Origin of the sequence: Streptomyces sp. SudanB52_2052 (assembly GCF_964272415.1) — a bacterium.
In the GTDB taxonomy this organism is placed as follows: Bacteria; Actinomycetota; Actinomycetes; order Streptomycetales; family Streptomycetaceae; genus Streptomyces; species Streptomyces olindensis.
In genome coordinates, this window is sequence record NZ_OZ186796.1 from 6,026,270 (window position 1) to 6,256,955 (window position 230,686).

Annotated in this window: 194 protein-coding genes, 4 tRNA genes and 2 pseudogenes (2 of these 200 cut by a window edge); 134 read left to right on the forward strand and 66 right to left on the reverse strand. The window is 71.8% G+C overall.

The annotated features are described in order from the left end of the window. The 3 genes in view from ACSUPV_RS26960 to ACSUPV_RS26970 are tightly spaced (at most 50 nt apart) and all read left to right on the forward strand, a layout consistent with a single transcriptional unit that may run on beyond the window. A protein-coding gene (locus ACSUPV_RS26960) for a MinD/ParA family protein (RefSeq protein ID WP_359792170.1) crosses the window boundary here: on the forward strand, positions 1-465 show its 3' portion. 1,131 nt of this gene lie to the left of the window's left edge; 465 of the gene's 1,596 nt are visible here — the last part of the coding sequence; its start codon lies beyond the left edge, outside the window; its stop codon occupies positions 463-465. Between the two features lie 50 nt (positions 466-515). Next, positions 516-4,490 (forward strand): type VII secretion protein EccCa, encoded by a 3,975-nt coding sequence (gene eccCa / locus ACSUPV_RS26965; RefSeq protein WP_359792172.1) that lies wholly within the window; start codon positions 516-518, stop codon positions 4,488-4,490. A gap of 4 nt (positions 4,491-4,494) precedes the next feature. Beyond that, a complete protein-coding gene (locus ACSUPV_RS26970; protein ID WP_031114139.1) occupies positions 4,495-5,916 on the forward strand; it encodes a DUF6177 family protein in 1,422 nt (473 codons plus the stop codon). Between the two features lie 93 nt (positions 5,917-6,009). On the opposite strand, the gene ACSUPV_RS26975 is transcribed toward ACSUPV_RS26970, so the two are convergent. Beyond that, positions 6,010-7,191: an acyltransferase family protein gene (locus ACSUPV_RS26975; protein WP_037770330.1), complete on the reverse strand. Its 1,182-nt coding sequence runs from the start codon at positions 7,189-7,191 to the stop codon at positions 6,010-6,012. Positions 7,192-7,813: 622 nt separating this feature from the next. Here ACSUPV_RS26975 and ACSUPV_RS26980 point away from each other — a divergent pair. Beyond that, a complete protein-coding gene (locus ACSUPV_RS26980; RefSeq protein ID WP_031114136.1) occupies positions 7,814-8,008 on the forward strand; it encodes a hypothetical protein in 195 nt (64 codons plus the stop codon). A gap of 95 nt (positions 8,009-8,103) precedes the next feature. Continuing rightward, on the forward strand, positions 8,104-10,515 hold the full coding sequence (locus ACSUPV_RS26985) for a protein kinase domain-containing protein (RefSeq protein ID WP_436948734.1): 2,412 nt from the start codon (positions 8,104-8,106) through the stop codon (positions 10,513-10,515). A gap of 34 nt (positions 10,516-10,549) precedes the next feature. Here the strand turns inward: ACSUPV_RS26985 and ACSUPV_RS26990 are convergent, their stop codons facing one another. Then, positions 10,550-10,765, reverse strand: a complete 216-nt coding sequence (locus ACSUPV_RS26990) for a hypothetical protein (protein WP_436948735.1) — start codon at positions 10,763-10,765, stop codon at positions 10,550-10,552. 391 nt (positions 10,766-11,156) lie between these two features. Here ACSUPV_RS26990 and ACSUPV_RS26995 point away from each other — a divergent pair, with 391 nt between their 5' ends. Next, entirely contained in the window at positions 11,157-11,948 is a 792-nt protein-coding gene (locus ACSUPV_RS26995; protein WP_436948736.1) for a hypothetical protein, read from the forward strand. Between the two features lie 22 nt (positions 11,949-11,970). Further along, on the forward strand, positions 11,971-12,201 hold the full coding sequence (locus ACSUPV_RS27000) for a hypothetical protein (protein ID WP_436948737.1): 231 nt from the start codon (positions 11,971-11,973) through the stop codon (positions 12,199-12,201). Positions 12,202-12,672: 471 nt separating this feature from the next. On the opposite strand, the gene ACSUPV_RS27005 is transcribed toward ACSUPV_RS27000, so the two are convergent. Next, positions 12,673-13,431 (reverse strand): GntR family transcriptional regulator, encoded by a 759-nt coding sequence (locus ACSUPV_RS27005; RefSeq protein WP_356669298.1) that lies wholly within the window; start codon positions 13,429-13,431, stop codon positions 12,673-12,675. Between the two features lie 193 nt (positions 13,432-13,624). On the opposite strand from ACSUPV_RS27005, the gene ACSUPV_RS27010 reads away from it, so the two are divergent. The 8 genes from ACSUPV_RS27010 to ACSUPV_RS27045 all read left to right on the forward strand — a co-directional run bounded on the left by ACSUPV_RS27010 (position 13,625) and on the right by ACSUPV_RS27045 (position 19,520). Further along, on the forward strand, positions 13,625-13,957 hold the full coding sequence (locus ACSUPV_RS27010) for an SCO3933 family regulatory protein (RefSeq protein WP_356669302.1): 333 nt from the start codon (positions 13,625-13,627) through the stop codon (positions 13,955-13,957). Positions 13,958-13,959: 2 nt separating this feature from the next. Next, entirely contained in the window at positions 13,960-15,312 is a 1,353-nt protein-coding gene (locus tag ACSUPV_RS27015; RefSeq protein ID WP_436948738.1) for an FtsK/SpoIIIE domain-containing protein, read from the forward strand. Further along, the gene (locus tag ACSUPV_RS27020) at positions 15,309-15,962 is read left to right on the forward strand and encodes a DUF2637 domain-containing protein (RefSeq protein ID WP_436948739.1); all 654 of its coding nucleotides are present in this window, start codon (positions 15,309-15,311) and stop codon (positions 15,960-15,962) included. Before ACSUPV_RS27015 ends, ACSUPV_RS27020 begins: the two co-directional genes overlap by 4 nt. Before the next feature lie 19 nt (positions 15,963-15,981). Further along, positions 15,982-16,170, forward strand: a complete 189-nt coding sequence (locus tag ACSUPV_RS27025; protein WP_184593917.1) for a mobile element transfer protein — start codon at positions 15,982-15,984, stop codon at positions 16,168-16,170. An 11-nt stretch (positions 16,171-16,181) separates the two neighbouring features. Next, the gene (locus ACSUPV_RS27030; protein ID WP_436948740.1) at positions 16,182-16,487 is read left to right on the forward strand and encodes a hypothetical protein; all 306 of its coding nucleotides are present in this window, start codon (positions 16,182-16,184) and stop codon (positions 16,485-16,487) included. Between the two features lie 276 nt (positions 16,488-16,763). Next, positions 16,764-18,161 carry a replication initiator protein RepSA gene (gene repSA / locus ACSUPV_RS27035; RefSeq protein ID WP_436948741.1) on the forward strand — a complete coding sequence of 466 codons (1,398 nt, stop codon included), beginning with the start codon at positions 16,764-16,766 and terminating at the stop codon, positions 18,159-18,161. Further along, positions 18,154-18,363, forward strand: a complete 210-nt coding sequence (locus ACSUPV_RS27040; protein ID WP_436948742.1) for an excisionase family DNA-binding protein — start codon at positions 18,154-18,156, stop codon at positions 18,361-18,363. Before repSA ends, ACSUPV_RS27040 begins: the two co-directional genes overlap by 8 nt. Next, on the forward strand, positions 18,363-19,520 hold the full coding sequence (locus ACSUPV_RS27045) for a tyrosine-type recombinase/integrase (RefSeq protein ID WP_436948743.1): 1,158 nt from the start codon (positions 18,363-18,365) through the stop codon (positions 19,518-19,520). The genes ACSUPV_RS27040 and ACSUPV_RS27045 overlap by 1 nt, the downstream gene beginning before the upstream one ends. Before the next feature lie 66 nt (positions 19,521-19,586). Here ACSUPV_RS27045 and ACSUPV_RS27050 read toward each other — a convergent pair. Next, positions 19,587-19,660: transfer RNA gene (locus ACSUPV_RS27050), tRNA-Gly, on the reverse strand. Between the two features lie 166 nt (positions 19,661-19,826). Between ACSUPV_RS27050 and ACSUPV_RS27055 the strand changes: the two genes are divergently transcribed. The 5 genes from ACSUPV_RS27055 to clpX all read left to right on the forward strand — a co-directional run bounded on the left by ACSUPV_RS27055 (position 19,827) and on the right by clpX (position 24,713). After that, positions 19,827-19,903 (forward strand) — tRNA-Pro (locus ACSUPV_RS27055). 193 nt (positions 19,904-20,096) lie between these two features. After that, a complete protein-coding gene (tig, locus tag ACSUPV_RS27060; protein ID WP_031114131.1) occupies positions 20,097-21,482 on the forward strand; it encodes a trigger factor in 1,386 nt (461 codons plus the stop codon). A 339-nt stretch (positions 21,483-21,821) separates the two neighbouring features. Continuing rightward, the gene (locus tag ACSUPV_RS27065) at positions 21,822-22,427 is read left to right on the forward strand and encodes an ATP-dependent Clp protease proteolytic subunit (protein WP_031114129.1); all 606 of its coding nucleotides are present in this window, start codon (positions 21,822-21,824) and stop codon (positions 22,425-22,427) included. A gap of 110 nt (positions 22,428-22,537) precedes the next feature. After that, on the forward strand, positions 22,538-23,245 hold the full coding sequence (locus ACSUPV_RS27070) for an ATP-dependent Clp protease proteolytic subunit (protein WP_031114128.1): 708 nt from the start codon (positions 22,538-22,540) through the stop codon (positions 23,243-23,245). A gap of 181 nt (positions 23,246-23,426) precedes the next feature. Then, positions 23,427-24,713 (forward strand): ATP-dependent Clp protease ATP-binding subunit ClpX, encoded by a 1,287-nt coding sequence (gene clpX, locus ACSUPV_RS27075; RefSeq protein WP_031114127.1) that lies wholly within the window; start codon positions 23,427-23,429, stop codon positions 24,711-24,713. Positions 24,714-24,802: 89 nt separating this feature from the next. On the opposite strand, the gene ACSUPV_RS27080 is transcribed toward clpX, so the two are convergent. Next, positions 24,803-25,765 carry a hypothetical protein gene (locus tag ACSUPV_RS27080; protein WP_436948744.1) on the reverse strand — a complete coding sequence of 321 codons (963 nt, stop codon included), beginning with the start codon at positions 25,763-25,765 and terminating at the stop codon, positions 24,803-24,805. A 138-nt stretch (positions 25,766-25,903) separates the two neighbouring features. Between ACSUPV_RS27080 and ACSUPV_RS27085 the strand changes: the two genes are divergently transcribed. From ACSUPV_RS27085 to ACSUPV_RS27135, 11 genes are all read left to right on the forward strand, one after another. Next, on the forward strand, positions 25,904-28,528 hold the full coding sequence (locus tag ACSUPV_RS27085; RefSeq protein ID WP_436948745.1) for a valine--tRNA ligase: 2,625 nt from the start codon (positions 25,904-25,906) through the stop codon (positions 28,526-28,528). 192 nt (positions 28,529-28,720) lie between these two features. Continuing rightward, entirely contained in the window at positions 28,721-30,244 is a 1,524-nt protein-coding gene (folC, locus tag ACSUPV_RS27090) for a bifunctional tetrahydrofolate synthase/dihydrofolate synthase (RefSeq protein WP_359792219.1), read from the forward strand. Positions 30,245-30,250: 6 nt separating this feature from the next. Then, positions 30,251-30,607, forward strand: coding sequence for a DUF4233 domain-containing protein (locus ACSUPV_RS27095; protein ID WP_436948746.1), 357 nt, complete (start codon positions 30,251-30,253; stop codon positions 30,605-30,607). 66 nt (positions 30,608-30,673) lie between these two features. Beyond that, positions 30,674-31,087 (forward strand): nucleoside-diphosphate kinase, encoded by a 414-nt coding sequence (gene ndk / locus ACSUPV_RS27100; RefSeq protein WP_031114121.1) that lies wholly within the window; start codon positions 30,674-30,676, stop codon positions 31,085-31,087. A gap of 265 nt (positions 31,088-31,352) precedes the next feature. Further along, positions 31,353-32,372 (forward strand): rod shape-determining protein, encoded by a 1,020-nt coding sequence (locus tag ACSUPV_RS27105; protein ID WP_004001297.1) that lies wholly within the window; start codon positions 31,353-31,355, stop codon positions 32,370-32,372. Positions 32,373-32,515: 143 nt separating this feature from the next. Further along, positions 32,516-33,463, forward strand: coding sequence for a rod shape-determining protein MreC (gene mreC, locus ACSUPV_RS27110; RefSeq protein ID WP_037770354.1), 948 nt, complete (start codon positions 32,516-32,518; stop codon positions 33,461-33,463). A 13-nt stretch (positions 33,464-33,476) separates the two neighbouring features. Next, complete coding sequence (mreD, locus tag ACSUPV_RS27115) at positions 33,477-34,148, forward strand: rod shape-determining protein MreD (protein ID WP_031114117.1); 672 nt, start codon at positions 33,477-33,479, stop codon at positions 34,146-34,148. A gap of 140 nt (positions 34,149-34,288) precedes the next feature. Further along, entirely contained in the window at positions 34,289-36,535 is a 2,247-nt protein-coding gene (gene mrdA, locus ACSUPV_RS27120) for a penicillin-binding protein 2 (RefSeq protein ID WP_031114115.1), read from the forward strand. Further along, the gene (gene rodA / locus ACSUPV_RS27125; protein ID WP_031114114.1) at positions 36,532-37,734 is read left to right on the forward strand and encodes a rod shape-determining protein RodA; all 1,203 of its coding nucleotides are present in this window, start codon (positions 36,532-36,534) and stop codon (positions 37,732-37,734) included. The genes mrdA and rodA overlap by 4 nt, the downstream gene beginning before the upstream one ends. Before the next feature lie 56 nt (positions 37,735-37,790). After that, a complete protein-coding gene (locus tag ACSUPV_RS27130) occupies positions 37,791-39,296 on the forward strand; it encodes a CHAD domain-containing protein (RefSeq protein WP_436948747.1) in 1,506 nt (501 codons plus the stop codon). Between the two features lie 79 nt (positions 39,297-39,375). Beyond that, positions 39,376-41,340, forward strand: coding sequence for a TIGR03960 family B12-binding radical SAM protein (locus tag ACSUPV_RS27135; RefSeq protein WP_037770357.1), 1,965 nt, complete (start codon positions 39,376-39,378; stop codon positions 41,338-41,340). A gap of 203 nt (positions 41,341-41,543) precedes the next feature. Here the strand turns inward: ACSUPV_RS27135 and ACSUPV_RS27140 are convergent, their stop codons facing one another. Then, positions 41,544-42,206, reverse strand: coding sequence for a GAF and ANTAR domain-containing protein (locus ACSUPV_RS27140; RefSeq protein ID WP_037770361.1), 663 nt, complete (start codon positions 42,204-42,206; stop codon positions 41,544-41,546). A 208-nt stretch (positions 42,207-42,414) separates the two neighbouring features. Here ACSUPV_RS27140 and ACSUPV_RS27145 point away from each other — a divergent pair, with 208 nt between their 5' ends. From ACSUPV_RS27145 to ACSUPV_RS27195, 11 genes are all read left to right on the forward strand, one after another. Continuing rightward, positions 42,415-43,587: a hypothetical protein gene (locus ACSUPV_RS27145; RefSeq protein ID WP_436948748.1), complete on the forward strand. Its 1,173-nt coding sequence runs from the start codon at positions 42,415-42,417 to the stop codon at positions 43,585-43,587. A 48-nt stretch (positions 43,588-43,635) separates the two neighbouring features. Next, positions 43,636-44,418, forward strand: a complete 783-nt coding sequence (locus tag ACSUPV_RS27150) for a TIGR03936 family radical SAM-associated protein (RefSeq protein ID WP_389621245.1) — start codon at positions 43,636-43,638, stop codon at positions 44,416-44,418. A 260-nt stretch (positions 44,419-44,678) separates the two neighbouring features. Further along, positions 44,679-48,947 (forward strand): Rne/Rng family ribonuclease, encoded by a 4,269-nt coding sequence (locus ACSUPV_RS27155; RefSeq protein ID WP_436948749.1) that lies wholly within the window; start codon positions 44,679-44,681, stop codon positions 48,945-48,947. Between the two features lie 231 nt (positions 48,948-49,178). Then, positions 49,179-49,499, forward strand: coding sequence for a 50S ribosomal protein L21 (gene rplU / locus ACSUPV_RS27160; RefSeq protein ID WP_003990208.1), 321 nt, complete (start codon positions 49,179-49,181; stop codon positions 49,497-49,499). Positions 49,500-49,513: 14 nt separating this feature from the next. Continuing rightward, positions 49,514-49,768 (forward strand): 50S ribosomal protein L27, encoded by a 255-nt coding sequence (gene rpmA, locus ACSUPV_RS27165; protein ID WP_010041940.1) that lies wholly within the window; start codon positions 49,514-49,516, stop codon positions 49,766-49,768. A 124-nt stretch (positions 49,769-49,892) separates the two neighbouring features. Further along, entirely contained in the window at positions 49,893-51,329 is a 1,437-nt protein-coding gene (obgE, locus tag ACSUPV_RS27170; RefSeq protein WP_037767516.1) for a GTPase ObgE, read from the forward strand. Positions 51,330-51,481: 152 nt separating this feature from the next. Continuing rightward, entirely contained in the window at positions 51,482-52,963 is a 1,482-nt protein-coding gene (locus tag ACSUPV_RS27175) for an FG-GAP-like repeat-containing protein (protein WP_382615567.1), read from the forward strand. A gap of 168 nt (positions 52,964-53,131) precedes the next feature. Then, the gene (locus tag ACSUPV_RS27180) at positions 53,132-54,682 is read left to right on the forward strand and encodes an alkaline phosphatase D family protein (protein ID WP_037767511.1); all 1,551 of its coding nucleotides are present in this window, start codon (positions 53,132-53,134) and stop codon (positions 54,680-54,682) included. Positions 54,683-55,254: 572 nt separating this feature from the next. Continuing rightward, positions 55,255-56,751, forward strand: coding sequence for a bifunctional cytidylyltransferase/SDR family oxidoreductase (locus ACSUPV_RS27185; protein WP_031114094.1), 1,497 nt, complete (start codon positions 55,255-55,257; stop codon positions 56,749-56,751). Between the two features lie 202 nt (positions 56,752-56,953). After that, positions 56,954-59,032: a hypothetical protein gene (locus tag ACSUPV_RS27190; protein WP_037767508.1), complete on the forward strand. Its 2,079-nt coding sequence runs from the start codon at positions 56,954-56,956 to the stop codon at positions 59,030-59,032. Positions 59,033-59,236: 204 nt separating this feature from the next. Further along, on the forward strand, positions 59,237-60,445 hold the full coding sequence (locus ACSUPV_RS27195; RefSeq protein WP_031114092.1) for a glycosyltransferase family 2 protein: 1,209 nt from the start codon (positions 59,237-59,239) through the stop codon (positions 60,443-60,445). 140 nt (positions 60,446-60,585) lie between these two features. Here the strand turns inward: ACSUPV_RS27195 and ACSUPV_RS27200 are convergent, their stop codons facing one another. Continuing rightward, a complete protein-coding gene (locus ACSUPV_RS27200; protein ID WP_436948750.1) occupies positions 60,586-62,622 on the reverse strand; it encodes a hypothetical protein in 2,037 nt (678 codons plus the stop codon). 326 nt (positions 62,623-62,948) lie between these two features. Here ACSUPV_RS27200 and proB point away from each other — a divergent pair, with 326 nt between their 5' ends. From proB to ACSUPV_RS27225, 5 genes are all read left to right on the forward strand, one after another. Beyond that, on the forward strand, positions 62,949-64,055 hold the full coding sequence (gene proB, locus ACSUPV_RS27205) for a glutamate 5-kinase (protein WP_037767500.1): 1,107 nt from the start codon (positions 62,949-62,951) through the stop codon (positions 64,053-64,055). A 146-nt stretch (positions 64,056-64,201) separates the two neighbouring features. Then, positions 64,202-64,660 carry a hypothetical protein gene (locus ACSUPV_RS27210; protein ID WP_031114083.1) on the forward strand — a complete coding sequence of 153 codons (459 nt, stop codon included), beginning with the start codon at positions 64,202-64,204 and terminating at the stop codon, positions 64,658-64,660. 106 nt (positions 64,661-64,766) lie between these two features. Beyond that, complete coding sequence (locus tag ACSUPV_RS27215) at positions 64,767-66,053, forward strand: glutamate-5-semialdehyde dehydrogenase (RefSeq protein ID WP_382615571.1); 1,287 nt, start codon at positions 64,767-64,769, stop codon at positions 66,051-66,053. A gap of 142 nt (positions 66,054-66,195) precedes the next feature. Next, positions 66,196-66,798, forward strand: a complete 603-nt coding sequence (locus tag ACSUPV_RS27220) for a hypothetical protein (RefSeq protein ID WP_359793716.1) — start codon at positions 66,196-66,198, stop codon at positions 66,796-66,798. Positions 66,799-66,887: 89 nt separating this feature from the next. Beyond that, complete coding sequence (locus tag ACSUPV_RS27225; RefSeq protein WP_037767493.1) at positions 66,888-67,958, forward strand: hypothetical protein; 1,071 nt, start codon at positions 66,888-66,890, stop codon at positions 67,956-67,958. Positions 67,959-68,031: 73 nt separating this feature from the next. Here ACSUPV_RS27225 and ACSUPV_RS27230 read toward each other — a convergent pair whose 3' ends face one another. Next, the gene (locus ACSUPV_RS27230) at positions 68,032-69,147 is read right to left on the reverse strand and encodes a M48 family metallopeptidase (RefSeq protein WP_037767490.1); all 1,116 of its coding nucleotides are present in this window, start codon (positions 69,145-69,147) and stop codon (positions 68,032-68,034) included. A 124-nt stretch (positions 69,148-69,271) separates the two neighbouring features. Between ACSUPV_RS27230 and ACSUPV_RS27235 the strand changes: the two genes are divergently transcribed. The 10 genes from ACSUPV_RS27235 (at position 69,272) to ACSUPV_RS27280 (ending at position 74,518) form a co-directional block, all read left to right on the forward strand. Continuing rightward, entirely contained in the window at positions 69,272-69,430 is a 159-nt protein-coding gene (locus tag ACSUPV_RS27235; protein WP_382615577.1) for a hypothetical protein, read from the forward strand. 176 nt (positions 69,431-69,606) lie between these two features. Continuing rightward, positions 69,607-69,771: a hypothetical protein gene (locus ACSUPV_RS27240; RefSeq protein ID WP_031114075.1), complete on the forward strand. Its 165-nt coding sequence runs from the start codon at positions 69,607-69,609 to the stop codon at positions 69,769-69,771. Between the two features lie 85 nt (positions 69,772-69,856). After that, on the forward strand, positions 69,857-70,600 hold the full coding sequence (gene nadD, locus ACSUPV_RS27245) for a nicotinate-nucleotide adenylyltransferase (RefSeq protein WP_031114074.1): 744 nt from the start codon (positions 69,857-69,859) through the stop codon (positions 70,598-70,600). Positions 70,601-70,616: 16 nt separating this feature from the next. Then, complete coding sequence (locus ACSUPV_RS27250) at positions 70,617-72,332, forward strand: LCP family protein (protein WP_436948751.1); 1,716 nt, start codon at positions 70,617-70,619, stop codon at positions 72,330-72,332. A gap of 104 nt (positions 72,333-72,436) precedes the next feature. Next, the gene (gene rsfS, locus ACSUPV_RS27255; RefSeq protein ID WP_031114072.1) at positions 72,437-72,883 is read left to right on the forward strand and encodes a ribosome silencing factor; all 447 of its coding nucleotides are present in this window, start codon (positions 72,437-72,439) and stop codon (positions 72,881-72,883) included. Continuing rightward, the gene (locus ACSUPV_RS27260; protein WP_037767518.1) at positions 72,874-73,545 is read left to right on the forward strand and encodes a histidine phosphatase family protein; all 672 of its coding nucleotides are present in this window, start codon (positions 72,874-72,876) and stop codon (positions 73,543-73,545) included. Before rsfS ends, ACSUPV_RS27260 begins: the two co-directional genes overlap by 10 nt. A 99-nt stretch (positions 73,546-73,644) precedes the next feature. Beyond that, positions 73,645-73,717 (forward strand) — tRNA-Ala (locus ACSUPV_RS27265). 201 nt (positions 73,718-73,918) lie between these two features. After that, positions 73,919-74,092 carry a hypothetical protein gene (locus ACSUPV_RS27270; protein WP_114252414.1) on the forward strand — a complete coding sequence of 58 codons (174 nt, stop codon included), beginning with the start codon at positions 73,919-73,921 and terminating at the stop codon, positions 74,090-74,092. A gap of 3 nt (positions 74,093-74,095) precedes the next feature. Then, a complete protein-coding gene (locus tag ACSUPV_RS27275) occupies positions 74,096-74,329 on the forward strand; it encodes a hypothetical protein (RefSeq protein ID WP_006136074.1) in 234 nt (77 codons plus the stop codon). A gap of 116 nt (positions 74,330-74,445) precedes the next feature. Further along, positions 74,446-74,518: transfer RNA gene (locus ACSUPV_RS27280), tRNA-Ala, on the forward strand. A gap of 128 nt (positions 74,519-74,646) precedes the next feature. On the opposite strand, the gene ACSUPV_RS27285 is transcribed toward ACSUPV_RS27280, so the two are convergent. Both ACSUPV_RS27285 and ACSUPV_RS27290 read right to left on the reverse strand, forming a co-directional pair. Then, positions 74,647-76,260, reverse strand: a complete 1,614-nt coding sequence (locus tag ACSUPV_RS27285; protein WP_031114069.1) for an NADH-quinone oxidoreductase subunit NuoF family protein — start codon at positions 76,258-76,260, stop codon at positions 74,647-74,649. Further along, complete coding sequence (locus ACSUPV_RS27290; protein ID WP_436948752.1) at positions 76,257-77,522, reverse strand: cytochrome b/b6 domain-containing protein; 1,266 nt, start codon at positions 77,520-77,522, stop codon at positions 76,257-76,259. The genes ACSUPV_RS27285 and ACSUPV_RS27290 overlap by 4 nt, the downstream gene beginning before the upstream one ends. 466 nt (positions 77,523-77,988) lie before the next feature. Between ACSUPV_RS27290 and leuS the strand changes: the two genes are divergently transcribed. The 9 genes from leuS (at position 77,989) to holA (ending at position 89,696) form a co-directional block, all read left to right on the forward strand. Next, positions 77,989-80,862: a leucine--tRNA ligase gene (gene leuS, locus ACSUPV_RS27295; protein WP_436948753.1), complete on the forward strand. Its 2,874-nt coding sequence runs from the start codon at positions 77,989-77,991 to the stop codon at positions 80,860-80,862. 137 nt (positions 80,863-80,999) lie between these two features. Further along, a complete protein-coding gene (locus ACSUPV_RS27300; RefSeq protein WP_078651032.1) occupies positions 81,000-81,737 on the forward strand; it encodes a hypothetical protein in 738 nt (245 codons plus the stop codon). Between the two features lie 72 nt (positions 81,738-81,809). After that, complete coding sequence (locus tag ACSUPV_RS27305) at positions 81,810-82,655, forward strand: DegV family protein (RefSeq protein ID WP_031114063.1); 846 nt, start codon at positions 81,810-81,812, stop codon at positions 82,653-82,655. A gap of 119 nt (positions 82,656-82,774) precedes the next feature. After that, positions 82,775-83,854 carry a helix-hairpin-helix domain-containing protein gene (locus ACSUPV_RS27310; RefSeq protein WP_382615583.1) on the forward strand — a complete coding sequence of 360 codons (1,080 nt, stop codon included), beginning with the start codon at positions 82,775-82,777 and terminating at the stop codon, positions 83,852-83,854. Further along, on the forward strand, positions 83,851-86,484 hold the full coding sequence (locus ACSUPV_RS27315; RefSeq protein ID WP_436948754.1) for a ComEC/Rec2 family competence protein: 2,634 nt from the start codon (positions 83,851-83,853) through the stop codon (positions 86,482-86,484). The genes ACSUPV_RS27310 and ACSUPV_RS27315 overlap by 4 nt, the downstream gene beginning before the upstream one ends. Positions 86,485-86,488: 4 nt before the next feature. After that, positions 86,489-87,319, forward strand: coding sequence for an arylamine N-acetyltransferase family protein (locus ACSUPV_RS27320; RefSeq protein ID WP_382615587.1), 831 nt, complete (start codon positions 86,489-86,491; stop codon positions 87,317-87,319). A gap of 174 nt (positions 87,320-87,493) precedes the next feature. Further along, the gene (locus tag ACSUPV_RS27325; RefSeq protein WP_382615589.1) at positions 87,494-88,375 is read left to right on the forward strand and encodes a YceI family protein; all 882 of its coding nucleotides are present in this window, start codon (positions 87,494-87,496) and stop codon (positions 88,373-88,375) included. A gap of 38 nt (positions 88,376-88,413) precedes the next feature. Next, positions 88,414-88,659, forward strand: coding sequence for a hypothetical protein (locus tag ACSUPV_RS27330; protein ID WP_436948755.1), 246 nt, complete (start codon positions 88,414-88,416; stop codon positions 88,657-88,659). Positions 88,660-88,706: 47 nt separating this feature from the next. Next, positions 88,707-89,696 carry a DNA polymerase III subunit delta gene (gene holA / locus ACSUPV_RS27335; RefSeq protein WP_359784617.1) on the forward strand — a complete coding sequence of 330 codons (990 nt, stop codon included), beginning with the start codon at positions 88,707-88,709 and terminating at the stop codon, positions 89,694-89,696. Between the two features lie 64 nt (positions 89,697-89,760). On the opposite strand, the gene ACSUPV_RS27340 is transcribed toward holA, so the two are convergent. Beyond that, positions 89,761-90,186, reverse strand: a complete 426-nt coding sequence (locus ACSUPV_RS27340; RefSeq protein ID WP_382615591.1) for a VOC family protein — start codon at positions 90,184-90,186, stop codon at positions 89,761-89,763. 86 nt (positions 90,187-90,272) lie between these two features. On the opposite strand from ACSUPV_RS27340, the gene ACSUPV_RS27345 reads away from it, so the two are divergent. Further along, positions 90,273-90,668, forward strand: a complete 396-nt coding sequence (locus ACSUPV_RS27345; protein ID WP_031114053.1) for a nuclear transport factor 2 family protein — start codon at positions 90,273-90,275, stop codon at positions 90,666-90,668. A 213-nt stretch (positions 90,669-90,881) separates the two neighbouring features. Here ACSUPV_RS27345 and rpsT read toward each other — a convergent pair whose 3' ends face one another. Further along, complete coding sequence (gene rpsT, locus ACSUPV_RS27350; protein WP_010042013.1) at positions 90,882-91,148, reverse strand: 30S ribosomal protein S20; 267 nt, start codon at positions 91,146-91,148, stop codon at positions 90,882-90,884. Positions 91,149-91,388: 240 nt separating this feature from the next. Between rpsT and lepA the strand changes: the two genes are divergently transcribed. Further along, entirely contained in the window at positions 91,389-93,257 is a 1,869-nt protein-coding gene (gene lepA, locus ACSUPV_RS27355) for a translation elongation factor 4 (protein WP_031114052.1), read from the forward strand. Between the two features lie 263 nt (positions 93,258-93,520). Next, positions 93,521-95,395, forward strand: coding sequence for a long-chain fatty acid--CoA ligase (locus ACSUPV_RS27360; RefSeq protein WP_031114050.1), 1,875 nt, complete (start codon positions 93,521-93,523; stop codon positions 95,393-95,395). An 89-nt stretch (positions 95,396-95,484) separates the two neighbouring features. Here the strand turns inward: ACSUPV_RS27360 and ACSUPV_RS27365 are convergent, their stop codons facing one another. Beyond that, entirely contained in the window at positions 95,485-95,940 is a 456-nt protein-coding gene (locus ACSUPV_RS27365) for a response regulator (protein ID WP_031114046.1), read from the reverse strand. After that, positions 95,937-99,974 (reverse strand): HAMP domain-containing protein, encoded by a 4,038-nt coding sequence (locus ACSUPV_RS27370; protein ID WP_436948756.1) that lies wholly within the window; start codon positions 99,972-99,974, stop codon positions 95,937-95,939. The genes ACSUPV_RS27365 and ACSUPV_RS27370 overlap by 4 nt, the downstream gene beginning before the upstream one ends. Positions 99,975-100,166: 192 nt before the next feature. On the opposite strand from ACSUPV_RS27370, the gene ACSUPV_RS27375 reads away from it, so the two are divergent. Continuing rightward, a complete protein-coding gene (locus ACSUPV_RS27375; protein ID WP_037768199.1) occupies positions 100,167-102,437 on the forward strand; it encodes an ATP-binding SpoIIE family protein phosphatase in 2,271 nt (756 codons plus the stop codon). Between the two features lie 48 nt (positions 102,438-102,485). Next, positions 102,486-103,718, forward strand: a complete 1,233-nt coding sequence (gene hemW, locus ACSUPV_RS27380; protein WP_436948757.1) for a radical SAM family heme chaperone HemW — start codon at positions 102,486-102,488, stop codon at positions 103,716-103,718. Between the two features lie 182 nt (positions 103,719-103,900). On the opposite strand, the gene ACSUPV_RS27385 is transcribed toward hemW, so the two are convergent. Both ACSUPV_RS27385 and ACSUPV_RS27390 read right to left on the reverse strand, forming a co-directional pair. After that, entirely contained in the window at positions 103,901-104,704 is an 804-nt protein-coding gene (locus ACSUPV_RS27385; protein WP_037768197.1) for a DUF3097 domain-containing protein, read from the reverse strand. 31 nt (positions 104,705-104,735) lie between these two features. Then, on the reverse strand, positions 104,736-105,467 hold the full coding sequence (locus ACSUPV_RS27390; RefSeq protein WP_031111605.1) for an MBL fold metallo-hydrolase: 732 nt from the start codon (positions 105,465-105,467) through the stop codon (positions 104,736-104,738). A gap of 171 nt (positions 105,468-105,638) precedes the next feature. Here ACSUPV_RS27390 and hrcA point away from each other — a divergent pair, with 171 nt between their 5' ends. The 10 genes from hrcA (at position 105,639) to ACSUPV_RS27440 (ending at position 116,447) form a co-directional block, all read left to right on the forward strand. Continuing rightward, positions 105,639-106,655 (forward strand): heat-inducible transcriptional repressor HrcA, encoded by a 1,017-nt coding sequence (gene hrcA, locus ACSUPV_RS27395; protein ID WP_031111606.1) that lies wholly within the window; start codon positions 105,639-105,641, stop codon positions 106,653-106,655. Next, a complete protein-coding gene (dnaJ, locus tag ACSUPV_RS27400; RefSeq protein ID WP_031111608.1) occupies positions 106,655-107,791 on the forward strand; it encodes a molecular chaperone DnaJ in 1,137 nt (378 codons plus the stop codon). The genes hrcA and dnaJ overlap by 1 nt, the downstream gene beginning before the upstream one ends. 99 nt (positions 107,792-107,890) lie before the next feature. Next, on the forward strand, positions 107,891-108,964 hold the full coding sequence (locus ACSUPV_RS27405; RefSeq protein WP_031111610.1) for a nitronate monooxygenase: 1,074 nt from the start codon (positions 107,891-107,893) through the stop codon (positions 108,962-108,964). Further along, a complete protein-coding gene (locus tag ACSUPV_RS27410; RefSeq protein WP_037768196.1) occupies positions 108,961-109,701 on the forward strand; it encodes a 16S rRNA (uracil(1498)-N(3))-methyltransferase in 741 nt (246 codons plus the stop codon). The genes ACSUPV_RS27405 and ACSUPV_RS27410 overlap by 4 nt, the downstream gene beginning before the upstream one ends. A 16-nt stretch (positions 109,702-109,717) precedes the next feature. Beyond that, complete coding sequence (locus ACSUPV_RS27415) at positions 109,718-110,110, forward strand: VOC family protein (RefSeq protein WP_436948758.1); 393 nt, start codon at positions 109,718-109,720, stop codon at positions 110,108-110,110. Between the two features lie 49 nt (positions 110,111-110,159). Next, positions 110,160-110,735 carry a hypothetical protein gene (locus ACSUPV_RS27420; RefSeq protein ID WP_359784603.1) on the forward strand — a complete coding sequence of 192 codons (576 nt, stop codon included), beginning with the start codon at positions 110,160-110,162 and terminating at the stop codon, positions 110,733-110,735. 72 nt (positions 110,736-110,807) lie between these two features. Next, positions 110,808-114,011 carry a S41 family peptidase gene (locus tag ACSUPV_RS27425; RefSeq protein ID WP_436948759.1) on the forward strand — a complete coding sequence of 1,068 codons (3,204 nt, stop codon included), beginning with the start codon at positions 110,808-110,810 and terminating at the stop codon, positions 114,009-114,011. 122 nt (positions 114,012-114,133) lie between these two features. Next, positions 114,134-114,487, forward strand: a complete 354-nt coding sequence (locus tag ACSUPV_RS27430; protein ID WP_031111620.1) for a histidine triad nucleotide-binding protein — start codon at positions 114,134-114,136, stop codon at positions 114,485-114,487. 5 nt (positions 114,488-114,492) lie between these two features. Beyond that, the gene (locus ACSUPV_RS27435; protein WP_359784599.1) at positions 114,493-115,434 is read left to right on the forward strand and encodes a ribonuclease Z; all 942 of its coding nucleotides are present in this window, start codon (positions 114,493-114,495) and stop codon (positions 115,432-115,434) included. A gap of 20 nt (positions 115,435-115,454) precedes the next feature. Then, a complete protein-coding gene (locus ACSUPV_RS27440) occupies positions 115,455-116,447 on the forward strand; it encodes an adenosine deaminase (RefSeq protein WP_037768191.1) in 993 nt (330 codons plus the stop codon). A gap of 7 nt (positions 116,448-116,454) precedes the next feature. Here the strand turns inward: ACSUPV_RS27440 and ACSUPV_RS27445 are convergent, their stop codons facing one another. Beyond that, complete coding sequence (locus ACSUPV_RS27445; RefSeq protein ID WP_037768190.1) at positions 116,455-117,768, reverse strand: MFS transporter; 1,314 nt, start codon at positions 117,766-117,768, stop codon at positions 116,455-116,457. Between the two features lie 204 nt (positions 117,769-117,972). Continuing rightward, on the reverse strand, positions 117,973-118,755 hold the full coding sequence (locus ACSUPV_RS27450) for an IclR family transcriptional regulator (protein ID WP_031111629.1): 783 nt from the start codon (positions 118,753-118,755) through the stop codon (positions 117,973-117,975). A gap of 87 nt (positions 118,756-118,842) precedes the next feature. On the opposite strand from ACSUPV_RS27450, the gene ACSUPV_RS27455 reads away from it, so the two are divergent. From ACSUPV_RS27455 to ACSUPV_RS27495, 9 genes are all read left to right on the forward strand, one after another. Continuing rightward, positions 118,843-119,790 carry a 5-dehydro-4-deoxyglucarate dehydratase gene (locus ACSUPV_RS27455; RefSeq protein WP_436948760.1) on the forward strand — a complete coding sequence of 316 codons (948 nt, stop codon included), beginning with the start codon at positions 118,843-118,845 and terminating at the stop codon, positions 119,788-119,790. Then, on the forward strand, positions 119,787-121,076 hold the full coding sequence (locus tag ACSUPV_RS27460; protein WP_436948761.1) for a glucarate dehydratase family protein: 1,290 nt from the start codon (positions 119,787-119,789) through the stop codon (positions 121,074-121,076). Before ACSUPV_RS27455 ends, ACSUPV_RS27460 begins: the two co-directional genes overlap by 4 nt. A gap of 138 nt (positions 121,077-121,214) precedes the next feature. Next, entirely contained in the window at positions 121,215-122,351 is a 1,137-nt protein-coding gene (locus ACSUPV_RS27465; protein WP_031111636.1) for a carbohydrate kinase family protein, read from the forward strand. Positions 122,352-122,520: 169 nt separating this feature from the next. Further along, positions 122,521-123,588: a PhoH family protein gene (locus tag ACSUPV_RS27470; RefSeq protein WP_078651083.1), complete on the forward strand. Its 1,068-nt coding sequence runs from the start codon at positions 122,521-122,523 to the stop codon at positions 123,586-123,588. Positions 123,589-123,602: 14 nt separating this feature from the next. Continuing rightward, positions 123,603-124,100 carry an rRNA maturation RNase YbeY gene (ybeY, locus tag ACSUPV_RS27475; RefSeq protein ID WP_030239729.1) on the forward strand — a complete coding sequence of 166 codons (498 nt, stop codon included), beginning with the start codon at positions 123,603-123,605 and terminating at the stop codon, positions 124,098-124,100. Positions 124,101-124,107: 7 nt separating this feature from the next. Next, positions 124,108-125,418: a hemolysin family protein gene (locus ACSUPV_RS27480; RefSeq protein WP_037768184.1), complete on the forward strand. Its 1,311-nt coding sequence runs from the start codon at positions 124,108-124,110 to the stop codon at positions 125,416-125,418. Continuing rightward, positions 125,415-125,774: an MmcQ/YjbR family DNA-binding protein gene (locus ACSUPV_RS27485; protein WP_031111643.1), complete on the forward strand. Its 360-nt coding sequence runs from the start codon at positions 125,415-125,417 to the stop codon at positions 125,772-125,774. The genes ACSUPV_RS27480 and ACSUPV_RS27485 overlap by 4 nt, the downstream gene beginning before the upstream one ends. 108 nt (positions 125,775-125,882) lie before the next feature. Continuing rightward, positions 125,883-126,236 (forward strand): cytidine deaminase, encoded by a 354-nt coding sequence (locus ACSUPV_RS27490; protein WP_031111644.1) that lies wholly within the window; start codon positions 125,883-125,885, stop codon positions 126,234-126,236. Positions 126,237-126,406: 170 nt separating this feature from the next. Then, the gene (locus tag ACSUPV_RS27495) at positions 126,407-126,883 is read left to right on the forward strand and encodes a hypothetical protein (RefSeq protein WP_037768180.1); all 477 of its coding nucleotides are present in this window, start codon (positions 126,407-126,409) and stop codon (positions 126,881-126,883) included. A 38-nt stretch (positions 126,884-126,921) separates the two neighbouring features. On the opposite strand, the gene ACSUPV_RS27500 is transcribed toward ACSUPV_RS27495, so the two are convergent. Further along, positions 126,922-127,260 carry a P-II family nitrogen regulator gene (locus ACSUPV_RS27500; RefSeq protein WP_033306329.1) on the reverse strand — a complete coding sequence of 113 codons (339 nt, stop codon included), beginning with the start codon at positions 127,258-127,260 and terminating at the stop codon, positions 126,922-126,924. A gap of 85 nt (positions 127,261-127,345) precedes the next feature. Between ACSUPV_RS27500 and era the strand changes: the two genes are divergently transcribed. Continuing rightward, positions 127,346-128,308, forward strand: coding sequence for a GTPase Era (gene era / locus ACSUPV_RS27505; protein ID WP_359784587.1), 963 nt, complete (start codon positions 127,346-127,348; stop codon positions 128,306-128,308). A 13-nt stretch (positions 128,309-128,321) separates the two neighbouring features. Here the strand turns inward: era and ACSUPV_RS27510 are convergent, their stop codons facing one another. Continuing rightward, a complete protein-coding gene (locus ACSUPV_RS27510; protein WP_051649287.1) occupies positions 128,322-128,768 on the reverse strand; it encodes an ATP-binding protein in 447 nt (148 codons plus the stop codon). Between the two features lie 260 nt (positions 128,769-129,028). On the opposite strand from ACSUPV_RS27510, the gene ACSUPV_RS27515 reads away from it, so the two are divergent. The 3 genes from ACSUPV_RS27515 (at position 129,029) to ACSUPV_RS27525 (ending at position 131,102) form a co-directional block, all read left to right on the forward strand. Continuing rightward, positions 129,029-129,895, forward strand: coding sequence for a helix-turn-helix domain-containing protein (locus tag ACSUPV_RS27515; protein WP_031111652.1), 867 nt, complete (start codon positions 129,029-129,031; stop codon positions 129,893-129,895). Further along, positions 129,892-130,143 carry a DUF397 domain-containing protein gene (locus ACSUPV_RS27520; RefSeq protein WP_031111653.1) on the forward strand — a complete coding sequence of 84 codons (252 nt, stop codon included), beginning with the start codon at positions 129,892-129,894 and terminating at the stop codon, positions 130,141-130,143. The genes ACSUPV_RS27515 and ACSUPV_RS27520 overlap by 4 nt, the downstream gene beginning before the upstream one ends. A gap of 146 nt (positions 130,144-130,289) precedes the next feature. Further along, positions 130,290-131,102, forward strand: a complete 813-nt coding sequence (locus tag ACSUPV_RS27525) for an SAM-dependent methyltransferase (RefSeq protein ID WP_359784584.1) — start codon at positions 130,290-130,292, stop codon at positions 131,100-131,102. Here the strand turns inward: ACSUPV_RS27525 and ACSUPV_RS27530 are convergent. Genes ACSUPV_RS27530 through ACSUPV_RS27540 form a run of 3 tightly spaced genes read right to left on the reverse strand, consistent with a single transcriptional unit; the run spans position 131,092 to position 133,821 of the window. After that, positions 131,092-132,414 (reverse strand): GH1 family beta-glucosidase, encoded by a 1,323-nt coding sequence (locus ACSUPV_RS27530; RefSeq protein ID WP_037768178.1) that lies wholly within the window; start codon positions 132,412-132,414, stop codon positions 131,092-131,094. The genes ACSUPV_RS27525 and ACSUPV_RS27530 overlap by 11 nt on opposite strands. Before the next feature lie 58 nt (positions 132,415-132,472). Next, positions 132,473-132,739: a protealysin inhibitor emfourin gene (locus ACSUPV_RS27535; RefSeq protein ID WP_031111660.1), complete on the reverse strand. Its 267-nt coding sequence runs from the start codon at positions 132,737-132,739 to the stop codon at positions 132,473-132,475. A 20-nt stretch (positions 132,740-132,759) separates the two neighbouring features. Continuing rightward, positions 132,760-133,821 (reverse strand): M4 family metallopeptidase, encoded by a 1,062-nt coding sequence (locus ACSUPV_RS27540; protein ID WP_359784580.1) that lies wholly within the window; start codon positions 133,819-133,821, stop codon positions 132,760-132,762. A 334-nt stretch (positions 133,822-134,155) separates the two neighbouring features. On the opposite strand from ACSUPV_RS27540, the gene leuA reads away from it, so the two are divergent. The 6 genes from leuA (at position 134,156) to ACSUPV_RS27570 (ending at position 142,146) form a co-directional block, all read left to right on the forward strand. Next, entirely contained in the window at positions 134,156-135,877 is a 1,722-nt protein-coding gene (gene leuA, locus ACSUPV_RS27545; protein WP_031111663.1) for a 2-isopropylmalate synthase, read from the forward strand. 186 nt (positions 135,878-136,063) lie between these two features. Beyond that, positions 136,064-136,762: a TerB family tellurite resistance protein gene (locus ACSUPV_RS27550; protein ID WP_031111665.1), complete on the forward strand. Its 699-nt coding sequence runs from the start codon at positions 136,064-136,066 to the stop codon at positions 136,760-136,762. A gap of 148 nt (positions 136,763-136,910) precedes the next feature. Beyond that, on the forward strand, positions 136,911-139,004 hold the full coding sequence (locus ACSUPV_RS27555; RefSeq protein WP_436948762.1) for an MMPL family transporter: 2,094 nt from the start codon (positions 136,911-136,913) through the stop codon (positions 139,002-139,004). Between the two features lie 50 nt (positions 139,005-139,054). Continuing rightward, positions 139,055-140,296, forward strand: a complete 1,242-nt coding sequence (locus ACSUPV_RS27560; protein ID WP_051649285.1) for a sensor histidine kinase — start codon at positions 139,055-139,057, stop codon at positions 140,294-140,296. Beyond that, positions 140,293-140,955, forward strand: a complete 663-nt coding sequence (locus tag ACSUPV_RS27565) for a response regulator transcription factor (RefSeq protein ID WP_359784573.1) — start codon at positions 140,293-140,295, stop codon at positions 140,953-140,955. The genes ACSUPV_RS27560 and ACSUPV_RS27565 overlap by 4 nt, the downstream gene beginning before the upstream one ends. Before the next feature lie 3 nt (positions 140,956-140,958). Next, positions 140,959-142,146 (forward strand): sialidase family protein, encoded by a 1,188-nt coding sequence (locus tag ACSUPV_RS27570; protein ID WP_031111668.1) that lies wholly within the window; start codon positions 140,959-140,961, stop codon positions 142,144-142,146. On the opposite strand, the gene ACSUPV_RS27575 is transcribed toward ACSUPV_RS27570, so the two are convergent. The 5 genes from ACSUPV_RS27575 to ACSUPV_RS27595 are packed head-to-tail and all read right to left on the reverse strand — an operon-like array spanning position 142,143 to position 148,680. Then, positions 142,143-143,075, reverse strand: a complete 933-nt coding sequence (locus ACSUPV_RS27575; RefSeq protein WP_436948763.1) for a dihydrodipicolinate synthase family protein — start codon at positions 143,073-143,075, stop codon at positions 142,143-142,145. The genes ACSUPV_RS27570 and ACSUPV_RS27575 overlap by 4 nt on opposite strands. Continuing rightward, positions 143,072-144,115 (reverse strand): oligopeptide/dipeptide ABC transporter ATP-binding protein, encoded by a 1,044-nt coding sequence (locus tag ACSUPV_RS27580; protein WP_436948764.1) that lies wholly within the window; start codon positions 144,113-144,115, stop codon positions 143,072-143,074. The genes ACSUPV_RS27575 and ACSUPV_RS27580 overlap by 4 nt, the downstream gene beginning before the upstream one ends. Continuing rightward, positions 144,112-146,082 (reverse strand): dipeptide/oligopeptide/nickel ABC transporter permease/ATP-binding protein, encoded by a 1,971-nt coding sequence (locus ACSUPV_RS27585; protein ID WP_436948765.1) that lies wholly within the window; start codon positions 146,080-146,082, stop codon positions 144,112-144,114. The genes ACSUPV_RS27580 and ACSUPV_RS27585 overlap by 4 nt, the downstream gene beginning before the upstream one ends. Then, positions 146,082-147,044 carry an ABC transporter permease gene (locus ACSUPV_RS27590; RefSeq protein WP_031111673.1) on the reverse strand — a complete coding sequence of 321 codons (963 nt, stop codon included), beginning with the start codon at positions 147,042-147,044 and terminating at the stop codon, positions 146,082-146,084. The genes ACSUPV_RS27585 and ACSUPV_RS27590 overlap by 1 nt, the downstream gene beginning before the upstream one ends. Before the next feature lie 4 nt (positions 147,045-147,048). Further along, positions 147,049-148,680 (reverse strand): ABC transporter substrate-binding protein, encoded by a 1,632-nt coding sequence (locus ACSUPV_RS27595; protein ID WP_037768158.1) that lies wholly within the window; start codon positions 148,678-148,680, stop codon positions 147,049-147,051. A gap of 258 nt (positions 148,681-148,938) precedes the next feature. Here ACSUPV_RS27595 and ACSUPV_RS27600 point away from each other — a divergent pair, with 258 nt between their 5' ends. The 3 genes from ACSUPV_RS27600 (at position 148,939) to ACSUPV_RS27610 (ending at position 151,409) form a co-directional block, all read left to right on the forward strand. After that, the gene (locus ACSUPV_RS27600) at positions 148,939-149,682 is read left to right on the forward strand and encodes a FadR/GntR family transcriptional regulator (RefSeq protein ID WP_031111675.1); all 744 of its coding nucleotides are present in this window, start codon (positions 148,939-148,941) and stop codon (positions 149,680-149,682) included. 33 nt (positions 149,683-149,715) lie between these two features. Then, positions 149,716-150,162, forward strand: a complete 447-nt coding sequence (locus tag ACSUPV_RS27605; protein ID WP_037768312.1) for a protein-tyrosine phosphatase family protein — start codon at positions 149,716-149,718, stop codon at positions 150,160-150,162. Between the two features lie 95 nt (positions 150,163-150,257). Beyond that, positions 150,258-151,409 (forward strand): abortive phage infection protein, encoded by a 1,152-nt coding sequence (locus ACSUPV_RS27610; RefSeq protein WP_359784560.1) that lies wholly within the window; start codon positions 150,258-150,260, stop codon positions 151,407-151,409. 2 nt (positions 151,410-151,411) lie between these two features. Here the strand turns inward: ACSUPV_RS27610 and ACSUPV_RS27615 are convergent, their stop codons facing one another. The 3 genes from ACSUPV_RS27615 to ACSUPV_RS27625 all read right to left on the reverse strand — a co-directional run bounded on the left by ACSUPV_RS27615 (position 151,412) and on the right by ACSUPV_RS27625 (position 153,858). Next, positions 151,412-152,902: an alpha/beta hydrolase gene (locus tag ACSUPV_RS27615; RefSeq protein ID WP_436948766.1), complete on the reverse strand. Its 1,491-nt coding sequence runs from the start codon at positions 152,900-152,902 to the stop codon at positions 151,412-151,414. 72 nt (positions 152,903-152,974) lie between these two features. Next, complete coding sequence (locus ACSUPV_RS27620; RefSeq protein ID WP_436949948.1) at positions 152,975-153,403, reverse strand: cupin domain-containing protein; 429 nt, start codon at positions 153,401-153,403, stop codon at positions 152,975-152,977. A gap of 20 nt (positions 153,404-153,423) precedes the next feature. Then, positions 153,424-153,858 carry a GNAT family N-acetyltransferase gene (locus ACSUPV_RS27625; protein WP_031111680.1) on the reverse strand — a complete coding sequence of 145 codons (435 nt, stop codon included), beginning with the start codon at positions 153,856-153,858 and terminating at the stop codon, positions 153,424-153,426. 260 nt (positions 153,859-154,118) lie between these two features. Here ACSUPV_RS27625 and ACSUPV_RS27630 point away from each other — a divergent pair, with 260 nt between their 5' ends. Genes ACSUPV_RS27630 through ACSUPV_RS27645 form a run of 4 tightly spaced genes read left to right on the forward strand, consistent with a single transcriptional unit; the run spans position 154,119 to position 156,209 of the window. Continuing rightward, on the forward strand, positions 154,119-154,325 hold the full coding sequence (locus ACSUPV_RS27630; protein ID WP_436948767.1) for a hypothetical protein: 207 nt from the start codon (positions 154,119-154,121) through the stop codon (positions 154,323-154,325). Beyond that, a complete protein-coding gene (locus tag ACSUPV_RS27635; protein ID WP_031111682.1) occupies positions 154,322-154,537 on the forward strand; it encodes a hypothetical protein in 216 nt (71 codons plus the stop codon). Before ACSUPV_RS27630 ends, ACSUPV_RS27635 begins: the two co-directional genes overlap by 4 nt. A 46-nt stretch (positions 154,538-154,583) precedes the next feature. After that, positions 154,584-155,330, forward strand: a complete 747-nt coding sequence (gene recO / locus ACSUPV_RS27640; protein ID WP_020273157.1) for a DNA repair protein RecO — start codon at positions 154,584-154,586, stop codon at positions 155,328-155,330. Positions 155,331-155,375: 45 nt separating this feature from the next. Continuing rightward, entirely contained in the window at positions 155,376-156,209 is an 834-nt protein-coding gene (locus tag ACSUPV_RS27645; protein WP_037768138.1) for an isoprenyl transferase, read from the forward strand. Between the two features lie 34 nt (positions 156,210-156,243). Here ACSUPV_RS27645 and ACSUPV_RS27650 read toward each other — a convergent pair whose 3' ends face one another. Genes ACSUPV_RS27650 through ACSUPV_RS27665 form a run of 4 tightly spaced genes read right to left on the reverse strand, consistent with a single transcriptional unit; the run spans position 156,244 to position 159,401 of the window. After that, on the reverse strand, positions 156,244-156,660 hold the full coding sequence (locus ACSUPV_RS27650) for a Fur family transcriptional regulator (RefSeq protein ID WP_031111687.1): 417 nt from the start codon (positions 156,658-156,660) through the stop codon (positions 156,244-156,246). Positions 156,661-156,718: 58 nt separating this feature from the next. Next, positions 156,719-157,621 (reverse strand): metal ABC transporter permease, encoded by a 903-nt coding sequence (locus tag ACSUPV_RS27655; protein ID WP_436948768.1) that lies wholly within the window; start codon positions 157,619-157,621, stop codon positions 156,719-156,721. Next, a complete protein-coding gene (locus tag ACSUPV_RS27660) occupies positions 157,621-158,388 on the reverse strand; it encodes a metal ABC transporter ATP-binding protein (protein ID WP_037768310.1) in 768 nt (255 codons plus the stop codon). Before ACSUPV_RS27660 ends, ACSUPV_RS27655 begins: the two co-directional genes overlap by 1 nt. Positions 158,389-158,408: 20 nt before the next feature. Continuing rightward, positions 158,409-159,401, reverse strand: coding sequence for a metal ABC transporter substrate-binding protein (locus ACSUPV_RS27665; RefSeq protein ID WP_037768136.1), 993 nt, complete (start codon positions 159,399-159,401; stop codon positions 158,409-158,411). A gap of 170 nt (positions 159,402-159,571) precedes the next feature. On the opposite strand from ACSUPV_RS27665, the gene ACSUPV_RS27670 reads away from it, so the two are divergent. From ACSUPV_RS27670 to ACSUPV_RS27705, 8 genes are all read left to right on the forward strand, one after another. Next, entirely contained in the window at positions 159,572-160,954 is a 1,383-nt protein-coding gene (locus ACSUPV_RS27670; RefSeq protein WP_031111696.1) for a glycine--tRNA ligase, read from the forward strand. 152 nt (positions 160,955-161,106) lie between these two features. Beyond that, on the forward strand, positions 161,107-161,835 hold the full coding sequence (locus ACSUPV_RS27675) for a DUF2625 family protein (RefSeq protein WP_436948769.1): 729 nt from the start codon (positions 161,107-161,109) through the stop codon (positions 161,833-161,835). Positions 161,836-161,950: 115 nt separating this feature from the next. Continuing rightward, on the forward strand, positions 161,951-162,322 hold the full coding sequence (locus ACSUPV_RS27680; protein WP_436948770.1) for an SUKH-3 domain-containing protein: 372 nt from the start codon (positions 161,951-161,953) through the stop codon (positions 162,320-162,322). 91 nt (positions 162,323-162,413) lie between these two features. After that, complete coding sequence (locus ACSUPV_RS27685; RefSeq protein WP_436948771.1) at positions 162,414-163,031, forward strand: LysE family translocator; 618 nt, start codon at positions 162,414-162,416, stop codon at positions 163,029-163,031. A 96-nt stretch (positions 163,032-163,127) separates the two neighbouring features. Continuing rightward, positions 163,128-164,132 (forward strand): aldo/keto reductase, encoded by a 1,005-nt coding sequence (locus tag ACSUPV_RS27690; protein ID WP_436948772.1) that lies wholly within the window; start codon positions 163,128-163,130, stop codon positions 164,130-164,132. A gap of 25 nt (positions 164,133-164,157) precedes the next feature. Further along, the gene (locus ACSUPV_RS27695; RefSeq protein ID WP_031111705.1) at positions 164,158-164,745 is read left to right on the forward strand and encodes a TetR family transcriptional regulator; all 588 of its coding nucleotides are present in this window, start codon (positions 164,158-164,160) and stop codon (positions 164,743-164,745) included. Positions 164,746-164,966: 221 nt separating this feature from the next. After that, positions 164,967-165,692 (forward strand): hypothetical protein, encoded by a 726-nt coding sequence (locus ACSUPV_RS27700; RefSeq protein WP_037768129.1) that lies wholly within the window; start codon positions 164,967-164,969, stop codon positions 165,690-165,692. Positions 165,693-165,833: 141 nt separating this feature from the next. Further along, positions 165,834-166,700 (forward strand): GNAT family N-acetyltransferase, encoded by an 867-nt coding sequence (locus ACSUPV_RS27705; RefSeq protein WP_037768125.1) that lies wholly within the window; start codon positions 165,834-165,836, stop codon positions 166,698-166,700. 39 nt (positions 166,701-166,739) lie between these two features. Here ACSUPV_RS27705 and ACSUPV_RS27710 read toward each other — a convergent pair whose 3' ends face one another. From ACSUPV_RS27710 to ACSUPV_RS27720, 3 genes are all read right to left on the reverse strand, one after another. Next, entirely contained in the window at positions 166,740-166,949 is a 210-nt protein-coding gene (locus ACSUPV_RS27710) for a hypothetical protein (RefSeq protein WP_031111709.1), read from the reverse strand. Between the two features lie 118 nt (positions 166,950-167,067). After that, positions 167,068-167,892 (reverse strand): hypothetical protein, encoded by an 825-nt coding sequence (locus ACSUPV_RS27715; protein WP_436948773.1) that lies wholly within the window; start codon positions 167,890-167,892, stop codon positions 167,068-167,070. Between the two features lie 57 nt (positions 167,893-167,949). Beyond that, entirely contained in the window at positions 167,950-169,401 is a 1,452-nt protein-coding gene (locus ACSUPV_RS27720) for an MFS transporter (RefSeq protein ID WP_037768304.1), read from the reverse strand. Between the two features lie 78 nt (positions 169,402-169,479). Between ACSUPV_RS27720 and dusB the strand changes: the two genes are divergently transcribed. Then, positions 169,480-170,613 carry a tRNA dihydrouridine synthase DusB gene (gene dusB / locus ACSUPV_RS27725; protein WP_436948774.1) on the forward strand — a complete coding sequence of 378 codons (1,134 nt, stop codon included), beginning with the start codon at positions 169,480-169,482 and terminating at the stop codon, positions 170,611-170,613. Here dusB and ACSUPV_RS27730 read toward each other — a convergent pair whose 3' ends face one another. From ACSUPV_RS27730 to ACSUPV_RS27740, 3 genes are all read right to left on the reverse strand, one after another. Next, on the reverse strand, positions 170,614-172,212 hold the full coding sequence (locus ACSUPV_RS27730; RefSeq protein WP_436949949.1) for a sulfatase-like hydrolase/transferase: 1,599 nt from the start codon (positions 172,210-172,212) through the stop codon (positions 170,614-170,616). A gap of 1,017 nt (positions 172,213-173,229) precedes the next feature. After that, complete coding sequence (locus tag ACSUPV_RS27735; RefSeq protein ID WP_436948775.1) at positions 173,230-175,167, reverse strand: amylo-alpha-1,6-glucosidase; 1,938 nt, start codon at positions 175,165-175,167, stop codon at positions 173,230-173,232. Then, positions 175,164-176,606, reverse strand: coding sequence for an MGH1-like glycoside hydrolase domain-containing protein (locus ACSUPV_RS27740; protein ID WP_436948776.1), 1,443 nt, complete (start codon positions 176,604-176,606; stop codon positions 175,164-175,166). Before ACSUPV_RS27740 ends, ACSUPV_RS27735 begins: the two co-directional genes overlap by 4 nt. Before the next feature lie 120 nt (positions 176,607-176,726). Here ACSUPV_RS27740 and ACSUPV_RS27745 point away from each other — a divergent pair, with 120 nt between their 5' ends. The 3 genes from ACSUPV_RS27745 (at position 176,727) to ACSUPV_RS27755 (ending at position 181,688) form a co-directional block, all read left to right on the forward strand. Then, positions 176,727-177,929, forward strand: a complete 1,203-nt coding sequence (locus ACSUPV_RS27745) for an ROK family protein (RefSeq protein ID WP_031111720.1) — start codon at positions 176,727-176,729, stop codon at positions 177,927-177,929. 406 nt (positions 177,930-178,335) lie between these two features. After that, on the forward strand, positions 178,336-181,083 hold the full coding sequence (gene ppdK / locus ACSUPV_RS27750; protein WP_031111721.1) for a pyruvate, phosphate dikinase: 2,748 nt from the start codon (positions 178,336-178,338) through the stop codon (positions 181,081-181,083). A 236-nt stretch (positions 181,084-181,319) separates the two neighbouring features. Continuing rightward, on the forward strand, positions 181,320-181,688 hold the full coding sequence (locus tag ACSUPV_RS27755; protein ID WP_031111724.1) for a hypothetical protein: 369 nt from the start codon (positions 181,320-181,322) through the stop codon (positions 181,686-181,688). Between the two features lie 75 nt (positions 181,689-181,763). Here the strand turns inward: ACSUPV_RS27755 and ACSUPV_RS27760 are convergent, their stop codons facing one another. Continuing rightward, positions 181,764-182,267, reverse strand: coding sequence for a DUF6415 family natural product biosynthesis protein (locus ACSUPV_RS27760; RefSeq protein ID WP_051649281.1), 504 nt, complete (start codon positions 182,265-182,267; stop codon positions 181,764-181,766). 397 nt (positions 182,268-182,664) lie between these two features. After that, a complete protein-coding gene (locus tag ACSUPV_RS27765; RefSeq protein ID WP_436948777.1) occupies positions 182,665-183,915 on the reverse strand; it encodes a helix-turn-helix domain-containing protein in 1,251 nt (416 codons plus the stop codon). A 532-nt stretch (positions 183,916-184,447) separates the two neighbouring features. Here ACSUPV_RS27765 and ACSUPV_RS27770 point away from each other — a divergent pair. After that, entirely contained in the window at positions 184,448-185,683 is a 1,236-nt protein-coding gene (locus ACSUPV_RS27770; protein ID WP_436948778.1) for an erythromycin esterase family protein, read from the forward strand. 7 nt (positions 185,684-185,690) lie between these two features. On the opposite strand, the gene ACSUPV_RS27775 is transcribed toward ACSUPV_RS27770, so the two are convergent. The 7 genes and pseudogenes from ACSUPV_RS27775 to ACSUPV_RS27805 all read right to left on the reverse strand — a co-directional run bounded on the left by ACSUPV_RS27775 (position 185,691) and on the right by ACSUPV_RS27805 (position 191,920). Then, on the reverse strand, positions 185,691-185,876 hold the full coding sequence (locus tag ACSUPV_RS27775; RefSeq protein WP_436948779.1) for a hypothetical protein: 186 nt from the start codon (positions 185,874-185,876) through the stop codon (positions 185,691-185,693). 59 nt (positions 185,877-185,935) lie between these two features. Continuing rightward, positions 185,936-186,595: pseudogene (locus ACSUPV_RS27780) on the reverse strand (serine hydrolase domain-containing protein); the annotation flags it as partial. Positions 186,596-186,875: 280 nt separating this feature from the next. Continuing rightward, positions 186,876-187,394, reverse strand: a complete 519-nt coding sequence (locus ACSUPV_RS27785; RefSeq protein WP_037768096.1) for an NUDIX hydrolase — start codon at positions 187,392-187,394, stop codon at positions 186,876-186,878. Between the two features lie 92 nt (positions 187,395-187,486). Then, positions 187,487-187,966 (reverse strand): excalibur calcium-binding domain-containing protein, encoded by a 480-nt coding sequence (locus ACSUPV_RS27790; protein WP_436948780.1) that lies wholly within the window; start codon positions 187,964-187,966, stop codon positions 187,487-187,489. Positions 187,967-188,075: 109 nt separating this feature from the next. Continuing rightward, on the reverse strand, positions 188,076-189,230 hold the full coding sequence (locus ACSUPV_RS27795) for an alkaline phosphatase PhoX (RefSeq protein WP_436948781.1): 1,155 nt from the start codon (positions 189,228-189,230) through the stop codon (positions 188,076-188,078). A 291-nt stretch (positions 189,231-189,521) separates the two neighbouring features. Then, positions 189,522-191,006 (reverse strand): sensor histidine kinase, encoded by a 1,485-nt coding sequence (locus tag ACSUPV_RS27800; protein ID WP_037768082.1) that lies wholly within the window; start codon positions 191,004-191,006, stop codon positions 189,522-189,524. Continuing rightward, positions 191,003-191,920 carry a winged helix-turn-helix domain-containing protein gene (locus tag ACSUPV_RS27805; protein WP_436948782.1) on the reverse strand — a complete coding sequence of 306 codons (918 nt, stop codon included), beginning with the start codon at positions 191,918-191,920 and terminating at the stop codon, positions 191,003-191,005. The genes ACSUPV_RS27800 and ACSUPV_RS27805 overlap by 4 nt, the downstream gene beginning before the upstream one ends. 216 nt (positions 191,921-192,136) lie before the next feature. Here ACSUPV_RS27805 and ACSUPV_RS27810 point away from each other — a divergent pair, with 216 nt between their 5' ends. Both ACSUPV_RS27810 and ACSUPV_RS27815 read left to right on the forward strand, forming a co-directional pair. Next, entirely contained in the window at positions 192,137-192,742 is a 606-nt protein-coding gene (locus ACSUPV_RS27810) for a carbonic anhydrase (protein WP_031111745.1), read from the forward strand. Positions 192,743-193,296: 554 nt separating this feature from the next. Then, positions 193,297-195,018 carry a SulP family inorganic anion transporter gene (locus tag ACSUPV_RS27815; RefSeq protein ID WP_051649309.1) on the forward strand — a complete coding sequence of 574 codons (1,722 nt, stop codon included), beginning with the start codon at positions 193,297-193,299 and terminating at the stop codon, positions 195,016-195,018. A 65-nt stretch (positions 195,019-195,083) separates the two neighbouring features. On the opposite strand, the gene ACSUPV_RS27820 is transcribed toward ACSUPV_RS27815, so the two are convergent. The 6 genes from ACSUPV_RS27820 to ACSUPV_RS27845 form a co-directional block, all read right to left on the reverse strand. Next, complete coding sequence (locus ACSUPV_RS27820) at positions 195,084-196,022, reverse strand: SMP-30/gluconolactonase/LRE family protein (protein WP_436948783.1); 939 nt, start codon at positions 196,020-196,022, stop codon at positions 195,084-195,086. Between the two features lie 167 nt (positions 196,023-196,189). Further along, complete coding sequence (locus ACSUPV_RS27825; RefSeq protein ID WP_382615386.1) at positions 196,190-197,053, reverse strand: maleylpyruvate isomerase family mycothiol-dependent enzyme; 864 nt, start codon at positions 197,051-197,053, stop codon at positions 196,190-196,192. A gap of 65 nt (positions 197,054-197,118) precedes the next feature. Further along, complete coding sequence (locus tag ACSUPV_RS27830; protein WP_436948784.1) at positions 197,119-199,746, reverse strand: MFS transporter; 2,628 nt, start codon at positions 199,744-199,746, stop codon at positions 197,119-197,121. Between the two features lie 185 nt (positions 199,747-199,931). Next, a complete protein-coding gene (gene nirD, locus ACSUPV_RS27835; protein WP_031111755.1) occupies positions 199,932-200,282 on the reverse strand; it encodes a nitrite reductase small subunit NirD in 351 nt (116 codons plus the stop codon). Next, entirely contained in the window at positions 200,279-202,885 is a 2,607-nt protein-coding gene (gene nirB / locus ACSUPV_RS27840; RefSeq protein WP_031111761.1) for a nitrite reductase large subunit NirB, read from the reverse strand. Before nirB ends, nirD begins: the two co-directional genes overlap by 4 nt. After that, entirely contained in the window at positions 202,885-204,102 is a 1,218-nt protein-coding gene (locus ACSUPV_RS27845) for an NAD(P)/FAD-dependent oxidoreductase (protein WP_031111763.1), read from the reverse strand. Before ACSUPV_RS27845 ends, nirB begins: the two co-directional genes overlap by 1 nt. Before the next feature lie 155 nt (positions 204,103-204,257). Between ACSUPV_RS27845 and ACSUPV_RS27850 the strand changes: the two are divergent. Beyond that, a pseudogene (locus tag ACSUPV_RS27850) lies at positions 204,258-204,368 on the forward strand (sulfite exporter TauE/SafE family protein); the annotation flags it as partial. On the opposite strand, the gene ACSUPV_RS27855 reads toward ACSUPV_RS27850, so the two are convergent. Next, on the reverse strand, positions 204,365-205,261 hold the full coding sequence (locus ACSUPV_RS27855) for an NAD(P)-dependent oxidoreductase (protein ID WP_037768067.1): 897 nt from the start codon (positions 205,259-205,261) through the stop codon (positions 204,365-204,367). The pseudogene ACSUPV_RS27850 and the gene ACSUPV_RS27855 sit on opposite strands and share 4 nt — an antisense overlap. Positions 205,262-205,420: 159 nt before the next feature. On the opposite strand from ACSUPV_RS27855, the gene ACSUPV_RS27860 reads away from it, so the two are divergent. Then, a complete protein-coding gene (locus ACSUPV_RS27860; RefSeq protein ID WP_436949950.1) occupies positions 205,421-205,759 on the forward strand; it encodes a winged helix-turn-helix transcriptional regulator in 339 nt (112 codons plus the stop codon). Here ACSUPV_RS27860 and ACSUPV_RS27865 read toward each other — a convergent pair. Both ACSUPV_RS27865 and ACSUPV_RS27870 read right to left on the reverse strand, forming a co-directional pair. Next, a complete protein-coding gene (locus tag ACSUPV_RS27865; RefSeq protein ID WP_382615383.1) occupies positions 205,697-206,356 on the reverse strand; it encodes a class F sortase in 660 nt (219 codons plus the stop codon). The genes ACSUPV_RS27860 and ACSUPV_RS27865 overlap by 63 nt on opposite strands. A 112-nt stretch (positions 206,357-206,468) precedes the next feature. Beyond that, on the reverse strand, positions 206,469-206,990 hold the full coding sequence (locus ACSUPV_RS27870; protein ID WP_031111771.1) for a hypothetical protein: 522 nt from the start codon (positions 206,988-206,990) through the stop codon (positions 206,469-206,471). Between the two features lie 270 nt (positions 206,991-207,260). Between ACSUPV_RS27870 and ACSUPV_RS27875 the strand changes: the two genes are divergently transcribed. Next, positions 207,261-207,881, forward strand: a complete 621-nt coding sequence (locus ACSUPV_RS27875) for an NADPH-dependent FMN reductase (protein WP_037768058.1) — start codon at positions 207,261-207,263, stop codon at positions 207,879-207,881. A 99-nt stretch (positions 207,882-207,980) separates the two neighbouring features. On the opposite strand, the gene ACSUPV_RS27880 is transcribed toward ACSUPV_RS27875, so the two are convergent. Beyond that, the gene (locus tag ACSUPV_RS27880; RefSeq protein WP_051649274.1) at positions 207,981-208,448 is read right to left on the reverse strand and encodes a gamma-glutamylcyclotransferase family protein; all 468 of its coding nucleotides are present in this window, start codon (positions 208,446-208,448) and stop codon (positions 207,981-207,983) included. 139 nt (positions 208,449-208,587) lie between these two features. On the opposite strand from ACSUPV_RS27880, the gene ACSUPV_RS27885 reads away from it, so the two are divergent. Next, positions 208,588-210,234, forward strand: coding sequence for a M4 family metallopeptidase (locus tag ACSUPV_RS27885; protein WP_037768055.1), 1,647 nt, complete (start codon positions 208,588-208,590; stop codon positions 210,232-210,234). On the opposite strand, the gene ACSUPV_RS27890 is transcribed toward ACSUPV_RS27885, so the two are convergent. Next, entirely contained in the window at positions 210,221-212,422 is a 2,202-nt protein-coding gene (locus tag ACSUPV_RS27890; protein ID WP_051851127.1) for a molybdopterin oxidoreductase family protein, read from the reverse strand. The two genes, ACSUPV_RS27885 and ACSUPV_RS27890, sit on opposite strands and share 14 nt — an antisense overlap. A gap of 396 nt (positions 212,423-212,818) precedes the next feature. On the opposite strand from ACSUPV_RS27890, the gene ACSUPV_RS27895 reads away from it, so the two are divergent. The 3 genes from ACSUPV_RS27895 to ACSUPV_RS27905 are packed head-to-tail and all read left to right on the forward strand — an operon-like array spanning position 212,819 to position 216,381. Beyond that, on the forward strand, positions 212,819-214,339 hold the full coding sequence (locus ACSUPV_RS27895) for an amino acid adenylation domain-containing protein (protein ID WP_436948785.1): 1,521 nt from the start codon (positions 212,819-212,821) through the stop codon (positions 214,337-214,339). After that, complete coding sequence (locus ACSUPV_RS27900; RefSeq protein ID WP_436948786.1) at positions 214,336-215,592, forward strand: hypothetical protein; 1,257 nt, start codon at positions 214,336-214,338, stop codon at positions 215,590-215,592. The genes ACSUPV_RS27895 and ACSUPV_RS27900 overlap by 4 nt, the downstream gene beginning before the upstream one ends. Before the next feature lie 21 nt (positions 215,593-215,613). Beyond that, positions 215,614-216,381, forward strand: a complete 768-nt coding sequence (locus ACSUPV_RS27905) for an enoyl-CoA hydratase-related protein (protein WP_436948787.1) — start codon at positions 215,614-215,616, stop codon at positions 216,379-216,381. 89 nt (positions 216,382-216,470) lie between these two features. Here ACSUPV_RS27905 and ACSUPV_RS27910 read toward each other — a convergent pair whose 3' ends face one another. Beyond that, positions 216,471-216,719 carry a hypothetical protein gene (locus ACSUPV_RS27910; protein ID WP_037768050.1) on the reverse strand — a complete coding sequence of 83 codons (249 nt, stop codon included), beginning with the start codon at positions 216,717-216,719 and terminating at the stop codon, positions 216,471-216,473. Between the two features lie 34 nt (positions 216,720-216,753). Next, positions 216,754-217,452, reverse strand: coding sequence for a SanA/YdcF family protein (locus tag ACSUPV_RS27915; protein ID WP_436948788.1), 699 nt, complete (start codon positions 217,450-217,452; stop codon positions 216,754-216,756). A 213-nt stretch (positions 217,453-217,665) separates the two neighbouring features. Here ACSUPV_RS27915 and ACSUPV_RS27920 point away from each other — a divergent pair, with 213 nt between their 5' ends. Next, a complete protein-coding gene (locus tag ACSUPV_RS27920; RefSeq protein WP_031111787.1) occupies positions 217,666-218,439 on the forward strand; it encodes a sirohydrochlorin chelatase in 774 nt (257 codons plus the stop codon). Positions 218,440-218,508: 69 nt separating this feature from the next. On the opposite strand, the gene ACSUPV_RS27925 is transcribed toward ACSUPV_RS27920, so the two are convergent. Next, a complete protein-coding gene (locus tag ACSUPV_RS27925; protein WP_436948789.1) occupies positions 218,509-223,284 on the reverse strand; it encodes a caspase, EACC1-associated type in 4,776 nt (1,591 codons plus the stop codon). Then, entirely contained in the window at positions 223,281-223,802 is a 522-nt protein-coding gene (locus tag ACSUPV_RS27930) for an effector-associated constant component EACC1 (protein ID WP_436948790.1), read from the reverse strand. Before ACSUPV_RS27930 ends, ACSUPV_RS27925 begins: the two co-directional genes overlap by 4 nt. Positions 223,803-223,963: 161 nt before the next feature. Between ACSUPV_RS27930 and ACSUPV_RS27935 the strand changes: the two genes are divergently transcribed. From ACSUPV_RS27935 to ACSUPV_RS27950, 4 genes are all read left to right on the forward strand, one after another. Further along, positions 223,964-225,241 (forward strand): deoxyguanosinetriphosphate triphosphohydrolase, encoded by a 1,278-nt coding sequence (locus tag ACSUPV_RS27935; protein WP_031111792.1) that lies wholly within the window; start codon positions 223,964-223,966, stop codon positions 225,239-225,241. Between the two features lie 164 nt (positions 225,242-225,405). Beyond that, positions 225,406-226,671: an NAD(P)/FAD-dependent oxidoreductase gene (locus ACSUPV_RS27940; protein WP_031111793.1), complete on the forward strand. Its 1,266-nt coding sequence runs from the start codon at positions 225,406-225,408 to the stop codon at positions 226,669-226,671. 48 nt (positions 226,672-226,719) lie between these two features. Then, complete coding sequence (gene dnaG, locus ACSUPV_RS27945) at positions 226,720-228,642, forward strand: DNA primase (protein WP_031111795.1); 1,923 nt, start codon at positions 226,720-226,722, stop codon at positions 228,640-228,642. Between the two features lie 86 nt (positions 228,643-228,728). Continuing rightward, positions 228,729-230,039 carry an RNA polymerase sigma factor gene (locus ACSUPV_RS27950; protein ID WP_436948791.1) on the forward strand — a complete coding sequence of 437 codons (1,311 nt, stop codon included), beginning with the start codon at positions 228,729-228,731 and terminating at the stop codon, positions 230,037-230,039. Positions 230,040-230,195: 156 nt separating this feature from the next. Here the strand turns inward: ACSUPV_RS27950 and ACSUPV_RS27955 are convergent, their stop codons facing one another. Then, positions 230,196-230,686 carry the 3' portion of an ABC transporter ATP-binding protein gene (locus ACSUPV_RS27955; RefSeq protein ID WP_031111799.1) on the reverse strand. 1,438 nt of this gene lie beyond the right edge of the window, so the window shows 491 of its 1,929 coding nt (coding positions 1,439-1,929); its start codon lies beyond the right edge, outside the window — the gene reads right to left on this strand; it ends in the stop codon at positions 230,196-230,198.

A 230,686-nucleotide genomic window follows, 5' to 3' on the forward strand; every position in this document is an offset into this window, starting at 1 on the left:
AGCCAGGGGCAGGTCGGGGCCATGCTCGACACCAAGGGCTACGAGCGGATCATGGTGGCGATGCGCCGCTACTTCGGCGTGACCGTCGCCGACTGCGAGACGCTGCCCGCCGAGGTCGCCCGCACCGCCCTGTCCGCCGCCCAGGCCCGGATCCTCACGGTCCCCGCGACGCTGGAGGGCATCGCCAGCACGCACGCGGTCCTGGAGTGGATGCGCGGGCTGCCCCGGGACATCACCACCTCCACCGTCGTCGTGCTCACCGAGACCGTGCCGCACCTCGGCATCGACCTGGAGAAGGCGGCCGAGCAGCTGAAGGCGACGGGGGCGAGCGTGCGGGTCCTGCCCTACGACCGGCATCTGGCGGCCGGCGGCACCATCCGCACCGAGCTGCTCGCGCGGGACACCAGGGAGGCCGCCACCCGCCTGGCGGCGGAGGCCTTCCAGCTCTCCCACAAGCGCCGCTGACCCTCCCGCACACGAAGGGAACCCAGGACCGACAGGACAGGTCAACCACGATGAGCACCCGACTGATCCACCGGCCGGCCCGGACCACCAGGCCCCCGGCCGCCCCCGAACCGCGCACCATCGAGGCCCCGCCCAACCTGCCCGACGGCAAGACGGGCTCGGTCGCGACCTCGCTGCTGCCCGTCGCCGGCGTGATGTCCTCCGTCGTGATGATGACGGTCGTGCGCAACAGCCAGTTCGCGGGGCTGGGCGCGATCATCCTCCTCGTCACCGTCATCGGCTCGCTCGTCATGCTCTTCTCCCAGCGCGGCAAGGCCCAGCGCACCCGCCGCACCCAGCGCGAGGCCTACCTCACCTACCTGGAGGACCTGCGGGAGGAGCTGTCGAAGGAGGAGCGGGAGCGGCGCGAGAGCACCCAGGTGCTCAACCCGCCGCCGGACGCGCTGTACGACGTCGTGCGCGACCCCGCCCGGCTGTGGGAGCGGCGCCGGCTCGACGCCGACTTCCTGCGCGTCCGCGTCGGCACCGGCGAGATGCCGGTGCGCGACCTGAAGGTGGCCCCGCCCGGATCCTCCGTGCTCACCCCGCCCGACGAGTTCATGCTGAACGAGGCCTCCGCCCTGGTCGCCCGCTTCGCCAACGGCACCGAACTCCCGCTCACCGTCCCGCTCGACCGCGTCGGCAACATCACCGTCATCGGCCGGCGCGAGGACACCCTCCGCGTCGCCCGCGCACTGATCGCGCAGGCCGCCGCCACCCACGCCCCCGACGACGTGGCCATGGCGCTGGCCGTGCCCGGCGACCGGATCGCCGACTGGGAGTGGGCCAAGTGGCTGCCGCACCTGCTCGACCCCGAGCAGTTCGACGGCCCCGTCGCCGCCCGCCGCATCGCGCCCTCCCTGCCCCAGCTGGCCCGGCAGATCGGCCCCGAACTCCGTCGCCGCGCCTCCTACGCGGCCGAGGTCCGCCGCGGCCTGTCCGGCAAGGACGCCCTCGCCATGACCTCCCGGCTGCTCGTCCTCGCCGACGCGCACGGCGCCGACGCGGTGGACCTGCCGCGCCCCGACGACGCCGTGGGCCTGCGGGACATGAGCGTCACCGTGCTGCACCTGCTCGACCAGCGCGTGCAGGAGCCCGGCAGCGTCGGCGTGCGCATCACCGTCGACGGGGAGCGCGTCGTCATCGAGGACCTGCGCGAGAAGGAGCCGATCAGCGCCCACGGCACCGTCGACGAGATCGGCGTCCCCTTCGCCGAGGGCCTCGCCCGGATGCTCGCCCCGCTGCGGCTGTCCGCGGAGTCCATGGTCGACGCCCCGCTCACCGGCCCGGTCGACTTCGCCCAGCTGCTCGGCATCGACGACGTGGCCGAACTCGACCTCCACCGGCTGTGGGCGCCGCGCGGCGAACGTGCCTTCCTGCGCGTGCCGATCGGCGTCAGCGACGCCAAGGAGCCCGTCCTCCTCGACCTGAAGGAATCCTCCGAACTGGGCATGGGCCCGCACGGCCTGTGCGTCGGCGCCACCGGCTCCGGCAAGTCGGAGCTGCTGCGCACCCTCGTCCTCGCCCTGGTCGCCACGCACCCGCCGGAGGACCTGGCCATGGTCCTCGTCGACTACAAGGGCGGCGCCACCTTCGCCCCGTTCGCGCACCTGCCGCACGTAGCCGGTGTCATCACCAACCTGGAGAACCAGGCCGGCCTCGTCGAGCGCGTCCACGCCTCCCTCGCCGGCGAGGTCAAGCGCCGCCAGCAGGTCCTCAAGGACGCGGGCAACGTCGCCGACATCGGCCACTACGCCGCGCTGCGCGCCGAGAAGCGCCCCGACCTGGAGCCGCTGCCGCACCTGTTCGTCGTGATCGACGAGTTCGGCGAACTCCTCACCGCCAAGCCGGACTTCATCGACCTGTTCCTGTCCATCGGCCGGATCGGCCGGTCCATCGGCGTGCACCTGCTGCTGTCCAGCCAGCGCATCGAGGCCGGCAAGCTCAAGGGCCTGGAGACCTACCTGTCGTACCGGCTCGGGCTGCGCACCTTCTCCCCGGACGAGTCCCGCACGGTCCTGGACACCACGGACGCCTTCCACCTGCCCCCGCTGCCCGGCTTCGGCTACCTCAAGGTCGACACCAGCCACTACGAGCGGTTCAAAGCCAGTTACGTCTCCGGCGCCTACCGCGGCCCCGTCCAGCACGAGGAGGAGGACACCGGGCCGCTCGCCCTGGAGTACCAGGCCTACAACACCCTCGGCCAGGGGGACTCCGAGGCGCCCGAGGAGCCGCAGATGCGGCGCCGGGAGACCGGCCCCACCGAGATGGGCGTGATGATCGACCAGCTGGAGCGGTCCGGTGCCCGCGCGGTGCGCCAGATCTGGCTGCCCCCGCTGCCCGCCGCGGTTCCGCTCGACAAGGTCGCCGGACCGGTGCAGGTGGGTCCGCGCGGAATGCAGCTCGCGGGGCGCCGCGGCCCGCTCCAGGTGCCGCTGGGCACGATCGACGACCCGACGAAGCAGTGGCAGGGCCAGTGGTACCTGGACCTGACGCTCGCCGGCGGTCACGCCGCGATCATCGGTGGCCCCCAGTCCGGCAAGACCACGCTGCTGCGCACCCTCGCCCTGTCGCTGGCGCTCACCCACACCCCGCAGGAAGTGGGTGTCTACGGCCTGGACCTGGTCGGCGGCGGCCTGCAGGCCCTGTCGGGGCTGCCGCACGTCGGCGGCATCGCCGGCCGGGCCGACCGGGAGCGCGCGGCCCGCACCATCGACTCGGTGCGCGCCATGCTCGACCAGCGCGAGGAACTGTTCCGGGTGCACGGCATCGACTCGCTGGAGCAACTGCGCACCCTGCGCGCCGCGGGCCGGGTGCCCGAGCTGGCCAGTACCGAGATCGTGCTGCTCATCGACGGCTTCGGCGCGCTGCGCGACGACTTCGAGGAACTGGACGACCCGGTCGTCGACATCCTCAAGCGGGGCAGCGGCTACGGCATCCACGTCGTCGCCGGCATGCTGCGCTGGAACGACGTGCGCATCGCCACCCAGTCCCAGTTCGGCACCCGCGTCGAACTGCGGCTGAACGACCCGAGCGAGTCCAGCATCGACCGCAAGCTCGGCGAGACCCTCTCGCCCGAGGAGAAGGGCCGCGTCCTCACCGACCGCAAGCTCTTCGCCCAGGTCGCCCTGCCCCGCACCGACGGCCTCGCCGACACCGCCGACCTCGGCGCGGTCCTGGAGACCACCGCCCGGCAGATCCGCGCCACCTGGACCGGCGAGGTCGCCCAGCCGGTGCGCGTGCTGCCGCACGTGCTGGAGGCGCACCAGCTGCCCGGCCCGGCCGGCGAACCGCGCCGCGTCCCGGTCGGCCTGGACCAGACCCAGCTGGCCCCCGTGCTGCTCGACCTGTTCCACCACGACCAGCACCTGCTGATCATGGGCGACAGCGAGTGCGGCAAGACCAACCTGCTCAAGGTGATCGCCCGCAGCCTGATCGAGCGCTACGGGGACAAGGAGCTCGTCTTCGGCGTCTTCGACCCGCGCCGGGGCCTGCGCGGCGTCATCCCGGAGGAGTACCGGGGCGGCTACGCCTACAACACCAAGCTGTGCGCCGGCCTCGCCGCCGGCATCGCCTCCGAACTGGAGAAGCGGCTGCCCGACGACACCGCCGACGGCGCCGACCTGGAGCCGGGCAGCTTCTCCGGCCCGCGGATCGTGATCCTCGTCGACGACTACGACGTCCTCACCACGGCGGGTCAGCAGCCGCTCGCGCCGTTCGTGCCGTACATCCCCTCGGCCGTCGACATCGGACTGCACTTCGTCCTCACCCGCCGCGTCGCGGGCGCCTCCCGGGGCCTGTACGAGCCGCTGCTGCAGAGCCTGCGCGAGTCCGGCGCCTCGGCGCTGGTGATGTCGGGCGACCGCAGCGAGGGGCAGCTGTTCCCCGGCGTGTACGCCGGTCCGCAGCCGCCCGGCCGGGGCGTGCTGGTCCGCAGGGGCGAACCGAGCCGGCTCATCCAGACCGTCTACGAGGGGACGAGGTAAACGCGTGACGAAGGATGTCATCGCCCTCACGAAGAAGATGCCCGACCCGCTGAGCGTGCTCGCCGGCCTGCTCTCCGGCGGGCCGGACCTGCTGGCGGGCGCCGAGGGCGAGGGAGCCGTGGTGCAGCTCTGCGACCAGCAGGGCCGCCCGCTCGTCTCCGTCGAAGCGCCGCTGCTCGTGCAGGTCAGGGGAGAGGCCGAGCGGCTGCTCGGGGCGCAGGAGCCGGAGGTGCCGTACTGGTGGACCGAGGCCCGGGCCACCACCGGCGTCCAGGAGGCCGAGGAACTCGCCGGGACGTTCGCCGCCCGTATCGCCACGCTGGTCGGCGGGACGGCTTGGCCGCCGCAGGCCGCCTGGTCGATGGCCGTGGTCAAGACGGACGGGATGACGGTGGCGCCGGCGCCGGCCGCCGCCCAGCCGGCCGTGGACGTGCTCACCGACAAGGTCGCCGTCGTCATCCAGGACCGTCCCGTGGTCGCGATGACGGCCTGGCTGTCGGACGCCTTCCGCGCCGCCGGGAACGCCGGCCTGGGACTCCAGATCGTCACCCCCGCGGGGACCCGCCTCTCCCCGGCGGTCCGCAACAGCCTGCCGGGCTGGCCCTCCCGCTGGGTGGTGCAGGACGACCGGGACGGCTACTACGACGGTCTGACCGGCGCGGTCCTCCAGTGGAGCAACGGCCTGTTCGCGACGGTCGAGTCACCGGAGGCGACCCCGGAGGACCCGCGCACACCCGTCGCCGCCTCCTTCCGGGAGGGCACCCAGGACACGGGCGAGCGCCAGCTGGCGATCTCCTTCCGCACCGTCCACCCGGCCGACGACCGGCTCGTTCTCGGCGGCGCCGTGGAAGCCGTCTGGCGGGACGTCACCGGTGAGCCGCCGGCGGGCTGGGGCACCGAGGAGCCGGCCAACCTCCCCTGGTCGCTGCGGCAGTTGACCGACGTGGCCCACGAGCGGGCGCCCGAGCCGACCTGGCTGGTGGTCGTCGGCACGCCGGAGCGGCCGGGCCTCGCGACGGTGCGCATCACCCGGACGAAGGGCGGCGTCGAGGAGGACGTGACGCTGGCCTTCGGCTACGGGCCGGGCGAGCAGATCCCGGCGGACGCCGTGGTCGCCGCCGCGGAGAGCCTCGCCACCCGGCACGACCTGCAGTCGATGCTGGTCCAGATCCGCCGGGCCCGCCGCGACCTGTCCGTCCCGGCCCACTTTGAAGGCCCCGGCGTGCCCTACGCGTTCGTGCTGGGCGCCGAGGAGGTACGCGAGATGCCGGGTGACCGGGCCCGCCGCACCCCGCTGCCCGAGGCGCCCCGGGAACTGGGCCCGAAGACCCGCCCGGCGCTGTACTACCCCTTCCGGGGCGACCCGTCGGACCTGTCGGGTTGGCAGGACTTCGAGCGCTTGATGAGGCACCTGAAGGGCAGCTAGAACCGAAGCCGACAGCGAAGGGCCCGCACTCTCCGACGAGTGCGGGCCCTTTGGCGCGTGCGGTCACGGGGGTCAGCCCACGGCTGCGGCGGGTCAGCCCACGGCCGCCTTCTCGCGCTCGCGCCGCTCGGCGCTCTGGCGCTCGCGGGCGAGTTCGGCCGCGTCCCGCTTGAAGGCCCACTCCATCTTCGGCTCCATCGCGAAGCGGAACACGCGCTGCACCGGCTTGGTGCACAGCACTGTCACGACGGCGGCCGCGAGCAGGGTCACGAGGATCTCACCGGTCGGCTTGTGCAGCCAGGCCGCCTCGAACCAGCCCTGGTAGTCGCCGGCCTTCACCAGGAAGCCGTGCAGCAGGTAGCCGTAGAGCGTGCCGGCGCCGAGGGCGGTGAACCACATGTGGCGGCGCGGCACCCAGGCGAAGAAGCACGCGGTCAGCACCAGGGAGCAGCCGAACAGCGCGAGCACCATGACCGGGCCGGTCCACCACGGGGCGCCCAGCTCCTGCGCGGAGTCGCGGTGGTAGAACCACGCGGTGTTCATGCGCGGCACCGCCCACCAGCTGACGGCCAGCGCCGCCGCGAAGACGGGCACCGAGGCGATCCGCACCGAGCGGCGGCGCACCATGTGGAAGTGCTCCGGCTTCATCTGCAGGCCCAGCACGAAGAACGGCAGGAACTGCAGGACGCGCTGGAGGTCGAGGTCGTCGCCGATGGAGGGGCTGATGGTCGCCAGCATGGCGAGGCCGAGCGCGAGCGGCAGCGGCCAGCGCGCCAGCTTCCAGATGGGCGTGGTCAGCCGCCACACGAACAGCGCGACCAGGAACCAGGTCAGGTACCAGGGGTCGAGGAGGCTGATCTCCTGGTGCGGATCGTTGTCGATCCACCGCTTGAAGAGCGGGTAGGCCGTCTCGAAGACGATGTACGGCACGGCGACGCCGGTGATCAGGCGCTTCAGCCGGTCGGGCCGCATGTCGAAACTGCGCGAGAAGTAGCCGGAGATGATGATGAACGCCGGCATGTGGAACGCGTAGACGACCTGGTACGCGGCCTCGAGTATCCGGCTGTCGCCCTTGAGCGGCTCCCAGGCGTGGCCCATGGCCACCAGCACGATCGCGAGGTACTTCGCGTTGTCGAAGAACGCGTCGCGCTGCTTGCCGTTCTGCTTCTTCTGCGGGCTCTGCGGCGAGCGAGGGCTCGGCACTCCGTCGGCCGACGACCGGGCCGGGGGGAGTGGCGCCTTGCGGTCGCCGTTCGGTCGCAGCGAGTTCGTCACAGACCCTCCCACCAGGAGCTCGGGGAGACGATCCGGGACCTCGCTGCGCTTGCGGGGGACGAGGCAGCGTGGAACATCTGAGGCACCCTAGCGTTCCCTGCGGCTATTCGTAAAACGCCGGACGTGATTCCTGGCTATTCGCTCTGGGTACCCCGGATTTCGGGTAGTTGACGTCGCGGCCGACGTGATGACCGACACAGGTACGCCAGTGGATTGTGCCCCTCAGGTGCGCCCCTCTTGTCATGACACTTCCGGACTAAGCAACGCATAAGACCAGCAGGCGACTCCGGTGGAATGTCCGCTTCCGCGGTCTTCGGGCCCTGTTCGCAGGGTGGTTGGTGAGGCTGTGGCAACAATTCGAAATAGCTGCGAACGCGTTGTGTGGAGACGGAAACGATTCCACCGAATTCCCTGTGCGGGTGGTCCGTCGAATTGCCGTACGAGTCCCCGCCGTCGGGCCCCGCACACCCGCGGCGCACGCGGCCGCCGGACGACAGTGGTGCGGTCGATGCGTCACCGGCCGCATAGCCCGGCCGCGTTGGTGGCACGATGGTTCTGGCGGGGGTGCGCGGGGTCGCATCGCCGGGCCGGGAGAGCGGACCGACCGAGGGTGTGATCAGTTGTGGCCATTTCACTGTCTGTGGTGCTGCTGTTGGCGATCATCCTTGTGGTGTTGCTGAGAGGCGGCTCCATCAAGGCGGGCCCGGCGATCGTGGCCATCCTCTTCGGCTTCTTCCTCGCCTCGACCGGCATGGCACCGTCCATCCAGCGGTTCCTCAACTCGATAGCGGAGACCATCAACTCCATCAGCTTCTGACGGCAGGGGTGCGCCCCCGTGCCGGGGAGCCCCGGCAGGGGCGGATACGCTCGCCCCGACCACAGGACGGTGCGTGACGGGGGGAACGTACGGGGATGGCGCTGCGCGACTCTGATCCCGCGGAGGTGGGCGGCTACCGCGTCGAGGACCGCCTCGGCTCCGGCGGCATGGGCGTGGTCTACCTGGCCCGCTCCGCCTCCGGTCGGCGCCTCGCGATCAAGGTGGTGCACGGCCAGTACGCCGACGACGACGAGTTCCGCACCCGCTTCCGCCGCGAGGTGGCCGCCGCCCGCCGGGTCAGCGGCGCCTTCACGGCCCCGGTCGTGGACGCGGACGCCGACGCCCCGCGCCCCTGGATGGCCACGCTCTACATACCGGGCGCCGACCTCGGCACCCACGTCCGCGAACACGGCCCGCTCCCGCTGCCCCGCCTGCGCGAAGTCGCCGCCGGGCTCACCGAGGCGCTGCGCGACATCCACCGCGCCGGAGTCGTCCACCGCGACCTGAAGCCGGCCAACGTGATGCTCGCCGAGGACGGCCCCCGCGTCATCGACTTCGGCATCTCCCGCGCCGCCGAGTTCGCCGCCTCCGACGCCCTCACCCAGACGGGCCGGGTCATGGGCACCCCGCCGTTCATGTCGCCGGAGCAGTTCGCCTCCCCGCAGGACGTCGGCCCGGCCGCCGACATCTTCTCCCTCGGCTCGGTCCTCACCTACGCCGCCACCCGCCGCGGCCCCTTCGACAGCCCGAGCCCGTACGAGACGGCCCTGCGCGTCGTCGAGGGCGAGCCGGACCTCTCCGGCGTCCCGGCCGAGCTGCTCCCCGTAGTCCGCCTCTGCCTGGAGAAGCACCGGAAGTCCCGCCCCACGGCGGACGACCTGTTCACCCTCCTCCGCGAGGGCGCACCTCCCACCGCCGCCCTGCCCCATCACACCCCGGGCACCCGGCGGCCCGACTTCGCACCGGCCGACCCCGCCCCGGCCCCTTGGCCGGACCCGCCCGCCACCGACCTGGACGCGGCCCCGCTCCGGCCACCGGCCGAGCGGGACACCGAACGGGAGGACCCGCGTCACCGGCCCGGCGCGACAGCCACGCAACGGAACGAACAGCCGGCCGACCCGGCCGGGACGCCGCTGGGCGACGGGGCCGGGGTGCCGCCGTACGACCCGTCCGGGACATCGCCGCTCAGGGCCGGGCGCCCGCGTCGCCGCGTCCCGCGCCGTCTGCTGCTCCTCCCGGCAGCGGTCATCACCGTCCTCACCGCGGTCATCGCAAGCGCCCTCACCATGACGCGCGACGGGAACCCCGCCTCCTCCGCCCCCTCCGGCAGCAGCGACCTCCCCGGGGGCTGGAAGCCCTGGGCGAACACCGCACCGGCCCCGGCGGGCAGCGAACGCGTCCTGGGCGGCCCCGACAGCACCCTCACGGGCTGCGCCGCCCTCGACCGGTCCCTGGTGTGCGCGGGCGCCGAACTGATGGCGACCCGCTTCGCCCTCGCCGACGGCCGCACCACCTGGTCCAGACCCGTCGACCCCACGCCGGAGGGCGGTTCCGGCGACGAGGGCGCGCTCATCGGGACCGGCGACGGCCGTGTCTACGCCTACGAGGCCGACGACCGCAACGCCCCGAACGGCCCGCGGACCACCTACCGGGTCCACGCCCTGGCCCCCGACACCGGCAAAATGCTCTGGCGGACACCCACCGGCACCGGCGAGAGCGCGTCCGTCCCCGACAGCACCCAGGGCGCGGCGGTGGCGGTCCCCGAGGGCGTCGTCACCTTCTACGGGGACCGGGGCGACCAGTACGCCCTGCTCGACGCCGACACCGGCGACGTCCGCTGGAAGCGGCCGAAGCCGGACCTCATGGACTGCCTGCTGCACGCCGCCGCCGGCCGCGCCTACCTCGTCTGCGTGACTCCCACGGACGAGGGGGAGACCGGCCGTACCACCGTCGCGCGCATCGACCCCGCCACCGGAAAGTCCCGCTGGACCGTCGGGGTCGAGGGCACCGCGTACCTGCTCGGCCAGCACGACGGGCGCCTGGTCCTCGCGGACACCCTCGACACCGACCGCCCGCTGACCCTGATCGACGTCGCCTCGCACGTGCTCACCGTGCGCCGGCTCGCCCGGCCCCGGCCCGCGGACGCTGAGGCACACCTGGTGCGCGGCACGCTGTACTTCACGACGGCGAGCGGAGGCATCCGCGCGGTGTCGCCGGACACCGGCCGGACCCTGTGGGAAGCGAACTCCTCCGTCGAGCAGCCGGGCCCCCCGGCCGCCTCCGCCACCCACGTGTACCTGGCGTCCCCCAGCGGCCGCCTCGCCGCCCTGAACGCGCGCACCGGCAAGCCGGAGGGCACCCGCCCCGGCCGCGACGACGGCGGCCGCGTCGACAGCATGTTCGCCACCGGAGGCGCCCGGCCCGTCCTCGTCGGCGACGCCCTCTACGTCCCGTACGGAGTCCGCTCCGTCTACACGGTCGACGCACGCGCCCTCACGACCCGCTGAGAACCAATCCGGGGCTCGTGATCAGGTAACCGGACTATCGGCGGTAGGGATCGTGCGCGGTCGGCAAGTGGCCGCTCGCTGCCCCGATTCCATAGGTCACTCGATCGCTCTGCGCCTGTAACCGCCGCTCCTGCTCTATGAGGAGCCCGTCGGCGTTCTCCGTCCTGCCGTTCCGTCGCCGCAGGAGCACGAAGATCAAAGCCAGCGCTGTCACCAGGAACAGGCCGAACAGGATGCCCAACTCGATCATGAGAGTCCCCCCAGCTGCCGCTGCCGGTACGCAACTGCATCCTTCCCTCCGGGCCCGGTCCTCAATGCAGCCCCTGGAAACACTCAGGGCCAGGTCGAGGAATGATCCTCTGACCTGGCCCTGAGCCGTGTGGAGCGGGCGACGGGAATCGAACCCGCGTAGCTAGTTTGGAAGATCGCGTATACGGGTGCGGCAGGACCTGGCGAGACGCTGAGCTGCACGTTCCTGACTCAATCACTGCGACTCCCCGCTGTTCCCCGTCTCGTGCCCTTGGTTCGGGCACGTGGAGGGCATGGATGCCCCTGTGCCGCTCTAACGCGATTTGGAGGTCTTCGAGGTTCGACGCCGAACTCGGCAGCCCTTGAGCGGGCGTTTAGAGCATACTTCTGGCATGTCGTTGCCTTTCAGTAAGTCGCAGATCACTCGTCTTGGTGAGCGACTGGTCAAGGCCGATGAGCCGAGTGATGCGGATCTTGCGGCACTGAGTGAGCTGCTACTGGGGTATGACGACACACTGGCCTCAGCTCTAGAGGTAGCTCGAAGCCTCGGGTTTGATCCCACGAGCAGGGTGAAGAACACAGGCACGATCTTGGAGAAGCTGACGAGACACGGTGGCTCGTGGCTTAAGAGCATCCAAGATCTAGCTGGTATGCGGATCGTCCTGGATGGTGGCAGAACAGCTCAAGACGATGCGGTTGAGCGGATTGTTCAAGCGTTCGGCTCGGCTCCGAGAGAAGCGAAGATCGTAGATCGCCGTGCTCAGCCGAGTCACGGCTATCGCGCGGTGCACGTGATCGTGTACCCGGACGGTGTCCCCGTCGAGGTCCAGGTCAGAACGCGGTGGCAGCATGAGTGGGCCGACATGTTCGAGAAGCTGGCTGACTTGATCGGACGAGGGATCCGATACGGGGAACCTCCTGTTCATTGGTGGGACAGCCTGGACCCTGCGCCTGCGAACGAGTCGCATCATCAGAGGAAGATCTATGATGCTTCGTACCGTCTTCGGGAAGCGATGGTCGTGAGTGCTGTCGCACTGAGCGACCTCATCGACGCGCTGGAGGCTTACGAGTCCTCTGGAGAGCAAGGGGAAGCTAATGAGGTGCGGCGGTTGTGGGGCGAGGTTCGCAAGGGCCTGGCCGACCTCCGTGAGCTCATGAGCGACATCACACCTGTCTCAGGGTGAGTGATCTTGGTAGCGTTGCCTCATGACTAACGTTCTCGTCGTCTATGACCGCTCGGCTGGTCATCTGCTGCATGAGCAGGAGTATGAGCGTCGGCGAGACGCCTTCATCGCTCGTTTTGAGGCTGAGAAGCGGTACCGCGATCATGCAAACATCGAGGTAGTTGTACTGAGTGCGAGGAGTCGTGCTGATCTGCTACAGACGCACGCTCGTTACTTCCTCAGTCTGGATGAACTTGCAGCTCGTATGGCCTGAGTAGCCAAGCAACCACCCCACCTCAACCCACCACTCACCCCAGCTCCCATCCCGTCTGCCGTCGACCCACACACCGTGGAGCGGGCGTGGTTCCTGGCGTCCAGGTGGAGCGCGCCACTGTACGAACGACCTGGACGCCAGGGGCCGCGTCTGCTCGGCTCTGCCTGGGTCGACGGCAGACGGGATGGGAGCTCCCCGCGCACGCCACTACTCCGGCCGGCACTCGCGGGCGCCCCCGCCATCTCGGAGCCTGAGCGCCCCCGCCGGAGGCATGCTTTGAGCGTTGCCCGCGCTCCGCGGTTCTCGACTCCTGACCCGGCCTGTTCACATGTGGGCGCGCGTCGGCGCAGCCCGGGCGGAGCGGGCCGAAGGCAGGAGCGGCGCCCGGAGCGGAGCCGGGAAGCGCGCCCGGCGGAGCGGAGCGCAGCCGGGGCTTGATGAGGTAGAGAAATCTGTAACAGCCGCGCCGCGTCACGCGTCGAAGTCGTACTCCAGGATGTACGAGGCGGCGTCGAGCGTCATCTCGTTGATCTCGACGGGGCGGCCCTCGTCCGCGAACGCGGTGCGGCAGATGAGGATCACGGGCGTGCCTGCGGAGATGCTCAACTGGTCCGCTTCAGCCTTCGTGGGCATGCGCGAGCGGATCTCTTCGCGGAAGTGCACTGGCTTGTAGCCGAGTTCGGCAAGACGTGCATAGGTTCCGCCTGGCCCGGTGTCCTCCTGCGTGATAGCCGACCCCGCCACCACTGACGTGGGGAGATAACTCGTCGCGAGCAGAACGGCCTTCCCGTCCAGGACGAACCGCCGCCGCCGCACGCACACGGTCTCCCCCTCGGCCAGGTCCAGGACCTGACCGACGCCTTCCGGGGCGGCCTCCTCGGACACCGTCACCTGATCGACCACAAGGGTGCGGTCCTCGATGTCGGCGGACCAGATGGATCGACCGCTGCCCCACTGCTCCTGGGCAAGTCGCTGGATGCCTCGGCGCCTCAGGGGGCGGAAGGATCGCACGAACACGCCGGCGCCCTTGCGGGACTCGGCGACGCCTTCGTCCTTGAGCACACTCAAGGCCTGGCGGGCAGTCATGCGTGCCACGCCATGCGCGGCCATCAGCTCGTTCTCCCCCGGAAGCCGATCACCGGGACCGTACTCACCCGACTGGATCGCCTCGCGCAGAGAGTCCGCGATCCGCTGGTACTTCGGCCGACGGTCGTCGTCGGTGTTGGTCATTCCGGAGCCTCCTTCCTGTCTTCTCTAGACAGCCTAGGTCATGTACGGGACGCCTGCCCTGTTGCGTGTAGCCCCAATGGACCTTCTGCAACCTCTCTAGACATCCTTCTTGACGTCTCTAGAGATGTTCGGTTCCATAGAGATGTCTAGAGAGGTCGCACACGGCGACCTCCCGAGCGCAAGGGATGCACTCATGCCGTCGTTCAAGATCGACACTTCGACCGCTGTGGTGTTCGTGGCGACCGCGCCGGAACCGAAGCTCGTGAACAAGAAGACCGGTGAGCGGGCCATGGACCGGGACAACCCCAACGTGGCTCTCTCGACCGTGGGTCTGCTGGTCTCCGACGAAGGAGAGGGGAACCTCTACCAGGTCACCGTTCCGGAGACGGGCCTGCCCGAGGGCCTTACCCCGGGAATGCCGGTGAGGGTCGTCGGCCTGCGGGCCCGTGACTGGGAGAACGAGTTCAACGGCCAGAAGCGCCACGGCATCTCGTTCCGCGCGGTCGCGATCACCCCGGCGGCCTGACCATGGCTGACCTCTCCGTCTGGCTGGAGCTGGGCACGGCGGCGGCCGGTGCCGGTGGACTCGGCTACGCGAAGGTCCGCGCCCCGCGCGTGTACTGGTCGCTGGTCGGTCTGCCGGTCACCTGGGGCCGGTTCACCTGGACGTACCGGTCGACGATGGAGGTCTGCGGGCTGACGGTTCAGCCGTCTCGCCTGCGGGCCTTCGTGGCTCGGAACGTCGCCCGCAGCGAGGTGCGGCCCGTGCCGCCCAAGGTCCGCCGGGTCCGCCCCACATCGACCGGGCTGACGGTCTCGCTCCGGCTCCCGGCTGGCCTGGAACCGGCTGACATCGCCGCGTCCTCCGAGCGACTCCGTCACGCCTGGGGCGTGCGATCGGTGACTGTGGCGGAGACCAAGCCGGGGTACGTCGAGCTGCGGATGACCGGTTACGACGTCCTCAACCGCGTCCGGCTCCCTCGCACGGCGCAGCCTCGTGACCTCGTGGTGCCGGTGGCCCTGCGGGAGGACGGGTCGGTGTTCGAGCGGGACTACCGCAAGGTCCCCATGGCCCTGACCCTGGGCGCGAACCAGTCCGGCAAGTCCATGTATCAGCGCAACCTGATCAAGGGTCTTGCCCGGCTGCCGGTTGGTCTGGTCGGCATCGACTGCAAGCGCGGTGTCGAGCAGAACCGCTACGCGCCCCGCCTGTCCGCCCTGGTCACGACCCCGGACGACGCCGCCAGCCTGCTGGATGCGCTGGTAGGGGAAATGGAAGAGCGCTTCGACCTGCTGGCCGATCACGGGGCCTCTGACCTGTGGGAACTCCCGCAGAAAGTGCGGCCGGTGCCACTCGTCGTCCTGGTCGACGAGGTGGCCGAGCTGTTCCTGGTGACCTCGAAGAAGGATGAGGAACGTCGGGACCGGTCGGTCATGCAGATGGTCCGGCTGGGTCAGATGGCTCGTGCGGTTGGGATCTTCCTGGAGGTCTGCGGGCAGCGCTTCGGCTCCGACCTCGGCAAGGGGGCGACCGCGCTGCGTGCCCAGCTCACGGGCCGCGTGGTGCACCGGGTCAACGACAAGCAGACGGCCGAGATGGGGTTGGGCGACATCGCCCCCGACGCCGTGATGGCTGCCACAACGATCGCCCCGGACCGCCCGGGCGTGGCCGTGGCCGGTGACACCTCTGGCGGTTGGTCTCGCATCCGCACCCCCGAGACGTCCTCCGAGGAAGTCGTGGCCGTGTGCCGCCAGTACGCCGACCTGACTCCGGTGCTGCCGTTCCTGGCTCCGTTCCGGCCGACCGTCCGCCCTGCCCCGGCGCCGGAGCATGCACCCCCACTGGTCAGCCCGGCGCCAGCCAGGGAGATGGGCACATGACCCGCTCCCTCCGCCCTGACGCTGTCCTGGTCCAGGCCGTCATCGCCGGGGCGCTGTCCTTCGCCCACCTCCACGACCTGGCCGCCGCTGCCGGACAGGACGGCTGGAAGGCCTGGGCCTACCCGGTCAGCGTCGACCTGCTCCTGGTCGCGGCCTGGCGCCGGTTGCGCACGGACGGCCCCTCCCGGCTGGCCTGGTGTTGGTTCCTGATCGCCCTGGTGGCCTCGCTCGGCGCCAACGTCGCTACCGCCGGGCTCCTCGACCTGGCCCACGTCCCGGCCTGGCTCCGGATCCTGGTCGCGGCCTGGCCCGCCTTGGCCTTCATGGGCGGGACCCTGCTCGCCCACTCACCCGCGCCCGACCCGGCCGAGGACCGTGCGCCGGTTCCGCCGGCACCCGCAGCCCCGGCACCCGAACCTGACAGCACGCCCGCTCCGGGCGATGAGACCGAGCAACTCTCCACGCCTGCTCCCACTCCGGCTCTGCCCCAAGCGTCTCCGGCGGTCCCTCCCGCCCTGGTCGACCACGCCCGGAAGATCGCCACCGACCACCGTGCCCGCACGGGGGCCGACATCGACTCCGCCACCCTGCGCGCCCGACTGGGTGTCCCCGAGTCGCTCGCCGATCAGATCGTCACCCAACTCGCCTGACGAACAAGGAGGTCCACCCATGGCACGTCCGAACCGCTTCTTCGACGTGATCCGCATCGGTCCCGTTGAGGTCGGCTCCTTCAACAACGGCCGGGGGCAGACCCGGCACGCCGCCGCCTGCACCGCGCCGAAGTGCGGGTTCTCCACCGAACACGGCAACCGGTCGGCGGCCGAACTCGCCGCCCGCACCCACCGCTGCCCCGCCTGAGGAGAGCTGACATGCGTCTGCCTGACGAACAGCTCCGCGCCGGGCACATCCCGGCCGACCTGTACCGGCAGCTCCCGCCCGGGACCGACATGCGCCGTGTCGTGATCGTCCAGGAAGCCCCGCGTTCCTACACCGGCCCCATCGTTCTGACCCTCGTGATCACCGTCGGATCCGTCGCGGTCCTGCTGGTGATCGCCTACGTCAGCCAGATCATCGCCGCTTCGATCGTCTCGGTCCTGTCGGCTTCCTGCGGCATCAGCTACACGATCAGCCGCACGTCCAAGCGCCGGAGGTCCTCACGCGCGCTGGGCAAGTAACGCCCCCCGGGGCGGCCTCAACCGCCAAGTATCCGCCGCCCCGGACGGCTCCACCTCTTCCAGATCTCTCGACCAGAAAGGGCCCACTCATCATGCCGCTTCACGCACCGAACCGTCCGGTCTGCCGTCATTGCGATGGCTTCTGTGTCGTCGCGATCACCACCGGTGGGCGGCACCGCGACGGTTCCCGCGTCCTCCTCCGCGTCGTCTGCCACGCCTGCCAGGGCACCGGCCACGCCGTCCCGGCCTCGATCGCTCGGGTCGGGAAGTGATCGCGTGACCGACACCGCCACGCTGGCGGGTCTCGACCCGGCCATCCTCTCCGACGTGCTGAGGGTGGCCGGGTCGGCCGACTTCGACCGCTGGCAAGAACAGATCAAGCGCACCGGCGGCTGCGCCGACCCGATCCGCCTCGTCGGAGCGACCAAGACCCTCGACCGCGCGACCGGCCAGGTCCTCCACGCGTACAGCACCGACCAGGAGCCGGGCGGCACGCTCCGCCTCGCCTGCGGCAATCGGCGCGCTTCCCGTTGCCCGGCCTGCGCCTGGACCTACGCCGGGGACACCTACCACCTCATCCGCGCCGGGCTCGTCGGTGACCCGAACAAGGGGACCCCACACACCGTCCGCGATCACCCCAGGGTCTTCGCCACCCTCACCGCCCCGTCCTTCGGCCCCGTGCACAACCGTCCCGGCAACCGGTCCTGCGTCTGCGGCACCCGTCACGCCGAGGACGCCCCCGAGCTGGGTACACCGCTCGACCCGGCGGCGTACGACTACGCGGGCGCCGTGCTGTGGAACAACCACGCCTCGGAGCTGTGGCGGTACTTCACGATCTACCTGCGCAGGGAGATCGCCAAGCGGGCCGGACTGACTCAGCAGGTCGCTCGGGAGCAGTCCCGGCTGTCTTTCGGCAAGGTCGCCGAGTACCAGAAGCGCGGGGCTGTCCACTTCCACGCGGTGATTCGCTTCGACGGGCCGGAGGGACCCGGCACCCCGCCCCCGTCCTGGGCGACGCTCGACCTGCTGACCGATTCGATCCGCGCCGCAGCTGCGCGAGTCGAGGTCGACGTGCCGCCTGTTGGTGACCAACCGGCCCGGACCCTGCGATGGGGCACGCAGCTCGACGTGCGCCCCATCAAGGCCTTCGACGAGGGCGAGGAGATCACCGAACAAGCCGTCGCGTCGTACCTCGCCAAGTACGCGACCAAGGCGGCTGAGACCACCGGCACCTTGGACCGGCGCATCGGCAACAAGGAAGCCGCGGTTCTCCTCGGTGTCCCCGACCACCCGCGCCGGTTGATCGAGGCCTGCCTCGATCTGCACCCGCTCTATCCGGATCGGAAGCTGCGGGACTGGGCCCACATGCTCGGCTTCCGGGGCCACTTCTCCACCAAGTCCCGCCGTTACTCCACCACCCTCGGCGCCCTGCGTCAGACCCGCGCCGACTACCGGGCCGCCCAGCAGCGCGCGGCCCTCGGCCTGCCCGACCCGGACGACTCCCCGGAGGCAACCACGCTGACCCTCGCCCACTGGACCTATGCCGGGCACGGCTACACACCCGGCGAGTCTTGGATCGCCGCCACCATCCGGCGCGACATCCGGCTGAACCGCGAAACAGCACGGGAAGCCCTCGCTGACCTGCGCCAGGAAGGAGAGCACGACCATGGATGAGCGGTACCTCAACGTCGACCAGGTCGCCGAGCTGCTCGGCACGACCGTGCGCTTCCCCCGGCGCCTCATCGAGGAGCGCCGCATCACCTATGTGAAAGTGGGCCGTCACGTCCGGATCCCCGAGAGCGCGGTTCGCGAGTTCATCAAGGCCAACACGGTGCAGCCGCGTCGGCGCGGTGCATTTCGGGGGGTGGCTGCCTGATGGCAGGGAAGCGCCGGCACTTCGGCCGGGTCCGCAAGCTCCCGTCCGGCCGCTACCAGGCTCGTTACCTCGGCCCCGATGGGCAGCTTCGGCCTGCGCCCCACACCTTCCGCACCAAGAAGGATGCGGACGACTGGCTTGCCGACAAGCAGACCGAGCTGCGGCGCGGTGACTGGCACGACCCGGACGCCGGGAAGGTGCCGTTCGGCCAGTACGCCGCTGCATGGATCAAGGAACGCGAGCTGACTGCCACGACTCGGCAGCTCTACGGCTCGCTCCTGCGGCACCACCTCGACCCCGCCTTCGGGCGTGTCAACGTCGTGGAGATCTCGCCCCCGCTCGTGCGGCGCTGGCGCGCTGACAAGCTCGCTTCCGGCACCGGCCCGACCACGGTTGCCAAGGCCTACGCCCTGCTGCGCGCGATCATGGGCACGGCTGTCGCCGACCAGATGATCAGGCGCAACCCGTGCACGATCAAGGGCGCCAGCACAGTGCACACGCCCGAACGGCCGACCGCCACTGTGCAGGAGGTCTACGACCTGGCCGACGCCATGCAGCCCCGATACCGGGCGCTCGTGCTGATGGCAGGCTTCCTAGGGCTGCGCTGGGGTGAGCTGATCGGGCTGCACCGCCGTGACATCGACCTCGACCACGGGGCCGTACGTGTCCGCCGGGCCGTCGCCGAGCTGTTCAACGGGAAGCGCGAGATCAAGGCACCCAAGAGCGCTGCGGGCAAGCGCACCGTGTCGATCCCAGCCGCGATCATCCCGGACATCCGTGACCATCTGGAGCGGTACGCCGAGCCCGGCGCCGACGGCCGGGTGTTCCTCGGCGCCAAGGGGGCGACTCCTCGCCGGAACCACTTCAACCGGCTGTGGCGCAAGGCGTGCAGCGATGCCGGGATCAAGGGCCTGCACTTCCATGATCTTCGGCACACGGGCAACACCCTGGCCGCCTCCACGGGGGCGAGTACGCGTGAGCTGATGGCGCGCATGGGCCACAGCACCGCCCGGGCCGCGCTGATCTATCAGCACGCGAGCGCTGCCCGTGACCGGCTGATCGCCGACGCCCTGAGCGACTTGGTCGACAAGGGCCGCAAGTCCAGGCGGAATCAAGATCCAGAGCCGGAGGGGCACGCGGGGGACACGCCGGACTGAACGCAGCCCCCGGAAACACTCAGGGCCAGGTCGAGGAATGATCCTCTGACCTGGCCCTGAGCCGTGTGGAGCGGGCGACGGGAATCGAACCCGCGTAGCTAGTTTGGAAGACTAGGGCTCTACCATTGAGCTACGCCCGCACAGCACGCGCCGCAGGTCGGAGCGACCGCGGCACTGAAGGCATCGTAGCGGGTCGGGCCCGCCCGACGCACACCGCATTTCCGGCCGCGGCCGACGCGGCACCGGCCCTGTGGAAATGCGGCGGCCACACCGCCTGTCGGCATGTACCCTACGTGTCGCACCAGACGGGGTGTGGCGCAGCTTGGTAGCGCGTCCGCTTTGGGAGCGGAAGGCCGTGGGTTCAAATCCCGCCACCCCGACCAGCCAGCCGATCATCTCGCGTGATCGTCTCCCGGTCACTCGCGTGATCGCCTTTTGGGCGGTGTAGTCGCTGCCGTTACTATGCAAGCTGCACGCCCGTGTGTCTCATCGTCTGAAGTCCTCCGGGCGGCGAAATCCGCCGGGCCGCTCTGGCCCCGGCAGAAACCAAGAAGTCAGCCACAAGGAGACCGAACCGTGAAGAGCGCCGTGGAGACCCTGAACCCGACTCGGGTTCGGCTCACTGTCGAGGTGCCCTTCGAGGAGCTCAAGGACAGCCTCGACGCGGCGTACAAGAAGATCAACCAGCAGGTCACGGTGAAGGGCTTCCGCAAGGGCAAGGTCCCGGCCCGGGTCATCGACCAGCGGTTCGGCCGCGGTGCCGTGCTGGAGGAGGCCGTCAACGACGCGCTTCCCAAGTTCTACACCGACGCGGTCAACGAGGCCGAGCTCAGCCCGCTGGGCCAGCCCGAGGTCGACATCACGGAGCTGAAGGACGGCGAGACGCTGAACTTCACCGCCGAGGTCGACATCCGCCCGGCCATCGAGATCCCGGACTTCTCCGGCATCGAGGTCGAGGTCGACGCGGTCGAGGTCACCGACGAGGACGTCGACAAGGCCGTCGAGGAGCTGCGCGAGCGCTTCGCCTCCACCGCCCCGGTCGAGCGCGCCGCCGAGGACGGCGACGTCGTGACGATCGACCTGGAGGCCAAGGTCGACGGCGAGGTCCTGGAGGACGGCGTCGCGAACGGCGTCTCCTACACCATCGGCTCCGGCGAGCTGCTGGACGGCATCGACGACGCCGTGAAGGGCCTGGAGGCCGGTGGCGAGGCCACCTTCACCTCCGAGCTCAAGGGCGGCTCGGCGGCCGGCAAGGAGGCCGAGGTCACCGTCAAGGTCACCCAGGTCGCCAAGCGTGAACTCCCCGAGCTGGACGACGAGTTCGCGCAGCTCGCCTCCGAGTTCGACACCCTCGAGGAGCTGCGCGCCGACAGCCGCAAGCGCCTGGAGAACATGAAGCAGTACGACCAGGCCACGCAGGCCCAGGAGCGCGTCCTGGAGAAGCTGCTGGAACTCGTCGAGGTGCCCGTCCCCGAGAAGCTGCTCGAGGACGAGATCAACACCCGCAAGCACAACCTGGAGCACCACCAGCTCGGCCAGATGGGCCTCGACCTCGCGAAGTACCTGGAGATCCAGGGCAAGAGCGAGGAGGAGTTCGAGACCGAGACCCGTGAGGCCGCGGTCAAGGGCATCAAGACCCAGTTCGTCCTCGACGAGCTGGTCAAGCAGGAGAAGCTGAACGTCAACCAGGAGGAGCTCACCGAGCACCTCATGCGCCGCGCGGCCTCCTCCGGCATGTCCCCCGACCAGTTCGCCCAGGCCGTCGTCGAGGGCGGCCAGGTTCCGCTCCTGGTCGGCGAGGTCGCCCGCGGCAAGGCCCTGGCCGTCGTGGTCGAGAAGGCCACGGTCAAGGACACCAACGGCGAGATCATCGACCTCGACGACGAAGAGGACGAGGAGACCACCGAGGCCTCCGCCGAGGAGACCCCGGCCGAGTCCGCCGAGGAGAAGACCGAGGGCTGAGCCCCGGCAGCGACGAGTTCCTGAGAAGGCCCTGGGGCACGCCCCAGGGCCTTCTTGCCACCAGCGGGGGCAGCGCACCCCCAGGGGCGCGGGGAACTGCGCGAGCAACCACGACGCACCCCGCATCCGCCCACGGCCCGAAACCGCCTCCGGCCCAGCCGCGCAGCGCTACGCCCCCGGCGAACACTCCCATCTCCGGGATTCCCCGAAGGGACCCGCGCGTTAGGGTCCATGAATACCAGGGCAGTGGAGTCTCCGATACGGCTCCCGCCCCGCAGGGAACACGTGAGACGGCCCGGCGCCGTCGTAAGACGAGCAGGTGGATACGTGACGAATCTGATGCCTTCAGCCGCCGGCGAGCCTTCCATCGGTGGTGGCCTCGGCGACCAGGTCTACAACCGGCTGCTCAACGAGCGGATCATCTTCCTCGGCCAGCCGGTCGACGACGACATCGCGAACAAGATCACCGCACAGCTGCTGCTCCTTGCCTCCGACCCGGACAAGGACATCTACCTGTACATCAACAGCCCCGGCGGTTCGATCACGGCCGGCATGGCGATCTACGACACCATGCAGTACATCAAGAACGACGTGGTGACGATCGCCATGGGCCTCGCGGCCTCGATGGGCCAGTTCCTGCTCAGCGCGGGCACCCCCGGCAAGCGCTTCGCGCTGCCGAACGCCGAGATCCTGATCCACCAGCCCTCCGCCGGTCTCGCCGGTTCGGCCTCGGACATCAAGATCCACGCCGAGCGGCTGCTGCACACCAAGAAGCGCATGGCCGAGCTCACCGCCCAGCACACGGGCCAGACGGTCGAGCAGATCACCCGCGACTCGGACCGCGACCGCTGGTTCGACGCCTTCGAGGCCAAGGAGTACGGCCTCATCGACGACGTGATCGCCACGGCCGCCGGCATGCCGGGCGGCGGCGGCACCGGGGCCTGAGAGGTCCCAGGAGGCTCCACGAGCCCCGTAGGACCCCGCCCGGGCCCCAGGAGGCCCGGGGTCGCCCCAGCAGCCCCAGCCGACCGCCTCAGCCCCTTTCAGGAGACACCGTGAACGCATTCCCCGGCAGTGGGATCTACGACCGTATGCAGGCCGTGCAGGACATGAACGCCTCGCAGGGCCGCTACACCGGCCCGCAGGCCGAGTCCCGCTACGTCATCCCGCGCTTCGTCGAGCGCACCTCCCAGGGCATCCGCGAGTACGACCCGTACGCGAAGCTCTTCGAGGAGCGCGTGATCTTCCTCGGCGTCCAGATCGACGACGCCTCCGCCAATGACGTCATGGCGCAGCTGCTGTGCCTGGAGTCGATGGACCCCGACCGGGACATCTCGGTCTACATCAACAGCCCCGGCGGCTCCTTCACGGCGCTCACGGCGATCTACGACACGATGCAGTACGTGAAGCCGGACATCCAGACGGTGTGCATGGGCCAGGCGGCCTCCGCCGCCGCCGTCCTGCTGGCCGCCGGCACGCCGGGCAAGCGCATGGCCCTGCCGAACGCCCGCGTGCTGATCCACCAGCCGTACAGCGAGACCGGCCGCGGCCAGGTCTCGGACCTGGAGATCGCCGCGAACGAGATCCTCCGGATGCGTACGCAGCTGGAGGAGATGCTGGCCAAGCACTCCACGCAGACGATCGAGAAGATCCGCGAGGACATCGAGCGCGACAAGATCCTCACGGCCGAGGACGCGCTGAGCTACGGCCTGATCGACCAGATCATCACCACCCGGAAGATGGACAACTCGAGCCTTCGCTGAGGCGAGAGGCTGTATCGTCTGCCGCCCCTTGGCACGGTTTGGCTCGGTTCACGTCAAAGCGAACCGCGCCAAGGGGGGCCCGAACGGGGGGCCCGGCAAGGTACCGTCGGACATAAGGCAGCACCAGGAGTCCGCTGGACGTCGACGTCCAGGAGTCTCCCAGGCGAAGGGGAAGCACACCGTGGCACGCATCGGTGACGGCGGCGATCTGCTCAAGTGCTCGTTCTGCGGCAAGAGCCAGAAGCAGGTCAAGAAGCTCATCGCAGGGCCCGGTGTGTACATCTGCGACGAGTGCATCGACCTCTGCAACGAGATCATCGAGGAAGAGCTGGCGGAGACCAGCGAGGTCCGCTGGGAGGAGCTCCCGAAGCCCCGCGAGATCTACGAGTTCCTCGAGGGGTACGTGGTCGGCCAGGAGGCCGCCAAGAAGGCCCTCTCGGTCGCGGTGTACAACCACTACAAACGCGTCCAGGCCGGTGAGAACGGCGGGGCGAACGGCCGTGACGACGCCATCGAGTTGGCGAAGTCCAACATCCTCCTCCTCGGCCCCACGGGCTCCGGAAAGACCCTCCTCGCGCAGACCCTCGCGCGCATGCTGAACGTCCCCTTCGCGATCGCCGACGCCACGGCCCTCACGGAGGCCGGCTACGTCGGCGAGGACGTCGAGAACATCCTGCTCAAGCTGATCCAGGCCGCCGACTACGACGTCAAGAAGGCCGAGACCGGGATCATCTACATCGACGAGATCGACAAGGTCGCGAGGAAGAGTGAAAACCCCTCCATCACGCGCGACGTGTCGGGCGAGGGCGTCCAGCAGGCCCTGCTGAAGATCCTGGAGGGCACCACGGCCTCGGTGCCGCCGCAGGGCGGCCGCAAGCACCCCCACCAGGAGTTCATCCAGATCGACACGACGAACGTGCTGTTCATCGTGGGCGGTGCCTTCGCCGGTCTGGAGAAGATCATCGAGGCCCGGGCAGGCGCCAAGGGCATCGGCTTCGGCGCGCAGATCCGCTCCAAGCGGGAGATGGAGTCCAAGGACCAGTTCCAGGAGGTCATGCCGGAGGACCTGGTCAAGTTCGGCATGATCCCCGAGTTCATCGGCCGCCTCCCCGTCATCACCTCCGTCCACAACCTGGACCGCGAGGCCCTGCTGCAGATCCTCGTCGAGCCGCGCAACGCGCTCGTCAAGCAGTACCAGCGCCTCTTCGAACTCGACGGCGTGGAGCTGGACTTCGAGCGCGAGGCGCTGGAGGCCATCGCCGACCAGGCCATCCTCCGCCAGACGGGCGCGCGCGGCCTGCGCGCCATCATGGAGGAAGTCCTCCAGGGCGTGATGTACGAGGTCCCGTCCCGCAAGGACGTCGCCCGGGTCGTCATCACGGCGGACGTCGTCCAGTCGAACGTCAACCCGACGCTGATCCCGCGGGACGCGCGCGGGCGCGGGCCGGGCGAGCAGAAGACGGCGTGACACCGCAGACGTGACACCCCGTACATGAAGGAAGGGCCCCGGTCGCCGACCGGGGCCCTTCGTCTTGTCCGGTTGTCCGGTGAGCGTCGTCAGGCCTTGACTCGGATCTCCGGGCGGAGCTTGGTGGTGATGTCGACAGCCGCGTCCTTGGTGGTGTCCTTGGTGGCGTCACCCGAGGAGACGACGGCGATCGTGCTGTAGTCGGCCCAGGCGCAGAACCAGTTGGTCTGCTCCTTCTTGGTCATCAGGTTCTGCCCCTTGAGCGCCTGGCACTTCATGACCGCGCCGTCGAGGTCGGCCTCCTCGGGCTCGCCGATCAGCTCGGTCTTGCCGCCGCTGCTGGAGGAGTCCTCCTCGGCCGACTTCTTGAAGTTGGCGAAGAAGGTGTCCAGGGCCGCCTCCGGGTCGGCGACCTCACCGTAGACACCGAAGAACTGCACGCTCTTGGCCGTCGCCAGCGTCGCGGCCGAGGACGGGTCCGAGGGGTCGTACTTGGTGGGGTCCACCGAGGAGTAGGAGCCCAGCACCGACTTGCCATTCTTGACGCCGCTCTTCTCCAGCTCCTTGGTGGAGTCGTCGCCGGCGGACGCCCCGTCCTTGGTCACGCGGTTGTACTCGCTCAGCACCTTCGCCGGCGTGGCCAGCTTGTGCGGCCCGTCGTCCTCCAGGGCTCCCGCTCCGCCGCCTCCGCCGATCACGAAGTACGCGCCCACACCGATCGCCGCGACGACCGCCACCGCGCCGATGATGATGCCGGTCTTCTTCTTGCCGCCGCCCGGAGCCGGGGGCTGGGGCGGCATGCCGTACGGGGCCTGGCCGTAGGGCGGCTGCGGCTGCTGGCCGTAGGGGCCCGGCTGGGGCGGGACGCCCTGCGGGGCCTGCTGCGGGTAGCCGTAGCCGGGCTGGGCCGGAGGGGCCTGCTGGGGGTAGCCGTAGCCGGGCTGGGGCGCCTGCGGCGGCTGGCCGTACGGGCCCGGCTGCTGCGACGGCTGGCCGTACGGCCCGGGCTGCTGGGGCTGCCCGCCGTACGGGCCCGGCTGGTTGTAGCTCATGTTCTGGGTTCCCCTCCAGATGCTTATGTGTTCCCGACATCCTGGCGCAGACCCGCCGTGTGCATGGCATCGGGGCCCCCGCCGTTACAAGACAAACGCGTTTCGGGACGGGGTCGTGACACCTCTAAACTGACCCCCGTGACCGAGAACGCTCAGCAGCAGCCACCAGCGCCCAGCACCGACCTGCCGACCCAGTACGCGCCGGCCGACGTAGAGGGGCCGCTGTACGAGCGCTGGGTAGAGCGGGGTTACTTCGAGGCGGACGAGAAGAGCGAGAAACCGCCGTACACCATCGTCATCCCGCCGCCGAACGTCACGGGCAGCCTGCACCTCGGGCACGCCTTCGAGCACACCCTCATCGACGCCCTGACCCGCCGTAAGCGGATGCAGGGCCACGAAACGCTGTGGCAGCCGGGCATGGACCACGCCGGCATCGCCACGCAGAACGTCGTCGAGCGCGAACTCGCCAAGGAGGGCAAGTCCCGCCACGACCTGGGCCGTGAGGCCTTCGTCGAGCGGGTCTGGCAGTGGAAGGGCGAGTCCGGCGGCCAGATCAGCGGCCAGATGCGGCGGTTGGGCGACGGCGTCGCCTGGTCGCGCGAGCGCTTCACGATGGACGAGGGCCTCTCCCAAGCCGTCCAGACCATCTTCAAGCGGCTCTACGACGACGAGCTGATCTACCGCGCCGAGCGCATCATCAACTGGTGCCCCCGGTGCCTGACCGCCATCTCGGACATCGAGGTCGAGTACCAGGACGACGACGGCGAGCTCGTCTCCATGAAGTACGGGGACGGGGACGACACCATCGTCGTCGCCACCACCCGTGCCGAGACGATGCTCGGTGACACGGCCGTCGCCGTCCACCCCGAGGACGAGCGCTACAAGCACCTGGTCGGCAAGCTGGTCAAGCTGCCGCTGACCGACCGTTCCATCCCGGTCGTGGCCGACGAGCACGTCGACCCCGAGTTCGGCACGGGTGCCGTCAAGGTCACCCCGGCGCACGACCCGAACGACTTCGAGATCGGCCAGCGGCACGACCTCCCGGCCCTGACGATCATGGACGAGCACGCCGTGATCACCGCCCACGGCCCCTTCCAGGGCCTGGACCGGCTGGAGGCCCGCTCGGCGATCGTCGCCGCGCTGCGCGCCGAGGGCCGGATCGTCGCCGAGAAGCGGCCCTACGTCCACTCCGTCGGCCACTGCTCGCGCTGCAAGACCACCATCGAGCCGCGCTTGTCCATGCAGTGGTGGGTCAAGGTCGGCCCGCTGGCCAAGGCCGCCGGCGACGCCGTCCGCGACGGCCGGGTCAAGATCCACCCGCAGGAGATGGAGAAGCGCTACTTCGACTGGGTCGACAACCTCCACGACTGGTGCATCTCGCGCCAGCTGTGGTGGGGGCACCGCATCCCGGTCTGGTACGGCCCGAACGGCGAGGTCGTCTGCGTCGGCCCCGACGAGGAGCCGCCGAGCGGCGAGGGCTGGCGTCAGGACACCGACGTCCTCGACACCTGGTTCTCCTCGGGCCTGTGGCCGTTCTCCACGCTCGGCTGGCCCGAGCAGACGGAGTCGCTCGCGAAGTTCTACCCGAACTCCGTCCTGGTCACCGGCTACGACATCCTCTTCTTCTGGGTCGCCCGGATGATGATGTTCGGCCTGTACGCGATGGACGGCACCCCGCCGTTCCACACCATCGCCCTGCACGGCATGGTCCGTGACCAGTTCGGCAAGAAGATGTCGAAGTCCTTCGGCAACGCGGTCAACCCGCTGGACTGGATGGACAAGTACGGCAGCGACGCCCTGCGTTTCACGCTCGCCCGGGGTGCCAACCCCGGTGTCGACGTCCCGATCGGCGAGGACTGGGTCCAGGGCTCCCGCAACTTCGCCAACAAGATCTGGAACGCCACGCGCTTCGCGTTGATGAACGGCGCGACGGTCGAGGGCCCGCTGCCCGAGCCGTCGCGGATGTCCTCGACGGACCGCTGGATCCTGTCCCGCCTGAACTCGGTCGTCGCCGAGGTCGACGCGTACTACGACGACTACCAGTTCGCGAAGCTGTCCGACTCCCTGTTCCACTTCGCGTGGGACGAGGTCTTCGACTGGTACGTCGAGCTGTCCAAGACGACGTTCCAGGCGGGCGGCGAGGCGGCCGAGGTCTCCAAGCGCGTCCTCGGCGAGGTCCTCGACGTCACGCTGAAGCTGCTGCACCCGGTGGTCCCGTTCGTCACCGAGACGCTGTGGACGACGCTGACCGGCGGTGAGTCGGTGGTCATCGCCGAGTGGCCGCAGGACAGCGGCTTCCGGGACGCCGACGCCGAGCGCGAGATCGAGAGCCTCCAGTCGGTCATCACCGAGGTCCGCCGCTTCCGCGCCGACCAGGGCCTCCAGCCCGGCCAGCGGGTCCCGGCCCGGCTGACCCTGGACGGCACGCCGTTCGCGCCGCACGAGGCGGCCATCCGGCAGCTGCTGCGCCTCCAGCCGGAGGGCGACGGCTTCACGGCCACGGCGACCCTCCCGGTCGCCGGCGCGGAGGTCGCCCTCGACCTCTCCGGCACGATCGACGTGGCGGCGGAGCGCAAGCGCCTCGCGAAGGACCTCGCGGCGGCCGAGAAGGAGAAGGCCCAGGCGAACGCGAAGCTCGGCAACGAGGCCTTCCTGTCGAAGGCCCCCGACCACGTCGTGGACAAGATCCGCACCCGCCTCACCAAGGCGGAGGAGGACATCGCCCGCATCCAGGCGCAGCTGGAACGCCTGCCGCAGGCGTAGCCCGTTCGTAGGGTTGTGGAGGCCCCGGTGCTGCTCAGCGCCGGGGCCTCACGTACGCGCTTTCAGGGGCGCGGGGCTGTTTCGATGTGCGGCTCCGCCGCGTGGGCGCGACAAGCCACGATGAACCCGCACGAACACGACGACGGAAACCACCCCGGACCGATGTCACCCCCGCTCCGTAGACTGGGCCCCGTGAGCGAGCTCCCTCCAGACCCCAACGCCGACGACCAGCCCGACCCCCTCGACTCCTTCGACGAGATCATCGCCGAGGAAACCACCCGCGACCCCGACCTCGCGGTCATCGAAGCCGGCAGCCGCACCCTGCGCACCCAGGGCGGCCCCCCGGAGGCCGGCATCCCCACCCGGCCCGCCGACCCCGAGGTGGACAAGGCGCTGCGCGAGGTCGAGGCGGAGCTCGCCACCCGCTGGGGCGAGACCAAGCTGGAGCCCTCCGTCAGCCGCATCGCCGCGCTGATGGACGTGCTGGGCGAGCCGCAGCGGTCATACCCGTCGATCCACATCACGGGCACCAACGGCAAGACCTCCACGGCCCGCATGATCGAGGCCCTGCTCGGCGCCTTCGAGCTGCGCACCGGCCGCTACACCTCGCCGCACGTGCAGTCGATCACCGAGCGCATCAGCCTCGACGGCGCCCCGATCTCACCCGAGCGGTTCATCGAGACGTACCAGGACATCAAGCCGTACGTGGAGATGGTCGACGCGGCGCAGGAGTACCGGCTGTCCTTCTTCGAGGTGCTCACCGGCATGGCGTACGCGGCCTTCGCCGACGCCCCCGCGGACGTCGCCGTCGTCGAGGTCGGCATGGGCGGCTCCTGGGACGCCACGAACGTGATCGACGGGGACGTCGCCGTCGTCACGCCCATCGACCTCGACCACACCGACCGGCTCGGCTCCACGCACGCCGAGATCGCCACGGAGAAGGCCGGCATCGTCAAGCAGGGCGCGACCGTCATCCTGGCGCAGCAGCCGGTCGAGGCGGCGCAGGTGCTGCTGAAGAAGGCCGTCGAGGTGGACGCGACCGTGGCCCGGGAGGGGCTGGAGTTCGGTGTCGTGGACCGGCAGGTGGCCGTCGGCGGGCAGCTGCTGACGCTGCGCGGTCTCGGCGGCGAGTACCCGGAGGTGTACCTGCCGCTGCACGGCGCGCACCAGGCGCACAACGCGGCCGTCGCGCTCGCCGCAGTCGAGGCGTTCTTCGGCGTCGGCGCGCACCGGCCCGACCCGCTGGACCTGGACACGGTCCGCAAGGCGTTCGCCGCCGTCGCCTCCCCGGGCCGACTGGAGGTCGTGCGCCGGTCGCCGACGGTCGTGCTGGACGCCGCCCACAACCCGGCGGGGGCCCGCGCGGCGGCCGAGGCGATCGGGGAGGCGTTCCAGTTCAGCCGCCTCATCGGTGTCGTCGGCGCGAGCGGCGACAAGAACGTGCGGGGGCTGCTGGAGGCCTTCGAGCCGGTGTTCGCCGAGGTCGTCGTCACGCAGAACTCCAGCCACCGCGCGATGGACGCCGACGAGCTCGCCGGCATCGCGGTGGAGGTGTTCGGCGAGGAGCGCGTCCAGGTCGAGCCGCGGCTGCCCGACGCGCTGGAGGCCGCGATCACGCTGGCCGAGGAGGAGGGCGAGTTCGCGGGCGGCGGCGTACTCGTCACCGGTTCCGTCATCACCGTCGGCGAGGCCCGACTGTTGCTGGGGAAGGGCTGAGATCCCGTGCGTACGCTCTGTTCTTCGACGCTGATCGGCGAGTTCTTCATCATCGGCTTCGCCGGGCTGGTCGCCATGAAGGACCCGGACCTGTCCATGACGACCGTGTGGACGGTCAGCGGCGTCGCGATGTTCCTGTGCCTGGTGCTGTGCGGACTGGTGACGCGCCCGGGCGGGGTCGCGCTCGGCTGGGCGCTGCAGATCGCGCTCATCGCGTCGGGTTTCGCCGTGCCCATGATGTTCTTCCTGGGCGTGGTGTTCGCGGCCCTGTGGTGGGCGTCGGTGCACTACGGGCGGAAGGTGGACCAGGCGAAGGCGAGATTCGCGGCGCAGGCCGGCTCCTCCACACCTGACGCTGCGTAACAAGCGGCCCGACACGCCGGGTAATCTCGTCCCACCCGCACAACCTTGACTCATAAGGAGCCCGTCGTGAGCCAGCGCACCCTCGTCCTCCTCAAGCCCGACGCCGTCCGTCGCGGCCTGACCGGCGAGATCATCAGCCGCATCGAGCGCAAGGCGGGCTGGGCGATCACCGCGCTGGAGCTGCGCACCCTGGACCAGGACACGCTGGAGCAGCACTACGGCGAGCACAAGGGCAAGCCCTTCTACGAGCCGCTGGTGGAGTTCATGGCCTCCGGCCCGGTCGTGGCGTTGATCGTCGAGGGTGAGCGGGTCATCGAGGGGCTGCGCCAGCTGGCCGGGCCGACCGACCCGATCGCCGCCGCGCCCGGCTCCATCCGCGGCGACTACGGCGTGATCGTCCGGGAGAACCTGATCCACGCCTCCGACTCCGAGGAGTCCGCCGAGCGTGAGGTGAAGATCTTCTTCCCGGGTCGCGCCTAAGCGGCGAACGACGAGTGAAGTCTGGGAGCACCGCTCCCAGACTTTTCTGGCATATGCGTGGCGATCGAGGGAACGATGCTCCCCGAACGCCCGTCTCCACAAGCGAACCCGCACAGCATCTGCTGACAATGGCGGAGACCCTCCCGCAGTGTTCGCGAAGGCGCGTCTACCATGGAAGCCTTCACGTCACAGCACCCACCTTTGCCTACCTGAAAAGCCCTCAAAAGCTAGTGGGAAGGCCAGACGAATCCTGATGGGGAACTCAATGTCGTTCATCGGCCGTGACATGGCTGTCGACCTCGGGACCGCCAACACGCTGGTGTACGTCAGGGGTCGCGGGATCGTACTCAACGAGCCGTCCGTCGTCGCGATCAACACCAACACCGGTGGCATCCTCGCGGTCGGCGCCGAAGCGAAGAAGATGATCGGGCGCACACCCGGCAACATCGTTGCCGTTCGTCCGCTGAAGGACGGCGTGATCGCCGACTTCGAGATCACCGAGCGGATGCTCCGCTACTTCATCCTGAAGATCCACAAGCGGCGGTATCTGGCTCGTCCGCGGGTCGTCGTCTGTGTGCCCTCGGGCATCACGGGCGTCGAGCGCCGGGCCGTCATCGAGGCGTCGTCCCAGGCCGGCGCCCGCCAGGTGCACATCATCGAGGAGCCCATGGCCGCGGCCATCGGCTCCGGCCTGCCGGTCCACGAGGCCACGGGCAACATGGTGGTCGACATCGGCGGCGGCACGACGGAGGTCGCGGTCATCTCCCTCGGCGGCATCGTCACCGCCCAGTCCATCCGCGTCGCGGGCGACGAACTGGACAACGCGATCATCCAGCACATCAAGAAGGAGTACTCACTCCTGCTGGGTGAGCGGACGGCCGAGCAGATCAAGATCACGATCGGTTCGGCGTACGACCTCGACTCCGACGAGCACACCGAAATCCGCGGCCGGGACCTGGTCTCCGGGCTGCCGAAGACCGTCGTCATCTCCGCGGCCGAGGTCCGCAAGGCGATCGAGGAGCCGGTCAACGCCATCGTCGACGCCGTCAAGACGACCCTCGACAAGTGCCCGCCGGAGCTGTCCGGCGACATCATGGACCGAGGAATCGTTCTGACCGGCGGCGGAGCGCTGCTGCGGGGTCTGGACGAGCGGCTGCGCCGGGAGACCGGCATGCCGATCCACATCGCCGAGGACCCCCTGGACAGCGTGGCGCTCGGGTCCGGCAAGTGCGTCGAGGAGTTCGAGGCGCTCCAGCAGGTGCTGGACGCCCAGCCGCGCAGATGACGTAACTCTTCGATTCCGCCGTACGGGACGATCTCCTCTCGTACGGCGGATCGTTGATATAGCTGCATAAGCTCCCACAAAGCAGCCCCTCGGGTTTCCCTGGGGCTTCCCGAATTCCGATGAGGAAGGCACGGCCGCCGCACGTGAGGGACACACGAGAGAGCCGGCTGCTCCTGGTGCTGCTGATCGCCATCGCGTTCGCGTTGATCACGGTGGACATCCGCGGTGGGGAGGATTCGCCCGTCGACGGTGCCCGGCAGGCCGCGGCCACGGTCTTCGGCCCGATCGAGAGCGGTGTGTCGGCCGCGGTCGACCCGGTCGGCAACGCGGTCTCCGCCATCCGAGACTCCGGCGAGCGGCACGACCGGCTCGCCGTGCTGGAGGAGGAGAACGCGGCCCTGAAGGCGCGGCTCGGCAGCGACGACCGCAGCCGCAGCCGCCTCAAGCAGCTCGACAAGATGCTGAAGGTCTCCGGGCAGGGCCAGTACGGCATCAAGGGTGCCGAGGTCATCGCCATAGGAGCGGCGCAGGGCTTCTCCTGGACCATCACCATCGACGTCGGCGCCAACGACGGCATCAAGCGCGACATGACCGTCCTGAACGGGGACGGGCTGGTCGGCCGGGTCACCACGGTCGGGCCCGACACCGCGACGGTCCTCCTCGCCAGCGACCCCGACTTCACGGTCGGCACCCGGATGGAGGCCAGCGACGAACTGGGCTTCGCCTCCGGGCAGGGCGACCGCCCGCTGCGCGTCGAACTCCTCAACGGCAAGGCCGAGGTGAAGAAGGGCGACCGCCTCGTCACCTTCGGCTCGCAGGCCGACCGGCCCTTCGTGCCCGGCGTGCCCGTCGGCGTGGTCTCCCGCGTCGACCCCTCCGGCGGCGGCCTGACCCGCACGCTGTACGTCACGCCGTACGCGAGCTTCACCAAGCTCGACATCGTCGGCGTCGTCGTCGAGGCCCCGAAGAAGGACCCGCGTGACACGGTGCTCCCGCCCAAGCCCAAGCCCACCCCGAGGCCGACGGTGACGGTGACCGTGACGCCGTCCGCCGAGGCACCCGCAGACGGCCAGAACCAGCAAGAGCAGTAGGAGCTGTCACCCCATGCGCGTCAACCGGATCCTGCTCTCGTCCGCCCTGGTCGTCGTCGCCCTGGTGATCCAGGTGAGCGTCCTCGCCCGCCTCCATCTGCCGGGCGCGGTGCCCGACCTGATGCTGCTGACCGTCCTCGGCCTCGCGCTGGTCTACGGGCACGTCGGCGGCGCCCTCGTCGGCTTCGGCGCGGGCCTGCTCGCCGACCTGGCCCCGCCCGCCGACCACGCCGCGGGGCGGTACGCCCTGGTGCTGTGCGTCATCGGCTACCTCGCCGGCCTGGTCAAGCCGGAGACGGGCCAGCTGAAGTCCGCCACCGGCCCCATGGTCGTGGTGGTCGCCGCCGCCATCGGCTCCACCCTGCTGTACGCCGGCGTCGGCGCCCTCGTCGGCGACACCGCCGCCCGCCATGTCGGCCTGGGCAGCCTGCTGTTCACGGCCGCCCTGTACGACCTGCTGCTCGCCCCGTTCGTCGTGCCGGGGATCATGGCCCTGGCCCGGCGCGCCGAGAACGATCCGCTCGCCGAGACCGGCTCCGCCGCCAAGGCCACGGACATCTCCTCCGGCTGGCTCTCCGGCGGCACCGGCCTGAAGATCGGCAGCCAGCGCAACGGCCTGCGGGTGAAGGCGGCCCGGGCCCGGATGGCGCGGGCCGGGCGCATCAAGGGGGTCAAGCGGCTGTGAACACGGGGAAGTTCACCCGAACGGATCGGTCCGGTCGGAACGCCGGCTCATGGGCCGGCCGTTCACCACTCGTCACCGCCCGTCGATCACCCGTCGTCATCACTCATCCGAACGCGCACTGAGAGGGGGAGGCAGCCGCAGTGACCAACATTCCCGAGACCGGCAGGAACCCACGGGTCCAGATCCGGCTCGTCGTCATCCAGGTCCTCGTCCTCTCCCTGCTCCTCACCCTGGGCGGACGCCTGTGGTACCTCCAGATCCGTGAGGGCGCCGCCTACGCCAAGGAGGCCTCCGGGAACCACGTCCAGCAGGTCGTCCAGCCGGCCGTCCGCGGCTCGATCCTGGACGCACGGGGAGTGGCCCTCGCCGACAACGAGACGCGACTGGTCGTCTCCGCGTCCCGCACCGACCTGCTGAAAATGCCGGACGACGGCAAGGACGTCCTCACCAAGCTCGCCGGAGTCCTGGGCATGACCCCCAAGGAGGTCATGGAGAAGGTCCGGCTGTGCGACGCCGAAACCCCCCAGCCCTGCTGGAACGGCTCGCCCTACCAGCCCATCCCCATCACCGACGAGGCCACCCCCAAGCAGGCCCTGCAGATCCGCGAGCGCGCCGAGGACTTCCCCGGCATCACCGCCGAGCCGCAGGCCGTGCGCCGCTACCCGAGCCCGGGCAAGGCCAACACCGCCCAGGTCCTCGGCTACCTCTCGCCGGTCACCGACGAGGAGATCAAGCAGGCGCAGAACACCAACTCGCCCTACCTGCGCTCCGACCAGGTCGGCCGCTCGGGCCTGGAGCGCCAGTACGACAAGCAGCTGCGCGGCAAGGCCGGCGTCACCCGCTACGAGGTCGACAACCTCGGCCGCGTCATCGGCCAGGCCGAGGCCGACCCGGCCCACCCCGGCGACAACCTCGTCACCAGCATCGACGCCCGCGTCCAGCGCATCGCCGAGTACCAGCTGAACGAGGCGATGAAGGAGGCCCGCAAGCAGCACGACCGGAACACCGGCACCAACTACAAGGCGGACTCCGGCGCCGTCGTCGTCATGGAGGCCAAGACCGGCCGCGTCGTCGCCATGGCCTCGAACCCGACCTACGACCCGAACGCCTGGGTGGGCGGCATCTCCGCCAAGGACTACGCGCGGCTCACCGGCAAGAAGTCCAACTACCCGCTGCTCAACCGCGCGATCCAGGGCCAGTCGGCACCCGGCTCCATCTTCAAGGTGATCCCGACGGCCGCCGCGGTCAACGCCGGCTACTCCTTCAACGGCCCCTACCAGTGCTCCAGCTCGTACTCCATCGGCGGCCAGGTCTTCAAGAACTTCGAGTCCAAGGGATACGGCCCGATCAGCCTCGGCCGCGCCCTGGAGGTCTCCTGCGACACGGTCTTCTACCGGCTCTCCCACGAGGAGTGGAAGAAGGACGGCGGCACCAAGCCGAAGAAGAACGCCAACGACTGGTTCTACAAGACCGCCCACCAGTTCGGCCTCGGCAAGGAGACCGGCATCGACCTGCCCAACGAGGTCACCGGCCGCGTCCCCGACCGCAAGTGGAAGCTCGACTACTGGAAGGCCAACAAGGACGCCTGGTGCCGCACCGGCAAGCGCAACGGCAGCTACGCCGAGAAGATCGCCTACGAGAACTGCCTCGAAGGCAACCGCATGCGCGCCGGTGACTCCGTCAACTACTCCATCGGCCAGGGCGACACGCTCGTCACGCCCATCCAGATGGCCACCATCTACGCCGCCATCTCCAACGGCGGCACGATGTACACCCCCTCGGTCGGCAAGGCCGTCATCAGCGCCGACGGCAAGACGGTCACGCCGATCAAGCCCCAGGTGCACGGCAAGCTGCCGATGAGCCAGAAGACGCGCAACGAGATAAGCGATGCCCTCGCGGGAGTCGCCACCCGCGGTACGGCCGCCTGGAGGTTCGGCGGCTGGCCGCAGGACAAGATCCCGATGCACGCCAAGACGGGTACGGCCGAGGTCTACGGCAAGCAGACGACCTCCTGGTTCGCCACGTACACCAAGGACTACTCGATCGTCATGACGATCTCCCAGGGCGGTACGGGCTCCGGCGCCTCGGGCCCCGCCGTCCGCAACATCTACAACGCGCTGTACGGCGTGTCCCCGGACGGTGACATCGACTCCAAGAAGGCGCTGCTGCCCACACCGGAGAAGGCCCTGCCGAAGGTCAAGACGGACGGCACCATCGCCTCCCCGAAGATCTCCAAGGACCCGGCCAAGGACCAGCAGGCCAAGGAGAAGGACCCGAACGCCCCGGCCGACCCCCTCCAGCCGGCGACGGCGCCCCCGCCGACCCCGGAGAACCGTGACACCCGAAGGCGGCGGCGCCGCCGGGGAAGCCGGAGGTTGACGACATGACCGGCGGTGTGAACAGCTTCCAGGTCTCCGGCTACGGGCCCGAGCGCACCGGCTGGATGCGGCTCCTCGCCCGTGACTCGGTCACGCGGCGGCTCGACTGGCCGATCCTGCTGTCGGCGACGGCCCTGTCGCTGCTCGGCACGCTCCTCGTCTACTCGGCGACCCGCAACCGCACGGAGCTCAACCAGGGCGACCCGTACTACTTCCTCGTCCGGCACCTGCTGAACACCGGCATCGGCCTCGCCCTGATGGCCGGCACGATCTGGCTCGGCCACCGCGCCCTGCGCACGGCCGTGCCGATCCTCTACGGCGTCTCGGTCCTGCTGATCCTGCTGGTGCTCACGCCCCTCGGCTCCACCATCAACGGCGCCCACTCCTGGATCAAGCTCCCGGGCGGCTTCTCCCTCCAGCCCTCGGAGTTCGTGAAGGTCACGATCATCCTGGGCATGGCGATGCTGCTGGCGGCCCGGGTCGACGCGGGCGACAAGCAGTACCCCGACCACCGCACGGTCGTGCAGGCGCTGGGCCTGGCCGCCGTGCCCATGCTGATCGTGATGCTCATGCCCGACCTCGGGTCGGTCATGGTCATGGTCATCATCGTGCTCGGCGTCCTGCTGGCCTCCGGCGCCACCAACCGGTGGGTGTTCGGCCTGCTCGGCGCGGGCGCCATCGGCGCCGTCACCGTCTGGCAGCTCGGCGTGCTCGACGACTACCAGATCGCCCGCTTCGCCGCCTTCGCCAACCCCGAACTCGACCCGGCGGGCGTCGGCTACAACACCAACCAGGCCCGCATCGCCATCGGCTCCGGCGGACTCACCGGCGCCGGCCTCTTCCACGGCTCGCAGACCACCGGCCAGTTCGTCCCCGAGCAGCAGACGGACTTCGTCTTCACCGTGGCGGGGGAGGAACTCGGCTTCCTCGGCGGCGGCCTGATCATCCTGCTGCTCGGCATCGTCCTGTGGCGGGCCTGCCGGATCGCCCGGGAGACCAGCGACCTGTACGGCACGATCGTGGCCGCCGGCATCGTCGCCTGGTTCGCCTTCCAGACGTTCGAGAACATCGGCATGACCCTCGGCATCATGCCGGTCACCGGCCTGCCGCTGCCGTTCGTGTCGTACGGCGGTTCCTCGATGTTCGCCGTGTGGATAGCGGTCGGACTGTTGCAGTCGATCCGGGTGCAGAGACCGATGTCGGCGTGAACACCGGGCGGGGCGGCCCCCTGCCGCCCCGCCGTCCGGCCGACTAGATTCGGTTCATGGCGGACACCAAGCGTGAGATCGAGCGGAAGTACGAGTCGAAGGACAGCGGGCTCCCGGACCTGACCGGTGTCGCCGGGGTCGCGGACGTCGTCGACAAGGGCGTCGCCCACCTCGACGCCACCTACCACGACACCACCGACGAACGCCTCGCCGCCTCCTCCGTCACCCTGCGCCGCCGCACCGGCGGCTCCGACGCGGGCTGGCACCTGAAGTTCCCCGTCGCCCCGGGCGTCCGCGACGAGATCCACGCCCCGCTGTCCGACACCCTGCCCGACGACCTCGCCGGACTGATCCGCTCCCGGGTCCGCGACAGCGAGCTCCTGCCCCTGGTCCGGCTCCGCTCCGACCGGGACATACGCCACCTCGTGGACGCCGACGGCCGGCTGCTCGCAGAGGTCAGCGTCGACGCCGTGCACGCCGAGCGGCTGACGGCCGGCGGCGGCGAGGCGCAGTGGACCGAGATCGAGGTGGAACTCGCCGACGGGGGCGACCCGGCCTTCCTCGACCAGGTGGACAAGCGGCTGCGCAAGGCGGGCGTACGACCGTCGACATCGCCGTCGAAGCTCGCACGCGCCCTCGCGGAGACCGCACCCGGCAAGCGGCAAGCGTCCGCCTCAGCGGGGGACGCGGTGACCGCCGGAGACCACGTGCTCGCCTACCTGCGCGCACAGCGGGACGCCCTCGTCGAACTCGACCCGGCCGTCCGCCGCGACGTCGAGGACTCCGTGCACCGCATGCGTGTGGCCACCCGCCGGCTGCGCAGCACCCTCAAGTCGTTCGGCGAGGTCCTCGACCGGACCGTCACCGACCCCGTCGCCGACGAGCTGAAGTGGCTGGCCGGCGAGCTCGGCCTGGACCGCGACCGCGAGGTGCTGACCGAGCGCCTGACGACGGCCGTCGACGAGGTGCCCGCGACCCTCGTCCGCGGCCCGGTCCGGCAGCGGCTGAGTACCTGGTCCGGCACCGAGCACGGCGGGGCGCGCGGCCGGCTCCTGGGCGTCCTGGACTCCCGCCGCCACCTCGCCCTGCTCGACACCCTGGACGCGCTGATCGCCCACCCGCCGCTGCGGAAGGCGGCCGGAAAGAAGCCCGGCAAGACGATCGCCAAGGCCGTGCGGAAGGACTTCCGCAAGGTCACCGGGCTGGTCGAGCAGGCTCTGGAACTGGAACCCGGCACCGACCGGGACGTCGCCCTGCACGAGGCCCGCAAGAAGGCCAAGCGCACCCGCTACGCCGCCGAGGCCGCCGCCCCCGCCCTCGGCAAGCCGGCCACGACCATGGTCAAGTCCATGAAGGCGCTGCAGAACCTGCTGGGCGAGCACCAGGACAGCGTCATGGCCCGGCAGGCCCTGCGCGAGCTGTCCGCCGTCGCCCACGCGGCGGGGGAGAGCGCCTTCACCTACGGCCTGCTCCACGAGCGCGAGGAGCAGCGGGCCGTGCGCGTGGAGGCCGAGCTGCCCGGGTTCTGGGACGGGATCAGGAGCGGGGCGAAGGCCCTGTGATCCCCGGGGCGTACGGAGGGGTGCCGCGGGCGCGTTAGTCTGGATGGTCACCCCTGTCAGCACACGAAGGTTCCGTGAGATGCCTGCCGAAGCCGCCGAGTCTGTGTTCCCGCAGCTCGAAGCTCTGCTCCCGCATGTGCAGAAGCCGATCCAGTACGTCGGCGGAGAGCTCAACTCCACGGTCAAGGACTGGGACTCCTGCGATGTCCGCTGGGCGCTCATGTACCCGGACGCGTACGAGGTCGGCCTGCCCAACCAGGGCGTCATGATCCTCTACGAGGTACTGAACGAACAGCAGGGCGTGCTCGCCGAGCGCACCTACAGCGTGTGGCCGGACCTGGAGGAGCTGATGCGCAAGCACGGCGTCCCGCAGTTCACGGTCGACAGCCACCGGCCGGTGAAGGCGTTCGACGTGCTCGGACTCTCCTTCTCCACGGAGCTCGGCTACACGAACATGCTGGCCGCCCTGGACCTGTCCGGCATCCCGCTGGAGGCCAAGGACCGCGGCCTGGACGACCCGATCGTCATGGCCGGCGGTCACGCCGCGTTCAACCCCGAGCCGATCGCGGACTTCATCGACTGCGCGGTGATCGGCGACGGCGAGCAGGCCGTCCTGGAGGTCACCGCGATCATCCGCGCCTGGAAGGCGGAGGGCCGCCCCGGCGGCCGCGAGGAGCTGCTGTTCCGCCTGGCCAGGACGGGCGGGGTGTACGTTCCCGGCTTCTACGACGTCGAGTACCTGCCGGACGGCCGGATCGCCCGGGTCGTACCGAACCGCAGCGGCGTGCCGTGGCGCGTGTCCAAGCACACGGTCATGGACCTGGACGAGTGGCCGTACCCCAAGCAGCCCCTCGTCCCGCTGGCCGAGACGGTCCACGAGCGCATGTCGGTGGAGATCTTCCGCGGCTGCACGCGCGGCTGCCGCTTCTGCCAGGCCGGCATGATCACCCGCCCGGTCCGCGAGCGCTCCATCACGGGCATCGGCGACATGGTCGAGCAGGGCCTGAAGGCGACCGGCTTCGAGGAGGTCGGCCTGCTCTCGCTGTCGTCCGCGGACCACAGCGAGATCGGCGACATCGCCAAGGGCCTCGCGGACCGCTACGAGGACGACAAGATCGGCCTGTCGCTGCCGTCGACCCGGGTGGACGCCTTCAACATCGACCTGGCGAACGAACTGACCAGGAACGGCCGCCGCTCGGGCCTCACCTTCGCCCCCGAGGGCGGCTCGGAACGCATCCGCAAGGTCATCAACAAGATGGTCTCGGAAGAGGACCTGATCCGCACGGTCGCGACGGCGTACGGCAACGGCTGGCGGCAGGTGAAGCTGTACTTCATGTGCGGCCTGCCGACGGAGACCGACGACGACGTCCTCCAGATCGCCGACATGGCGACGAAGGTCATCGCCAAGGGCCGCGAGGTGTCCAAGTCCAACGACATCCGCTGCACGGTCTCGATCGGCGGCTTCGTCCCCAAGCCGCACACGCCCTTCCAGTGGGCGCCGCAGCTGTCCGCCGAGGAGACGGACGCCCGCCTGGCCAAGCTCCGCGACAAGATCCGCGGCGACAAGAAGTACGGCCGCTCCATCGGCTTCCGCTACCACGACGGCAAGCCCGGCATCGTCGAGGGCCTGCTCTCCCGCGGCGACCGCCGCATCGGCGCGGTCATCCGCGCGGTCTACGACGACGGCGGCCGCTTCGACGGCTGGCGCGAGCACTTCTCCTACGACCGCTGGATGGCGTGCGCCGACAAGGCCCTGGAGCCGTTCGGCGTGGACGTCGACTGGTACACCACCCGCGAGCGCACCTACGAGGAGGTCCTCCCCTGGGACCACCTCGACTCCGGCCTCGACAAGGACTGGCTCTGGGAGGACTGGCAGGACGCCCTCGACGAGACGGAGGTCGAGGACTGCCGGTGGACGCCGTGCTTCGATTGCGGGGTGTGTCCGCAGATGGACACCCACATCCAGATCGGCCCGACGGGCAAGAAGCTCCTGCCCCTGACCGTCAAGAACGCGGCGCCGGCGCCGAGCGGGCACGCGCACTGAAGTGACGTCACCTGAGCCCCCTCCGCCCTGGAGGGGGCTCAGTGCTGCCTCCGCAAGACCCTTCAGACCGAGAGGTGAGAGGCGGGCCCCTGGGGGGACCCGCTGTAGAGGCCGGTTCGGTGACGCTCCCCCGGGGGGCCGGCCCGGCCAGGTTCCCCCAGTTCGGAATGTGTGCTGGGGGAGCCGCTGTGGGAGGGGCGGGGTCAGTCGAGGCGTCCGTGCTCGCAGACCTTCCGGGCGACCTCCCGGAGCTTGATGTTGTGTTCCTGGGAGAAGCGGCGCAGCACGTCGAAGGCCTGGTCCTCGGTGAGGCGGTGGCTGCCCATGAGAATGCCCATGGCCTCTCCGATGACGTGGCGTGTGGCGATGGCCTGCTCCATCTGGGCGTGACTGCGGGCGCTGGAGAAGGCGACGGCCGCGTGCGAGGCCAGCAGCCAGCCGGCGGTCTCGCTGTCCTCGGTGAAGGAGCCGGGGCGGCGGGAGTAGAGGTCGAGCGCGCCGAAGTCCTCGTCCTCGGTGAACAGCAGGAAGCCCATCATGCTGCCTACTCCCAGGTCGCGGGCCCGGGAGGCGTACGCGGGCCAGCGCGGCTGGTCCTGGGTGAAGTCGGCGATGCGGAAGACGCGCTCCTTGGTGCCGCTGCGTGCCGCGTCGAAGCAGGGGCCCTCGCCCAGGTGTTCCTGGAGCCGGTCGCTCTCGACGACCAGGTCGTGGGTCGGGGCGACGGTCTCCACCCGTTTGCCGTGCAGCAGGAGGATGCCGGCCGCCTCGCATCCCGGCACGAGTGCGACGGCCGAGGCGGTGATGCGGTCGAGTGTGGCGCCGACCGTGTCCTGTGCGAGCAGGTCACGCGCCATGGATGCCATCTCCCGTGCGAACACGCGCCAGTCCACTGTGGTCCTCCCTGGGCCGCTTGTGGCGTGTCTTCTGCCCACGGTGCCACGTCCTGCACACCCGGGCCCGGGGACGCCCGGGCTGGGAGCGCCTGCTGGGGGATCGGCCGATTTCGCAGGTGGGCCGGGCGGGCCTGTGCGGTACGGGATCCGGACGGGCCGTTGAGGCGTCTACGACGGTATGGATCTGGAGAAAACGCCCCGCGAGGGTGCCGAGTCGCGGGGCGATCTGCGCAAGCCGCCGGGGGAACCGCCGGTGCGGCGGGAGCCGGAGGTGCCGGAGGGGTGTCTCGCCGTCGCGATCCGGGTCCCGGTGCGGATCGTCGTGCTCGTGCTGGTGGTCCCCGTGCGGATGGTGTGGGACGCGCTCGTGGTCGCCGCGCGGTGCCTGAACGACGTGCTGGTGCGGCCGCTCGGGCGGGCGCTGCTGTGGCTCGGGCGGGCCGTGTTCGTCTGGCCGTTCGTGGGGCTGTGGCGGTACGTCGTCGTTCCGGTGGGCCAGGTCCTCGGGTGGCTCGGGAACGTCCTCGTCGTCGTGCCTCTGGTGTGGCTGTACCGGTACGTCCTGACGCCGGTGGGACACGCCATCGCCTGGGTGGGGCGGGGGGTCGGTGCCGCTCTCGGCCGGGTGTACGCGCACGTGCTCACGCCCGCCGGGCACGCCGTGATGTGGGTCCTGAGGGGGCTCGGCGCCGTGCTCGCCGCGCTCGGGATCGGCGTGTACACGGCCGTGGCGTGGCTCGCGCGGTACCTCGTCGTCGTGCCCGCCCTGTGGCTGTACACCTGGGTGCTCACGCCCGTCGGGCGCGCGCTGGTCTGGTGCGGCAAGGGGCTGGTGTGGCTGGTGGGCATGGTCGTCACCGGCATCGGCACGGCCCTTTACTGGATCGCCCGGGTCCTGTTCGTCCTGCCCGCCCTCGCTCTCTGGCGCTGGGTCCTCACGCCGGTCGGACGTGTCCTGGCCGTCGTCGGACGGGAGATCCTGGACGCCCTCGGACACGCCTGGCGGATCGCCGGGCACATCTCGCTCGCCGTCGGGCGGTTCCTCGGCACCCTCTTCCGGTGGATCTTCGTGGAGCCGGTGCGGTGGGTGTACCGCAGCGTGCTCACGCCGGTCGGACACGTCGTACGGGACACCGTCCTGCGGCCCGCCGCCGAGGCCGCCCGCACTGTGGGACGGGCCACCCGGCAGGCCCTGGCCGCCGCCCGGGAGACCGTGCGGCAGGCGCGTGCCGACGTGCGGCGGATGCTCTTCGGCGGGCCCGGTCACCCGCGGCCGCTCGACCGGAGGGAACCTTCGGGCCGCGAGGCACGTACTCTTGGTAGCAGTACGACCGCTCTCACGAAGGACTGAACGACACTGGGCAAGCGACAGCCCGAAGGCCCGCCGCCCGCACCCGCGGTGCAGCGCATCCGACTGCGCTACACCAAGCGCGGCCGCCTCCGGTTCACCAGCCACCGTGACTTCCAGCGCGCCTTCGAGCGTGCGTTGCGCCGTGCCGAGGTGCCGATGGCCTACTCGGCGGGCTTCACACCGCACCCGAAGGTGTCGTACGCCAATGCCGCACCCACCGGCACGGGCAGTGAGGCGGAGTACCTGGAGATCGCGCTCACCGCGCCGCGCGACCCGGAGCAGCTCAGGAACCTTCTCGACGAGTCGCTGCCCGCCGGGCTCGACATCGTCGAGGCGGTCGAGGCCCGCACCTCGGGCCTCGCCGACCGGCTGACCGCTTCCGTCTGGGAGCTGCGGCTGGACGGCGTGTCGCAGGAGGAGGCCCGCCGAGCGGTGGACGCCTTCAACGCGGCCGAGACGGTCGAGGTCCAGCGCCTCGCCAAGAACGGCGTCCGCACTTTCGACGCCCGCTCCGCCGTCGTGAGCCTGGAGTGCCGTGACCTCTCGGAAACGCACAGTTCGCAGGCTGATAGGCCGACCGACCAGCCCTGTGCGATACTGCGGCTGGTTGTTCGGCACGTGACGCCTGCCGTACGACCCGACGACGTCCTGTCCGGTCTCCGCGCCGTGGCCGACCTGGCGCCGCCGGTCCCCGCAGCGGTGACCAGGCTGGCGCAGGGGCTGTTCGATGAAGAGACCGGCACGGTGACCGACCCGCTCGCGCCTGACCGCGAGGCAGCTCCGGCCCACTCAACGGCCGAACCGACTGCCGCCGCGACGGCGCCGGCGTAAGGAAGGTCCCGCGTAGGGACGGACGTCGTAGCGTCGCCCTCGGACTCGGGAGCCACCTGGGTCGGGCAGCGCACCGACCAGAAGACTTTCGCCAGGCCGTACGCATTCGGCGTACGGAACCGGCGAGACAGGACACAGAGAGCTCCCGTGCGGCGCCCGCGCCCCGGACGGCGGCGAACGCGCACAGCGCGAGCCGCGGACGTCACCGGCATCGCCGGACCAGGCGCGGCGCCCGGGAGCCTGACGGGAGAACAGCCCGCATGCTCGAACCGACCGAACCCACAGAGTCCTCGCAGGGCTCCGAACAGAACACCCCCAGCGACACCCTGCCGCCCCGCCGGCGGCGCCGTGCCGCGTCCCGCCCGGCCGGTCCGCCCGCCGGTGCCTCGTCCGACGCGCCGGTGGAGACGGTCGCGCCGGCCATACCGGCCGCCGAGCCCGGTGAACTCGCGGCCGGCCTCGTCGAGACCGACGAGGCCGAGGAAGCCGCCCCGGAGGAGGCCGTCGCAGAGGTGGCCGAGGCCTCCGAGGCCGCGGCGAGTGCCGAGGCCAATGAGCCTGCCGAGGCCGTAGCCGAACAGGCCGAGCAGGCCGAGCCCGCCGGCCGCAAGCGGCGCCGTGTGGTGCGCCGGGCCTCCGCGCCCGCCGGCGCCCCGGCCGCCGCCGCGGAAGCCGCCGAGACCGTGGTGCCCGCCGCGGCTCCGGCCGCCCCCGAGGCGTCGGAGCAGGCCGAGGCCCCCGCCCCTGCCGAGGCTCCCGCCGCGGTGTCCGAGGACGCCGCTCCCCGGCGTACGCGGCGACGCGCGACGCGCACGGTGACCTCGCCCGCCGTTGCTCCGGCCGAGGCGGAGACGGAGACGGCGCAGACCGCGCCGAGCGGCACCGAGCCCGCTGCCGCCGCCGAAAGCACCGAAGCCGCCGCCGAAGCGGCCGCCGCCGAGGACGCGGCTCCGCGCCGGACTCGCCGGCGTGCCTCGCGCAAGGTGTCCGCGCCCGCCGGAGCGCCCGTGGACGCGCCCGAAAGGAGCGCCGACGAGGCGAAGGCGGCCGCCGTGACGGAGACCCCCGCCGAGGCCGGTGCCACCGAGGCCGCGCCCGCGTCCCCGGCGCCCGCCGAGGCCGCTGCCGCCGAGGCCCCCGCCGAAGACGCCCCCGCCGCTGGGACCGCCGAGACGGCCGGTGCCGCCGAGCCCGCCGAGCCTGCCGAGGGAGCCGCACCCCGTCGGCGCCGGCGGGTCGTCCGCAGGGCCGCCGGCGGTTTCGCCGAGCCGGCCCAGCCCGCCCAGCCCGCGCAGCGACCCTCGCGCGCCGCCGGTGCGACCGCCGGTGAGAGTGAGCCGTCGGCGCGTCCGGCGCGGCCCGCCGTCGCGCTGTTCCAGGCGCCCGTCTTCACCGAGCCCCAGTTCCAGACCCCGGAGCGGGCCGCCGCCGCTGCCGCCGCCGAGGCGGCCGAGACGGAGGAGCCCGAGGAGATCGCCCAGGCCGAGGACGTCCGCGAGGAGCAGCCGTCCGGGTCGCGTCGCCGTCGCCGCCGCCGGGGTGCCGGCGAGGAGTCCGAGGCCCAGGCCGTCGAGGCTCCCGCCGCCGCGACCGCCCTCGACGAGACGGACGAGGAGGCCGAGGACTCCGCCGAGGACCAGGCCGAGGCCGACGACCAGGAGGAGTCCGAGGGGACCGGCTCGCGCCGCCGCCGTCGCCGGGGCGGCCGCCGCCGTCGGCGTGGCGAGTCCGCCGAGTCCGACGCCGAGGCCGGCGAGACCACGGACGCCGAGTCCGAGCAGGTCGCCGCCGCCCAGGCCGCGCAGGACGCCGAGGACACCGCCGAGCAGACCGAGGAGGACCGGGAGGAGGCCGACGAGGCCGACGACCGTGACGAGTCGGCCGGAGGCGGCTCCAGCAGCAGCCGCAGGCGCCGTCGCCGCCGTCGCCGTGCCGGTGACACCGCCGCCGACGCCGAGCCCTCCGACGACGACCCGGAGCGCACGGTCGTCAAGGTCCGCGAGCCCCGCCCGAAGGCCGAACCCTCCGACGAGGTGCAGTCCATCAAGGGCTCGACCCGTCTGGAGGCCAAGAAGCAGCGCCGCCGCGAGGGCCGCGAGCAGGGCCGCCGCCGGGTGCCGATCATCACCGAGGCCGAGTTCCTCGCCCGGCGCGAGGCCGTCGAGCGCGTGATGGTCGTCCGGCAGAACGGCGACCGTACGCAGATCGGCGTCCTGGAGGACGGCGTGCTCGTCGAGCACTACGTCAACAAGGAGCAGTCGACCTCGTACGTCGGCAACGTCTACCTCGGCAAGGTGCAGAACGTGCTGCCGTCGATGGAGGCCGCCTTCATCGACATCGGCAAGGGCCGCAACGCCGTGCTGTACGCCGGTGAGGTCAACTTCGAGGCGCTCGGCATGGCCAACGGGCCGCGGCGCATCGAGTCCGCCCTGAAGTCCGGGCAGTCCGTGCTCGTCCAGGTGACGAAGGACCCCATCGGGCACAAGGGCGCCCGTCTGACCAGCCAGGTCTCCCTGCCGGGCCGCTACCTCGTGTACGTGCCCGAGGGCTCCATGACCGGCATCAGCCGCAAGCTGCCCGACACCGAGCGGGCCCGGCTGAAGACCATCCTCAAGAAGATCGTCCCCGAGGACGCGGGCGTCATCGTGCGCACCGCCGCCGAGGGCGCGAGCGAGGACGAGCTGCGCCGGGACGTCGAGCGGCTGCAGCAGCAGTGGGAGGACATCCAGAAGAAGTCCAAGAACGGCAACGCGCCGACGCTGCTGTACGGCGAGCCGGACATGACCGTCCGGGTCGTGCGCGACATCTTCAACGAGGACTTCTCCAAGGTCGTCGTCAGCGGCGACGACGCCTGGTCGACGATCCACGGGTACGTCTCGCACGTGGCCCCGGACCTCGCCGAGCGGCTGCAGAAGTGGACCAGCGAGGTCGACGTCTTCGCCACGTACCGGATCGACGAGCAGCTCGCCAAGGCCCTGGACCGCAAGGTCTGGCTGCCCAGCGGCGGCTCGCTGGTGATCGACCGGACCGAGGCGATGGTCGTCGTCGACGTCAACACCGGCAAGTTCACCGGCCAGGGCGGCAACCTCGAGGAGACCGTCACCAGGAACAACCTGGAGGCGGCCGAGGAGATCGTGCGCCAGCTGCGGCTGCGCGACCTCGGCGGCATCATCGTCATCGACTTCATCGACATGGTGCTGGAGTCCAACCGGGACCTGGTGCTGCGGCGCCTGCTGGAGTGCCTGGGCCGGGACCGCACGAAGCACCAGGTCGCCGAGGTGACCTCGCTGGGCCTCGTGCAGATGACCCGCAAGCGGGTGGGCCAGGGCCTGCTGGAGTCCTTCTCCGAGACCTGCGTCCACTGCAACGGTCGCGGTGTCATCGTGCACATGGAGCAGCCGACCTCCGTCGGGGGCGGCGGCAAGCGCAAGAAGCGGGCGCGTGCCGGCGCCGCCGAGCAGCCGCACGTCCACGAGGCCGCCGTCGAGACCGCCGAGCAGGAGGCCGAGACCGAGGCCGAGGTCGGCGCCGAGATCGCCGAGCCGATCGCGCTGCCCGAGCCGGCCTTCGAGCCGGACGAGGAGCTGTACAGCAGCGCCGCCGAGGCGGAGGCCGCGGCCACCCGCGGTCGGTCGCGGCGCCGGGCGAGCCGTCGGGCGTCCGCTCCGGCGGGCTCGCCGCGCGGTGAGGCCGCCGAGCAGCGCAAGGACAAGGCCGAGCAGGTCCAGGGCAAGCCTGAGCAGGTCCAGAGCAAGGCCGGCCAGGCCGAGGCCGAGGTTCCGACGGCTCAGGACGTCACGGCCGCGCAGGAGGTCGCCCGCCCGGTGCAGCCGGAGCCGGCCGCCGAGGCGCAGGCCGAGCCGGTGGCCGTGGAGGACCCGGTGGTCGAGGCGGCGCAGGCCGAGCAGCCCGGGCAGTCCGAGCAGGTGGCCGTGGCCGAGGAGGCCGCGCCGAAGGGCCGCACGCGGCGGCGGGCCACCCGCAAGGTGTCCGCTCCGGCCGGCTCGCCGGCGGGGGCCGAGGCGGCCGTGGTGACGGTCGCCGAGACCGCGCCCGCGGTGGCGGAGAGCGCCCCCGCGGCGTCCGAGGCCCCGCAGGCGACCGAGCAGGCCGAGCAGGCCGAGGCGCCCGCCGAGAGCGCCGCCCCGGCCCGCCCGCGCCGCCGTGCCGTGCGCAAGTCCACCGCGCCCACCGCGTCCGATGAGGCGGCCGTCGTGGTCGTCCCGTCGGCTGCCGCGGAGGAGCCGGCGCAGGCCGCCGACGCGGGCGAGTCCGGTGAGGCGACCGAGGAGCCGGCCCCGGCCAAGAAGACGGCCCGCAAGACGGCCAAGAAGGCCACGGCGAAGAAGGCCGCCACCAAGAAGACCACGGCGAGCAAGACCGCGGCGAAGAAGACCGCGGCCAAGAAGACGACGGCCAAGAAGGCGGCGAAGACCACCAAGACGGCCGCCAAGAAGACCACGTCCAAGAAGACCGCGGCGGCCGAGCAGACGCTCTCCTCCGTCTCGGCCTCCACCGACGAGGACTGACCCGTACGGCGCCTGTGCGTCCGGAGTGACCGGACGCACAGGCGGGCGGCCCGGCTCGGTTTGACCCTCTTGGCCGCGGCCCCGTAACCTTGACCGTCGGCGTGTCGACTGACGCGTCACATCCCCGTAAACCTCATCCTCCGGGCGCCGGGCGCCCAGGAGAGGCCGCCCGCTGTGTCGGGCGGCTGGCCTGCGGGGGTGCCGTTTCCCGAGCGAGAGAGTGAGTTCCGCGTGTACGCCATCGTGCGCAGCGGTGGTCGCCAGCACAAGGTTGCTGTCGGCGACATCGTTGAGGTTGACAAGATTTCCACTGCCAAGGTTGGCGACACGGTCGAGCTCTCGACCCTGCTCGTTGTCGACGGCGACGCCGTGACCAGCGACCCGTGGGTGCTGGCCGGCATCAAGGTCCAGGCCGAGGTCGTGGACCACCACAAGGGGCAGAAGATCGACATTCTGCGCTACAAGAACAAGACCGGTTACCGCCGTCGCCAGGGCCACCGCCAGCAGTACACGGCGATCAAGGTCACCGAGATCCCCACGGCTGCGAAGTAAGGGACTGAGGAGAAATGGCACACAAGAAGGGCGCATCGTCCACTCGGAACGGTCGCGACTCCAATGCCCAGCGGCTCGGCGTGAAGCGCTTCGGCGGTCAGGTCGTCAACGCTGGTGAGATCCTGGTCCGTCAGCGCGGCACCCACTTCCACCCGGGTGCGGGCGTCGGCCGTGGCGGCGACGACACGCTGTTCGCGCTGCAGGCCGGTTCGGTGCAGTTCGGCACCCACCGTGGCCGCAAGGTCGTGAACATCGTTCCGGTCGCCTGATCGGACACTCTCGCGAGGCGGACCTCACTTCCCGTTGCGGGAAGGCGGGTCCGCCTTTCGCTTGTTGAACAAGTACATCTCGTTGAACAAGTAAATCTCGTACGTACTTCTGGAGGCACCCACCATGACCACCTTCGTGGACCGCGTCGAGCTGCACGTCGCCGCGGGTAACGGAGGCCACGGCTGTGCCTCCGTCCACCGTGAGAAGTTCAAGCCGCTGGGCGGCCCGGACGGCGGCAACGGCGGTCGCGGCGGGGACGTGATCCTCACCGTCGACCAGTCCGTCACCACGCTGCTCGACTACCACCACTCCCCGCACCGCAAGGCCACCAACGGCAAGCCCGGCGAGGGCGGCAACCGTTTCGGCAAGGACGGTCAGGACCTGGTCCTGGCGGTGCCGGACGGCACGGTCGTGCTGGACAAGGCGGGCAACGTCCTCGCGGACCTGGTCGGGCACGGCACGTCCTTCGTGGCCGCGCAGGGCGGCCGGGGCGGCCTCGGCAACGCGGCGCTGGCCTCCGCGCGGCGCAAGGCGCCCGGCTTCGCGCTGCTCGGCGAGCCGGGGGACGTCCGGGACGTCGTCCTGGAGCTGAAGACGGTCGCCGACGTCGCGCTCGTCGGCTACCCGAGCGCCGGCAAGTCGTCCCTGATCTCGGTGCTGAGCGCCGCCAAGCCGAAGATCGCCGACTACCCCTTCACCACGCTCGTGCCCAACCTCGGCGTCGTCACGGCCGGTTCGACGGTCTACACGATCGCCGACGTGCCCGGGCTGATCCCGGGAGCCAGCCAGGGCAAGGGCCTCGGGCTCGAGTTCCTGCGGCACGTGGAGCGGTGCAGCGTGCTCGTGCACGTCCTGGACACCGCCACGCTGGAGTCCGACCGCGACCCGGTCTCCGACCTCGACGTCATCGAGGAGGAGCTGCGGCAGTACGGCGGGCTCGACAACCGTCCGCGGATCGTCGTCCTGAACAAGATCGACGTACCGGACGGCAAGGACCTGGCCGACATGGTGCGCCCCGACCTGGAGGCCCGCGGGTACCGCGTGTTCGAGGTGTCGGCCGTGGCGCACATGGGGCTGAAGGAGCTGTCGTACGCGCTCGCGGAGCTCGTGGCGCAGGCGCGGGCCGCGAAGCCGAAGGAAGAGGCCACGCGGATCGTCATCCGGCCCAAGGCCGTGGACGACACCGGCTTCACCGTGACCCGCGAGGCCGACGGGCTGTTCCGGGTGCGCGGCGAGAAGCCCGAGCGGTGGGTGCGGCAGACCGACTTCAACAACGACGAGGCGGTCGGCTACCTGGCCGACCGGCTCAACCGGCTCGGGGTCGAGGAAGAGCTCGTGAAGGCGGGTGCCCGGGGCGGCGACGGCGTCGCCATCGGCCCCGAGGAGAACGCGGTCGTCTTCGACTGGGAGCCGTCCCTGACGGCCGGGGCGGAGATGCTCGGCCGGCGCGGTGAGGACCACCGGTTCGAAGGGGCGCGGCCGGCCGCGCAGCGCCGCAAGGACCGGCAGGCCGAGCGGGACGAGGCGCAGCGGGAGTTCGACGACTTCGAGCCGTTCTGAGCGTCCCGGGTTAACGGGAAGCAAACGCGCAACGGACTTCGGGGCAACCAAGTCGCCGTGCGGTGAGTCGTACTGGGCGGCGCTGAGCGGATCTTGTTCCGCTTGGCGCGGCAACTGCCCAGCGGATCATCGGAGTTCACGTGCCCCAGTCCATGAGCAAGCGCAGGCTCGGCCGAACGGTCGCGGCGGCCGTCGCCGTCGTCGCGGCCGTCACCACCCCGGTGGTCGCGCACGCCGAGCCCGCCGCCGCGTCCACCGCGGCGAAGCTCCACGACGACTTCAACGGCGACGGCCACCCCGACCTCGCGGTGGCCGCCCCGAGCGCGACCGTCGGCGGCAAGGCGGGAGCCGGTTACGTCGCCATCGTCTACGGCTCCGCGAACGGGCTGAACGTCACCACGCGGCAGGTCCTCAGCCAGAGCACGGCCGGTGTGCCCGGCAGCCCCGAGACCGACGACGCCTTCGGCAGCGCGCTCACCACCGCCGATCTCGACCGCGACGGGTACGCGGACCTGGTCGTCGGCGTGGGCCGGGAGGACACCGCCGACGGCGGCGCCGAGTCCGGGCTCGTCGAGGTCCTGTGGGGCGGCCCGAAGGGCTTGTCCGGCGGTGCCGTCCTGGCCACCGGGAAGGCCTACGACGGGCTCGGCGCCCAGGGGCGGCTGACCGTCGGCGACGTGAACGGCGACGGTGCCGAGGACCTGGTGACCGTGGAGAACCAGTTCAACCTGCGCGTGCTGAACGGCCCGTTCTCCCGCGACGGTTCCTCGGACGCCGGCGAGCAGATCGTGCGGGACGAGTTCGACAGCCGCGTCCTCGACCTGGCCGCCGGTGACATCAACGGCGACGGGATCACCGACGTCGCCGCCACCGAGAACGACGGCGACGAGTACGACGCCCGCCGGGTCGTGTACTGGCCGGGCGGCAGGCAGGGGCTCTCCCCGTACACCACCGTGCGGGGCGACGACGGCTACCGGCTCCAGGGCGGCGAGAACCTCGACATCGGGGACATCGACCGGGACGGCTACGACGACATCGTGGTCGGTCGGGCCGTCGACGGGTACGACAGCGACCTCGACACCCCCGCGGCCAAGGGCGGGCGGATCACCTGGATACCGGGCGGCGCGGACGGGGCCGACGGCACCAGGGCCAGGTACCTCAACCAGGACAGCCCCGGCGTGCCCGGCTCCGCCGAGCGCGGCGACGGCTTCGGGACGGACGTCCAGGTCGCCGACGTCACCGGCGACGGCCACCCGGACGTGGTGACCGGCCTGCCCGGCGAGGACCTGGGCACCGCGTCCGGCGCGGGCGCGGTCGTCGTCCTGCGCGGCACCGCGGACGGGCTCACCGGCAGTGGGGCCCAGGTGGTCACGCAGAACACGCCCAACGTGCCGGGCGCCGCCGAGACGGCCGACGCGTTCGGCAAGGCCGTGCACCTCGCGGACGCGAACGGCGACGGCCTGGCCGACCTGGCCGCCGGCGCGCCGGGGGAGAACGGCAACGCCGGGTCCGTCTGGTACTTCAGGTCCGGCCCCACGACCGTCGTGAGCCCCAACGGCACCACGGCCTTCGGCAACACGCTCCTCGGTACGACCGCCTCAGGTGCCCGGCTGGGCACCGGTTTCGCTTACTGATCACCCGTCAGACCCGCCCCGGTAAAGGCTTGTTCCAGCGCTGGCGGCGGGTCTCCTTTTGTCTGCTTAGTTGTCATGTACGTGAACCCCGGCGTTCAGCGGGCGGACCGCCCGCGAGCGTGAAGCTTCCCAGTGTCCAAGTGGCCAGCGAGGTAAGGGAGTCAGCCGATGACCGGAGCAGTATCCCCCGACCGACGCCGCTTTCTGACCGCCGGTGCCGCGGTGCTCGGCGCCGCGGCCTCCGCCCAGCTGTGGGTTCCGGCCGCCGCCCACGCGGCCGAGACGCCGCTGCCCGACGGGGTGTTCAGCCTCGGCGTCGCCTCCGGGGACCCGCTGCCGGACGGCGTCGTGCTGTGGACCCGGCTCGCCCCGGACCCGCTGAACGGCGGCGGTATGCCCGACCGCGTGGTGCCGGTGGAGTGGCAGGTCGCGGAGGACTCCCGGTTCAGAAAGCTCGTCCGCCGGGGCACCGCCCAGGCCCGGCCCGAGTACGGGCACAGCGTTCACGTGGACGTACGCGGACTGCGCGCGGACCGTACCTACTGGTACCGCTTCCGCACCAGCGGACAGCTCTCGCCCACCGGCCGCACCCGCACCGCGCCCCACCCCTACAGCTCCGGTGGCTCCCTGCGCATGGCGCTGGCCTCCTGCCAGAACTGGCAGCACGGCTATTTCACGCCGTACGCCGACATGCTGGACCAGGACCCGGACGTCGTGGTGTTCGTCGGCGACTACATCTACGAGTCCACGCCCTCGGCGACGGCCCTGCGGCGGCACGAGGGCACCGGTGAGCCGTTCAGCCTCGTCCAGTACCGCAACCGGTACGCCCAGTACCGCACCGACCCGGACCTCGCGGCGATGCACGCGAACGCGCCGTTCGTGGTGACCTTCGACGACCACGAGGTGGACAACGACTTCGCCGGCGAGATCCCGCAGGACCCCGACAAGCAGCCGCACGACGCGTTCGTGGCCCGCCTGACCGCGGCCTACCAGGCGTTCTACGAGCACATGCCGGTGCGCGCCACCGCCGTCCCGAACGGCCCCCACATCCGGATGTACCGCCGCCTGGAGTTCGGCCGCCTGGCCCGTCTCAACGTCCTGGACACCCGCCAGTACCGCAGCGACCAGGCGACCAGCCAGGAAGGCGCCCAGGACCCGTCGCTGACCATGCTCGGCGCCCGCCAGAAGCAGTGGCTGCTGAACGGGCTCCAGGACTCGCCCGCCCGCTGGAACCTCATCGCCTCCCAGATCATGATGGCCGAGACGGACCTCAAGGTCGGCGAGGGCAAGCTCTGGTTCTACGACGCCTGGGACGGCTACCAGGCGGAACGCAACCGGTTCATGGAGGAGTTCAAGCAGGTCCGCAACCCGGTGGTGCTCTCCGGCGACCGGCACCTGACGATGATCAGCGACCTCAAGGAGGACTACGCCGACCCGGACTCCGCGGTCGTCGGCGCCGAGTTCGTCGGCACCTCCATCTCCAGCAACGGCGACCAGGACCAGGCGGCCTTCCGCAGGGAGTGGGACCCGCGGCGGCCCGACAACCCGCACTGGAAGCTGCTCGACGCGCACCGCGGCTACCACCTCTTCGACATCCGCCGGGCCGGGATCGACGCGCAGGTGAGGGTGGTCGACACGGTGCGGCAGCCGACGGCGACGCCGAGCACCCTGGCCCGCCTGCGGGTCGAGGCGGGCCGTCCGGGCGTCGAGGTCGTCTGACCCGGCCCACGACCCACCGGTGAGCCCGGGACTCCTCGGAGTCCCGGGCTCTTCGCCGTGCGCGACGGGCGAGCCGTGTGAGAAGTCCGACCCGCTCCTGAGGCGTATTGCTCTCGCCGAGACCGAATTGCTGCGGAATCTTGACCGGGAATTCCGCGGCAATGAGCCGCGGGGCGCGCCCTATTCGCGATCGGGTTCATGAAGAACGCGTGCAGTCCCCCGTCCCGGGGCGTGAAGATCCGCACACCGGGGCCTGGTCCGTGCCGCCTCCGGCGCCGGGCGCGGTGCGCGGGAGGCCGTCAAAGCGCGTACCGTGCACCGGACGTCGTCCAAGGAACTCGCGAAGGTCCTGGGTCACCGCTGCCGCAGGCGACTCCGACGCCGCTGCGCTCCTGTGGAGTTACTCACAGCGCATTTCGCGCACGTCCACGGAACCGTCTCACCAATCACCAGGAGTGAGAGGTGAATGGCAGGTTGCGCGCACATATGCGGCGGAGGTCGCTCACCTTGCACTGCGGTAACCACAAGTGGGACCATTTCCAAGTTCCCTGTCGCCCCAAGGTAGGTCACCTGTGTCCCAGCACATAGCCAAGCCCCGTACCACCGCAGTGATCCTGGCCGGTGGCACCGGTCAGCGGGTGGGTCTGTCGATCCCCAAGCAGCTGCTGAAGATCGCCGGCAAGGCAGTCATCGAGCACACGCTGACCACCTTCGAGAACGCCGACTCGATCGACGACGTCATCGTGCTGATGGCGCCGGGCTACGTGCCCGATGTCGAGAAGATCGTCGCGAAGGCCGGATTCAAGAAGGTCTCGAAGATCATCGAGGGCGGCTCCACGCGGAACGAGACCACCGAGCGCGCCATCTCCGCCCTGGGCGAGGGCCTGGCCGAGGGCGAGGACGTCAACGTCCTCTTCCACGACGCCGTGCGCCCCCTGCTGTCGCAGCGCGTCATCGACGACTGCGTCGCGGCGCTGGAGCGCTACCAGGCGGTCGACGTCGCCATCCCGTCCGCGGACACCATCATCGTCACGCGCACGCACGGCGAGGACGGCGAGTTCATCACCGAGATCCCGGACCGCTCCCGGCTGCGCCGCGGCCAGACCCCGCAGGCCTTCAAGCTGTCCACGATCAAGCGGGCCTACGAGGTCGCGTCCGGCGACCCCAACTTCCAGGCCACCGACGACTGCTCCGTGGTGCTCAAGTACCTGCCCGACGTGCCGATCCACGTCGTCGCGGGTGACGAGTACAACATGAAGGTCACCCAGCCCGTCGACGTCTTCATCGCCGACAAGCTCTTCCAGCTGGCCTCCACGGCCGCGCCCGAGCAGGTCTCGGAGGAGGCCTACCGTGAGCTGCTGACCGGCAAGACGGTCGTCGTCTTCGGCGGCTCCTACGGCATCGGCAAGGACATCGCCGAGCTCGCCGAGTCCTACGGCGCCACGGTCTACGCCCTGGGCCGCTCCACCACCGGCACCCACGTGGAGAACCCGGAGGAGGTCGACGACGCGCTGTCCAAGGCGTACGCCGAGACCGGCCGGATCGACTACGTGGTGAACACCGCCGGCGTGCTGCGCATCGGCAAGCTCGCCGAGACCGACAACGCCACCATCGAGGAGGCGCTGAAGGTCAACTACCTGGCCCCGGTGCAGATCGCCCGTTCGTCGTACAAGTACCTGTCCGAGACCAAGGGCCAGCTGCTCCTCTACACCTCCAGCAGCTACACCCGCGGCCGCGCCGAGTACAGCCTGTACTCCTCGACCAAGGCCGCGATGGTGAACCTCACCCAGGCCCTGTCCGACGAGTGGGCCGGTGACGGCGTCCGCGTCAACTGCATCAACCCCGAGCGCACGGCCACCCCGATGCGCACCAAGGCTTTCGGCCAGGAGCCGGCGGGCTCCCTGCTGTCCTCCGAGGCCGTGGCCCGCACCTCGCTGGACGTGCTGCTGTCCGAGCTGACCGGCCACGTCATCGACGTCCGTCAGCAGGACCCGACGGCCGGCGCGGCCCGGGCGTCCGGCTTCGAGCAGGCGCTGGCCTCGGTGCTGGACCGGCAGGACGGCGTGTAATAATTGGCGCCAAATAGACTTCAGTAATTCAGGCCTCTGCGCCCTCCTGTTAACGGGGTTCGTCAACAGGAGTGTTCGCAGGGGCCTGAATCCATACAGTCTCGCGAATATTCACAGACCAGCCGCATTTCAGAACAAGACCGGCACACCCCTCCCAAGAGCAGGTTTCTCCGTGATATCCACCGCTATTCGCGTCGCCCGGGTGGGCAGCGCGGCCGAGCTGGCCGCGGCGGTCCTCATGGTGGCGGGCTTCCCCGCTCTCATGCTGGCCGCGCTCGTCCCGAGCGTCCCCGCCTTCGCGGCAGCGGCCGCCGTGACGTACCTGGCGGACCACTATCTGCACCGCAAGGGCAGCTACCTGATCAACCGCCTCGGCAAGGTCCGGGCGGGCCTGTCGATCCGCTTCCTGATCCGGCAGCTGCTGCTCGTGCTGCTGCTGGCCCGGCTGTCCCTCGCGGACAACCTGATCTACTACGGGGCGATCGCCTGCTTCATCGCCTTCTACGGTCTGCAGGCCCCGCACGGCGCGCTGGTCCAGCTGATCCGCAACCGCCGCCGCATGCCGGTCGCCACGCGCAACATCGACCTGAAGTCCCGGATCCGGATCCCGGACGCCCCGCCGCGCGGGCTGCTGCACCGCTCCGCCGAGAAGATGCTGCACCTCGACCTCGCGGCGGTCGTCGGCATCCTGGTCGCCGCACAGGTCGAGTCGGCCCTGATCGGCTTCGTCGGCATCGGTATCACGGTCGCCCTCGGCACCCTGTACGTCCTGGCGCTCGTGCCGTACGTGCGCGGCCGGAAGATCCCGCCGAAGGCCGAGCGCGTGCTGGCCGCCGTCGACGACTGGCTGGGCGAGTACAAGCCGGAGACCGTCCTGTACTTCTCCGGTTCGAAGGACTCCGCCTACCAGGTCAACATGTGGCTGGACACCATGGAGAACCTGGACTCCAAGCCGCTGATCATCCTGCGTGAGCGGGTCATCCTGAACAACCTGGCGCCCACCACGGTCCCCGTCATCTGCGTGCCCGGAGGGGTGCACCTGATGAACCTGGACCTGTCCACGGTGCGCGTCGCGCTCTACGCGGCCAACGTCGGCAAGAACATCCACCTGCTGCGCGTGCCCACCATGAAGCACGTCTTCATCGGCCACGGCGACAGCGACAAGCTGGCCAGCGTCAACCCGTTCAGCAAGGTCTACGACGAGGTGTGGACCGCCGGCCGCGCGGGCCGCGACCGCTACGCCATCGCCGACGTCGGTGTCCGGGACGACGACATCGTCGAGGTCGGCCGCCCGCAGCTCGCCCCGATCCAGACCTGGCAGGGTGTCCCGGACGGCCGTATCCCCACGGTCCTGTATGCCCCCACCTGGGAGGGCTGGGACGGCAACCCGGGCAACACCTCGATCGTGCTCGCCGGGGAGAACATCGTGAACCGGCTGGTCACGGCCGACCCGCCGGTCCGGGTGCTGTACAAGCCGCACCCGTTCACCGGCACCGTCAGCAAGGAGGCCAAGGCCGCCCACCAGCGCATCACCGCCCTGGTCCGGAAGGCCGCCGCCGAGCGTGCCGCCGACTCGCGCTTCGCCGCCGACAGCGCAGCTCAGGCGCAGGCCAAGGCCGAGCTGGCCCGGATCGAGGCGCGCATCGCCGAGCTGGTCGGCACCGGCGGCGACAAGGGCCGCGACGAGGCCGAGGCCACCCGTGACGGGCTGGTCGACGCCGCCCGGCACGAGGAGGTCGCCCGGCTGCGCGCCGAGTGGAACGACGCCTACTGGCGTTCCTTCCCCACCTGGGAGCACCGCGTCATCACCGGCGCCGAGCCGCGGCTGTACGACTGCTTCAATGTCTCCGACGCGATGGTCTCGGACATCTCCAGCGTGGTCTCCGACTTCATCGCGAGCGGCAAGCCGTACGCGGTCACGGACTCCGCGGAGGTGGGCGCCGAGGAGTTCAAGCGGAACAACACGGCGGTGCGTGCCGCGGTGATCCTCTCCAACAGCGCGTCCGAGCTGGGCGAGCTGCTCGACGCGGTCCGGGACCCGGCCGCCGATCCGCTGGCCGAGGACCGCAAGGAGCTCAAGCAGTACCTGCTGGGGCCGGACGAGCCGACCTCCATCGACCAGTTCAACACCGCGGTCGCGAACCTCGCCATCAAGGCCGAGACGCGCAACGTCGGCCAGGAGTCAAGGGTCTCGGCCGCCGCCGAGGGCGAGCTGGCGAACGCCGTACCCGGGCAGCGGGTGTCCGCGGCCGGTGAGACGGACGGTGTCGGCACGGCCTGAACTGCCGCCGCCCGCTGAGGGGTTCGGCCCCCGAGGAGTCTTCCTCGGGGGCCGAACCCTTTCGCTTTCCCGATTCCTGTGGGTTCACCGTGTGAGGTGTCTCACTAACACGTGTGTTTGAGGCAACCGCTTGCCTCGATCACTCGTCTACCAAGTAGCGAATGAGGCGATACGGGGGGAATATCCCATTGACTAGGGGGAAACGTGACCGTTGCGCAGCCTGATGTGAGTGTGATCATCGGGGCGTACGAAGCGATGCCGTACCTGATCGAGTGCCTCGCGTCCGTCGAGGCACAGACCCTCGATCCGGAGCGCATCGAGGTCATCGCGGTGGACGACGGATCGACGGACGGCACGGGGGAGTACCTGGAGGAGTTCGCCGAGCGCGCTCCCATGCACGTCCTGGTGGTCCGGCAGCAGAACTCCGGCGGCCCCAGCGGCCCGCGCAACGTCGGCCTCGGCAAGGCGAGCGGACGTTACGTCTTCTTCCTCGACGCCGACGACCGGCTGGGCCCCGAGGCCCTGGAGCGGATGGTCGCCATGGCCGACCGCGCCGGCACGGACGTCGTCCTCGGCAAGGTCGAGGGCGTCAACCGCTCCGCGCCGAAGTCCATGTGGGGGAAGACGGTGGAGCGGACGGACGTCTTCTCCTCCAACATCAAGTTCACGCTCAGCGCGCAGAAGCTGTTCCGCCGTGAGCTGCTGGAGCGGCACGGCATGCGGTTCGACGAGTCGCTGTTCACCGGCGAGGACGCGCTGTTCACCATGGAGGCGTACCTGCGGGCGGACGGCGTCTCCGTGGTCGCCGACCACACCTGCTACTACCTGGTGGGCCGTGACGACGGCAAGCACGTGACCAAGAGCGGCAGTTACACACTGCGCTTCGACTCCGCGCGCGCCCTGATGAACCTCATCGCCGAGCACCTCCCGGCGGGCGGCCGGCGCGACCAGCTGATGATCCGGCCCTTCCTCGTCACCCTGCTGCCGCAGTTCGGGCCCAAGTACCTCACGGACAGCGAGGAGATCCGCCGGCACAAGTTCGAGCTGGCCAAGCCGCTGATGGACGCCTACTGGACGGAGGGCGTCGCCCAGCGCCTGAAGGTCCACGAGCGGCTGCGCCTGCACCTGGTCGCCGAGCAGCGCCCCGAACTGCTGCTGGACGTCGTGAAGTTCGTGAAGGCCAAGAAGCAGGCGGCGGCCCTCCTGGAGAGGAAGGGCCGCCGGGTCTACCTGGTCTACCCGCACTTCCGCGACCGGGCCGCGGGCATCCCCGACTCGGTGTACCTCGCCGAACCGCGCGAGGCCCGCGCCTTCCCGGGCTACCGCGAGGGCGGCGTGGACACGTTCATGCGGCGTGCGGTGCGCAAGGCGCGCCGGGTACTGCACTCACGCGAGGTGCGGCCGGCGGCGTGACCGTGGGCGGCGCCGGCGCCGGGCCTGCGTGGGCGACGTGCGGCCGGTGACCGCAGGCAGGCGCCGACGCCACGCCGACAGCGGTGCGGGGCCACCGGATTCCTCCAGTGGCCCCGCGGTTCGTCCCGTCGTCCTGTCCGTCAGCGCGGTGCGGCCGGGACCGCCGCCTCCGTGCGCTGGCCGGGCAGTTCCGCGGCCAGGCGCTCCGCCACCCGGGCCCGGTGGTCCCGGGCCTTCGCGCACAGCGCCCGTACGGCCTCGCCGAACCGCTCCTGCGACGACGGCTCGGCCGGCCCCAGCAGGCGCAGCTTCAACTCGGCCCGCGCCTCGGCCAGTCCGTCCTTCTCCGGGTGCCGGACGGCCTCCAGCAGCTCGGGCACCCCGGCCGCGTCCGGCGTGAGCACCGTCGCCGCCGCCACCGTCGGGAACGCCGCACGGAAGGCGTCCTCGGGCAGCCCGCTGGTGTTGGCGACCGCGTACGGCTTCCCGCTCGCCAGGAAGTCGCTGATCACGCTCGACACATCGCTGATCAGCAGGTCGGACACGTTGAAGCAGGAGTACAGCGCGGGCCGCGCGTCCGTGACCACCTGGTGCTCACCCTCCGGCAGCGAGGCCCAGTACGCCTCCTCCCACGCCGCCGTCGCCCGCGCCACCGCCTCCGCGCGGCCCGGCTCCGGCGCCGACTGCACCAGCATCCGCTCCACGGTGTCGGCCCCCGCCCGGAAGACCGACGTGGTGAGCCGGTCCAGCTCGGCGGCGCGGGCGGCCAGGTCCGCACCGGCCGGGGGACGCGCTTCGCCCCGCTCCCGGTTGGCCGCCCGGATCAGCTCCCGGATGCGCAGATCGGCGGCGCCCGCGCGCGGGTCCACCGACCCCGTCAGCGGATGCGGCTTGTACAGCAGTCGCACGCCCGGGTCGGCGAGCAGCGCCCGCACGAGGTTCTCGCCGGCCTCCACGACCGAGGTGTTGCCGGGGTTGCCGTCCCAGCCCTCCCAGGTCGGCGCGTACAGGACCGTCGTCCACGTCCCCGTCGGCGGGCCCGCGTAGGGCGTCACGCCGTCCAGCTGCGGGCGGCCCGTCTCCACCACGTCCTTGTCCTCGACGCCGACCTCGGCCAGCGCGTACCGCTCGCGGGCCGCCGGGCCGGCCACCCACACCTCGTCGTACGCCTTCGCGTACGGGTTGCACGAGGACAGCTTGTCGCTCTCGCCGTGGTTGACGAAGGTGTGCTTGATCGTGGGGATGCGCAGCACCTGCGAGGTCTTGCCGGAGTTCGACGGGTGGATGAGGACCTGGAGCGTGGAGTGCTCCAGCCGCATCAGCGTGGACACCTTCGGCAGGCACACGATCGGGATGTCCGTCGCGGCGATCTTCTGCACCATGAACCGCTCGCGCAGCACGATGACCGGCCTGCCGTCCAGCTTCGCGAGCGGCTCCAGCCACATGTTCGCCTGGTAGGCCGAGGAGGCGCCGCCGGAGAAGTACAGGCCGACGGTCGGCCGGTACGCGGCCAGCCACCCGTCGAACCACTCGAGCACCTCCTGCTCGCCCGCCGGGCGGCGTCCCGGCAGCAGCCGGAGCAGCAGCGCGCCGAGGCCGGTGAGCGCGAGGGCGAGGGAGAGCGCGACGCCCGCCGCCGCGTACACCGGCCGGTCGCCCGGCACGGACGCCAGCAGCCCGGCCGTCGCCGGCAGGCCGAACACCAGCAGCCGGTGGCCGGGGCGGCGCAGCAGCACGGACGGCGCCGGGGACAGCCGCAGCACCGAGGCGTCGATGTTCCGGGTCACCACCGGCAGGGTGCGGGTGCGGCGCACCAGCACGGAGACCGCCTGGATCGCGCAGTGCAGCACGTAGAACGCGAGCAGCCCGGCGACCAGCGGTGCGTACACCGTCTCCCGGTCCTGCTCGCCGAGCCGCAGCAGGGCCACGACCAGCAGCAGGTCCCGCAGGACGTGCCGCACGGTGATGTCCGCGTGCGACTTGGCGAACAGCGACAGCACCCCGCGCTGCCACCGGTACAGGGCGCCCTCGGTGGCCAGGGAGACGGCTGTCGCGGCGAGCAGCAGCGGGACGTGGGGCAGCAGCGCCGCGACCGCCTGGGCGGCGAACGCGGCGGCCAGGACGAAGGCGCCCAGCCCCTTGAACAGGGCCGGTGGGCGGGGGAGGGGTACGGGCACTGCGGTCTCCAGGAGCGTCGGGGCGGCCCAGGTCGGCCGTCCGGGTTAACGCGCGGCGACCTCCTGACGACACGCGCGTGTCCGGGGAGCGGGGGAGGGCGGGGGCCGGTGCGTGCCGGGGGGGGGGCGCCCGGCGCACGGAGCGTGGGGGTGTGACGGCCCGCGTCCCTCACCGCGAGGGCGTGGCCGTCGTCCCGTGACGCGGGCCGTACCGTCCGTAGCGTGGACCGGGGCCGCGTCCCCTCCGGCCGTCCCGTAGATTGCCTGGTGAGCGACCGCATCGGAGTGAGGGGACGGACGGCGACGTGGCAGGGGCAAGGCAGGCCGTGGGCGAGGCCCGCAGGATCGTCGTCAAGGTCGGGTCCTCCTCGCTGACCACCGCCTCCGGCGGCCTGGACGCGGACCGCGTGGACGCGCTGGTCGACGTGCTCGCCAAGGTCCGCAGCGGAGGCGAGCGCGAGATCGTCCTGGTCTCCTCGGGCGCCATCGCCGCCGGGCTGGCCCCGCTGGGCCTGCGCCGCCGCCCCAAGGACCTGGCCCGGCAGCAGGCCGCCGCCAGCGTCGGCCAGGGCCTGCTGGTCGCCCGCTACACCGCCTCCTTCGCCCGCTACGGCGTCCGCGTCGGCCAGGTGCTCCTGACCTCCGACGACATGAGCCGCCGCGCCCACCACCGCAACGCCTCGCGCACCCTCGACAAGCTGCTGGCGATGGGGGCCTTCCCGATCGTCAACGAGAACGACACCGTCGCCACGGACGAGATCCGCTTCGGCGACAACGACCGCCTCGCCGCCCTGGTCGCCCACCTCGTCCACGCCGACCTGCTGGTCCTGCTGTCCGACGTGGACGGCGTCTACGACGGGGACCCCGCGAAGCCCGGCACCTCCCGCATCGCCGAGGTGCGCGACCCCTCCGACCTCGCGGAGGTCGAGATCGGCAGCGCGGGCAAGGCCGGCGTCGGCACCGGCGGCATGGTCACCAAGGTCGAGGCCGCCCGGATCGCCGCGGCCGCCGGCGTCCCCGTCGTCCTCACCAGCGCGATCCACGCGGCCGACGCCCTGACCGGCCAGGACACCGGCACCTACTTCCACCCCACCGGCAAGCGCTCCGCCGACCGGCTGCTGTGGCTCCAGCACGCCTCCACCCCGCAGGGCGCGCTCACTCTGGACGACGGCGCCGTGCAGGCCGTCGTGGACCGCCGCAAGTCGCTGCTGCCGGCCGGGATCGCCGCCGTCGAGGGCGAGTTCAGCGCCGGTGACCCCGTCGAGCTGCGCGACGCCGCAGGGCACGCGGTGGCCCGCGGTCTGGTCAACTTCGACGCCAAGGAGATCCCCCGGCTGATCGGCCGCTCGACCCGGGAACTGGCGCGCGAACTCGGACCCGCGTACGAACGTGAGGTCGTACACAGGGACGACCTGGTGGTCCTGCACCCGTAATGTGTCGAAACGTCCGTCCCCGGTGGTGGACGTTCCGCAAAACCGCCACGCGATCCCTTGCGGCCTGCTCAACTTTGTCCCAGGGAACTGTTCCGCAGCAGCGCCACGAGCGGCGCCACTGAGCGAAGGAGGCCGTCGTGAGACGAGTGCGCCCTGGGACGCCGGCGTCCCGTGGTGGTACCGGCTCTCGCGCGGCCGGTGACGAGCGAGCCCTGACCAGTGTGGCGGCCGGGGACCGGTTCGAGGGCGAGGAACCCGCGGACACCCCGCGCCTGTGGCATGTCACCCTCAGCGTCTCCGGCAAGGAGGCCCCGCTCCCCGAGGTCCGGCGCGCCCTGGAGCAGCTCGCCCACGACCACCCCTTCCTCCTGACCAGCCGGTACGCCGTCGACCACGCGGAGATCCGCTACTGGGAGGAGGCCCGCGACCTGCACGACGCGGCCGCCGTCGCCCTGCGCCTGTGGGGCGAGCACCGGCAGACCGCCGGGCTGCCGCCCTGGGAGATCGTCGGCCTGGAGGTCATCGACCGCGCGACCTACCACCAGCGCATCGCCGAGGGATACGGGCCGCCGCCGGCGTCACCGGTCGGCGTGCATCCGTTTTGAACCGGTCCGGCCGGTCCCGGGAAGTGTTTCGGCAAGCGTCTCGGTAAGTGTCTCGGGGTGTGGAACACGCCGTGAACGGACCCGCTCCGCGCACTACCCTTCCCTCATGACCACGCTCTCTCCGTACGACTCGATGTCCCCGGTCACCGAGGCCGCCTACCGCGCCAAGGCCGCCGCCGCGAGCCTCGCGCCACTGCCGCGGGCCGAGAAGGACGACGCGCTGCTCGCCATCGCGGACGCGCTGGAGGTCCGTACGAGCGAGATCGTCGAGGCCAACGCCAAGGACGTCGCCAAGGCCCGCGAGGCCGGCATCAGCGAGGGCATGATCGACCGGCTCACGCTCACCCCGGAGCGGGTCCGCGCCATCGCCTCCGACGTGCGCGACGTCGCCGCCCTGCCCGACCCGGTCGGCGAGGTCGTCCGCGGCTCCACGCTGCCCAACGGCATCGACCTGCGCCAGGTCCGGGTGCCGCTCGGCGTCGTCGGGATCATCTACGAGGGCCGGCCGAACGTCACCGTCGACGCCGCCGCCCTCTGCCTGAAGTCCGGCAACGCGGTCCTGCTGCGCGGCTCCTCCTCGGCCTACCAGTCCAACACGGCCCTCGTGCGCGTCCTGCGCGACGCCGTGGGCGGCGCCGGGCTGCCCGCCGACGCCATCCAGCTCGTCCCCGGCGAGAGCCGCGACAGCGTGCGCGAGCTGATGCGCGCCCGCGGCCTGGTCGACGTCCTCATCCCGCGCGGCGGCGCCTCCCTGATCAACACGGTCGTCCAGGAGTCCGTCGTCCCGGTCATCGAGACCGGCACCGGCAACTGCCACGTCTACGTCGACGCCCAGGCCGACCTCGACATGGCCGTCGAGATCCTGATCAACTCCAAGGCCCAGCGGGTCGGCGTCTGCAACGCCGCCGAGACCCTCCTGGTCCACCAGGACATCGCCGCCGAGTTCCTCCCCCGCGCCCTGGACGCCCTCGCGGAGGCCGGGGTCACCGTCCACGCCGACGAGCGCGTGCAGGCCTACGCCAAGGACTCCAAGGCCACCGTCGTCGAGGCGACCGCCGAGGACTGGGAGACGGAGTACCTGTCGTACGACATCGCCGCGGCCGTGGTCGACTCCCTGGACAAGGCCGTCGAGCACATCCGGCTGTGGACCTCCGGCCATACCGAGGCCATCGTGACGACCTCCCAGCAGGCGGCCCGCCGCTTCACCCAGTTGGTCGACTCGACCACGGTCGCCGTCAACGCCTCCACCCGCTTCACCGACGGCGGCCAGTTCGGCTTCGGCGCCGAGATCGGCATCTCCACGCAGAAGCTGCACGCCCGCGGCCCGATGGGCCTCCCGGAGCTGACCAGCACGAAGTACATCGTGACCGGGGACGGCCACGTCCGCCGCTGAGCCACGTCAGGCGCCGGCGCGCGGAGGTATGCCGAGCGGCGCATATGCGTGCGGCAGGCGTGGGCCGACCGGGCGCGCGCCGTCGTCGACCCCGTGGAAGCCGTCTCAACCGGCGGATGAATTTGCATACCGTCTGCCCAAATTGATCCCCCAGGTCTACTCTGGATCCGTGCCGGAGGACGTGGGGGGCACGCCGTTTCCCGACGGCTGGGAGCCCGACGACGACCACGACCGCGGGGTGTCGGACGAAGAGTTCGCCTCCGTGGTCTTCGACGAGGCCTTCGTACGCGCGGCCGTGGTGCACGAGCCGACCGCCGTGGAGCGCCTCCTGGCCGCGGCACAGGCGAGAGCCGAGGCCTCCGAGGCGGAGGCCCGCCGCGCCCGCACCAGAGGCGAGCGGTACGACGACGGGTACGGCCCGGACGGCCACCGCGATTTCGGCCATGATCCCGACCTCGACGAGTTCGACGACTCCGACATCCTCGAGGACCACTACGGGGGCACGGGGCCGTACTCCAAACGGGTCCGCTGGCACCGGCCCGTCGCCTGGCTGCTCGCCCTCGTCATGGGCATCGGCATGGTCGCCCTGGCCTTCACGGCGGTCTACCGGGGTGCGTCCTCCAACCGCGAGGAACCCGCCCCGCCGCCCGCCTCGACCGGGGTGGAGCAGGGCAGCGGGGCCACGCCCTCCGCGTCCGCCGACTACTCCCAGCCGGCCGTCTCGGTGATCCCCCGCAACCCCTGACCGGAACCCGCCCGTGTTGGTGAGAACCTGTCAGAACTTGTGGCGCAGCCCGGCGTTTACCCGGGCTTCCGGCGACCTACCCTCAAGATATGGGCGGGCCTGGAGACCCACCTGAGGGGACACCCGAGGGCGCTCCCGGAGGTGGAGAGGACGAGTACCGATCCGTCGTCTTCGACGAGTCGTTCGTCCGTGCTGCCCGCCTCCAGGAGTTCTCCGCGCAGGAGCGGATGGCCGACCACGCGCCCGCCGTGCGCCGCCGCCCGCCCCTGCGCCGGGGGCTGTCCCGGCAGGCCCTGGTCCTGGTCCTGCTGATCGCCATCGCCTTCGGCACCGCGATCTACATGGGCGTACGGCACCCCTACCAGACCCCCACCGCCTCGGAGCCCGTCGAGCCGCTGCGGATGACCGTCATCCCGCTCGCCCCCGAGGGCAAGGTGCCCGGTACGGCCGATCCGGCGTACCTGTACGAGCACAGCCCGGCCGCGCAGTTCAAGACCGGCGCGGAGGGCGTGCCGCTGCCCGCCTCGCGGCGCACCGCGCACTTCTCCGACAGCCAGGTCGTGTCCGCCCTGACCACCGCCAAGGACTACATCGTGCGCTCCGCCCTCGACCCCGAGGTGCTCACGGGCGGTGAGGTCCGGGCCGTCCGCGTCCTGCTCGACCCGGACCAGCTGGACCAGTTCGACCAGAGCTTCTCCCGGCCCACCGCGGACGGACGCCACGCGCCCACCGGCTGGCTCGTCCGCTTCGACCCCTCCCGGGCCGAGCTCGCGGACCGCAGGGTCCGGGTCCAGGGCACGCTGCAGGCCGCCGAGGCCGACTCGTCGACGCTCGAGGTCACCGCTGACCACACGTTCGTGTACGCGCTGCGGCCGGCCGGGGCCGGTGACGAGGCCGAGGTGTCCCTGTTCACCGTCCGGCGCGAGCTGCACTTCCGCTTCGACCGCGACGACCTGCGCCTGCACCAGGCCCAGCTGGTCGTCTCCTACGTTCAGGCCGGCCCGCTGTCCTGCGCCGAGGACTCCACGAACCACCTCCGCCCCCTCCTCGCCGGCCAGACGGCCAAGGAGGGCGGCCCCGCGGGCACGGATCCCTACGCCACGGGCAGCGCGACCGCCCTGTGCGGCTCCCTGGCGACGAGCGCGCAGCCGAAGGTCTGAGACGGACTCCCGGAGGCCCTGCGCGCCGCAGGGCGCTCCAGAGACCCTGTGCGGCGCAGAGCGCCCTGCTTTGCTAGCGCGGCGGCTGGTCGTCCCCCGGGGTGTCCGACGGGCCCGGTGTCTCCGGGCCGCGGGGCGGCTTCTGGGCCGTGTTGGTGAAGCCGCCGAAGCCGCGGCGGACCCGGTCGCCCAGGTCGCCGGCGCCGCCCGCGAGGTCCGTGACCAGCTTCATCAGCGGGTCCTTGGAGCTCTTGACGTGGGTCGTGTAGTGGTTCGCCGACTCCCGCCAGGAGTCCCGGACCGAGGTGTCCTGGTCCTCGTCGCGGCGCGGGTAGTGGCCGTCCATGATCCGCTGGTAGTCCCGCGACTCGGCCCACTTCTTCAGCTCGGCCGCCCGCACCGTGGTGAACGGGTGGGAGCGGGGCAGCACGTTCAGGATCTTCAGCACGGAGTCGCGCAGGTCGCCGCCCGCCTCGTACTCCTCGGCCTGCTCGAGGAACGCGTCCACGTTCATCTGGTGCAGGTGGTTGCCGCCCGCGATCTTCATCAGGCCGCGCATGGAGGCCTGCAGGTCCTGCCCCACCAGCAGGCCCGCCCGGTCCGCGGACAGCTCCGACTTGCGGAACCACTCGCGCAGCCCGGTCACGATCGCCATGATCGCGAGGTTGCCCAGCGGGATCCAGGCGACCCGGACGGCGAGGCTGGTCAGGAACAGCAGGATGGTCCGGTAGACGGAGTGCCCGGACAGCGCGTGCCCCACCTCGTGGCCGATGACCGCCCGCATCTCCTCCTCGTCGAGCAGCTCGACGAGGCCGGTGGTGACGACGATGATCGGCTCGTCCAGGCCGATGCACATCGCGTTCGGCTGCGGGTCCTGGTTGACGTACATCGGCGGGACCTTCTCCAGGTCCAGGATGTAGCAGGCGTCGCGCAGCATCACGTTCAGGTGGGCGAACTGCTGGTCCGAGACCCGTACCGAGTCGGACAGGAACAGCAGCCGCAGACTGCGCTCGGGGAGCAGGCCGCTGAGGGCCTTGAACACCGTGTCGAAACCGCTCAGCTTGCGCAGCGCCACCAGGGCGGAGCGGTCGGCCGGGTGCTCGTACGTACGCGAGGAGATTCCGGGGAAGCGCCTGCGCTGCCTGCTGGGCACATGCTCGTGCCCGTTGTGCTCGTGGCCGTCGGACATGTCTTCCCCCATGCGTCTGTGTGACCTTTTGCGGCCCCTTGTGCGGCCCTTTGCTTCCCCGAGGCTGAGCCCAGCCTAGGCGGAGTTACGGTGGTCGGGCAGTACAGCGAAGGGAACCACCGCCATGGAGCACCACCCCGCCGTCTGGGTCGCCGAGGCTGTCGGCGCCGCCGACCGGCAAGGGGGGCCGGGGATCCTCCGGATCGTGCTCCTCGTGATGATCGTGGGCTGTGCGCTGACCGCGTGGTTCCTGCTGCGTGGCTACAGACGGAAGGACGACTGAGGCGGCGCGAAGGTTCCCCGCCGGGCCCCGGGACCGGCCCGGCGGCGGCACGTGCTCCGGCGCTTCCGGGCCTCCCGCTGCCCGGAGAGGCGGAGTCGGGGTGATCGCGGCCGAGGCGCCCGCTTACGATGAGCCGACGTCTTTAACCCGCCCACACGCGATAGGTCCTGCCGAAGATGAGCTTCCACAGCACCGCTGCCCAGTTGGTCACCCTCGCCGCCGAGGGCCAGGAGCACGGCGGAAACCACGAGAGCCTCAGCCCCTACCTCACCGGTGGCGCCGCCCTCTTCATCCTGCTGCTCCTGCTGTGGATCACCACCCGCTTCAACCGCGACCGCTGAGCCCGGCGGGGCGCCCGCGCGCGGGTGCCCCGGGGACCACGGGGGCGACCGGAGCCCTCAGGCGGGGCCGGTAGGGTCTGCACGCATGGGAGAGCAGGACATGCCTACCGGTCCGGTGAACGAGACGCCGTACGACCCGGCACAGGACACGGCGAGCGGCACCGAGCGACACTCGGAGCCCCGCCGTGCCGCCACGGCGCCCCGCCAGATCGACGGCCCGGGCAAGAGCCCCTCGCAGCCGGGCAAGCGCCGCCTCGGCGTCATGGGCGGCACCTTCGACCCGATCCACCACGGGCACCTGGTGGCGGCCAGTGAGGTCGCCGCAGCGTTCCACCTCGACGAGGTGGTCTTCGTCCCGACCGGCCAGCCCTGGCAGAAGAGCCACCGCAGCGTCTCCCCGGCCGAGGACCGCTATCTGATGACGGTCATCGCGACCGCCGAGAACCCGCAGTTCTCCGTCAGCCGCATCGACATCGACCGCGGCGGCCCCACCTACACCGTGGACACGCTGCGCGACCTGCGCGCCCTCAACCCCGACACGGACCTCTTCTTCATCACCGGCGCCGACGCGCTCGCCCAGATCCTCACCTGGCGGGACAGCGAGGAGTTGTTCTCCCTCGCGCACTTCATCGGGGTCACCCGGCCGGGCCACCACCTGAACGACCCCGGACTCCCCGAGGGCGGCGTCTCGCTCGTGGAGGTCCCCGCCCTCGCCATCTCCTCCACGGACTGCCGTGCGAGAGTCGCCAAGGGCGATCCCATCTGGTACCTGGTGCCGGACGGAGTCGTGCGCTATATCGACAAGCGCGAGCTGTACCGCGGCGAGTGAGCCGAGAGGGGCACCGGTGAACGACCGATACGACCCGGGGTACGGGGGCGACCAGTACGAGGTCGTCGGCTACGACGAGTACGGCCGGCCTGTCTACCGGCAGGTCCAGGCCCAGCAGACCCAGCAGCAGGCCTACGACCCGTACGCCCAGCAGGGACAGCAGCACCAGCAGGGCTACGGCTACGACCCGTACGGCACGGCCGGGCAGCAGCCCGCGCAGCCGTACGACTACGGCACCGGCCCGCAGCAGCCCGCCCCCGCCTACGGCTACGACCCCTACGGCTCCGGGCAGGGCGCTCCTCACGACCCCTACGGGCACGCCCCGGCCGACGCGGCCGGCGCCGGCGCGCAGCCCCGCGTCGCCGAGCAGACCGCGCAGCAGACCCAGCAGGCCCAGCAGACCGCCCACATCCCGCAGCAGGCCGGCCCGGCCGAGGGCGAGCGGACGCCCGACCGCGAGTACCACACCGAGCAGTTCGCCTTCGTCGAGGAGCCGGACGGCGACTCCGAAGACGTCATCGACTGGCTGAAGTTCACCGAGAACCGCACCGAGCGCCGTGAGGAGGCCCGGCGCCGCGCCCGCAGCCGGGTCATCGCCCTGGTCGTCGTCCTCGCGCTCGCCGCGGTCGGCGGCGTCGGTTACCTCTGGTACGCCGGGAAGCTGCCCGGCCTGTCCTCCGGCGACTCGGCGACGGGCACCACGACCGCCACGGGCGCCCAGAAGCGCGACGTGATCGTCGTCCACCTGCACGACACCAAGGGCGGCGGCACCGCCACGGCCCTCCTCGTCGACAACACCACCACCAAGCGGGGCACCACCGTCCTGCTGCCCAACTCCCTCGCTCTGACCAGCGACGACGGCTCCACGACGACGCTCGCCAAGTCGGTCGAGGACGACGGCTCCGACGGCACCCGCGACGCGCTCGACACGGTCCTCGGCACCGACATCCAGGGCACCTGGCGCCTGGACACCCCCTACCTGCAGAACCTCGTCGACCTCGTCGGCAACATCGACGTCGACACGAACACCGACGTGCCCGACCCCGCCGCCAAGAAGAAGGGCGCGGCCCCCCTGGTCAACAAGGGCCAGGACCAGACCCTCAGCGGCAAGATGGCCGTCGCCTACGCCACCTACCGCGCCCCCGGCGAGGCCGGGAACGCCCAGCTGGAGCGGTTCGGGCAGGTCATGCAGGGCGTGCTGCGCAAGCTGTCCTCCGACCCGCAGGCCGCGACGATCACGATCCAGACGCTGAACCAGATCCTCGACCCGTCCCTGACCGACAAGGACCTCGGCACCTTCCTCGCCGGGCTCTCCGACCTCGCCAAGGGCGGCGACTACAAGACGGAACTGCTGCCCGTCCAGAGCGACGGCACGCTGAGCGCCCAGACCGGCGCGGGGATCGTCAAGAACGTCCTCGGCGGCACCGCCAAGAGCCCCGACAAGGACGCCGCCGTCAGCGTCTCCGTCCAGAACGCCACCGGCGTCAAGGACAACACCGGCAAGGCCCGCGTCGTGCTCCTCAACGGCGGCTTCACCTTCCTGGAGGGCGGCACGGCCGGCGCGCAGGCCACGTCGAAGGTCGTCTACGGCGACGCGGCCGACAAGGCGAACGCCGTCGAGGTCGCCAAGACCCTCGGCCTGCCCGCGAGCTCCGTCACCAAGGGCAGACTCTCGGGGAGCGCCGACGTCTCCGTGGTCCTCGGCCAGGACTACAAGCCCTCGTCCGACTAGGCGGCAGGGATGCGCTCCCCACGTGATCACCGTAATCGCGTGGGGGGCGCACGGCGGTCCGTGAGACCCTGGGGGGCAAGTGACCGCCGATCGAAAGCCATGTAGTGACCGTGACCGACCGCTCCCAGGAGCTCATCAACACCGCCGCCCAGGCGGCCGCCGACAAGCTGGCGCACGACATCGTCGCCTACGACGTCAGTGACGTGCTCTCCATCACGGACGCCTTCCTGCTGGCCTCCGCGCCCAACGACCGCCAGGTGAAGGCGATCGTCGACGAGATCGAGGAGCGCCTCTCGAAGGAACTCGGCGCCAAGCCGGTGCGCCGCGAGGGCGACCGCGAGGCCCGCTGGGTCCTCCTCGACTACGTCGACATCGTCGTCCACGTCCAGCACAGCGAGGAGCGCGTCTTCTACGCCCTGGAGCGGCTGTGGAAGGACTGCCCCCAGCTGGAGCTGCCCGAGGACGCCAAGGCCACCCGCGGCAAGGCCGAGGAGCACGCCAAGCTGCAGGCGGCCCAGGAGGCGGCGGAGCTGGACGGAGACTGGCGGTGAGCGCCTTCAGCGAGGCCGGCAAGCCCGGCCGGGGCCGCCGCATCATCCTCTGGCGGCACGGCCAGACCTCGTGGAACGTGGAGCGCCGCTTCCAGGGCACCACGGACGTCGACCTCACCGAGACCGGCGTCGCCCAGGCCCGCCGCGCCGCCCGGCTGCTGGCCTCCCTGAAGCCGGATGCGATCGTCGCCTCCGACCTGAGGCGCGCCGCGCTCACGGCCGCCGAGCTCGCCACGCTCACCGGCCTCGACGTCACCCACGACGAGGCGCTGCGGGAGACCTACGCGGGCGTCTGGCAGGGCCTGACGCACGAGGAGATCATCGCCCGGCACGGCGAGGAGTACGCCGCCTGGAAGCGCGGCGAGCCCGTGCGCCGGGGCGGCGGCGAACTGGAGACCGAGGTCGCCGACCGCGCCGCCCCCGTGGTGCTCCGGCACGCCGAGAAGCTCCCCGAGGGCGGCACGCTCGTCGTGGCCAGCCACGGCGGCACCATCCGCACCACCATCGGCCGTCTCCTGGGCCTCGACCCGCACAACTGGGAGAGCCTCGGCGGGCTCTCCAACTGCTGCTGGTCCGTCCTCGGCGAAGGCGCCCGCGGCTGGCGGCTGCTCGAGCACAACGCCGGCACGCTGCCGGAACCGGTGCTCGGCGACGACGACTGACCCCGGATTTCACTTTCCGGCAGGTCGCAGGCTAAAGTTCTTCTTGTTCGCCCGGCCCCGCCGGAGCGAAACACCATGCGGCTCGGCCGCGTGGCGCGAGGGGCTATAGCTCAGTTGGTAGAGCGCCTGCATGGCATGCAGGAGGTCAGGAGTTCAATTCTCCTTAGCTCCACGTCAAGATCCCGTTCCCGTCCAGGGGGCGGGATTTTTCGTGCCCCGGGTTGAGTCACTCGGGCCCGCTGAGGCGTATACCTCTACGGTCGCGACGCGTGCCGTGTCCGGACTGGTACTGAGGCGTCGCTGACCGTATTGGTCCGGCCGTGGCAGAATCAAACGGCCGGAAGGGGGCGCGGCCCGACGGGAGGGAGTAGCGATGCCTGCGAGCATCCTCGAGGAGGTCGACCACCTCCTCGGAGCAGCATTGACACGGGACATGTCCACCCGCCTCAGCTGCCCTTCCTGCGGATCCGCGCACGTGGCCCAGATGCTCGGCGACAACGGCGGGATCTCCTACGTGTGCACGGCCTGCGGCCACAGCTGGAGCTGATCGATGGGTGCACACAGGCGGAAGTGCGACTGGTGTGGCAGCGGGACTCCGATCGTCCGCGACATGGAACCGATCAATCCCGACTACCAGTACTGGTGCGAGGAGTGCGCGCGGGCGCTGATCATAAAAGGCGACCCGATCGAGACGTACCGCGAGCTGGAGGGCGAGCCGATCTACGGCCGGCTCCTGGAGGAGCACTGCACGCTCAAGCGGTTCTATTCGTTCGTGACGGCCTGACGCCCGAAGAATCGACAAAACGGTCATATCGGGCAAGCGGAAATCGATTTGGTGTTGGACGCGATGGACCAGTAATGTTGGCGTCGCCGCCGGGGAAACCGGGCGGAACGCAACAAGGGGCTATAGCTCAGTTGGTAGAGCGCCTGCATGGCATGCAGGAGGTCAGGAGTTCAATTCTCCTTAGCTCCACAGAAGATGAAGAGGGCGGGCCATCCGATCGGATGGCCCGCCTTCTTGTGTGTGCCGCCCGTGTTCGCGTACGGCTGCCCGTGTACGCGTACGGCGGGCTCCCCGAGGGGAACCCGCCGTACGTCTGCTCAGCGGCCCAGAGCGCGGCGTCCGCGGCCCTGGGAGAGCACCGGGAGGTTGCGGGAGGGGGCGCCTCCGGAGCGCGTGTCCTCCTCGATGCGCAGCGCCAGCGCCGGGCAGCGGCGCACCGCGCGTAGAGCCTTGGCCTCGGCGTACCGCGGTACCTGAGCCTGCGCCACAGTCGGGAAGCCGTCGGCGCCCAGCTGGAACACCTCCGGGAGGATGTCCGCGCACAGGCCGTGGCCCCGGCACAGCGTCCAGTCGACGTAGATCTTCTGGCGGCTCGGGCCGTTCTCCTCGGACTCGCCGCCGCCCGGGATGCCTGTAGGGGCCCTGCCGCCCTCGAAGAGCGGCAGAACGCCCTCCACGCGCCGTCCGCAGCCGTTGCCGAGGACGTGGGCCGCCAGGTCGTCCGTGAACGCCTTGATGGTCGACTCCAGGAACATCGCGGAGCCGTCCGGGTGGGAGCAGGCGCCGCGTCGCTTCACGTTCTTGGCGACCTGCTTGAGCGCCTCCAGGGCGGCCGGTCCACCGCCGTTGAGGATGTCCTCCATGCCGCGCGCCGCGGCCGGCAGGCCGAGGTAGCAGGGGCCGCACTGCCCCGCGCTCTCCTCGGCCAGCCACTGGGCGACCCGCAGCGACTCGCCCAGCGGGCAGGTGTCCTGACTGATCGGCAGAATCGCGCCGGCGCCCAGGGAGCCGCCCACGGCGTCCAGGGAGTTGCGGGAGACGATCGCCTCGTTGACCGTCGCCGCGTCGATCCACTTGCCGTGGTAGCCGCCGGTGAGCACGCCCTGCGGCACCGGCGGGGCGCCGGCCAGCTGCAGGACGTAGCGCAGCGGGACGCCCGTCGGGACCTCGATCACCATGGGGCGGGCGACCGCCCCGGAGACCGTGAGCATGACCGTGCCCGGCTCGTCGTACAGGCCGGTGTTGCCGTAGCGCTCCGGGCCGATGCGGGCGGCGATCGCCAGCTGGGCGAAGGTCTCGGCGTTGGACAGCAGGGTGGGCGCGCCGCCGACGCCGTTCTGCGAGGCGCTGACCTTGCGGCCGGGCGGGACCGCGGGGCCGCCGTCGATCGAGCGGATCAGCGACGCGGCGGCGCCGGTGACCATGCGGACCGGGTTCCGCTGCACGCGCGCGCGGAGCGCCGAACGGCGGCCGTTGCTGAGGCCGCGTTCGGCGAGGGCGGCCTCCATGGAGCGCTGTGTGGACTCACGGGTGACCCCCACCACGAGCGTGCGGGCACCCAGGGCCTCGGCGCACAGCAGCGCGCCGTCCAGGATCAGGTGCGGGGCACGGTTGATCAGCACCGTGTCCTTGCGGCAGGCCGGTTCGTCCTCGCTGCCGTTCACCACGACGACCGGCCGGACGCCGCGCTTGATCGCCGCTTCGGCGACCGAGCGCAGCTTCTTGTGGAAGGGGAAGCCCGCGCCGCCGCGGCCCTTCAGGTTGATGCGTTCGGCGAGCTGCGCGAGCTGCTCACCGCCCATCGGCTCGAGCGGCCCGTGCACCTTCAGGTGCATGGGCAGATCGAGCCGATCGACAAGGTCGAAGCCTGACGTGAGCTGGGGAAGACCGACCACGCGGACTTCGGGTACGTCGGGCAGGGCCTCGTTCACTTAAAGCCTCCGGAAGGCGTGTTCCAAGGTTCGCCCGATCCCGGTGCGTCGAAGTCGTAGGACGCACCGGGCAGTGTTTCAGTGGCGGGACCGCTGTTGTACGTGTCGTTCGGGTAGTACGTGTCGTAGACGGCGTTCGTCTCACCCGTGTCGTACACGTCACTCGATCCATAGCCGGAGGCGCCTGAATTGCCATAGGCCGGGATGCTTTGTCCGGTGTCCTGCAGGGGGTCGTAGGGCGGGATGTTGAAGCCCGTGTCCTGGAGCGGGTCGTAGGCCGACGGCGGGGCCTCGCCGACCGGCGGCGGGGACGGGATCGGCCAGTTGCCGGAGGTGCTGGAAGGACCGTCCACGGTCGGGATGGTCTCGGTGGGCTGCATGTCCAGCGGCAGCTCCATGCGGGTGGCCGGACCGGGCGCGAAGGCCTGGTCCCGCGACGGGCCCGAGACGGCGCGGTAGGCCGCGGCGAAGCCGCTCACCGGCTCCTGGGGCGCGGCGGGGCGCTCCGCCTTCTCGTACAGCGGCGCCGACGGGGACGCCGAGGCCCTCGCGGACGTGCCCCGGCCCTCGTAGCCGGGCAGCGCGGAGCCGGCGCTCACCCGGGCGCGGCTCTCCTCCAGGTCCCTGCGGCCCTGGCCCTCGCCGGGCCCGATGAGCGCGGCGATCTTGTCGGCCACCTTGCGCTTGACCGGGCGCGGAGCCGCGCGCAGCGCGAGGGCTCCGGCCACCCCGGCCAGGGACAGGCAGTACAGGATCACGAAGATCGGCTTCGCCGCGCGACCCGCGTAGAGGCCGTGCACGAGGGCGGCGCACCAGGCCGGGTAGGCCAGCATGTGCATGGCCCGCCAGCGGGCCGCGACCGGCGCGGGGGACGCGAAGCGGTTGCGCAGTACGCCGGTGATGCCCACGAAGATCATGAGCATGCCCGCCAGGGTGCCCAGGCCGATCAGGAACGACCTGCCCGCGACCAGCTCGTCGTCGGTGAGCAGCAGCCCGAAGGGGATCACGACGGCGACCCACGAGGTGTGGGCCAGGGCCAGCTTCACCCCGATGTGCACCAGCAGGAAGAGGATCGAGGCGACGGCCGTGGTCCGGTGCACGGCCTGCGCCAGGATGCGCCTGCGCGCGTCGAGCAGGATCCGGTCCTGGGCGACCAGGCCCCAGATCACCGAGGCGGTCAGACACACGAGGGACAGCACACCCGCACCGAAGTTGAGGAACTCGGCGAAGGAGTCGTCTGCCGTGGAGTCGTAGGGGTTCACGGCCTGCCTCCCCGAGTCCCGACGAGCGGGGCGAGTGGGGCGGTACTGCGATGAGGGTTCATGGGGGCAACTCCGAGCGGTTCGGGAAAGCGGTCCCGCTGCCGCACTCTAAGCGGAGCCATACCGATGGGTACGAGGTTTGAGTTATTGCGTTGTTATCAAAGGACAATGTGGTTGTTGTGATGTCCCTTAGCGACTGTTACGCGAAGTAACTTTTGACCCTGGTTCAGCTTTTCGGCATCGAGACGGCCCACCGGAAGCGCGTCGCGGCACGCTGGGGGCCTGCGGTACCCTAACGCCATGCGTGCCGTACGCCTTCTGCTTAGCGGGCCGCGCTGATCAGTCCCGGCCACCGGACGAGTCGAGTGGCCGGAATCGGCGCGGCGTCCCCTCCTGTGCGAGGGGATTTTTCGTTTCTCGAACCACACAGCCGCAGGCAGAGACGATCGATGGAGCTTTGAGGATCATGAGCGAGACGAACCCCGCGGCCACCTCCGAGGTGGCCGCGCCGCACCGCTACACGGCCGCGACGGCTGCCGAGATCGAAGCACGCTGGCAGGACTTCTGGGACGCGGAGGGCACCTACGCCGCGCCCAACCCCAAGGGTGACCTGGCGGGCGACCCGGAGATCGCCGCCCGGCCCAAGAAATTCATCATGGACATGTTCCCGTACCCCTCCGGTGCGGGCCTGCACGTCGGCCACCCCCTGGGCTACATCGCCACGGACGTCTTCGCACGCTTCCAGCGGATGACCGGCCACAACGTCCTGCACACCCTGGGCTTCGACGCCTTCGGCCTGCCCGCCGAGCAGTACGCGGTGCAGACCGGCACGCACCCGCGCGTGTCCACCGAAGCCAACATGGAGAACATGAAGTCCCAGCTGCGCCGGCTGGGCCTGGGCCACGACAAGCGCCGGTCGTTCGCCACCATCGACCCGGACTACTACAAGTGGACCCAGTGGATCTTCCTGCAGATCTTCAACTCCTGGTACGACCACGACGCCCGGCGGGCCCGCCCGATCGCCGAGCTGGTCGCCGAGTTCGAGTCCGGTGAGCGGCCCGTTCCGGGGCACACGCGCGCGTGGAGCGAGCTGAGCGCCGCCGAGAAGGCCGACGTCCTGGGCGAGTTCCGGCTGGCCTACGCCTCCGACGCGCCGGTCAACTGGTGCCCCGGGCTGGGCACCGTGCTGGCCAACGAGGAGGTCACCGCCGAGGGCCGCTCCGAGCGCGGCAACTTCCCGGTCTTCAAGGCCAAGCTGCGCCAGTGGAACATGCGCATCACGGCCTACGCCGACCGGCTGCTGGACGACCTGGAGGAGCTGGACTGGCCCGAGGCCATCAAGCTGCAGCAGCGCAACTGGATCGGCCGCTCCGAGGGCGCCCGCGTCGACTTCCCGATCGACGGCGAGCGCATCACCGTCTTCACGACCCGCCCGGACACCCTGTTCGGCGCCACCTACATGGTGCTGGCGCCCGAGCACCCGCTGGTCGAGAAGTTCACCCCGGCCGCCTGGCCGGAGGGCACCCACGAGGTGTGGACCGGCGGTCACGCCACCCCGGCCGAGGCCGTCGCCGCCTACCGCGCCCAGGCCGCCGCCAAGTCGGATGTCGAGCGCCAGGCCGAGGCCAAGGACAAGACCGGCGTCTTCATCGGCGCGTACGCCACCAACCCGGTCAACGGCGAGCAGGTCCCGGTCTTCATCGCCGACTACGTCCTGATGGGCTACGGCACGGGCGCGATCATGGCCGTCCCGGCCGGCGACCAGCGCGACTTCGAGTTCGCCCGCGCCTTCGAGCTGCCGATCACCTGCATCGTCGAGCCGACCGACGGCCGCGGCACGGACACCTCCACCTGGGAGAACGCCTTCTCGTCGTACGACGCGAAGATCATCAACTCGTCGAACGACGAGGTCAGCCTGGACGGCCTGGGGGTCGTCGAGGCCAAGGCGCGCATCACGGAATGGCTGGAAAGCAAGGGCGTCGGCGAGGGCACGGTCAACTTCCGGCTGCGCGACTGGCTGTTCAGCCGCCAGCGCTACTGGGGCGAGCCCTTCCCGATCGTCTACGACGAGGACGGCATCGCCCACGCGCTGCCCGAGTCGATGCTGCCCCTGGAGCTGCCGGAGGTCGAGGACTACTCGCCGCGCACCTTCGACCCGGACGACGCCGACACCCAGCCCGAGACGCCGCTGTCGCGCAACGAGGACTGGGTCAACGTCACGCTGGACCTGGGCGACGGCCCGAAGAAGTACCGCCGCGAGACCAACACCATGCCCAACTGGGCCGGTTCCTGCTGGTACGAGCTGCGCTACCTGGACCCGCACAACAGCGACAAGCTGGTCGACCCCGAGATTGAGCAGTACTGGATGGGCCCGCGCGAGGGCCAGCCGCACGGCGGCGTCGACCTGTACGTCGGCGGCGCCGAGCACGCCGTGCTGCACCTGCTGTACGCCCGCTTCTGGTCCAAGGTCCTGTACGACCTGGGGCACGTCTCCTCGGCCGAGCCGTTCCACAAGCTGTTCAACCAGGGCATGATCCAGGCCTACGTGTACCGCGACAGCCGTGGCATCGCGGTGCCCGCCGCCGAGGTGGAGGAGCGCGACGGCGCCTACTACTACCAGGGCGAGAAGGTCTCCCGCCTGCTGGGCAAGATGGGCAAGTCCCTGAAGAACGCCGTCACGCCGGACGAGATCTGCGCCGAGTACGGGGCCGACACGCTGCGCCTGTACGAGATGGCGATGGGCCCGCTGGACGTCTCCCGGCCGTGGGACACGCGCGCGGTGGTCGGCCAGTTCCGGCTGCTGCAGCGGCTGTGGCGCAACATCGTCGACGAGGAGACCGGCGAGGTCACCGTCGTCGACGCCGAGCCCGACGAGGAGACGCTGCGCGCCCTGCACAAGGCGATCGACGGCGTGCGCGGGGACCTGGAGGGCATGCGGTTCAACACCGCCATCGCCAAGGTCACCGAGCTGAACAACCACCTGACCAAGGCGGGCGGGGCCGTACCGCGCTCCGTCGCCGAGCCGCTGGTGCTGATGGTCGCGCCGCTGGCCCCGCACATCGCCGAGGAGCTGTGGCGCAAGCTGGGTCACACCGACTCGGTCGTCCACCAGGACTTCCCGGTCGCCGACCCGAGGTACGTCGTCGACGAGACCGTGACCTGCGTCGTGCAGGTCAAGGGCAAGGTCAAGGCGCGGCTGGAGGTCTCGCCGTCCATCTCCGAGGACGAGCTGGAGAAGGTCGCCCTGGCGGACGAGAAGGTCGTCGCCGCGCTGGGCGGGTCCGGGATCCGGAAGGTGATCGTGCGCGCGCCCAAGCTGGTGAACATCGTTCCGGCGTAACGCGAGGGACTGCGGACCACTCTCGGGGTGGTCCCCTACGGGCAGGTTCGGGGTCTTTCTGGAACTCCGGACCTGCCTGTTGCGTTTACCGTTGAAGAGCGACGTGAGGTGTCACGCGACATTCCGAGGAGGAGCCGGTGGAAGCAGTGATCGCAGTATTCGCCCTGCTCTTCGTGCTCCTTCTCGGGCTCGGCGCCTACGCGACCGTGAAGGTCGTCGGTGCCGCCAAGCGCGGCGTGGACCGCGGCATCACCCAGGCCCGCCGCACGGTGGAGGACCACACCCTGCGGGCCAAGTCCTTCGCCCAGCCCGGCGCCGCCGGCGAACTGGCCCAGCTCCGGCTCACCCTGCGCACCTCGATGCGGGCCACGCAGGACGCGCTGCACGCGGCCGTCGCCGAGGACGCGTCCCTGAAGGAGTCCCTGGGCCTCTTCGAACGCCTCAGCGCGCACGGGCACGAGCTGGACGACGAGCTCAAGCGCCTGGAGTCCGAGCCGGACCGCACCGCGCTCGCCGAGCGGCTGCCCGAGCTGCGCGAGCGCACCGAGCGCATCACCCGGTCCGCGGACTCGCTGCGCTGGGCGGCCCGCGACCGTGCCCGCCGCTTCGCCGAGGACGACCTGGACACGCTCAGCGCGCAGATCGACGTGGAAGCCGGCGCGCTACGGCACTGGGCGACGCCTCCGGAGTCCCGGACCACCCCGCCGCCCTGGCCCGAGGCCCCCGCCGCCGACGCCGCCACGGCCGGGCAGACCTGGCCGGAGACCCCGCAGTCGAGCCCGGCGCCCGAGCCGACACGGCCCGCCATCACCCCGCCGGGGCCGCGTCCCACCTACCCCTGGCAGAAGAAACCCCGCCCCGAGAGCACCACTTGATCCGGCCACGCGCGCGGCGGGGCCGAGGGGCCGGGCTGCCGCACGGGCACTACGCCAGGTAACCTCCAGCTCATGTCCCGCCATGTCGCGATCGTCACCGATTCAACGGCCTACCTGCCGGCCCGGACGATGGAGCGTCATGGCATCACAGCGGTGCCTCTGACCGTGGTCCTCGGCGACCGGGCGCTGGAGGAGGGCACCGAGATCTCGACCCGCGCCCTCGCCCAGGCTTTGCAGAAGCGGCGCCCGGTGACGACCTCGCGGCCCAGTCCCGCGGTCTTCGAGGAGACGTACCGCAGGGTCGCCGAGTCCGGCGCCACCGGCATCGTCTCCCTCCACCTCTCCGCCGAGCTCTCCGGCACGTACGACGCGGCCGTCGTCGCCGCGCGGCAGGCGCCGGTGCCGGTACGGGTGGTGGACACCGGCATGATCGCGATGGCGCTCGGGTTCTGCGCGCTCTCCGCCGCGGAGGCCGCGGAGTCGGGCGGCACGGTGGACGAGGCCGTGACGGCCGCCGAGAAGAGGGCCGCGGGCACGTCCGCCTACTTCTACGTCGACACCCTCGACTACCTGCGCCGGGGCGGCCGCATCGGTGCCGCGCAGGCCCTGCTGGGCTCGGCGCTCGCGGTGAAGCCGCTGCTGCAACTGGCCGACGGCCGCATCGAGCCGCTGGAGAAGGTGCGGACCGCGTCCAAGGCGATCGCCCGGCTGGAGGAGATCGCCGCCGAGCGCGCGGGCAGCGCCCAGGTCGATGTCGCCGTCCACCATCTCGCCGCCCCGGACCGGGCGTCGGCCCTCGCCGACCGGCTGCGGGCCCGGGTGTCCGGGCTGGCCGATCTGCATGTCAGCGAGGTCGGGGCGGTGATCGGGGCGCATACGGGACCCGGGCTGCTGGGCGTGGTGGTTTCGCCGCGGTGAACGTTGCAGCGGGGCTCCCCTCACCCGTGTGAGGGGTGGAATTTTCCACAACCGGTGGGTTGTCCCCGGGAATTGACCAAGATCATCGCGGGTGGGCCGAAGTGGCCGATCCTCGTCGCATGGCACTTCGATCACGTTCACGCACAGCGACTGCGACCAGCGGACCGGGCCGTGCGCCCGCGTCCGACGGCCGTGTCCGTCATCGCCGGCCCGGCGCACACGGGCGGGCGCGGCAGCGGCACGCCTCGGCGGAGGAACTCCGCAGGCGCGCCGGGGTGTTGTTCGGCGAGCATGCCGAGCCGGTGGAACGGGCCGGGGAGCGGCGGGAGTCGGGGCAGGGGCCGCCCGGTTCCAGGGGTGTCGGTGGGGCACGGCGCGAGGCGGCTCCCCGGCCGGATGGAGAGCCCGTCGCCGCCCTGCCGGTCGCGGCGGAGGGCGAGGCCGACCGTGCCGCGGAGGGTTCCTGGCGGGAGCGGGCCGGGCTCGCGCTGCGGGAGCGCATGCCGCTGTGGGTGCAGGCGAGGTGCGGCCTGGAGCGGCGGAGCGTGCTCGCCCTGACGGTGGTGCTGGTCGTCGCGGCGGCGTTCGCCGTGCAGCACTTCTGGGCCGGGCGGACCCAGTCCGTGCGGCCGCCCGAGGTGGTGCGGGCGGCGGTGCCCTACGGGCAGCGGGAGGAGAGCGGGCAGGCAGGGGAGGAGCGCACGCCGAGTGCTCCCGGGGCGTCTGCCGGGCCGGTGGAAGCGGGGGCGGCCGAGATCGTCGTGGACGTCGGCGGCAAGGTCCGTGAACCCGGCATCCACCGGCTGCCGGCCGGCTCGCGCGTCGCGGACGCGCTGAGCGCGGCAGGCGGGGTGAAACCCGGCACGGACACCGACGGTCTCAACCGCGCCCGCTTCCTCGTGGACGGCGAGCAGGTGATCGTCGGCGGCCCGGCTCCGGCCCCGGGGGCGGGCGGTGCACCCGTCGGCGGCCCGGCCGGTGCGGCGGCGGGCGGCGCGACGCCGGTGGCACCGGTCTCCCTCAACACGGCCACCCCCGACCAGCTCGACACGCTCCCGGGCGTCGGCCCGGTGCTGGCGCAGCACATCATCGACTACCGCACGCGGCACGGCGGCTTCCGTACCGTGGACGAGCTGCGCGAGGTGAACGGCATCGGCGACCGCCGCTTCGCCGACCTGCGGAACCTCGTACGGCCATGAGGGGCGCCCTCGACACGCCGCAGCGTCCGGGCGAGGTCGCGTCCGAGGCCCGCCCCGCCCGGTCGCCCGTGCACGCCTCCTCCGGCCACCGGCTCGGCGTCGCCCGGCCACGCCAGGAAGGCCCCACGGACCTGCGACTCGTCCCACCCGCCCTGGCGGCCTGGGGCACGGCGGCGCTGACGCTGGACCTGCCGGCCGGGTGGGTGGTGGGGATCGTGGCCGTCTGTCTCGTGGCTGCCGGACTCCTGGCGTCGCTGCGACCGGGCCACCGGCACCCGCGCCACCCAGCCGCCGCCCGGCACGGTCGGCGCGGCGGGCCGGCGTCCTGGCCGCGGGCGTCGGCGGCCGCGGTGCTGCTGTGCGTCGCCGCGGCCGCCGCCTCGGCCGGGCTGCACGGGGCGGATCTGCGCCGGGGGCCCGTGCCCGGCCTGGCGCGGGAGTACGCGAGGGTGACCGCCGAGGTCGAACTCACCTCCGACCCCCGGCTCACCCGGCCCAGGGTCCGGGGCGACCATGTCGCTCCGACCGCCGTGCTGATCGACGCCGAGGTGCGGCGCGTCCACGAGACGGGTGGCGCGACGACGGTGACGCGGACGCCCGTGCTGATGATCGTCGACGTGGGCTCGTCCGCGCCGGGCCGGGAGGCCGGTGGGCGGTCGGTGCGGTCGGCGTGGCTCGGGCTGCTGCCGTCGACGCGGTTGCGGGTCGGTGCGCGGCTGGCGCCCGTGATGACGGGCGGTGACCGGGTCGCGGCCGTGCTGCGGGTGCGGGGCGCGGCCGCACCGCGGGTGGTGGGAGAGCCCTCGGCGGCTCAGCGGCTCGCCGGACGGCTGCGCGCCGGGCTGCGGGAGGCGACCGACGACCTGTCGGAGGACGCCAGGGCGCTGCTGCCGGGGCTGGTCGTGGGCGACACCTCGCGCATCACCCCGGACCTGGAGGAGGCCTTCAAGGAGACCGACCTCACGCACACACTCGCCGTGAGCGGAGCCAACTTCACGATCCTTCTGGCGCTGCTGCTCGGGCCGCCTGGCCTGGCACAGCAGGCGGAGCGGCGCGGGCTCGCCCCTCGCCTCGGCATCTCCCTGCGGGGGACCGCCGTGCTCGGGGGCGTGCTCTCCCTCGGGTTCGTCGTGGTGTGCCGACCGGATCCGAGCGTGCTGCGGGCCGCGGCCTGCGGGGCCGTCGCGCTGCTCGCCCTCGCGACCGGCCGCCGGAGATCCCTGATCCCGGCACTGGCGACGGCGGTCCTGGTGCTGGTGCTGTACGACCCGTGGCTGGCGCGGAGTTACGGCTTCCTGCTGTCCGTCGTGGCCACCGGCGCGCTGCTCACCCTCGCGCCGCGCTGGAGCGCCGGGCTGCGGCGCCGCGGGGTGCCGCCCCGGCTCGCCGAGGCACTGGCCGCCGCTGCCGCCGCGCAGGCCCTGTGCGCGCCCGTCGTGGCCGTGCTGTCGGCGCGGGTGAGCCTGGTGGCGGTGCCGTGCAATCTGCTCGTGGAGTTCGCGATCGCGCCGGCCACCGTGCTGGGCTTCGCGGCTCTGGCCGCGGCACCGGTGGGGATGCCGGCCGCCAAGGCCCTGGCGTGGTGTGCGCAGTGGCCCGCCGAGTGGATCGCGGAGGTCGCCCGGACCGGGGCCGCGCTGCCGGGCGGAGGGGTGGACTGGCCGGGCGGCTGGGCGGGCGCGGCGCTGCTCGCCGCCGTGATCCTGCTCGTGCTGTTCGTCGGACGGCGGCTGCTCCGGCATCCCTGGTGGTGCGGGGCGTGCGCCCTGCTGCTGGTGCTGGTGGTGGTGCAGCCGCCGCCGCTGACCAGGGTGGTCACCGGCTGGCCGCCGCCGGGCTGGCGGCTGGTGATGTGCGACGTGGGGCAGGGCGACGCCCTGGTGCTCGCGGCGGGCGGGGGCGCGGGCGTGGTGGTGGACGCGGGACCCGACCCGGAACGCGTCGACCACTGCCTGCGCTCCCTGGGCGTCACCAGGATCCCGCTGGTCGTGCTCACCCACTTCCACGCCGATCACGTGGCGGGCCTGCCCGGCGTGCTGCGGGGACGGGCGGTGGGCGCGATCGAGACGACCGGCTTCGAAGAGCCCGCCGAACAGGCCGCGTTCGTCCGGCGGGCGGCGGCTGCCCGGCGGGTTCCCGTGACGCGGGCGGCGGCGGGGGAGCAGCGGCGTACGGGGCCGTTGTCCTGGCAGGTGGTGTGGCCGCCCCCGAGCCCGCCCCCGGACGCACCCCCGGGGATGCTCCCGGCCCACCCGGCGCCGGAGGGGCCGAACGACGCCAGTGTCGCCATGCTGGTCCGGTCGGGCGGGCTGCGCCTGCTGCTCCTCGGGGACCTCGAACCCCCAGCCCAGCGGGCGCTGGCCAGGTCACCGGCGGCCGAGGCGCTGGGGAGCGTGGACGTGCTGAAGGTCGCCCACCACGGCTCGGCCTACCAGGACCCGGGCCTCGTACGCCGGGCGGCCCCGCGGCTCGCGCTCATCTCCTGCGGTGAGAACAACCTGTACGGACACCCGGCGCCCGGCACGGTCGCGGCGCTGCGTGCCGGGGGCGCGACGGTGCTGCGGACGGACCGGGACGGCGCACTGGCGGTCGTAGGAGGGGGCGGGGAGCTGAGCGTGGCGCGAGACTGAGGACATGAACTCAGCACAGGTCGATGCCTATCTCCGCCGACTGGGAGTCGAGCACCCGGCGTGGCCCACCGTCGACGTGCTGCGCGAGCTGCACCTGTGCCATCTGCGGACCGTGCCGTTCGAGAACCTGTCCATCCATCTCGGCGAGGAGATCGTGCTGGAGGAGGAGCGGCTGCTGGAGAAGGTGGTCGACGCGCGGCGGGGCGGGTTCTGCTACGAACTCAACGGCGCCTTCGCGGCGTTGCTGACCGCGCTGGGGTACGACGTGACGCTGCTCGCGGCGCGGGTGTACGGGGACGGGGAGCGGCTGGGGAACCCGTACGACCATCTCGCGCTGCGGGTGCGGACGGTGGACGGGGGCGACTGGCTGGCCGACGTCGGATTCGGGGCGCACAGCCACCTGCCGCTGGCGTTCGGGGACCGGGGGGAGCAGGAGGACCCCGGTGGCACGTTCCGGATCGTGGAGGCGGGGCCGGACGCGGCCGGGGTGCGCGGTGGGCACGACACGGTCGAGGCGGCGGACCTGGACGTGATCCGTGACGGCAGGCCGCGGTACCGCCTGGAGGTGCGGCCGCGGGTGCTCGGTGACTTCGTCATCGGGGCGTGGTGGCACAGCACGTCGCCGGTGTCGCACTTCACGCGGTCGCTGGTCTGCTCGCGGGTCACGGAGGACGGAGGGAGGACCACGCTCAGCGGGCGCAGGCTCACGGTGACATCGGCCGAGGGGGCGCGGGAGGAGCGGGAGCTGGGGACGGACGAGGAGGTGCTCGCGGCCTACCGGGAGCGGTTCGGCATCGCACTCGACAGGGTGCCGACACTGCGCCGGACCGACTAGGGATCAATTCGGTCCACACGGGGCTACTCGTGCGTAGTGCCAGCACATGTGCTGGATTCCCGTGATGTGGTCTCGTCTTGCCTCGAAAGCCTCACTAGTGGTCGAATGCGTCTTCGGCAACAGGTGATCAACAGTGATCAACAGGCGATTTCACGTCACGCAGGGGAGTCGGGGATGATCGGCCGCTGGCTGGGAAGCCGCACCAACCGGGTGCAACGGACGAGTCCCCTGGCGGCGGTGCCGACGCCGCCGAACGCCGGGGTGCTGGCCTGCCGGGTGCTGGACCCGGTCAACGAGCCGGTCCGGCACGCGGAGTTCGCGGTCACCGACGCCATGGGGCGTCCGGTGGTCAGTGGGGGAGCGGACCCGTACGGGTCGTTCATGACGACGGTGCCCGCGGGGGAGTACCGGCTCGCGGTGTCGGCGGAGGGCTACACGCCGTACCTGGCGACCACGCAGGTCGGCGAGAACGCGCTGGCGTCGCTCGGGGACGTGACGCTGCAGCTGGCCCGGCCGCCGGAGCTGCCCGCGCCGGGCGACTGGGAGATCGAGCCGGCGCACTCCTCGATCGGCTTCACGGCGCGGCACATCGGACTGGCCCGGATCCACGGGCGGTTCACGTCCTTCGCGGGGGTCATACGGATCGCCGACCCGGTCGAGCGGTCCGCGATGCACGTGGTGATCGACGCGGCGTCCATCGACACGAACATGAGGATGCGCGACGACCATCTGCGGTCGGCGGACTTCCTGGACGTCGAGCGGTTCCCGACCCTGGAGTTCTACAGCGAGCGGTTCGTGCACAAGGGCGGGAACCGATGGGCCGTGACGGGGGCGTTGTCGCTGCACGGCGTGACGCGCACCGTCACGCTGGACACCGAGTACCTGGGGCTGGGCAACGGCATGGAGGGCGAGGTGCGGGCGGCCTGCCGGGCCACGACCGAGCTGCACCGGGACGACTTCACCGTGAGCTGGCAGACGATGCTGGCGCGGGGCATCGCGGTGGTCGGGCCGAGCATCCCCGTCGACCTCGACGTGCAGGTGGTCCGCAAGGGCTGAGCGGCCGGGCCGCGAGGCGGTGTCGGACAATGTCCGGCGTGAGTGATGTGCGACATGTGCTGGTGCTGCCCGACCGGGATGCCGCGGAAGAGGTGGTGCAGGCGCTCGGGGACCGTTTCGGAGTCGTCGAGGAGCCGCGGTTGGTGCGGGACGCGCTGGCCGGCGAGGACGATGCCGAGGACGCGCAGTGGCTGGTCGTCCTGAGGGACGAGGAAGAGCGGCTGGACCCCGGCGAGCTGGACCGGTTCGCAGGCGAGTGGGAGGGCTGGCGGGAGGAGCCGTAAGGTCTCGGCGCAGCCCGTTGTCAGTGCCGCGTGGGATGCTTGGCGCAATGGCCAGGAAGACTGCGAATGACGACCCTCTCGCCCCGGTGACGCTCGCCGTGGGCCAGGAGGACCTGCTGCTGGACCGTGCCGTGCAGGAGGTGGTGGCCGCCGCGAAGGCCTCCGACGCCGACACGGACGTGCGGGACCTGACCCCGGACCAGTTGCAGCCCGGCACGCTCGCCGAGCTGACGAGTCCGTCGCTCTTCGCGGAGCGCAAGGTCGTGGTCGTGCGCAACGCGCAGGACCTGTCGGCCGACACCGTCAAGGACGTGAAGGCGTACCTGGGGGCGCCCGCCGAGGAGATCACCCTCGTGCTGCTGCACGCCGGCGGAGCCAAGGGCAAGGGGCTGCTCGACGCCGCGCGCAAGGCGGGGGCGCGCGAGGTGGCCTGCCCGAAGATGACGAAGCCGGCGGACCGGCTGGCGTTCGTGCGGAGCGAGTTCCGGGGGACGGGCAGGTCGGCCACACCGGAGGCGTGCCAGGCGCTCGTCGACGCGATCGGGAGCGATCTGCGGGAGCTGGCCTCGGCGGTCTCCCAGCTGGTCGCGGACGTCGAGGGCACGATCGACGAGGCGGTCGTCGGGCGGTACTACACCGGGCGGGCCGAGGCGTCGAGCTTCACGGTCGCCGACCGGGCGGTCGAGGGCCGGGCGGCGGAGGCGCTGGAGGCCCTGCGCTGGTCGCTGGCGACCGGCGTGGCACCGGTGATGATCACGAGCGCGCTGGCACAGGGCGTGCGCGCGATCGGGAAGCTGTCGTCGGCGCGCGGGGGCCGGCCGGCGGACCTGGCGCGGGAGCTGGGCATGCCGCCGTGGAAGATCGACCGGGTGCGGCAGCAGATGCGGGGCTGGACGCCGGACGGGGTGGCCGTGGCCCTGCGGGCGGTGGCCGAGGCGGACGCGGGCGTGAAGGGCGGCGGCGACGACCCCGAGTACGCCTTGGAGAAGGCGGTGGTCACGATCGCCCGGGCGGCTCGCTCCCGGGGCCGGGGATAGGCATCAGCAGACTGCCGGACCGCAGCGCATAGGCTGAGCGCCCCTCGGCGGACCGGGCTGTCGCTCAGTACACCGGCTCCCCGATCCCCAGCAGGTTCCCCTCGCTGTCACGGAACCAGCCGCCGCGTTCACCCCGTGCGCCCTTGCTCGGGTAGTGCCCCTCGACCTCGGCGATCCCGCCCACCGTGCGCAGGCCGGGTACGTCGACCTCCTCGAAGACCACACCACGCCGCTTGAGCTCCGCCACGACGGCGTCGATGTCGTCGACCTCCAGCGCCATCTGCGTGAAGGTCCCGGGCGAGGCCCCCGTCGACCGGAACAGCGCGAACTCCGCGCCGCCGCAGCGGTAGAGCAGCCCGCCGGGCCGCTCGTCGACGGGCTCCAGACCGAGTTTCTCGCCGTAGAAGCGCCGCGCCCGGTCCAGGTCCTGGGCGGGGAGCCGGGTCGCCACGCGGGCCCCGGCCAGCACGTTCCTGTCGTCTGCGTCCATGTCTCCACTGTGCCGCCGGAGCCGTCCGGAGGGAGAATCGGGAGAGTCAGCCGCACTCGCCAAGCGACGGAAAGGTGGCGACGGCCATGGCTGAACACCCCCACGCAGCGCTGGTCCGCAAGGGATTCGAGGCCTTCTCGCGCGGTGACATGGACACCTTGCGCACACTGATCGCGGGAGACGCCACACACCACGTACCCGGAGACCACCCCTTGTCGGGCGACTTCAAGGGCGTGGACTCGATCATCGAGATGTACGAACGGCTCGGCGCGGAGACCAACGGCACGATGCGCGCCGAACTGATCGGCATCGGAGTCGACGGCCGCGGCCACGCGGTCGGCATGACCCGCTTCACGGCCGACCGCAACGGCAAGCACCTCGACGACACCGGCTGCATCATCTTCCGGATCGTCGGCGACAAGGTCACCGACCTCGACGAGTGCGTCGAGGACATCGACAAGAACAACGAGTTCTGGTCCTGAACAGGACGAAGGCTCTGAGCAGGACAAAGGCTCCGAGCAGCACGAAGGCCGGGCGGCCTCCCATGGGGAACAGGAGGGCCACCCGGCCTTCGGTTCAAGCTGATGGATCCGCGCCCGCGTGGCGAACGCAGGCCGCGCGCGGACCCGAGGGGTGCCGGACGGGAGCGGATGAGAGAGGGCCCGCTCGATTCCCTCCGGCGGTCACATCAGATGTCAGCCCTTGAGCGCGGCGACCTTCTGAGCCAGGGCCGACTTCTTGTTGGCAGCCTGGTTCTTGTGGATGACGCCCTTCGAGACGGCCTTGTCGAGCTGACGCGCGGCAGCGCGCTGGTACTCGGTGGCCTTCTCGACGTCACCCGCGGCAGCGGCCTCGCGGGCCTTGCGGATCGCGGTCTTCAGGGAGGACTTGACGGCCTTGTTGCGCAGCCGGGCCTTCTCGTTGGTCTTGATCCGCTTGATCTGGGACTTGATGTTCGCCACGAATGAGCCTTTTCAGGTTCTGGCACGGGCCCGCACTGATCCGCACGGTTCCCGTACCGGGTGATTTCTTGAGGTCGTGCCTCCTGCGAGAGGGCATGAGACACAGCCACCCAGGCTACCAGCGGGCCCATCCACGGCCCAAACCCGTCCGCGGTCGCCACCCGTGGGACCATGGAGGCTACGTATCGATCCGACCCGAGACCGCAGACACTGCGGACGCCTCAAGAATCAGGACCCTGCGTGCCCGCGATCCCCAGCCACGTGCCCGAGCCGAGCCGTACCGACCCGGCTCTGATCCGCAATTTCTGCATCATCGCGCACATCGACCACGGCAAGTCCACGCTCGCCGACCGGATGCTCCAGCTGACCGGAGTGGTCGAGCAGCGGCAGATGCGCGCCCAGTACCTCGACCGCATGGACATCGAGCGCGAGCGCGGCATCACGATCAAGTCTCAGGCGGTGCGTCTGCCGTGGGCCCCGACCCACGACAAGGACAACACGCACATCCTGAACATGATCGACACCCCGGGGCACGTCGACTTCACCTACGAGGTCTCGCGGTCGCTCGCCGCCTGCGAGGGCACCATCCTCCTGGTCGACGCCGCCCAGGGCATCGAGGCCCAGACCCTCGCCAACCTCTACCTGGCGATGGAGAACGACCTCACGATCATCCCCGTCCTCAACAAGATCGACCTGCCGGCGGCGCAGCCCGAGAAGTTCGCCGAGGAGCTCGCCCACCTCATCGGCTGCGAGCCGGACGACGTGCTGAAGGTCTCCGCGAAGACGGGGCTCGGGGTCGAGGCGCTGCTGGACAAGGTCGTCGAGCAGGTCCCGGCCCCGGTCGGCGTCAAGGACGCCCCCGCGCGCGCCATGATCTTCGACTCCGTCTACGACTCCTACCGGGGCGTGGTGACGTACGTCCGTGTCATCGACGGGCAGCTCAACAAGCGCGAGCGCATCAAGATGATGTCGACCGGTGCCACGCACGAGCTGCTGGAGATCGGCACCAACTCGCCGGAGATGCTCGGCGCCGACGGCCTCGGCGTCGGCGAGGTGGGCTATCTGATCACCGGCGTGAAGGACGTCCGCCAGTCGAAGGTCGGTGACACCGTCACCAGCCAGTCCAAGGGCGCCACCGAGCCCCTCGGCGGCTACAAGGACCCCAAGCCGATGGTCTTCTCCGGCCTGTATCCGCTGGACGGCTCGGACTACCCCGAGCTGCGCGAGGCCCTGGACAAGCTCCAGCTCAACGACGCCGCGCTGGTCTACGAGCCGGAGACCTCCGCCGCGCTCGGCTTCGGCTTCCGCGTCGGCTTCCTCGGCCTGCTGCACCTGGACGTCATCCGGGAGCGGCTGGAGCGCGAGTTCGGGCTCGACCTGATCGCCACCGCGCCGAACGTGGTCTACCGCGTGGTCATGGAGGACGGCAGCGAGCACACGGTCACCAACCCGAGCGAGTTCCCCGAGGGCAAGATCTCGGACGTCTACGAGCCGGTCGTCCGGGCCACCATCCTGGCGCCCAGCGAGTTCATCGGCTCGATCATGGAGCTGTGTCAGACCCGGCGCGGCACGCTGCTCGGCATGGACTACCTCTCCGAGGAGCGGGTCGAGATCCGCTACACCCTGCCCCTCGCCGAGATCGTCTTCGACTTCTTCGACCAGCTGAAGTCGAAGACGCGTGGGTACGCGTCCCTGGACTACGAGCCCACCGGCGAGCAGACCTCCAGCCTGGTCAAGGTCGACATCCTGCTGCACGGCGACAAGGTGGACGCCTTCTCGGCGATCACCCACAAGGACCAGGCGTACGCCTACGGTGTGCGGCTCGTCGCCAAGCTCAAGGAGCTCATCCCGCGGCAGGCCTTCGAGGTGCCGGTCCAGGCCGCCATCGGCTCCCGGGTCATCGCCCGCGAGACCATCCGCGCCATCCGCAAGGACGTCCTCGCCAAGTGCTACGGCGGTGACATCTCCCGCAAGCGGAAGCTGCTGGAGAAGCAGAAGGAGGGCAAGAAGCGGATGAAGATGGTGGGTTCCGTGGAAGTTCCGCAGGAGGCCTTCATCGCCGTCCTGTCGAGCGATGACAGCGCGGGGTCGGGCAAGGGCAAGAAGTAATCACGGATTACCGTGGGTTACACCCCAAACCGGGGAGAACAGGGGCCCGTCGTGCGAAAGTGCGGCGGGCCCCTGTGCGTATACGGGGTAGCTCTCTGTACGAAGTGACAGGCCGCAGACCCTTACGCAGGGACCGGTCGACCTTTACTCTGATCCCTGCTCGATAGTTACTCACGAGTTAAACAACGGTGTTACCAGCAGCTCGTGAGGACCCACCAGCCGCACCTGAGCCAGCCGCACTGTCGCGGGCCACGGAGGATGTCGTGAGCGACACACAGACACTGATCGAGAACCGTCCGCCGTCCGTGGCGGGCCTCTTCCTGGAGCGCGTGGCGGCCACGCCGGACGCGGAGGCCTACCGGTATCCGGTCCCCTCGTCCTCCGGACAGGGTCCGGACGAGTGGAAGTCGCTGAGCTGGGCGCAGGCCGCCGAGCGGGTCTACGCCGTCGCGGCGGGGCTCATCGAGCTCGGCGTGCAGCCCGAGCAGCGCGTCGCCCTCGCCTCCAGCACCCGGATCGAGTGGATCCTCGCCGACCTCGGCATCATGTGCGCGGGCGCCGCGACGACCACGGTGTACCCGCAGACCAACGCCGACGAGTCCGCGTACATCCTGTCCGACTCCGAGAGCCGGGTGCTCATCGCGGAGAACGCCGAGCAGCTGGCCAAGGCGAAGGAGAAGCGCCCGGAGCTGCCCGAGCTGACCCATGTGGTGGTCGTCGACCCGGCCGGCGTCGAGACCGCCGACTGGATCCTGACCCTGGACGAGCTGGAGAAGCGCGGCGCGGCCCGGCTGGAGAAGGAGCCCGACCTGATCAAGGAGCGGGTCGGCGCGATCACCAAGGACCAGCTGGCCACCCTCATCTACACCTCCGGCACCACCGGCCGTCCCAAGGGCGTGCGCCTTCCGCACGACAACTGGTCGTACATGGCGAAGGCGATCGCCGCGACCGGCCTCCTCAGCACCGAGGACGTGCAGTACCTCTGGCTGCCGCTCGCGCACGTCTTCGGCAAGGTGCTCACCTCCGGCCAGATCGAGGTCGGGCACGTCACCGCCGTGGACGGCCGCGTCGACAAGATCATCGAGAATCTGCCGGTGGTGCAGCCGACGTACATGGCGGCCGTGCCGCGCATCTTCGAGAAGGTGTACAACGGCGTCGCCGCGAAGGCCCGCGCGGGCGGCGGAGCCAAGTACAAGATCTTCCAGTGGGCGGCCGAGGTCGCCCGTGAGTACGCCAAGGTCGCGCAGGACAATTTCCGGCGCACCGGGACCGCGTCCGTGCCGTTCGGGCTGGGCGCCAAGCACAAGGTCGCCGACGCGCTGGTGTACGCCAAGATCCGGGAGGCCTTCGGAGGGAACCTGCGGGCGTGCGTCTCCGGCTCGGCCGCCCTCGCACCCGAGATCGGCTACTTCTTCTCCGGCGCCGGCATCCACATCCTGGAGGGCTACGGCCTGACGGAGTCCTCGGCCGCGTCCTTCGTGAACCCGGGCGAGGCCTACCGCACCGGCACGGTCGGCAAGCCGCTGCCCGGCACGGAGGTGCGGATCGCGGACGACGGGGAGATTCTGCTGCGCGGCCCGGGGATCATGGAGGGCTACCACAAGCTGCCCGAGAAGACCGCCGAGGTGCTGGAGCCGGACGGGTGGTTCCACACCGGGGACATCGGGGAGCTGTCGCCCGACGGGTACCTGCGGATCACCGACCGCAAGAAGGACCTCATCAAGACGTCCGGCGGCAAGTACATCGCGCCGGCGGAGGTCGAGGGGCAGTTCAAGGCGGTGTGCCCCTACGTGTCCAACATCCTGGTACACGGGGCGGACCGGAACTTCTGCACGGCGCTGATCGCGCTGGACGAGGTCGCCATCACGGAGTGGGCCAAGGAGAACGGGCTCGCGGGGAAGTCGTACGCGGAGATCGTCGCGGCGCCGCAGACCGTCGAGATGGTCGACGGGTACGTGAAGCAGCTCAACGAGGGGCTGCAGCGGTGGCAGACGATCAAGAAGTTCCGGCTGCTGCCGCGGGATCTCGACGTGGAGCACGGTGAGATCACGCCGAGTCTGAAGCTGAAGCGGCCTGTCGTGGAGCGGGAGTACAAGCATCTGATCGAGGAGATGTACGAGGGGTCTCGCGAGGCGTAGGGGGTGGCGGGGCTCTGCGGCGGGTGCGGCTTCGTCGTGGTTGTTCGCGCCCACGCGGCGGAGCCGCACATCGATACAGCCCCGCGCCCCTAAGGGACGTCACCCGCCCGGCGCCGCAAGTCCTGGATCTCCGCCCTGAGGCGCTCCACCTCTCTGCCCTTGCGGTAGAGGTCCAGGAAGACGGTGACCTTCGCCCTGAGGACCCACGGGTCGAAGGGCTTGGTCACGTAGTCGGCGGCGCCCGTGGCGTAGCCGCGGAAGGCGTAGCCCGAGTCGTCGCCGGCGCCGGTCAGGAAGATGATCGGGACGTCGCGGGTCTGGTCCAGGCGCTTGATGTGGGCGGCCGTCTCGAAGCCGTCCATGCCGGGCATCCGGATGTCGAGGAGGACCAGGGCGATCGGCTGCCGCAGCAGGACCTTCATCGCCTCCTCGCCCGAACGGGCGCGCACCAGCGGCTCGTTGAGGGAGGCGAGCACGGCCTCCAGGGCGGTCAGGTTGTCCTCCATGTCGTCGACCAGGAGGATTCCGGCGCGCTCGGGGCTCATGACGGCGTGTCCTCCGGCTCCAGCAGTTCGCACACGACCGTCAGCAGCCGGTCGATGTCCACCGGCTTGGGCACGTAGGCGTTGGCGCCGCGGGCGATGGACTTCTCCCGGTCGCCGGGCATCGCCTTGGCGGTCAGGGCGACGATGGGCAGGTCCGCCCAGCGCGGGGTGCGGCGGATGGCGGAGATGGTCTCGTAGCCGTCCATCTCCGGCATCATGATGTCCATCAGGACCAGTTCGACGTCGGCACTGCGTTCCAGCGCCTCGATGCCCTCGCGGCCGTTCTCCGCGTAGAGCACGGTCATGCCGACCCGGCCCAGGACGTGGGTGAGGGCGAACACGTTGCGGATGTCGTCGTCCACGATCAGCACCCGCCGTCCGGGCAGGATCCGGCCCGGCCTGCCGGACGTCCACGCCTCCAGCTTGGTCGGTGACGGCCAGGCGTCGTCCGTGTCGTGGGCGCCCGGGAACGGTCCGGCGGCCGGGAGCGGCCCGGCGGCCGGCTGGAGGGGCAGGGGCAGGTCGGCGCGGTCCTCGGCCGGGGCGGGCGCCGTGTGGCCGGGGCTGACGACGGGGACGTAGAGCGTGAAGGTGGAGCCCTTGCCGGGTTCGCTCTCGGCGACGATCCGGCCGCCGAGCAGGCCCGCGATCTCCCGGCTGATGGACAGGCCGAGTCCGGTGCCGCCGTACTTGCGGTTGGTGGTGCCGTCGGCCTGCTGGAACGCCTCGAAGATCACCGCGAGTTTCTCCGGCGCGATGCCGATGCCGGTGTCGGACACGGTGAAGGCGATCACGTCCTCGGTGTCCCGGACTCCCCCGCTCTCGGGTTCGCCCGACGAGCGGGGGGACCCCCATCGGTGCTCGGCGTCGTGCACCCGGTCCACCCGCAGCTCGACCTTGCCCGCCGCGGTGAACTTGATCGCGTTCGAGAGCAGGTTGCGCAGGATCTGCTGGAGCCGCTGCTCGTCCGAGTACATCTCGCGCGGTACGTCCTCGCCGACCGCCACCTCGAAGGCGAGCCCCCGGTCGAGGGTGAGCGGGCGGAAGGTGGCGTGGACGTAGTCGAGCAGCTTGATCAGCGGGAGCCGCTTGGGGCGTACGTCCATCCGGCCGGCCTCGATCTTCGACAGGTCCAGGATGTCGTTGATCAGCTGGAGGAGGTCCGAGCCCGAGCGGTGGATCGTCGTCGCGAACTGCACCTCCTGGTCGGAGAGGTGGCCGTCCGGGTTGTCGGAGAGCAGCCGGGCGAGGATCAGCAGGGAGTTCAGCGGGGTGCGCAGCTCGTGCGACATGTTCGCCAGGAACTCCGACTTGTACTGCGAGGACGTGGCCAGCAGGGCGGCCTTCTCCTCCAGCTCGGCGTTGGAGCGCTGCAACTCGCCCTGCTGCTTCTGGAGTTCGTCCGAGCGTTCCTGGAGCTGCATGGCGAGGCGCTGGGACTCGCCGAGCAGGGACTCCGTGCGGGAGTTGGCGATGATCGTGTTGATGGCGACGCCGATGGTGTTGACGAACTGGTCGAAGAACGCAAGGTGCACGTCGGAGAAGCGGGAGAAGGAGGCGAGTTCGATGACGCCGAGGAGTTTGTCCTCGAAGAGGATCGGGATGATGACGATGGTCGTGGGCGCCGCCTCGCCCAGACCGCTGTTGATCTTGATGTAGTCGGGCGGGGCGCCCTCCACCAGGATCCGCTTCTTCTCCCGGGCCGCCTGCGCGACCAGGCCGTGCACCGGCAGGGCGCCGGTCTCCACGGTCGCGTCCTGGGCGGCGCCGTAGCCGGCGATGAAGGCGAGCCCCTTGGTGGGAACCGTCGCTCCGGCCTCCTCCGGGTCGGCGAGGTAGAACGCCCCGTACTGCGCGTTCACCAGCGGGGTCAGCTCGCGCAGTATCAGGTCGGCGACCTCCATCAGGTCGCGGTGACCCTGCATCAGGGCGGCGAGCCGGGCGAGATTGGACTCCAGCCAGTCCTTCGCGCGGGTCGTTTCGCGCAGGTTGGCCACCATCAGGTTGATGTTGTCCTTCAGCTCGGCGACCTCGCCGCGCGCCTCCACGGTGATCGAGCGGGACATGTCGCCCTGAGCCACGGCGGAGGCGACCTCGGCGATCGCGCGGACCTGGGTGGTGAGGTTGAGCGCGAGCTCGTTGACGTTCGTCGTCAGGCGCTTCCAGGTGCCGTAGACGCCCTCGACCCTGGCCTGGCCGCCGAGTTGGCCCTCGGAGCCGACCTCGCGGGCCACGCGCGTGACCTCCGAGGAGAAGGAGGAGAGCGTGTCGACCATGGTGTTGATGGTGGTCTTCAGCTCCAGGATCTCGCCGCGGGCGTCCACGTCGATCTTCCGGGACAGGTCGCCCTGGGCCACGGCCGTCGCGACCTGGGCGATGTTCCGCACCTGGGAGGTCAGGTTGTCGGCCATGTAGTTGACGTTGTCCGTCAGGTCCCGCCAGACACCGGAGACGCCCAGCACCTGGGCCCGGCCGCCGAGCCGCCCGTCGGTGCCGACCTCGCGGGCGACCCGCGTCACCTCGTCGGCGAAGGCCCGCAGTTGCTCCACCATCGTGTTGACGGTGTCCTTCAGTTCGAGGATCTCGCCCCGGGCGTCGACCGTGATCTTCTTCGACAGGTCGCCGTTGGCGACGGCGGTGGTCACCTGGGCGATGTTGCGGACCTGCGAGGTCAGGTTCAGCGCCATGAAGTTGACGTTGTCGGTGAGGTCCTTCCAGACGCCGGAGACGCCCCGGACCTGCGCCTGGCCGCCGAGGTTGCCTTCCGTGCCGACCTCGCGGGCGACGCGGGTGACCTCGTCGGCGAAGGCGGAGAGCTGGTCGACCATCGTGTTGATCGTGGACTTCAGCTCCAGGATCTCGCCCTTGGCCTCCACCGTGATCTTCTTGCCGAGGTCGCCCTGGGCGACGGCGGTGGAGACGAGCGCGATGTTCCGCACCTGCGAGGTGAGGTTGTCCGCCATGAAGTTGACGTTGTCGGTGAGGTCCTTCCAGACGCCGGACACGCCCCGGACCTGCGCCCGCCCGCCGAGGTTGCCCTCGGTGCCGACCTCGCGGGCGACGCGGGTGACCTCGTCGGCGAAGGCGGAGAGCTGGTCGACCATCGTGTTGATCGTCGACTTCAGCTCCAGGATCTCGCCCTGCGCGTCGACCGTGATCTTCTGCGACAGGTCGCCGTTGGCCACGGCCGTCGTCACCTGGGCGATGTTGCGGACCTGCGAGGTCAGGTTCGACGCCATGAAGTTGACGTTGTCGGTGAGGTCCTTCCACACCCCGGACACGCCCCGGACCTGCGCCCGCCCGCCCAACTGGCCCTCCGTACCGACCTCGCGGGCCACGCGCGTGACCTCGTCGGCGAAGGCCGAGAGCTGGTCCACCATCGTGTTCACGGTCAGCTTCAGTTCCAGCAGCTCACCGGTCGCCTCGACCGTGACCGTACGGGTCAGGTCGCCGCGCGCCACCGCCGTCGTCACGGCCGCGATGTCCCGCACCTGGGCCGTCAGCCGGGACGCCATCGTGTTGACGGCCTCCGTCACGTCCCGCCAACTGCCCGACAGGCCCTGCACCTTGGCCCGACCGCCGAGCCGCCCCTCGGTGCCGACCTCGCGCGCGACCCGCGTCACCTCGCCCGTGAACAGGGAGAGCTGGTCCACCATCTTGTTCACGGCCCGGCCCAGCCGCCGCAGATCGCCGCGTAACTGCCGGGTCCCGTCGTGCAGGTCGACCCGCTGAGTCAGATCGCCGCCGGCCACCGCGTCCAGCACGCGCGTGGCGTTCGCCGCCGGGGCGACCAGGGCGTCGAGCAGCTGGTTGACGTCGTCGACGCGGGATGTCCACAGTCCCTGACCCGGGCTCGCCGAGAGCCGCTCGTCGAGCCGGCCGTGCCGCACCAGCTCGCGCTTGACGCGCCGCACCTCGGTCGTGAAGTGGACGCTGCGGTCCATGATCTGGTTGAAGACGGCGTTGAGTTCGGCCACTATCCCGTGGCCGGTTTCCGGGACCTTCGTGAAATCGCCGTCGCGTGCGGCTGTCATGGCCGCGAGCAGCGGACGGAGATCGGATGCACGAATCTGACCGTCTTCGTACCGGTCTTCGACCACAGGAGTAGCACTGTTCTCACTCATGGCGGCCCACTTCGGTAACTCGGCGCTTATGGGCGTGGCCAGTCTGTCACTCTGTCGGCATCGACTGTGGCGTATTCGTACGAACTGCCCGGGGAGCTGTCCATGGGGGCCATTCCGACGCAACGGGAGACCGCTTCCCGTGCCTCAGAGGCGCCTGCACACACTGGGGAGACGCCCGTGCCCGCTCAAGAAGGGCCCATCGCCGGGCCCATCGCCGAGGGGCCCGCACCGGCCTGTGCGGCGCCCCCGCCCGTTGCCGAGGCGCCCGCACAGGAGTGCGCGCGGGCGCACGCGACCCTGTCCGGCAGCTCCGTCGCGCCGGGCGCCGCCCGCGCCCTGGTGCGCGCGGCGCTCGCCGAGTGGACCGACCTCGGCCTGCCGGGCGCCGAGCACCTCACCGACCGCCTCGCCGACGATGCCACGCTCGTCGTCAGCGAACTCGTCACCAACGCGGTCGTGCACGCCGGGACCGACGTCGAGATGGAGTGCCGGCTGGAGGGCGACGACCGGGCCACGGCCGCGCTCGTCGTCGAGGTCTCCGACCACCACCCCTCCCGCGCCCCCCGCGGCGGCGAGCCCGAGACACCGCACGACACCCCCGAGTACGGGCGCGGCCTGCGACTCGTCGGCGCGCTCTCCGAGGCGTGGGGGATCACGTACCGCACGGGCCGGAAGACCGTGTGGGCGCGGCTGCCCGCCGCGGGGTGCGCGGCGGGGGAGCAGATCGAGGCGTACGCCGGGGAGCAGGCGCTGGCGCGCGGGTTGCGCGTGGCGGAGATCCTGGCGCCGGAGCCGCGGTACGGCTGGGAGGCCGGGGAGGACGCGCGTGGCCGGCCCGACGCCGAGGACGCGCGGGGCCCGCGCGACGTCCGCGGTGAGTGCGACTACTCCTGGGATCACCCTGACTCCCGTCACCCCGGTGACCGTCACGGTGTGCGCGACTCGCACGGTGTGCGCGACTCCCGGGACCATCACGGTCTGCGCGACTGGCGGGACTGGAACGATCTGCGGGACTGGCGGGACCGCCACGAGGGCCGCGACGGGCGGGACGGCCGCGATGGCGCCTGGCTGGGCCGCGGTGCCCTCTCCTTCCTCGCCGAGGCCTCCGACCTGCTCGCCGGGCAGCTCGACGAGGACCTGGTCGCCGCCCTCGCCGGGCAGCTGATCGTGCCCCGGCTGGCCGACTGGTGCGCGGTCTGGCTGGAGGACGAGGCCACCGGCGGCGGCTGGGGCGTCGGGCCCGGAGCCGGGGGACCCCGGCTGGCCCGGGTCTGGCACGGCAGCGAGAACCACATCGAGGAACTGCGCCGGGCGCTGGAGAAGGACCCGCCGCCCCCGTCCGACCCGTTACGGACCGGGCCCGTCGACTACCCCTGGCCCGGCGAGGCGCTCGGCGACGCGCCCGGCGAACCGGGCCAGGCACTGGCGTACCGGCTGGTCGCGGGGGGCCGTCCGCTGGGCACCCTCGTCATCGGGCGGTCCGGGACCGCCGGTTTCCCCGACGAGATCACCGGCCTCGTCGAGGACCTGAGCCGCCGTGTCGCGCTCGCCATCGGCGCCGCCCGCCAGTACGCCCGGCAGGCCACCATCAGCGCCGTGCTCCAGCGCGGACTGCTGCCCGGGGCGGTGGCCGAGATCCCCGGCGTGCGCAGCGCCCTCGTCTACGAGCCGTACGACAAGGGCGGGCCCAGCGGCGACTTCTACGACCTGTTCCCGGCCGGCGACGGCCGCTGGTGCTTCGCGGTCGGCGACGTCCAGGGCAAGGGGCCCGAGGCCGCCGTCGTCATCGGGCTGGCCCGGCCCTGGCTGCGGCTGCTGGCCCGCGAGGGCTACCGGGTGGCCGACGTCCTCGACCGCCTCAACCAGCTCCTCCTGGACGACGCCACGGAGGCCGCGGACGCGGCGGCCCGGGCGCTGGTCGCCGCGGGCGCGCGACCGACCCCGCCCGGCGACGGCCCTCAAACGCGCTTCCTGTCCCTGCTCTACGGCGAACTGGTCCCCTTCGACGGCGGCGTCCGCTGCACCGTCGCCTCCGCCGGGCATCCGCTGCCCCTGCTCCTCGGGGCGGGCGGCGAGGTCCACTCGTGCGCGCAGCCGCAGACCCTCCTGGGCGTCGTCGAGGACGCCACGTACAGCAGCGAGACCTTCGAGCTGCGCTCCGGCGACACGCTGCTGTGCGTCACCGACGGCGTGACCGAGCGCCGCTCCGGCTCCCGCCAGTTCGACGACGGGGACGGGCTCGCGGCGGCGCTCGCCGGGTGCGCCGGGCTGGACGCCGAGCTCATAGCCGAAAGGATCAAGCGGCTGGTGCACGAGTTCGGGGCGCGGCCACCGGCGGACGATCTCGCCCTGCTGGTGCTCCAGGCGGAGTGACCGCTGCTGTCGGCGGAGTCACGGCGCGGGTGCTGGACAATGGAAGGCATGCCTTCCGCACTTCCCGACGGCGAGCCCGTCCCCGAGGACGGCGCGCTGCCCGCGTCCGCACTCGCCGGGGCCGCCGACCGCCCGCTCGGGTTCTACCTGCACGTTCCGTACTGCGCGACCCGCTGCGGCTACTGCGACTTCAACACGTACACGGCGACCGAGCTGCGCGGCACCGGCGGGGTCCTCGCCTCCCGCGACAACTACGCCGAGACGCTCGTCGACGAGATCCGCCTGGCCCGCAAGGTCCTGGGGGACGACCCGCGTCCCGTCCGCACGGTGTTCGTGGGCGGCGGTACGCCGACGCTGCTGGACGCCGGTGATCTCGTACGGATGCTGCAGGCCGTCCGGGACGAGTTCGGGCTCGCCGCGGACGCCGAGGTCACGACGGAGGCGAACCCGGAGTCCGTCGATCCCGCGTATCTGGCCGCCCTGCGCGAGGGGGGCTTCAACCGGATCTCCTTCGGGATGCAGAGCGCGCGGCAGCACGTGCTGAAGGTGCTGGACCGGACGCACACGCCCGGGCGGCCGGAGGCGTGCGTCGCGGAGGCCCGGGCGGCCGGGTTCGAGCACGTGAACCTCGACCTGATCTACGGCACGCCGGGGGAGTCGGACGAGGACTGGCGGGCGTCGCTGGACGCGGTGCTGGGGGCCGGGCCGGACCACGTCAGCGCGTATGCCCTGATCGTGGAGGAGGGCACGCAGCTGGCGCGGCGGATCCGCCGGGGCGAGGTGCCGATGACCGACGACGACGTCCACGCCGACCGGTACCTGATCGCCGACGAGGTGCTCTCGGGCGCGGGGTTCGAGTGGTACGAGGTGTCGAACTGGGCGACCTCGGAGGCCGGGCGGTGCCTGCACAACGAGCTGTACTGGCGGGGGGCCGACTGGTGGGGGGCCGGGCCCGGGGCGCACAGCCACGTGGGCGGTGTGCGGTGGTGGAACGTGAAGCATCCCGGGGCGTATGCGGCGGCGCTGGCGGCCGGTCGTTCGCCCGGGGCCGGGCGTGAGGTGCTGTCGGAGGAGGACCGCCGGGTCGAGCGGATCCTGCTGGAGCTGCGGTTGCGGGACGGGGTGCCGTTGGCGTTGCTGCGGGAGGAGGGACTCGCGGCGTCTCGGCGGGCCTTGTCCGAAGGGTTGCTCGAGGAGGGGCCGTATGCGGAGGGGCGTGCTGTGCTGACCTTGCGCGGGCGGTTGCTGGCGGATGGTGTGGTGCGCGATCTGGTGGACTGAGTTGCTGGGCGTCGGTGCTGGGGCCGGGGCGATGCGCAACTCGGCGCGACGAGGTGCCGCTCTCCGTGGGACGGGTGCCGCCCCTAGCGGCATGCATGCCCGCAGCTGAGCGAGACACCGGCCGCAGCTGAGCGGGGACGCGGGCCGCAGCTGAGCGGGGACGCGAGCGCAGCTCAGCGCGGCTACGGCGCCGTCACGAAGTCGATCAGTTCTTCCACCCGGCCCAGGAGTTCCGGCTCCAGGTCCTTGTACGAGTGGACGCCGGACAGGATCCGCTGCCACGCCGCGCCCGTGTTCTGCGGCCAGCCCAGGGCGCGGCACACGCCCGTCTTCCAGTCCTGGCCCCGCGGGATCCGGGGCCAGGCCTCGATGCCGAGGGAGGACGGCTTCACCGCCTCCCAGATGTCGATGTAGGGATGGCCCACCACCAGCGCGTGGTCGCTCGTCACCGACTGGGCGATGTGCCACTCCTTCGAGCCCGGTACGAGGTGGTCGACCAGGACGCCGAGGCGCGCGTCGGGGCCGGGGGCGAAGGAGTCGACGATCGACGGGAGGTCGTCCACGCCCTCCAGGTACTCCACGACCACGCCCTCGATGCGCAGGTCGTCGCCCCACACCTTCTCGACCAGCTCGGCGTCGTGCCGGCCCTCGACGTAGATGCGGCCGGCACGGGCCACGCGCGCGCGTGCGCCGGGGACCGCCACCGAACCGGAGGCCGTGCGGGTGGGCCGTGCCGGGGCGCCCGGCGAGGGGCGGACCAGCGTCACCACCTTGCCCTCCAGGAGGAAGCCGCGCGGCTCCATCGGGAACACCCGGTGCTTGCCGAAGCGGTCCTCCAGCGTCACCGTGCCCGCCTCGCAGCGGATGACCGCCCCGCAGAAGCCGGTGCCGGGCTCCTCCACCACCAGGCCCGGTTCCGCCGGGACCTCGGGGACCGGCTGGGGCTTCTTCCACGGCGGGGTCAGGTCCGGAGAGTACTGGCGCATTCGGATGACGATAGGAGAACCGGGCGGGTGGTCACGGAGACACGCCGAAACGGGTCGCCAGCGCGTCCCGCTGGGCCCGGACGAACGCCGCGTCCACCACCGCTCCGTGACCGGGCACGTACACCGCGTTCTCGCCGCCCAGCGCGAGCAGCCGGTCCAGCGCGGCCGGCCAGTGCGACGGCACGGCGTCCGGGCCCGCCTGCGGCTCGCCGGACTCCTCGACCAGGTCGCCGCAGAACACCACCTCCGGATCGCCCGGCACCAGCACCGCCAGATCGTGCGCGGTGTGCCCGGGGCCCACGTTCGCCAGCAGCACCTGGCACCCGCCGCCCAGGTCGAGGGTCCACTCGCCGGACACCAGGTGGCGGGGCGGGACCAGCAGGTCCGCCGACTCCTGGGCGACCGTCTCGGCCAGTCCGTTGCGCACCGCGTCCGCGCGCAGCTCCTCGCGGTCCCGCAGGCGCGACAGCACCGCGTCCACGCCCACCGCGCCGAACACCTCCGCCCCCGTGAACGCCGCCGCCCCGAAGACGTGGTCGAAGTGGGGATGGGTCAGCGCGAGATGTGTCACACGGTGCCCGGTGAGCGACTGCGCCTGCTCGCGCAACCGCGCTCCCTCGGCCGGGCTCGACCCGGCGTCGATCACGAGGACCGCGTCCTCGCCGGCGACCAGCCCCGCCGTGCAGTCCCACACCGGCAGCCGACACCGCCCCACCCCGGCGGCCACGCGCTCCCACCCGAGCTCTTCCCAAGTCACCGTCATACGGCGACGCTAGCCGTGACTCCCGCCCGGGGCACGACGCCGCACGACCAGCCTTGCCGGGGGCGTACCCCACCGCCGTACACTGGGCCGGGGAACATTGGCACTCGCACGCGCAGAGTGCCAGGCCGCGAACGGCAGGCAACGGGCGGACGACTTCTGGAGGTGTGCGCGATGCTCAGTGAACGCAGGCTTCAGGTGCTGCGCGCCATCGTCCAGGACTACGTCGGCACCGAGGAGCCGGTCGGCTCCAAGGCCCTCACCGAGCGGCACAACCTCGGCGTCTCCCCGGCGACCGTCCGCAACGACATGGCGGCCCTGGAGGACGAGGGATACATCGCCCAGCCGCACACCAGCGCCGGGCGCATCCCCACCGACAAGGGGTACCGCCTGTTCGTGGACAAGCTCGCCGGCGTCAAGCCCATGACCGCGCCCGAGCGGCGCGCGATCCAGAACTTCCTGGAGGGCGCCGTCGACCTCGACGACGTCGTGGCGCGCACGGTGCGGCTGCTCGCGCAGCTCACGCGCCAGGTCGCCGTCGTGCAGTACCCGTCGCTGACCCGGTCCACCGTGCGGCACGTGGAGCTGCTCTCCCTCGCGCCCGCGCGCGTGATGCTCGTGTTGATCACGGACACCGGGCGGGTCGAGCAGCGGGTGGTCGACTGCCCGGCGCCCTTCGGCGAGGCCTCGCTCGCTGATCTGCGCGCGCGCCTCAACAGCCGGGTGGCGAACCGCCGTTTCGCGGATGTGCCGAGTCTGGTGGAGGATCTCCCGGAGGCTTTCGAGCACGAGGACCGGGGTACGGTCTCCACGGTGCTCTCCACACTCCTGGAGACGCTCGTCGAGGAGAACGAGGAGCGGCTGATGATCGGCGGCACCGCCAATCTGACCCGCTTCGGTCATGACTTCCCCCTCACGATCCGGCCCGTGCTGGAGGCGCTGGAGGAGCAGGTCGTGCTCCTCAAGCTGCTCGGCGAGGCGAAGGATCCGGGCGTGACCGTCCGTATCGGTCACGAGAACGCCCACGAAGGACTCAACTCCACGTCCGTCGTGTCGGTCGGCTACGGTTCGGGCGGCGAGGCAGTCGCCAAGCTCGGCGTGGTCGGACCGACCCGCATGGACTACCCGGGAACGATGGGAGCGGTACGCGCAGTGGCACGGTACGTCGGACAGATCCTGGCGGAGTCGTAGTGGCCACGGACTACTACGCCGTACTCGGCGTGCGCCGCGACGCGTCGCAGGAAGAGATCAAGAAGGCCTTCCGGCGGCTCGCCCGCGAGCTGCATCCGGACGTCAACCCCGATCCGAAGACCCAGGAGCGGTTCAAGGAGATCAACGCCGCCTACGAGGTGCTGTCGGACCCGCAGAAGAAGCAGGTCTACGACCTCGGCGGGGACCCGCTCTCGCAGGCCCAGGGCGGCGGCGCGGGCGGCTTCGGAGCCGGTGGCTTCGGGAACTTCTCCGACATCATGGACGCGTTCTTCGGCACGGCGTCGCAGCGCGGTCCGCGCTCGCGCACCCGCCGCGGCCAGGACGCGATGATCCGCATCGAGGTGGAGCTCGATGAGGCGGCCTTCGGCACGACGAAGGACATCCAGGTCGACACGGCGGTCGTCTGCAACACCTGTAACGGTGAGGGCGCGGCCCCCGGTACGTCCGCCCAGACGTGTGACATGTGCCGCGGCCGCGGTGAGGTGTCGCAGGTCACCCGGTCCTTCCTGGGCCAGGTCATGACGTCCCGTCCGTGCCCGCAGTGCCAGGGCTTCGGAACGGTGGTCCCGACCCCGTGCCCGGAGTGCGCGGGCGACGGGCGGGTCCGCTCCCGCCGCACGCTCACGGTCAAGATCCCGGCCGGTGTCGACAACGGCACGCGGATCCAGTTGGCCGGCGAGGGCGAGGTCGGGCCCGGTGGCGGTCCGGCCGGTGACCTCTACGTCGAGATCCACGAGCTGCCGCACCCCATGTTCCAGCGGCGCGGCGACGACCTGCACTGCACGGTGACCATCCCCATGACGGCGGCGGCCCTCGGCACGAAGGTGCCGCTGGAGACGCTGGACGGGCTGGAGGAGGTCGACATCCGCCCGGGCACCCAGTCCGGCCAGTCGATCCCGCTGCACGGCCGAGGTGTCACCCACCTGCGCGGCGGCGGACGCGGCGACCTCATCGTCCACGTCGAGGTCCAGACCCCGACCAAGCTCGACCCCGAGCAGGAGCGTCTCCTGCGCGAGCTGGCCAAGCTACGCGGCGAGGAGCGGCCCCAGGGTCAGTTCCAGCCGGGACAGCAAGGGCTGTTCTCCCGGTTGAAGGACGCGTTCAACGGGCGCTGACGGGAGCCCTCGGGTGGCCTGGAGGGGCTCGTTCCTCTGGTCTATGCCACACGGCAGGCCGGTTTCGGAGTTGTTCGGAGGACGTGACAACATGCGGTCATGTCCTCCGCTCTGACCGATCTCTTCCCCCACCCGATCGTGCAGGCCCCCATGGCGGGCGGCGTCTCCGTGCCGCAGCTCGCCGCCGCCGTGTGCGAGGCGGGCGGGCTCGGGTTCCTCGCCGCCGGGTACAAGACCGCCGACGGGATGTACGAGGAGATCAAGCAGCTGAGGAGCCTCACCGGCAGGCCCTTCGGCGTCAACCTCTTCATGCCGCAGCCGGAGTACGCCGACCCGGCCGCCGTCGACGTCTACGCCCACCAGCTGGCCGGCGAGGCCACCTGGTACGAGGCCGAGCTCGGTGACCCCGAGAGCGGCCGCGACGACGGCTACGAGACCAAGCTCGCGGTGCTCCGCGACAACCCCGTGCCCGTCGTGTCGTTCCACTTCGGCGCGCCGAGCCGCGAGGTCGTCGACGCCCTGCACCGCGTCGGCACGTTCGTCCTGGTCACCGCCACCACCCCCGACGAGGCCCGGGCCGTCGAGCGGGCGGGCGCGGACGCGGTCATCGCGCAGGGCGTCGAGGCCGGCGGCCACCAGGGCACCCACCGGGACGTCCCCGAGACGGACGGGTCCGGCATCGGCCTGCTGTCGCTGGTCGCCCAGATCAGGGAGGCCGTCAACATCCCGATCGTCGCCGCCGGCGGAATCATGCGCGGCGGCCAGATCGCCGCGGTGCTCGCCGCGGGCGCGAGCGCGGCCCAGCTCGGCACGGCCTTCCTCGCCACGCCCGAGTCCGGCGCGAACGCCCTGCACAAGCAGGCGCTGACCAACCCCCTGTTCGTGCGCACCGAGTTGACCCGGGCCTTCTCCGGGCGGCCGGCGCGCGGTCTCGTCAACCGGTTCCTGCGCGAGCACGGCCCGTATGCGCCCGCCGCCTACCCCGAGATCCACCACCTCACCGCGCCGCTGCGCAAGGCCGCCGCCAAGGCCGGTGACGCACAGGGCATGGCGCTGTGGGCCGGGCAGGGGCACCGGATGGCGCGGGAGCTGCCCGCCGGGCAGCTGGTGGAGGTGCTGGCCGGTGAACTCGCCGCCGCCAGGACAGCGTTGTCGGGCGGGGGCGTCCGGTGACCGCGCCGGTGTTCGTGGTCGACCACTTCGACGCGGGCCGCGGCGGCCGGTACGTCCTCGACGGGCCGGAGGGACGGCACGCCGTCTCCGTGAAGCGGCTGCGGCCCGGCGAGGACGTCGTCCTCACGGACGGGGCCGGGCGCTGGGCGGACTGCGTGGTGCTCGACACCGAGGGCAAGGACCGGCTGATCGTCCAGCTGGACTCGGTGAGCGAGGAGCCGCCGGAGCAGCCGCGACTGACCGTCGTGCAGGCGCTGCCCAAGGGAGACCGGGGAGAGCTGGCCGTCGAGACCATGACCGAGGTCGGCGTCGACGCGATCGTGCCCTGGGCGGCGGCGCGCTGCATCACGCAGTGGAAGGGCGACCGCGGGGCCAAGGCGCTGGGCAAGTGGCGGGCCACCGCACGGGAGGCCGGCAAGCAGTCCCGCCGGGTGCGGTTCCCCGAGGTCGCGGAGGCGGCCACGACCAAGCAGGTCGCGGCGCTGCTGGCGGGCGCGGAGTTCGCCGCCGTGCTGCACGAGAGCGGCGACGCGCCGCTGGCGACGGCCGAACTGCCGTCGTCCGGCGAGATCGTGCTGGTCGTGGGGCCCGAAGGGGGCGTGGCGCCGGAGGAGTTGGCGCTGTTCGAGGAGGCGGGGGCCGGGGCGTACCGCCTCGGGCGCAGTGTGCTGCGCACATCGACCGCCGGGACCGCGGCCGCGGCCGTGCTCCTGGCCCGTACCGGCCGCTGGTCCTGACCCCCCTGGAGGAACCGTGGAACTCGCCCAAGTACGTCTGCTCGTCACCGACTTCGCCGCGTGTTACCGCTTCTACGGCGACATCCTCGGCCTCAAGCCCCAGTCGGGCGCGGCCGAGGGGCCGTACGAGAAGTTCAGCCCCGCGGTCGGTTCCGCGGGGATCGCGCTGCAGGACCGGTCGATGATGGCCGAAGTGCTCGACGAGGTCGGGGACGCGGCGACCGGCCACCGGTCCCTCGTCGTGCTGCGGGTGGACGCGCTGGACGCGTACTGCGAGGAGATCACCCTCCGCGGCGCCACGGTCCTGCACGGCCCGGCGCCCATGACCGACCGCATGCGGGTCGCCTACCTCAAGGACCCCGAGGGCAACCTGGTGGAGCTTCAGGAGTGGCTCCTGCTGCGCGGTTGACGCCTTTGCGCCCTACCGCGCCGCCCCCGTCAGTGGCAGGCTCCCCTTCATGGGGGCGTTCAGGAGGATCTGGCGGGGGCCGCGCGGCCGTCGGGTGGCTGTGGCGGCGGTGTTCGGGACCATCGCGGTGGGCGGTGCCGTCGCGTGCGAGCCGGGCAGCGGCATCAGCTCCGCGGCCGTCGCGTACACCACCGACGAGACCGTGACCAAGGAACTCGACCGGCAGAAGGCGGGCGTGCGCTGGCTCAGTTGCACCGCCTCCTACGGCGAGAACGGCCAGAACGGCCAGAACGGCAAGAAGTCGACCCCGTCGCCCTCGGCGAGTGAGAAGACCGTCGCCACCGTCGACTGCCAGGGCGAGACCAAGGACGGCAAGGACATCACCGTCGACGGCAAGGTCACCCACGCCGTGGACGGTGCCTGCGTGCGCGGGAACATCACCGCCAAGGTCGACGGCAAGGTCTGGTTCGAGGTGGACGGGCTCGGCGACTGCAACGCCACCAGCCCACCGCCCGTCGGCGGCGGCCCCACCCAGGGGCAGCCCGGGCCCACCGTCACCGTGACCGTCACACAGACCATCTGGTGCGACCGGTACCCCGACTGCCGGCCCGTCGAGGGCAAATGACGTACGCGAGGGGCGAACGGCAAGTGATCCGAAGTCTGTCCGCGGCGCGCCGTCCCTGCATAGGGTGATCGGGTGACACAGTCCGCATCGCCTGCGTATCTCCGGTTCCCGCACCTGCACGGCGACCTGGTCGCCTTCACCGCCGAGGACGACGTGTGGCTCGCCCCGCTCGACGGCGGCCGGGCCTGGCGGGTCAGCGCCGACAACGTGCCGGTGACCCAGCCCCGCATCTCCCCGGACGGCACCACCGTCGCCTGGACCTCGACAAGGGACGGCGCCCCCGAGGTGCACATCGCCCCGGTCGCCGGAGGCCCCGCCAAGCGCCTGACGTACTGGGGGAGTTGGAAGACCCAGGTGCGCGGCTGGACCCCGGACGGCCAGGTACTGGCGATCAGCACCCAGGGGCAGGCGAGCCTGCGCCGCACCTGGGCGCGTGCCGTCCCCCTCGACGGCGGCCCGGCCGCGACCCTGCCGTACGGCCCCGTCGGCGACATCGCCCACGGCCCGCACACGGTGCTGCTGTCCGCGCCGATGGGACGCGAGGCGGCCTGGTGGAAGCGGTACCGCGGCGGTACGGCGGGCAAGCTGTGGATCGACCCCGAGGACGACGGCGAATTCGTGCGGCTGCACGAGGACCTCGACGGCAACATCGAGTACCCGCTGTGGGTGGGGGACCGGATCGCGTTCCTCTCCGACCACGAGGGCACCGGCGCGCTCTACTCCTCCCTCGCCGACGGCTCCGACCTGCGCCGCCACACGCCCCTCGACGGGTTCTACGCCCGGCACGCCGCGACCGACGGCACCCGTGTCGTCTACTCCAGCGCCGGTGAACTCTGGCTGCTGGACGACCTGGACGGAGCCGAGCCGCGCCGGCTCGACGTACGGCTCGGCGGGCAGCGCGTCGATCTCCAGCCGTTCCCGGTGAACGCCTCCCGGTGGTTCGGGTCGGCGTCCCCGGACCACACCGCGCGCGGCAGCGCCGTCTCCGTCCGCGGCTCCGTCCACTGGGTCACCCACCGCTCCGGCCCGGCCCGCGCGCTGGCAGCGACGCCCGGCGTCCGGGCCCGGCTGCCGCGCGCCTTCCGCGCGGACGGCGAGGAGTGGGTGGTGTGGGTGACGGACGCCGAGGGCGACGACGCCCTGGAGTTCGCGCCCGCCACCGGCCTCGCCCCCGGGGCGACGCCGCGCCGGATCGCCGCCGGTCAGCTCGGCCGCGTTCTGGACCTCGCCATGGCACCCGACGGCAGCCGCGCCGCCGTGGCCTCCCACGACGGCCGTCTCCTGCTCGTCGAGCGGGAGACGGGCGAGGTGCGGGAGGTCGACCACAGCGAGGACGGCGACGTCTCGGGGCTCGTCTTCTCACCCGACTCGACCTGGCTCGCCTGGTCCCACCCCGGGCCGCGGCCCCTGTGCCAGCTGAAGCTCGCCAACACCACCGACCTGTCGGTCACCGAGGCGACCCCGCTGCGCTTCCAGGACTACGCGCCCGCGTTCACGGCCGACGGCAAGCACCTCGCGTTCCTGTCGACCCGCTCCTTCGACCCGGTCTACGACGAGCACGTCTTCGACCTGGCCTTCGTCGAAGGCGCCCGGCCGCACCTCATCACCCTCGCGGCGACCACCCCGTCCCCGTTCGGGCCGCAGCGGCACGGCCGGTCCTTCGAGACGCCCGACCGGGAGGAGACCCCCGACAGCGAGGGCACCCCCACCACCCGCATCGACCTCGAGGGCCTCGCCGACCGCATCGTGCCCTTCCCGGTCGAGGCCGCCCGCTACTCCAACCTGCGGGCCGCCAAGGACGGCGTGCTCTGGCTGCGCCACCCGGTCGCCGGCGTGCTCGGCGCGTCACGGGCCACCCCGGACGACCCCGAGCCCAAGTCCGAGCTGGAGCGGTACGACCTCGCCCAGCAGCGCGTCGAGCACCTCGCCGTCGACGCCGACCACTTCGAGGTCAGCGGCGACGGCAAGCGGGTGCTGCTGTGGACCGACGGGCGGCTGAAGGTAGTCCCCAGCGACCGGCGCGCCTCGAACGACGACGACAGCGACACCAACATCACCGTCGACCTCGGCCGGGTACGCCAGTTCGTCGACCCGGCGGCCGAGTGGCGGCAGATGTTCGACGAGAACGGCCGCATCATGCGGGACCACTTCTGGCGGCCGGACATGAGCGGCGTCGACTGGGACGGCGTCCTCGACCGCTACCGCCCGGTCGTGGACCGGTGCGCCACCCACGACGACCTCGTCGACCTGCTCTGGGAGGTCCAGGGCGAACTCGGCACGTCCCACGCCTACGTCACCCCGCGCGGCGGCCACGGCGGCGGTCCCCGCCAGGGCCTGCTCGGCGCCGACATCTCCCGCCACGAGGACGGCAGCTGGCGCGTCGACCGCATCCTGCCCTCCGAGACCTCCGACCCGGACGCCCGCAGCCCGCTGGCCGCACCCGGCGTCGCGGTGCGCCCCGGGGACGCGATCGTCGCGATCGCCGGGCAGCCCGTCGACCCGGTGGCCGGCCCCGGTCCGCTGCTCATCGGCACGGCGGGCAAGCCGGTGGAGCTGACCATCTCCCCGTCCGGCGGCGGCGACCCACGGCACGCCGTCGTCGTCCCGCTCGCCGACGAGGAGCCGCTGCGCTACCACGCCTGGGTCGCCGACCGCCGCGCCTACGTCCACGAGAAGTCCGGCGGCCGCCTCGGCTACCTGCACGTCCCCGACATGCAGGCGCCCGGCTGGGCCCAGATCCACCGCGACCTGCGCGTCGAGGTCGCCCGCGAGGGCCTCGTCGTCGACGTCCGCGAGAACCGCGGCGGCCACACCTCCCAGCTCGTCGTGGAGAAACTCGCCCGCCGGGTCGTCGGCTGGGACCTGCCCCGCGGCATGCGCGCCGAGAGCTACCCGCGCGACGCGCCCCGCGGCCCGGTCGTCGCCGTCGCCAACGAGTTCTCCGGCTCCGACGGCGACATCGTCAACGCCGCGATCAAGGCCCTCGGCATCGGCCCGGTCGTCGGCACCCGCACCTGGGGCGGCGTCATCGGCATCGACAGCCGCTACCGCCTGGTCGACGGCACCCTGGTCACCCAGCCGAAGTACGCGTTCTGGCTGGAGGGCTACGGGTGGGACGTGGAGAACCACGGGGTGGATCCCGACGTGGAGGTCGTACAGCGCCCGCAGGACTACGCGGCGGGCAGGGACCCGCAACTGGACGAGGCGATCCGACTGGCGTTGGAGAGTCTGGAGAGCAGTCCCGCAAAAACGCCTCCGGCTCTGCCCACCTCTTAGGGGCGCGGGGCTGTGTCGATATGCGGCTCCGCCGCGTGGGCGCGACCAGCCACAACGCACCCGCACCCGACGACGATACGATGCCCAAGTCGGACCGAATTCGGCCAACCCCCGGAGGGAAAATGGCAGGGGAACCCCAGGACGACTGCCTGTTCTGCAAGATCGTCGCAGGCACCATCCCGGCGACGATCGTCCGCCAGACGGAGACGACCGTCGCGTTCCGCGACATCAACCCCCAGGCACCCACTCACGTCCTCGTGATCCCCAAGGCCCACTACGAGAACGCCGCCGCCCTCGCCGCCGCCGACCCCGCCCTCACCGCGGACGTGCTGCGCGAGGCCCAGGCCGTCGCGGACGAGGAGAAGCTCGACAGCTACCGTCTCGTCTTCAACACCGGCAGCGGCGCCGGCCAGACCGTCTGGCACGTGCACGGCCACGTGCTCGGCGGCCGCGGCCTCGAATGGCCCCCGGGATAACCGCCTTGTCCGTCCGCGAACTCGTCGTCCTCGGCACCGCCAGCCAGGTCCCCACCCGGCACCGCAACCACAACGGCTACCTGCTGCGCTGGGACGGCGAGGGCATCCTGTTCGACCCCGGCGAGGGCACGCAGCGCCAGATGCTGCGCGCCGGGGTCGCCGCGCACGATCTCAACCGGATCTGCGTCACGCACTTCCACGGCGACCACTCCCTCGGTCTCGCCGGTGTGATCCAGCGCATCAACCTCGACAAGGTCCCGCACGAGATCACCGCCCACTACCCCCGCTCCGGACAGCGCTTCTTCGACCGGCTCCGGTACGCCACCGCCTACCGCGAGACCGTCGAGATCACCCAGGCCCCGATGGCCTCCGACGGGCCCGTAGCCCGCACCGACGGCTACACGCTGGAGGCGCGGAAGCTGTCGCACCCGGTCGAGTCGTACGGCTACCGCCTCGTGGAGCCCGACGGCCGCCGCATGCTGCCCGAGCGGCTCGCCGCGCACGGCGTCAAAGGCCCGGACATCGGCCGGATCCAGCGCGAGGGCTCGCTCGGCGGGGTCGCCCTGGAGGACGTCAGCGAGGTGCGGCGCGGGCAGCGGTTCGCGTTCGTCATGGACACCAGGCTCTGCGACGGCGTGTACGCGCTGGCCGAGGGCTGCGACCTGCTCGTCATCGAGTCGACGTTCCTCGACGAGGACGAGGAACTCGCCGTGGAGCACGGGCACCTGACGGCGAGTCAGGCCGCACGGGTGGCCAGGGACGGCGGGGTGCGGCACCTCGTGCTCACCCACTTCAGCCAGCGCTACACCGGCCGTGGGGGCACCTCCCGCTCGAGCGAAGCCGAGAGTGGGGGAGAGTTCGAGCGGCAGGCGCGGGCCGCCGGGTACGACGGTGAGCTGACCGTGGCGCACGATCTACTGAGGGTGCCGGTTCCGAAGCGTCGGTGATACGGCCGTACGATGAATTGATGTCCCTCCCCAAAGCCGAACTGCACCTTCATATCGAAGGCACCCTGGAACCGGAGCTGGCCTTCGAGCTCGCCACGCGCAACGGCCTCACGCTGCCGTACGCCGACACGGACGAGCTGCGCGAGGCCTACCGCTTCGAGGATCTCCAGTCGTTCCTGAACCTGTACTACGAGCTCATGGCCGTCCTGCGCACCGAGCGGGACTTCGAGGACCTGGCGAACGAGTACCTCGCCCGGGCCGCCGCGCAGGGCGTGCGGCACGCCGAGATCTTCTTCGACCCGCAGGCCCACACCAGCCGCGGTCTGGAGATCGGCACGGTCGTCGAGGGACTGTGGCGCGCACTGGGGAGCAGCGAGGCGAACCACGGCGTGTCGACCCGGCTGATCCTGTGCTTCCTGCGCGACGAGTCCGCCGAGTCGGCCCTGGCCACGCTGGACGCGGCCAAGCCGTACCTGGACCGCATCACCGGCGTCGGCCTCGACTCGGCCGAGGTCGGGCACCCGCCGGCCAAGTTCCGCGAGGTCTACGAGGCCGCCGCCGCGCTCGGCCTGCGCCGGGTCGCCCACGCGGGCGAGGAGGGCCCGCCGGAGTACATCACCGAGGCGCTGGACGTGCTCGGCGTCGAGCGCGTCGACCACGGCCTGCGCTGCGTGGAGGACCCGGCGCTGGTGGAGCGGCTGGTGCGGGACCGGGTGCCGCTGACCCTGTGCCCGCTGTCGAACGTGCGGCTGCGGACCGTCGACACCCTCGCCGACCACCCGCTGCCCGCCATGCTGGACGCCGGCCTGATGTGCACGGTCAACTCCGACGACCCGGCCTACTTCGGCGGCTACGCGGGCGACAACTTCGACGCCGTCCGCGACACTCTGGGCCTGGGCGAGGAGCGGTTGCGGGAACTCGCCCGCAACTCCTTCCTCGCCTCGTTCCTGGAGGACGACGAGGAGCTGCGGGCGCGGTACCTCGCCGAGGTCGAGGCGTACACCTTTCCCTAGCGGGCCCTCAGAGGACCTCCGACCCCGCCTTGCCGTAAGCGCGCTGGGCGGGGACGGCCGGGGTCTCCACGGGGATCTCCACCACCGGCTGCTCGGGTGCGCCGATCTCGGGGACCGCGCCGGTGGGCGTGCCGGTGGTGGCGGCGACCAGGGCGGCCGGGGTGCCGCCGCGGCGGCGGACCGCGCCGGGCAGCAGCGGGCGCCCGCCGGTGTGCAGGGCGACGGCGGTCATCGGCAGGGCGATCACCAGCAGCCCGGCGCCGAGGACCGCGCCCATCACCGGGAACCCGGCCTGCGCCGAGAGCACGCTGCCGGTCAGCGGCCCGGCGGCCGTGCCCAGCGAGGACGCCGAGCCGACCAGCACCGCCCAGCGCCCGCGCGGGTCGAGCGAGGCGGCGAGCCCGATCAGGTACGACAGCACCACCGGGTACAGCGTGTTCCAGGCGATCTCGCCGGCCGCGAAGCTCGTCAGGTCGGTCGCGGAGGCACTCAGCACGATGCAGCCGGCGATGAGGACCGTGCCCGCGCCGATCGGCACCGCGCGTCCCAGGCGCGCCCCGAGCGCGCCCGCCGCCAGGACGCCGGCCAGACCGGCGCCCAGCGCCACGGCGAAGACGGCGCCGACGGTGGCCTCGCCGAGGTGGGCCTGCGTCAGCCCGATCCGTCCGCTGACGCCCCACAGGGAGTTCTGCGCCAGCGACCAGCACACCATGGCGGCGGCCAGCACCAGCCCCGAACGGGCGTGCGGCAACCGGGCCTTGTCCTGCCGGGCGGGAGCGGCGGGCGCACCGGCCGGGAGGCGGCCGGTCAACGGCCACACGGCCAGGGCCGTGAGGGCGATCGCGGCCAGGGGCAGGCCGTGCCCCGGGCCGAGGTGCGGCACGGTCAGGTACACGGCGCCCGCGAGGGCGGAGACGCTGAGCAGCCCGGCGGTGGAAGCCCGGTGCGGGTCCCGCTGAGCGGCGATGAGGGTGGCGGCGACGGTGGTGGCCGTGCCGGATCCGAACCCGCCGACCATCGCGCCGGCCACGACGGCGGGGACGGACGTGGTGAGGGCGGCCCCGCCGTAGCCGAGGACGGCGAGGAGGAGACCGAGCCGGGCGAGGGCGCGGGCCCCGGCCCGTTCGACCCGCGAGGCGAGGGCGAAACCGGCGGCGGCCGAACTCAGCAGCAGCGCACTGCCGACGGCACCGGCCTGCGTGGCGGAGAGCGAAAGGTCCGAGTCGAGCCGGCCGACGGTGGTCGGCAGCAGATACGGAGCGAGGTACCCGGCCGTGAAAAGGGCGACGAGGGGCCAGGGGGTGGTGCGGGGGGCGAACACGGGCGTTCCCAGGGCATGCGAAAGGAGCGGCGGAGAAAGGGGGATGGGGCGACGACCGTCGACGGACAGGAACGCGCGGGCAATTTGTATCAAGCAAGCAGTCGCACACGTGAGCCAGGGGGGTGTGATGTGGAGCACGTTGCGTTTGGGGCAGTGAAGCTCGGGTAAACGAGCGCCTTTTGCGAGGTGACGCCGCGTCTCCCGCTAGCGCCAGTGCACCGATCCGGCCCCCGTCGGCACCGTCGCCTCGATCTTCGCCCGGACCTCCCGCATCACGGCGACGATCCGCTCCTCGTGCTCCGGGGTGAGCCGGGCGACCGGCACCGAGCAGCTGATCGCGTCCTGCGCCGGGGTGTCGTAACGCAGCGCGAACCCGAAGCCGACGATGCCGGGCACGCCCTCCTCGCGGTCCTCGGACCAGCCGCGGGCCCGGATCCGCGCGAGGTCGGCCGCGAGGGACTCCCGGCTCGTGTGCGAGTTCGGGGTCAGCGCCTCGTACGGCCCCTCGGGCAGCTCCTCGTCGGGGCGTTCCGCCAGCAGCGCCTTGCCCAGGGCGCCGACGTGCGCGGGCAGGCGCCGCCCCACCCGGCTGATCGTCCTGAGGTACTCGTGCGACTCCCGCGTGGCCAGGTACGCCACGTCCCGGCCGTCCAGCCGGCCCAGGTGGATGGTCTCGCCGAGCGCCTCGGAGGCCTCGTCGAGATACGGCCGCACGACCCGGACCCGGGGGTCGGAGTCGAGGTAGCTCGTGCCGGTGAGCAGGGCGTGGATGCCGATGCCGTACAGGGAGCCGGTGACGTCGGTGCGGACCCAGCCGCGCGAGATCAGGGTCTGCAGCAGCGCGTACATCGAGCTGCGCGGCACGCCGAGTTCACCGGCCAGCTCCTGGAGCCGGGCCGGGCGGTCGCCGCGCGCCGCGAGGAGTTCCAGCAGCTCGACCGTGCGCGCCGCGGACTTCACCTCGCGGACGCCCCCTGTGTCTGACATGCGCCGATGGTAATCGGGTCGCCCGCGCGGTTGACGTTCGCATACCTAACCTTCATTCTCATACATAGATGACGTCTACATAAGGAGATGCTCGTGAGCGCTGGACCGGTAGCGGTCGCGCACCGGCTGCGGGACGGCATGGCGGGCGGCGTGCTGTCGTTCCCGCTGACCAGCTTCCGCGACGACGGCACCCTCGACCCGGACGGCTTCCGCGCCTACGTCGCGGACCGGCTCGCCGCCTCGCCCGGCGCGGTCTTCCCCGCCTGCGGCACCGGCGAGTTCTTCTCGCTCGACGAGGACGAGTACCGGCGGGTCGTCGCCCTCACCGTCGAGGAGGCGGCCGGCCGCGTCCCCGTCGTCGCCGGCATCGGCTACGGCTGGGCGCAGGCCGTCCGCTTCGCGCGCATCGCCGAGGACGCCGGAGCCGACGCGCTCCTGGTCCTCCCGCACTACCTCGTCGCGGCCCCGCAGGACGGCCTGGTCGCCCAGCTGGAACAGATCGCCGCCCGCACGTCACTGCCCCTGATCGCCTACCAGCGCGGCCAGGTCGCCTTCACCACCGAGTCGCTCCGGCGCGTCGCCGCCCTGCCGAACGTCATCGGCCTCAAGGACGGCCACAGCGACCTCGACCGGCTGCAACGCCTCACGCTGGCCGCACCCGAGGACTTCCTGTTCTTCAACGGCGCCGCCACCGCCGAGATCCAGGCCCGCGCCTACGCCACCGTCGGCGTCCCCGCCTACTCCTCCGCCGTGCACGCCTTCGCCCCCGAGATCGCCGGCGCCTTCTTCGCCGCCCTGCGCGACGGCGACCACGGCACCGTCGACAAGCTGCTGCGCGGCTTCTACGCCCCGCTCGTCGAACTGCGCGACCGCGTCCCCGGGTACGCCGTGTCGCTGGTGAAGGCGGCGGCCCGACTGCGCGGGCACGCCGTGGGCCCCGTCCGCGCCCCGCTCACCGACCCCTCGCCCGCCGACCTGGCCACCCTCCGCACAGTCCTCACCGCCGGACTCGACCTCGTGGGAGCCGCACTGTGAACCTCACCATCACGGACGTCCGGCTGACACCGATCCTGGTCGCCGACCCGCCGCTGCTGAACACGCAGGGCGTGCACCAGCCGTACACGCCCCGACTGATCGTCGAGGTCGTCACGGCGGACGGCATCACCGGCGTGGGGGAGACCTACGGCGACACCAAGTACCTGGAGTTGGCCCGGCCCTTCGCCGAGCGGCTGAAGGGACGCCAGGTCGGTGATCTGAACGGGCTGTTCACGGTCGCGGACAAGGTGGCCGTGGACGCCTCCCGGGTCGAGAACGCCGTCGACGTCGGCGGGCTGCGGGGCGTCCAGACCGCCGACAAGCTGCGTCTTTCCGTCGTCTCCGGTTTCGAGGTCGCCTGCCTCGACGCCCTCGGCAAGGCGCTCGGACTGCCCGTGCACGCGCTGCTCGGCGGCAAGGTGCGCGACGCCGTCGAGTACAGCGCCTACCTGTTCTACAAGTGGGCCGGCCACCCCGAGGGCGTGCCGGCCGAGCGGGACGACTGGGGTGCCGCCGTCGATCCGGCCGGAGTGGTGGAGCAGGCCCGGCGGTTCACCGAGCGGTACGGCTTCACCTCCTTCAAGCTCAAGGGCGGCGTCTTCCCGCCCGACGAGGAGATCGCCGCCGTACGGGCCCTCGCCGAGGCCTTCCCCGGGCACCCGCTGCGGCTGGACCCCAACGGCGCCTGGTCGGTGGAGACCTCCCTGCGCGTGGCCGAGGAACTCGGGGACATCCTCGAGTACCTGGAGGACCCCACCCTCGGCACCGCCGGCATGGCCGAGGTCGCCGCGAAGACCGGCGTGCCGCTCGCCACCAATATGTGCGTGACGACCTTCGCCGAGATCAAGGAGGCCTTCACCCGGGACGCCGTCCAGGTCGTGCTCTCCGACCACCACTACTGGGGCGGACTGCGCAACACCCAGCAGCTCGCCGCCGTCTGCCGCACCTTCGGCGTCGGCGTGTCCATGCACTCCAACACCCACCTGGGCATCTCCCTCGCCGCGATGACCCACGTGGCCGCCACCGTCGCGGACCTCCACCACGCCTGCGACTCCCACTACCCCTGGCAGTCGGAGGACGTCCTCACCGAGCGCCTCACCTTCGAGGGGGGCAGGGTGGCGGTGTCCGACGCCCCGGGGCTCGGCGTGGAGCTCGACCGCGACCGGCTGGCCGTACTGCACCGGCGGTGGCTGCACGACGACGGCGCGCTGCGCGACCGCGACGACGCGGCGGCCATGCGGATCGCCGACCCCGAGTGGGTGACGCCCCCGGTGCCGCGCTGGTAGGGCCTGCGCTTTTCGGGGACGGGGGCGCGCGGAGCCCGGCGCGAGCTGCCGGGGCGGGTGAGTCCGGCGTGATCGGCGTCACGTTGTCGGTGATGTGGTGCACACTGGCCTGATCCGCACCACGTCAGGGAGCGCATCGTGATCGCGTCCACCGCCCCGGCAGGAAAGGGCCCGGCCGGAAAGGGATCGCACCGCCAGACCCAGGTCGATCCCCTCGCCCCGCTGCGCGCGCCGGACGACCCGCCCTGGGACGTCTACCTCACCGGCACCGTCTTCCTCGACATCATCTTCACCGGCCTCGACTCCGCCCCGGTCCGCGGGACGGAGTCCTGGGCCCGCGGGATGGGATCGAGCCCCGGCGGCGTCGCCAACATGGCCACCGCGCTGGCCCGCCTCGGCCTGCGCACGTCCCTCGCGGCGGCCTTCGGCGACGACCACTACGGCGACTACTGCTGGGACGCCCTGGAGCACGGCGAGGGCATCGACCTCTCCCCGTCGCGCACGGTGCCCGGCTGGCACTCCCCGGTGACCGTCTCCATGGCGTACGAGGGGGAGCGCACGATGGTCTCGCACGGCCACGAACCGCCCCCCGAGGAGCCGGCCCCCGAGTGCCCGCCCCGCGCCCGCGCCGCCGTCGCCTCCCTCGCGCCCGGCGTCAGCGCGCCCTGGATCGCCCAGGCCGCGAGCAAGGGCACCCGCGTCTTCGGCGACGTCGGCTGGGACGACACCGGGGCGTGGGACCTGGCGGCCCTGCCCGACCTGCGGCACTGTGAGGCGTTCCTGCCGAACGCCGAGGAGGCCATGCGGTACACGCGCGCGGACTGCCCCCGGGCCGCCGCGCACGCCCTCACCGAGTACGTGCCGCTCGCGGTGGTCACCCTCGGGGCGGACGGGGCGTACGCGGTGGACCGGCGCACGGGGGAGACGGCGGAGGTGCCGGCCATCGAGGTCGAGGCACTCGACCCGACGGGCGCCGGGGACGTGTTCGTCGCCGGGTTCGTGACCGGGACGCTGGCGGACTGGCCGCTGGCGGACCGGCTGGCGTTCGCCGGGCTGACGGCGGCGCTGTCGGTGCAGGAGTTCGGCGGGTCGTTGTCGGCGCCGGGGTGGTCGGAGATCGCGGCGTGGTGGCGGAAGGTGCAGTCGGTCGAGGGGCAGTCGGCGGCGGCGTTGGAGCGGTACGGGTTCCTGGCCGACCTGGTGTCCGAGGAGCTGGTGCGGCCCTGGCCGCTGCGGAGAGCCGTCCCCACGATCGGGTTCCGGCGCTCGGCGTGACCTCCTGGCCTCCCGGGGCCAGTGAACAGCGGCTGTCGCCTCCGTTTCCAACCCCACCCCCAAAACCCCTACGGCGTTGTCACTCCCCCGTCGTACCCTGGGAATCGCGAGGCCGCCCTCAGCTATGCGGCCGTGACGAGGAGGAACCGCAGGCCTTAAGCGCCGGCCCATGACTCAGACACCCACAGCTCACACCCCCGCGCAGGAGCAGGCGAGAGCACAGTTCACCGTCCCCGCCCAGCACCCCATGGTGACCGTCCTGGGGTCCGGCGACTCCCTCCTGCGCGTGATCGAGAAGGCCTTCCCGGCGGCCGACATCCACGTCCGGGGCAATGAGATCAGCGCGGTCGGCGACCCCGTGGACGTCGCCCTCATTTCGCGCGTGTTCGACGAGATGATGCTGGTGCTCCGCACCGGGCAGCCGATGACGGAGGACGCAGTGGAACGCTCGATCGCCATGCTGAAGGCGAGCGAGAACGGGGAGAGCGACGGCCAGGAGACCCCGGCCGAGGTGCTCACGCAGAACATCCTGTCCTCGCGAGGCCGCACGATCCGCCCCAAGACGCTCAACCAGAAGCGCTACGTGGACGCGATCGACAAGCACACGATCGTCTTCGGCATCGGCCCGGCGGGCACCGGCAAGACGTACCTGGCGATGGCCAAGGCGGTGCAGGCCCTGCAGTCCAAGCAGGTCAACCGCATCATCCTGACCCGCCCGGCGGTCGAGGCCGGCGAGCGGCTCGGCTTCCTCCCGGGCACGCTCTACGAGAAGATCGACCCCTACCTGCGCCCGCTCTACGACGCGCTGCACGACATGCTCGACCCGGACTCCATCCCGCGGCTGATGGCGGCGGGCACGATCGAGGTCGCGCCGCTGGCGTATATGCGGGGCAGGACCCTTAATGACGCTTTCATCATCCTCGACGAGGCCCAGAACACGAGCCCCGAGCAGATGAAGATGTTCCTCACCCGCCTCGGCTTCGACTCGAAGATCGTGATCACGGGTGACGTGACGCAGGTCGACCTCCCGGACGGGACGAAGAGCGGTCTGCGCCAGGTGCAGGACATCCTGGACGGCGTCGAGGACGTCCACTTCTCCCGGCTCTCGTCCCACGACGTCGTACGGCACAAGCTGGTGGGCCGTATCGTCGACGCGTACGAGAAGTACGACACCAAGCACGGCACCCAGAACGGCGCGCACAAGAGCCGCGGCAAGTCCGGGCACAAGGGGAAGTAGACACACTCAGCACCATGTCGATCGACGTCAACAACGAGTCCGGCACCGAGGTCGACGAGCAGGCGATCCTCGACATCGCCCGCTACGCGCTCGCGCGGATGCGCATCCACCCGCTCTCCGAGCTCTCGGTGATCGTCGTGGACGCCGACGCCATGGAGCAGCTCCACATCCAGTGGATGGACCTGCCCGGCCCCACGGATGTCATGTCCTTCCCGATGGACGAGCTGCGTCCCCCGTCCAAGGACGATGACGAGCCGCCGCAGGGGCTGCTCGGCGACATCGTGCTGTGCCCCGAGGTCGCCGAGAAGCAGGGCAAGGAAGCGGAGACGCAGCACTCCATGGACGAGGAGCTCCAGCTCCTCACCGTCCACGGCGTGCTGCACCTGCTGGGCTACGACCACGAGGAACCGGACGAGAAGGCCGAGATGTTCGGCCTCCAGGCGGCCATCGTGGACGGCTGGCGCGCGGAGCGGGGCCTGACCGGTCCGTCCCCGGCGCCGACCGTCTCGTAAGCCGCCGATGAGTCCGCAGCTCGCCCTCGGCGCGATCGCCCTGGTCGTGGTCGCCTGGCTCGCCGCCTGCGCGGAGGCGGGCCTCGCGCGCGTCTCCAGCTTCCGCGCCGAGGAGGCCGTGCGCTCCGGCCGCCGGGGCAGCGCCAAGCTCTCCCAGGTCGCCGCCGACCCGACGCGCTATCTGAACGTGGCGCTGCTGGTCCGCGTCGCCTGCGAGATGGCCGCCGCCGCGCTGATCACGTACGGCTGCCTGATGGAGTTCGACAACACGACCGAGGCCCTCCTCATCGCCATCGCGGTCATGGTCCTCGTGTCGTACGTCGCCGTCGGCGTCTCCCCGCGCACCATCGGCCGCCAGCACCCGCTGAACACGGCGACGGTCTCGGCGTACGTCCTGGTGCCGCTGGCCCGGATCATGGGCCCGATCCCGTCGCTGCTGATCCTCATCGGCAACGCGCTCACCCCCGGCAAGGGCTTCCGGCGCGGCCCCTTCGCCTCCGAGGCGGAGCTGCGGGCGCTGGTCGACCTCGCCGAGAAGGAGTCCCTCATCGAGGACGACGAGCGCCGCATGGTGCACTCCGTCTTCGAACTGGGCGACACCCTCGTGCGGGAGGTCATGGTCCCGCGCACGGACCTGGTGGTCATCGAGCGCTTCAAGACCATCCGCCAGGCCCTGACCCTCGCCCTGCGCTCCGGCTTCTCGCGCATCCCGGTCACCGGCGAGAGCGAGGACGACATCGTCGGAATCGTGTACCTGAAGGACCTGGTCCGCAAGACGCACATCAGCCGCGACGCCGAGTCCGAGCAGGTGTCGACGGCCATGCGCCCGGCGTTCTTCGTGCCCGACACCAAGAACGCGGGTGACCTGCTGCGCGAGATGCAGAAGGAGCGCAACCACGTCGCCGTCGTCATCGACGAGTACGGCGGCACGGCCGGCATCGTCACCATCGAGGACATCCTCGAGGAGATCGTCGGCGAGATCACCGACGAGTACGACCGCGAACTGCCCCCGGTCGAGGACCTCGGCGAGGACCGCTTCCGGGTCACCGCCCGCCTCGACATCGGCGACCTGGGTGAGCTGTACGGCCTGGACGCGTTCGACGACGAGGACGTCGAGACGGTCGGCGGCCTGCTCGCGAAGGCGCTGGGCCGGGTCCCCATCGCCGGGGCGTCGTCCGTGGTCGCCCTCCCCGACGGCCGGGAGCTGCGCCTGACCGCGGAGGCCGCGGCCGGCCGCCGGAACAAGATCGTGACCGTGCTGGCCGAGCCGGTGGACCCGGCGCACCCTCACCAGGACGAGGAGGAGAAGCCGGAATGACGCCCCAGGAGCTGCGCGCCTTCTGCCTGTCCTTCAACGCGGCCGTGGAGGACTTCCCGTTCAGCCCGGAGATCTCCGTCTTCAAGGTCCGGGGCAAGCTCTTCGCGCTGTCGCACCTCGACGCGCGGCCCCTGACGGTCAACCTCAAGTGCGATCCGGAGGACGCGATCCGGCTCCGTGCGGAGCACCCCGGCCTGATCGTCCCCGGCTGGCACATGAACAAGCGCCACTGGAACACGGTCACGGCCGACGGCGACCTCCCGGACCAGCTGGTCCGGGAGCTCGTCGAGGACTCCTACGACCTGGTCGTGGCCGGCCTGCCGCGCGCCGAGCGCCTCCGACTCGACCGCCCCTGAGGCGCCCTTCCGGGGTCGTGCACGCCGGACAGCGGGTCGCCGGAGGCGCGGGGCGGGGCGATGGACCCCGTGGCCGGACAGGCGTGCTGTTCTCCGTATGCTCGCCTCATGACCGACACCAGCGCGCTTGACCCCGAGGACCGCAAGATCGTCACCCTGGCCCGTTCCGCGCGGGCCCGCAACGGCGTGCCCGAGGGAGCGGCCGTGCGCGACGAGACCGGGCGTACGTACGTCGCGGGGACCGTGGCCCTCGCGTCCCTGAAGCTCAGCGCCCTGCAGACGGCGGTGGCGATGGCGGTGGCCTCCGGAGCGACCTCGCTGGAGGCGGCGGCGGTGGTGACGGAGGCGGAGACCGTGACCGGGGAGGACCGGGCGGCGGTACGGGACCTCGGCGGGGCCGGGACGCCGGTGCTGGTGGCCGGGCCGGACGGAACGGTTCGGGCCACGGTGACCGCTGGCTGAAGTTCGGTGTAACCGGCGGTAAGTAGGCCAGATTTCAACCTTGTCGCCGCCCGGCCCTCGCGCATCAATGGAACCGTCAGTTCCGACGGACCGTCAGGTTCGGCTCTCGGCAGTGTGTCCGCATCCACGTGCCGAGCGGTCCCCCCCACACGGAAAGGGAACCGAATTCCATGAGATGCAAGCGCATAGGAGCAGGTGCGGCACTGGCGGCCGGGGTCCTCGCGGCCACCGGGCTCGCCTTCGCCCCCGCCGCCCTCGCCGTCACCCCGCAGACGGCGACGATCAGCGCCGACTGCGGCACGTTCGGCAGCGGCGCCGCCACGCTCACGGCCACCCAGAACGGCACCGCCGCCACCGTCACCGTCAAGTCCTCGGCGATCACCGCGCCGATCGCGCTCGGCGCGGACTCGATCTCGTCCACGCTCACCCTGGTGAAGGCCGGCGGCGGCAGCGTCACCTTCACCGGTAAGAAGAACCCGGCGATGGCCGCCGGCGCCCCCGTCGAGGTCGGCCCCCTCAACGGCACCGTGGCCTCCGGCGACAGCCTGGAGGCCTTCGGCGGCTCGTTGAAGATGACCGTCTTCGGCATCACCATCACCTGCACGGCGACCGGGCCGCAGTCACCGGGCCCGTTCGTGTTCGACTGAGAGTCCGACTCGGAACGAGAGCGACGCGGCCCCGGTGTTCAGAGCGCGTCGGGGCCGCGCTCGCCCGTCCGCACCCGCACCACCGTGTCCACGGGCAGCGCCCAGACCTTGCCGTCGCCGATCTTGCCGGTGTGCGCGGCCTTCACGACCGCGTCGATGACGGCGTCGGCGTCCGCGTCCTCGACGACGACCTCGATCCGGACCTTCGGCACCAGGTCGACCTGGTACTCGGCGCCGCGGTACACCTCGGTGTGGCCGCGCTGCCGGCCGTAGCCGCTGGCCTCGGAGACGGTCAGACCGTGCACCCCGAGTTCCTGCAGGGCGTTCTTGACCTCGTCGAGACGGTACGGCTTGACGATCGCGGTGATGAGCTTCATGTCCCCGTGATCGTAGGCCGTCCCGGCCTGCACCGTAAGCCTGGACTGCACGTCCGGTACGGGGCCGCGTCGGGGATCAGGGAGAATGGGCGGCATGAGCGTCCGTACCCAGTCATCCGAAGAGCCTGCCGGAGTCGTCCACAGGGCCGGCTTCGCCTGCTTCGTGGGCCGTCCCAACGCGGGCAAGTCCACCCTCACGAACGCTCTGGTCGGCCAGAAGGTGGCGATCACGGCGAACCAGCCGCAGACGACGCGGCACACCGTGCGGGGCATCGTGCACCGCCCCGACGCCCAGCTGATCCTGGTCGACACCCCGGGCCTCCACAAGCCGCGCACGCTGCTCGGCGAGCGGCTCAACGACGTCGTGCGCACGACGTGGGCCGAGGTGGACGTGATCGGCTTCTGTCTGCCCGCCAACGAGAAGCTCGGCCCCGGCGACCGTTTCATCGCGAAGGAACTGGCGTCCATCAAGAAGACGCCGAAGATCGCGATCGTCACGAAGACCGACCTGGTGGACGGCAAGGCGCTCGCCGAGCAGCTCATCGCGATCGACCAGCTCGGCAAGGAGCTCGGCTTCGAGTGGGCGGAGATCGTCCCGGTGTCGGCGGTCGGCGACAAGCAGGTGGGTCTGCTGGCCGACCTGATCGTCCCGCTGCTGCCGGAGGGTCCGGCGCTCTACCCCGACGGCGAGCTCACCGACGAGCCGGAGCAGGTCATGATCGCGGAGCTGATCCGGGAGGCCGCGCTGGAGGGCGTCCGCGACGAGCTGCCGCACTCCATCGCGGTCGTGGTGGAGGAGATGCTCCCCCGCGAGGGCCGCCCGGCCGACAAGCCCCTCCTGGACATCCACGCCTTCGTCTACATCGAGCGCCCCAGCCAGAAGGGCATCGTCATCGGCCCCAAGGGCAAGCGCCTGAAGGAGGTCGGTATCAAGTCCCGCAAACAGATCGAGGCCCTGCTGGGAACGCCCGTCTTCCTCGACCTGCACGTGAAGGTCGCGAAGGACTGGCAGCGGGATCCGCGGCAGTTGCGCAAGCTGGGGTTCTGAGTTCGTTCGCGCGCTATAACGCCGTCGCCAGGCTCGCCCACACGGCGTTTCCTCCGGTCAGGGTCGAGCGGGTGACGCCCCAGCTGTCGGCTATCTCCCGGACCAGGAGCAGGCCGCGGCCGCCCTCGTCGTCCAGGTCGGGGCAGCACTCGGGGATGCCGCGGCCCGTGACGTCGCCGTCGTGGACCTCCAGCCGGAAGCGCTTCTCCGGCAGCAGCTGCACACCGCACAGGATCCGTTCGCTGAGCGTGTGCAGCACGGCGTTGGTCACCAGCTCGGAGACGAGCAGGACGGCGTTCGCGCACACCTCGTCGGGCACCTGCCACGCGGCCAGCCGCGCACGCGTGGCATGACGGGCGGCTCTGACACTGGCCCGGTGCGGCGGCAGCTCCAGCCAGTGGGTGCGGCCCGGGCGCACCGCGTCCAGGAACCGGGGGGTGGAAGTCGTGTGGGGGGACACGGCGGTTCGCCTTCCGTGGGGGATGGGCGCAATCAAGGAAGGGGCGAGCGGACAACGGACCAACCGGCAGGGGGGAGTTCGCAGTTCCGGCTCCTGGTCACAGAAGCAACTATGCGCGCAGTGCAGTTCACGCTGCAACCATCTCCCTGATAATTTCAGAAGGGCGGTATCGCCCCGCGCAGGTCCCACCGCGGTGTGCGGCGGCACGACCAACTCCTTCTCACCCCCATGCCGGTGACGACCCCTCAGGGAGGCAGTGCGTGAACGACGCGCGATCAGGCACCGGCGCCCCCACCGTCCTGCGCATGATCCTCGGCCGCCGGCTCCAGGAGGCCCGGCAGGCCGCGGGCCTGTCCCTCGACGACGCGGCCAAGGCCCTGCGCGTGACACCGCTGACCATCCGCCGCCTGGAGAAGGCCGAGGTCGGCCTGAAGATCCTGTACGTCGAGAAGCTGCTGGAGACCTACGGCGCGGGCCGGCAGGAGATCGACGAGTTCGTCGCCCTGGCCGAGCGGGCCAACGAGCCCGGCTGGTGGCACCCCTACCGGGACGTGATGCCGTCCTGGTTCACCGCCTACGTCAGCCTGGAGACCGGCGCCAGCACCCTGCGCACCTACGAGCCGCAGTACGTCACCGGCCTGCTTCAGACCCCCGGGTACGCGCGCGCCGTGCTGCGCGGCGGCTTCCCCAACGACAGCGAGGACGACCTCGACCGGCGCGTGGAGCTGCGGCTGCGCCGCCAGAGCCTGCTCACCAGACCGGACGCGCCCACGCTGTGGGTGGTGATGGAGGAGGCCGTGCTGCACCGCGTGGTGGGCGGCCCCGAGGTGATGCGGGAGCAGATCGACCGGCTGCTGGAGGTGTCCGAGCTGGAGCACGTCAGCGTCGACATCGTGCCGTTCTCCGCCGGCGCCCACGTCGGGGCGTGCGCGCCGTTCACCTACTTCCGGTTCGAGGAGCGGGAGCTGCCCGACATCGTCTACAGCGAGATCCTCTCCGCCTCCGTCTACCTGGACCAGCGCGCCGACGTCGTGGCCCATCTGGAGGCGCACAACCGGCTGTCGCTGAAGACCTCGTCCGCGGACAGCAGGGCGCTGTTGAACCGCATGCGGAAGGAGTACTCATGACCATCGCCGAGGGCGCCGTCTACAACGGAATGCCCGCGTCGGACCTCGGGGAACAGGGCTGGGAACGTCCGTGGAGCGGCCCCAACGGGGGCCAGTGCGTGGAGACCAAGCAGCTCGCCGACGGCCGCGTGGCGGTGCGCCAGTCGGCGGACCCGGCCGGTCCCGCCCTGATCTACACGCCCGAGGAGATCACCGCGTTCGTCGCGGGGGTCAAGCAGGGCCTCGCCGACCATCTGACGGCCCGCTGAACCGGATTCGCCTGAACCGGATCCGCCTGAACGGGATTCGCCTGAACCGGATCCACCGCACGCACGTGACCACCGACGGAACATCCCGGGCCGCCCCCGCCCGGCACCGCCGGCGCACCACCACCCCCCACCGAGAGGCACCCCCCATGACCCACTCGCAGGCCGCGCGGGACATCGACACCAGCAGGCCGCACTCCGCCCGCATGTACGACTACTACCTCGGCGGCAAGGACCACTTCGAGGTCGACAAGCAGGCGGCCGAGCGAGTCGCCGAGGCCTACCCCGCGATCTTCGTGTGCGCCCGCGAGAACCGGGCCTTCATGCACCGCGCCACCCGGGTCCTGGCCCGGGAGCACGGCATCCGGCAGTGGCTGGACATCGGCACCGGCATCCCCACCGAGCCCAACCTGCACCAGGTCGCCCAGTCCGTGGTCCCCGACGCCCGGGTCGTCTACGCCGACAACGACCCGCTCGTCCTCAAGTACGCCGAGCGCCTGATGCGCAGCTCGGCGGAGGGCCGCACGACGTACCTGGAGGCGGACGTCAACGACCCCGAGTCGCTGTTGAGCGCGCCCGAGCTGGCCGAGGTGCTGGACCTCGGCCGGCCGGTGGCGCTGTCCCTCAACGCCCTGATGCACTTCGTCACCGACGCCCAGGACCCGTACGGCATCGTGCGCCGCCTGCTGGACGCCCTGCCCTCGGGCAGCGCCCTGGCGCTGAGCCACTGCACGCCCGACTTCGACGCCGCCACCTGGCAGAAGGTCACCGACATCTACACCACGGCCGGGACGCCGGTGCAGTTCCGCTCCCGGGAGGACGTCGCCCGCTTCTTCGACGGCCTGGAGCTGCTCGACCCGGGCATCGCCGTCGGCCACCGCTGGCGGCCCGACGCCACCGAGGGCGACGCCCCGACGGACGCCGAGGTCAGTCTGTGGACCGGGGTCGGCATCAAGCCGTAGGGCCCTGCGCCCTCAGCAGCTCCCGGTACCAGCGGTAGGAGGCCTTCGGGGTCCGCTCCTGCGTCTCGAAGTCGACGTGGACCAGGCCGAAGCGGCGTGCGTAGCCCTCCGCCCACTCGAAGTTGTCGAGCAGGGACCACACGAAGTAGCCGCGCACGTCGACGCCCGCCGCCAGCGCCCGGTGCAGGGCCCGGACGTGCCCGTCGAGGAAGGCGATGCGCTCCTGGTCGTCGACGCCCGGGTAGGAGCAGCCGTTCTCGGTGATGACGACGGGCGGGAGCCGGTCGCCGTACCGGTCGCGGAAGGCGGTGAGGAGTTCCGTGAGGCCCTCCGGCGCGACCGGCCAGCCGAAGTCGGTGACCGGGTGGCCCTCGATCTCCCGTACCGAGAAGGGCAGTTCGGCGGGCATGGTGACCCCGCCGAACTCGATCTCCGCGCCCTGCGGGGCGCCCACCCGGGTCGGGGCGTAGTAGTTGACGCCGTACCAGTCGAGCGGCTCGGCGATCACCTTCAGGTCGGCCTCGACGTCCCCGGGCATCAGTTCGCCGATGCCGTCCGGGTACCGGCCCAGCAGCAGCGGGTCGGCGAACAGGCGGTTCAGCAGCACGTCGTAGAAGTCGGCCGCCTCCACGTCCGCCGCCTCGGTGGACGCCGCCCAGGTCGGTCCGTGCGAGTTGGCGATGCCGATGTCCGTGGCGCCCGAGGCGCGCAGGGCCCGCACGGCCAGGCCGTGGGCGAGCAGCTGGTGGTGGGCGACCGGCAGCGCGTCGAACAGCAGTTTCCGGCCCGGCGCGTGCACGCCCAGGGCGTGGCCCAGCAGTGTGTGCTCGGCCGGCTCGTTGAGGGTGATCCACTTGGTCACGCGGTCGCCGAGGCGGTCGGCGACCTGCGTGACGTACTCGGCGAAGCGCGCCGCCGTGTCCCGGTCCAGCCAGTCCAGGCCGACCGGCAGGTCCCAGTGGAACAGCGTCGGCACCGGACGGATGCCCGCCGCGCACAGGTCGTCCACCAGCCGGTCGTAGAAGTCCAGGCCCTTGCCGGAGCGCACCCTCGGCCAGGAGACCGAGAAGCGGTACGCGTTCACGCCCAGGCCGGCCAGGAGCGCCACGTCCTCGCGGTGGCGGTGGTAGTGGTCGCAGGCCACCGCCGCCGTCGAACCGTCCTTGATCCGCCCCGGCTCGGCCGTGAAGGCGTCCCACACGGACGGTTCGCGCTCGTCCGCCGCGCCCTCGATCTGGTGCGCCGAGGTCGACACGCCCCAGAGGAAACCGGCCGGGAAGCGGGGGATCGGGTTGCCTGCGTCAGTCGCCATGCGCTGGATCATCCGTACCGGGGGTAACGGAAGTCAACGGCCGGACGGGAAGCGGCCGTTACGCCCCCTCCTTCAGGACACGCGAGATCAGCCTGCGCTGCTCGTCCGTCAGCCGCGGGTCGGCCGCGTACACCGTCCTCCCGTCCACGGTGATCTGGTAGCTGAAGCCGTCCGGAACCCCGACCGGCGGCGTGCTCCGGCCGGCGGCGACGGCCCGCTCGGCCAGGGCGTGCCATTCGGGGGCATCGGGCCGGCCCGAGGTGTCCACCTCGGCGTGCCGCTCGATGCCCGCGAACCCGCCCGTGCGCCTCACCTGAATCCGCATGGCACCTGTCTAGTACGGAACTACAGCGTCCGCACCCCGACCTGCTCCCAGGCCTTCGACACCGCGTCCAGCTCCTCGCCCTCGCCGAACCGCTCCCGCGCCGCCTTGACGGTGAGCGTGGCGAAGTCCACGAACATCGCCTGCTGCTTGAGCTCGCCGCCGGTCAGCACGTCGTACCAGACCTGCCCCGCCCGCTCCCAGGCGTGGCCGCCGAGGGCCGTGGCCGCGAGGTAGAAGGCGTGGTTCGGGATGCCCGAGTTGATGTGGACGCCGCCGTTGTCGCGGCCGGTGCGGACGAAGTCGTCCATGGTCGCGGGCTGCGGGTCCTTGCCGAGGACGTCGTCGTCGTACGCCGTGCCCGGCTCCTTCATGGAGCGCAGCGCCTTGCCCGTCACCCGCGGGGCGAGCAGCCCGGCGCCGATCAGCCAGTCGGCCTCGGCGGCGGTCTGGCCCAGCGTGTACTGCTTGATCAGCGCGCCGAAGACGTCCGACAGGGACTCGTTGAGCGCGCCGGGCTGGCCGAAGTAGGTGAGGTTGGCCGTGTACTGCGTGACGCCGTGGGCGAGCTCGTGGCCGATGACGTCGATCGGGATGGTGAAGTCGAGGAAGATCTCCCCGTCCCCGTCGCCGAACACCATCTGCTCGCCGTTCCAGAAGGCGTTGTTGTAGTCCCGGTCGTAGTGCACGGTCGCGTCCAGCGGCAGGCCGTCGCCGTCGATCGAGTCGCGCCCGTACGCCTTCAGGAACAGCTCGAAGGTGGCGCCGAGGCCCGCGTAGGCGCGGTTGACGGTGGCGTCCTTGCCGGGGGCGTCGCCCTCGCCGCGGACCTTGTGGCCGGGCAGGTCGGTGCCGTGCCGGGCGTCGTGGATGGTGCGCTGCGGTTTGCCGTCGGCGACCGAGGCGACGGCCGTCGCGCCGATGACGGTGGTGAGGCGGCGCTGGGTGCGCTCGTAGGCGTCGCGCTGGAGGGTGCGGCGGGCCGGGCCGGCGAGTACCGGGTCCTCGGCCTGGGCGAGCTTGTCGAGGACATGAGGCGGAACGATGGTGCAGAAGACGGGCTCGAAGCCCCCGTGAGTCGTCATGCCCGGCACCCTTGCACTGCGTGACGAGACTGTCACCAGTCGCCACCATGATTGGTGAAATACCGGGACAACAGCCTTCACGTTGCGTGGTGAGTGCTATGGCGAAGTGGTATAGCGCACTTTTTGTCCCGTTTGGGTGGCGGGTCCCGCATACTGATACGACCCCACGCGCAGGGAAGAGGCTCGGCTAGCATGCTGCGCATCATGCGTTTCGGGCTGCTTCTCCTTAGCTGCCGCGGCGAGGGCCTGTAGTCGAGGCCGACTCCCTCCCCGCGGAGCTTGGTGCTGCGTCGTCGGCCGTCCTTCCGGACACCCCCTGAGGAGCCCCCGCATCATGGCGAACCGCCAGCAGCCCAGTTCCATGCCGATCCACAAGTACGGCCGCTACGAGCAGGTCGACATCCCGGACCGCACCTGGCCGGAGCAGCGCATCACCACCGCCCCCCGCTGGCTCTCCACCGACCTGCGTGACGGCAACCAGGCCCTGATCGACCCCATGTCGCCCGCCCGCAAGCGCGCCATGTTCGACCTGCTGGTCAAGATGGGCTACAAGGAGATCGAGGTCGGCTTCCCCGCCTCGGGCCAGACGGACTTCGACTTCGTACGGTCCATCATCGAAGAGCCGGGCGCCATCCCCGACGACGTCACCATCTCCGTGCTGACCCAGGCCCGCGAGGACCTGATCGAGCGCACGGTGGAGTCCCTGAAGGGCGCCAAGCGCGCCACGGTCCACCTGTACAACGCCACCGCGCCGGTCTTCCGCCGGGTCGTCTTCCGCGGCTCCAAGGACGACATCAAGCAGATCGCCGTCGACGGCACCCGCCTGGTCATGGAGTACGCGGAGAAGCTGCTGGGCCCCGAGACCGAGTTCGGCTACCAGTACAGCCCCGAGATCTTCACCGACACCGAGCTGGACTTCGCGCTGGAGGTCTGCGAGGCGGTCATGGACGTCTGGCAGCCCGGCCCGGGCCGCGAGATCATCCTCAACCTGCCCGCCACCGTCGAGCGCTCCACGCCCTCCACGCACGCCGACCGCTTCGAGTGGATGGGCCGCAACCTCTCCCGCCGCGAGCACGTCTGCCTGTCGGTCCACCCGCACAACGACCGCGGCACCGCCGTCGCCGCCGCCGAGCTGGCCCTGATGGCCGGCGCCGACCGCGTCGAGGGCTGTCTGTTCGGCCAGGGCGAGCGCACCGGCAACGTCGACCTGGTCACCCTGGGCATGAACCTGTTCTCCCAGGGCGTCGACCCGCAGATCGACTTCTCCGACATCGACGAGATCCGTCGCACGTGGGAGTACTGCAACCAGATGGAGGTCCACCCGCGCCACCCGTACGTGGGCGACCTGGTCTACACGTCCTTCTCCGGCTCCCACCAGGACGCCATCAAGAAGGGCTTCGACGCCATGGAGGCCGACGCGAAGGCCAAGGGCGTCACCGTCGACGACATCGAGTGGGCCGTCCCCTACCTGCCCATCGACCCCAAGGACGTCGGCCGCTCCTACGAGGCGGTCATCCGGGTCAACTCGCAGTCCGGCAAGGGCGGTATCGCCTACGTCCTGAAGAACGACCACAAGCTGGACCTGCCGCGCCGGATGCAGATCGAGTTCTCCAAGCTCATCCAGGCCAAGACCGACGCCGAGGGCGGCGAGGTCACGCCGAAGGACATCTGGGCCGTCTTCCAGGACGAGTACCTGCCGAACCCCGACAACCCCTGGGGCCGGATCCAGGTCAAGAACAACCAGTCGACCACCGACACCGACGGCGTGGACACGCTGAAGGTGGAGGCCACGGTCGACGGCCAGGACACCGTCCTCACCGGCTCCGGCAACGGCCCGATCTCGGCGTTCTTCGACGCCCTGCAGTCCATCGGCATCGACGTACGCCTGCTGGACTACCAGGAGCACACGATGAGCGAGGGCGCCTCCGCGCAGGCCGCCTCCTACATCGAATGCGCGATCGACGACAAGGTCCTGTGGGGGATCGGAATCGACGCGAACACGACGCGCGCCTCGCTGAAGGCCGTCGTCTCGGCCGTCAACCGCGCGACGCGCTGACCAGCCCTGAAGGCGATGTGAGGGCTCCGTCCGCCGATGGCCGGCGGGCGGAGCCCCGTCACATACCGGCCAATCCCTGTGAGGGTCACGGAAAGGTCTCCTCCGGGGTGCTGACTCCTCCTCACAGATGTGGCTAACATCACGCAAGCGCGGCGACGCTGCCGTGCGGCGTGACGGAGGTGCGACGTGCTGCCAGGACGGGGACCCAACGGCCGTGCCGCCAGGCTTTCGCGCATCCTGGGCACCCGTACCGCGTGGACGGCCGCCGGCGACGGGGAGTTCTTCTGCCCCGGCTGCGGCGGCGACCGCAACTACCAGCGGCTGACCGGACAACGCCGCTTCACCCTGCTCGGCCTGCCCGTGCTCCCGCGCGGCGAGACCGGCCCCGTCGTGGAGTGCGCCGCCTGCCGCCGCCACTTCGGCACCGACGTCCTCGACCACCCGACCACCACCCGCTTCTCCGCGATGCTCCGCGACGCCGTGCACACCGTCGCCCTCGCGGTGCTCGCCGCGGGCGGCGCCGGATCCCGCACGGCACTGGAGTCCGCCGTGCTCGCCGTGCGCGCGGCCGGCTTCGACGACTGCACCGAGGAGCAGCTCGCCGCCCTCGTCGAGGCGCTGGAGGCGGACACCGGCCGCATCACCGGCGAACCCTGCGGCGCCGGGCTGGCCATAGAGCTCCACGAGGCGCTGGACCCGCTCGCCCCGCACCTCGCCACCGTCGGCCGCGAATCGATCCTGCTCCAGGGCGCGCGCATCGCCCTCGCGGACGGGCCGTACACGCCGGCCGAGCGGGACGTCCTCGCGACCGTGGGGGCGGCGCTCACGATCTGCTCCGACGACGTGACACGCGTGCTCGCGGCGGCGGCCCGGACACCGTCCTAGCACCGGCGGTACTCCCCGGGGAGTAATCCGCCCGCCGCACCGCCCCGCGCAGTACCCCCCGGCTCGGTCTCACGCCCGACGTGCCGGATCCCGTGCGCCGGGAGTCTGGAGTCCGTTCCAGACAACCGGACCGGAGGGAGCTCGGCAGATGGGGGACACAAGGACATCCGCACGGCGACGGCGGGCCGTGCCCTGGGCGGTGGTCGGGCTGTGGCTCGCCGCGCTCGTGCTGCTCGGGCCGCTCGCCGGGAAGTTCGCCGACATCCAGCAGAACCGCGCGGTCGACTACCTGCCCGACAGCGCCGACTCCACCCAGGTGGCGCGGATCCAGGACGAGTTGCCGGGAGGCGAGTCGACCGACCTGGTGCTCGTCTACCACCGGGACGGCGGACTCACCGACGCCGACCGGCGCACGGCCGCCGAGCAGGTCGCCGAGGTGAGCGGCGGCCATGAACTGACGAGTGAGCCGCGGGGCGTTCCGTCCGCGGACGGCTCCACCGTGATGTACCCGGTGTCCAGCACCCAGCCGGGCCAGGACGAGGAGGCCCGGGACGCCTTCGCCGACGGGGTGCGGGACATCGCCGAGGGCGGCGGCGGGCTGAGCGTCGAGGTCGGCGGGCCGGGGGCGCTCAACACCGACATGAACAAGGTGTTCGGGACGCTCGATGCGACGCTGCTGCTCGCCACCCTCGGCGTCGTCACCGTGCTGCTCGTCCTCATCTACCGCAGCCCCTTCCTGTGGCTGGTCCCGCTCGCCGTCGCGGGCGTCGCCGCCGCCATGGCGATGGCCGCCGGGTACGGACTGCACGAACTGTTCGACGTCACCGTCACCGGGCAGAGCGGCGGCGTGATGACCGTGCTGGTGCTCGGCGCCGGCACCGACTACGCGCTGCTGCTCATCGCCCGCTACCGCGAGGAACTGCGCCGCCACGAGCGGCCGTACGACGCCATGCGCACCGCCCTGCGCGGCTGCGGGCCGGCCATCCTGGCCTCCTCCGGGACCGTCGCGGCCGGGCTGCTGTGCCTGCTCGCCGCCGACCTCAACAGCAGCAGCGGCATGGGCCCGGTCGGCATGGTCGGGGTGCTCGCCGCGCTGGTCGCCATGACGACCCTGCTGCCCGCGGTGCTGGTACTGCTCGGGCGGCGCGTCTTCTGGCCGCTGATCCCGGCGTTCGGCAGCGAGCCCAAGGCCCGGCGGTCGCTGTTCGCCGCGATGGGCACCTCGGCGACGCGCCGGCCCGCGACCGTCCTCGTCGGCGGGGCCGCGCTGCTCGGCGCCCTCGCACTCGGCACGCTCAACCTGACGGGCAGCCTCAAGCAGGAGGACTCCTTCACGGACCGGCCCGAGTCGATCACCGCGATGCAGACGCTGGCCCGGGAGTACCCCGAGCGCAGCAGCCGGCCCGTGACGGTCATGGCGCCCCACGCCCGCGCGGACGAGGTTCTGGACCGGGCGCGGGCGACCGACGGTGTCGCCGAGGCGGTGCCCGGGCGCAGCGGGGCCGGCTGGACCGAGATCGCCGTCTTCGCCACCGCGCCGCCGGAGACACCGGCCGAGACCCGCACCATCGAGGCGCTGCGGGCCGGGCTCGATCCCCAGGGCGCGTATGTCGGCGGACCCAGCGCCCAGCAGATCGATCTCGCCGCGAGCGAGTCTCGCGACCGGAAGGTGATCGTGCCGTTGGTACTCGCCGCGGTGTTCGTCATCCTGGTCGGACTGTTGCGCAGTCTGGTCGCGCCGTTGCTGCTGCTGGCGGCGGTGGTCGCGGTGTGGGGCGCGGCCCTGGGCATCGGGGGGCTGGTCTTCGAGCCGGTGTTCGGCTTCGCGGGGACGGATCCCGGGCTCGGGTTGCTGTCGTTCGTGTTCCTGGTCGCCCTCGGCGTCGACTACGGCATCTTCCTGATGCACCGGATGCGGGAGGAGTCCGTGAAGGGGGCCGAGCCGGAGGCGGCCGCGCTCACCGCGCTGCGGACGACGGGTGGGGTCATCGCCTCCGCGGGGGTCGTGCTCGCCGCGACGTTCGCGGTGCTCACGACCCTGCCGATGGTCGGGCTGGTCGAGCTCGGGTTCGTCATCGCGGTGGGGGTGCTGCTGGACACGTTCCTGGTGCGGACGTACCTGGTGACCACGGCGAGTGTGCTGCTGAAGCGGCGGATGTGGTGGCCGGGGAGGCTGTCCCGGGCGCCGGAGCGGGCGGCCCCGCCGCAGGAGCGCGAACCCGTGGCCGCGGATGCCCCCTGACCGACCGAAGGCGTCCCTCCCCTCCCGGAGGGACGCCTTCCTCGCCGAGGATGACCCCTGTGCAGGCACCCACCACCACGACGGCGGCATGGTCGCGTCCCGCGGAGCGGATCATGGCCGCGATCAACCGCGATCCGCTGACCGCCCCGCACGCCCTCCGCAACGACGCGGTCCTCGCCTTCCTCGTCGCCGGCTTCTCCGCCGTCCTCGCGCTCATGGTCGACGACGGCCGCAGGCCCGACGCGCTCGGCTGGGCCCTGCTGCTCGTCTCCCACGTGCCGCTGGTGTGGCGCCGCCGCCGTCCGGTGCTCGTCCTGGTCGCCGTGATCACCTGCGTGTTCCCCTACCACTTCCTCGACTACCCGCACACCGCGGCCACCCAGGCCGCCTACGTCGCCCTGTACACCGTCGCCGTCACCGGCCGGCCGCTGCGCACCGTCCTGGTCGGCATCGGCGTCATCACCATGGCGGTGGGCGTGCTGCTCACCATCAGCGCGCAGGAGGCGCTGGGACTGCTGAAGGCGTCCGGCTGGGTCGTCGCCGTGCTGTTCTGCGGCGTCGACGTGCGCTTCTACCGGCAGTACGTCGCCTCGATCGTGGAGCGCGCCGAACGGGCCGAGCGCACCCGGGAGGAGGAGGCCCGGCGACGGGTCGCCGAGGAGCGGCTGCGGATCGCCCGGGACCTGCACGACCTCCTCGCGCACAGCATCACCCTCATCGGCGTGCAGACCTCCGTCGCCGCCCACGTGCTGTCCGCCGACCCCGAGCGGCTGGACCGGGAGACCGTCGCGAAGGCCCTCGACGACATCGCGGAGACCTGTCGCAGCGCCCGCGGCGAACTCCGTACGACGCTGGAGGTGCTGCGCGAGCACGGCTCCCCGGACGCCCGCGGCCCGCTGCCCGGCCTCGACGGCCTGCCCGACCTCGTGGAGGCCGCGCGGCTCGCCGGTGCCCGGGTCGAGCAGACCGTACGGATACGGCAGGCACCGCCCGCCGTCGGCGCCGCCGCCTACCGCATCGTGCAGGAGGCGCTGACGAACGCCGTACGGCACGCCGGGCCCGAACCGGCCGTCCGCGTCGAACTGGACGAGCGGCAGGGCGCCCTGCACCTGAGGGTCAGCGACGACGGCACGGGACCGGCCCCGGGCGGCACCCCGGGCTTCGGGCTCGTCGGAATGCGCGAGCGGGCCCGCAGCGTGGGTGGCACACTCGACGCCGGACCGCGTACCGGGGGCGGGTTCGAGGTGACGGCGGTCCTGCCGCTGACCACGACGGGGGAGAGGGCCGGATGACCATACGGGTGCTGCTCGCGGACGACCAGACCCTGGTCCGGGAGGCGTTCGCGATGCTGGTGGAGTCGGCCCGGGACATGGCGGTCGTCGGCCAGGCCGCCACCGGCCGGCAGGCCGTCGAACTGGCCCGCCGCGCACGCGCCGACCTGGTGGTGATGGACATCCGCATGCCCGACCTCGACGGCATCGAGGCGACCCGGCTCATCGCGGCCGACGAGGACCTCGCGGGCGTGCGGGTCCTGGTCCTCACCACGTACGACACCGACGAGAACATCGTGGAGGCCCTGCGCGCCGGTGCCTCCGGGTTCCTGGTCAAGGACACCAGGCCGGCCGAACTCCTCGACGCCATCCGCACGGTCGCGGCCGGTGAGTCCCTGCTGTCGCCCGGGCCCACGGCACGGCTGATCGAGCGGTTCCTGCGCGGCCCCGTGGCCCCGGCGAGCGGCGGACCGGAGTGCCTGTCCGACCGCGAGCGGGAGGTGCTCGGGCTGGTCGCGCGCGGCCTCAACAACACGGAGATAGCGGATGCGTTGGGCCTGAGCCCGCTGACGGCGAAGACCCACGTCAGCCGGATCATGGGCAAGCTGTCGGCGCGGGACCGGGCGCAGTTGGTCATCGTCGCGTACGAGTCGGGGATGGTGACGCCGGGGAGCATCTGAGGGATGAGACTCCTCAGCCGCACCCTCCTGGTCACCTCGGTCCTCCTCACCCCCCTCACCGCGGGCGCCGCCACCGTCTCGGCCACCCCCGGCTGCACGTCCTCCGTCCCGTACGTCTCGGGCGAGGGCGGCTACGACACCTACCGCATCCCGGCGACGGTCACCACGCCCCGGGGCACGGTCCTCGCCTTCGCCGAGGGCAGACGCGGCGGCGCCGGCGACACCGGCGACATCGACGTCGTCCTCAGACGCTCCCCGGACGGCGGCTGCACCTGGGGCCCGCTCACGGTCGTCGCCGCCGGGGACGGGGACACCCGGGGCAACCCGGCACCCGTCGTCGACCCGCGCACCGGCGCGGTCGTGCTCCTCACCTCCTACAACAGCGGGAAGGTGACGGAGGCGCAGATCATGCGCGGCGAGGTCACGCCCGAACAGAGCCGCCGCGTGTTCGTGCAGCGCAGCCGGGACGACGGCCGCCACTTCACCCCGCCCCGCGAGATCACCGCGCAGGTGAAACACCCGTCGTGGCGCTGGTACGCGACCGGCCCCGGCCACGCCATCGCCCTCACCCGGGGCCCGTACGCGGGCCGCCTGGTCGTCCCCGCCAACCACTCGGCGTCCCCGCCGCCCGGCTCCCCCGACACCGGCCAGGAACCCCGCCACTACGGCGCCCACGCCCTCCTCAGCGACGACGGCGGCCGGACCTGGCGGCCCGGTTTCGTCGACGACTCCTACGACGGCGTGGACAACGCCAACGAGTCCACCGCCGCCCAACTCGCCGACGGGCGTGTCTACTTCAACGCCCGGGACCAGCACGGCACGAGCACCGGCAACCGCCTCGACAGCCACTCGGGCGACGGCGGGGAGTCCCTGGACCGCCCGTACACCGTCCAGCCCACCCTGGACGACGTCCCCGTCGTCCAGGGCAGCGTCCTGCAACTGCCCGGGCGCCGGGCCCCGTTGCTGTTCTCCGGCCCGTCCGTGCCCACCGCCCGCCGGGCGATGGCCGTCTGGCGCAGCACGGACGGCGGCGCCACCTTCACCAAGGCGCTGACGCTCTCCGAGCAGCCCGCCGCCTACTCCGACCTGGTGCCGCTGGGCCGGAAGACGGTGGGGATCCTCTACGAGACGGGCGTCCGGGGGACGTACGAGACGATCGAGTTCCGCCGCCTCCCGGCGGACGCGTTCTAGAGCAGCCCGGCCGCGGCCAGGTGCTTCCCGACCCGCTTCACCTCGTCCGGCGACAGCGGCACCTGCGGCTCGGCCGTGACCGGGCAGTCGATCACGCCCCGCAGGTGCAGCGCGGCCTTGAAGGCGCCGATCGCCGAGGAGTTCGGGCCCATGCGGGCCGGGTCGCCGACGGTCACCATGCCGAACAGGGCGCACAGGCGTTCCTGTTCGGCACGGGCCCCCTCCCAGTCCCCGTCACGGCACAGACGGTCCAGGCGGACGTAGCCGTGCGGGTCGACGTTGCCGAGGCCGGGCACCGTGCCGTCCGCGCCGATCGCCAGGGCCGCGTCGACGATCAGCTCGGAGCCGGTCAGCACACTGAAGGCGGTGATGCCCTGGTGGTCCCGGGCGCCGGTGACGACCCGGCGGAAGGCGGCCAGGTCGCCGCTGGAGTCCTTGAGCCCGGCCAGGACCCCGTCGGCGGCCAGCTCCAGGATCACGTCGGCGGGCAGCTTGGTGTGGACGGCGACGGGGAGGTCGTAGGCGATGACCGGGACGGGGCTCGCGGCGGCGACCGCGCGGTAGTGGCGGGCGATCTCCGCCGGGTGGGTCCGGGTGTAGAAGGGGGCGGTGACGACGACCGCGTCCGCGCCCGCCGAGGTCACCGCCGCCACGTGGTCCAGGACCCGGGGCGTGGTCATGTCGATCGCCCCGGCCAGCACCGGCAGCCGCCCGGCCAGGTGCCCCGTGACCGACTCGACCACCCGCCTGCGCTGCGCGTCCGTCAGATAGGCCGCTTCCGAGGTCGAGCCGAGGACGAACAGTCCGTGCACCCCGCCGGCCACCAGATGGTCGACCAGCCTCAGCAGCGAGGGGACGTCCACCTCGCGGTCCGGTGTCAGGGGCGTGCAGACGGGCGGGATGACACCGGTCAGCGGGGTGAAAGTCATGGAGCCTCCATCGCGTCGCGTCGGTGGACGAGGTCGCGGGTCGACTCGTCCTCCCGGACAGGATGGTGGCAGCGGAAGCGGTGTGCGGGCGCCGACGCGGCGGAGAAGCCCGGCATCTCCTCCGCGCAGGTCCCGTCCGCCTTCCAGCAGCGGGTGCGGAAGGGGCAGCCGCTCGGCGGGCGTGTCGCCGACGGGACCGGACCGGTCAGCGGGATCGGGTCGATCGGGTCGAGCAGTCCGGGCGTGGCGGAGAACAGGGCGCGGGTGTACGGGTGCCGGGCCCGGTCGGTGACCAGGGTGGCCGGGGACTCCTCCACGATCCGGCCCAGGTACATCGTGATCACCCGGTCGCTCATCCGCCGTACCGTCTGGATGTCGTGCGAGACGAACACCAGGGCCAGACCGAGGCGTTCCTTCAGGTCCAGCAGGAGGTTGAGGATCTGGGCCCGCACCGACACGTCCAGGGCGCTGGTCGGCTCGTCGGCCACCACCAGGTCCGGGTCCAGCGCCAGGGCCCGGGCGATCGCGACACGCTGCCGCTGCCCGCCGGACAGTTGACCCGGCAGGGCGTCGGCGAGGGCCCGGGGGAGGCCGACCAGGGACATCAACTCCCTGACTCGCTCCTCACGTTGCGCGCGAGTGCCCCGGTCGTGCACGTCCAGGGGATCCCGCAGGATCTGCCGGACGGTCAGGCGGCGGTTCAGAGCCGTCGACGGGTCCTGGAAGATCATGCCGGTGCTGCCGCCGACGGCCTTCCGGCGCTCGCCGGCCGGCATCGCCCACAGGTCCCGGCCCCGGAAGGACACCGTCCCCCGGGTCGGCCGCTCCACCCCCACCAGCACCTTGGCCAGCGTCGACTTCCCGCAGCCCGACTCGCCGACCACGCCGATGGTCTCGCCGGGCGCGATGGTCAGGTCGGCGCCGGTCAGGGCGTACACCCGGTCCCGGGTGAACAGGCCGCCACTGCGGGCCTTGTGGACGACGTGGGCGTCGGACAGCTCCACCAGGGCGGGAGCGGACGTCTCGACCGGGTCGCTCATGACACCGCCTCGGTCTCGGTGGCCGACAGCTCTATGGCGGGGTGGTGACAGGCCGCCGTGTGCGCCGGCGTACCGGCCGGCACCGGGGCCGTCGTCCGGCACACCCCGCTCGCCCGGGGACACCGGTCGGCGAACCGGCAGCCCGCCGGGAAGTCGGCCGGGGACGGCACGACGCCCCTGATCTGCGTCATGCGCTCCTGCCCCGACTCCAGCGACAGCACACTGCCGAGCAGACCGCGCGTGTAGTGGTGGGCCGGGGCTTCCACGAGGTCGGCGGTCACGCCCGTCTCCACGATCTGCCCGCCGTACATCACCACCACCCGGTCGGTGACGTCCGCGACCAGCGCCAGGTCGTGCGAGACGAGGATCAGTGCGAAGCCCAGCTCCTCGCGCAGTCGCAACAGCAGCTCTATGACCTGCGCCTGCACGGTGACGTCGAGGGCGGTCGTCGGCTCGTCGGCGACGATCAGCTTCGGGTCGCGGGACAGGGCCATGGCGATCAGGACGCGCTGGCGCTGCCCGCCGGACAGTTCGTGCGGATAGCTGCGCAGGGTCCGCTCCGGATCGAGACCGACCAGGGTGAGCAACTCGGCGGGACTGCGCCGCCCGCCCCGCCGTACGACCTGCTTGAGCTGCGCGCGGATCGTCATCGCCGGGTTCAGCGACGACAGGGCGTCCTGGTAGATCATCGCCATCTCGTGGCCGAGGAGCCTGCGGCGTACGCGCATCGGCTCGGCGAGCAGGTCCCGCTGGTGGAAGCGGACCTGGCCGCGGACGCGCGCCCCCTTCGGCTGGAGCCCCATGATCGCCAGCGCGGTGAGGGACTTGCCGCAGCCGGACTCGCCGACCAGGCCGAGCACCTCACCGGGGTACACCTCGAAGCTGATGCCGTCCACGATGTCCACGCCGCCGTGCCGCTGGTCGAAGCCGATGGCGAGGTTCTCCACCGCCAGCACCGGCTGCCCGTCCCGGGGCACGTGCCGGGCCCGGGACCGCAGCCGCCGGGCCACCTCCGTCAGGCCGGGCAGCCGCACGACCTCCCCGCCGCCGGGCTCCGGCTCCTGAAGCCGGTCGCCCTCGGGCGCGTCCACCTCGCGGGCCGAGGGGGCCGCCCACGCGTCGGACACGCCCTCGGACAGGATGTTCAGCGACAGCACGGTGACCAGCATCAGCAGCCCGGGGAACACCGTCGCCCACCAGCCGCCGGTCAGCACCATGTTCTTGCCGTCCGCGATGACACTGCCCCAGGACGGGTCGGGCGGCCGTACGCCCGCCCCGATGAAGGAGAGCGACGCCTCGAAGACGATCGCCTCGGCGACCTGGACCGTGCAGAACACCAGCACGGGCGCGGCGCAGTTGATCGCGACGTGCTTCAGCACGATGTGCGGGGTCCGGGCACCGATCACCCGTTCCGCCGTCACGTAGTCCTCGCCGTACTGGTCGAGGACGTTCGCCCGGACGACCCGCGCCACCGGTGGCGTGAACAGGAACGCGATCGCGCAGATCAGCACCGTGATCCCACCGCCGAACACCGCCACCAGCACCGCGGCCAGCGCGATGCCCGGGAACGCCATCACCACGTCCAGGCAGCGCATCAGCGTCTCGTCGACCGCCTTGCGGGAGGTCGCGGCGATCGCCCCGAGCAGTGCGCCGGCCACCAGGGCCAGCCCGGTCGCGCCGAGCCCGATCGCGAGCGACCAGCGCGCCCCGTACATCAGCCGGCTGAGGATGTCCCGGCCGAGGCTGTCCTGGCCCATCCAGTGACCGGCGGACGGGTGCCCGGTGCCGTCGACCGGCGGCTGCTGGTCGAGCGGGTCGTGCGGGGCGAGGAGCGGCGCGAGCAGCGCCATCAGGACGACGACCGCCAGGAAACAGACGGCGACCTTCGACAGCGGCGGCAGCCTGCGCCAGCCGCGCAGCCGCACACCGGGCCGGGACAGTGCCTCCGAAAGGCTCTTGCGGGTCATCACGTGGTCGCATCCCTCAGTCGCGGGTTGACCAGCAGGTACAGGATGTCGATGACGAGGTTCACGACGACGAACCCGGCCGCCGTGGTCAGCACGACGCCCTGGACGACGGCCGGATCCCCGTTCTTCACGGCGTCGATCATCAACTTGCCCATGCCGGGCAGCGAGAAGATCGTCTCGATGACGACCGCGCCGCCCAGCAGGTAGCCGACGCGCAGACCGAGCACGGTGAGCGGGTTGATCAGCGCGTTCCGCAGCACGTTGCGTCCCACGACCACCCGGGGCGGCAGCCCGCTCCCGATCGCCGTCCGCACGTAGTCCTTGTCCAGCTCCTCCACCACGGCCGTCCGCACGATCCGGGTCAGCTGCGCCGCCACCGGCAGCGACAGCGCGAACGCCGGCAGGGTCATGGTCTTCAGCCAGCCGGTGAAGGAGTCGGCCGGGTTGATGTAGCCGCCGGTCGGGAACCAGCCCAGGTCGACGGCCAGGTACTGGATCATCAGCAGCGCCAGCCAGAAGCCCGGGGCCGCGACGCCGGTGAGCGACACGACCCGGATGATCTGGTCGGGCAGCCGGTCCCGGTAGATCGCCGCCGTCACCCCGCCCAGCAGGGACAGCACGACCGCGATGCCGAGTCCCAGGAAGGTCAGCTGGAGGGTGAGCGGCAGCGCGGTGGTGACCTGGTCGATCACCGGTGCCCGGGTCAGCGCGCTGGTGCCCAGGTCGCCGTGGAGCAGGTCGGCGACGAAGGCGGCGTAGCGCACCGGCAGCGGGTCGAGCAGGCCGTGTTCCTCGCGGAAGTCGTGGAGTTGCTGCGGGGTCGGGTTGGCGCCCTGGAAGAACGCGGACGCCGGGTCGACGTCCGAGAACCGCATCACCAGGAACACGAACAGCACGATGCCGAGCATCAGCGGCACGAGCAGGGCGACACGGCGGAGCAGGATCCGCAGGACGGCCGTCATGCCGCTAGGCCCACTTGGCCTGGAGGAGGTTGATGCCCGGGTACGGCTGTGCCCTTATGCCGCTGAGCCGTTTCGGGTCCCAGGCCGTCATCAGCTCGTTGTGGACGACCGGGTAGAGCACGGCCTGCTCGGCGACGACGTCGATGTAGTCCTGGACCATCGCCTTCTTCTTCTCCGGGTCCGGTTCCCGGGTCGCCCGGTCCATGTCCCTGAAGAGCTGCTTGGCGACCGGGTCGGAGGCCCACCGCGTGTACTGCATCCACAGGTTCTCGGGCCCGTAGTTGTAGTGCATGATCAGGTCGGCGTCGAGGCCGAACTGGTTGGGGTTCGAGGCGGCGGCCACGACCTGGTAGTCCTGCTTCTGGTCCATCTTCGTGAAGACCGCCGTGGTCTCCTGCGGGGACAGGGTCGTCTTCACGCCGATCGCGTCCCAGGAGGACTTGATGGTGGGCAGACAGTCGACGATCCAGCTCACGTTCACCGCGAGGATGTCGATGCTCAGCCCCTTGACCCCGGCCTCCTTCAGCAGCGCCTGCGCCTTGTCGGGGTCGTAGTCGTAGACGGTCTTGGCGCGGCGGTAGGACGGGTTGCTCTCGTCGAGGAAGGAACTCGACGGCTTGCCGTGGCCCTTGAGGGCGACCTCCACCATCTTCTCGGTGTCGATGGCGTAGTGCAGGGCCTGGCGCACGCGCACGTCGTCGAAGGGCTTGTGCTGCGTGTTGAACATCAGGAACAGGTTGTTCATCCCGGCCCCGCCGGCGACCGTCAGCCCGCTGCTCTCCAGCTGCCCGATGTTGGCGTACGGGATGTTGTCCGCGATCTGCGCGCCCGCGCTCGACCCGGAGATCTTCGCGACGCGGGGCGCCGCGTCCACGATGGTCAGCCAGTTCATCTTCGCGAAGGCGGGCTTGCGCGGGCCGTTGTAGTCGGCGAACGCCTCGAAGGTGGTGTTGGACTTCGGGTGGTGCGCGGTCTGCCGGTACGGGCCCGAGCCGATCGCCTTGCCCTTGATGGCGTCGTCCCAGGCGCCCGGCCGCGAGAACACGTGCTTCGGCATGATCTTGGCGAGCGTCAGCCGGGAAAGCCCGTCTGGGAACGGGAACTTGAGCACCAGCTCGACGTTCCGCGCGTCGATCTTCCGGACCTCCTTCAGCCAGCTCGCGAAGAAGCCCTTGGCGAGGGTCTGGGTGTCCGGGTCGAGGATCCGGTCGAAGACGAAGACCACGTCGTCGGCGGTCACGGGCTTGCCGTCGTGGAACGTGGCACCGTCCCGGAGCGTGAACTTCCAGGACGTGGCGTCCGGGTCCTTCGGCACCTCGGTCGCCAGGGCCGCGTACGGCTCCCGGGAGATCGGGTCCGTGTCCAGCAGGCCCTCGTAGATGTGGTTGTTGGCGGCCATGCAGAACGCGGACGCCGTCTGGGTGGGGTCCCAGCTGCCGTCGTTGCCGTAGCCGATCACCGCCGTGAGCGTCCGGTTCGCCCCGCTGCCGCCCTCCCCGGTGTCGTTCGTGGACTCGGGCCCGGACGAACAGGCCGACAGCGACGCGGAGACGGCGGCGGCCGCGCCCAGCGCGCCGGTGTACTTCAGGAACGACCGGCGGTGCAGCGCCGGCACGTCGTGGGTCACGTCGCGCACGGGTCCTCCAGCGGAGAGGTCTGGAAAGCGGAGAGGCCTGGAAAGGGGAAGAGCTGAGGAGATACGACGTCCTACGTCCTGCGGTCAGCGCGACCATAGGAGCGCCCGTGGGGGCGGTCAAGGGATCGCACACGAATGGCGTATCTGCCAGAGGTCGGACCAATGGCGCTGTGAATGGGGTGAGTTGACGGCTTATCAGGGGCGGTCCGGTACCGGGTACCGCCAGAGGTGGGACGTGGGACGTCCGGGGCGCGTACGATGCGGCGCATGTCCGAGGAGCCCAGGACCAGCCGGATACAGCGCCAGGTCGTGCAGCTCATCCTCGACCGCAGGCTCACCGCCGGCGCGCCGCTGCCCACCGAGGCAGAGCTGATGGACGCCCTCGGCGTCAGCCGCAACTCCGTCCGCGAGGCCCTCAAGGCCCTCCAGGCCCTCGACATCGTCGAGATCAGACACGGCTACGGCACCTACGTCGGCCGGGCCTCCCTCACCCCGCTCGTCGACGGCCTGACCTTCCGCACCCTGGCCCGGCACGACGACGACACCGCCGCCCTCGCCGAGATCCTCCAGGTCCGCGAGGTGCTGGAGGTGGGGTTGATCCGCCGGGTGGCCGCGACGGTCACCGAGGCGGAACTGGACACGCTGGAGGACGTGGTGGCCCGGATGGAGTCGGCCGCCGGCACCGGCACCGGCGGTGCGGACACCGCGGGCCCGGGCCGCTCCTTCTCCGACCTCGACCGCGAGTTCCACGAGGTCCTGTACGCCTCCCTCGGCAACGACCTCGTGCCGCAGCTCCTCGCCGCCTTCTGGACGGTCTTCCGCCGGGTCTCCGGCGCCCGCGGCCGGCCCGACGAGCCGTCCCCCGAGACGACCGCCCGCCGCCACCGCGACATCGTCAGGGCGCTGCGCGCCCGCGACGCGGAGGGGGCGCAGCGGGCCATGGCCGTCCACTTCCGGGGGATCGAGGCGCGGGCGGCGGAGCAGTCACGGGGAGTGGGCTGATTTCCGCGCCCCGCCCGGCGACCGCGGGGGATGATGACGGGCGTGGGCGAACTGTGGAGTGAGAGCGACGCCGGTGTCCTGCGGCTGCCGTCCGGCCGGGCCGTGCGGGGGCGAGGCCTCCGCCGCCCCCTGGACGCCACCGCGCCCCTACCCTCCTACGGCCTCTACCTGCTCGGCAGGCAGCCGCCCGAGGTGCCCTGGGAGTGGGGCTGGATCCGCTGGCCCGACTTCCGGCTCCCGGCGGACCGGGCGGCCGCCCGCACGGCCCTGCTGGTGGCGTGGGAGCGGGCCGCCGGGGAGCGCGTGGAGATCGCCTGCGGGGGCGGACGGGGGCGCACGGGCACGGCCCTGGCCTGCCTCGCGGTCCTGGACGGCGTCCCCGGCGAGGAGGCGGTGGCGTACGTCCGCCGGCACTACGACCGGCACGCGGTGGAAACGCCCTGGCAGCGGCGGTACGTACGCCGCTTCGCCGAGGGGTGAGCCCCTCCTTCGGCAGGACACCTCATACCTTGGTCGCGCCGCCGTAGACCGACGGCCGACAGCGGACCGGCGCCCGCCTCGCCACAGTGAGAGGCATGGCAGAGACCACGGGGAGCAAGCAGGCGAAGGGCATCAGCCGGGCGCGGTTCCTGGCCGGCGCGGCCGCGGTCGGGGTCGCGGGGGCGGCCGCACCGGTGGGACGGGCCCGGGCGGCGGACGCCCGGCACGGCAGCGGGGGGCTGCGCAGGCGGGGCGTCGTCTACACGGTCGGAGCGGGGGAGACGCCGGGGACCGCGTGGAGCGCTCACCGGATGCGGGCCGATGTGCGGGCCATCCGTGACGACCTGCACGCCGACACCATCGACGTCACGGGGGACGGCGTCGAGCGGCTCACCGCCACCGCCGCCGAAGCCGCCGAACGCGGGCTGCACGTGTGGCTGCAGCCGACCCTCGGGGACGCCCCGCAGCGGGACATCCTGGAGCACCTCGCCGAGACCGGCCGGTTCGCGGAGCGGCTGCGGCGGCAGGGCGCGAGCGTCGACCTCAGCGTCGGCTGCGAGTTCTGGCTGTTCGTCCCCGGCATCCTGCCGGGCGAGACGGTCCTGGAGCGGATCAGGAACCTGCAGAACGGCACGGTCGACTGGCCGCGGACGATGCGCCGGCTCGCCGATTTCACGGCGAAGGCCGCGCGGACCGGCCGCTCCGTCTTCGGGGGCAACCTCAGCTACGCCGCCGCCCAGTCCATCGACGACCCGGACTGGAGCCTCTTCGACATCGTCGGCATCGACTACTACTCCCACTTCGAGAAGCGGTCCGACCACGTCCGCGAGCTGAAGCGGTACCTGCGCTGGGGCAAGCCGCTCGCCATCACCGAGTTCGGCACGTGCGCCTACGTCGGCGCTCCCGAGACCGGCGGCATGGGCTGGGACGTCGTCGACTACGACAAGGAGCCGCCGGAGATCAAGGGCGACCTCGTCCGCAGCGAGCGCGTCCAGGCCGCGTACCTGGGCGAACTGCTGGACGTCTTCACGTCGATGGGCCTGTACGCGGCGATGGTCTTCGAGTTCGTCAGCGCCGACGCCCCGCACCGCCCGGACGAGCCCCGCCTCGACCTCGACATGGCGACGTACGCCATCACGAAGGCCGTCAAGGACCGCCCGGACGACCCCGCCTCCGGCTGGCACTGGGAGCCGAAGGAGGCGTTCCACGCGGTGGCCCGCCGGTACGGGGCGGCGGGCCACCGCTGACGTCACGCGCAGTACAGGTCGGATCCGGGCCGCTTCCCGGTGGCCAGGAAGCGGGAGACGGTCCGGTCGCCGCAGGCGTTGCCGTTGGCGAGGTAGGCGTCGTGGCCGGTGGAGTTGACGGTGACCATGACGGCCCGGTCGCCGAGCGCCCGGCGGAGCTTCAGCGCACCGCTGAGCGGGGTGGCGACATCCCGCTCGTTCTGCACGAGCAGGATGTTGGACGGCCCGCGGTCGGTGACCCGGACGGCCGGCTCCTTGGGCGTGAACGGCCAGGCGGCGCACACCATCGGCCCGCGCGGCATGCCCGCGGTCAGCGGGTGCGTCACCCGGCTCTCGTCGACGTCCCTCTGGTACGCGGCGGCGGACTTGGGCCAGTCGACGTCGTTGCAGATCGTGCCGACGCCGACCGCGGCCGCGTTCTGCAGCACCGACTCGGGCGGGGACTCCGGCGCGGGCGGCACGGTGCCCTTGCGGGCGGCCAGGATCGCCTTCGCCAGGACCGGGTAGTCGTCGGGGTCGTAGAGGTTGGTCAGCATGGTCTGGCGCAGTGCGTTGCCGTCGAGCCGGGGCGGGTTCGCGCCGGGCCAGGGGAGGGGCTCGCGGTCCAGGCGGGCCGCCAGGCTCAGGAAGCCGGAGCGGACCTCGGCGGGCGTTCCGGCCACCCGGTACGGATTGCCGGGCCGGGACGCCCACCGCGCGAACTCGGGGAAGTTGTCCTCGACGCCGGTCTCGAAGGCGGCGAGCCAGCCGCGGGTGACACGGGTGGGGTCCGGGTCGTTGTTGCTGTCCAGCACGATGCGGTCGGTGCGGTGCGGGAACAACTGGCTGTAGACGGCGCCGACGTACGTGCCGTACGAGACGCCCCAGGCGGAGATCTTCCGCTCGCCGAGGGCGGCCCGGACGCGGTCGAGGTCGCGGGCCTCGTTGGCGGTGCTGATGTGCCGGATCAGCTCGCCGCCGTTGCGGGCGCAGGCCTCGGCCGTACGCCGTGCCGTGGCCAGGTTCCCGGCGACGGAACCGTCCGTGCCCGGCCAGGGCAGCCGTTTGGTCATGCTGAGGTCGGCGGGGTCGAGCTCGCAGTCGACAGCGGTGGAGGGCGCCATGCCGCGCGGCGCGAACCCGACGAGGTCGTAGGCGTCCCGCACCTTCTGCGGCAGCTGCTGCCCCTTGCCGGACGGGTCGCGGAGGCTGTGGCCGCCGGGGCCGCCCGGGATGAGTAACAGCGTGCCCCGGCGCGCCGAGGGCTTCTCGGCGGGGATGCGGGAGACGGCGATCTCGATCGTCCGGCCGTCGGGGTCGGAGTGGTCCATGGGGACGTCCACGGTGGCGCACCGCTGTCTGGGGTCGAGGCCGCTGCCCTCGCAGTCGGTCCAGGCGAGCGCGGGAGGCACGGCGGCCGGGGGCTCGTCCGCGGACGCGGTCAGCGGGACCGCGAGCCCGACCAGGACGGCGGAGGCCGCCAGCAGTGAGGCATTGCGCGTGATCTGTTTCATGCCCCGAGCCTGACGGCTCCCCGCCCCGCTCCACATCCGGGCAACTGCCGGATATCTCAGGGGGTTTACCCCCTACTGGATGAAGAAGCTGTCGTGCCGCACCTGGAACTCCCGGAGTTCCTCCCCGCCGCGCCGCGCGAACTCGGCGACCCGCTCGAAGTACTCCTCGCGCGGGGCGCCCGGCGAGAACAGCATCAGCATGGAGACGGGGTCGTCGCTGTCGTTCCGGAACGCGTGCAGCCCGCCGACCGGCACGTACAGGAAATCGCCCTGCCGCCCGGTGACCCAGCGCTCGCCGTCGTACAGCTCGATCTCGCCGGACAGCACGTAGAAGGACTCGGAAATGCTCCGGTGGAAGTGCGTCTTCGCACCCGGCGCCTTCGGCCCCAGGTCCACCTTGTACAGCCCGAACTCCCCTCCCGTGGAGGCGTGGCTCGCGAGGTTGCGGTACGGGGACTTTCCCACGCCGGCTGCCGCCCGGTCATCGGCCGCTGGACGGATCGGGGCAACGGGCCGGGGGCCTAGGGCTTGTCCGCCGGGTGCCTCAGCATGAAGACGTCGACCGGGTCCTGGCTCTCGACCGTGAAGCCGTGGCGGGCGTACAGGCGTTGGGCCGAGCTGCCCCGCAGGACGTTCAGGCGGACGAGTGCGCCGGTGGCGTCCGTCCCGTCCAGCAGGGTGCGCAGGACGGCCGAGCCCAGGCCCCGGCCGTGCAGGCCCGGGGCGAGGTAGAAGTGCTCCAGCCAGTGGCAGTCCTCGGCGGGGCGCAGCGCGACGCTGCCCGCGAAGCCGCCGCCGGCCAGGATGACCGACGTGTGCCGCGGGGAGAAGCCGTCGCGGAAGCGCTGCCTGACCCGGTGCTCGTCGAAACGGCCCAGCCGCTCCAGGTCGGGGCGCATCACCACCGCCCGCAGTTCCGCTATCGGCTCGACGTCGGCCGGTTCCGCCGGACGCATGGACCATTCCGGTTCCGGCAGCCGGTCCGGCCGTGCCTTCTTCGCCGCTATACGCGCATCCACGGCCCGATTGTGGTCCATCGGCTTCCCGCACGACGACCCGGGAAAGAACGCAGGCCAAAGTCCCAGGAACCGTTGGCCATTGCCGAACCCCTGTGTGCCGCGCCGCAGTTGTAGGGGCACAGACCCTTCCCGAGTGTAGACGCGGAGCGTCACCACAGGGATGCGAAGAGTGAAATCCCAAAAGGAAGGGGAGCACGGTGGAGGCACGACACTCGGCGCTCTGCGTCGAAGAAGCGGAGGATGCGGTGAAAGAATTGCGGGCAGAACTCGCCAAGGCCGGAATTATCCTGCCGTCACTCGGGCTCGACCCGGTGAGTCTTGCGCGGAAAGCGCCCTGCCCGCTCGTGGAACTGGGCCGGTGCACCGTGGAGACCACCCGGCTGCTCGCGGCGGTGCTGCGATGAAGCCCCCGGTCGGCGCGTACGTCGTGGACACCCGCAGCGGACGCCTCGGCATCGTCATGGGGCATGAGGGGCCCTATGTGCAGCTGAGGCCGTACGGGGGCGGCAAGGAGTGGGACGCCGACCCCGGCGCCGTCCGGCACGCCACCCCGGCCGAGCGGCTGCGCGCGGCGACCGCGTACGCCAACGCACGCAGTCGGGGGGAGGTACCTTGACCCACCTCGCGGGCCGGGAGGTCGCCGCGTAGGCGAGAATGGCCCCATGAGTCTGTTCCGCGACGACGGCATCGTGCTGCGCACCCAGAAGCTGGGTGAGGCGGACCGGATCATCACGCTGCTCACACGCGGTCACGGCCGGGTACGGGCCGTGGCCCGGGGCGTGCGCCGGACGAAGTCGAAGTTCGGTGCGCGCCTCGAACCCTTCTCCCACGTCGACGTGCAGTTCTTCGCGAAGGGCAGCGAGCTCGTCGGCCGCGGCCTGCCGCTGTGCACGCAGAGCGAGACCATCGCGCCGTACGGCGGCGGCATCGTGAGTGACTACGCGCGGTACACCGCCGGCACCGCCATGCTGGAGACCGCCGAACGGTTCACCGACCACGAGGGGGAGCCGGCCGTGCAGCAGTACCTGCTGCTCGTGGGCGGGCTGCGCACCCTCGCCCGGGGAGAGCACGCGCCGCATCTCGTGCTGGACGCGTTCCTGCTGCGGTCCCTCGCCGTCAACGGATACGCCCCCAGCTTCACCGACTGCGCGAAGTGCGGAATGCCCGGGCCCAACCGCTTCTTCTCGGTCGCCTCGGGCGGTTCCGTCTGCGTGGACTGCCGGGTGCCCGGCAGCGTCGTACCCTCGCCCCAGGCCCTGGAACTCCTCGGCGCCCTGCTTACGGGAGACTGGGAGACCGCGGACGCGTGCGAGGCGCGCTACGTCCGGGAGGGCAGCGGGCTGGTGTCGGCCTATCTGCACTGGCACATGGAGCGCGGGCTGCGCTCGCTGCGCTACGTCGAGAAGTAAGCCAAGCAAGCACGAGACAAGCAAGCACGAGGAGACGAGAAACACATGGCCGTACGCGGGATCCTGGGGCGGCAGCGCCGGGAGTACAGGACGCCGGAGCCGCACCCGTCCGGCGCGCGGCCGCCGAAGCTCCCCGGGGAGCTCGTACCGCAGCATGTGGCGATCGTCATGGACGGCAACGGCCGCTGGGCCAAGGACCGCGGGCTGCCGCGCACCGAGGGGCACAAGGTCGGCGCCGAGCGCGTGCTGGACGTGCTGCAGGGCGCCATCGAGATGGGCGTGGGCGCCATCTCCCTGTACGCCTTCTCCACCGAGAACTGGAAGCGCTCGCCCGAAGAGGTGCGCTTCCTGATGAACTTCAACCGGGACTTCATCCGCAAGACCCGCGACCAGCTCGACGAGCTGGGGGTCCGGGTGCGCTGGGTCGGGCGGATGCCGAAGCTGTGGCGGTCCGTCGCGAAGGAGCTCCAGATCGCCCAGGAGCAGACCAAGGGCAACGACCGGCTGACCCTGTACTTCTGCATGAACTACGGGGGCCGTGCCGAGATCGCGGACGCGGCGCAGGCGCTGGCGGAGGATGTGCGGTCCGGGAAGCTCGACCCGTCGAAGGTCAACGAGAAGACCTTCGCGAAGTACATGTACTACCCGGACATGCCGGACGTGGACCTGTTCCTGCGCCCGAGCGGCGAGCAGCGCACCTCGAACTACCTGATCTGGCAGAGCGCCTACGCCGAGATGGTCTTCCAGGACGTGCTGTGGCCGGACTTCGACCGGCGTGACCTGTGGCGGGCGTGCCTGGAGTTCGCCTCCCGGGACCGGCGCTTCGGCGGGGCCATCCCGAACGAGGAGCTGCTGGCCATGGAGGGCAAGCAGCAGTAGAAGCCTTCGGGGGCGCTGTGCGCCCCCGAACGTGTCAAGCCGTCTTCGCCGCGCAATCCGCGCAGGTGCCGAAGATCTCCACCGTGTGGGCCACGTTCACGAAGCCGTGCTCCGCGGCGATGGCCTCGGCCCACTTCTCCACGGCCGGTCCCTCCACCTCGACGGCCTTGCCGCAGCTGCGGCACACGAGGTGGTGGTGATGGTCGTCGGTGGAGCAGCGGCGGTAGACGGACTCGCCGTCGGCGGTGCGCAGGACATCGACCTCACCGGCGTCGGCGAGGGACTGCAGGGTGCGGTAGACCGTGGTGAGCCCGACCGAGTCGCCCTTGTGCTTGAGCATGTCGTGCAGTTCCTGCGCGCTGCGGAACTCGTCGACCTCCTGCAGGGCCGCCGCCACGGCGGCACGCTGCTTGGTGGCGCGGCCCTTCACGGACGGTCCAGCGGTCGTCACCGTTGCCTCCTCACGTCTGCCTTGCCCGGGCCATTGTGCCAGCCCGGGGTGGGGGCGGTCAGACGCCGACCTCGTCGGTGGCCTCCCGGCTGGCCGGAATTGCACACTCCGCCGGATCCGCGGTGGCGTGCGCGGCGGTCCGGGCCCGGGCGCGGCGGCGGGCCAGCGGGGCTGCGAGCACCGTCAGCACGATGAACGCGCCGATGGTCAGCAGCACGATCGTCGCGCCGGGCGGCACGTCCTGGTAGTACGACGTGACCGTGCCGCCGATCGTCACGCTCACCCCGGTGGCGACGGCGATCGCGAACGTCGCGGCGAAGCTGCGGCCGATCTGCTGGGCGGCCGCGACGGGCACCACCATGAGCGCGCTGACCAGCAGCAGGCCGACCACGCGCATCGCCACCGTGACCGTGACGGCCGCGGTGATCGCCGTCAGCAGGTTCAGGGCGCGCACCGGCAGGCCCGTCACCCGCGCGAACTCCTCGTCCTGGCTGACCGCGAACAACTGCCGGCGCAGGCCGAGCGTGACCAGCACGACGAAGGCGGCCAGGACGCAGATGGCCGTGACGTCCGACTCGGACACCGTCGACAGGGAGCCGAACAGGTACGAGGTGAGGTTGGCGTTGGAGCCCGTCGGCGCGAGGTTGATGAACATCACACCGCCGGCCATGCCGCCGTAGAAGAGCATCGCGAGGGCGATGTCGCCGCGGGTCTTTCCGTACCAGCGGATCAGCTCCATGAGGACGGCGCCGAGGACGGAGACGAGGGTCGCCATCCACACCGGGGACCAGGACAGCAGGAAGCCGAGGCCGACGCCGGTCATCGCGACGTGGCCGATGCCGTCGCCCATCAGGGCCTGGCGGCGCTGCACGAGGTAGATGCCGACCGCGGGGGCGGTGATGCCGACCAGGACGGCGGCGAGCAGCGCCCGCTGCATGAAGGCGTAGTCGAGGAAGTCCATCAGCTCAGCAGTCCCGTGCGGATCGGTTCGGCGCCCGCCGGTGCGTGCGGGTGTACGTGGTCGTGGCCGGGCAGGGCGTGCTGCCCGACGGCCTTCGGGGGCGGCCCGTCGTGGACGACGCAGCCGTCGCGCAGCACGACGGCCCGGTCGATGAGGGGCTCCAGGGGGCCCAGTTCGTGCAGCACGAGCAGGACCGTGGTGCCCTCGGAGACCTGCTCCCGGAGCGTGTGCGCGAGCACCTCCTGGCTGGCGAGGTCGACGCCGGCCATCGGCTCGTCCATGATCAGCAGCTCGGGCCCGGAGACGAGCGCGCGGGCGATGAGGACGCGCTGGTGCTGACCGCCGGAGAGGGCGTCGACCGGGTCCTTGGCCCGGTCCGCCATGCCGACCAGCTCCAGGGCCTTGCGCACGGCCGCGTGGTCCGCCTTGCGCAGCATGCCGAAGCGGGCCCGGGACAGACGGCCGGAGAGCACCACCTCGGTCACCGTCGCGGGCACGCCGGACGCGGCCGTGGTGCGCTGCGGGACGTAGCCCACGCGGTGCCAGTCGCGGAACCGCCGGCGGTCCGTGCCGAACAGCTCGATCTCGCCGGCGCCGGTCTGCACCTGGCCGATGACGCTGCGCACGGCCGTCGACTTGCCGGAGCCGTTCGCGCCGAGCAGCGCGACGACCTCACCGCGGCGCACGGTGAGGTCGATGCCGCGCAGGACGGGGCGCGAGCCCAGGTCGGCGCGGACGCCGCGCAGGGATACGACGGGCTCGTTCATGCCGTCCTCCGAAGGGTGGGTCACTTGGTTCCCAGGGCCGTCTGCAGGGCCTTGAGGTTGGCTCGCATGACCTGGAAGTAGTCGTCGCCGCGGGACTTGTCGGTGATGCCCTCGAGCGGGTCGAGGACATCGGTCTTCAGGCCCGCGTCCTTGGCGAGGGTCTTGGCGGTCTTGTCGGAGACCAGTGTCTCGTAGAAGACGGTGGTGACGCCCTCGGCCTTGGCCTCCTGCTGGAGCTCCCTGACCCGGGCGCCGCTGGGCTCGCTCTCGGGGTCGAGGCCGGAGATGGCCTCCTGGGTGAGGCCGTAGCGCTCGGCGAGGTAGCCGAAGGCGGCGTGGTTGGTGAAGAAGACCTTGGTCTTCGTGTCCTTCAGGCCGTTCTCGAACTCGCCGTTGAGGCCGTTCAGCTTCTCGACCAGGGCCTCGGTGTTCTTCTTGTAGTCGGCCGCGTGGTCCGGGTCGGCCTTCTCGAAGGCCTTGCCGACGCCCTGCGCGATCTCGGCGTACTTCACCGGGTCGAGCCAGACGTGCGGGTCGCGGGCGTGCTCCTCCTCCTCGGAGTGGCCCTCCTCCGCGTGGCTCTCCTCGGCGTGGCCTTCTTCGGCGTGGCCCTCCTCGCCCTCGTGGCTGTGGCCGCCGGTGCCGTGGTCCTCGAGGGTGGTGAGCGTGGCCGCGTCGATCTTCGTCTTGATGCCGGTCTGCCCGACGGCCTCGTCGACGGCGGGCTGGAGGCCCTTGAGGAAGAGCGCCGCGTCGGCCTCTTCCAGCTGTGCCCGCTGCTTGGTGCTGATCTCCAGGTCGTGCGGTTCCTGGCCGGGTTCGGTCAGGCTGGTGACGTTCGCGTGCTCCCCGCCGATCTGCTCGGCGAGGAAGGCCATCGGATAGAACGACGCGACGACGTCGAACTTGTCCGTGTTGCCCGTCGCCGCGCTGTCGCTGGAGCAGGCGGTCAGGGCGCCCAGGCCGAGAGCGGAGGCCAGGGCGGCGGGTATGAGGCGTCGTCGTACGTTCATGACACTCATTTTCAACAAATATGGAAACCGTTGTCAACAAACGTCCTGTGTGAGATCTGGCGGGCGCGCAGGGGGAGCGATTTGATTGAGGGGGCGCCCCCGCCGGTAACCTGAGGCATTCGCTGGAAGCAACTCGCTCCGTCGCCCGTCGTCGTAATGAAGAGAGCACCGTGGCCGCCGACAAGATCGACACCATCGTCAGCCTGAGCAAGCGCCGTGGCTTCGTATTCCCCTGTAGTGAGATCTACGGCGGCCAGCGCGCCGCTTGGGACTACGGCCCCCTGGGTGTCGAGCTCAAGGAGAACCTCAAGCGCCAGTGGTGGCGCTACATGGTGACGTCGCGCGAGGACGTCGTGGGTATCGACTCGTCCGTGATCCTGGCCCCCGAGGTCTGGGTCGCCTCCGGCCACGTCGCCACCTTCACGGACCCGCTGACCGAGTGCACCTCCTGCCACAAGCGGTTCCGCGCGGACCACCTGGAGGAGGCGTACGAGGAGAAGAAGGGCCGCGCCCCGGAGAACGGCCTCGCCGACATCAACTGCCCCAACTGCGGCAACAAGGGCCAGTTCACCGAGCCCAAGCAGTTCTCGGGCCTGCTGTCCACCCACCTCGGCCCGACGCAGGACTCCGGCTCCATCGCCTACCTGCGCCCCGAGACCGCGCAGGGCATCTTCACCAACTTCTCCCAGGTGCAGACCACCTCGCGCCGCAAGCCGCCGTTCGGCATCGCCCAGATGGGCAAGTCCTTCCGCAACGAGATCACGCCCGGCAACTTCATCTTCCGCACCCGCGAGTTCGAGCAGATGGAGATGGAGTTCTTCGTCAAGCCGGGCGAGGACGAGAAGTGGCAGGAGTACTGGATGGAGCAGCGCTGGAACTGGTACACCGGCCTGGGCCTGCGCGAGGAGAACATGCGGTGGTACGAGCACCCGAAGGAGAAGCTCTCCCACTACTCCAAGCGCACCGCCGACATCGAGTACCGCTTCCAGTTCGGCGGCAGTGAGTGGGGCGAGCTGGAGGGCGTGGCCAACCGCACCGACTACGACCTCGGCGCCCACGCCAAGGCCTCCGGCCAGGACCTCAGCTACTTCGACCAGGAGGCCGGCGAGCGCTGGACCCCCTACGTCATCGAGCCCGCGGCCGGTGTCGGCCGCGCGATGCTGGCGTTCCTGCTGGACGCCTACGTCGAGGACGAGGCGCCCAACGCCAAGGGCAAGATGGAGAAGCGCACGGTGCTGCGCCTCGACCAGCGCCTCGCCCCGGTGAAGGTCGCGGTCCTGCCGCTGTCCCGCAACCCGGAGCTGTCCCCGAAGGCCAAGGGCCTCGCCCAGGCGCTGCGCCAGCACTGGAACATCGAGTTCGACGACGCCGGCGCCATCGGCCGCCGCTACCGCCGCCAGGACGAGATCGGCACGCCGTTCTGCGTGACCGTCGACTTCGACACGCTGGAGGACAACGCGGTCACCGTCCGCGAGCGTGACTCCATGAAGCAGGAGCGCGTCTCCCTCGACCAGATCGAGGGCTACCTGGCGGCCCGCCTGGTCGGCTGCTGATCGCTCTCGCGACTGTCACGGTGCCGGTGCCGGGTCCCTCGGGGAGGGGCCCGGCACCGCCGTATGCACGGGACGAGGTTCCCGAGACGGCCGGATGGGTCCGGGACGGACCCGGTGGACCGAGCCGCCGGGGTCGGTGGGACGATGCGCAGATGCGCGAGGTCGACGAGCTGATCAACGTCGATGATCCGGCCTGGCCGCTCCTCCTTCAGGAGCTTTCCGGCGCCGACGTTCCGGTCGAGGTGCTGCCCGGCGATCCCGGGGCGGGCCGCGCGTCCCTGCTGCAACTCCAGGTCTCCGCCCGATCTCATCTGGGCGGCATCGTGCTGAACTGCGGCGGCCTGCTCGTGGACGACGGATGGCTGCGGATCTTCGGGAGTCCGAGGAGCGCCGGGCTCGAAGGCCCGCCCGGCCTGGCGGAGATCAACGCGATGCCCTCGACATTCGATCCCACGTGGCGGCCGGATGCGGGTCTCGTGGTCGCGCACGACGTGCTGGGCGGGGTCTTCGCCCTGAACGGGAGCAGCCCCGGTGAGGCCGGTCGGCCCGGCGATCCGGGGGAGGTCGTCTATTTCGCCCCCGACGCCCTTGGCTGGGAGGCCCTGGGGGCAGGCCACTCGGCCTGGCTGTCCTGGATTCTCTCCGGCGGGCTCCGGGACTTCTACGAGGGCCTGCGGTGGGACGGCTGGCCCCGTGAGGTCTCCGTACTGAACGGCCGGCAGGGGCTGTCGTTCTTCCCGCCGCTGTGGTCGGCCGAAGCCCGCCAGGATCTGTCGGCCACCGGTCGTCGCGCGGTGCCGATGGCGGAACTCCTGGGCCTGAACCGCGATCACTGTCTGCGGTTCGACGGCGCCGACCCGGGGTTCCTCGGAGCCGCATGAACCGGCTGACCAGACCTTCTGGCCCTCAGCCGACGCGGGAAGTGATCGCTTGGCTGGCCTCGAACGGCTGGACCCCTGATCGTGATCTCGGGGACGCGCGGGGGAGCTTGTCGAGGTGCGGGTGCGGGACGCCGAGCGGCAGGGCGTCGCCTTGGCTCCGTCCCCCGCGGCCACTCGTGTCGTCCGCGCCTATGGCCTGCTGCGCCTCGCGCATCCGAAGGCGGCGGAGACCTGGCTGATGAAGCCCACGCTCGGCCACAAAGGCGATGCGGCTCTGATCGAGGAGTTGGCGGCCGGGCTCGGAGTGGGCCTGTTTCCCGTCGGATACGAGGAATCCGAGCGCGGCATCCTCCTGGTGGACGAAACCGGCCGGTGGTTCCATCTCCACCACACCGGTGGATATTTCCTGGGGGTGGACGCATGCGACGCGTTCTCCCGGTTCCTCAGGTGCGTCGATGCTCCGGACGCGGAGGACTGGTTTGTCTGAGCAGGGCCCGGGGCCGCCTCGACGAGTGGTCCTCGAACGTTCCCGTCGATTGGTCCTGTAACCGGGAGCGGGGCGGTATCAGGGTGGCGGTATGAGCATCGCGTTCCTGCTGACGACCCTGGTCGTCGTCGCCACGCCGGGTACCGGCGTCGTCTACACCCTCGCCGCCGCGCTGTCCCGGGGGCGCCGCGCGAGTGTCGTCGCGGCCGTCGGCTGCACGCTCGGGATCGTGCCGCACCTGCTGGCCACGGTCACCGGCGTCGCCGCGCTGCTGCACGCCAGCGCGACCGCCTTCCAGGTGCTGAAGTACGCCGGGGTCGCCTACCTCCTCTACATGGCCTGGGCGACGATCAGGGACAAGGAGGCGCTCGTGGTGGAGGAGCGGGCCCCGTCCGCGCCGGTGCCGGCCCGGACGGTGATCGTGCGGGGTGTGCTGATCAACCTCCTCAACCCGAAGCTGACGATCTTCTTCTTCGCGTTCCTGCCCCAGTTCGTCAACTCCGGGGAGCCGCACGCGCTGCTGCGGATGCTGGGCCTGGGCGGGGTGTTCATGCTGGCGACCTTCGTCGTGTTCGCCGTGTACGGGGTGCTGGCCGCGTCGGTGCGCCGTCACGTGGTGGGCCGGCCGCGGGTGATGGCCTGGCTGCGGCGGGGCTTCGCGGGGTCGTTCGTGGCCCTGGGGGCGAAGCTGGCGGTCACGGCGCGGTAGCCCGGAGGGAGGGAGGCGACACGCATCGACTGACAGGTGTCACATGACAGCTGACAGATATTGAAATCTGTCAGCTGTCATGTGACAGTAGAGGGCATGACGATGCGAACCCGAACCCTCGGAACCACCGGCCCCCAGGTCTCCGCCCTCGGCCTCGGCTGCATGGGCATGTCCGCGCTGTACGGCGAGGCGGACCGGACCGAGTCCATCGCGACGATCCACGCCGCGCTCGAAGCGGGCGTCACCCTGCTCGACACCGGCGACTTCTACGGCATGGGCCACAACGAGATCCTGATCGGCGAGGCCCTGCGCGCGGCCCCCGCCGCCCGGCGTGAAAAGGCCCTGGTCAGCGTGAAGTTCGGCGCCCTGCGCGACCCGGACGGCGGCTGGTCCGGCTACGACGGCCGGCCCGCCGCCGTCAAGAACTTCGCCGCCTACTCCCTCCAACGGCTCGGCGTCGACCACATCGACGTCTACCGCCTCGCCCGCCTCGACCCGGACGTGCCGATCGAGGAGACGGTCGGTGCCATCGCGGAACTGGTCGAGAAGGGACACGTACGGCACATCGGCCTCAGCGAGGTCGGCGCCGAGACGATCCGGCGGGCGGCGGTCACGGCGCCCATCGCCGACCTCCAGATCGAGTACTCCCTCCTCTCGCGCGGCATCGAGGACGAGATCCTGCCCACCACACGTGACCTGGGCATCGGCATCACGGCGTACGGCGTCCTCTCCCGCGGCCTGATCTCCGGGCACTTCACCGCCGACCGGCAGCTCGCCCCGGGCGACTTCCGGGCGATGTCCCCGCGCTTCCAGGGCGACAACCTCCGCCACAACCTCGACCTCGTCGAGGCGCTGCGGAAGATCGCCGGGCAGAAGGGCGTCAGCGTCGCGCAGATCGCCATCGCCTGGGTGCTCAGCCGCGGTGCGGACATCGTGCCGCTGGTCGGCGCCCGCCGCCGCGACCGGCTCACCGAGGCCCTGGGCGCGCTGGACGTGACGCTGGACGCCGCCGACCTGGCCGCGATCGAGGAGGCCGTACCGGCCGGTGCCGCCGCCGGCGCCCGCTACCCGGCGGCGCAGCTGGCGCACGTCGAGCGGTGAACCTGGCTCCGGGTACGGTCTGGGCATGGCACCGACCAGCGAGACCCTGACCGCCGAGCGCATCCTCGAAGCCACCGAGGAGGTGCTGCGCCGCCACGGCCCGGCCAAGGCCACCGTGGTCGACGTGGCCCGCGCGCTCGGCGTCAGCCACGGCAGTGTCTACCGTCACTTCCGGACGAAGGCGGCGCTGCGCGAGGCGGTCACCAAGCGCTGGCTGGACCGCACGTCCGGCGAACTGTCCGGGATCGCCGCCGCGGACCGCGACCCGGAGGCCCGGCTGCGGGACTGGCTCACCGCGCTGTTCGCCGCGAAGCGCCGCAAGGCGGGCGACGATCCGGAGCTGTTCGCCACGTACACGGTCCTCACGGGGGAGAACGGCACGGCGGTGAGCGAGCACCTCGCCGACCTCACCGCCCAACTGACCCGGGTGATCCAGGCCGGTGTCGAGACCGGTTCCTTCACCGCGGCGGACCCGGAGGCCACGGCCCGCGCGGTCTTCCAGGCGACGGCCCGCTTCCACGACCCGGGCTACGCGCAGGAGTGGCGGCAGGAAGGCGTCGAGGCCGACTTCGAGGCGGTCGTCGACCTGCTGGTGCGGGGACTGCGGGCTTAGGCCGTGTCCTGCGGGGTGCGGCGGCATCCGGCAACGGAGCTTCCGCGAAAACCCGTTGGCGTGCCATGGCCTCCCCGACTAGTGTCCCGCCAGGCCGTGCGAGAGAACGAGGAGGTGATACCCGTGAACGCAGTAGCGACATGGGTGCTCCCCTCCGGGGTCACGGTCGGGCGATAGGTCGTCCGGGAGCGCCGTTCAGCGCACTCCCGAAAGGCACGACGATGCGATTCACGTCCGAACAGCGCCTCGACGACGGCGTCCTCGAGCGCGCATTCACCCTCGGCGACATCCCCGGCACCCTGTGGACCCCCGGATCCGCACCGGCCCCGCTGGTGCTGATGGCCCACAACAACGGCCTGCCCATGGCGGAACCCCGGCTGGTGGCCCGGGCCCGGTACACCGCGGCGCGCGGCTACGCCGTGGCCACCATCGACGCCGCCGGGTGCGGTGACCGTCCCCGTTCCGCCGCCGACGAACAAGCCCGTGCCGGACTCCGGCGGGCGATGCGGGCCGGCGAGCCGGTCGACGAGATCCTGGAGTCCCTCGTCGGCCCGCTGGTCGAGAACGCCGTCCCGGAATGGCGGACCACGCTGGACGCCCTCCTCGAACTGCCCGAGACCGGCGGCGGCCCGGTCGGGTACTCCGGGGGCTGGACCGCCCTCGGCATCCGGCTGGCGGTGGTCGAGCCGCGCATCGCGGCCGCGAGCTTCTTCGCCGGGGGATACGTGCCCCGTGCCCAGCGCGAGGAGGCCCGGCAGGTCACCGTTCCGCTGCTGTTCCTGCTGCAGTGGGACGACGAGGGGAACCCCCGGCAACGGGCCCTGGACCTCTTCGACGCCTTCCGCAGCAAGGAGAAGACGCTGCACGCCAATGTGGGAGGGCACACCGGCACCCCGTGGTTCGAGCTGGAGGACGGCTGCCGGTTCCTGGACCGCCACCTGAAGTGAGGCCGGGCCGTCCGATGGGCGGCGAACGGTGGGCGGTGCCGGCCACGCTGCCGCTCCACCGCCCACCGGGTGCGCCCGGGACGGCCAGGGCCCACGATGGAGGTGAGGGGCGGGGCGCCGCGCGGGACGCGCGAAGAGGGGATGGCGATCGTGGATCTCATACTGCGCCCGGGGACCGCCGACGATGCAGCGGAGTGCGGCCGGATCTGCTACGAGGCCTTCGCCGGCATCGCCGAGCAGCACGCGTTCCCACCCGACTTCCCCAGCCCCGAAGTGGGTGTCGCGCTGATGGAGGGCGCCCTGACCCACCCCGGGTTCTACAGTGTCGTCGCCGAGCTCGACGGGCGGATCGTGGGCAGCAACTTCCTCGACGAACGCTCGGCCGTCGTCGGAGTCGGGCCCATCACGGTCGACCCCGCCGTGCAGAACGCGGGTGTGGGCCGCCGCCTCATGCGGGACGTGATGGACAGGACCGCCGAGCGCGGGGCACCCGGCATCCGGCTCCTGCAGAGCGGCTACCACAACAGGTCGTTCTCGCTGTACGCGAGCCTGGGCTTCGTCCACCGGGCCACGCTGGCCTGCGTCCAGGGACCGCCGCCGAAGGAGGAACTCCCCGGGTACGCGGTGCGGGAGGCCACGGACGCGGACCTCGGCGCCTGCAACGACGTGTGCCGGCAGGTCCACGGCGTCGACCGCGGCGGCGAGGTCGCCGACGCGCTCAAACAGGGCACCGCCCGGGTCGTCGAGCGCGCGGGGCGCGTCACCGGCTACGCCACCGACCTCGCCTTCTTCGCCCACGCCGTCGGCGAGACCACCCCCGACCTCCAGGCCCTCATCGCGGCCGCGCCGCGGTTCGCCGGCCCCGGCATCCTCGTACCCACCGGCGACAGCGCACTGCTCAGGTGGTGCCTGTCCCACGGCCTCAAGGTCGTCCAGCTGATGAGCCTGATGACCGTCGGCCTGTACAACCAGCCCGACGGGGCCTATCTGCCCTCGATCCTCTACTAGGCCCTGCCACCGCGGATTACGTGGGCCCTGCCGCGCGGATCACGCCGCGGACGTCGGGTCCACCGTCGCCTGGTGGGCCTCCGCCAGGTGCTCCTCCGCCTTCAGCCAGGGCAGGAACTGGGCGCCTCTGCGCCAGCCGCAGGTGTCGCACCTGATCGTGCGCTGCACACCCGTGCGCTGCACCCGCACCACGTGCTCCCGGCCGTGCTGGTCCCAGCGGCTGACCTTGCTCGTGTCGATCTGCGCCATGACGTCTCCCGCGTCCACGAATCCGGCCGATCCGGTCTGCCCGCAGCAAGGAGTGTGCAGCAAGACCAACATCAACAGGGCTTCCCCGGGAGCCGGTTATCAGGCTGTGAGGCAGCCCTCACAGGTCCTCCCGACCGTCCTCGTCGGCCTCCCGGTAGTTCATGAACCAGTGGGTGTCGAAGTAGCGGGCCATCGTGAAGCGGTGCCCCGGATCGGTGAGGATGCGGCAGACGAACTCCGCGGTCCCGCAGTCGAAGGGCACGTCCTCGCCGTCGAAGGACCGGACGAGGACGGTCCGGCGGTCCGGATCGTCGCCGTCGACGCGCCAGCAGTACAGGTCCTCGTGCTCCGTGCCCGCCCAGATCAGCAGGCCGTCCTCCCTGAGGTGCGTCCACGGCTCCTGGTGCAGGTCCAGCCAGGCGTCGAAGGCGCCCTCGCCGAACGTCTCCACCATGCGCTTGTAGTCGCCCGGCAGCGCGGTGCCCAGGCGCGATTCCACCTCCGCCCAGTCCATGTCCGGCCGCCGGTCGGGCCCCGTCCAGCCGGTGATGTGCTTGAGCCGCTCCACCCAGTCGTCGCCGACGCCCTCGCCCCGGGCGACCGCCGGGGGCCGCGGCACCTCCCGGTGGGCGACGACCAGCACCGGCCGCACGATCCCCTCCCCGTCCCGCGCCGTACCCGCGCCGACCCACCGGTCTCCGTACGCCCACGCCCGTATCGTCACGGCCCGGTCCTCGAAGGGGAGCAGGAGAGCCGCGCCCCGGGACTCGTCGACCGTCGGGTCCGTGAACCCGTCGAGGACGAGGGTGCGCGGCGCGCCGTACCTGTCCCCGAGCAGGTCGGTGAGCTCCTGCGGGTCCGGATCGCCGGGCAGGTAGGTGTAGCCGTTCCCCGGCCCGATCCCGGCCAGCAGGTCATGGACGGTCGCTTGCGTGAGCTCCATGGCGCGATTGAAGCGCACGCCACTGACATCCGGAGCGGGCGAGCGGGCGAGGAGTGGTCAGGAACGGTCCGCGGTCACCACGGCGTCCCGCACCTCCGCCGACTCCAGCGCCGCGGCGGCCCGTTCGGCGGTCCCCCGGGCCCACCGCCCGCTCGTCACCGCCCCCAGCGTCAGCACGGCGAACCCGCACGCCACCAGGGTCCACCAGCCGGGCCGCGCGGCGGACACGAACGCCTCCCGGTACGAGGACGCGCCCACGCCCGACGCGAGCACCGCCCCCACCACGGCCACCCCCAGCGTCTGTCCGAGCTGCCGGCTCGTCGAGGCCACCGCCGCCGCCACGCCCGCCTGGGCGCGCGGCATGCCGGAGACCGCCGTGTTGGTGATGGGCGCGTTGACGAAGCCGAAGCCGACTCCGAACAGGACGTAGCCGAGGAAGAGCGTGACGTTGGACGTCTCGGCCTCGAACGCGGCGAAGAGGACGGCGCTCGTCGTCATCGCGAGGCCCGCGATCACCAGGGGCAGGCGAGGGCCCCGCGCGCCGACCAGGCGGCCCGACAGCGGCGCGCACAGGAACGTCGGCACCGCCATCGGCAGCATCCACAGGCCCGCCTCCAGGGCGGTGAGACCCCGCACGTTCTGCAGGTACAGCGTCGACAGGAACAGGAAGCCGCCGAGCGCCGCGAACGCGCTGATCGCGACGACCGTCGCCCCGCTGAACGGCGCCGAGCGGAAGAAGCGGAGGTCGATCAGCGGCTCCGCGCGGCGCGGTTCGTACCAGAGCAGGGCGGTGAGGGCCGCCAGGGCGAGGACCACCAGCGGCGCCAGGGACGCGAAGGCCGTGCTCGGCGCCTCGATGATCGCGTACGTCAGCGAGCCGAACAGCGCGATCACCAGCACCTGCCCGACGGGGTCCGGGCGGCGGGCCCGGGGCGCACGCGACTCGGGGACGAAGCGCAGGGTGAGCAGCAGGGCCGCCAGCCCCACCGGCAGGTTGATCCAGAAGATCGAGCGCCAGCCGACCGACTCCACCAGGAGGCCTCCGACCAGCGGACCGGCGGCCATGGAGATGCCGACCACCGCGCCCCAGACGCCGATCGCCCGGGCCCGTTCCCGGGGGTCCGTGAACGTGTTGGTGATGATCGACATGGCGACCGGGTTCAGCATCGAGCCGCCCACCGCCTGCACCATCCGGAACGCGACCAGTGCCTCCAGGTTCGGGGCGAGGGAGCACAGCACCGAGCCGAGGGTGAAGACGACCAGGCCCGCCATGAAGACGCGCTTGCGTCCGATCCGGTCGGCCGTGGAGCCCGCGAGCATCAGCAGCGAGGCCAGGACCAGCGTGTACGCGTCGATCGTCCACTGCAGGCCCGACGTGCCGGCGTGCAGGTCCTGCTGCATGGACGGCAGGGCCACGTTCAGGACCGTGTTGTCCAGGCTCACGATCAGCAGGCTCATGCAGCAGATCGCGAGCACCAGCATGCGGCGGCGGTGACTGAGCTCGGGCATGCGCTCCATCGTACGCCGATTTCAATAGTGTGGCTAACTAACGAATTTTGCTTTTTCATTGCACGGCACAATGGAGGCATGTCCACGCCCCTGCAGATCGGTCCGCACACCGTCCAGCCGCCCGTCGTCCTGGCCCCCATGGCCGGGATCACCAACGCGCCCTTCCGCACCCTGTGCCGGGAGTTCAGTGGTGGCAAGGGCCTGTTCGTCAGCGAGATGATCACCACCAGGGCGCTGGTCGAGCGCAACGAGAAGACCATGCAGCTCATCCACTTCGACGCGAGTGAGCGGCCCCGGTCCATCCAGCTCTACGGCGTGGACCCGGCCACCGTCGGCAAGGCCGTCCGCATGATCGCGGAGGAGGACCTCGCCGACCACATCGACCTCAACTTCGGCTGCCCGGTGCCGAAGGTCACCCGCAAGGGCGGCGGCTCGGCGCTGCCGTTCAAGCGGAACCTGCTGCGGGCGATCCTGCGCGAGGCCGTCAGCGGCGCCGGTGACCTGCCGGTCACGATGAAGATGCGCAAGGGCATCGACGACGACCACATCACCTACCTCGACGCCGGCCGGATCGCCGTCGAGGAGGGCGTCACCGCCATCGCCCTGCACGGCCGCACCGCCGCCCAGCACTACGGCGGCACCGCCGACTGGGACGCCATCGCCCGGCTCAAGGAGCACGTCCCGGAGATCCCGGTGCTCGGCAACGGCGACATCTGGTCGGCCGCGGACGCCCTGCGGATGGTGCGCGAGACCGGCTGCGACGGAGTCGTGGTCGGGCGCGGCTGCCTCGGGCGGCCGTGGCTCTTCGCCGACCTCGTCGCCGCGTTCGAGGGCCGCACCGAGGACATCGCCCGCCCCACCCTGCGCGAGGTCGCCGACGTCATGGTCCGGCACGCCACCCTGCTCGGGGAGTGGATCGGCGACGAGTCCCGGGGCGTCATCGACTTCCGCAAGCACGTCGCCTGGTACCTCAAGGGCTTCGCGGTCGGCTCCGAGATGCGCAAGCGCCTCGCGATCACCTCGTCCCTGGAGGAGCTGCGCTCCGGCCTGGACGAGCTGGACCTCGACCAGCCCTGGCCCGCCGGTGCCGACGGGCCCCGGGGCCGTACGTCCGGCAACAACCGGGTGGTGCTGCCGGACGGCTGGCTGAAGGACCCCTACGACTGCGCCGGCGTCGGCGAGGACGCCGAACTCGACACCTCCGGCGGCTGATCAGCCCGTGGAGGGGTGCGGTGTCGAGCCGTACGCCTTCAGGAAGCGGTCCCGGAAGGAGTCCATCCTCCACACGGGCGCGTCACGGCCGGGCTTGAGGCCCTCCGTCCAGTTCCAGTCGCTGATCTTCTCCAGCACCTTCGGGTCCTTGGCGACGAGGGACACCGGCACGTCGCGGGAGGCGCGGATGCCGCTGACCCGCGCCATCGGCTGGTGGTCGCCGAGGAAGACCAGGACGGTGTCGTCGGTGCCGTAGCGCTGGAGCCACTGGGTGAGGCTGGTGATCGAGTACTGGATGGACTTGCCGTACTCCTGCCGGGACCTGGTGGTGTCGGTGATGATGTCCGCCGCCTTGTTGCCGGCCTTCTGGATCGGGCCGAAGACCGTGCCGTCGCCCAGTTCGTCCCAGCCGACCATCTTCGGCAGCGGTGCCCAGGGCTGGTGACTGGAGGTCAGGATGACGAACGACATCAGCGGCTTGTCGCGCTTCCTCCCGTGCACCTGGCGCTGGAACGCCTCCAGCGCGTACTGGTCGGGCATGGTCGACCAGCTGAACTTCGGGCCCCGGTAGCCCAGGTCGAAGGCGTCGTAGAGCTTGTCGAGGCCGTACCACTTCTCCTCCGGCCAGCCCTTCTGCACGCCGGGCATGACGCCCACCGTGTCCCAGGCGCCGGTCTTCCGGAACGCCTTGGTCAGGGTGAGGTGGTCGCCCGCGGTGACCGTGCGGTAGCGCCGCTGGTTGTCGATCCACAGGCCGGACATGGTGGTGGAGTGGCCGAGCCAGCTGCTGCCGCCGAAGGTCGCCGAGGTCAGCCAGCCGCTGCGGGCGTGGAAGCCGGCCTTCGCCAGCGCCTTGGTGCCGGTGTCGAGGGTCCGGTCGACGCCGGGGGCGATGATCGGGTCCTCGACGGCGCTGCGGCCGTAGCTCTCGATGAACGTGAAGATCACGTCCTTGCCCCGGAGGTCGGGCAGGAGCTGGTCGGGCGGGGTGTTGCCGAAGGTGTCCGCCTTCGCCTGCCGCACGAACGCCGCCTCGTCCCGCAGCGACTCCACCGTCCGCTGGGCATGCACCCGGAGGGCCCCGGCGGCGCGCTCGGAGGCGATCGGCCCGCCGAACAGCGTGAGGCCCAGGGCCGAGCAGGTGATCCAGACGGTGCCGGCGATCAGGGCGCCCTTGGTCGCCCGGGTCCGGTGGCGGGCCAGCACACCGGCGAGGCGGATCGTCGCCGCGACCATGACGGCCCCCACGAGCAGGACGAGCACCACCGCGCCGACGGCGGCGGCGGTCGCGACGCCCCCGCCGAGCGTGTCCCCGACGTACGCCTGCGCGTCGGGCAGCAGGTCCCAGTCCAGCGCGGCGTTGAAGCCCCGGCCGAGGTACTCGTTGAACCCCATGTCGAGCAGGTTCACGGCCGTCAGTGCCGTCAGCCCGAGCCCGTAGAGCACGGCCGCCGCCAGCCGGGGCCGGCGCGGCAGCCCCAGCACGACGACGGCGCCGATGACCGCCTCCGCCGGGATGCGCGCGAAACTGACCGGTTCGAGGGCGGGGAGCGTGTTGGGCAGGAGCAGCGCACCGAGGACCAGGACGGCGGCGAGCACGGTGGTGGTGAGGTCGAGGGCGCGGGCGGCGCGGGGGTGACGGGTACGCCAGGCGCGGAGGCGAGCGAGACGGGAGCCGGAGGCGGGGGGCTGCGCCTCCGCAGCACCGGCCTCCGCGCGGGCGTCCGCGTCTTCCGCCCGGGCCTGCGCCTCTGCCGGGCTGGCCTGTGCCTCTGCCGGGCTGGCCTCGGCCTTCTCCGCGTCGGTCTGAGCTTCTGCCGGGAGGGCCTGTGCCTCTGCCGGGCCGGCCTCGGCCTTCTCCGCGTCGGTCTGAGCTTCTGCCGGGAGGGCCTGTGCCTCTGCCGGGCCGGCCTCGGCCTTCTCCGCGTCGGTCTGAGCTTCTGCCGGGAGGGCCTGTGCCTCTGCCGGGCCGGCCTTGGCCTTCTCCGCGTCGGTCTGAGCTTCTGCCGGGAGGGCCTGTGCCTCTGCCGGGCTGGCCTGTGCCTCTGCCGGGCTGGCCTGTGCCTCTGCCGGGCTGGCCTGTGCCTCTGCCGGGCTGGCCTGTGCCTCTGCCGGGCCGGCCTCGGCCTTCTCCGCGTCGGCTTCCGCCTCTTCCGGTCTGGCCTGGGGCTCCTCCGCGTCGGCCTGTGCCTCTGCCGCGCAGGCCTGCGCCTCCGCAGCACCGGCCTCCTCGCGGGCCTCGGCCTTTTCCGCGTCGGCTTCCGCAATCTCCGGGCAGGCCTGGGCATCTTCCGGGCCGGCCTGGGGCTTCTCCGCGCGGGCCTGGGCCTCCTCCGGGCTGGCCTCTGCCTTCTCCGGGTCGGCCGGCGCCTCATCCGTGCCGTCCCCCTCCTCATCCGTCTCGGACCCGGCCTTCGGGATGCCCGGCTGTGGCGACTGGCGGAGGCGTGTGAAGACAGGCACCCGGAGGTCCTTCCCGTACGAAACCCGGCGAGGTGGCGGACCCGCGTGGGGGAACGGGTCCGCCTCAGTTCCGTACGGCGCGCCCACCTGGTGTGTTCAGCCCGGCGGGCCAGCGCTCGGCAAACACCCGGCAAACGGCGGGCCAACCGGCCCTCAGACGCCGCCGACCGCCGTGAGCAGCGCCAGCGGGGCCGACGCCGACCGGGACTCCCGCACGCACGCGTGCGGGTACGGCACCGGCTCCGGGTGCGTGTCGCGGCCGTAGCCCGCGAGGACCTCCGGCAGCCGGTGGCCGGTCGCGGCCGCCGCGTCGACCAGACCGCGGGCGATCGCGCGGGCCTCGTCGTGCAGCCCGTACCGGGCCAGGCCCAGCGCGATCAGCGCGTTGTCGTGCGGCCAGACCGAGCCGCGGTGGTAGGACAGCGGATGGAACGCCGGCTGCCCGGCCGCCAGGGTGCGCACGCCCCAGCCGGAGAAGAAGTCCGGCTCCAGCAGGCGGCGCCCGACGAGTTCGCCGTACTCCTTGTCCAGCAGCCCCGACCACAGCAGGTGCCCGGCGTCGGAGGCGAGCGCGTCGACCCGGTCGCCCCGGCCGTCCAGCGCGAGCGCCGGGAAGGAGTGCTCCGGCATCCAGAAGTCCCGCTGGAAACGGTCGCGCAGGTCACCGGCCGCCTGCTCCAGCAGGTCCGCGTATGTCCCGTCCTGCCACACCGCGCGCGCGACCCACGCCGTGCGGCGCAGCGCGTCGTAGGCGTAGCCCTGGGCACCCGCCGCCGTCACCGGCCCGTTCGGGCGGGTGCCCTCGGCGGAGCAGATGGCGCCGGGGGAGTCCTTCCAGTTCTGGTTGGCGAGGCCGCCCTGGTCGGCGCGGTAGACCAGGTAGCCGCGCGAGGTGAGACCGCCGTGGTCGAGCATCCAGCCCACCGCCGCGCGGGCGTGCGGCTCCAGACGGCGGGCCAGGGCGGTGTCGCCGGTCTGCTCGGTGTACGCCCCGAGCAGGACGAGGAAGAGGGGCGTGGCGTCGACCGAGCCGTAGTAGCGGCCGTAGGGGACCTGGCCGAAGTGGGCCAGTTCGCCGTGCCGCACCTCGTGCACGATCTTGCCGGGCTGGGCGATCTCGTCGGCGCCGGCCTGCGTGGCCTGGGTCGCGGCCAGCGCGGGCAGCGTGGCGGCGGCCAGCCGCGGCCGGTAGGGCAGGGCGAACAGCGAGGTCAGCAGGGCGTCCCGGCCCAGCAGGGTGAGGAACCAGGGGGCGCCGGCGGCCGGGACGCGCAGTTCCTCGCCGTCCGGGCCGGTCGCCGGGACCTGGAGCGCGGCGAGGTCGGCGAGGCCCCGGGCGCACGCCGCGGCCAGCTCGGGCCAGCCGCTCGGAAAGGCCACGCCCTCCATGAACTCGCCTTCCCGCGCCCGCCGTTGCTCCTGGAGGGCGGCGGGGGAGCGGGGCACGCGCAGGGCGCGCTTGTCGCCGTGCGGGCGGGCGATGACGCGCAGGATCAGCTCGGCGGTGCCGTGCGGTGGGAGGTCCAGGGTCCACACCAGGCGGCGGGCGCCCGTGCCGGTCTCCTCCACGGCGTCCGGCTGCGGCTCGGCCGTCACGGTCGTGACGGACCGCCACTCGCCGCGCCGGTAGCTGAACTCCACGCCGTGGCCGAGGACCTTGCGGGAGCGGACGGCACCGGCCTTCGCGTACGTGCGGTGGTCGGAGCGCAACTCGAACTGGTCGGTGAAGTCGGCGTCGGCGGTGACCGCGAGGCGGACCGCCGTCGGCACCGGGCGGTTGCTGGTGACGCGCAGCGACTCCACGAACGAGGCGTCGCCCACGGCCTGTTCGCGGAAGAGCGTGTAGGCGGCCGGCTCGTTGCGGCCACCGCGCGGGACGAGGACGCACGCCGCGGTGTCCCCGTCGGCCACCGGCGTCAGCGTCTCCGGCACGGCGCCGTCCACGGTGAGCTGCCAGCGACTCAGGTGCCGCGCGTCCCGTACGAACATGCCGTCCGGGGCACTGCCGCCCCGGTAGCCGCTGATGTCGCCGCGGTCGCCGACGGCGGCGAACGTCCCGCCGTGCACGAGCAGATGATGCCGGTCCGTCATCCCCGGTTCCCTCCCTTGATCGCCGTGACGCCGTTCCTGTCCCCTGCGGGCCGGTCGTGCAGCAGGTCGAGCGTGAGCGCGGCGGTCCAGCCGAAGCCGGTGGCGCCGCAGGCCTGTGCCGTGTACGGGTCGACGTACTCCGCGAAGTCGGAGGCGCCGGCGGTGTGCAGCATGCCCTTGCGCAGGGCGTCGGCCCGGCCCCGCTCGCCGTGCAGCCGCAGCCCGCGCTCCAGCAGCCAGTTCGTGTTGAACCAGGCCGGGCCGCGCCAGTAGCGGTGCGGGTCGAAGGCCTCGCCCAGCAGGTCGTAGCTGGGGACCAGGCGGGTCGCGCCGCCGAGGCCGAAGTGCGGGCCGCACACCGTGCGGACCAGGGTGACCGCGAGGTCGCGCGGCAGGGTCGGCAGCAGCAGCGGAACGAGCCCGGAGACGCCCCGCTCGGGGATCAGCTCCCCGGCGCGCACGTCCCGGCACAGGAACATCCCCGCGGCCGGCTCCCACAACCGCTCCACCAGGGCCGCCGTGAGGCGCTCGGCCCGGGCCTGCCGGGCCGCGGCCGCCGCGCCCAGCTCGTGCGCGATCCGGGCCAGGGCGTACTCGGAGGCGATGAGCAGGGCGTTGAACGCCGGGTCCTCCACGGCGAAGTCGCCCGACCGTCCCCCGCCGGAGGCTTCCCGGTACGGCTCGTCGGCGTAGCCGCCGTCCCGGTAGTCCGCCGCGAGCCGCACGTACCGCCCGTAGTCCAGATCCGTCGGCCGGTCCTCGGGCGCGCCGTGGTCGAGGTCGGCGCGGCGGAAGGAGCGGGCCGGGGCGGGGGTGACCCGGGACAGCGGGCGGTCCCAGCAGGGGCTGTTGTCCATACCCTGTTCCCACGGGTGCACGACGGAGACCAGCCCGCCCCCGCCCAGGTCGCGCCGGCGCAGCAGGTAGCGGTGCCAGGCGGCCAGCCGGGGGTAGGCCCGGGCGAGGAAGCCGCGCGCCCGCGACAGGCCCGGGTCGGCGAGGTGCACCAGCCACGCGGCCAGGGCGTGCACCGGTGGCTGCACGATTCCGGAGGTCTGTACGGTGCGCGGGGCGCCCGCCGCGCTCCCCGCGGTGGAGGAGCGCCAGAAGTCGGGGCTCGGGAAGTACGCGTCGAGGGGCACGGAGGGGTTGAAGACGATGTGCGGGATCCGCCCGTCCGCCCACTGCGCCGCCAGCAGCGTCTCCAGCTCCGTCTGGGCGCGTAACGGCGACAGGTGCCGCAGGCCGATCGCGATGAACGCCGAGTCCCACGACCACTGGTGCGGATACAGGCTGCGGGAGGGCACGGTGGACTTGCCCGTCCAGTTGCCCTCCAGGACCTGTGCGGCCCTGACCTGCAGGGAAGTTGGCGCGGCGGCCGGATCGTATGCGATCTCGCGCCCCGCGGGACGCGTGGTGAGCTGGGCGATGCGATCCACTCGGGGCTCTCCCAAAGACGTACTCCTGCCAGGATCGGCGAGGGCTACCGTAGGGTTACGTCTATTTAACACGCAAAACCCAATATGTAATGCAGGGTTGGGAAACACAAGGGGGTGCGCATGACGGGACGCGTTCAGGCAAGCGCCGGCGATCTGCTCGAACTGGTGCGCAGTCGCCGGGCCACGACCCGGGGCGCGCTCCAGCAGGCGACCGGACTGTCCCGGGCCACCGTCGGGCAGCGGCTCGACCGGCTCTTCCGCGCCGGCTGGCTGCGCGAGGGCGCCGGCGGCCCGGTGGACTCCCCGCTGGGCGGACGCCCCTCCATCACACTGGAGTTCGACGACGAGCACGCGGTGGTCCTGGCCGCCGACCTCGACACCCGGCACGCCCGGGCGGCCGTGCTGTCGCTGAGCGGCGAGATCCTCGCCGAGCACTCCGGAACCCTCGTCGTCGAGGACGGGCCGGACGTGGTGCTCGGCGAACTCGGCCGCTGGTTCGCCGAACTGCTTCAGAAGACCGGGCACAGCGCCGGGACGGTGTGCGGGGTCGGGCTCGCGGTGCCCGGCCCGGTCGACACCGAGACCGGCCGTGTCGTCCAGCCGCCGATCATGCCCGGCTGGGACGGCTACGACATAAGGAGCCGGCTGGCCCGGGCGCTCACCGAGCACACGGGCGCCGAGGCGGTGCCGGTGCTCGTGGACAACGACGCCAACCTGATGGCGTACGGCGAACAGCGCACCGGCCACCCCGACTGCTCCGCCTTCGTGCTGGTCAAGGTCTCCACCGGCATCGGCGCGGGAGTCGTGGTCGGCGGCTCGGTGTTCCGCGGCATCGACGGCGGCGCCGGGGACATCGGGCACATCCGGGTGCCGGAGGGCGCCCAGGCGCTGTGCCGGTGCGGTTCCTACGGCTGTCTGGCCGCCGTCGCGAGCGGGGGTGCGGTGGCGCGGCGGCTGGCGGAGGCCGGGGTGCCCGCGGCGTCCGGCTCGGACGTCCGGGACCTGCTCGCGTCCGGGCACCCCGAGGCCGTCGGGCTCGCCCGGGAGGCCGGGCGCCGGGTCGGGGACGTGCTGGCGACGGTCGTGACCCTCCTGAACCCGGGCGTGCTGATGATCGCCGGAGATCTGGCCGGAACCCCCTTCCTCACGGGCGTGCGCGAACTGCTCTACCAGCGGGCGCTGCCCCGCTCCACGGCCCACCTCGACGTCGTCACCTCGCGGCTGGGCGAGCGGGCCGGGCTGGTGGGGGCCGGGGCGATGGTCGTGGAGCACCTCTACGCGCCGGAGCGGGTCGAGGAGCGGCTGCGGGCGCTCGGGGTGTGACGGGCGGATTTCGGTCGCGAGACGCGTCCGCATGGTGAAATCCGGTCGGCTGTGGCAGCGTGATTCTCGCCACCCTTGATAAGGGTTGCGCTCAGATGAGCGGATCTTGAGCGACTGCACTTCTCCAAAGGGTGGCACTGAGTGCCACGCTTTGATCGTTCATCGAGCGAAATCAAGTGTGCGGAAACACCGCTCATATGAGCGCTCGGAAGGGTCTGCAGAGGTTGATGCGTTCAAGAAGTGAAAACATGCGGCTGTGATCGCTTGCCGAGCCTTGACTTTCGATCCGCTGGCGGACGAGTGGTTACAGGCGCATGACGCGCGAGTGGACGTACCCAGACGCCTTTGATCTGGGTATGTTCCTCGCCGTCAGGGCAGCCACCGCGTCCTCGAGGAGTCGAGACCCGTGTCGGAAAACAAAGATCTCCCGGTAGCCGAGCAGGCGGCGAGCGTTGAGGGCGTGAAGTTCGTCTACGACTTCACCGAGGGCAACAAGGACCTCAAGGACCTCCTCGGTGGCAAAGGCGCCAACCTCGCCGAGATGACGAACCTGGGCCTTCCGGTCCCGCCCGGCTTCACCATCACCACCGAGGCCTGCAAGGTCTACCTGGACAGTGGTGAGGAACCGGCGGCACTGCGTGACGAGGTGAGTGCGCACCTCGAGGCGCTGGAGGCCCGCATGGGCAAGAAGCTCGGCCAGCCGGACAACCCGCTGCTCGTGTCGGTGCGTTCGGGCGCCAAGTTCTCCATGCCCGGCATGATGGACACCGTCCTCAACATCGGCCTCTCCGACAAGTCCGTGCAGGGCCTGGCCAAGCAGGCCGGCGACGACCGGTTCGCGTGGGACTCCTACCGCCGCCTCATCCAGATGTTCGGCAAGACCGTCCTGGGCGTCGACGGCGAGCTGTTCGAGGACGCGCTGGAGGCCGCCAAGGCCGCCAAGAAGGTCACGGTGGACACCGAGCTGGAGGCCGCCGACCTCAAGAAGCTCGTCACCAAGTTCAAGAAGATCGTCAAGGCCGAGGCCGGCCGGGACTTCCCGCAGGACCCGCGCGAGCAGATGGACCTCGCCATCAAGGCCGTCTTCGACTCCTGGAACGGCGACCGCGCCAAGCTCTACCGCCGCCAGGAGCGCATCCCGCACGACCTGGGCACGGCCGTCAACGTCTGCTCCATGGTCTTCGGCAACCTCGGCCCCGACTCCGGCACCGGCGTCGCCTTCACCCGCGACCCCGCCTCCGGCCACCAGGGCGTCTACGGCGACTACCTCCAGAACGCCCAGGGCGAGGACGTCGTCGCCGGCATCCGCAACACCGTGCCGCTCGCCGAGCTGGAGCAGATCGACAAGAAGTCGTACGACCAGCTCATGCAGATCATGGAGACCCTGGAGAACCACTACAAGGATCTCTGCGACATCGAGTTCACCATCGAGCGCGGCGTGCTGTGGATGCTCCAGACCCGCGTCGGCAAGCGCACCGCGGGCGCGGCCTTCCGCATCGCGACCCAGCTGGTGGACCAGGGCCTGATCGACGAGGCCGAGGCGCTCACCCGCGTCAACGGCGCCCAGCTCGCGCAGCTGATGTTCCCGCGCTTCGACGAGAGCGCGAAGGTCGAGCAGGTCGGCAGGGGCATCGCGGCCTCGCCCGGCGCGGCGGTGGGCAAGGCGGTGTTCGACTCCTACACCGCGGTCAAGTGGTCCCGTTCGGGCGAGAAGGTCATCCTCATCCGCCGCGAGACCAACCCCGACGACCTCGACGGCATGATCGCGGCCGAGGGCATCCTGACCTCGCGCGGCGGCAAGACCTCCCACGCGGCCGTCGTCGCCCGCGGCATGGGCAAGACCTGTGTCTGCGGCGCCGAGGAGCTGGAGGTCGACACCAAGCGCCGCCGGATGACCGTTCCGGGCGGACACGTCGTCGAGGAGGGGGACGTCGTCTCCATCGACGGCTCCACCGGCAAGGTCTACCTCGGCGAGGTACCGGTCGTGCCGTCCCCGGTCGTCGAGTACTTCGAGGGCCGCATGCACCCGGGCGCCGACGACGCCGACGAACTGGTCGAGGCCGTCCACCGCATGATGGCCTTCGCCGACCGCAAGCGCCGCCTGCGGGTCCGCGCCAACGCCGACAACGCCGAGGACGCGCTGCGGGCCCGCCGCTTCGGCGCCCAGGGCATCGGCCTGTGCCGCACCGAGCACATGTTCCTCGGCGACCGGCGCGAGCTGGTGGAGCGGCTGATCCTGGCCGACACCGACGCCGAGCGCGAGGAGTCCCTCAAGCAGCTGCTGCCGCTGCAGAAGCAGGACTTCGTCCAGCTCTTCGAGTCCATGGACGGCCTGCCGGTCACCATCCGCCTCCTCGACCCGCCGCTGCACGAGTTCCTGCCCGACATCACCGAACTCTCGGTCCGCGTCGCCCTCGCGGAGTCCCGCCAGGAACCGCACGAGAACGAACTCCGCCTCCTCCAAGCGGTCCACCGCCTGCACGAGCAGAACCCGATGCTCGGCCTGCGCGGCGTCCGTCTCGGCCTGGTCATCCCCGGACTGTTCACCATGCAGGTCCGCGCGATCGCCGAGGCCGCGGCCGAACGCAAGGCCGCCAAGGGCGACCCGCGCGCCGAGATCATGATCCCGCTCGTCGGCACGGTCCAGGAGCTGGAGATCGTCCGCGAGGAGGCCGACAAGGTCATCGCCGAGGTCGAGGAGGCCTCGGGGACGCAGCTGAAGCTGTCCATCGGCACGATGATCGAGCTGCCGCGCGCCGCGCTGACCGCCGGGCAGATCGCCGAGGCCGCGCAGTTCTTCTCCTTCGGCACGAACGACCTCACCCAGACGGTGTGGGGCTTCTCCCGCGACGACGTCGAGGCCTCGTTCTTCACGGCGTACCTGGAGAAGGGCATCTTCGGTGTCTCCCCGTTCGAGACGATCGACAAGGACGGCGTCGGCTCCCTGGTGAAGCTGGCCGCGAAGGCCGGCCGCGAGACCCGGCCCGACCTCAAGCTCGGCGTCTGCGGCGAGCACGGCGGCGACCCCGAGTCGGTCCACTTCTTCCACGAGGTCGGACTCGACTACGTCTCCTGCTCCCCGTTCCGCATCCCGGTCGCCCGCCTGGAGGCGGGCCGGGCGGCGGTCACGTCCCAGGGCAGCGACCACCGCTAGCCCTGCGGCCCACGCGGGTAGCCCTGCGGCCCGCTCGGGCCGATCAGAACCCGGAGCCGTCGCGGTCCCCGACCTCACCGATCGCGGCGGCTCCGGAGCACGGAGGAGAGCGGGGCGGCACCTTGTGCGGAAGGTGCCGCCCCGCTCGCGTGTTGCACCCACCGCGCACGCTTGTCGGGGCGCTGCGGCGGATCCGGAGCACCGCCCGGTCGGCCCGGTGCATAAGATTTGCTCCCATGCCGAAGCCTGACGAGCTGATCGTTGACATCGCCGCCCGTGTGGAGTCCGGGCAGAGCACCCAGATGTCCCTGACTGTGGTGACCGGTGGTGCTGTCATCACCGGTCGCCTTGCTCCCGAAGCCGTGTGGCGGCAGAGGGTGTCGGAGGTGCTGACGGACTCCGCCCGCCTGGGCGAGTTCTCCGCCGTTTTCGACGGCCCCGCGAAGAAGGACGGGCCGCCCACGCATCTGCACTTCCACGTCGCCCGCATCCTGCAAGGCACGATGGGGATCCCCGAGACGGGCGGGATGTACCGCGTCGCGATCGAGGACGTCAGCGCGTGGACCGTGGGGGACTTCAGTTACTCCGATCAACCCACCCACTGACCCACTGTCTCGCCGAGAGCGACACGGCACCAGCGAGGGCCCCACGGGTTCGGGGACGCAAGGGCGGGCGGCCGGTCAGCGGCGGGTGCGCCGCCCTGCGGGCGCACAGCGCTGATGGACGCGACCCGTCTCGAGACCCGCTCCCGAGGGGCGCGCCCGCTGGAACGGGACCCACGCTTCGTCGCCGATGACGTGGTGGCAGAGCAGGCAGACGGTGATCCCGGTGAGCGTGTCGTGGTGGTCGCACAAGGAGACGACCGACCGGGCCAGCGACTTGACCCGTTCGACCTCGCCGCACAGGCCCGCGGCCTCCGGCTCGTCCATACGACGCCTGGCCTCAGTGACGCCCGCCAACGCCACGTTCGCCGCCGGCACGGGCGCATCGTCCCTGGAGCGCTCGGCAGCGAGCCGCTCGATCCGCGGGACCAGGTGTTCCAGGAACTCGCGGAGGTCTCTCGCCATGAGCTGCGTAGCCTGGTGGCGCGGCAACGTGCGCTGGTCCAGGAACCAACTCGCCTGGGCACGCATCGCGGTCACGCCCGGAACGGGCACGTCGGTCTCGGAGCGGGTGCCGATCACCGGTCGACACCCCAGGGCCCTGCCTGGGCACCCGCGTACACACCCTCACCCAGGCGCGCCACGTAGGGCCGGACCAGTACGCCTGTGTCCGCCTGCCCTACCCTGGGGTAGCCGCGGACGGCCATGAGCCGCGCGCCCCGGACGTCAGGCGATGGCCGACAGGAAGGCATGGGGAGCACGGCACGCGGTCCGGGGGTACGGCGGTGCCGGCCGGGGGTGCGCGGTCCGGACAGCACCGCTCTCGCCCGTTCGAGTGCTCGTGACAGGAAGACCACTGTCGACGCTCCTCAGCAGCGTGGGCCACGCCCCGGGACCGTTCGCGCGGTCGCCGGGGCCCTTGTGCCAAGACCGTAGAAGCGCCTGCACTCGATCGCCGACCGTAATCCGGTCGCTACCCTCAGGCAGTGAGGATGCCGATCTTCGCGGCCAGGTCAGCGGCACGACGGCGACGAGGTGCTCGTGTCGATTCCACTTCCTCGAGAAGGATCGCCCGCGCGTAGCCGTTGTACCGGATTGTTTCCGGCGCGGCCGCGAACGCCTTCTCCAGCGACGCCAACGCAGTGTCCGGCTGATTGTCCAACTGGTAGCCGCGGGCTTCCTCGATGCGATGCCGGGCGCGGCGCGGCCGGGACTTGATGACGCTCTGGTCCGCCCTGGTGGCCTGCCGTACGGACTCGCCTCCCTGGTGCAGTTCCACCGCCACCGTCACCGCGTGGGCGCCCATGATGGCTCGGGAGAACGACGTCACCGGATGGAAGTAGTCCTCGGGCAGCCGCGAGGCCATGTCCTTGGCCCTGTCCCAGTGCCGCCAGGCGGTGCCCGTCTCACGCCGTCGTGCCGCGGTGTAGCCGAGCTCGAACTCCAACGCGCCGGCGATGGCGAGGACGTCGTCGCCCGCTTCCGGCAGCAAGGGCTTGAGGAAGGCGACGGCTTCGCGGTTCACGGCGTCGGCGGCGTCGAAGTGCCGGGGCCCGCTGTCGCGGTGCGCCTGAGCGAGCAGCCACGAAGCGACACCGATGGTGTGAGGGTCCTCGCTCTCCTGCGCGGCGATCATGCCTCGCTCGGCGACCCGCCACAGCAGGGAACTGTCGGGCTGGTAGGCGATGAAGAACTGGGACAGCGAGTAAGTCTGGGCGAGGAGGGCCTGCGCCGTACGTCGCTCCGCCGCGCTGTCGGCAGTTCTGACGAGGGTCTGAGCGTCCCGGATCAGATCGGGCAACAGCCTGCCGATCGCCTCACGGTGGTTCTTCGAGGCATGCCGCTCCCTCCAGGCCGCGTGCAGGCGGGCCTCCAGATGCGCAACACGCGGTGGCTCCGTGCTCCGGGTGAGGGCGAAGTCGTCGATGGCTGCTTTCACCGCCGCCAAGCGAGGGTGGCCCGGGCCGACGAACAGGTCGACGTGAGCGTCCGGCCTGCCCGTGAGGTCGGCGAGGTCCCGGACCCGCAACGCCTGGGCGATCCGCAGAACCATGTCGAGTCCAGGTGCCTTCTGCTGCCCGTTCTCGATTTTGCGCAGGGTGTGCGGTGAGATGTCGATGAGGTCGGCGAGTTGAGCCTGTGTCATGCCGCGGCGCTCGCGCAGAATCTGCACGCGCTGGCCGAATCGCAGCGGGTCGGCGTACGGGTCCGGGGTAGCGTCTTCAGACATCAAGGCCTTGCCCCTCCTGGCAGCATCGTCACAGCCAGAGTAGGGGGCGAGGCCGGTCTCGTGTGAGGTTCCTGCGGGCGGCCGCCTCGCCGTACTCGGCGTGCTGAGTGGGCTCAGGTCCAGCAGATCGTGGCCCGGTCCATCAAGGCGGCGACAACCGACCCGCGAACGGAGTACGCGCCGGCCGTCACACGACGCCGCAGCGGGGAACTCAAGAAGGCCGTATCCGCGAACACGTCCACAAGGCCGGCGCAGGGCGGACTCCATCGTGCACGCAATCCTCGACCGCGAGTCGGCTGAACAGACCACCTGATCCGTCGCGTGCGGTCGGCATCCGAGGACGGGGCTACACCGTCGGATCTCGCGACACGTTCAGGTAGGGCTGGGTTCGGAAAGGCCGGACTTCGGGCACGTATGCCGACATGTCCTGCCTGCGCCCCTGGACCTTCGTCGTCCTCGTGTTGATTCTCCTCGCCCCGGCCCTTCCGCCACCGCCGCCGCTGCCCGGACGACGGGCGACCCGGTCGTGCCGGTGCTGGAGCGGGTCGCGAGTCCGTTGCGTACCGCCGAGCCCGGCGGGGGCGTAAGGGATCTGGGGCCGATCGGCAGAGCCGTCGGGGACGCGGTCGTGGTGGGGATGGGCGAGGCGACGCACGGCTCGCACGAGTTCCTCGCCATGAAGGACCGGGTCTTCCGGTACCTGGTGGAGCACCGGGGCTTCCGCACCTTCGCCCTGGAGACGGCCTGGAGCACCGGGGTGCGCCTGGACGAGTACGTCGTCCACGGCAAGGGCGACCCGGAGCGCATCATGCGGGAGGACTTCCAGTACACCTACGCGCTGAACCCCACCGCCGAGAACCTCGAACTGGTGGAGTGGATGCGGGACTACAACCGCCGGCATCCGCACGACCCGGTCCGCTTCATGGGGGACGACTGGGGTTACACCGGCCCGGAGCTGTACGACCGGGTGACCGAGTACGTCGCCCGGGTCCGCCCGGACCTGTCGCCGCGCCTCGACGCGCTGTACCAGGAGCTTCGGCCGGCCGTCCCCTCCGGCGAGTACCAGAAGGCGTACCTCGCCCGCCCGCTGGCCGAGCGGCAGGACATGGCGGCACGGACCGGCCGAGCCCTGGCGCTGCTGGAGATGCTGGAGCCGCGCGGCGAGGCCGGGCGGCGGGAGTTCGCCGAGGTGCTCCGGCACGCCACGGTGATCGACCAGACGGCCACCGGCTACGGCTTCGACTTCGACGACCCGCGGCAGGTCGCCGAGGCCATGCGCTGGCGGGACGACGTCATGGCGGACAACATCGTCTGGTGGCACCGGCACACCGGGCACCGGATCCTGCTGGCGGGCCACAACAACCACATCGGTTACGAACCCGAGGACCCGCGGGTCCTGCCCAGGACGCAGGGGGCGTTCCTGCGGGACCGGCTCGGCGACGGCTACGTGAGCGTCGGGCTCACCTTCGGCCGTGGCTCGTTCAACGCCACCGACCCGGAGGAGGTGCACATGCTCACCCACACGGTCGGCGCCCCGCGGCCCGGCAGCAACGAGCACACCCTCGATCAGGTGAGGTACGGCCGCTGGGTCCTGGACCTGCGTACGGCCCCCGGCCCGGCCCGGACCTGGCTGGCCGAGGCACGGCCCACGCGCAGTGTCGGCACCTCCTATCCGGAGGAACGGAACTGGTTCGACATCGCGCTGGGCCGCTGCTACGACGTCCTGATCCATCAGGACCGGGTGCGGGCCGTGGACCTGCTGTCCTGAGCGGTTGTCACCGCCCGCAGAGCATCTTGTCGATGAGCCCTTGGAGGGCCTTCTCGGTGCGGAGGAGCTGCGTCTCGTCGGTGGTCCGTCCGTTGACCGTGAGGACGACGGACCGCTCGCCGTCGGCGGTGAAGCCCGTTCTGACGAAGGTGCCTTCGAGGTCGCCGTGATGGCCCCAGCGGCTGCGCCGCACGCCAGCGGCTGTTCCTGCAGGCCGAGGCCGTACCGCATCCCCGGCGTGTACTGCTCGTGCTCCTCGTTGACGGGGACGGTGGTGCGCATCACTGCCAGTTCGCGGTGCGGTACGAGCCCGCCGGTCAGCAGGGCCGTGAAGAACCGGTCCAGGTCGCGGGGCGTGGAGACCAGCGAGCCGGCCGGGCCCGCCCACGCCATGGTGCGGGTGGTGGTGTCGGTGTAGCCGTCGGACCCGGCGAACCGGTGGTACGTGTGCGCGTGGGGCTTCGGCAGGTACGGGTCGTCGCCGGGGACGCGGGTGCCGTGCAGGCCCAGCCGGCGGACGATCCGCTCGTGCACCTCCTCGGCCCAGGGGCGTCCCGTGACCTTCTCGATGACGGCGCCCAGGAGGTGGTAGCCGGTGTTGGAGTAGCTCCAGCGGGGCTTCGGGTCGTCCGGGTCAGGGGGGAAGTCCGGGGGGTGACGCAGCGCGATGTCGACCAGGTGCTCGGGGTCGACGCGGTCGAGGCGCCTGTGCTCGAAGTCCGGGGCGGTCTTCCCGGTCAGCTCGGTGGAGTCGGGGTCGTAGAGGCCGCTGGTGTGCTGGAGCAGGTGCCGGACGGTGATGCGGCCGCCGTCGTTGCCGTGGTCGCGGACGCGGCCGGGGAGCCAGTGCTCCACCGTGTCGTGCAGGGACAGGCGCCGCTCGGCGGCCAAGTGGAGGACGGTCGAGGCCACGAGGGACTTGGTGACGCTGGCGGCCCGGAGTGCGGGTTGTCCGGCACGGGCCGGCCCGTGCCGACGACGGCCTCCCCGACCCCGGCTTCGGCGACGTGCCGCCCGTCGCGCACACGGATGTGCACGCTGACGGCCCGGGCGGTGTCCAGGACGGCGGCGGCCTCGTGCCGTAGCCGCTCCGGTGTGAGGGGGGCCGGTGTGGCGCCGGCCGAGGGGGTGTTCAGGGCGACGGAAGCCGCGAGGGACGCGGCGACGAGAACCGCCAGGAGGCGCGGCGCGGTCACTGGGGCCGTCCTTCCTTCAGGCATACGACGGTCCCGGCCAGGGCGGCGGTGTGCAGGGCGGTGAGGGTGGGCAAGGCGGGCATGAGCGCGGTGGACCCGAGCTCGTCGAGGGCGAACAGGCCGTGGTCGTCGTGTTCGGCACTGCGCCGGACGGCCAGGTCCGCCGGGAGGCGGTCGCCGTGGAAGTAGAAGTCGATCAACGGGCCCGTGCCCATCACGTCGGCCCGGTGGTCGTAGCCGATGAACCGCGGCGGGCGGTCGAGCACGATGCCGGTCTCCTCGCACACCTCCCGGTGCGCGGCGGTGACGGGGTCCTCCCCCTGGTCGAGCATGCCGCCCGGCAGCCCCCAGACCCCGGCACCGGGCTGGCCCTCGGCGTAGCGCAGCAGCAGGAGCCGGTCCTCGGCGTCGAGCAGCAGGACGCACGACGCGACGATGGTCTGCGGCAGCGTCTTGACCCACTCGGCACGCGGCAGCACACGCGGCGCGTTCGAGGCGGGCACGGTCGTCTCCACGGTGGTGTTCCTTCCCTCGGCCGGGCAGCCCGGGACGAGCTGCCCAACCGGTGGAACGGCCGGATCCGCCGATGGTCACCGGCGGGTCCGGCTCACGTGTCGCAGGCGACCCCGTCGTTGTCCCGGTCCAGGTGGGAGGCGTACCCGGGTTCACCGCGGCGGATGGGGGCGGCACCGGCGGCACGGACGGCGCTGCAGTTCGCGTAGGAGACGTCCTCGTCGCCCGACCCGCCGTCGTCGGATCCTCCGCCCGCCGCCGGCTGGGCGGTGACCGTGGTGGTGACCCGGACGGTCTTCGTCGCGGTGACGGTGGGCGCGGGTTCCGGCTCCTTCGCGAGCGGTGTCGCGGTGGCGGTGGCCGTCGCGGTGACGGTGACGGTCGGTCGCGGCCCGGCGGCCGCGGGCTTCGCGTCCGTGGTGGTCTCGCCGCCACCGGCACCGATACCGGCGCCGAGGAACAGGGCCAGGGCGAGTGCGGGCAGCACGTAACGCTTGCGGGCCCAGCGGGGCGCCGGGCGCGAGGGCTGCGGCGCGGGCGGCCCGGGATAGGGGCTGGTGTACGGATTGGTCATGGTCATCCCCCCAGAGGTGGTACGTGAGGGGATGACCGTAGGACCCGACGGCCCACCTTGAGGGGCGGGTGACCATTTTGTGATGATCGTGTGAAGCCGGGCTCGGAGGTTACGCCCGGAACGGCCCCCTCACCTCATACGTGATGCCGCCCGAGGAGCTGCCGCTCGTGCCCCGTTGGCTGGAGAAGTAGAGGCGGGTGCCGTCGGGGGAGAAGGCGGGGCCGGTGATTTCCGAGGCGGACTGGCCGTCGATGCGGAGGAAGGGGGCCACCACGTCGTCGGGGGTGATCACGCAGATCTCCATGTTGCCGCCGTCCTCGGCGACGAAGAGGTCGCCGGAGGAGGAGCCCGTGACGTTGTCGACGCCCGTCAGGGGGGCCGTGCCGCTCACCAGGGAGTCGTCGTAGGCGAGTTCGATGGTCTGGGCGGCGGCGTTGTACTGCCAGACGCGGTTGTCGCCCTTGGTCGTGAACCAGCACGTGTCGTTCGCGTAGTAGCAGCCCTCGCCGCCGTTGAAGCGCTTGGCGCCGGAGACCTGGCTGCGGGTGGCGGTCGCGCCGGAGGGGTCGGGGACCCGGGCCCAGGTGACCGGGCCGCTCGTGCCGCTGCCCGCCACCATGACCTCCAGCGTGCCGGAGGAGAGGTCGCCCCACGTCGTCGGCCTGAAGCGGTAGAAGCAGCCGTCCGTCACGTCCTCCGTCATGTAGACGACCTGCCGGACGGGGTCCGCGGCCGCCGCCTCGTGCTTGAAGCGGCCCATCGCGTCACGGCGGACGGACGCCTTGGCGCCCCAGGGGTCGGTCTCGAAGACGTAGCCGCGGTCGACCTCCTCGCAGGACAGCCAGGTGTTCCACGGGGTCTTGCCGCCCGCGCAGTTCGTGCGGGTGTTGGACAGGATCCGGTACGCGCCGGTGATCGCACCCGTCGACGAGAACTTCACCGCGCTCGCACCGCCGCCCGGGTTGATCTCCGAGTTCGAGACGTAGATCCAGCCCGTGCCGTCGGCGTAACAGGCGCCGCCGTCCGGGGCGTTGTGCCAGGTGTACGACGTGGTCCCGACCCGCTGGCCCGACCGGGCGATCACCCGGCTCGTGAAGCCGCTGGGGAGTCGGATGCCGTTGGCGTCCGGGGAGCCCAGCGGCCCGTAGGGGCCGGCGCCGGGCTGGGCCGGGGCCGCGTAGGCGGCGCCGCGCCACAGGGTTCCGCCCAGAGCGGCCGATGTGCCGCCGAGGACGGCCGCACGCAGGAGGCTACGACGTTCCACTCTCACTCCAAGAGGTGCCGTACCGCCCTGCCGCCGGTCGACGGCAGGGTCGTGCGTGGGGGGAGGCGGAGAGGACGCTAGGGGTATGGGGTTTAGGGGGCATGGACAACCAGTGGCCGGGGGGCGGCGTGCTGTGAGCCGCCTGTGGGCGCCCGATAAGGCGGGTGGCCTATGGGGCAGGGCCGGTGGGCGTCCGGTGGGTGGGCGGGCTACGCGGGCAGCGTCGGTGGGCGTCCGGTGGGTGGGCGGGCTACGCGGGCAGCGTCGGTGGGCGTCCCGCGGGCGGGCCGGCTACGCGGGCAGCGCCGGTGCCTCTCGTCTGGGCCTCCTCGGGCGGTCCCCGCCCGGTCCCTGCGCCTCGCCCGGCGGGCGCGTCGACGGCAGCCGGATCACCACGTCGAGGCCGCCCGTCGCCGCCGCGTGCAGGGTCGCCTCGCCGCCACTGGCGTGGGCGAGGCGCTGCACCAGGGCGAGGCCGAGGCCCGTGCCGCCCTTGGGGGCGCCCGGGGCCCGCCAGAAGCGGTCGAAGGCGCGGGCCCGCTGCTCCTCCGTCATGCCGGGGCCCTCGTCGGTGACGTGCAGGTCGACCCAGCGGGGGCGGCTGTCGCGCAACGCCCTCCGGGACGGGGCCTGCAACCGCAGCTCGATCGTGACGGTGCTGCCGGCCGGGGACGCCCGCAGGGCGTTGGAGAGCAGGTTGTCCATGATCTGCTCGACGGCTCCCGGCACGGCGAGCACCGGGCCGACACTGCCCGCGAAGAGCACGAGGGAGACGTCCTCCCGCGCGAACAGGGGCTGCCAGGTGCGGTGCCGTTCCGCGCAGACCGCGCCCAGGTCGACGGTCGCGGGGATGGCCGCGTGCTCCTCCAGCCGGGCCATCGCCAGCAGGTGCTCGACCATCCGGGCGAGCCGGTCCGTCTCCGTGACGGCCGCGGTGAGACTGCCCCGCGCGCGGGCGGCGACGTCCGGCTCCAGGTTCTCCAGGCGCAGCCGCAGCGCCGCGAGCGGGGTCTTCAGCTGATGCGAGGCCTCGCCCGCGAACGCCCGCTGGGAGGCGAGCAGATGGGCGAGCCGGGCCGCGGTGTGGTTGAACGCGGCGGCCAGGCTGCGTACTTCCGGCGGGCCCTTCGTGATCGTCACCGGCGCGAACCGGCCGCCGTCGGCCAGGTCGTGCGTGGCCTGCTCCAGTTCGCGGATCGGGCGGCCCGCCCAGCGGGCGAAGGCGAAACCGAGCACGGCGACCGCCGTCAGGACCGCCGCCCCGCCCAGCGCCAGCAGCAGCCACACGTGGTGCACCCGCTCGTGCACCGTCCGTGTGGGCACCGTCAGCCACACCGCGCCCACAGGCCGCGCCTCCTGACCGACCGGCGCGGCCACCGACAGGTACTCGACCCCGCCGATGGTGGACGTACGGACGTCCACCGTCGAGGTGCCGCGCAGCGCCGCCGCGATGCCGGGCCGGGCGGCCAGCCTGCCGGACATGCCGACGTCCAAGGGATGCGAGGTGGCGAGCGCCGTGCCCGAGGCGTCGACGATCACGACCTTGCCGCCGATCCGCCGCGCGCAGTGCACCACCCGCGCGGGCAGGTCCCGCTCGGCCCGCCCCGCCGCGAGGGACAGCGCGGCGTACGCCGAGACCGACTCGGCCTCGTCCTTCGCCGCGTTGACCACCCGCTCCCGCTCGCCGCGCGAGTACACGAAGCCCAGCGGGATCTCCAGGCAGAGCAGCACCAGCGCGGCGAGGCTGAGGTAGCTGAGCAGCAGCCGGCGGGTCATGGAGACGCCACCCGCGCCGCGCCCGGCCCCGTGTGCACCGCCAGCCGGAAACCGACGCCCCGCAGCGTCCTGATCCACGCCGGGTGGCCCAGCTTGCGGCGCAGTGCGGCCACATGGACGTCCAGCGTCTTCGTGGGGCCGTCGTAGTGCGGGTCCCAGACCCGGTCGAGGATCTGCTGGCGGGAGTAGACCGCCCCCGGGTCCTCGCTGAGGAGCGCCAGCAGGTCGAACTCCTTGGGCGTGAGCATCACGGGGGCGTCGCCGACCCAGACCTGCCGGGTACGGCGGTCCACGACGAGCGGGCCCGGGTCGGGGGAGGGGGAGGAGGCCGAGTCGTACGAGGTGGCGGCGGGGGGCTCGTAGGAGAGGGGCTCGTATGACAGGGGCTCGTAGGGCGGGGCCGGGCGCCGGGCGCCGGGGGGCGGTGCATCCGGTTCGTCCGTCGGTTCGTGCGGTGGGGTCTCACGGGTGCCCTGGGGCCCGGGCCCGGGCCCGGTAGCGGTACCGGGGCCGTCAGCGGTGCCGGGGCCGGTTGCCTCGGGGGACGCCGGGTGGGTGCGTTGCGTGCGGCGGGTCACGGCGCGGACCCGGGCCACCAGCTCCCGCACGCTGAAAGGTTTCGCCAGGTAGTCGTCGGCGCCCAGCTCCAGGCCCAGCACGCGGTCGGCCTCCTCGCCGCGCGCGCTGAGGATGACGATGGGCACGTCCGAGACCTGGCGGATGCCCCGGCAGACGTCGATGCCGTCCATGTCGGGCAGTCCGAGGTCGAGCAGGACGACGTCGTTGTACGGGCCTCTCAGGCCGTCCGTGCCGGTGGCGACGTGGTCGACCGTCAGCCCGAAGTGGCCGAGCCCTTCGGTGAGCGGCTCGGCGATCGTCTCGTCGTCCTCGATGAGCAGTACTCGTATGCCCATACGTCCTGTCTCTCCGTGAGCCGGCATGAATCCGGGCAGCGTGAATTCGCATTCCCTGCCGCGGAGTCCACACGCTACAAGATGAGCGATCGTATGGGTATCCGGACAAAGAATGTTCAATTCCTGGTCGGGCTCTGGACTTTGCTTAACCTTCCTCTGTAGGTCGGCCGTCTACGGTGGGAAGCGCAGGAGGAAATCCCAGCTCAGGAGGCGGAGTTGAAGGCACTGCTGAACCGCGCCCGTGCGTTCAGGACGCGCGTCGATTTCGACAGCGGCGAATATCGGAAGCTGGCGGAGGGGCAATATCCGGAGGCGTTGTTCATCACCTGCTCGGACTCGCGGGTCATACCCGCCCTCATCACGGGTGCACGGCCCGGGGAAATATTCGAGCTACGGAACGCGGGCAATATCGTGCCGCCCTACGGACGGCCCGGGGCCTCCGGAGAGGCGGCCACCATCGAGTACGCGCTGGAGGTGCTCGGAGTTCAGGACATCGTGGTGTGCGGTCACTCACACTGCGGTGCGATGGGCGCGCTGAAGTCCGGCGACGACCTGTCCGCACTGCCCGGCGTGGACGCCTGGCTCCGCATCGCCCGCCCGGAGCTGACCCCCGTCCTCGACACCGCGCCGGACGACCCGTCCCTGCCGGAGGTGTCCCAGAGCAACGTCGTCAACCAGCTCGCCGCGCTGCGGAGTTACCCGGTGGTCAGGCAGCGCATCGACTCGGGACGGCTGCGGCTGCACGGCTGGTACTACGAGGTCGACACGGGGTTCGTCTACGAACTCGGCGACGACGGCGACTTCCGGGTGCACGCCGCGTGAGCGGGGCGCATGCGCGGGGCCGGGGCCGGGGCGGTGCAGCCGGGGGACGGCCGGCCGGTCCGCCGAGCGGCGGCGCTCGGGACTGGGGGGCGGCTGGAGCGGCGGGAGGCGCCGGGGAGTGGGGGACGGCTGGAACGGGGGCCGGTGTCGGGGGTTGGGAGTGGGACTCCGGGGGTGGTCCCGGTCCCCAGAGACGTGCGGCGGGCGGTTGGGGGGCGGAGGCCGGCGGTGGTGATGTGCTCGGCGGGTCGGGGACCGGTGCTGCCGGGGGCGGTGTCGGCGGCGGTGGTGGGCCCGGGTCCGGGTCCGTGCCCAAGTCGGGGTCGTGGTCGGGCTCCCGGTCCGAGGGCGGGGGCGGTGTCGGCGGTCGTGGTGGGATCGGTGGGGCCGGGGCCGAGTCGGGGTCCTGGTCCGAGTCGGGGTCCTGGTCCGAGGGCGGGGGCGGTGTCGGCGGTCGTGGTGGGATCGGCGGGGCCGGGGCCGGGGCCGGAGCGGGGACCGGCGGAGTCGGGGCCGGGGGACTCGGCGGTGTGCTGGGTGGCCTGGTCCGCACGGTGAGTCGCGGTGCCAAGGGCGCCGGCGGGAACGGCGTCGGGGGCAACGGCGCCGGCGGCAAGGGTGGGGCGCGAGGGGATCTCGCGACCGACGTCACCGCCTCGCTCGTCGTCTTCCTCGTCGCCCTGCCGCTGTGCATCGGTGTCGCCGTCGCCTCCGGGGTGCCGGCCGAGCTCGGGATCATCTCCGGGGTGATCGGCGGCCTCGTCGTCGGCGCGATCAGGGGCAGCACGCTCCAGGTCAGCGGACCGGCCGCCGGACTCGCCGCGCTGGTCGCGGAGACCGTCGCCGAGGTCGGCGTGGCCATGCTCGGCGTGATCGTGCTGTTCACCGGCCTCCTCCAGATCGTCCTGGGACTGGTGCGCCTCGGCCGGATGTTCCAGGCCATCTCGGTCGCCGTCGTGCAGGGCATGCTGGCCGGCATCGGAGTGCCGCTGATGTTCAGCCAGGCCTACCCGATGGCCGACGCCAAGGCCCCCGGCACCCCGATCGAGAACATGGCCGGGATCCCCGGGCTGCTGGCCGACGTCCTGACCGACCCGCAGGCGATGATCGCCACCCTGCTCGGCGTCGTCACGATCGTGCTCAGCTTCGTGTGGAAGAAGGTGCCGGGACCGGCCGGGAAGATCCCCGCCGCACTGGTCGCCGTCGGCATCGGCATGGTCGTCGCCGCGCTGCCCGGCGTGAACGTCAAGACGCTCCAGGTGGGCAACCTGCTGGCGTCCGTGCAGGTGCCGGGCGCGGAGCAGTTCGCCCGGCTCACGGACGGGGCGGTCATCACCGCCATCCTCACCTTCACGGTCATCGCGTCCGCCGAGAGCCTGTTCACGGCCGCCGCCGTGGACCGTATGCACAGCGGCCCGCGCACGCGCTACAACACCGAGCTGATCGCCCAGGGCGCCGGGAACACCGTCGCGGGCGTCCTCGGCGCACTCCCCGTCACGGCGGTCGTCGCACGCAGTTCGGCGAACGTCCAGGCCGGTGCCAAGACCCGGCTCTCGCGCACCCTGCACGGCCTGTGGCTGCTCGCGTTCGCGCTGCTGCTGCCGCAGGTGCTCGCCCTGATCCCGATCTCGGTGCTCGCCGGTGTCCTCGTGCACAGCGGCTGGAAGCTGTTCGGGCCCGCGGAGTTCCCGAAGATGTGGCGGCAGGACAAGGGCGAGTTCGCGGTGATGACGATGACCACGCTGGTCATCGTGGCGACCGCGCTCCTGGAGGGCGTGCTGTTCGGGCTCGCGGCGGGGATCGTGCTGGCCGCGCTGCGCATGTCCCAGACCGTGGTCCGCCGGCACATCGAGGAGGACACGGCCAAGGTCGTCATGGCGGGCAACGCCACGTTCCTGCGCCTGCCGACGGTGATCGAGGCGCTGGAGGCCGCCGCCGCGTCGGGGAAGCCGAGGATCCGGCTCGACCTGACCGGCGTGACCCACCTCGACCACGCCTGCCGCAGCCAGGTCGAGGAGTTCACCGCGCAGCAGCGGGGACTGGGGCGGCGGGTGGAACTGCTGATGCCGGGGGAGGCGAAGCCGGCCGGTGCCGGACCCGTCGACGAAGTCCCGGCACCGGCGCCGCTGCCCAGGCGTCGGGCCGCCGCCACGCCGGAGGGACCGGCGGAAGCGGTGGCACCGTCGCCGTGGCCCACCGCCGACGCCGAGTGGTTCTACCTCGACACCCGGCCCCTCCCGGAGGAACGGGCCTCCCCGTCGCCCTTCGTGGGCTGACACGCCCTTCGGGGAGGGCTGACGGGCGGACCTCTGCCCGCCACTGCGTTCGTGCCGCCCACCGGCTACAGGGACACGGCCACCGCGTTGAACGTCGTCTGCGGTGTCTGCGGGCTGGTGAAGCGGGCGTTGACCAGGTAGAGGCGGTCGCCGAAGCGGGCGGCGGTGGCGGGGACGTCGAAGCGGGGGTCGGTGATCGTCCTGCTCAGCGTGGCCGTGGTGGCCTTCGCGTCGAGGTCCCAGACGGTGACCTTGTTCAGGCGGTTCTGGACGACGTACAGGGTGCGGCCGATGCGGACCAGGCCGTCGCCGTTCGTCACGTCGGCTGCGCCCTCCAGCGCGATCCTCGTGGCGTGGCCGGTCCTGAGGCTGACGCGGTAGAGCTGCCCGGTGTTGACGACGATCAGCCCGCGGCCGTCCGGGGTGGCGACCAGGCCGTTGGCGCTGTTGGTCCCGGCCGGCGCCTGCACCCACTCGCCGGTGAGCGGGAGGGCGCGGACCTCGCCCTCGCGGCCGCGCGGAACACCGTGGAGGACGGCGTCGCGGGAGTCGGTGAACCAGGCGCGGTCCCGGTGCAGGACGACGTCGTTGATGAAGGGCGCGGCGTTCCGGGTGAGCCGGTAGGTGGTGAGCAGGTCGCCACTGCGCGCGTCCACGATCCGCGCGGTTCCCCCGGCGCCACCGGCCACGTAGAGCAGGCCGTCGTCGTCCAGCTTCAGCCCGATGGACGCGAGTCCGGGGGCGCCCTCGTGCAGGACCCCGCCCTTGCCGGTGCGCAGGTCGGTGCGGTAGACGGCCCCGTCGGCGCGGGAGCCCATGTAGGCGTACGGCCTGCTGCCTATGGTGATGCCCTCGGGGAGCCAGCCGTCGGGCAGCGGGAACTCGGTGGGCCAGGCGGTGCCGGGGGCGGCCTGTGCGGTGCCGGTGCCGGCGGCCACCGCGAGCGCGGCGACGGCCCCGCCGAGCACGGTGCGCCGGGACGGCCGGGGGTGGTTCCGGGTCATGGTCGGGCCTTTCGTGAAGGTGGGGGCGTGACTCGACATGTTCGATGAAACGCCAAGTGCCCCAAGTGCCGTGCGGTGTCGGCGAATTCGACAGGAAGTCGACAGCGCGCGGCGGCCCGCCAGGGCAGTGGCGGCGACCCGCCCCGATCAGCGGCGGCGGCCCCAGGTCAGTACACGATGGACACGATCCGGCACACGGCCTCGGCGAGCCGGTGGTCGCCCCGGAGGCGGGCCCGGGCGAGGGCGGTGGCCGGCTCGATGCCGCGGGTGCACAGCCGCCACGCCGTCTCGGCGTCCAGTTGTACGGCGGTGGCGGGCGGCTGCCCCTGCGATCCCTCGCCCAGGGACCAACCGCCCGTCGCGCCCGTCGCGCCAGTCAGGGCAGTCACGGTCCAGACACCCCCTGCCGGCCCGGTGACCGTCACCTCCACCCGCGTACCGCGCGGCGCCCCGACGCCCCGCAGGGTGTGCGGCAGGGCCCGCATGAACGTGTCCAGGACGACGGACAGGGCCCGCGGTCCGGGATCCGTGTCCAGTCCGACGGCGTGCCGGATCTGCTGCCGGTGTGTCCAGTACTCGGTGAACTCCCGGGCGCAGTCGAGCCACAGGGGCGCGGGGTCGGCCCCGGCCCAGGACACGCCCAGCGACGGCGCGTCGAGGTCCGCGTGCGCGAAGCGGCCGGCGAGTTCGGTGCCGGCGTCCTCCAGGGCGTCGACGAGCGCGGCCGGGTCCATGTCCCGGTGGCGCTCGACCCACTCCTGGTTGGCGCGGTGGATGAACGCCTCCAGGGTCTCACCGGGCGCGAAGGGGCCCGGCTCGCGACGGCCGAGGCGGGCGGCGCAGTCACCGAGGACGTGCGCGGTGACGTCGTGGACGGTCCACCCCGGCACGGCGGTCCGGGCCCACTCCGCCGGCCCCAGCCCCCGCAACAGCCCGATCAGGGCCTCCAGTTCGGGGCCGAACAGCGCGCGGGCGTCGATCGGAGGGCCCAGCCAGGAGAGTCCGGACCAGTCGTTCCGCTGCGTGACCATGCGCCCAGCCTGCCAGGAGCGCGCCCGTCGGCGCGTCCCGTTTCCGCGCGCTCAGGCCCTGGCGCCTATGCGGCCGGGTGGGCCAGTTCCACGTCGTGGCCGTCGACGCCGCGGCCGGTCACTGTCAGGGCCGTGGCCACCGGTGGGTAGCCGGTCGCGATGACCGTGTACTCGCCGCTGTCCAGGTCGGTGAAGGCGTAGGCGCCGTCCGCCGCCGTGACGGCCGTGCCGACCACGTTGCCCGCCGCGTCCAGCAGCGTCACCCGGGCGTCCGCGAGAGGGCCGTGCGGGGCCCGTACGACGCCCTGGAGACGGGCGCCGACGTCGAGGTCGACCTCGATGCGGGTGGGCCCGCTGCCGCCGATCTCGACCGGCACGGCGCGCGGGCGGAAACCGGCGGCGTTCACCGCGACGGTCACCGACCCGGGCACCAGCTCCCCGAACGAGAACTCGCCCTGCTCGCCGGTGGCCTGGGTGGCCAGCAGGTCACCGCGCACGTCGGTCACCATCACCATCGCGTCCTTCACGGGCAGCGAGGTCCCGGCGGCCCGGACGGCACCGCTCAGACCGCTGGTGCCGCTGAGCAGGAGGTCGTGCGCCACCGGGTCCTCGTGCACGACGACCGTGGAGGCCTGCGGCTGGAAGCCGTCGGCGGAGGCGATCAGGACGTACGAACCCGTGCCCGGCGCGGCCACCGCGTAGGCGCCGTCGGCCCGGGAGGCCGCGCGGCCCAACTGCCGTCCGCCGAGGGAGATCAGCGTGACGGCGGCCCGCGGGACCGGGTCGCCCCCGGCCCGCCGGACGAAGCCGCGCACCGGGATTCCGCCGACCGGGATTTCACCGACCGGGGTTCCCTCGACCGGGGTTTCCGCCCCCATGACGGGGCGGTCCGGCGCGGGCACCCGCGCGGTGGCCGCAGCCTCCCCGACCGGACTCCGCTCGGCATCGACCGGGGCCGGGCCCTTCCCGGCCGGGACCGCGGCCGTCGGGCCTTGCTCCGCGGCCGTCGGGTCTTCCTCCGCGGCGCGTGCCTGGAGCCCGGACACCTGCCGCAGCGGTACCTCCTTGATGAACAGGACCAGCACGAAGCCCAGCACCATCACGGCCGCGGCGGTCAGGAACACCAGGTGCATCGAGTCGGCGAAGCCCATCTTGAACGGCACGGCGAGCCGCGGGTCGAGCTTCTGGATGAACGACGAGTCGCTGAGCACCTGTGTGGCGCCGGAGGAGCCGTGCCCGTGCCCCTGCACCAAGTCCAGCACCGGCCGGTTCGCCGGGTCGGCCCGCACCGCCGGATCCCGCAGGGCCGCCCGGAAGGAAGCGGTGTCGGCGACCGACGTGAAGGCGTCCGCGATCTTCCCGGGAACGTGGGTGAACAGCAGGGTCGTGAACACGGCGGTGCCGGCCGTGCCGCCCATCTGCCGGAAGAACGTGGAGGAGGCGCTCGCCACTCCCATGTCCTGCGGCGGCACCGTGTTCTGCATCGCCAGGACCAGCGTCTGCATGCAGCAGCCGAGCCCCAGGCCAAGGACCAGCATGTAGACCATCGTCTGCCGCAGCGGGGTGTCCCAGTCCACCCGTACGGCGAACAGCACGAGGGCCACGATCATCAGCGCGGTACCGACGACCGGGAGGAACTTGTACCTGCCGGTCCTGGAGGTGACCTGGCCGGAGACGATGGAGGCGCTCATCATGCCGACGACCAGCGGCAGCATCTGCAGGCCCGAGGTGGTCGGGGTGGCTCCCTTCACGATCTGCAGGTACTGCGGGATCATCATCATCGCGCCGAACATGCCCATGCCGACGATCAGCAGCACCACGCTGACCAGGCTGAACATCCCGTTGCGGAACAGCCGGACCGGGATCAGCGCGTCATCGCCGACCCGGCGCTCCACCAGGACCCACAGCAGCAGGCCGACCGCCGCGACCGCGTAGCACGCCACGGACCTCGTCGACGTCCAGCCCCAGTCGCGGCCCTGCTCGGCCACCAGCAGCAACGGCACCACGCCGAGGGCGATGGTCACCGCGCCCCAGACGTCGATCCGCCGGTCGAGCCGGGTGTGCGGCACGTTGAGCACCTTGGCGACCACGGCCAGGGCGATCAGGCCGACCGGCACGTTGACCAGGAACACCCAGCGCCAGCCGGTGATGCCGAGGATGCTGTCCCGGCCGGACAGGAAGCCGCCGATGAGCGGGCCGAGCACGCTGGAGGTGGCGAAGGTGGCCAGCAGGTAGCCCTGGTAGCGGGCGCGTTCCCGCGGCGGCACGATGTCGCCGATGATCGCCAGCACCAGCGACATCAGACCGCCCGCGCCGAGCCCCTGGAACGCCCGGAACCAGGCCAGTTCGGTCATCGACGTGGCGAACGAGCAGGCCGCCGAGCCCACCACGAAGATGCCGATGGCGGTCAGGAAGTACGGCTTGCGGCCGTGCAGGTCCGACAGCTTGCCGTACAGCGGTGTGGTGATCGTCGAGGTGATCAGGTACGCCGTGGTCGCCCACGCCTGCTGGCTCAGGCCGTGCAGATCGTCGGAGATCGTGCGGATCGCGGTGCTGACGATCGTCTGGTCCAGGGCGGCCAGGAACATGCCCAGCAGCAGACCGCTGAGAATGGTCAGGATCTGCCGGTGGGTCAGCCCGCCGGGCGGGGATGACGGGGCCGCCTCCTCGGGTACGGCTGCGGTTTCGGTCATCCCGCCACAGTAGAAGGGGGTTACTTGCCCTTAGCAATTCAATGCCCCAAGCAACCGTAAAGATTCGTTTTACCCGCCCGCCGGCCGCCGCCCCCCCGGAAAACGAGTCGCGCGCGGGACCCCACCGCCCTGTGTGGCCAGGCGGGGATCCCGCGCGCGGTGGTCCCTGCGGACCGGCGCCGGTGTCAGGCGGTGCGGACCTTGTACACCGCCACCTGGACCGTCTCGTCGTCCAGGCACTGCCCGGAGGCCAGGTCGAACCGCTGCTTCAGCAGCGGGGACGCCACGAACGGACGGCCCTGGTGGGTGCCGGTCAGGCCGCGGGAGAGGACCGCGGCGCCGGTGAAGGGGTCGCGGTTGTCGATGGCGAACAGCTCGCCCGAACGGTCGCGGAAGATCGCCGCCTGGCGGCCGTCCGGCAGCAGTGCCGCCACCCCGCGGCCCGGGAGCAGCGTGCTCAGGTCGCAGACCGTGAACCAGTCGCCGTCCAGGGCGAGCTGAACCTTCAGGTCGGTCGTCTCAGGTGCCAGGGTCATCGCTGGGCGCTTCCTTCCAGAACGTCGGCGGGTCGCATACCGATGGACAGCAGCGGCAGGTCGGGCTTCATCTGGTCGCGCTCGGGCACGAAGGCGACGACCGGGTCCGGCGTGTCCGGCGCGTTCACGAAGGACACGAACCGGGCGAGCTTCTCGGGGTCGTTGATGGTCTCGGACCACTCGTCGCGGTAGTGCGCGACATGGTCGGCCATCAGCTTCTCCAGCTCGTCGCAGATGCCGAGCGAGTCGTGGACGACGACGTCCCGCACGTGGTCCAGGCCGCCCGGGATCCGCTCCAGCCAGGTGGAGGTGCGCTCCAGGCGGTCGGCCGTACGGATGTAGAACATCAGGAACCGGTCGATCAGCCGCACCAGTTCGGCGTCCGACAGGTCCTGCGCGAGCAGGTCCGCGTGGCGCGGGGTGGCGCCGCCGTTGCCGCCGACGTAGAGGTTCCAGCCGTTGGCGGTGGCGATCACGCCGAAGTCCTTCGACTGCGCCTCGGCGCACTCGCGCTGGCAGCCGGAGACCGCCGACTTCAGCTTGTGCGGGGAGCGCAGGCCCCGGTAGCGCAGCTCCAGGTCGATCGCCATGCGGACGGAGTCCTGGACGCCGTAGCGGCACCAGGTCTGGCCGACGCAGGACTTCACCGTGCGCAGGGCCTTGCCGTAGGCGTGGCCGGACTCGAAGCCGGCGTCCACCAGCCGGGCCCAGATCAGCGGCAGCTGCTCGACGCGCGCGCCGAACATGTCGATCCGCTGACCGCCGGTGATCTTCGTGTAGAGGCCGAAGTCGCGGGCGATCTCGCCGATCACGATCAGCTTCTCCGGGGCGATCTCGCCGCCGGGGATGCGCGGCACGACCGAGTACGAGCCGTTCTTCTGCAGGTTGGCCAGGAAGTGGTCGTTGGTGTCCTGCAGCGCGGCCTGCTCGCCGTCCAGGACGTAGCCGCTGGCGCCGATGGTCGGGGCCAGGGAGGCGATGATCGAGCCGACGGCCGGCTTGCAGATCTCGCAGCCGTCGCCGCCCCGGGCCCCCTCGCGGCCGTGGCGGTCCAGCAGCTCCTGGTAGGTGTTGATGCGCAGCGCGAGGACGATCTCGTACAGCTCCTCGCGGGTCTGCGCGAAGCAGCCGCACAGGCCCTTGTCGACCTCGACGCCGCTGGCCTCCAGTTCGGCGTTGACGAGCTGGCCGAGGACCTTGACGCAGGAGCCGCAGGTCGTACCGGCCTTGGTGCACTTCTTCACCTCGGGCACGGTGGTGCACTGGTGCTCGGTGACCGCGCCGCGGATCGTGCCCTTGGTGACGTTGTTGCAGGAGCAGATGATCGCCTCGTCCGGCAGCGCCGTCGGACCGAGCTGGGCCGGGGCGCCGGCGCCGGCGGGCAGCACGAGCGACTCGGGCGAGACCGGCGGGACGGAGCCGGTGAACGCCTTCAGCGTGCCGTAGGCCTCCGCGTCGCCGACCAGGATGCCGCCGAGCAGCGTGCCGTCGCGGCCGATGACCAGCTTCTTGTACAGGCCCGCGCGGGAGTCGGAGTAGACGACGTCCAGGCAGTCCTCGGTGGTGCCGTGCGCGTCACCGAAGGACGCCACGTCCACACCGAGCAGCTTCAGCTTGGTGGACAGGTCCGCGCCGGTGAAGGCGGCCTCGTCGGCGGCGATCGTCGCGGCGGCCGTCTCGGCCTGCTCGTAGCCCGGCGCCACCAGGCCGTACACGCGGCCGTCCGCGGCCAGCGCGCACTCGCCGATGGCGAACACGTGCGGGTCGGAGACCGTGCGGCACTGCTCGTCGACGGTGATGCCGCCGCGCTCGCCGACCGTCAGGCCGCAGTCGCGGGCCAGCTGGTCGCGGGGGCGGACACCGGCGGAGAACACCACCATGTCGGTGGCGAGTTCGGAGCCGTCGGACAGCTTCATGCCGGTCACGGCGCCGTCCTCGCCGACGACGATCTCCTGCGTGCCGACGCCGGTGTGGACGCTCAGGCCCATGTCCTCGATGGTGCGCAGCAGGGCGGCGCCACCGCCCTCGTCGACCTGCACGGGCATCAGCCGGGGCGCGAACTCCACGATGTGCGCGTCGACGCCGAGGCCCTTCAGCGCTCCCGCCGCCTCCAGGCCGAGCAGCCCGCCGCCGACCACGGCACCCGTGGTGGCCTTGGTCTTCGCGTACTCCTCGATCGCGAGGAGGTCCTCGATCGTGCGGTAGACGAAACAGCCCTCGGCGTCCTTGTTCGGCACCGGCGGCACGAACGGGTAGGAGCCGGTGGCCAGGACGAGGACGTCGTAGTCGAAGACCTCACCGGACTTCGCGGTGACCTTGCGGGCCTCGCGGTCGATCGTGACCGCCGGGTCGCCGACCCGGAGCTCGATGCCGTGGTCCTCGATGAACGCCATGTCCGTCATGGACAGGTCCTCGGGCGTCTTGCCCGAGAAGTACGAGGTCAGCTGGACCCGGTCGTACGCCGGACGCGGCTCCTCGCAGAGCACGACCACGCGGTGCGTGGCGGTCAGGCCGCGCTCGGCGAGCGCTTCGAGGAAGCGCTGGCCGACCATGCCATGGCCGACGAGCACGATCGTGGGGTTCGCCCCCGGGGTGGCCGTCATCAGGAGCCTCCATCATTGGTGAGCAGGTGGAGCAGCGGGCCGCCGTCGGAGGGGAGCGGCTCTGCTCCCTCCCAGGCGCGGGCGAGCGCGCCGACGGTGCCGAGTTCGCCGACGAGGACCCCGCCGACCAGGCGGTCGTCGCGGACGACGACCTTGCGGTAGGTGCCGCGGGTGGCGTCGGCGAGCTGGACGACGTCGTCGCCCGGCAGCGCCTCGGTCTCGCCGAACGCGGCGAGGTCGAAGGGACTGTCGTGCCCCGTGAGCGTGAGTCGGGTCAGGGACCGCGTGCCGGTGTACCGGGCGGTCGCGTCACCGGCCAGCAGCGCGGCGAGCGCGTCGGCCTGTTCGAGCGCGGGCGTCGCGAGGCCGTAGAGGACGCCGTCGTGCTGGGCGCAGTCGCCGATCGCGTGGATGTACGGGTCGGAGGTGCGCAGCTCGTCGTCGACGACGACGCCCTTGCGGACCTCCAGTCCGGCGGTCTGCGCGAGGCCCACCCGGGGGTGGACGCCGCAGGCGACCACGACGAGATCGGCGTCGAGCGCGTACCCGTCGGCCATCTCCACCGAGCGGACGGCACCGCCGACGCAGCGCACGTCCCGCACGCGGCACTCGGTGTGCACCTCCACGCCCAGGTCGGTCAGATGGCGCCGGACGAGCTGGGAGGCGGCCGGGTCGAGCTGGCGCTCCATCAGCCGCTCGGACTGCTGGGCGAGCACGACCTGGGCGCCGCGCAGGGCGAGCGCCCGGGCCGCGGAGACGCCGAGGAGCCCCCCGCCGATGACGACCGCCTTCACGCCCGGCCGGACCGCCTTGGACAGGCCCAGGCAGTCGTCCATGGTCCGGAACGCGTGGACGCCCTCGGGGAGTTCGTGGTCCTCGGTGAACAGCCCGCGCAGCGGCGGCAGGACGGGGTTGGAGCCGGTCGCGAGCACGAGCCGGTCGTATGCGATCACGGAACCGTCCGCGCACGCGACGGTCCGCTCCGCCCGGTCGATGCCGGTGACCCGGCCGCGCCGCAGCTCCGCGGGCGCGGGCAGGGCGATCACCTCGGGGCTGTAACGTCCGGCCAGCACTTCGGCGAGCAGTACCCGGTTGTACGGTCGGTGCTCCTCCTCGCCGATCAGCAACGCGGGCGTGCCGAGCTCACCGAGCCGCCGGGCGAGCCGTACGCCCGCGAGGCCGGTGCCGATCACCACCACACGCTCATTCGAGGTCATGCCTTTGAGCGTGCGGTGCCGGTGTTACCCGGCAGCATCACCTCTGTTTCCCACGCGGAACGCTGCCCTCAGCGGGGGCGCGGGGTGGGTGTGAGGGTTCCGGGCGGAAGGCACCGGCGGGCTGTGAGGAGGCGCCGCATAGGGTGCCGATCATGCTCGGCGCCCGCACGGCCCTGAAGAAGGGCAGCGGTTTCGTCCGGGTCGTGCTGCTGACGGTGGTGTTCGCGCTGGTGGGGAATCTGGCGTACGAGCAGTGGATCGCCTAGGAGCCGCTGCGCAGATCCAGCAGCTCGATCATCCCCGTCCCGTCCTCCTCCCCGTGCCCCTGCGCCACCCGCTTGCGCATCAGCTCCAGGTACGGCGCCAGCAGCTCGGGGCTGACTTGCTGTTCCTCGGCCGTGCGCAGGAACGTGGGGATGCCCGCCGCCTGCATCGCGAGGTTGGAGACGACGTCCTTGGTGTAGTCGCCGCTCTGCAGCTGGTCGGCGGTCTGGTGGACGGCCGGGGCCATCGCGGTCAGCCAGTCGGCGAGCAGCGGGGCGAAGTCCTTCGGGGCGATGTCCTCCCGGCGGATCAGGGCGAAGGCGTGCAGCATGCCCGCGAACATGCCGTTCATCGCGCTCAGCAGGGCCACGTCGTGCAGCGCGGCGAAGCCGGGGTCGGCCCCGACGTAGCGGGTGCCGGCCGGGACGGCGAGGGTGTCGCGGTGCTCCTCGAACGCCTCGGGGGAGCCGCTGTAGAAGACGTAGCCGCCGGAGTCCGGGACGCCGATCATCGGCGGTACGGCCATGATCCCGCCGTCCAGGAAACGGGCACCGCGCGCTGTGGCCCAGGCGGCACGGGCCCGGCCCTCGGCGGGGGTGCCGGTGGTGAGGTTCACCAGGTCCCGCCCCGTGAGGTCGGCCCCGTCGAGGGCGTCGTCCACGGAGGCGTCGTCGAGCAGGCACGCGATCACCAGCCGGTGCGCGGCCACCGCCTCGGCGGCGGTCCGGGCGACGGTGGCGCCGTCGGCGGCGAGGGCCTCGGCGCGGGCGGGCGTGCGGTTCCAGACGGTCACCTGGTGACCGGCGGCGAGCCAGGCCCGGGCGAGGGCCGTGCCCATGGCGCCGGCGCCGAGAAGCGTGAGCGGGGTGCGGGAGTCAACTGCGGTGTCGGTCATGGCGTTTAGGCTCTTCGTAGGGGGAGGGCCCGCTCAAGTACGTACTTCGAAGTGGGTGGTTACCCCGGGGGAAGGGTGCAGGCAGCGGCAGGGGAGGTCTGGGGCGTGGGGACGAGGGAACGGCGGCCGGGCGGGTACGTCTGCGGGATCGACGCGGCGATGGACGTCATCGGCGGCAAGTGGAAGGTGCTCATCCTGTGGGCGCTGAACGAGCGGCCCTGCCGCTTCGGCGAGCTGCGGCGGGAGCTGCCGGGCGTCACCGAGAAGGTGCTCGCCTCGCACCTGCGGGAGATGGAGGCCGACGGCCTGGTGCACCGCGAGGCGTACGACGAGGTGCCGCCGCGCGTGGAGTACTCGCTGACACCCCGGGGCCGCTCGCTGAACGCGGCCCTGGAACCGCTGGGCGCGTGGGGGAGGGACAACGTCCTGGGCAGGTCACCGGCTGCCGGTCAGGTGCGCGAAGGCGACGACGTTCCCCTGGTAACCGGTGCCGCGTGAGTAGCCGCCCCCGCAGGTGATGAGGCGCAGCTCGGGGCGGTGGGCGGCGCCGTAGACCTTCTCGTCGGGGAAGTCCTTCGCGGCGTACACCTCGACGGCGTCCACGGTGAACACCGCGACGCTGCCGTCCCGCCGGTCCACCTCGATCGTGCTGCCCTTGGCCAGGGCGCCGAGGGCGTAGAAGACGGCGGGTCCCTCGGCGTTGTCGACGTGGCCGGCGACGATCGCGGTGCCCTTCTCGCCGGGGGTGGTGCCGGCCTCGTACCAGCCGGCGAGGTTCTTGCGCGCGGCCGGCGGCACGTCGAGGCTGCCGGTCCGCGTCAGGCCGAGCCCGGTCAGGGGCGCGTCCACCCGGATCGCCGGGATGCGGATGCGGTCGGGCGGTGAGGGCGGCAGCGCGGGCACGGCGGCCTGCTCGCGCGCTCGCCCGTCCTGCCCGGCCCGGGCCTGTGCGGCGGACGGCTGCGGCGGGGCGTGCGTCTCGGCGCCGTTGCGCAGCAGCCACGCCCCGGAGCACAGGGCGAACACGGTGACGGCCGCCATGGCCGCGTTCGCGGGGTTGCGGACGCCGCTGCCGTACCTGGGGGACCTGCGCATACCCACCCTTTCCTGATCTCCGGCCCCGTACCCCCCTCCGGGCCGCGAGGGGCGTCGGACCCGGAGGGGGAGGGGACATGCGGTACCGGCGACGGACAGCGGAGGGTGTCCGTCAGATCCCGTCGCCTCTCGCCCGGCGATGCAGGAGCCAGGTACCGCCCGCGGCGGCGACGGCGAGGGCCGCCACACCGGCCGCGGTCTGCAAGGGATCGGGGCCCAGAGCGCCACCGACCCCCGTCTTCACACTCCCCCGGGGATGCACCTGCTCGCGCCCGGACACCAGCGTGACCACCAGGTCGCCGGTGACCCTCCGACCGCTCCCGCTGCATGTCGCGGTGATCTCGTACGTCCCCGGCTGCGCGCTCGGCGGCACCCGGAACCTGCCGGTCACGTCCTGCCCGTGCGGTCCCGGCGCCAGGCCGAGGGAACCGGCGCCGACCGCGCCGGCGTCACCCGTCGCCGTGCCGTCCGTGCCGCAGGCCGCCGTGCGCACCGTGACCTGCCCGCCCGGCACGACCGAGGACGGCGACACCTCCAGGTCACCGGCGGGCGCGCCGTACGCGGGGGCGGCGGCGAGAGCCGCGGCGGCGACGGCGAGCGCGGTACCGGTCAGCGGACGGGCGGTACGTCGCATCGGTGCTCCTTCGCGCTGGTCGGTCGTGCACCTGCCCTTCCGAGGTAACGGGCAGCGGCGCGGCCGCGCTTTCTGAGACGGCGTCAGAATTGGGGTGAACGGGTGTCAGGGGAGGCGGCCCCGACGGTCGCGTCAGGGGCGTTTCGCCAGGTCACGCGTGGTGTGGCGGGCGAGCAGCGGAAATGTGCGGAGCGCGGGTGTGAACGGGTGACCCGCTTCTGTGATGCCGGGCTTGACCTGAAGCAAGGTTGAGGTACGAGTCTGTGCGGCATGAACACAGCCGCTACCACCACAGCCGCGCGCCGGGAGCCCCCGGCCGACCGCCCCCTCCACGTCACCCTCGTCGTCGGCAGCAACCGCCACGGCCGCTTCGGGCCCGTCGTCGCCGACTGGCTCCTCGACCGTCTCCGAGACCGGGACGACCTGGTCGCCGAGGTCGTGGACGTCGCCGAGGCCGAGCTGCCGATGTCCTTCGAACGGACCCCCGAGGCAGCCGCCGCGCTGGCCGGCATCACCCCGAAACTCGCCCGCGCGGACGCCTTCGTGGTCCTCACCCCCGAGTACAACCACTCCTTCCCGGCGGGCCTGAAGAACCTCGTCGACTGGCACTTCTCCGAGTGGCAGGCCAAGCCCGTCGCCCTCGTGTCCTACGGCGGACTGTCCGGCGGTCTGCGCGCCGTGGAGCACCTCCGGCAGGTCTTCGCCGAACTCCACGCCGTGACGGTTCGCGACACCGTCTCCTTCCACAACGCCGGCGCGTCCTTCGACGACCAGGGCACCCTGCACGACCCGACCGGCCCGGACGCCGCGGCCAAGACCATGCTGGACCAACTGGTGTGGTGGGGCCACGCGTTGCGCGAGGCCAGGGCCAACCGCCCGTACGCGACCTGACCCACCCACGGAAGCGGCGCGAAGCACCCGGTAAGGGGCGCGGGGAACTGCGCGAGCAACCACATCGGGGCCCGCGGCCGCCGTACGACCGCAACCGCCCTACCGCTCGCGCGGAACCCCCCGCCCCCGTGGAACCCCCTGTCCCCGCGGAGCGCCCCGCCCCCACCACTCCCCACCCTCAATGCGCCGCCCGGCATCCCGCAACCTCGCCGCCACTCCCGCCCCCGCCACATAGACCCACGCCCGGACAGCCACCGCGTCCGCCTCCCGGAGTACCTTCCGCTCCACCCGCACGTACAGGCTCCGCGGATCCCCCGGCACGTACTCCTCCAGCCGGTCCAACTCCGCGAGCAGCGCCCCGTACGCCTCCGGCCGCACCGTCACCAGTTCCCCGCTCACCCCGCCGCCCCCCGGCTCCTCGACCAGGTACGGATAGCCCGGCCCGTCGTACAGCACCGCGTCCGCGAGCCGCCCCGGTTCCTCGGAGAGGGTGCGGCCGCGCAGGAAGAAGTCGTGGTTCACCTCGCCGGGGCGAAGCGTGCCGTAGACGAAGAAAGGCAGGGTCACAGGAACGATTCTGCACCCTCACACACCTCCACAGAGGGGCTATGGACATGCCAGGTCCGCCCCGACTTGACTCGCGATCAACATCAACGCCGCCCCCGGTCGACCCCACGCGACCGGGTGCGCCCGTATGAGGAGACCGATGAGTCGGATACGTCATGTCCGCGGTTCCCGTCTCGCCACCGCCGGTGCCGCCGTCACCGGCACCGCCGCCCTGCTGGCCGCCGCGCTCTCCCCGACCGCCGGCGCGGCCGACAGGCCGACCAGGGCCGAAGCGATCGAGGACGCCGAGACGGTCCTCGCCGACCGGGCCGCGGAACTGGGCCTCACCTCCGCCCAGGAGACGAAGGTCCGGGACGTCATCGTCGACCAGGACGGCACCCGGCACGTCCGCTACGACCGCACCTACCGCCAACTCCCGGTGCTCGGCGGAGACTTCGTGCTCCACCTGAACCCGGACGGCAGCTACCGCGGCACCGACCGCGCGACGAGGTCCGCGCTCTCCCCCACCGGCGTCACCCCGAAGGTGTCCGCCCCCAGGGCCGCCGACCTCGCGGCGGGCCTGCTGCGCGCCGCGCACCTCGGCGAGACCCTGAAGAAGCTGACCGCCAAGCCGCGCCTGGTCGTGGACGCCCTGCACGGCGCCCCGAAGCTGGCCTGGCAGACCGACGCGGTGGCGCACGACGAACTCGGCAACCCGGTCGGGCGCACGGTCCTGACCGACGCGACGACCGGAGCCCGGATCGACGTCTGGGACACCTTGGAGTCGGCGTCGGGCGACGGCGAGTCCCTCTACGGCGGCACGGTTCCGCTGGAGACGACGAAGTCGGGTGCGACGTACCAGCTCAAGGACGCGACGCGCGGCGGCACCTACACCGGCGACGCCGAGAACAAGACGGACCAGTGCCTGCTGACCATCTGTCTGACCCGCGCCCCGGCGACGCTCTTCAAGGACGCCGACAACCACTGGGGCACGGGCGGGACCACCGACCGCGCCACGGCGGCGGTGGACGCCCAGTACGGCACGGACGTCACCTGGGACTACTACAAGAACGTCCACGGCCGCAGCGGCATCGCCGGCGACGGCAAGGGCTCGTACAACCGCGTCCACTACGGCAAGGACTACAACAACGCCTTCTGGGACGACACCTGCTTCTGCATGACGTACGGCGACGGCGACGGCAAGCAGCTGGGCCCGCTGGTGTCGCTGGACGTGGCCGGGCACGAGATGTCCCACGGCGTGACGTCCAAGACGGCGGCGCTGACGTACTCGGGCGAGCCCGGCGGTCTGAACGAGGCCACGTCGGACATCTTCGGCACGCTGGTGGAGTTCTACGCGGACAACGCGAAGGACCCCGGTGACTGGCTCATCGGCGAGAAGGTCGTCCGCTCCGGCCTCGGACGGGAGGCCCTGCGCTTCATGGACAAGCCGTCCCGGGACGGCGAGTCGGCCGACTGCTGGAGCGAGGAGGTGGCCGACCTCGACGTGCACTACTCCTCGGGCGTCGGCAACCACTTCGCGTACCTGCTCGCGGAGGGCAGCGGCAGGAAGACGATCAACGGCGTGACCCACACCTCGCCCACCTGCGACGGCTCCACGGTCCAGGGCATCGGCCGGGCCAAGCTCGGCAAGATCTGGTACCGCGCGCTGACGGTCCACATGACGTCCTCGACGGACTACGCGGGAGCCCGCACGGCGACCCTGAACGCGGCGAAGGACCTCTACGGCGCCGACAGCACCGAGCACAAGGCGGTGGCCGCGGCCTGGAACGCGGTCAACGTGAGCTGACCGTTTCCCGCTCGACCGATCCCTCACCGGCCGCTTCCCGCTCGACCGCTTCCAGCCGCACCGCGCACGCCTTGAACTCCGGCATCCGGGACGTCGGGTCGAGCGCGGGGTTGGTGAGGGAGTTGGCGCGGCCCTCGCCCGGCCAGTGGAACGGCATGAAGACGGTGTCGGGCCGGATGGCGTTCGTGATCCTCGCGGGCGCCACGGCCCGGCCCCGCCGGGACACCACGGCGACCGGGTCGCCCTCGGCCGCCCCCAGCCGGGCCGCGAGCCGCGGGTGGATCTCCACGAACGGCCCGGGCGCGGCGGCGTTCAGCTCCGCCACGCGCCGGGTCTGGGCCCCGGACTGGTACTGCGCGACGACCCGCCCGGTGGTGAGCAGCACCGGGTACTCGTCGTCGGGTTCCTCGGCGATCGCCCGGTGCGAGACGGGCACGAACCGGGCCCGGCCGTCGGGCGTGGCGAAACGGTCCAGGAAGAGGCGGGGCGTGCCCGGGTGCGCGGTGGGGGTCTCCCGGGCGGGGTCGTCGGGCAGCGGCGCGTCGAGCAGGGCGTCCTCGCCCTCCTCCACCGCCTCCTCCACGGCCGGGCAGGGCCAGAACACCCCGTTCTCCTCCGCGAGCCTGCGGTAGGTGATCCCCGCGTAGTCCGCGGGCCCGCCCGCGCTCGCCCGGCGGAGTTCCTCGAAGACCTCCTCCGGGTCCGTCGGGAAGCCCTTCTCCACGCCCAGGCGGGCGGCCAGCTCGTGCATGACCTCCAGGTCGCTGCGGACGCCCTCGGGCGGGGTGATCGCCCGGCGGCGGAGCAGGACCCTGCCCTCCAGGTTGGTCGTCGTGCCCGTCTCCTCGGCCCACTGCGTGACCGGCAGGACCACGTCCGCGAGGGCCGCCGTCTCCGACAGCACCACGTCGCACACCGCCAGGAAGTCCAGCGACCTGATGCGCTCCTCGACGTGCGCGGCCCGTGGCGCCGACACGACCGGGTTGGACGCCATCAGCAGCAGCGACCTGATGTCCGTGCCCAGCGCGTCCAGCAGCTCGTACGCGCTGCGCCCCGGCCCGGGCAGGCTGTCGGGGTCGACGCCCCACACCTCGGCGACGTGCGCCCGCGCCGCCGGGTCGTCGAGCTTGCGGTAGCCCGGCAACTGGTCGGCCTTCTGCCCGTGTTCGCGTCCGCCCTGCCCGTTGCCCTGCCCGGTCAGGCAGCCGTAGCCCGACAGCGGGCGGCCCGGCCGGCCGGTCGCCAGGCACAGGTTGATCCACGCGCCCACCGTGTCCGTGCCCTTGGACTGCTGCTCGGGCCCCCGCGCGGTCAGCACCATCGCCGACTCCGGCTCGCAGAACAGCCGTACCGTCTCACGCAGTTGGGGAACGGACACCCCCGTGATCCGCTCCACGTACTCCGGCCAGTGCGCCATCGCGGCGGCCCGCGCGTCCTCCCAGCCGGCCGTGCGCTCGCGGACGTACTCCTCGTCCACCCGCCCCTCGGCGATCACCAGGTGCAGCAGGCCCAGGGCGAGCGCCAGGTCCGTGCCCGGCCTCGGCGCCAGGTGCAGATCCGCCTGCTCGGCCGTCCGCGTGCGGCGCGGGTCGATGACGATCAGCGTGCCGCCGTTCTCCTTCAGTTCGGTGAAGAACCGCAGCGACGGCGGCATGGTCTCCGCGAGGTTCGAGCCGACGAGGATCACGCAGCCCGACTTCGGGATGTCCTCCAGCGGGAACGGCAGCCCGCGGTCCAGGCCGAACGCCTTGATGCCGGCGGCGGCGGCCGACGACATGCAGAACCGGCCGTTGTAGTCGATCTGGGAGGTGCCGAGCACGACCCGCGCGAACTTGCCGAGCGTGTACGCCTTCTCGTTGGTCAGCCCGCCCCCGCCGAACACGCCGACCGCGTCCGGCCCGTGCTCCGCGCGCGTGCGGCGCAGTCCCGCGGCGATCCGGTCGAGTGCCTCGTCCCAGGAGGCGGGCACCAGCGTGCCGTCCGCGTCGCGCACCAGCGGCGAGGTCAGCCGGACGTTCCTCGCGAGCACCGCCGGCGCCGTACGGCCCTTGCCGCACAGCGCGCCCCGGTTCACAGGGAAGTCCGCGCGCTCGCTCACCTCGACGGTCCCGTCCGGCGTGGGCGTCAGGTTCATCCCGCACTGCAGGGCGCAGTACGGGCAGTGCGTGGGCGTGGCGGTGTTCTGCATACCGTCCAGCGTGCTTCGGCCGTGTTACGCCCGGGACGGTTCCCTGTTACGCGGCCGGGACGGGGACCTCCCCGCCGCCGGCCCGCCCCCGTGAGGGCACGGGCCCGCCCTCGTGAGGGCACAGGCCTGCCCACCTTCACGTCGCCGCCGACCGGCACGGACGTTGCCTCTGTGACGAAAAACGTCACATGTGGCTCATTGCGTTCCTTTCTTGGCCGATCCGAGCTAGTTGAGTGTTGAAGCAGCAGGGCTACGCTCTCGCTACGCGCAGCGCTCGCACGACTCCGCACGGCGTTCGACACCCGGGCATGCCCGCCGTTCACCCGGCAGCATCCACACGCGGCCGCACCGCCTGTGGCAATCCGACCCTCGAAACAGCCAGGAGGCCACCCGACCATGCCTCTGCGCCACCTCAGCCCCCAGGACCGGCACCTCTTCCGGCAGTTCGGCCGGGGCCCCGACGTCCCCGTCCCCGACCCGCTCCTGCACCACGCCATCGCCCGGCAGGCGACGGCCGCCCCGCACGCCGCGGCCGCCGAGCACCAGGGCACGCACCTGACCTACGGCGAGCTCGACTCGTACGCCGACGCCCTCGCCGCCCGCCTGGTCCGCGAGGGCGTACGGCCCGGCGACCACGTCGGCCTCTTCGTCCGCCGCTCGCTGCCGATGCTCGTCGGCCTGCTCGGCATCCTGAAGGCCGGCGCCGCGTACGTCCCGCAGGACATCGGCCTCGCGCCCCCGGCCCAGCTCACCCACGTCATCCGCACCGCCCGCACCCGCGTCGTCCTCACCACCGCCGAACACGCCCACCGCGTACCGCTGCCGGACGGCCACCTGCTGCTCCCGCTCGACGAACCGCAGCCCCCCGCACCGGCCCCGCGCCCGCGCATCACCGGCGACCACGGCTGCTACGTCCTGTTCACCTCCGGCACCACCGGCCGCCCCAACGGCGTCAAGGTCACCCACCGCAACGTCGCCAACATCCTGCTCACCGCACCGGGCGACCTCGGCATCCGCCCCGGCGACCGGGTCGCCCAGCTCCTCAACATCGCCTTCGACATGGCGGCCTGGGAGATCCTCGGCTGCCTCGCCCACGGTGGCACCCTCGTCATCCGCGGCCGCGACATCGCCGCGGCGGCCCGCACGGCCGACGTGCTCGTCGCGACGCCGACCGTGCTGTCCGGCCTCGACCCCGCCGCCTGCCCCCGGGTGCGCACGGTCGCCGTCGCGGGGGAGCCCTGCCCGCGCCCGCTGGCCGACCGGTGGGCCCGGCAGGCCGCCTTCCACAACTGCTGCGGCCCCACGGAGACGACCATCGTCAACACGATGGGACGCCACGACTCGTCCGCCCCGCTCCTCACCATCGGCCGCCCCACCCCCAACAACACCGTCTACGTCCTCGACGCCGACCGCCGCCCCCTCCCCATCGGCGAGGTGGGCGAGATGTGGGCGGGCGGCGACTGCGTCTCCGCGGGCTACCTCGGCGACGACGCCCTCAACGCCGAGCGCTACGCCCCCGACCCGTTCCTCGGCGGCGGCCGCCGCATGTTCCGCACGAGGGACCTCGGCCGCTGGACCCCCGACGGGCAGCTCGAACACCTCGGCCGCACCGACGACCAGGTCAAGGTGCGCGGCTTCCGGGTCGAGCTGGACTCCGTCTCCTCGGTGCTGGAGTCGGCCGCCGGCTGCACCCGCGCGGTCACCCTGCGGCGCGACGCCCGCACCCTGGTGTCCTTCGTCTGCCCGGCGGACGTCGACCCCGACGCCGCCCGCCGTGCCGTGGCGGACGCCCTGCCGTACTACTGCGTGCCGGAGCGGGTCCTGCCCCTGGCCTTCCTGCCGGAGACCGACCGCGGCAAGGTCGACAAGCAGGCGCTGCTGCGGATGCTCGACGAGCCCCTGGTGGTGGCCCGGTGACCACGTCCCCGCCCCGGGCCCGGCAGGACACCGGCGACCTCCCGCCGCTGCTCCCGGCCGCGCGCCGCGCGCTCAAACACCCGGCCCTGATGCACTACAACCGCCTCGCCGCCCTGGTCCTGCTCGCCAACGCGGCCTTGGCGACGGCGTCCTGGCCGCTGGCCACGCCCACCCTCGGGAACGCCGCCCTCGCCAACCTCGCCCTGGCCGTCCTGATACGCCAGCAGTACGTCATCAACCTGCTCTTCCGGCTGGCGACCGCGGCCCCGACGACCTGGCCGCTGAAGGTCCGCTGGACGCTCGGCAAGGTGTACCACTTCGGCGGACTGCACGTGGGCGGGGCGCTGGCGGGCACGGCCTGGTTCCTGGCACTGACGATCAGCACCCCGGACAGCGCCGCCCGGGCCGTCGGCTGGGCCCTGCTGGCGCTCCTCGCGCTCGTCATCGCCACCGCCCTGCCGCCCTTCCGCGCCCGCCACCACGACCACTTCGAGCGGATCCACCGCTTCGGCGGCTGGACGGCCCTCGCCCTGTTCTGGACGCACACGCTGCTGGCGTCGCCCGGCCCCTGGCAGGTCGGCGTGCTCGCGGTCGTCACCTTCAGCGTCGCCCTGCCCTGGCTGCGGCTGCGCAAGGTGGACGTGCGCCTCGAACGCCCCTCCTCCCACGTCGTGCTGGCCCGCTTCGACCACGGAGAGACCCCCTTCGCGGGCTCGTCCACCGCGATCAGCCGCAGCCCGCTGAAGGAGTGGCACTCGTTCGCCAACGTCCCCACGCCCGGCGAGTCCGGCTTCCGGCTCACCGTCTCCCGGGCCGGCGACTGGACGGGCTCGTTCATCGACGACCTGCCCGAACAGGTCTGGGTCAAGGGCATCACCACGGCCGGCGTCGCCAACATCGAGGTGCTGTTCCGGAAGGTGGTCTACGTCGCGACCGGCAGCGGCATCGGCCCCTGCCTGCCCCACCTGCTCGCCGCCGAGGTCCCCTCCCGCCTGGTCTGGGCGACCCGCGACCCCCGCTCCACCTACGGCGACGCCCTCGTGGACGAGATCCTCGCCGTCCAGCCGCACGCCCTGGTCTGGGACACCTCCCGGCACGGCAAGCCCGACATGGTGCGGCTCGCGCACGAGGCCTACCGGGACTTCGGCGCCGAGGCGGTCATCTGCATCTCCAACAAGAGACTGACCTGGCAGGTGGTCCACGGCCTGGAACGGCGGGGGATTCCGGCGTACGGCGCGATCTGGGACTCGTGACCCCTCGTGAGGAGAAGGCAGATGAACAACCTGAAGGTCGAGCGCCACGGCCGTGTCGTGACCGTGCGCCTGCACCGCCCGCACGTCCGCAACGCGCTCGACGGTGAGCTCCTCGCCGAACTCCTGGACACGCTCCGCCCGCTGGACGCGGACCCCGGGACCGGCTGCTTCGTCGTCACCGGCTCGGAGGGGGTCTTCGCGGCGGGCGCCGACATCAAGGAGATGGCCCCCAGGACGGCCGTCGAGATGGCGGCCGAGGACTACTTCGCCGCCTGGGAGGAGTTCGCCGACCTGCGTACCCCGAAGATCGCGGCCGTCAACGGCCCGGCGCTGGGCGGCGGTTGCGAGCTGGCGATGATGTGCGACCTGATCATCGCGGGGGAGTCGGCGGTCTTCGGCCAGCCGGAGATCAAGCTGGGCGTGATCCCCGGTATCGGCGGCACCCAGCGGCTGACCCGGCTGGTCGGCCGGGCCAAGGCGATGGACCTGGTCCTCACCGGCCGCACGATGGACGCGCGGGAGGCTGGAAGCTGCGGTCTCGTCTCCCGAGTGGTCCCGGACGACCGGGTCGTGCCCGAGGCCCTCGAAGCGGCGGCGACGATCGCCTCGTACGGCCGCCTGGCCGTCCGGGCGGCCCGCGAATGCGTCGACCAGGCCCTCGAAACCGGCCTGCGCGACGGCATCCGCTTCGAACGCCGCGTCTTCCACGCCCTGTTCGCCACCGATGACCAGAAGGAGGGGATGACGGCGTTCCTGGAGAAACGCCCGCCCGTCTTCCGAGGGCGCTGACGGCCGGGGCGGGAGACGCGGAGCGCGCCGGCCGCGCTCCCGCCCCGGGCCGTTTTCAAGGGCTGTGCCTGGTCAGGGCACGCCCCGGATCAGCACTCGTACGCGTAGTACGGCTCGTCGCCCGCGTCCAGACCGATGCGTCCGACCCCGCCGGGGCCGATCTGGATGCACGACGGGTCCCAGCCGTCGACTTCCACGCTGGCGGAGATGGTGTGCCCGCACACGTTGTGGATGTCCGCCCACCCGGGGCCGTAGGCGCCGAGCTTGGCGCACCCCGGCTCCGGAGCCCGGACCGCCCCGGCCGCCGCGGGCGCGCTGCTGGCCGTGCCGGCCGCCATGCCCGTCAAACCCGTACCGGGAGAACGTCCGGATTCATCCGAGAGGCCTTTCGGCCCTGGCCAACGCCTGCTCCACGCCCGGCTCCCGCGGCCCCAGGAACCGGGGATCCGGCCGGAACACCGCGTCGAGGGCGGCCTTCCCGGCGGCGAAGATCTCCCGGGTGCCCCCGTAGTACCAGGTCGCGTCATGCACCGCGTCCACCCCGACCCCGTACGACTCCACCCCCGCCGCCTGACAGAGCGCCACCGCCCGCCGGATGTGGAACCCCTGGCTGATCAGCACGGCCTCGTCCACCCCGAAGACCTTCTTCGCGCGCACGCACGAGTCCCAGGTGTCGAACCCGGCGTAGTCGCTGACGATCCGCCCGTCCGGCACCCCGTGCCGCGTCAGGTACCCGCGCATCGCGTCCGGCTCGTCGTAGTCCTCCCGGCTGTTGTCCCCGGTGACGAGCACCACCTCGACCCGCCCCTCGCGGTACAGCTCCGCCGCCGTGTCCAGCCGGTGCGCGAGATACGGCGAGGGCTCCCCGTCCCACAGCCCGGCACCGAACACCACGGCCACATCGGTCCGCGGCACATCGGCCGTCGTCCGCAGCCGGTCACCCGCCGTGACGTACATCCAGGTCGCCGGGAGCAGCCCCAGCACGCACCCCGCCATCACGGCCTGCACCAGCCGCCGCCGCCCCCGCCGGGTACGCGGCAGCCGCGGTCTGCGAAACGCCGGAAGACGCATCGGACGGTCCCTCCCCAGGTCGGCTCTCGACAGTCAGGGACGCCCGGCGGGGCCGCCCGGTTCGTCCGCGGCCGCGTGACCAGCTTCACCCCGCTCGTGGAAACCCCAGCTCACCGCTCCTCACACACCCCCTGTCCCGCATGGTGAACCCCTGGAAAACACCCGTGACGCCCACGCAACGGGAAGGCAACGTGCCGCCGCGACCATCGACACATGCCCAGCCAGCTCAGCCTCGTCCCGCCGCCCGCCACGCGCCGCCCGGCCCCGCCCGCCCTCGTCGTCGTGGCCCACGGCAGCCGCGACCCGCGCGCGCTGAGCACCGTCCGCGCGCTCCTCGACCGGGTCCGCGCGCTGCGCCCCGACGTACCCGTCCACCTGGGCCACATCGAACTCAACGCCCCCCTGCTCCCCGACACGCTCGCCGCCCTCGGAGACACGGAAGCGGTCCTCGTCCCGCTCCTCCTCAGCCGCGGCTACCACGTCAAGCAGGACATCCCCGACATGGCCGCGGCCTCCCCGGCCCGCACCCACCTGGCGGCCCCCCTGGGCCCGCACCCCCTCCTGGTGGACGCCCTCCAGGCCCGCCTGACGGAGGCAGGCTGGGGCGCGACCCCCCGCCGCACCAGCGCGGTCGTCCTCGCCGCGGCCGGCTCCCGCGACCCGGACGCGAAGACGGACACCGCCCGCACGGCCCACCTCCTCGCCGCCCGCCTGGGCGTCCCGGTCCTCCCCGCCTACGCCTCCGCGGCGACACCGACGGTGGACCAGGCCGTCCGCACCCTCCTCGCCCGGGGCCGCCGCCACATAGCCCTGGCCTCCTACTTCACGGCCCCCGGCCGCTTCGCCACGGAGTGCGCCCAGAAGGCCCCCTGGATAGCGGCGGCCCCCCTGGGCACGCACCCGTCGATGGCCCAACTGCTCCTGCACCGTTACGACGAGGCCCTGGCCACCCGGGCTCTCGAGGCACCAGCACTGGCCACGGCCTGACCCTCGTGCCATGACCGCCCCGGTCAGCAGACGGGAGTCGCCCGAGGCCGTTCGCGCACAGCTGCCGGCTCAGCCGCAGGGGTCGTGGTATTCGAGGTCGGGGAAGGCCTTCGTCCAGACCCCGCGCGGGGCGCTCCCGGGCCGTACCGCGCAGAGCAGTCCCGCCAGCCGGTCGGGATCCGTGGGCAGCAGGACGAGTTGGCCGCCGAGCCCGGCGCTCGGGCCGGGGCCGGTGGACAGGGCCAGGTTCTCCCCGTCCGGGCCGACCTGCAGGACGGAGAAGCCGCCGATTCCCTCCGTCACAGCGGGGACGTCGTAGACCAGTTCGAAGTCGCCGGTGCGCGGGGTGTCCGAGGACGCGTCGGCCGTGAACTCCCAGACGGCGAGATCACGTGCGCCGGTCTCCTCCTGCCAGGCCGCGACCACCCCGCCCTGCCGTGTGTCACCCGACGTGACGCCCTCCATGAGGAAGTGTGAGCCGGGCAGGCCGGCCGGCGGGTCCTTGCCGCCGTCGGACGCGGGCTCGTCGAGGTCCCACACGCGGGGCTGCCCGATCTTGGCGGGCAGGGTCACCACGAAGCGGTGGTCCAGGACGGTGAAGGCGACAGTGGCCCGCTGACGGTCGACGGTCACGTCGTCCCTGAGCCTGTGGGCCGTCGCCGTGGGGGACAGCCGGTAGACCGCCAATCGTTCGTCCGCATTCGGGCCTTCGGCCGGCTTCACCAGCAGCAGGGCCTGCTGCCTCCCCTCTGGGGGCAGGGCGAACGAGGCGGAGCCCGGCACTTTCTGCCCTCGGCGGGGGCCGTCCGGCCGGTCGAGGCTCCACAACTGCGTGCCTTCGGTGGACATGACCGCGAGGACGTCCGGCGAGGCGAACACCGGCGTGATGGCGCCCTTGGTGTCCACCGGCACCGATCCGGTGCGGCGTGGCCGGTCGGGGCGGCTGACGTCCCACATGACCAGAGGGCCGTCCTCGCCGGTCTGGAGGGCCAGGCGGTCACCGTCCGCCGAGATGGCGGTGGGACCGTCCGTTCCCGTGAAGACGTGCCGGAGTTCGGGCCGGTCGCCGGACAGGTCCCACAGGCCGGTCCGCCGGCCGTCCGGGTCCCGGGCCAGGAAGAGCGACCCGCCGGGCAGGAAGGCGACGGATCGCCACGGCGCGGGCACCGTGGCCACCTTCCGGAACGTGGTTCCGGTCAGCCGCCAGATGGTGGTGGTCTTCCGATTCTCGTCGTCGGTGGCGAGAAGACGATGTTCCGGCGCAAAGGAATCACCAGGGCCGGACCGGCCTGCGCTGGTGAAGGCCCCGTCCACACTGTGCGGCGGCGGACTCCACAGATGGACTCCGCCCTTCTCGTCACCGGTCACCACGCCCCGCCCGTCCGGCCGGTAGGCCACGGCGACCAGCGGCACGTTGCCGGGCAGCACCTCGCGCTTGTAGAAGCGAACCGGTCCCGTTGACAAGGCGCTGTTCTCGTACATCCACGCGTTGCCGTCCGTGGCACCCGCCGCGACGAGGTGACGGCCGTCCGGGGAACGGGCGATCTGCCAGTACAGGCCGTCAGCCGGGTTGCCGTTGGCGTTGATCCCCTCAGGTTCCTTCACCCGGTCCGGGTCGGACACGTCGAGCGTCACGATGCCGCGGCCGGGCAGGGCGGTGGTCAGCGACCGGCCGTCGGCACTGAAGACCGTCGCGATGGCCGACCTCCGCAGGGTCGTGCGCAGCCGGGGCCTGGTGGGGTCGGTGGTGTCCCAGAGCTGGACCCTGTCCCGTCCCCCGGGCTTGGTGACCGCGGCCGTGACGGCGAGCAGCTTCCCGTCGGGCCGCCACGCGACCGCCAGCAGGTCGCGGGAGTCGTCGGACATCCGCACGGTGTGCGCGGCCGGAGCGGCCGGATCGCGCAGGTCCCACAGCACCATGCGGCCCCGGCCCAGCGGAACGGCCAGTGTCGTGCCGTCCGCGCTGAGAGCGGGCCGGTACGGCCGTTCGAGGCCCTCGGTGGTCGCGCGGGCCGTGCGACGGGGGCGGTCGACCTGACGGAGGTCGTAGACCTGGAGGTCCTTGACGGTCTGGACGTACAGGTGGTGGCCGTCGGGTGCCCAGAAGACGGACGAGTTCGTGCCGACGCGGATCACCGGGCCGGGGCGAGGACGGTACCGGTCGCCGGTGTGCCAGAGCCGCACGGTGCCGTCCCGGCTGGAAGTGGCCAGCACCGCGCCGTCCGGGCGGTAGGCGACGGAATAGATGGCCTTGGTGTGTCCGGCGAGCCTGGTACGGACCGGAGTCAGGGCGGAGCGCACCAGGCTGGCCTTCGCCTCTTCGGTGGGCGAGGCCCGGTACGCGGTCAGGCTCAGGTCGAGCGCGGCCGCCGGGTCCTGGGCGCGGAGCACGTCGGCCTGCGCCGCGATCCTCTTCGAGTCCAGGACGGCGGCCTGTTCCCGGGACTTCTCGCGTTCGGTGTAGGCGAGCGTCCCGACCACGGTGAGGAGGAGGGCGAGAGCGAGGACGCCGCCGGTCAGCAGTGCGCGGGTGAGCTTGCGTCGGCGGTCGGCCCGCAGACTGCTGTGCAAGAACTCCCGTTCGAGGGCGGTGAGTACGGGCGGCGCGTCACCGCCGGCGTCCTCGTCGTCCGCGGGCGCAGTGCCCGACGGGGGCGGATCCGAGGGGACGTCGGGCAGTGTCCGCTGGGCGGGCAGGCGCTGGGAGGCGTCCGGTCCCTTTCCGGGTGCGGCGGCCCACGCGCGCACCGCGGACAGGCGGCTACCGGTGTACAGGTAGTCGCGGTGGCGGTGCCCGGCGTCCCAGGCGTGGGCGGCCTCGGTCAGTTGCTGTCGGGCGAGCAGGCGGGCACGGGCGCCCAGGATCCAGGTGCGCAGGTCGGTCCAGGCGTACAGCAGTGCCTCGTGGGCGATGCGCAAGCCGTCCTGGTCCAGCGTGATGAGGCTCTTCTCCCGGAGCGACTCGCAGACGGCGCGCAGCCGATCCCGCTCGGCCGGTCCGTGTGCCGCCAGCACGTCCTCGAAGGTGACGCGTCGAGCGACGGGTTCGCCGGTGGGCGTGAGGTGCACGAGGCTGAGCAGCAGCGTCCGCAGCGATCGGCGCTCGGCGGGGGCGAGACTGTCGTACAGGCTTTTGCAGGACTCCGTGACCGATTTCCAGATGCCGCCGGTGGCCTGGTAGCCGGCCAGGGTCATCCTGGCGCCCGAGCGGTTCACCCAGGTCCGCTGCAGAGCATGCGCCAGGAGCGGCAGGGCCGCGGCCGGCCGCTCCTCGACGGATGTGTCCCCGTCCGGCCGTCGCAGGTCCGCCAGGATGCGGTCGACCAGGCCGGGCTCCAGATCCAGCCCGCCCCGCTCGGCGGGACCCTCGATGGCCTCCCTGAGCGCCGGGCCGTCCAGCGGGGCACAGTGCACCGGAGGGGTGGCGGAGAGGGCGGCGCGCAGTCCGGGGTCGGCGAGGCATTCGCCGTAGAAGTCGGCTCTGACGGCGAGCACGATCCGGGGACGCGCGTCGCCGGGCCCGGCCTGCTCGCCGTCGGCGCTGCCGGCCACCAGACGGAGGAAGTCCGCCCGCTCGCTCTTCGCAGCAGTGGTGAAGATCTCCTCGAACTGGTCGATCACCAGCACTCGGGGGACGGCGACCGTGGGGAGCCGGTCCTGCTCGCGGTCCACCCGCGCGTCCGCCTGCGGGGCGGGGAAGCGCCCGGCGGCCAGCTCCGCCAGCACCGTCTCCGGCGGCAGTCCCGTCGCCTCGGCCCATTGACTCGCCAAGGACCGCAGCGGTGTCCTGCCGGGCGACAACATCCGTAAGACGGGCCAGGCACGCGTCCGTCCCCTCGCGTGGTAGTGGTCCAGCCGTGCCAGCAGCCCGGCCCCGAGGAGGGAGGACTTGCCCGCGCCGGAGGCTCCCATGACGATGACGGGCCGGCGCTCCGCGTCCGGTGCCTCGACCGCATCGGTCAGCCGGTCCAGTTCACGGTCGCGGCCGAAGAACCAGGTGCTCTCCTTCGGCCCGAGCGGCCGCATGCCGAAGTAGGGGCACGGCAGCTCGGCCGGCGGGTCGGCGGCGGGCGGACCGGGAAACCGGTAGGCGCGGTTCGGCGCGACGACCAGTCCACCGAGGGATCCCTCGCTGGACACGTGGGGGCGGGTGCTGTCGTCGGACTTCTCTTCGATGCCGCGGTGGAGCCGTTCCAGGGTGAGCATCGGCGGCCCGGCCGGGTCGCCGTCACGCAGCAGGCTGATGAGCTTCCCCCCGAAGAGCGTGTGCCGTTGCCCCTCCGGAGCGAAGGACGGGGCGTAGGACGACGCCGAGGCGAGGAGGAAGCTGCCCGACGGGCGGACCCGGACGTAGGGGCCGGCGGCGCCCGGGCCGTGCGGCGCCTGAGAGATGCCGGAGAAGCAGCAGTCCAGGACGACGACGCTGCCGAAGGGCGCCTCCTCCAGCAGGCCCTTGACCGTCTCGTACGGGACCGCCGCGGCGACCCGCTGGGCGTCCATGGACCCGTGGGTCGCGAGGTACAGCTTGTCGCCCGGCCCCAGCAGCCCGTGCCCGACGTGGCAGAACAGCACCACGCCGTCGGCCTCCTCGCAGGCCCGGGTGACCGCCTCGACGACGACCTCCGGACCGGCGTCGGAGGGTATGCGCACGACATGCTCCGAGGGCATCCCGCAGAGTTCGTGGAGCAGTCGGGCCAGGTCGTCGAGGGTGGTGTCCACCCCGGGCAGGTCCGGCAGCCGCGAGCCCTTCCGGTGGTGCCCGGTGCCGACGAGCACGGCCCGGGCGCCGACGAGGCTGAGCCCGGATCCGGCCGGGTCCGGACGCACGTGCCCTGGGGCCGTCACAGGGCCGGTGTCCCGCCGTCCGTACCCGCTCCCGGACGGCGGGCGGGGTCGGTCGGCGTGGCGGCCGGCCGGTGCGCCGGGTCAGGCGCCCCGCCGGCGCCGGAGTCCGGAGCCCGGCGCTCGGGATCGGCGACCGCGGTATCCGGCAGCGATTCCAACTGGGCGGCGAGTTGGCCGGCGAGCGCCTCCACCTGGGCGGGGTCCATCGCGCGCACCTGGGTGGACGTCACGCTGATCTGGGTGCCGTCCGGCCGGGTCAGGGTCACCGACTGGTCGCCCTTCCGGCTCTGCACCCAGGCGATGACAGCGCCCGCCAGCACGCTCGCCACCCCACCCGGGGCCAACAGCGCGAGCAGGGCGTCCGCGGCCAGTCCCATCGTGCCCGGGGGAGGCGGCGCGGTGGCGTCCGCCCGTGTCACGCGGCCCCGCAGGCGAGGCTGTGCGGTGAGCCACCGCCGCAGGTCCTGCACGTCTGCGGTGCCTGTCGTCTCTACGGTGACGTGGGTCTCCACAGCCATTCCCTCACCCGGAGAAGGTGCCAACGTGTCACAAGATGATAGGCGCGACACGGTTGCCCTGACTGACCACTGACGAGACGTCACCTGAGAGACACCCGCCACACAACGGAACCCGGCACACGCTCAGGCGCACGGCACACCCATGCCCGTACTGTCGACCCATGGCAGGCACCCCGACGAACCCCCCGGCCTACGACCCGACGTCAGTCGACCGCTGGGCCCCGGAACCAGACAAGCGCCCCGGCCGCACCGCCTTCCAGCGCGACCGGGCCCGCGTCCTGCACAGCGCCGCCCTGAGAAGGCTCGCCGGCAAGACCCAAGTGGTGACGCCCGGCACGCTCGGCCCCGCCTGGGACGCCAGCCCCCGCACCCGCCTCACCCACTCCCTCGAATGCGCCCAGGTCGGCCGCGAACTGGGCGCCGCCCTCGGCTGCGACCCTGACCTCGTGGAAGCCGCCTGCCTCTCCCACGACCTCGGCCACCCGCCCTTCGGCCACAACGGCGAACAGGCCCTCAACGAGTTCGCGGCCGACTGCGGCGGCTTCGAGGGCAACGCCCAGTCCCTCAGACTCCTCACCCGCATCGAACCCAAACGGTTCACCCCGGAGGGCTCCGTCGGCCTCAACCTCACCCGCGCCGCCCTCGACGCCGCCACCAAGTACCCCTGGCCCCGCGGCGCCCACCCCACCGACCCGGCGTCGCACAAGTTCGGCGTCTACGAGGACGACCGCCCCGTCTTCGACTGGGTCCGCAAGGACGCCCCCGGCACCCGCACCTGCTTCGAGGCGCAGGTCATGGACTGGTCCGACGACGTCGCCTACTCGGTGCACGACGTGGAGGACGGCCTGCACGCCGGCCACATCGACCCGAACTGCCTGCACGCGGAGCCCGAACGCCAAGACGTCTTCCAGGTCGCCCGCGGCCGGTACGTCCCCGCCGACACCGACCCCGCCGAACTCGCCGAGGCCCTCGACCGGCTCCTCGCCCAGGAGTGGTGGCCGCACGGCTACGACGGCACCGCCGTCGCCCAGGCCCGGCTGAAGGACGCCACCAGCCAGCTCATCGGCCGCTTCTGCCTGGCCGCCGAGACCGCGACCCGCGCCGCCTACGGCACCGGCCGGCTCACCCGGTACGCCGCCGAACTGGTCGTCCCGCGCGCGACCCGCATGGAGTGCGCCGTCCTCAAGGCCGTCGCCGACCTGTACGTCATGCAGCGCGCCGAGCAGGAGCGGCTGCGCGCCGACCAGCGCGTCGTCGTCGCGGAACTGGCCGAGGCGCTCACCGCCCGCGCCCCGGACGGCCTGGACCCGCAGTTCCGCGCCCTGTTCGACCGGGCACCGGACGACCGCGCCCGCAAGCGGGTGATCGTCGACCAGATCGCCTCGCTCACGGACACCTCGGCCCGTTCGCTTCACGCCCGTCTGACGGGGCACGCATGAGACTGACGGGAAACGAGGGGTTCCAGCACGCCCGATGGTGACCCTCCGTGGCCTGATCGGGTCACTCCCTCTTCCCGCATCACGCTCCGTGCGGGACGCTCGCAAGTGGCGACACCCGCTGTTTTCCGGGGAGACACCCCCCGACCCCCCGTAGGAGGCATCAAGTGGTCGACGCGGATCAGACATTCGTCATCGTCGGAGGCGGACTGGCCGGCGCCAAGGCGGCCGAGACGCTCCGCGAGGAGGGCTTCACCGGCCGCGTGATACTGATCTGCGACGAACGGGACCACCCCTACGAGCGCCCGCCGCTGTCCAAGGGCTACCTCCTCGGCAAGGAGGAACGCGACAGCGTCTTCGTGCACGAGCCCGCCTGGTACGCGGCGCACGACATCGAGCTGCACCTCGGCCAGACCGTCGACGCGATCGACCGCACGGCCAGGACCGTCCGCTTCGGCGACGACGGCACGGTCGTCCGCTACGACAAGCTGCTCCTGGCGACCGGCGCCGAGCCCCGCCGCCTCGACATCCCGGGCACGGACCTGGCCGGCGTCCACCACCTGCGCCGCCTCGCCCACGCCGAGCGCCTCAGGCACGTCCTGACCCACCTCGGCCGGGACAACGGCCACCTCGTGATCGCGGGCGCCGGCTGGATCGGCCTGGAGGTCGCGGCGGCGGCCCGCGAGTACGGCGCGGAGGTCACCGTGGTCCACCGCGGGCCGACCCCGCTGCACTCCGTCCTCGGCCCCGAGCTGGGCCAGCTCTTCGCCGAGCTGCACCGCGACCACGGCGTCCGCTTCCACTTCGGGGCCCGGCTCACCGAGATCGTCGGCCAGGACGGCATGGTCCTCGCGGCCCGCACGGACGACGGCGAGGAGCATCCGGCGCACGACGTCCTCGCCGCGATCGGCGCGGCCCCGCGCACCCACCTCGCCGAGGCGGCCGGCCTGGAGGTCGCCGACCGCGCCCACGGCGGCGGCATCGTCGTCGACGAGCGGCTGCGCACCTCCGACCCGGACATCTACGCCACCGGCGACGTCGTCTCCTTCCCGCACGCCCTCTTCGACACGCGGCTGCGCGTGGAGCACTGGGCCAACGCCCTCAACGGCGGCCCGGCGGCGGCGCGCTCCATGCTGGGCCGCGACGTGACGTACGACCGCGTGCCCTACTTCTTCTCCGACCAGTACGACCTGGGCATGGAGTACTCCGGCTGGGCACCGCCGGGCAGCTACGACCAGGTGGTGATCCGGGGCGACGCGGGCAAGCGCGAGTTCATCGCGTTCTGGCTGAAGGACGGCCGGGTGCTGGCGGGCATGAACGTGAACGTGTGGGACGTCACAGACAAGATCCAGCGCCTGGTCCGTTCCCGGGCCCAGGTCGACACCGAGGCCCTCGCAGACCCGCACGTGCCGCTCGACAGCCTGGCCCCATAGCCGTCGGGAGCCGTCAGAGCTGTCAGTCCACCACCGTAGAATTCACGCGTGGCAGGACGGATCAACGACGAGGACGTGAAGGCGGTACGGGACGCGGTCCCGATCGACGCCGTGGTGTCCGAGTACCTCCAGCTGCGCAACGCGGGCGGCGGCAACCTCAAGGGTCTCTGCCCGTTCCACGACGAGAAGTCGCCCTCCTTCCAGGTCAGCCCCGCCAAGGGCCTGTTCCACTGCTTCGGCTGCCAGGAGGGCGGCGACACCATCACGTTCGTGATGAAGATCGACCACCTCACGTTCTCGGAGGCGGTCGAGCGCCTGGCCGGCCAGGCGGGCATCACCCTGCGCTACGAGGAGGGCGGCTACAACCCCTCACACCAGCGCGGCGAACGCATCCGCCTGGTCGAGGCCCACAAGATCGCCGCCGAGTGGTACGCGGAACAGCTCGCCACCAGCCCCGAGGCCGACACCGGCCGCGTCTTCCTCGCCGAGCGCGGCTTCGATCAGGCCGCCGCCGTCCACTTCGGCGTCGGCTACAGCCCCCAGGGCTGGGACCACCTCACGCGCTACCTGCGAGGCAAGGGCTTCACCGACAAGGAGCTCCTGCTCTCCGGCCTCTCCCAGGAGGGCCGCCGCGGCCCCATCGACCGCTTCCGCGGCCGCCTGATGTGGCCCATCCGCGACATCGGCGGCGACGTCGTCGGCTTCGGCGCCCGCAAGCTCTACGAGGCGGACAACGGCCCCAAGTACCTCAACACGCCCGAGACGGCGATCTACAAGAAGTCCCAGGTCCTCTACGGCATCGACCTGGCGAAGAAGGACATCGCCAAGGCGTCCCGCGCGGTCGTCGTCGAGGGCTACACGGACGTCATGGCCTGCCACCTCGCCGGTGTCACCACCGCCATCGCCACCTGCGGCACCGCCTTCGGCGGCGACCACATCAAGATCCTCCGCCGCCTCCTCATGGACAACGGCTCGGCCCGCGTCATCTTCACCTTCGACGGCGACGCCGCCGGCCAGAAGGCCGCCCTGCGCGCCTTCGAGGACGACCAGAAGTTCGCCGCCGAGACGTACATCGCCATCGCCCCCGACGGCATGGACCCCTGCGACCTGCGCCTCGCCAAGGGCGACGAGGCCGTCGCCGACCTGGTCGAACCCCGCACGCCACTCTTCGAGTTCGCCCTGCGCCAGATCGTGAGCCGCTACGACCTCGACACCCCGGCGGGCCGCGCCGCCGCGCTGGACGAGGCCGCCCCGATCGTCGCCCGCATCAAGAACAGCGGCGCCCAGCACGAGGTCGCCGTGCAGCTCGCCGGCATGCTCGGCATCCTCGACACGCAGTTCGTGGTCAAGCGCGTGGCCCAGCTGGCCCGCTGGGCCCGCGAACGCGGCGGCAAGTCCGGCCCCGGCCCCGAGCGGCACCGCCAGGGGCAGCAGTACGCCGGCCCGCCCCAGCAGACCGCCCCCCGCGGCCCGGCCCTCAACCTCCGCAACCCCGTCTACGCCACCGAACGCGAACTGCTCAAACTCGCCCTGCAGCGGCCCGAGCTGGTCTCCCCGGCCTTCGACGCGTACGGCGTCGACGAGTTCACGGCCCCGCCCTACGCCGCCGTACGCCAGGCCATCCTGGACGCGGGCGGCGCCGAACCGGGCGTCGCGGACCCGCAGGACTACCTGGTCAAGGTCCGCGAGGCCGCCCCGGACGACGCGGTCCGCGCGATGGTGACGGAGCTGGCCGTCGAGGCGATCATGCTGCACAAGGGCGTGAAGGGCGTCGACGAGACGTATGCCGGCGCCCAGTTGGTGACGGTCCGCCGCCGGGCTGTGGAGCGCCGCATCCGCGACATCACCGGCCAGCTCACCCGCCTCGGCACGAACGGCGACCCGGCCCAGCTGGCCGCCGTCCAGAACGAGCTGTGGGTCCTCCAGCAGTACGACCAGAACCTGCGGGAGCACGGCGCCGCCGCGCTCTGACGTCACCGCGCGGTCACGGACGGGAAGCAAAAAGTCATCGCACGCCCCTCGTGGCGACGATGTGTCTTACCCCACACTGGGTTGCGGTGCCTGAGTCCTCGGAGCGCGGCCGATCCGTCACCGACGGGTCCCAGATCCCCGCGGTTCCGCTCATCGCGTACGGGACGGAAAGCGGCGAGGCCGTCGACTCCGCCCCCGAAGTACCGCTGCCGCACCCCCTGGCAGCGATCATCCTGGAGGTCGCCCCCGTGCAGACCCAGACCCTCACCCAGACCGACGTCGGTGCCGCCCTCGGCGCCGACGGCACAGCCCCGGACGCGGAGGCCGACGCCCTGTCCGCGGTCCCGGCGCAGAACCGCGTCACGCACCACCCCGAGACGGAGCCGGAGGAGCCGCCCGCCGAGGCCGTCGAGGCCGCCGAGTCCGTCGAGGCGGCCGAGCCTCCCGAAGCCGTCGAACCGCCCCCGGCCCGCACCGAGACCGGCGGCCCCTCCTCGGACCTCTTCCGCCAGTACCTGCGGGAGATCGGCCGCATCCCCCTGCTGACCGCGGCCGAGGAGGTCGAACTCGCCCGCCGCGTCGAGGCCGGCCTGTTCGCCGAGGAGAAGCTGAGCAACACCCCCGACCTCGACAGCCAGTTGGCGCTGGACCTCGACCGCCTCGTGGTCATGGGCAGGATGGCCAAGCGCCGCCTCATCGAGGCCAACCTGCGCCTGGTCGTCTCCGTCGCCAAGCGCTACGTCGGCCGCGGCCTGACCATGCTCGACCTCGTCCAGGAGGGCAACCTCGGACTGATCCGCGCCGTCGAGAAGTTCGACTACGCCCGCGGCTACAAGTTCTCCACCTACGCCACCTGGTGGATCCGCCAGGCCATGTCCCGCGCCCTGGCCGACCAGGCCCGCACGATACGGGTTCCGGTGCACGTCGTGGAGCTCATCAACCGCGTCGTCCGCGTCCAGCGCCGGATGCTCCAGGAGCGGGGCTACGAGCCGACGCCCGAGGAGGTCGCCGCGCACCTGGACCTGCCGCCGGAGCGGGTCGGCGAGGTGCTGCGCCTCGCCCAGGAGCCGGTGTCGCTGCACGCGCCGGTCGGCGAGGAGGACGACGTCGCCCTCGGCGACCTCATCGAGGACGGCGACGCGACCTCTCCGGTGGAGTCGGCGGCGTTCCTGCTGCTCAGGGAGCACCTGGAGGCGGTCCTGTCCACCCTGGGGGAGCGTGAGCGGAAGGTGGTCCAGCTCCGCTACGGGCTGGCGGACGGCCGCCCCCGCACGCTGGAGGAGATCGGCCGCATCTTCGGCGTGACCAGGGAACGGATACGGCAGATCGAGTCCAAGACCCTGAACAAGCTGCGGGATCATGCCTTCGCGGACCAGCTGCGGGGTTATCTGGACTGATGCCGTCCGCGGGCCGGTGAGGGTTGGTCGCGCAGTTCCCCGCGCCCCTGAAGGGACGTCAGCCGCACGTACTCAAGGGGCGCGGGGAACTGCGCGATCCGCCCCCACCGGCCCGCAGCCGCCCCGCGACCCCACTCGGCACCCCCGTGACGCGACTCAGTCCACTTCCGCCACCGCCTGCGCAAACTGTGCCTGGTACAGCCGCGCATACGCCCCGCCGGCCGCCAGCAGCTCGCTGTGCGTGCCCTGCTCGACGATCGCCCCGTTCTCCATGACCAGGATCGCGTCGGCGTCCCGGATCGTGGAGAGCCGGTGCGCGATGACGAACGAGGTCCGCCCGTGCGCGAGTTTCGCCATGGCCTTCTGGATCAGCACCTCGGTCCGGGTGTCGACGGAACTCGTCGCCTCGTCCAGCACCAGGATCACCGGGTCGGACAGGAACGCCCGCGCGATGGTGATGAGCTGTTTCTCACCGGCGCTGACACCCGTGCCCTCGTCGTCGATCACCGTGTCGTACCCGTCCGGCAGCGTCCGGATGAACCGGTCCGCGTGCGCCGCCCGGGCCGCCTCCTCGATCTCCCCGCGGGTCACCTTCCGGGCCGCCCCGTACGCGATGTTCTCCGCGATCGTGCCGCCGAACAGCCAGG

Coding starts and splice junctions, on each gene's coding strand:
- ACSUPV_RS27345 (WP_031114053.1), top strand. CDS start 90,273: ATGGCTGAACACCCCCACGCAGCGCTGGTCCGCAAGGGATTCGAGGCC.
- ACSUPV_RS27005 (WP_356669298.1), bottom strand. CDS start 13,431: ATGACCAACACCGACGACGACCGTCGGCCGAAGTACCAGCGGATCGCG.
- ACSUPV_RS27565 (WP_359784573.1), top strand. CDS start 140,293: ATGACCATACGGGTGCTGCTCGCGGACGACCAGACCCTGGTCCGGGAG.
- ACSUPV_RS27690 (WP_436948772.1), top strand. CDS start 163,128: ATGACGATGCGAACCCGAACCCTCGGAACCACCGGCCCCCAGGTCTCC.
- ACSUPV_RS27370 (WP_436948756.1), bottom strand. CDS start 99,974: ATGACAGCCGCACGCGACGGCGATTTCACGAAGGTCCCGGAAACCGGC.
- ACSUPV_RS27800 (WP_037768082.1), bottom strand. CDS start 191,006: ATGACCCGCCGGCTGCTGCTCAGCTACCTCAGCCTCGCCGCGCTGGTG.
- ACSUPV_RS27225 (WP_037767493.1), top strand. CDS start 66,888: ATGGGCGGGCCTGGAGACCCACCTGAGGGGACACCCGAGGGCGCTCCC.
- ACSUPV_RS27105 (WP_004001297.1), top strand. CDS start 31,353: ATGTCGTTCATCGGCCGTGACATGGCTGTCGACCTCGGGACCGCCAAC.
- ACSUPV_RS27585 (WP_436948765.1), bottom strand. CDS start 146,082: ATGACCCGCAAGAGCCTTTCGGAGGCACTGTCCCGGCCCGGTGTGCGG.
- holA (WP_359784617.1), top strand. CDS start 88,707: ATGGCCAGGAAGACTGCGAATGACGACCCTCTCGCCCCGGTGACGCTC.
- ACSUPV_RS27675 (WP_436948769.1), top strand. CDS start 161,107: ATGCGCGAGGTCGACGAGCTGATCAACGTCGATGATCCGGCCTGGCCG.
- ACSUPV_RS27695 (WP_031111705.1), top strand. CDS start 164,158: ATGGCACCGACCAGCGAGACCCTGACCGCCGAGCGCATCCTCGAAGCC.
- ACSUPV_RS27555 (WP_436948762.1), top strand. CDS start 136,911: ATGGGGGACACAAGGACATCCGCACGGCGACGGCGGGCCGTGCCCTGG.
- ACSUPV_RS27140 (WP_037770361.1), bottom strand. CDS start 42,206: ATGGCATCCATGGCGCGTGACCTGCTCGCACAGGACACGGTCGGCGCC.
- nadD (WP_031114074.1), top strand. CDS start 69,857: ATGGGAGAGCAGGACATGCCTACCGGTCCGGTGAACGAGACGCCGTAC.
- ACSUPV_RS27660 (WP_037768310.1), bottom strand. CDS start 158,388: ATGAACGAGCCCGTCGTATCCCTGCGCGGCGTCCGCGCCGACCTGGGC.
- ACSUPV_RS27145 (WP_436948748.1), top strand. CDS start 42,415: ATGGATCTGGAGAAAACGCCCCGCGAGGGTGCCGAGTCGCGGGGCGAT.
- ACSUPV_RS27215 (WP_382615571.1), top strand. CDS start 64,767: ATGACCACGCTCTCTCCGTACGACTCGATGTCCCCGGTCACCGAGGCC.
- ACSUPV_RS27865 (WP_382615383.1), bottom strand. CDS start 206,356: ATGCGCAGGTCCCCCAGGTACGGCAGCGGCGTCCGCAACCCCGCGAAC.
- ACSUPV_RS27875 (WP_037768058.1), top strand. CDS start 207,261: ATGAACACAGCCGCTACCACCACAGCCGCGCGCCGGGAGCCCCCGGCC.
- ACSUPV_RS27230 (WP_037767490.1), bottom strand. CDS start 69,147: ATGTCCGACGGCCACGAGCACAACGGGCACGAGCATGTGCCCAGCAGG.
- ACSUPV_RS27700 (WP_037768129.1), top strand. CDS start 164,967: ATGCGATTCACGTCCGAACAGCGCCTCGACGACGGCGTCCTCGAGCGC.
- ACSUPV_RS27010 (WP_356669302.1), top strand. CDS start 13,625: ATGCCGTCGTTCAAGATCGACACTTCGACCGCTGTGGTGTTCGTGGCG.
- hrcA (WP_031111606.1), top strand. CDS start 105,639: ATGCTCAGTGAACGCAGGCTTCAGGTGCTGCGCGCCATCGTCCAGGAC.
- ACSUPV_RS27080 (WP_436948744.1), bottom strand. CDS start 25,765: ATGAGCTACAACCAGCCGGGCCCGTACGGCGGGCAGCCCCAGCAGCCC.
- ACSUPV_RS27890 (WP_051851127.1), bottom strand. CDS start 212,422: ATGCAGAACACCGCCACGCCCACGCACTGCCCGTACTGCGCCCTGCAG.
- ACSUPV_RS27480 (WP_037768184.1), top strand. CDS start 124,108: ATGAGTCCGCAGCTCGCCCTCGGCGCGATCGCCCTGGTCGTGGTCGCC.
- ACSUPV_RS27405 (WP_031111610.1), top strand. CDS start 107,891: ATGTCCTCCGCTCTGACCGATCTCTTCCCCCACCCGATCGTGCAGGCC.
- leuS (WP_436948753.1), top strand. CDS start 77,989: ATGAGCGAGACGAACCCCGCGGCCACCTCCGAGGTGGCCGCGCCGCAC.
- ACSUPV_RS27030 (WP_436948740.1), top strand. CDS start 16,182: ATGCGTCTGCCTGACGAACAGCTCCGCGCCGGGCACATCCCGGCCGAC.
- ACSUPV_RS27910 (WP_037768050.1), bottom strand. CDS start 216,719: ATGGCGGCCGGCACGGCCAGCAGCGCGCCCGCGGCGGCCGGGGCGGTC.
- obgE (WP_037767516.1), top strand. CDS start 49,893: ATGACCACCTTCGTGGACCGCGTCGAGCTGCACGTCGCCGCGGGTAAC.
- ACSUPV_RS27570 (WP_031111668.1), top strand. CDS start 140,959: ATGAGACTCCTCAGCCGCACCCTCCTGGTCACCTCGGTCCTCCTCACC.
- ACSUPV_RS27455 (WP_436948760.1), top strand. CDS start 118,843: ATGCTCGTGAGCGCTGGACCGGTAGCGGTCGCGCACCGGCTGCGGGAC.
- ACSUPV_RS27155 (WP_436948749.1), top strand. CDS start 44,679: ATGCTCGAACCGACCGAACCCACAGAGTCCTCGCAGGGCTCCGAACAG.
- ACSUPV_RS27000 (WP_436948737.1), top strand. CDS start 11,971: ATGACTAACGTTCTCGTCGTCTATGACCGCTCGGCTGGTCATCTGCTG.
- ACSUPV_RS27825 (WP_382615386.1), bottom strand. CDS start 197,053: ATGGTCACGCAGCGGAACGACTGGTCCGGACTCTCCTGGCTGGGCCCT.
- ACSUPV_RS27855 (WP_037768067.1), bottom strand. CDS start 205,261: ATGACCGACACCGCAGTTGACTCCCGCACCCCGCTCACGCTTCTCGGC.
- ACSUPV_RS27040 (WP_436948742.1), top strand. CDS start 18,154: ATGGATGAGCGGTACCTCAACGTCGACCAGGTCGCCGAGCTGCTCGGC.
- ACSUPV_RS27325 (WP_382615589.1), top strand. CDS start 87,494: ATGATCGGCCGCTGGCTGGGAAGCCGCACCAACCGGGTGCAACGGACG.
- ACSUPV_RS27535 (WP_031111660.1), bottom strand. CDS start 132,739: ATGCGGATTCAGGTGAGGCGCACGGGCGGGTTCGCGGGCATCGAGCGG.
- ACSUPV_RS27600 (WP_031111675.1), top strand. CDS start 148,939: ATGCGGCGCATGTCCGAGGAGCCCAGGACCAGCCGGATACAGCGCCAG.
- ACSUPV_RS27765 (WP_436948777.1), bottom strand. CDS start 183,915: ATGTCTGAAGACGCTACCCCGGACCCGTACGCCGACCCGCTGCGATTC.
- ACSUPV_RS27525 (WP_359784584.1), top strand. CDS start 130,290: ATGACCCACTCGCAGGCCGCGCGGGACATCGACACCAGCAGGCCGCAC.
- ACSUPV_RS27625 (WP_031111680.1), bottom strand. CDS start 153,858: ATGCGTCCGGCGGAACCGGCCGACGTCGAGCCGATAGCGGAACTGCGG.
- ACSUPV_RS27635 (WP_031111682.1), top strand. CDS start 154,322: ATGAAGCCCCCGGTCGGCGCGTACGTCGTGGACACCCGCAGCGGACGC.
- ACSUPV_RS27180 (WP_037767511.1), top strand. CDS start 53,132: ATGACCGGAGCAGTATCCCCCGACCGACGCCGCTTTCTGACCGCCGGT.
- ACSUPV_RS27020 (WP_436948739.1), top strand. CDS start 15,309: ATGACCCGCTCCCTCCGCCCTGACGCTGTCCTGGTCCAGGCCGTCATC.
- ACSUPV_RS27870 (WP_031111771.1), bottom strand. CDS start 206,990: ATGCGACGTACCGCCCGTCCGCTGACCGGTACCGCGCTCGCCGTCGCC.
- rodA (WP_031114114.1), top strand. CDS start 36,532: ATGACCGGCGGTGTGAACAGCTTCCAGGTCTCCGGCTACGGGCCCGAG.
- ACSUPV_RS27485 (WP_031111643.1), top strand. CDS start 125,415: ATGACGCCCCAGGAGCTGCGCGCCTTCTGCCTGTCCTTCAACGCGGCC.
- ACSUPV_RS26995 (WP_436948736.1), top strand. CDS start 11,157: ATGTCGTTGCCTTTCAGTAAGTCGCAGATCACTCGTCTTGGTGAGCGA.
- ACSUPV_RS27575 (WP_436948763.1), bottom strand. CDS start 143,075: ATGACTTTCACCCCGCTGACCGGTGTCATCCCGCCCGTCTGCACGCCC.
- ACSUPV_RS27015 (WP_436948738.1), top strand. CDS start 13,960: ATGGCTGACCTCTCCGTCTGGCTGGAGCTGGGCACGGCGGCGGCCGGT.
- ACSUPV_RS27580 (WP_436948764.1), bottom strand. CDS start 144,115: ATGAGCGACCCGGTCGAGACGTCCGCTCCCGCCCTGGTGGAGCTGTCC.
- ACSUPV_RS27685 (WP_436948771.1), top strand. CDS start 162,414: ATGAGCATCGCGTTCCTGCTGACGACCCTGGTCGTCGTCGCCACGCCG.
- ACSUPV_RS27490 (WP_031111644.1), top strand. CDS start 125,883: ATGACCGACACCAGCGCGCTTGACCCCGAGGACCGCAAGATCGTCACC.
- ACSUPV_RS27720 (WP_037768304.1), bottom strand. CDS start 169,401: ATGCCCGAGCTCAGTCACCGCCGCCGCATGCTGGTGCTCGCGATCTGC.
- ACSUPV_RS27240 (WP_031114075.1), top strand. CDS start 69,607: ATGAGCTTCCACAGCACCGCTGCCCAGTTGGTCACCCTCGCCGCCGAG.
- ACSUPV_RS27420 (WP_359784603.1), top strand. CDS start 110,160: ATGGGGGCGTTCAGGAGGATCTGGCGGGGGCCGCGCGGCCGTCGGGTG.
- ACSUPV_RS27450 (WP_031111629.1), bottom strand. CDS start 118,755: ATGTCAGACACAGGGGGCGTCCGCGAGGTGAAGTCCGCGGCGCGCACG.
- ACSUPV_RS27540 (WP_359784580.1), bottom strand. CDS start 133,821: ATGACGACTCACGGGGGCTTCGAGCCCGTCTTCTGCACCATCGTTCCG.
- recO (WP_020273157.1), top strand. CDS start 154,584: ATGAGTCTGTTCCGCGACGACGGCATCGTGCTGCGCACCCAGAAGCTG.
- ACSUPV_RS27905 (WP_436948787.1), top strand. CDS start 215,614: ATGAACAACCTGAAGGTCGAGCGCCACGGCCGTGTCGTGACCGTGCGC.
- ACSUPV_RS27845 (WP_031111763.1), bottom strand. CDS start 204,102: ATGACCTCGAATGAGCGTGTGGTGGTGATCGGCACCGGCCTCGCGGGC.
- ACSUPV_RS27500 (WP_033306329.1), bottom strand. CDS start 127,260: ATGAAGCTCATCACCGCGATCGTCAAGCCGTACCGTCTCGACGAGGTC.
- ACSUPV_RS27390 (WP_031111605.1), bottom strand. CDS start 105,467: ATGACGGTGACTTGGGAAGAGCTCGGGTGGGAGCGCGTGGCCGCCGGG.
- ACSUPV_RS27860 (WP_436949950.1), top strand. CDS start 205,421: ATGGACGTCATCGGCGGCAAGTGGAAGGTGCTCATCCTGTGGGCGCTG.
- ACSUPV_RS27560 (WP_051649285.1), top strand. CDS start 139,055: ATGACCCCTGTGCAGGCACCCACCACCACGACGGCGGCATGGTCGCGT.
- ACSUPV_RS27715 (WP_436948773.1), bottom strand. CDS start 167,892: ATGGAGCTCACGCAAGCGACCGTCCATGACCTGCTGGCCGGGATCGGG.
- ACSUPV_RS27130 (WP_436948747.1), top strand. CDS start 37,791: ATGGCGGACACCAAGCGTGAGATCGAGCGGAAGTACGAGTCGAAGGAC.
- rpmA (WP_010041940.1), top strand. CDS start 49,514: ATGGCACACAAGAAGGGCGCATCGTCCACTCGGAACGGTCGCGACTCC.
- ACSUPV_RS27930 (WP_436948790.1), bottom strand. CDS start 223,802: ATGGCTGTGGAGACCCACGTCACCGTAGAGACGACAGGCACCGCAGAC.
- ACSUPV_RS27310 (WP_382615583.1), top strand. CDS start 82,775: ATGGCACTTCGATCACGTTCACGCACAGCGACTGCGACCAGCGGACCG.
- ybeY (WP_030239729.1), top strand. CDS start 123,603: ATGTCGATCGACGTCAACAACGAGTCCGGCACCGAGGTCGACGAGCAG.
- nirD (WP_031111755.1), bottom strand. CDS start 200,282: ATGACCCTGGCACCTGAGACGACCGACCTGAAGGTTCAGCTCGCCCTG.
- ACSUPV_RS27830 (WP_436948784.1), bottom strand. CDS start 199,746: ATGACCGAAACCGCAGCCGTACCCGAGGAGGCGGCCCCGTCATCCCCG.
- nirB (WP_031111761.1), bottom strand. CDS start 202,885: ATGACGGCCACCCCGGGGGCGAACCCCACGATCGTGCTCGTCGGCCAT.
- ACSUPV_RS27610 (WP_359784560.1), top strand. CDS start 150,258: ATGGCAGAGACCACGGGGAGCAAGCAGGCGAAGGGCATCAGCCGGGCG.
- ACSUPV_RS27755 (WP_031111724.1), top strand. CDS start 181,320: ATGCCGAAGCCTGACGAGCTGATCGTTGACATCGCCGCCCGTGTGGAG.
- leuA (WP_031111663.1), top strand. CDS start 134,156: ATGGCGAACCGCCAGCAGCCCAGTTCCATGCCGATCCACAAGTACGGC.
- ACSUPV_RS27365 (WP_031114046.1), bottom strand. CDS start 95,940: ATGAGCCCCGAGCGCGCCGGAATCCTCCTGGTCGACGACATGGAGGAC.
- ACSUPV_RS27175 (WP_382615567.1), top strand. CDS start 51,482: ATGAGCAAGCGCAGGCTCGGCCGAACGGTCGCGGCGGCCGTCGCCGTC.
- ACSUPV_RS27495 (WP_037768180.1), top strand. CDS start 126,407: ATGAGATGCAAGCGCATAGGAGCAGGTGCGGCACTGGCGGCCGGGGTC.
- ACSUPV_RS27665 (WP_037768136.1), bottom strand. CDS start 159,401: ATGAACGTACGACGACGCCTCATACCCGCCGCCCTGGCCTCCGCTCTC.
- ACSUPV_RS27590 (WP_031111673.1), bottom strand. CDS start 147,044: ATGACGGCCGTCCTGCGGATCCTGCTCCGCCGTGTCGCCCTGCTCGTG.
- ACSUPV_RS27045 (WP_436948743.1), top strand. CDS start 18,363: ATGGCAGGGAAGCGCCGGCACTTCGGCCGGGTCCGCAAGCTCCCGTCC.
- ACSUPV_RS27655 (WP_436948768.1), bottom strand. CDS start 157,621: ATGGACTTCCTCGACTACGCCTTCATGCAGCGGGCGCTGCTCGCCGCC.
- ACSUPV_RS27935 (WP_031111792.1), top strand. CDS start 223,964: ATGGCAGGCACCCCGACGAACCCCCCGGCCTACGACCCGACGTCAGTC.
- era (WP_359784587.1), top strand. CDS start 127,346: ATGGGCGGCATGAGCGTCCGTACCCAGTCATCCGAAGAGCCTGCCGGA.
- ACSUPV_RS27735 (WP_436948775.1), bottom strand. CDS start 175,167: ATGACGGACCGGCATCATCTGCTCGTGCACGGCGGGACGTTCGCCGCC.
- ACSUPV_RS27820 (WP_436948783.1), bottom strand. CDS start 196,022: ATGACCCGGAACCACCCCCGGCCGTCCCGGCGCACCGTGCTCGGCGGG.
- ACSUPV_RS27135 (WP_037770357.1), top strand. CDS start 39,376: ATGCCTGCCGAAGCCGCCGAGTCTGTGTTCCCGCAGCTCGAAGCTCTG.
- ACSUPV_RS27275 (WP_006136074.1), top strand. CDS start 74,096: ATGGGTGCACACAGGCGGAAGTGCGACTGGTGTGGCAGCGGGACTCCG.
- ACSUPV_RS27520 (WP_031111653.1), top strand. CDS start 129,892: ATGACCATCGCCGAGGGCGCCGTCTACAACGGAATGCCCGCGTCGGAC.
- ACSUPV_RS27320 (WP_382615587.1), top strand. CDS start 86,489: ATGAACTCAGCACAGGTCGATGCCTATCTCCGCCGACTGGGAGTCGAG.
- mreD (WP_031114117.1), top strand. CDS start 33,477: ATGCGCGTCAACCGGATCCTGCTCTCGTCCGCCCTGGTCGTCGTCGCC.
- ACSUPV_RS27530 (WP_037768178.1), bottom strand. CDS start 132,414: ATGGCGACTGACGCAGGCAACCCGATCCCCCGCTTCCCGGCCGGTTTC.
- ACSUPV_RS27915 (WP_436948788.1), bottom strand. CDS start 217,452: ATGCGTCTTCCGGCGTTTCGCAGACCGCGGCTGCCGCGTACCCGGCGG.
- ACSUPV_RS27385 (WP_037768197.1), bottom strand. CDS start 104,704: ATGCGCCAGTACTCTCCGGACCTGACCCCGCCGTGGAAGAAGCCCCAG.
- ACSUPV_RS27920 (WP_031111787.1), top strand. CDS start 217,666: ATGCCCAGCCAGCTCAGCCTCGTCCCGCCGCCCGCCACGCGCCGCCCG.
- ACSUPV_RS27305 (WP_031114063.1), top strand. CDS start 81,810: ATGTCCCGCCATGTCGCGATCGTCACCGATTCAACGGCCTACCTGCCG.
- ACSUPV_RS27895 (WP_436948785.1), top strand. CDS start 212,819: ATGCCTCTGCGCCACCTCAGCCCCCAGGACCGGCACCTCTTCCGGCAG.
- eccCa (WP_359792172.1), top strand. CDS start 516: ATGAGCACCCGACTGATCCACCGGCCGGCCCGGACCACCAGGCCCCCG.
- ACSUPV_RS27235 (WP_382615577.1), top strand. CDS start 69,272: ATGGAGCACCACCCCGCCGTCTGGGTCGCCGAGGCTGTCGGCGCCGCC.
- ACSUPV_RS27805 (WP_436948782.1), bottom strand. CDS start 191,920: ATGGGCATACGAGTACTGCTCATCGAGGACGACGAGACGATCGCCGAG.
- ACSUPV_RS27645 (WP_037768138.1), top strand. CDS start 155,376: ATGGCCGTACGCGGGATCCTGGGGCGGCAGCGCCGGGAGTACAGGACG.
- ACSUPV_RS27615 (WP_436948766.1), bottom strand. CDS start 152,902: ATGAAACAGATCACGCGCAATGCCTCACTGCTGGCGGCCTCCGCCGTC.
- hemW (WP_436948757.1), top strand. CDS start 102,486: ATGCCTTCCGCACTTCCCGACGGCGAGCCCGTCCCCGAGGACGGCGCG.
- ACSUPV_RS27430 (WP_031111620.1), top strand. CDS start 114,134: ATGGCAGGGGAACCCCAGGACGACTGCCTGTTCTGCAAGATCGTCGCA.
- ACSUPV_RS27790 (WP_436948780.1), bottom strand. CDS start 187,966: ATGACCAATCCGTACACCAGCCCCTATCCCGGGCCGCCCGCGCCGCAG.
- ACSUPV_RS27340 (WP_382615591.1), bottom strand. CDS start 90,186: ATGGACGCAGACGACAGGAACGTGCTGGCCGGGGCCCGCGTGGCGACC.
- ACSUPV_RS27705 (WP_037768125.1), top strand. CDS start 165,834: ATGGCGATCGTGGATCTCATACTGCGCCCGGGGACCGCCGACGATGCA.
- ACSUPV_RS27885 (WP_037768055.1), top strand. CDS start 208,588: ATGAGTCGGATACGTCATGTCCGCGGTTCCCGTCTCGCCACCGCCGGT.
- ACSUPV_RS26990 (WP_436948735.1), bottom strand. CDS start 10,765: ATGATCGAGTTGGGCATCCTGTTCGGCCTGTTCCTGGTGACAGCGCTG.
- ACSUPV_RS27440 (WP_037768191.1), top strand. CDS start 115,455: ATGTCCCTCCCCAAAGCCGAACTGCACCTTCATATCGAAGGCACCCTG.
- ACSUPV_RS27315 (WP_436948754.1), top strand. CDS start 83,851: ATGAGGGGCGCCCTCGACACGCCGCAGCGTCCGGGCGAGGTCGCGTCC.
- ACSUPV_RS26985 (WP_436948734.1), top strand. CDS start 8,104: ATGGCGCTGCGCGACTCTGATCCCGCGGAGGTGGGCGGCTACCGCGTC.
- ACSUPV_RS27710 (WP_031111709.1), bottom strand. CDS start 166,949: ATGGCGCAGATCGACACGAGCAAGGTCAGCCGCTGGGACCAGCACGGC.
- ACSUPV_RS27745 (WP_031111720.1), top strand. CDS start 176,727: ATGACGGGACGCGTTCAGGCAAGCGCCGGCGATCTGCTCGAACTGGTG.
- ACSUPV_RS27065 (WP_031114129.1), top strand. CDS start 21,822: ATGCCTTCAGCCGCCGGCGAGCCTTCCATCGGTGGTGGCCTCGGCGAC.
- ACSUPV_RS27375 (WP_037768199.1), top strand. CDS start 100,167: ATGGGGGCCATTCCGACGCAACGGGAGACCGCTTCCCGTGCCTCAGAG.
- ACSUPV_RS27025 (WP_184593917.1), top strand. CDS start 15,982: ATGGCACGTCCGAACCGCTTCTTCGACGTGATCCGCATCGGTCCCGTT.
- ACSUPV_RS27270 (WP_114252414.1), top strand. CDS start 73,919: ATGCCTGCGAGCATCCTCGAGGAGGTCGACCACCTCCTCGGAGCAGCA.
- dusB (WP_436948774.1), top strand. CDS start 169,480: ATGTCCACGCCCCTGCAGATCGGTCCGCACACCGTCCAGCCGCCCGTC.
- ACSUPV_RS27470 (WP_078651083.1), top strand. CDS start 122,521: ATGACTCAGACACCCACAGCTCACACCCCCGCGCAGGAGCAGGCGAGA.
- ACSUPV_RS27605 (WP_037768312.1), top strand. CDS start 149,716: ATGACGGGCGTGGGCGAACTGTGGAGTGAGAGCGACGCCGGTGTCCTG.